Raw genomic sequence first — 224,650 nt, forward strand, 5'->3', positions numbered from 1 at the left:
CGAGCTGACCAGGCGGGACGGCGCCCTGCACGTCCAGTACGGCCTGCTCACCAAGCGTTCGGTGGCCATCGAGGAACGCCGGCTGCGGGGCGTCAAGGTGGACGAGCCGCTGCTGCTGCGCGCGGTCGGGGGCGCCAAAGTGACCGCGGTCGCGACCGGACTGGGCAAGAAGAAGGGCGAGGACGAGAAGTGGGAGGTCGACGCGAACCTCCTGCTGCCGCAAGCTCCGCACGGTGAAGCCAACCGGGTCGTCGCCGAGGTCCTGCGGGTGCGGCCCGCGCCGACCGAAGCGACCCTGGTGAAGCATCCACGGGCGGCCGCGCGACGCCTGATCATGTGGTCCACGCTCATCTTCGCCGTGCCCGCGATCGTCATGGGGGTGTTGTCCGCGGTCGATCTCACCCCGGACTGGATTTGGGAGGTACTGCTGGTCCTGGTGCCGGTCGGCGTCCTCTACGGCATCGGCGAGTACCACGGCCTCGGGCACACGCTGTCCGGTGACTTCCTGGTGTGTCGTGAGGGAGTGACGCCGCGGGTGACCGTCGCCGTGCAGCGGACGGGCATTGTCGGCTGGAAGATCCGGCAGTCTTTTTTCCAGCGGCGACTGAGGCTGATCACGGTCGGCGCGACGGTCGCTGCGGGTAGCGGCGCGTACTACGTGCGTAACGCCAACCAGGACGACGGGCTCTCGGTGGCGGATGTGGCAGTTCCTGACCTGCTGGCGCCCTTCCTGGAGAGATATTAACGTCACAGTGGTTGAACCACCTTCGTTACCTGCTCGTGTCCTTGGCGAGGCTCAGGGTGGATTTCGAGGAGTGGTGTATGCCCCTGTTCAAGAGTGCTGGCCGGCACCGGAAGCAGGCGACGATCGGCTTGGCGGCCGTGCTGGGCGTCGCTGGGATCGCCGCCGCGGCCATCGCGTTCAGCTCCGGTGACAGTCAGGCCGCGGAGGACTGCGGTGGGTTGGACACCGCCCTGCAGAACAACCTGAACTTCATCGCCGGCCAGCAGGCCAATCCGGATGCGCAGTCGGCGGCGCGGATCGCGAACCGGCAGGCTGTGGTGGATCTGATCCAGCAGCGCCGCAAAGCCGCCGGGTGCACCAAGAACGTCACAGCCGACGCCGCGGCGGCTGTGCCGACGACCTCGGGGGAGAACTGCGCCGGCCTGGACCAGGCGCTCAAGAACAACCTGAACTTCATCGCCGGCCAGCAGGCGAAACCGGATGCGCAGTCGGCGGCGCGGATCGCGAACCGGCAGGCTGTGGTGGATCTGATCCAGCAGCGCCGCAAAGCCGCCGGGTGTACGGCGGACGTCAAGGCGGACAACGGGAACGCCACACCACCCGCCGACAACTCCGGCGGTGCGAACACCGACACGAGCGCGGCCAAGCCGCCCACGAACGACGACAACGCGTCCGGCAGCGTGGTGTGTGCCGGTTCCACAGTCACGTTGTCCGGCGAAGGCGGCGCGCCGGCCGCGTCGAGCAACCAGTTCCCGGCTGGCACCAAGCTCAAGGTGACCAACCTGGACAACAACAAGTCCACCACCGTCCAGGTCACGTCCGTCTCCGGAAGCTGTGCGCTGCTGAACAACGCGGCCTTCGAACAGGTCCGTGAGCCGGGCAAGTTCCTGATCCGGCACGTGCGCATCGAGCGCGTCGGCTGAGATCCCCTTTCCCCGTCTCACGAGTGGGCCATGCTCGTGAGACGGGGATCGTGGCTGTCTAGTGTCCGGCGGCGACCACTAGATTTCCCGCACCGCCTCGCGGAATTCCGCGACCGCGGTGCGGAGACGGTCGGGGGTGAGTGTCGCGTAGCCGACTACGAGGCCGGGGAAGAGGCCGTTCGTCGCGTAGCCGGCCAGAGCCGGGGCGTTCACCCCACGGGCGGCGAGCGCCTGCGAGAGCAGGCGGTCGTCGATCCCGTCCGGGAGCCGGATCACCAGGTGCAGTCCGGCGGCGATGCCGATCGGGCGCCAGTCGGGCAGATCCTCCGCCAACGCCGCCAACAGCGCGTCCCGCCGACGTCGGTACAGCGCCCGGGTCCGGCGCAGGTGGCGGTCGTAGCCGCCGGACCGCAACAGCCAGGCCAGGGTCGCCTGCGGTATGGTCGCCGTTCCCATGTCGGAGAACCGTTTCCGGGCAACGAGGGTGGCCCGGAAACGGTCCGGCACGACCGCCCAGCCCAGGCGCAGCGCGGGTGACAGCACCTTGCTGACACTGCCCTGATAGACCACACGGGACGGCGCAAGTGCTTGCATGGCACCGAGTGCGGGCCGGTCGTAGCGGTGCTCGGCGTCGTAGTCGTCCTCGATGATCACCCCGTCCACGTCACGAGCCCACGCCAGCAACGCGTGTCGCCGGTCCGGATGTAGGACCACACCCAGCGGAAACTGGTGCGCCGAGGTCGTCAGCACGGCTCGACAGTCCGTCTTGGCCAGGTCCGACACGCGCAGGCCGCGATCGTCCACAGAGATGGAGACGGGCTTGAGTCCGTGTGCTTCAACGAGTTCACGTTCGCCGGGCAGGCAGGGATCCTCGATCGCGATCGTGCGGTGCCCAGTCATCCGGAGTTGCTCGAACATCAGCCGGAGCACCTCGGCCGCGCCGTTCGTGATCACGATCTGGTCGGCGGTCGCGGCGACCGCGCGTACTCGCCCGAGATAGCTGGCCAGTTCCGTGCGCAGGCCGGCGAACCCGGCTGGGTCGGGATAGTCGAGCGCCTCGTCCGGCAGCTCCGCCAACGCGGCCCGGGTCGCCGAGACCCATTCGGCGCGCGGAAACGCCGACAGCGCGGGCACACCGGTTCGCAGGTCGATCCGCCACGACTGCCGGCCGCTTGGTGGCGCGGGCGTGGCGTCGCCGGAGCCGACGGGCGCGACCGTCGTGCCTGAGCCGTGCCGTGCGAGCAGGTAGCCCTCAGCCACGAGCTGGGCGTACGCGGACGTGACCGTGCCACGGGCGACCTCTAGTTGGCCGGCGAGGTCGCGGCTCGACGGCAGTCGAGTGCCGGGCACCAGCCGGCCGTCCCGGATGGCGTCCCGCAGTGCCGACTCGACCGCCCGGCCACGGCGTGGTCCGGTCGGCAACAGGAGCTCTCGCAAAGTGGTCCAGTTATCGACCATGGAAGTGGAGCTTACTGCTGGACCACATATCCGGCACTCTTGATCACGTGACCAAGGCGATCTGGCTGGCGGCTGTGGCTTCGTTGCTGGTGGGCGGCTCGGTGCCGCTCACCGGGATGCTCGACGGATACCCGGTGCTGACCGGCCAGGCGATCCGCTACGCGATCGGCGCGATCGCGCTGCTCGCGTGGCAGAGGGGCAGGTTCTCGCGACCGGGACCGCGGGACCTGCCCGCTCTTACTGAGCGGACCTGGCTACCGCGACCGGCGCTGCGGGACCTGCCTGGGTTGATAGGCATGGTCGGCGCGGGCATGCTCGGCTTCAACGCCCTGATCCTCCTGGCCCAGCGGTACGCCACGCCCGGCTTCGTCGCCGCCGTCCTTGGCGGCAGCCCGCTGGTTCTCGCGATCCTTGTACCCGCGCTGCGAGGCAAACGGCCGAATCCGCGCGCGCTCGCGGGAGCCGTGCTGGTGGTGGCCGGGGTCGCGGTGTTGACCGGCGGCGGCTCGTGGCACGGGCCAGGGCTGCTGCTCGCCTTGCTCGTGCTGGCATGCGAAGTGACCTTCACGTTGGCCGGCGCCGGTGTCGTACGGCGGATCGGCGCAGTCGCCGCGTCCACTTGGGCGTGTGTCGGTGCGGCCGTAGGCGGTTTCGCGGTCACGATCTGGAAAAGTGACTGGGCGATGCCAACTTCTCGGCAGTGGGCGGTGTTATTCGTGTTGGGCACCTTGGTCACGGCAGTGGCGTTCGTGTTCTGGTACACGGGCGTCCGGGTGCTCGGCGCTGACCGGGTCGGTGTCCTGATCGGGCTGATGCCGCTGTCCGGACTGGGGGTCGCGGTGATCGTCGGCGCACAGCCGCTGACGATCACCGCGCTCACCGGCGCGCTTGTCGTGGCCGTCGGCTGCGTTATCGGTCTGGGCGGAACGCGTAGTAGATCGCGGCCATATCCTCGTCGCCGTGTCCGAGATCCCGGGCCCGCCGCGTCACGTTCAGAATCGCTGTGATGACCGACGCGTCCACACCGGAGTCCTTGATCGCCTGCGCGATCAGGTCAGTGTCCTTTTCCAAACCGTCCAGGGCGAAGGTCGGCGCGAAGTCGCGGGCGATCATCGCGGCGCCCTTGCCCTGAGCGATCAGCGAGTCGGACGCCTGGCCGCGGATGGTGTCCAGGAACAGTCGCGGATCCACGCCGACGGCCTCGGCGAACGCGACCGTCTGCGCCACGCCGGCGAGCACACACTGCATCCACCCGTTGATGACGAGCTTGAGCTTGCTGGCCGCGCCCGGCTCGTCGGCGATCCACATCAGCCGCGAGCTGACGGCCTCGAACACCGGCGTCACCTTGTCCTTCAGCTCGGCCGGTCCGGACGCCATCACGACCAGGGTCCCGTCCTCGGCGGGCTTCTTGGTGCCCAGAACGGGCGCGTCGACGAACCGGTCGCTGAGCGCGGCCAGCCTGGCTGTGCCGGCGATGCCGACCGTACTCATCTGTGCCCACACGGTTTCCGGACCGAGCGTCACGTTCTTGATGACGGACTCGACGGAGTCCGCGTCGTGCAGCATCGTGATCACGACATCGGCGCCGTCGACCGCTTCGGCCGCGGTGTCGGTGACCGTGACCCCGTGTTCCGCCAACGGTTCCGCGCGCGCCTTCGACCGGTTCCACGCCTTGATCGGGATTCCGGCCCTGGCGATGTTCTTCGCCATGCCTGTTCCCATGATCCCGGTGCCGAGCAGGGCAACCCTCACTTCGTACCTCCACGTGCCATCCGCAGGACGTCAAGGGCTTCGTCGAGCTGTTCGAGAGTGATCCTGCCGGATTCGACGTGTCCGCGTTCGATCACCACGTCCCGGATGGTCTTGCGTTCCTTCAACGACTGCTTGGCGATCGACGCAGCTTCCTCGTAGCCGATGTACTTGTTCAGCGGCGTCACGATCGATGGCGACGACTCCGCGTACTCACGTGCGCGCGCCACATCGGCCTCCGTACCCGCAAGGACCTTGTCGGCGAGCAGGCGCGCGACGGCCGCGATGAGCCGCGCGGATTCGAGCACGTTGCGGGCGATCACCGGGAGCATCACGTTGAGCTGGAAGTTGCCCTGGCTGCCGGCGAACGCGACCGCGGCGTCGTTCCCCACTACTTGGGCGACCACCATCATGGTGGCCTCGGAGATCACCGGGTTCACCTTGCCTGGCATGATCGACGACCCCGGCTGCAGATCCGGCAGGTGCAGTTCGGCCAGGCCGGCGCGCGGCCCGGAGCCGAGCCACCGCAGGTCGTTGGCGATCTTGAACAGCGACACCGCGACCGTCCGCAACTGACCGGAGGTCTCGACCACACTGTCCTGCGTCGCCTGCGCCTCGAAGTGGTTGCGTGCCTCGGTCAACGGCAGACCCGTCACGGCCGCCAACTCCGCGGACACCTGAGTACCGAACCCTGCTGGCGCGTTGAGACCACTGCCCACGGCCGTCCCGCCGATGGGCAACTCCGCCAGGCGGGGGAGGGACGACTGGAGCCGTTCGACGCCAAAGCGGACCTGCGCCGCCCACGCGCCGGCTTCCTGGCCGAGGGTGATCGGGACCGCGTCCATCAGGTGGGTCCGGCCGGACTTCACCACGCCCGCCCAGTCCGTGGCGCGCCTCTCCAGGGTCGCGGCCAAATGGTCCAGTGCCGGGATGACGTCCCGGACAACTGCTTCGGTCGCCGCGATGTGGATCGTGGTGGGGAACGTGTCGTTGGACGACTGGGACGCGTTGACGTGGTCGTTCGGGTGCACGTCCCGGCCGAGTGACCGGGTGGCGAGCGTGGCGACCACCTCGTTGGCGTTCATGTTCGACGACGTGCCGGACCCGGTCTGGAACACGTCGATCGGGAAATGCGCGTCATGCCTGCCGTCCGCGACCTCCTCCGCGGCCCGCGCGATCGCGTCGGCGACGTCGCCCGGGAGCACGCCGAGCCGCTCGTTCACCCGCGCGGCGGCCGCCTTGAGCAGGCCCAGCGCCCTGATCTGGGCACGTTCGAGGCCGCGGCCGGAGATGGGGAAGTTCTCGACCGCACGCTGCGTCTGCGCGCGCCACAAAGCGTCCACCGGCACCCGGACCTCACCCATGGTGTCGTGCTCGACGCGATAGTCACTTTCAGCCATGACCCGAGTGTTCACCCTAGGCTGGGTTCTCCGCTCGTCGTAGGCTCGTGATCGTTCCCACCACCACGGGGGTGTTGTCTTGACGGACGTTGATTTGCTCATCGTCGGGGCCGGACCAACCGGCCTGTTCGCCGCCTACTACGCGGGTTTCCGGGACCTCTCCACGGCGGTCGTGGACTCCCTGCCGGAACCCGGCGGCCAGGTGACCGCGATGTACCCGGAGAAGATGATCTTCGACGTGGCCGGCTTCCCGGCCATCCGCGGCCGTGACCTGGTAGCGGCCCTGGTCGAACAGGCCGCCCAGTGGAAACCCACATACCTGCTGGGCCGCAAGGCAAGCACCCTGTCACCCAACGGCGACGGCTTCACCGTCAGCCTGGGCGACGGCACCGAGGTCCACGCCGGCGCGATCCTGATCACCGCCGGAATCGGCGAGTTCACGCCCCGCCCGCTGCCCGCCGGCGACGGCTGGCTGGGCCGCGGAATGGTCCACTTCGTCCCCGAGCTGGACATCTACCGGGACAAACACGTGGTAGTGGTCGGCGGCGGCGACTCAGCCTTCGACTGGGCCCTCGCCCTGCACCCGATCGCGGCCTCGGTGAAACTGGTCCACCGACGCGCGAAATTCCGCGCCCACCCACCAACGGTCCGCGCGGTGGAGGAACTCGGAGTGCCGATCATCACGGACGCCGAGGTCACCGCCCTGCGCGGCGAGCCAACCGTGCAGGAATGCGACATCCGAGTGAAAGGCTCCGACCCGGTCACCCACCAAGCGGACGTGGTGGTGGCCGCCCTCGGCTTCACCGCCGACCTGGGCCCACTGGAGACGTGGGGTTTCAAGCTCAGCCACCGCGCGATCGAAGTCGACAGCACGGGAAAGACCGCTGTGGACCGGGTTTACGCGGCCGGCGACGTGGCGCAGTACCCGGGAAAGGTCAAGCTGATCGCCACGGGCTTCGGCGAAGCGGCCACAGCGGTGAACAACATCGCCGTCGCGCTGAACCCGGAAGCGCATTTGTTCCCCGGTCACTCCAGCAACGACGGATAGTCACTCGCGAACAACGAAATCGACCTGGTTGTCCAACCAAGCGACAACCAGGTCCCGACGCTTGGCCGGCATAGCGTCAATGACCGCCGAAAGCCATTGTGGCAGGGCTGTGTAGGCGGCTCGCCGCCACGCAAGCGCCGCCTCGGCCTGGTCGTAGTTGCGGGAGTCGCCATGCGAGGGTTGGAGGAATTTCTCCACGCCTGTTGCTTCGATATCGATGAGCATCAAACAGAGCAAAGCCCAGCCGCAGTCGCTGTTCAGCGTGTCCAACCGCAGGTCTGCGCTCTGCACTCCTCCTATACGCACATGTACGAATGGCAGCACCCAGGGCGGATGTCCGAGTGTGTCCATGAAATGGCCCAGCCATTTGACTTCCTCCCACGTGGCTGAGTAGTCGTCGGCTTCTGGCCCGGACTGGAGAAGTCGTCTCGCCATGAACGGGCCCCAGCTTCCCCATCCGTCCCGCGTGTATGTGGAGATGGAGGCGGCGAACAGAATGCTCAGCGGATACTGGTCCGCGTACGGGCTCTCGCGCACAAGTTGCTGGATGGATATCAGGCCTTGCCGCCATGCCATAAACCAAATCGAACTGTCCCGTCGGTCATGTATTTCGGTCCTGACAGCTTTGAACAGTGCCTGTTGATGTGTGTGCCACCGGGCCATGTCCTCTGGAGTCGGCGCGATCAATGCCTCGTCGCTGTGCGAATTGTACAGGTGGACGACGATTTCTGTCGCGACGTCCCGGCTGATGCGATCGTTGGACATCACAGCGGTCGCGAGCGCGGTCAGGATCTCGTTCTCGACCGGCTCTCGCAGTTCAGGAACAATGGCGATTCGCTCAGGGCGCAACAGGTTTCCGGCAGCGACGAACTGAAGGGTGGTCGCTACAAAAGCCTGGCCGATCTCGGCTGCCAACGGTACCGGAATATGGGCGAATCCCAAGCATCGAATCGCGAACCTGGTGATGTTGTGCCGTGACACCACACTGCTGAACCGTCTATTGTCGAGTATCGTTCTCAGGATTCTTGCGGCCCCGTCGCGCCAGTGTTTGTTCGATATCTGCACGGCGAGTTCGGCGACGATCTGCCATTCGGCCGCGGCCACATGGGGAAGTATCGCCTTGGCGACCTTCTCCGGCCCGTTGTGCTGACGGGTCAGCTCGTAAGCCGCGAAATACTCCATGAACGTGCGGTGCGTGAACGCGAACAGCGCCTCGCCGTCCGCCGTCGTGCCCACGTCCGTGAGCACCCAACCGCGACCGCGACAGAAGTCGATAAACTGCTGGGCCGCCTGCTCGGCTTCCGGGCGTGTGCTGAAAGCGGGTTCCAGGTACGTGGTGGCTTCCCGGACGAGTTCGCTCTCCCGGACCCCTTGGGCGGCTTCCGGATCTGTGAACATCCAGTAGGCCAGCTGTTTGATCGCGCCGTCGACGTGGGCGCTCGCCTTCAGGCCCACGTAGATCTGACGGCTGCTGTCCCACTTCTCGAACAGGAGTTTGGCGCAGTGCTCGTACATCTCCGGCCGGTTGCGGGGTATCCACATGTGCCCGCGATAGATGATGCACATCAGGGCGAGCATCAGCGGATTCCTGCGTAACTCCGGAACCGCCGCACTTTCCTGGATGAACGACGCGGCGAGCTCGTGAGCGGCGTCATCGTCGGCTTTGCCCACCTGGGTGAACCAGTTGGTCACGTAGGTCCGGACATTGTCGTCGGAGAACTCGGCGAGTTCGTAGACCTCGAACACCGTGGGGTCGAGGGCGGCTTCCTCGTAGCCGACCCGACGGGATGTCACCAGCACTTTGGCCAAGGGATACCTGGTGCAGAACAGTTCGATCCGTTCGGTCATCTCCCGGCGCTTGGACGTGTCGATCAGTTCGTCCAAGCCGTCGAAAACGACCAGGGCCCGTCCGGACAACAACAGGCCTTCGACCGCGTCCGGCGGCGCGGGGCTCTGGTAGTAGGACCGCAGCCAGGACTCGATCTGCTCCAGAATGGAACGCCGCTGGGTGGCCGAGTTCCGGACGACCACGACAAAGGGGACCAGGTCGTTTCGGGTGCCAGCGAAGAGCCAGGCCAGCATGTTGGTCGCGGTCGACTTTCCGCCGCCCGGATCGCCCAGGAGAACAGTTCGGTCGATGACGTTCCGCAGGCCGCCCACATCAAGGACCGCGTTGACGTTGCCGTCAACCCTTGGCCTGATCCGTGGCGAGACGAACAGGGAATCGATGGGGACACTGCGCTTGCGTTCGAAGTCGGGTGGCTCGATCCGCCCGTGCGCGGTTCTGGCCTGGTTGCGGTAGGTGGCCTCCCAGTCGAGCGCCGCGCCGGCCTCCGCGAGGGTTTTCGGCAGCAGCAGGTGCGAGTTGTGCCGCCTGATGCTGTTCGAGGCCGCGTTGATCAGTGTGACGGCGGCGCCTTCGCGCAGTTCCCTGAGTCCCTTGCCGTCGTCGATCTTTCCGGCAAGATCCGCGACGACCCGATCCAGTTCGTCGAAGAGACCGTGGGCGAAGGCCGCTATCCGGTCCGGGTCGGACTGGGGGAACGCCAGGCGGAACGCGATCTCCATGTTCTGCCGGACGCAGGTGACCACGAGCTCGGGCATGCCCATGATTCGGGCCGCGACCAGTTCGTGCAGCAGCCCTTGGAAGGTCGGGCCACCGATGGCGGCTTTGACCTGCTTCAGCGAGATACCGGTCGACAGTTCGGGCAACACGGCCGTCAACCGTAATTGTCCACTGAAGTCGTGTGCGGTCAGTTGCTTGATGACGTCCGAGGCCGCTTTCTCGCGTCTGGCAGCGGGCGACAGGCGGTTCGTCCATAACCGTTTGGTCAGTTGCGCGAGCGCGGTGGTGAGCGACTTCTCCAGTGCTTTTGCTGCTGCGGTCTCCAGAGCGGCCAAGATCCAGCCTTTGCTGCGCGGTCGACAAGAGCAGCGGACAGCTTACGGTACGTTGACAGGTATGGCTGATCTTCACGATTTGTTGCGTGACAACCGGCACGGCACCGTGGTGACCATCAAGCGGGATGGCCGGCCGCAGCTGTCCCCGGTGTCGTTCGCCTATGACGGCGGGGTGATCCGGGTGTCGTCCACGGATGACCGCGCGAAGGTCAAGAACCTGCGCCGCGACCCTCGCGTGAGCTTCTACGTGACCGGCCCCGGCTATGACGGGTATGTCGTCGCCGAGGGCACGGCCACGTTGTCCGAGGTCGCCGCCGATCCGAACGACGCGACTGTGGACGAACTCGTCGAGGTGTACCGGGCCATCGTCGGTGAGCACCCGAACTGGGACGAGTACCGGGCCGCCATGGTCTCGGACAAGCGCTTGGTTCTTCGCGTGTCCGTCGACCGCGTGTACGGCTGGCAGCGCTAGGCGACCACCTGGACGACCGCCTTGACCGGCAACGAGTCGAAGAAGGCCTTGGCCGCCTCAGGTGACAGGTGCACGCAGCCGTGCGACTGCTCGGTCAGCGAGCCCTGGTGGAACGCCACGCCGCCGGCCGCGAAGAACACCGAGTTGGGCATGTCGTCGCCGTAGATGCTGCTTCGGTGGACCGCGTCCTTCCACGCCACCTGGAACGTGCCGACCGGGGTCTCCTGGCCTGGTCGGCCGTGGGTGGTGGGCACCGGGCCGTACTCCACCGTGCCGTCCCTCATCAGCCAGGCGAGATCTTGGGACAGGCTCACGCATGCGCGGACGGTGGCTGCGCACGGAGGCGTCATCACCCGCTGGGGCTCAGGTGATGGTGCCGGAGACGACGAAGACGGCGTGACAGGCGTCTCACTCGTGACCGTGGGAGCCGGCGGCGCGACGACCGGTGCGGCCGTCGCTGTGCAGCCGGCCAGCAGCGAAACCGCCACCGCACACAGCAGAACCTGGCGCATGAAAGAACCTTCCCCTTGTCGCGTCAGCCTTACTCACGCGACAAGGGGAAGGTCGGTTGCAAGAGACGTGTCAGCGAACCACTTCCACGACGTCACCCACGGACAGCGTCCCGAAGTACTTCTGCGCGGCCGCCATCGACAGGTGGATGCAGCCGTGCGACTTCACACCCAGGCTGCCCTGGTGGAACGCGATGCCGGGGACGAAGAACACCGAGTACGGCATCGGCGCGTTGTCGAACTCCCGGCTGTGGTAGTCCTTGACCTTGGAAAGAACGTGGAACGTGCCCGTCGGCGTGGGGTATCCGGCCCGCCCGGACGTGATCTTCACCGGACCGTAGACGACCTGCCCGTTGTTCATCAGCCACGACTCGTTGGTGGACAACCGGATACACGCGCTGGCCGCGGCGCTGCACGGCGCGCTTGACGGCGCGGGCGGCGGTGGTGCGGGCTTGTCCGGAGTGGTTTTCGGTTTGTCCGGCGTCGTCTTCGGTGTCGTCTTGCTCGTCGGCGGCGGCGTGGTGGCGCTGCTGGTCTGCGGCGTCGTGGCTGCCGCGCTCGACGAAGTCGTCGTGGCCGTGCTGGTCGTGGCAGCGGATGTCGTGTTCTGCTGGCCGGCCGCTAAGCCGATGGCCTGCGGCTGCTGTTGTGATGAGCACGCGCTCAACACCGCGGTGGCGGCGACCGCCGCTCCGATGAGCAGCTTCCGAACTTGCATCCCGTCTCCCCTGACGCCGGTGTGGATCCCTCGTGCTCTTAAGACGACTCGTTATAGCGGCTGGTTGCGTCAGGCTGGGTCTCGGCAAGATCTCAGTCGTGTCACGCGAACTGTTTGGTCATCCAGTCCACATAGGCCGTGACGTCGGTGTATATGGACGGTCCGGTGCCGCAGTCCGAACTGCCGAAGCCGGATCTGCTGGCCACGCCCACCACCTGCCAGCCGTTCGTGGTCTGGACGACCTCGGGGCCACCAGAGTCGCCGTAGCACGCACCTCCGCCCGACGGGTTGTCCGTGCACAGCTCATGGGCGGGGTCGATCTCGTGGCAGTTGTTCGGACCGATCACGTGCGTGTCCAACTGCTGCAGGATCGGCGGCGAGGGGCAGGCACCCGGCTGCGGGCAGGTCTGGCCCCAGCCGAGCAGCCGCGTCGCCGTGCCCGCCGGGGGTGAACCGGCGATGAGGATCGGGGTGGCGTGCACCGGCGCCGTCAGCTTCAGCAGGGCGATGTCGTTGCCGGGGCGGACGCCGTCGAAATCGGGGTGGACCACGACGGCCGATATGGCGGAAACCTCGCCGCCGCGGGCCCGGTCATTGCTGCCGATGCGGGCCTTCGTGTCACCCGGCGGATTGTTCTGAACACAATGCGCTGCCGTGACCACCCATTCGGGGCGAACGAGCACGCCGCCGCAGAAATGATCTCCAGCCGGGTCCTGGACGGAAACCATGAAGAAATACGGCTGATCGGCGTCCTTTCCCCCCACGATCGGTACGGCCAAACAGGCGAGTCCGACAAGCAAAGAGCGCAGCACTCGGTCGAAACTACTGGGTCGGTCCGGACAGAGCGATCCGGCGGGCGAATGATGTGTCCGCCCGCCGGATCGCTGTCAGTGACTGAAGTTCACTTGATCGGGAAGTAACGTTAGCTGGCCGGTGGTGGAACGGGCAGCGGCAGCGGTTGACATTCCACATCCGCGGTCCGGCCCGGCTTCCGCGGTGGAAGTGTGCCCGTCGCCAGATAGTCGGCGATCTTGTTGTCGACACAGGCGTCGCCGCGCGGGGTGATCGCGTGGCTCGTGCCACCCGGCTCGGCGATCAACGACGCACTCGGGAACCGGCTGCGGGCCTCCAAGCTGCCCTCATACGGCGTGGCCGCGTCCAACGTCTCGTCGATCAACAACAGGCTGTTCAGGTTGCGGCTGCCGACGTTCACCGGCTTGCCCGCCTTGGCCGGCCAGAACACGCACGGCGCGTTGAACCAGGCGTTCTGCCAGGTGAAATACGGCGCCTTGGTGAACGTGATCCAGTTGTCCACCCGCCACTTGTTCCAGTTCGTCGGCCACTGCGCGTCCGTGCACTCCACGGCCAGGTACACCGCGTAGCCGTTGTCGTCGCCACGGCCGCCGAACTGCTCGAACAGCGTCTTCAGCGTCGCGCCGTCGCCCTTGTTGACCCAGTTGGCGAACGCGGACCCCAGCAACGTCCACCGCAGCTGGTAGTAGCCGGCCTGCTGGAAGATGTCGATCCACTCGTCCGGGCCGACCACGCCGGCAGCCGGGTTGTGGGCCAGCTTCAGCAGCTGCTCGTTGAACACGTTCTTCACCGCGGCCTGGGTCTTGCCCAGGTGGTAGACGTCGTCGTGGGACGCCACCCAGCCGAACCAGATGTTCAGGTTGCGGTCGAAACCGGGGTCCTGGGTCAGGTTGAAGCGGTACCAGACGTCCCGGACGTCGACGTTGCTGTCGAGGACCATCCGGCGCACCCGGTCAGGGTGCTGCGTCGCGTACACCTGCCCGAGGTACGTGCCGTACGAGTAGCCGTAGAAGTTCATCTTGTCCGCGCGCAGCGCGACCCGGATGCTCTCCATGTCCGCCACGGTGTCCGTGGTCTTCATGTTCGCCAGCAGGTCCGGGTCGTTCTTCGCGCGGCATGCCTCGGCGTAGCCCCTGGCCCGGTTGAGCCACGTCTGCTCGAGCTGCGGCGTGAACGGCACGTAGCTCGGCCGGTTGTAGTCCATGTAGTTGGGGTCGCAGGAGATCGCGGGCACACTGGAGCCGACCCCGCGCGGGTCGAAGCCGATCCAGTCGTACGCGTCCCCGGCGTGGTTGGGCACGCGCGGGCCGCGAGTGGACAGCAGCAGCCCGGAGCCGCCGGGGCCGCCCGGGTTGGTCAGCATGACGCCCTGGAAGGCGCTGTCCGGCGTCTTGTGCTTGACCCGCGAGACCGCCAGCTGGATCTTCTTGCCGTGAGGCCTGCGGTAGTCCATCGGAACCTGCAGGAAACCGCACTGCGCGCCGGCTGCCACCAGCGTCGGGTTCGTACACGGACCGAAGTCGATGGTGCCGGCCGGCGCGCCGGGTGCCGCGGTGGCGACCGGAGCGTTCAGGGCCGTTAACGCCAAGGCCGCGCTGGCGACCGTGGTGACAATCAGACGTTTCACCTAACCCACCTCTGTTGAACCAGAACAGGTGTGGCGAGATTAGGCGAGAAAACGTCACCGGAGACCCGACCAAAGTGGGGAATCGCCGGGCTTCACCTGACCTGGTTACGGCAGCGGCGGCAGTGTGTCGGAATCGTCGACTTCGTCCTTGCGGTCGAAATCGACCGTGGAGTACTCACGAAGCTTGGTCAGTCGGTGGAAACCATCGATCATGCGCACGGTTCCGGACTTCGAACGCATCACGATCGACTGGGTCGTGCACCCTCCGGCGCGATAGTGCACGCCGCGTAGCAGATCACCGTCGGTGATTCCGGTGGCACAGAAGAAAACGTTGTCCCCGGAAACGAGATCGTCGGTGGACAGAACACGGTCCAGGTCATGACCGGCGTCCAACGCCTTGGCGCGTTCGGCGTCGTCCCTCGGCCACAGCCGGGTCTGGATGGCGCCACCCATGCATTTCAACGCACACGCCGTGATGATTCCCTCCGGCGTGCCGCCGACGCCCAGCAGGATGTCGACACCCGTGTTCGGGCGAGCCGCGGAGATCGCGCCCGCGACGTCGCCGTCGGAGATGAAGTGGATCCGGGCGCCCGCGCGGCGCACCTCCTGCACCAACTGCCCGTGCCTGGGCCGGTCGAGGATGCACACGGTCACGTCCGACACGTCGCTGTGCTTGGCCTTCGCGACCCGGCGGATGTTCTCCGCGACCGGCGCGGTGATGTCCACCACATCGGCCGCCTCCGGGCCGACCGCCAGCTTCTCCATGTAGAACACGGCGGACGGGTCGAACATCGCGCCGCGCTCGGCGACCGCGAGCACCGCGATCGCGTTCGGCATCCCCTTGGCCATCAACGTGGTCCCGTCGATCGGGTCGACGGCCACATCACACGGCGGCCCGTTGCCGTCACCGACCTCCTCGCCGTTGAACAGCATCGGGGCCTCGTCCTTCTCACCCTCCCCGATCACCACGACACCCTGCATGGACACCGTGCCGATCAGCTTGCGCATGGCGTCGACGGCGGCCTGGTCACCACCGTTCTTGTCGCCCCGGCCCACCCACCGGCCGGCCGACATGGCCGCCGCCTCGGTCACCCGGACGAGTTCGAGGGCGAGGTTGCGGTCCGGTGCTTCCCGCCTGCTGGCCGTGGTTGAGGTCGTCGCGGTGTTCGAGGTCGTCATCTCGGCTCCCGTTCGTCATCGGCGAATCGATCCTCGCAGATCGGACCGGGGGTGCGGTAACGGCGCGTCACAACGGCTGCGACGATGACCCTGTGGCGTCCGAACGGCAGTCCCGCACCAAGCAGAGCGCACGGGACATGGTCCTGTCCCTGATCATCCTGCTGGTGATCGTCGGCGCCACCCTGTGGCTCAACCGCGGCTGCCAGTTCAGCCCCAACGGCCCGGCCGTGGACCCGTCCGCCCTGCCCAGCGTCGACGCGAGCAGAGAACTCTCATCAGCCGCGCGGCGTGTGGACTACCCCGTGCGGTCGCCCGCGGTGCCGGCAGGCTGGTACGCCAACTCGGCCAACACGGTGCCTGTCGGGACGGGCGCCGACGCCTCCACCGCCGTGCGTGTGGGATGGGTCACGCCCAATGGCACGTACCTGCGGCTGAGCCAGTCCAAGGCGCAGATCGAGCCCCTGGTCGTGCTGGAGGCCGGCGGTGGGGTGTCCGCGACCGCCAACGGAACCATGGACGTGGCCGGCACGAAATGGACGAAGTACCCCGGCAAGGGCGGCGAGCCCTCGTGGGTCACGTCGCTCGGCAACGTCCAGGTGCTGATCACCGGCAGTGGCAGCGAGGACGAATTCCGGGCCCTCGCCACCGCTGTGCAGGACGCGCGGCCCGTGACGCAATAGCTCTGCGGCTCATTCACCGCCTCGTCCGTGAGCGCCCTTCGCGGTGCACTCAGTCCTTGTCCTGCTCCGCGGCGGCCAGCACGGCTTCCACGCGCTCCCGGGCGCCCGCCAGATGCCGGTCGCAGATCTTCGCCAGCGCCTCGCCGCGTTCCCACAGCGCCAACGACTCCTCCAGGGACAGGCCGCCCGCCTCCAGCTTGGCCACCACGTCCGCCAGTTCGTCCCGCGCCTGCTCGTAGCCCAGTTGTCCGTCGGTCACTTGATCATGCTTCCGACCCGGACGATGGCAGTCGCCACCGCCTCGTCGTAACCGATGAACGCCTCGGCGAAATCCTGCCCGTCACGCTCGTGAATGGCTTCCTCGATCCGCTCTCTCGCCTGGGTTATCCGCACCCGCAGACGGGACCCGTCGCCGTACCACCACGCTGTGCCGGCGTAGATCGCCGTGGTGTCCGCCAGCTCACGCAGCCGCGCAGGCAACAGCCTGCGCCCCGGTGAGTCACATCCCCCGAGCAACGCCGCCCAACACTCGGCCGCGGCCGAGTCTGCCTGCTCGGCGCTTCGCCGCACCAACTCGGCACCCGCGGCCACCGCCGCGGCCGTCGTTGATGGGAGGAAGGCCGGCCTAGTCGCCACCGTCGTCTCCCCTCCCCGGTCCACCTGACCCTCGCTCTTCTCCGGACACGATCGCGTGCACGGCACCGTCGCCAACGCGGACCCGCAGCCGAGTACCGGGTGAGGCGTCGGTTACCGAACGTAGAACCCTGAGATTCTCATCCCGCGTGACGAATTGCACAACCGCGTATCCCCGGGCCAGGGTGGCGGCTGGACCGAGGGTCGTCAAGCGGGCTTTGGTCCCGTCAATCGAGGCCCGTTCGGCCCTGATCAGCGAAATGATCCCCCGACGGGTCCGCTCGCGGGCGAGGAGTACCTGCTCAGCGTGCCTTTCCAGGGGGCCGAGCGGATCAGCGAGCACCGGCCGGCTGCGCAGTTGGTCGAGCAACCGGCGTTCACGATCCACCCAGCCGTGTAGTGCCCGGCGGGCCCGGTCGCGCAGAGTCCGGACCCGTTGGCCTTCTTCGGCGACGTCCGGAACCACCCGTTTGCCGGCGTCCGTCGGCGTCGAGCACCTCAGGTCGGCGACGTGGTCCAGCAGCGGGGTGTCCGGCTCGTGCCCGATCGCGCTCACCACCGGCGTCCGGCAGTCGGCGACCGCGCGGCACAACGTCTCGTCCGAGAACGGCAGCAGGTCCTCCACGCTGCCGCCGCCGCGGGCGATCACGATCACGGCCACGGCCGGATCCCGGTCCAAAGCCGACAGTGCTTCCAGGATCTGCGGAACGGCCAAAGCCCCTTGTACGGCAACGTTCTCTACCCGAAACTGCACAGCGGGCCAGCGGGCGTGCGCGTTCACCAGGACGTCCCGCTCGGCCGCGGACGCCCGGCCGGTGATCAGCCCGACCGTGCCCGGCAGGAACGGCAGCCTGCGCTTGCGGGACCGCTCGAACAAGCCTTCAGCCGCGAGCAACCTCCGCAGCCGTTCGATCCGCGCGAGCAACTCGCCAATGCCGACCGCGCGGATTTCGTCAGCTCGGAGGCTCAGCGTGCCGCGATTCATGAAGAACGTCGGCCGCGCGTGCACGATGATCCGCGTGCCCTCGGACAGCGGCGGTTGGAACTCGCGCAGCATCACTGTCGGCGCCGTCACCGTCATCGACACGTCCGCCGCGGGGTCGCGCAGCGTGAGGAACGCCGTCTGGGTGCCTGGCCGCAGCGACAGTTGTGTGACCTGGCCCTCAACCCACACCGAGCCGAGCCGGCTGATCCACTCGTTGATCTTGCGGGCGACCGTGCGAACCGGCCACGGCTGCTCCGCAGTGGACGGTTGGGTCACTGCGAATCGGGCGGCGACGCGGCCGACACCGACGCGATGCGCCGGGTCAGCATGCCGATGAACGACGGCCGGGCCGCGTTGGCCTCCTCGTAGCGGAGCAGGTCCCGCAGCTCCTCCAGGGAGAACGTGCGCAGCCGGGCACGCAGCTGCGGCAGCGAGAGCTCGTCGTAGTTCGGCAGCCCGGCCGGCGGCGGCACCTCCTCGGCGTCCGCGATCGCCGACTCCTCCATCTCCCACGGGTCGGGCGCGCGGCCGTTGCTGTCCGGCCCGCTCACGTCATAGCGGTCGACATCCTCGTCGAACGTGGCCCACTCGGGATTCTCCTCGACCGGGCGCAACGCCGCCAACGCCTCGTCCCCCTTGATGGCCAGCGCCGTGATCTCCTGCTGCACCCGCATGGACAGCTGCATCGCTTGGCTGGCAACGGTTACCGGCAGTCCAACGAGCTTTTCGGGCAGTTCGCGCGCCCGCTCGATGGCGGTCGCGGCGATTCCGGCGGCGACCCGCAGGGGCAGCGGCAGAGGAGTCATGCGCATAGCCTGCCGTAGACCGCCGCCAATACCCAACTGGGACACATGTCACTTCGCCCGCCCCCGTACCCTGGGAGGCATGAGCGAGACGACCAAACGGGTGCTGCTGGCCAAACCGCGTGGTTACTGCGCTGGTGTGGACCGTGCGGTGATCACGGTGGAGAAAGCGCTCGACACGTACGGACCGCCGGTCTACGTGCGGAAGGAGATCGTGCACAACCGCCATGTGGTGGAGACCCTGCGCGAGCGTGGTGCGATCTTCGTGGACGAAACCGACGAGGTCCCCGAAGGCGCGCTGGTCGTGTTCTCCGCTCACGGCGTCTCACCCGAGGTGCACACCCAGGCCGCCACCCGTGGCCTGCGCACAATCGACGCGACGTGCCCATTGGTGACAAAGGTCCACATGGAAGCCAAGCGCTTCGCCCGCGACGACTACGACATCCTCCTGATCGGCCACCACGGCCACGAGGAAGTCGAAGGAACGGCCGGCGAAGCCCCCGACCACGTCCAACTCGTCGACACAGCCGAGGACGCGGCGACGGTCACAGTTCGCGATCCGTCCAAAGTGATCTGGCTGTCCCAAACCACCCTCTCGGTCGACGAGACCATGGAACGCGTCGACCAGCTGCGCGCCCGCTTCCCCATGCTCTCCGACCCACCCAGCGACGACATCTGCTACGCCACCCAGAACCGCCAGGTCGCGGTCAAAGCGATGGCCGCCGAGTGCGACCTGGTGATCGTGGTCGGCTCACAGAACTCGTCGAACTCCAAGCGCCTGGTCGAAGTCGCCCTCCAGGCCGGCGCCCGCGCCGCCCACCTGGTCGACTTCGCCCACGAGATCTGGGAGTCCTGGCTGGACGGGGTCACCACGGTCGGCGTCACCAGCGGCGCCTCAGTGCCCGACAACCTCGTGATGGACGTTCTGGCCTACCTCGCCGAGCGAGGCTGGGAAGACGTCCAGGAGATCACAACGGCCAACGAGAAGATCGCCTTCGCACTACCCCGCGAACTCCGCAAGGACCTCAACACAGCCTGAGAGCCGTGACGGCTGCCCGGCAGGGACCGCTGTTCGGGACTCGCCTGGGCGATCGGACGGCTGTTCGGGACTCGATTGTTTGGCTGCTTTGTCGCACGGGACTTGCCTGACTGGCTGTTCGGCCTTGCCGGTTGGCTGGCCTGGCTCCGTTTCGGTTGGTTCAACTTCCTTGGTCTTGCTTGGCGAAGGCCTGCCTTGGCCATCCTCTGACCGGCCGCGATGGACCTTTGGCGACGGCTGCTGAAGCGACTCCGGACTTCGTGGTTCTCAGCCAACGAAACCGGCTGTCGGGGCGACGGCGACGCGGAAGGTCTATTCCGGACTTACCTTGGGTGGTTTCCGGAATACCGACCGGAACCACCTGGGCCTGGCTCGTCGCGATCGAGGGCTATGTCGCTCGTCCTCAGTCGCGGTAGTCGTCCTCGCGGGGCCGGCGGCGCTGCGGAGAGCTGCCACGGGGCCTCCCGCCTTGCTCCCGGGGGCGCGGCGGGTTACGGCGAGGCTGGGCCTCACCGCGGTTGCCGCGATCACCTCGGTCGTCCCGGCCTTCCCGACCCGAACGCTGTGGGCGGTCGTCCTGGTCATCTCGGGCCGGGCGGCGTGGCGGCGGGCTTTGGTCGCGACGCTGGGCACGGTCGTCCCTCGGGCCACGCTCGTCTCGCTGGCCGCGTTCGCCTCTGGAACCACGATCACCCGCGGAACCGCGTTCGCCTCTAGCACCGCGTTCGCCAGCGGAGCCGCGTTCGCCCCTGGAGTTGCGTTCATCCCTTGAGCTGCGTTCGTCCCGTGGACCGCGCTCGTCTCGCCCACGGCGCTCGTCCCGGGAGCGTTGGTCGTCCCGGCTCGACCGCTGGGCGCGATCGTCACGGGCCGGTCGCCGCGGCGGGTCGTCATCCTCGCGGGATCGTTCACGACGCGGGCGGTCTTCGCCCGCCGCATCTAAGCGTCCCGCGCGACCGTTCGGGTCCCGCTGGATGAGTAGCCGGAGGACGCCGAGCAGGATCGTTCCCGCTGTGGCACCGGCCATCCAGGGGAAGCTGCTCGCCAGCGGTAGACCCACCTCGAAGATCAGCTTCTTCATGCCGGTCTCGGTACTGGTCCGCGCAGTCAGTTGTACCGGGATGAACGTCACCGCGAAGATCAGCGGTGGCTGCACCATCGGCCCGAACAGGTTTCGCCGCCGGACCGCCAACACCGCCACCACGCAGCCGGCCAGGAACAGCACCTGGTAGAGCCCTAGGGACGTCAAGCGGTCGTCGTCGGTCAGCCGATCCTTGTCCAGGATCGCGCCGGCCGCCGAGAGCACGAGGGCCAACAAGACGGCCGCCCACCAGGGCAACCCACGGCCTCGGCCGACGATGGGCCTTTCGTCCCATTCGACGTGCGCCGTGTCGGAATCAAGATCGCTGTCGCGATCGCGCGTGGCGGTCACGCTTCCACACGGTAGACGCTCCCGCTGTGGCAATGACCGACCAGCCGCCGCTAGTGAGCAGGTTTAGCCCGTTCGGTGTGATCCCGACCACTCAGCTGGCTCAATTCAGTTGTCGTGTTTCGGCCTGGTCACCTCCGCTGACCTCGTGAATTGCTTTCTCTGCACGTTTGGACGCCCGCAGGGCACCTGATTCATGCGCTGTCGACCACCGCCTCGTCCGCCAGGCTCGGGCCGCCCGCGTTGATCTCGTCCGCTCGTCGGATGGGTGCGACCGGAGTCGGGCTGGCCGCGGCGTCGGTGAGTGGGGTGACCGCCGCCCGGAAGCCCTCCAGGGCGTCCAGTTCCCGTCTTCGTGCCGACAGGAACCGCTGCAGGTGGGTGCTGGACAGGTTCACCGCGTCGATCGCCGCCCCGGCCAGCCGGTGCGCGTTGGCGGCCTGCGCCCGGACCACCTCCACGTCGGCGGCCAACGCCCGTTCCGTCGCCGCGAACAGCGCCCCGGCTGCGACCACCGCGAATCCCGTTGGCCCACACAGGAACACGCGTCGATCGAGTAGCCATCGCAGCAGGTTCGGATCGGTGTCCAACGCCGCGACGACCGCCGCGTCCGACGGGACGAACATGATCGTCCCGTAGATCGCGTCCGCCCATCGCTGGTAGCCCTTCGCGGCCAGTTCCGTTGCCCGTGAACGGATATTGCGGACGTGCACGCGTAGGGCGTCGAGCCGTTCCTCCGCGTTGTCCGTTTCCACGGCCTCGGCCCAGCACGCCATGCTCGCCTTGGCGTCGACCGGGACCCGGTGGCCCTCGCCGACGAGCAGCACCAGGTCAGGGCGGGCCGCGCCGCCGCCTGCCAGGTCTGTCTGCACGGTGAAGTGGATGCCCTCACGTAACCCGAGCGCCCTGGCCGTCTCGACGAGCACCTGCTCGCCAAGTTCGCCGCGGCCGGAGATGGACGCGAACGCCACCTCGTACCGCCGCAGCGCCGTGTGCTGCTCGTCGGAACGCGCGCGCTCGGTGGCGAGCTGCTGCATCGCCGCCTCTGTCCTGCGCATCCCGTCGGTGTAGAGCCGCCAGAGCGCGAACACCGCACCGATGAGCAGCAGTGCCAGTACCGCCACTGCCCAAGCCACTGGAAATCCCTTCTCAAGCTGGTTGTGATCATCATGACGCGGGGGACTGACAGTTCTGGTCGAGCTTTCGTGCCAGGCCCTGGTCGATCCGGGTGGGGACATCATGGCAAGGGGCACCGACAATTCCGGTGTTCGCCGCGCTGGCCGCGGGACACGCCGGGGGTGGTGCCGGGCTTTGTCGCGGCGGCGGAATAACTTGGTGGGCATGAGGCTGCTGCACACGTCCGACTGGCACGTGGGGCGGACCTTCCACGGCGCCGACCTGCTGGTCGAGCAGGAGTCGGTGCTCGGCGGCCTGGCGGACCTCGTCGCCGACGAACGCGTCGACGTCGTTGTGGTCGCGGGGGACATCTACGACCGCGCAGTGCCGTCCGCCGAAGCCGTGCAGGTGTGCGCGCGTGTGCTGGCACGTATCCGTGCGGCCGGCGCGCATCTGGTGATCACGCCGGGAAACCACGACTCGGCGCCCCGGCTCGGTGCGTTCGGCGAGTTCGCTGCCGCCGGTGGCCTCCATCTGCGGACTCGGATCCCGGACATCGACCGACCGGTCGTCCTGCACGACGAGCATGGCGAGGTCGTTCTGTACGGCATTCCGTATCTGGAGCCGGAAATCGCACGGCAATCGCTCGACATCGCCGAACGCGGTCACACCGACGTCCTCAGTGAGGCCATGCGCCGGATACGCGCAGACCTGTGCGCGCGGCCAGGCGCGCGGTCCGTTGTGCTCGCGCACGCGTTCGTCACAGGTGGCGAGCCGTGCGACTCCGAGCGGCCGATTGCCGTCGGCGGAGTCGAACAGGTTCCCGGGTCGACCTTCGACGACGTCGACTACGTCGCACTGGGGCACCTGCACGGCGCGCAACAGCTCGCCGACCACCTCAGATATTCGGGGAGTCCGCTCGCGTACTCGTTCTCCGAGGCCCGGCAGCACAAGTCGGTGTGGATCGTCGACCTGGACGCGGCGGGTTTGTCCACTGTGGAACGAAGGATGCTGCCGGTGCCGCGTCCGCTGGCGAAGATCACCGGGCGGCTGGACGACCTGCTGGTCGACCCCGATCACGACACTGTCCAGGACCACTACCTTTCCGTGACGCTCACCGACCGCGTGCGCCCTGTTGACGCGTTGCGTCGTCTGCAAGTCCGTTTTCCCCACGCGGTGCATATGGAATGGCAACCAGAGGGCGGGCGCGCTGGTGGTGCGGTGCGATACAGCGAGGCCGTGCGTGGCCGTTCGGACCATGAGGTCGCGTGCTGTTTCGTGACTGATGCGCGGGACGAACCGAACGAACGTGAGCGTGGTTGGCTCGCGGACGCGCTTGGTGCCGTCTACGCGGCGGAGGGCGAGAAATGAGGCTGCACAGCTTGGAAGTCGCCGCCTTCGGTCCCTACCCGGGACATGAGGCAGTGGACTTCGACATGCTCGGCGCGGACGGACTGTTCCTGCTGCACGGCGAAACCGGCGCAGGCAAGACGACCCTGCTCGACGCCATTGCTTTCGCGCTGTTCGGACGCGTACCTGGCGTGCGCAACGATGCGCGCAGGCTGCGGTGTGACTACGCGGACGACAACACGCTTACCGAGGTCAAGCTTGAACTCACAGTTCAGGGACACCGGTTGCTGATCGCGCGGAGTCCCGAGTACGAGCGGCCGAAGAGGCGCGGCGAGGGGACCACGAAACAGCAGGCCAAGGTCTCGCTCACGTGGGTCGGCGACCCGCCCAGCGGCTTCGAACGTGACGGTCTGCTCCGGATTGAAGAGGTCGCGCGCACGGTCGAGCGGCTGCTGGGGATGACGGCCGAGCAGTTCTTCCAGGTTGTCCTGTTGCCGCAAGGGGAGTTCGCACGGTTCCTGCGTGCGGAGACCACCGAACGGGAACGGTTGCTGGAAAAACTGTTCGGCACGGACCGGTTCGCCAAGGTTGAGGAGTGGTTCCGGGATCGCCGGACCGAGCGCGGCCGGGTGCTGGAAGGCCGGCGGGCGAACGCGATGCGTCTGGTGGCGAGGGTTGCCCAGGCGGCGGGCGAAGAGCCGCCGGAGGACCAGTCGGCGGACGACGAATGGCTTGGAGTGATCGCCGAACGTCTCGGCGCCGCCGAGTCCGACGCGCGAGAAAAGGCCAAGCTTGCAGGGGAAACAGCGGCCACAGCCGAGCAAGAGCTGAATCGCGGACGAGAATTGTCGGTGCGCGTCGGTAGGCTGCGAACCGCACAGGCCGAACTGGCCGAGTGCGACGATATGCGGCCACAACAGCAGGAGTGGATCGCCGAGCGGGCGAGCGCCCGGCGCGCAGTTCCTGTGGTGGTGGCCAACCGTGCGGCGGTTCAGGTGCGCGCCGAACTGGAACACGCCGAGAAGGCTTTGTCCGACGCGACGGACATGGCCAAACGAGCCGGTTTTCACCGGATGGAGGCGGAGGAGTCGTTGCTCCGCGAGGAATCCGCACGCCTGCGTGAGGAAGCAGGTGGGTTGGCCCAACTGATCGAGGAGGTGAAACACCAGAAGAAAGCACAGACCAGGCTGACCAGGCTGATCAACGCCGAATGGGACGCGGACGTCAAGGTCGACGACCTGGAGGCCGAGCTCATGGCGCTGCCGCAGCAGCTCAAGTCGGCGCACGAACGGCTCGCGCTCGCCAGAGAGGCAGCCGCGCGGCTCGACGGGCTGACTGCTCGCAGAACGGAGCTTGCCAACCGGATCGCCTTACGCCACAAGCTCGTGGACGCCGAGGTCGCGGTGACTCGGACGGAGAAAGGGCTGCTCTCGGCGGTCGACGCGCACCAGCAGGCGCGCGAACGGTCGCTGGCCTTCCGGGCCCGCCGGTTGGAAGGCATGGCCGCGGAGCTGGCGAGTCGGCTCACGGCTGGCGAGCCGTGCCCGGTGTGCGGCTCGGCCGAGCACCCAGACCGAGCCCGGGCTGTGCCTGGGGCGGTCAGCGAGGCTGAGGAGTCGGCCGCGTCCACTGCCGAGCAGGAGGCGCAGGCGATCCGAGCGGCGGCGGAACGCGCGCACCAGGCGGCCGTGTTGGACGTGGCCGGGCTGCGGGAGCGGCTTGGCACAACGTCGGCCGAGGACGAGACGGCCGAACTGTCCAGAGTGGACGAAGAGGCCGAGTCGGCGGCCGCGCTGGCGGCTGGGCGTGAGCCGGACATGGCGCGCGTCAGCGAGCTGGACGCGCGGACGGCGTCGATCTCCGGTCTGCTGTCCGCGGCCAAGCAAGAGCTGGTCAGCCTGCGTACCGAACGCGAACAACTCGGCAAAGTCGTCGAGGCGCGGGCCAAACGCCTGGACCCGGCGCGCGGTGAGTACCCGGACGTCCGGGCTCGTCGCGAACACTTGGTGGCGATGGCTGACGCGGTGACAGAGCTGCTGCACGCGCGCAGCGAGTGCAGTCGGCTGCAGTCACGGTTGGCTACGCAGGAAGCCGGGGTGCAGGCTGCGGCGATGGAGGCGGGCTTTGACGGGCTGGACTTTGCGCTGGACGCTGCCCGCGACGAGTTGCGCCTGGCCGACCTGGACCGGATGACCAGCGAGCTGGACAACCGGCGAGCCGCCGCGCGCGCCGTGCTTGCCGAGCCCGAACTGGCCGGTGTCGACGCCGACGCCGAGATCGACCTGGCGGGGCTGACGGCTGAGCTGGGCTCCGCACGCGAGGTTGCCGAGGCCGAGGTGGCCGTGTTGCGCGAGGTCGAACGCCGGTCGGCGGACGTGCGGGCACTGGCGATGCGGTTGCGCGCCGAATGGACCGCGCTCGAGCCGATGGAGGCAGAGCAGGCGGAGTTGGCTGCGCTGACCGACGTGGTGAACGGGCGTGGGCAGAACGCGCGCCGGATGTCGTTGCGCTCATACGTGCTGGCGGCACGCTTGGAGGAGGTCGCGGTCGCTGCCACCGCGCGGTTGAGCCGGATGAGCCAAGGCCGGTACTCGTTCGTGCACTCAGACGCGGCCGGGGCACACGGCACCCGAGGCGGACTCGGGCTGGACGTCCTGGACGACTACTCGGGAAAGGTGCGACCGGCCAAGACCCTCTCCGGTGGCGAATCCTTTCTGGCCTCCCTCGCGTTGGCACTGGGCCTGGCGGACGTCGTGGCAGCGGAAACCGGGGGAGCCCTGCTGGACACACTGTTCGTGGACGAGGGCTTCGGCACACTGGACGCGGACACCCTGGACGAGGTCATGGACACATTGGACGAGTTGCGAGCGGGTGGGCGCGTGGTCGGACTGGTGTCCCATGTGGAGGAACTACGGCAGCGGATCCCGGTGCGACTGCGGGTTCGGAAGGCTCGGGCCGGATCTCGACTCGAGATCGTCGCCTAGGCCGAATCGGCGAGATGGTCCAGTCTGATTCGACGACTGGGGCGGATGTGAAACAGGGTTCGCTGCGGCGGACTGGTCGGAGTACTCCCGGGGTTTGGCGGGAGAGAGGATGCGCTCGGTAGTTTGATCCGTCTACCTGCGGCGAGGGCATTCCCAAGGCCAGGTAGGGCTCGAGTGGTGGGGGTGGCTGCTGGTCGGGAGTTGCGGGTGGCGGCGGGAACTGGTGGGTGTGGGTGGCTGAGTTGTCGGGCAGGGGTGGGTGGTAGCCCCAGCTGGCTGAACTCGTGGCGACAGCGGCAGGTCAGGTGGGCCCGGGTGGTGAGGTGGTTGGTCGGGCGCTGCGAGCGATGGCGGAATTGGTGGGTGCGGGTGGTTGAAGTGGTGGGCAGGGGCGGCGGATCCGGAGATCGTGGGCGACGCGTTGCTCGCGGCGCTGGCGGCCAACCGGTCCGCGGAGTTGGAGCGGGGTGTCAGCCAGTTTGGTATGGCCGGTGGTTGGGCTTTGGGGATGGGTGGTGGCCGATGTGGGGAGTGGTCGGTAGTGGACTGGCCAGGTGGTGTGGTGGGTGTGGCAGGTGAGTGGACCCTGGCCAAGGTGGGAGTGGTGCGTGTGTGGGCCTGGCCAGGTGCGTGAGTGGGTTTGGCCAAAGTGGATGTGGCGGGTCACTGGGGCCCGGCCAGGTGGGTGTGGCGGGTCAGTGGGCTTGGCCAAGGTGGGAGTGGTGCGTGAGTGGGCCTGGCCAGGTGGGTGAATGGGCCTGGCCAAGGTGGGTGTGGTGGGTGAATGGGCCTGGCCGGGTGGTTGTAGTGGGTCAGTGGGGCCTGGCCGGGTGGATATGGCGGGTCACTGGGGCCCGGCCAGATGGGTGTGGTGGGTGAGTGGCTTGGCCGGATGGGGGTGTTGCGCCAGTGGGCCTGGCCAGGTGCGTGAGTGGGCCTGGCGAGGTGGGTGAATGGGCTTGGCCAAAGCGGTTGTGGTGGATGAGTGGGCCTGGCCGGGCTGGGTGTGGCGGGACAATGGGGCCTGGCCAGATGGATGTGGTGGGTTAGCAGGGCTTGGCCGGGTGGGTGTGGTGGGTTAGTGGATTTGGTCGAGGTGCATGCTGGCGTAGGAACGCCAGGGGCTCCAGGATTCTGAGCCGGCTGTTTCGGACAGCATGATGTCTGGGGCGCCTAGGACTCTCATCAGGATGTAGTTTGTCGTCTTTTGTTTTACGCCGTAAGAATTCAGGGTTTCGGTGAGGGTTTGGGGGTCTGAGCCGACGTGGATGTCGAGGGTTCCGTTGGCGATTGCGGTGGCTACTGCTTGCGGGGTTCCGGTGGTGTTTTCCGCTATCGCTTTCGCGGTGGGGAAGAGGGTGGTCAGTTCTCCGTCGGGTTGGGGGAGGGGGTCGCCCAGGTTGATCAGGGTTTCTTGGGGGACCAGGGTTTTCAGGAGGGTTTCGGTGCCGTCGACGCTGCCCGGCAGGCGCAGGCCCGGTCTGTTCGCGACCAGGGGGGCGAGTTGGGGGTCGGTGGCGAGGGCTTCGTCGACCGCGCAGGGATCGGCGTCCAGGTCGAACAGGCGGCGGAGGCGGGCGACGGCGCTGCCCAGGTCACGCATGTCCGACAGCCTCAGGGTGCAGTCGATGTGGTCGGGCATGGAGATCAGGCGGGCGGTGGCTGTGCCGTGGGGGAGGCGGAGGGTTCGGGCGTACCTGTCGGTGACCGATTCGACTCCGGGGAGGGCTTCCCGGCGGAAGAAGTCGAGGAGGCCGGCGGCGTCGAACGGCTTTCGGAAGGCCAGGCGGAGGCTGACTTTCCCGGCTGCCGCCGTGGGGCGGCGGCGGTGGGCACCGACGCGTAGTTGGGTGGGCGTGGCGGCGAAGACCGCGCGGATCGTGTCGTTGAACTGGCGGATGCTGGCGAAACCCGAGGCGAACGCGATGTCCGCGAAGGGCATGTTCGTGGTTTCGATGAGCAGTCGGGCCGAGTGGGCGCGGTGCGCGCGGGCCAGGGCGAGGGGGCTGGCGCCCAGCTCCGCCATGAGCATCCGGGTGACGTGCCGTTCCGAGTAGCCGAGGCGGGTGGCGAGGCCGGTGACGCCTTCCCGCTCGACCACGCCGTCCGAGATCAGTCGCATGGCGCGTCCGGCCAGGTCGGCGCGGAGATTCCACTCGGGTGAGCCGGGCACCGCGTCGGGCAGGCAGCGGCGACACGCTCGGTAACCGGCTGCTTGCGCGGCGGCCGCTGTGGCGTAGAACTCGACGTTCCTGCGCTTCGGGGTGGTCGCCGGGCAGGACGGACGGCAGTAGATCCCGGTGGTGCGGACCGCCAGGATGAACTGGCCGTCGAAACGTGCGTCCCTGGCGGCGACGGCCCGGTATCCGCGTTCGGTGTCGACGAGCATGATCCGAGGCTACGTCCGGTCCGGCACGTCGACTAGCGGGAATCAGACATGGGGCTGCGGGGGAAATGACCAGGGCAGGGTGCACATAGACTCGTGGCCGTGAGCCTCACCCTCGGTATCGTCGGCCTGCCCAACGTCGGCAAGTCGACCCTGTTCAACGCGCTGACCAACAACGACGTGCTGGCGGCCAACTACCCGTTCGCGACGATCGAGCCGAACGTGGGCGTGGTGCCGCTGCCGGACCCCCGGCTGGACAAGCTCGCCGAGCTGTTCTCGTCCGAGCGGACCGTGCCCGCCGTCGTGTCCTTCGTGGACATCGCGGGCATCGTCAAGGGCGCGTCCGAGGGCGCCGGGCTGGGCAACAAGTTCCTCGCCAACATCCGCGAGGCCAACGCGATCTGCCAGGTCATCCGGGTGTTCGACGATCCGGACGTGGTGCACGTCGACGGCCGGGTCGACCCGGCTGACGACATCGAGACGATCAACACCGAACTCATCCTCGCCGACCTGCAGACCCTTGAGAAAGCGTTGCCACGCCTGGAGAAGGAGGCACGCACCAGGAAGGAGGCCAGGCCGGCATTGGACGCCGCGCAGCAGGCCCAGGCGATCCTCAACGAAGGCCGGACCCTGTTCGCCGCCCGTAAGGAGATCGACCCGGCGCTGCTGCGTGAGCTGAGCCTGCTCACCCTCAAGCCTTTCCTGTACGTGTTCAACGCCGACGAGACCGTCCTCGGCGACCCGGACCGCCGCGCCGAGCTGGCCAAACTCGTCGCCCCGGCGGACGCGGTCTTCCTCGACGCCAAGGTCGAGGCCGAGCTGCTGGAGCTGGACGAGGAATCCCGCCGCGAGCTGCTGGAGTCGATCGGCCAGGACGAGCCCGGCCTGTACTCCCTGGCTCGCGCCGGCTTCCACACCCTGGGCCTGCAGACGTACCTCACCGCCGGCCCGAAGGAGTCCCGGGCCTGGACCATCAAGCAGGGTGACACCGCGCCTCAGGCGGCCGGCGTGATCCACACCGACTTCGAACGTGGGTTCATCAAAGCCGAGGTGGTCTCTTACGACGACCTGGTCGAAGCGGGGTCCATGGCTGCGGCCAAGTCGGCGGGCAAGGTCCGCATCGAGGGCAAGGACTACGTCATGGCCGACGGCGACGTGGTCGAGTTCCGCTTCAACGTCTAGTGCGGAGTTCCCTCGGCGGCGGGTGATCCTGTTGGATGTGAACAAGTCTGGCGGCACTGTCCAGGTGGGACTAGCCTCTCCGGCGGAGCAGTCCGACGACTGAGAGGCGGCGGCTATGAGTGGCCGTGTCGTTCATTTCGAGATCCCGTTCGAGGACGGTGACCGGGCGCGCGAGTTCTACCGGGAGGCGTTCGGCTGGAACCTCATGGTGATGCCTGAGGTCAGCTACACGATGGCGGCGACCGGACCCATGAACGAGCAGGGTAGGACGACTGAACCCGGGTACATCAACGGCGGCATGTTCGACCGGAGCCTCGGTGACGCCGCCGGCCCGGTGGTCACCATCGAGGTCGACAACGTCGACGACGCCCTCGCCACGATCGAGAAGCTGGGCGGGACCACGGTCGCCGGCCGCACCGCGGTCGGGGACATGGGCTTCTCCGGCTACTACAAGGACACCGAAGGCAACATCATGGGCCTCTGGGAGACCGCGCGCCAGGTCTAGGGGCCGACGCCACCGCGGAAACGTCCGAGTTCAGGGCGTTCCGCGGCGACGCCGTGGTTACCCGGCGAGTGCGTCCAGCACGGTGTCGATCTCGGCGGCGAGAGCGACGTCCTTCGAGGTCAGCCCGCCCGCCGAGTGGGTGCTCAGGTGGAACACCAGGGTCCGCCACCGGATGTCGATGTCCGGGTGGTGGTCGTCGTTCTCCGCGATCTCCGCGACCCGGTTCACCACCTGGATCGCCTGGACGAAGGAAGCCAGCTCGGCGGAACGCACCAGGGTCGCCCCGTCCCGGCGCCAGCCGGGCAGGTGGCTGAGGGCGTCGTCGATCTGGTCTTCGGTGAGCAGTTCGGCCATCCGTCAATAGTGCATCTATGCTCAATGTTCTGCCACGGGAGTCCGGTCGTGCCGGGCTGAGAGGAGAGCAACCAGCTCTCGACCGTACGAACCTGATCCGGGTCATGCCGGCGCAGGGACGGGAGGACGGATGTTTCGACGCGCTGTCGTCGCGTTGGTGCTGGTCACAGCGGGGTGTTCGTTGTCAGGCGGGGACAGCCAGCCGGCTGACGTCACCTTGGTCACCCACGATTCCTTCACGGTACGCAAGGAGTTGCTCGACGAGTTCCAGAAGACCACCGGGATCAAGGTCGACGTCCGCAAGACCGGGGACGCCGGCGCGTTGACCAACCAACTCGTGCTGACCAAGGCGAACCCGATCGGCGACATCGCGTACGGGGTGGACAACACGTTCGCCTCCCGCGCCTTGCAGGAGAACGTGTTCCAGCCGTACCAGAGCCCGGACGCCGCCAACGGCCCACAGCGCTACCAGGCGGACGGCAGCAACCGGCTCACCGCGGTCGACGTGGGCGACGTCTGTGTGAACGTGCACACGGCCGGGTTGAAGGGTGTGCCTGAGCCCAAGACGTACGAGGACCTCGCCGACCCCAAGTACAAGGACATGCTCGTCGTCGAGAGCCCGGCGACCAGCTCACCCGGCCTGGCGTTCCTGTTCGGCACGGTCAAGCACTTCGGGCCGAGCGGCTGGCAGGACTACTGGAGGAGGCTGAAGGCCAACGGCGTCCAGGTCGTCGACGGTTGGGAGGTGGCGTACAACCAGAGCTTCTCCGGCACCGGCAAGGGAACCAGGCCGGTCGTGGTGTCCTACGCGTCGTCACCGGCCGCGACCCCGGGCACCAGGGCTTTGCTGGACACGTGTTACCGGCAGATCGAGTACGCGGGTGTGCTGACCGGCGCGAAACACCCTGACCAGGCCAAGAAGGTCCTGGACTGGCTCATTTCCCAGCAGTTCCAGGCCGAGGTCGCCGACCAGATGTACGTCTACCCGACGCGGGACGGCGTGGCGCTGCCGGACGCGTGGAAGCAGTCCGCGCCCTTGCCGACGGACGCGCCCGCGCTGTCCTCGGACGAAGTCCAGCAGAACCGGGAGAACTGGGTCAACCAGTGGCGTTCGCTCGTCCAAGGGTAGGCGGTGTCCTGGTGGCGTTGGTGCCACTGGGATTCCTCACCTTGTTCTTCGCATGGCCGGTGGTCGCGATCATCGGCCTCGGCCTGCGCGGCAACGTCATCGACACGCTCGCAGCCGCGGACACCTGGCGGTTGGTGGGGTTCACGGTCGGGCAGGCAGCGGCGGCAACGGTGGTCGCCCTGCTGGCCGGGATGCCGTTGGCGTTCCTTCTCGCGCGCACGAGGTTGCCTGGATTGAGGCTGGTCAGGGCGGTGATCCTGGTGCCGTTCGTCCTGCCGACGGTGGTGGTCGGGCTGGCGTTCCGGTCGCTGATGCCGGACGGCGGGGTGTTGTCCATCGTCCTCGCCAACAGTTTCTTCAACGTCGCCGTGTTCGCGCGGACCGTCGGCGGCATGTGGTCCACTGTGGACAGACGGGCCGAGGATGCCGCGCGTGCCCTCGGAGCCACCAAAATAAGGGCGTTCACATCGGTGACGTTGCCCGCGCTCGCCCCGGCGATCGGGTCCGCCGCTGCCGTGGTCTTCCTGTTCTGCTCCACGAGCTTCGGCGTCGTGCTGATCCTGGGCGCGGCCCGGTTCCGCACCCTGGAGACCGAGATCTACCTGCGTACGGTCCAGCTGTTCGACCTGCCCGGCGCGGCCGCCCTGTCGCTGCTGCAACTGGCTGCCGTGATCACGGCGTTGACGATCGGCGCGATCGCCAGGCGCCGCAGGGAAGCGGCGGTGAAACGTCGGGCGTCGCAGGCACGCAGGCCGGTCGGCGGCGAGTGGATTGTCGTGGGGTTGGCGTACGGTGTGGTCGCACTGCTGTTGACACCCATCGTGAGCCTGGTCGGCCAGGCCAGTTGGGCCGGTTTTCGCGCGCTCGGCGGGACCGGGCATGACAACAGCCTGGAAGTGTCCGGTGTGGACGCTGTGGTGAACTCGCTGCGGACGGCCACGGACGCGACCGTCCTCGCGATGGTTCTCGGCGTCCTCTCGGCCATTGCGCTGACGCGGCTCAAACGGACCGTCGAGGTGATGGACGTGGCCATGATGCTCCCGCTCGGAGTTTCGGCGGTCACGGTCGGCTTCGGCTACCTCGTCACGTTGGACGCGCTGCCCGGCGACCTGCGGACGTCACCGCTGTTGGTGCCGTTGGCCCAGGCCATCGTGGTCACCCCGCTGGTTGTCAGGGTCCTGGTGCCGGTGCTGCGGTCGATCGACGACCGGCTCAGACAGGCCGCCGGCACCCTCGGCGCGAGCCCGTGGCGGGTGTGGCGCGAGGTTGACCTGCCGCTCGCCAGTCGGGCGCTGGTCACGGCCGCCGCGTTCGGCTATGTCGTGGCGCTCGGCGAGTTCGGGGCGACGAGTTTCCTGGCCAGGCCGGACCGGCCGACCCTGCCGGTGGCGATCGGCCGCCTGATTTCGCGGCCGGGCGAGCTGAACAACGAGATGGCGTACGCCGCGTGCACGCTGTTGATCGTCGTCACCGTAGCGGTCGTCGTGCTGGTCGAACGGTTCCAGACGGCCGTGGGGGAGTTCTGATGGCGCTGCGGATCCGGCACCTGAATGTCCATTTCGGACCGACCAGGGCGGTGGACGACGCGGGTTTGGACGTCGCGGACGGCGAGGTCGTGGCGCTGCTCGGGCCGTCCGGCTGCGGCAAGTCGACCCTCCTGCGGTCCGTCGCCGGCCTGGAACCGGCGGCGACCGGCGAGATCAGGTGGGACGAGGAGGACCTGACCAGGACACCCGTCCACCAGCGCGGCATCGGCCTGGTGTTCCAGGACGGCCAGCTGTTCCCGCACCGGGACGTCGCCGGGAACGTCCGCTTCGGCCTGCGGATGCACAGGATCCGGCCGACCGAGCCGCGGGTGGACGAGCTGCTGGACCTGGTGGGCCTCAAGGGATACCGGCGCAGGCGGGTCACCGACCTGTCCGGCGGTGAACAGCAACGGGTCGCGCTGGCCAGGGCGTTGGCGCCGAAACCCCGGCTGCTTCTGCTGGACGAACCGTTGTCCGCGCTGGACCGCGTGCTGCGTGAGCAACTCGCGTTGGACCTGGCCAGGCTGCTGCGCAAAGCCGGCACGTCCGCCCTGGTGGTCACGCACGACCACGACGAGGCGTTCACGTTGGCGGATCGGGTGGCGTTGATGCGAGAAGGTCGGATCGTGCAGACGGGCACGGCCGAGGACGTGTGGCGCAACCCGGTCGACGAGCCGACCGCGACCTTCCTCGGCTGCGGCCTCATCCTGGACGCGCACGTCCGCGACCACACGGTCACCTTCGAGCTGGGTGAGATCGAACTGCCAGGAACGCGGGACGGCGTCGCGAAGATCGGTCTACGGCCACACGCCCTCCTCGCCGACCCCGACGGCCCGATCAGCGGCGAGGTGAGCGGCCGGGTACACCGACGCGACCACGTCCGTCTGCTGGTGAAGGTCGGCCACCGCGAGGTGGACGCGGTCGCGAGCATCGCCACCGCGCCCGAACCCGGTCAGACTGTGCGGCTGCGGATCGACCCGGACGGGCTAGCCGTCCTTGGTGACCATCCGGGCCAGCGCGAGTGAGTAGCCGATCACCAGGTAGCAGACCGCTCTCAGCAGACCGATGACCAGGTCGCCGCTGGGCATCGGATCCCGCACGACGTCCACGATGGACTCCCAGCTGGTGGTGATCAGGAACGGCTGCAGCCAGTCCAGCGCCGGGATCTGGCTGAGCAGGCCGAACATGAACAACCCGCCGATCACCGACGCCATCACCAGCAGCGGGTGCTCGGTGGACGCGGACACAGCGAGCGCGACCGCGCCGATCGCCCACATCTGCACCACGACCCACGCCGTGCCGATCAGCACCCGCCACAGGCCCTCACCCACCGGCAACGTCGTCCCGGAGACCGTCACCAGACTGCCCGTGCCCGCGATGACCAGCCCTGTCACGTACGCGATCAGCGCGGTCATCAACGTCGCCACCAGGGACACCACAGCCACGCCGAACGCCTTGATGGCGAGCAGGCGGACCCGGCTGATCGGCGCCAGCAGCAGGTTGCGCAACGTGCCGTTCGACGCTTCGCCGGCGATCGCGTCCGACGCCGCGATCGTGGTCCCCAACGGCAGGAAGAACACCATGGTCGTGGACAGCACGATGATCGGCAGCATCAGGGCGTTGCCGGCGACCGCGGCCACGATCGTCTGGCTGCCGTTGGCCCGGATCGGTGAGTCGATCAGCTGGGTGCCGATGCCGAACACGATCGGGTACAACGCCAGCAGACCCAGCAGGATCAACGTGCGGGGCCGGCGGAAGATCCACCGCAGCTCGGAGCGCAGCAAGCGGCTGACAGGCGCCTTGGTCGGAGTGAACAGTGGGGCGGCGGTGTCAGTCATGGCTGTCATGACGCCTCCGTGAGCTGCGCGAACAAGTCCTCCAGGCCGGTGCGCTGCCGGTGTACCTCGTACACGGGCACGTCGGCGCGGACCAAGGTCGCCACCACCTCGGGCGCGGTCGTGGACGTCAGGTCGACCAGCAGGCCGTCCGGCGTTGCGCGAGCAGGGATCTTGTTGTCCCGCAAGGCGTTCACCGCCGACTCAACCGATGGTGTGGACACCAGCAGGCCCGCGTTGCCGGACTCCAACAGGTCCGTCAACTCACCCTGGGCGACCACGGATCCCTGGTGCAACACGGCCACATGCGTGCACGTGGCCTCCACTTCGGACAGCAGGTGCGACGACACCAGCACGGTCGTCCCGGCCGCGTGCAGGTCCGCGATCACCGACCGCACCTCCCGCGTCCCGGCCGGGTCCAGGCCGTTCGTGGGCTCGTCCAGCACGACGAACCGCCGGGGCACCAACAGCGCCGCGGCCAGCCCCATCCGCTGCTTCATGCCGAGCGAATACCCGCGGTACCGGCGGTTGGCCGCCGCGGCCAGGCCGACGCGTTCCAACGCCTGGTCGACCGCGGTGGGGATCTCCGCCGACCGCAGCAACGGCTCGGCCGCGGCGCACCGCAGCAGGTTCTCCCGGCCGGACAGGAACGGGTGGAAACCCGGCCCCTCCACCAACGCCCCGACCTGCGGCAACACCGACGCGGCCGCGTCCGGCATGGGGGCGCCGAACAGTTCGATCTCGCCTGCCGTCGGCGTGGTCAGCCCGAGCAGCATGCGGATCGTGGTGGTCTTGCCGGAGCCGTTCGGCCCCAGCATCCCCAACACCGCGCCCTCGGGCACGTCAAGGTCGACGTGGTCGACCGCGACCGTCGTGCGGTACAGCTTGCGCAGCCCGCGTGTCCGAGCCGCCAAAGACGGGGTGGGCGCCGCCTCGGCGACGCCCACCCCGGATGTTCCAGCTGATGTCACTTCACCTGTCCGAGCGCTTCGACAAGCACCTGCTCCGGCACCGCGCCGACCGCCACCCGGCCGTCGTCGGTCACCAGAGCGGTGGCCACCTTGGTGGTGAAAAGGTACCCGGTGCCGTACGGGCCGGAGACCTGCTTGCCGAACTGCTTGAGCAGCGCGGTCATGTCGAAGCCCTTGCCGCGGCCGTCGCCGGCCTTGCCGAGCATGCCGCTCAGGTCACCCGGCAGCTTGGCCACCAGCGTGGTGTCCCAGCCGTCGCCGACCGTCTGCGCGTGCAGGCTGGTCAGCAGGTCGCCGATGCCCTTGTTCATGTCGGCCTTGCTCGGCTTGTCCGCGTCCGAGTGCTCTTTGACCGTCGCGCCCTGCGGCGGTGTGAACTTGAACAGGTTCGGGTCCTGCGCGCCGACCTTGAACTCGCTGAACTCGACCTTGAGCGCCGGGTCGGACTGGCCGTTGGCCAGCACCTCCGCGCGCAGCGGCAGCCGGGTCTCCGAGTCGACCGCGAGCCGCAGTTCACGCAGCAGCGTGCGCTCGGTCGGCTTCGGGGTCACGACCAGCTCGTACGCCGGCCGGGACGCCACCCGCGCGGTGCCGTCGACCTTGACGTCGCTGTACTGGCGGACCAGGCTCAGCAGGTCCTTGCCGAAGGTGGCCGGGTCCTCGCCGTTCGGCAGCTTGTCCGGCGTCTGGTTCGGGGTCGACTTGGTGACGGTGTTCTTCGCCGAGTCCCAGGACCAGAACGTGGTGCCGTCGTAGATGTAGGTCTTCTCCGACGCCTTGCTCGGCAGGGTCGCCCGGTAGTGGCCCTGGCCGTCGGCGTACACCGACGCCGAGCCGAGGCCGTCCTGCAGCAGCTTGATCGGCAGGCCGAGGTTCTCGCTGGCCTGCACCTTGCCCGACAGTGCCGGGATCTTCGCCGTCGCGACCGACTGGACGAGCTCGTCCGCGCTGATCTTCGACAGCGAGGGCGGCGGCTCGTTGGCGCCGGCTGGCATGGCCAGCGCGCCAAGCCCGATCACGCCGGCGAGCACCCCTGCCCCCGCGACGGTCAGGACCGTCTTCTTGGTGTTCATCGGTCATCTCCCCGAATCAGTCTCCAGTGAATGCTCCCGTGGCACAGAGACTGCCCGGTGGCACCTGAGACGGGGCTGAGAGGCTGAGAGAAAGCTCAGAATATCCTGCCGGTTCGCTGTCGGCCGGGCATGCTGTTGCGGGTGAGACCTCGGGTGTTGGTGGTGGACGACGAGCCTGGCGTGCGCCGGGCGTTGCAGCGTGGCCTGACCGCGGAGGGCATGGACATCGTGGTGGCCGCGGACGGCCCCAGCGCACTTCAGGTCGCGCGGACCGGGGCGTTCGACGCGATCCTGCTGGACATCATGCTGCCCGGCCTGTCCGGCTACCGCGTGCTGCAGGCGCTGCGGGCCGAGGGGGTACGCACCCCGGTCCTGTTGGTGTCCGCCAAGGACGGTGAGATCGACCAGGCCGACGGGCTGGACCTGGGCGCGGACGGCTACCTGGTGAAACCGTTCTCGTTCGTGGTGCTCGTGGCCCAGGTCCGCGCGCTGCTGCGGCGCGGCGCGGCCGAGGGGTCCGGACAGCGGCTGCGGCTGGGGGATCTCGTGGTGGACCGCGCGACCCGCCAGGTCAGCATGTCCGGGGAGCCGGTCGCGTTGTCGCCTCGGGAGTTCGCGGTGCTGGACGTGCTCGCCAGCCGAGCCGGGTCCGTGGTGACCAAGGACGAGCTGCTCCGGACTGTGTGGGGTGACGAGCAGGCAGCTACGCGCAACGCCGTCGAGGTGTACGTGGGGTACCTGCGGCGCAAGTTGGACGCCGTGGGCGCGGGTTCGATCGTGCGGACCGTGCGTGGCCACGGATATCTCGCGTCGACAGGCGAGATAGACGCAGTGATGGGCCAGTGAGCGTACGCACGCTCTGGTTGCGGCGCAGTGTCCGGTTCCGCATCACGACCATGGCGACGGTGGCGACCCTGGCCATCCTGCTCGCGCTGGCGACGTGGACCGGCCGGAGCATCGGATCACTGCTGATCAACTCCACCGACAACGAACTCAGGCCGATCATGCAGACCGCGGTCACGGACGTCTCAGCCGGCCGCCTACCCCACTCGGACACGCCGTACGTGCAGGTCAGGGTGCTGGATACGGCCGGAACGCCGGTCGACGGCCAACCGCCGCCGGAGTTGGACGACCGCGACGTGAGCGTACTGAAGGCGGGCGAACCGATCACCCGGTTCCGGGCCGACCTGCCGATCCGTTGGGTCGGGACCGTGGCGACCGCGCCGGACGGTTCGCAACGGCTCGTCGCCGCCGGTATCGGCCTCGCCGGGTACACGCAGGCGCAGCGCAACGGGGTGAACTGGCTGCTGCTGGCGGCTGTGTTGGGCGCGGTGGCGACGGGGATCGCGACGTGGTTCTCGGTTCGTTCGTCACTGCGTCCGGTGGAACGGATGCGGCTGGACGCGACTCGGCTGCCGGCGGGGGAACGATTGCCGTTGCCCGATTCGGACGACGAGCTGCGGTCGCTGGCGGGCGCGTTGAACGGGTTGCTGGCGCGCCGGGACGAGGCGACCGAGCGGCTGCGGAAGTTCACCGGGGACGCCGCGCACGAGCTGCGGTCGCCGGTGGCGTCCATCCGGGTGCAGGCCGAGGTGGCCGTGGCCAACCCGGATCCGGAGCTGTCCCAGGAAGTTCTCGGCGAGATCGTGCGCGAGTCCGAGCGACTGTCCACTTTGGTCGACGGGTTGCTCACCCTGGCCCGGTCGGACGCGGGCGAACTGCCCACGGCGCAACCGGTCGACCTGGTGGCCGCGGCCGAGGCGGCGGTGTCCCGGTCCGCGTCCACGCACGTCACGTTGCAGGCGCCGACCGGATCGGCCTGGGTGCAGGCCGCGCCGACCGAGGTGGACCTGGTGCTGGACAACCTGCTGCGCAACGCCAAGCTGTACGCGCGGGCGCAGATCACCGTGTCCGTGTTGCCCGCGGGCGGGTTCGTGCGGCTGATCGTGGACGACGACGGGCCTGGGATCGCGCCGGAGCACCGGGAGAAGGTGTTCGACCGGTTCTACCGTGTCCAGGACGACCGGGCGAGGCAGACCGGGGGTTCCGGTCTGGGCCTCGCCCTGGTCGCCGAGGTGGTCCGCCGGCGGGGCGGAACGGTCATGGTCACGGGGTCGCCGGACGGCGGCGCCCGCTTCCAGATCCGGTGGAAATCACTCTGAGGTGATCCGCACGGCCCCGCTGGGGCACAGGGTAACGGCTTGGCGGACGGCCGGCTCCTCGCCGCCGTCCGGCTCGGGGTGCAGGACCTGCACGATGCCTTCGTCGTCCTGGTCGAACACCTCGGGCGCGGTCAGCACGCACATGCCGGCGCCCACGCACACGTCCCGGTTACCTTCTACTCGCATGCTTCTCTCCTACCACGGTTCGCGGCCCAGTGGCCCTTCGGCGGTCATCACCATGCGACGGGCAGCGAGTTCACGCCCTGAATGGTCGCGGCCGGCCGCAGCGTCAGGTCGGCCACCGCGACGTCCAGCCGGAGCGTCGGGATCCGCCTGAACAACGCCGGCAGCGCCAGTTCCAGTTCCATCCTGGCCAGGTTCTGGCCGAGACACTGGTGCACGCCGTAGCCGAAGGCCACGTGGTGGCGGGCCGGCCGGGTGATGTCGAAGCTGTCCGGGTCGGCGAACACCGACGGGTCCCGGTTGGCCAGTGAACTGGTGATGACCAGGCCGTCGCCGGCCTTCACGGTGACCCCGCCGATCTCGATGTCCTCGGTGGCGATCCGGCTCGGTCCAGCGTCCACAATGGACAGGTAGCGCAGTAGTTCCTCCACGGACGTCGCCGCGGCCGCCGGGTCGGACTTCAGCAGCGCCAGCTGGTCCGGGTGGTCCAGCAGCGTGATCACGCCGAGCGACAGCATGGACGCGGTGGTCTCGTGCCCGGCCAGCAACAGGACCATGGCGTTGATGGCCAGGTCCTCCTTGCTGAGCTGCCCGGTGGCGACCTGGTCCGCCTTCAACCGCGCGATCAGTCCGGGTGGCGGGTCCATGGCCAGTTCGGCCAGGTAGCCGACCAGCGCGACGCGGGCCACCCGGACGTCGTCCGACGTGCCCTGGACCAGCAGCCGGCTGTGTTTCTGGAAGAACTCGTGGTCCGCGTACGGCACACCCAGCATGTGGCAGATCACCATGGACGGGACGGGCAGCGAGAAGTGCTCGACCAGGTCGGTCGGTGATCCCGCGGCCAGCAGCCCGTCGATCGCGTCGTCGACCACCGCGACGATCTTCGGCTTGAGCTCCTTGAACCGCCGGACGGTGAACTCGGAGATCATCATCCGCCGGATCCGGTTGTGCTCCGGGTCGTCCATGGCCAGGAACGTGGGCTTCGCCTCGGTGAGGCCGGCGAACCGCTCGGAGACCGTCGGGAACCCGTCGCGCCGCCGGTCCGCGGACACCCGTGGGTCGGCGAGGAGTTGACGGGCTTCGGCGTGTCCGGTGACCGTCCAACACTCCAGCCCGTTCCACAGTGTCACGCGCTGCAACGGCGGTCCTTCGCGCATCGGCTCGTACGCTGGTGACGGGTGGTATGGACAGGTTCGCGCCTGTGGATATTCCGGTGCTTGCGTCATCGATTACCCCCTGTAAGAAACTTTCCGTCCTCTATCATGGCCCTGTTGAATAGAGAACGCAACGTCTCTTAGGGAAGGACTCTAAGCTGTCAGCCGTGCAGGTGGACCACCGCAAGGGGCCACGCCGCCGAGGCGAGGTCCTGGAGGAAGCGATCATGCGGGCCGCCCTGGCCGAGTTGGCCGAGGTCGGCTACGTGGGCGTGAGCATGGAACGGATCGCCGGCCGGGCCCGGACCAGCAAAGCCGCCCTCTACCGGCGGTGGCCCGACCGGGCGCACCTGATCGTGGACGCGTACCTGAGGTTCGTCGTGGACGACGTCGACATCCCGGACACCGGGTCGCTGCGCACCGACGTGATCCTGCTGTTGCGCCAGCTCACCGACCTGGTCGGCTCACCCGTGATCCAGATGCTGCACGGCCTGTTGGCCGACGCGGGCGACAACGGCGAGCTGCGCAAGGTCATCCGTGAGCAGGTGACCCACCTCAAACCGATGTTGATGCGCGAGATCCTGGAACGCGCCGAGGCCCGCGGCGAACTGCGTGGGAAGGTGACCGCGCGCCAGGCCACCGTCCCGATCGACCTGTTGCGTGGCGAGATCCTGTTGCGGGACGGCGTCGTGTCGGACGCCACCATCGCGGAGATCGTCGACGAGGTCTTCCTGCCCCTGGTGCAAGCCTGATGCCCGTCCTGCGCGCCACCGCGCTGGCGCACGCCCCGGCCCGGACCGTCACAGGCGCCCTGATCGAACTCGCCGCCCGCCGCGCCCACCTGGTGTCCGTGGCGGACTTCACGGTCGAAGCACTGTTGCCGCGTGAGCCGTTCCGCGCGGCGCGACTGACCGGACAGTGCGCGCAGACAGCCGCGGGCACGTTGGTGACGTGCTCGTTCTCCTGGGTCGGCGGTGTCGTGGACGCCATGCTGACGCGTACGTCGGTGCTGTCCATCGCGACCTCGCTCGCCGAGGGCGCCAAAGCACGGGCCGAGGCCCTTGCGGACGCGCCCGTCGTCGTGGGCACGGTCATCGTCCGGGACCGCCGGATCCTGGCTCAACAGCGGGCTTTCCCGGACAGCGTCGCCGGGCTGTGGGAACTGCCGGGCGGCCGGGTCGAACCGGGCGAGACCGACGCGGACGCCGTCCACCGGGAGTGCGACGAGGAACTGGGGGTCGGTGTCCAACCGGGCGAGCGGGTCGGCCCGGACGTCGTCCTGCCGAGCGGCAAGCTGTTGCGGATCTACCGGGGCACGATCCCGGCCGACGCGACCCCGGTGGCCAGGGAGCACAAAGGACTCCGCTGGCTGCGCCGGGACGAGCTGACCGACGTCGAGTGGCTGCCGGCCGACCGGATCCTGCTGGACTGCCTGGTGGACTTGCTCTGAAACGTCCGCCAGGCTTCGCCGCCACCAGGAGGGGGCCGCCGGTTGGGCGGCCCTTCGAACACGCGGTCAAGATGACAGGCGGTCGCGCATAAAGAACGCGTATATGCCGGAATGTTTCGGCGCTTGAAGTCGCGCGCCGGGCGTACCGTAATTGGCATGTATATCGTGATGCTGGCGTACACCGCACCCCGGGAAGAGATCGACTATCTGCTTCCCGATCATATCGAGTGGCTCACCAGGCACTACGACGCCGGGCACTTTCTCTGCTCGGGCCGCCAGTCGGGGGAGCTCGGCCGCGTGATCATCACCCGGCCGATGCCGCGCGGGAAGTTGGAGGCCATGCTGGCCACGGATCCGCTTGACCTGGCGAAGATGGTCCGGCACCAGGTGGTCGAGTTCGAGGCCACCCGGACCGCGCCGGAACTGTCCAGGGTCAACGAGGCACTCGCCAGCTGAGCGGAACACTTTCGGTCAGTATCGAAACTGCCCGGATCGACCCGCTGCCGGTCCGGGCCCGGCCCCGAGAACAATGCCGGATTTGACTATTCTTTTAATCTTTACGTGGGTTATTCATTCGCACCGTGCGGATGCACGTGCACAATGTGTTCGTGACATGCGTTCTGGTGACTCCGTGGTGGCGCTCCCGCACACCGCGTGATGCGAATCCGGCCGGCGGCACGGAGCCCACAGCCATCCTTGACTGGCGTCATCCCCTGGTCGACGCGTACGTCTCGGGCGTGCGCGGCCAAGAACCCCTGACGCTCCTGCGCTCCGCGCACACCCTGATCGCCGCCGGTGTCCGTCCTGTGTACGCCGTGAACGACACACAGCCGGTGTCGCGAACGCTGCGTCGCGGTCGTGGTTCGTGCAGTCAGCGTCTGGCCGTGCTGGAGGCGGTGGCGCGGGCTTCGGGCATCCCGACCCGCGTGCGTGGCCTGCTGGTGGACGGCAGGTTCTGGGGTCCGCGGTTCCCGCGGGTGAAGTTCCTGGTGCCCAGGCACGTCGTGCTGGCGTGGCCGGAGTTCCTGGTGGGCACGGGATGGATGCCGGTCACCGAGCTGTTCGGCGACGTGGCCACGCTCAGCTGCGCGGTCGGCGGCGGGTTCACCAACGCGGACGGTGAGACGTTGTTCGACGCGTTGGCGCGCACCGCGGTCGACTGGGACGGGGTCAGCTCGTCCTGTGACCTGTCCGCCTCGGTGGTCGCGGACCTGGGACGGTTCGGCTCGCGGGACGAACTGTTCGCCGCACATGGACAGACCCTGTGCCCGGGGATCAGGATCGCGGCCGACCCGATGATGAGCCGCTGGAGTCCAGGCCGTGGCCCAGCGCGGCACTAGGCGGCGAGCTTGGCCTTTGCCTTGCGCAGGGCCAGGACCGGACACTTCCCGCACCTGCTTGACGAGCGGCAACACTTCTTCTTGACCTTGCCGGCCTTCATCAGGCGACGGACCCGTTCGGCCGGGGTCTCGTCGCGTCGGTCCTTCTTCTTGTGCTTCTTGCCCACTCGCGCTCCAGGTCGTCCGACGAACCTGGTTTAGGTTAGGCAAACCTTCCTTGATCGTCCTGTGGGGCTGGTCACAGGTGATCCCAAGGTACCCTTTGAACCGGGCCTGGGCAGCAGGGAAGCTGCGGGCCTTCCTCCAGACACCATTCACCTAGGGGAGCACGCGCGTGCCCGCATCAGCCACTGCCAGCAGGACCAGGACGGACCTGCGCAACGTAGCAATCGTGGCACACGTCGACCACGGCAAGACGACGCTGGTCGACGCCATGCTGCGGCAGTCCGGCGCGTTCGCCGCGCGCGCCGAGCTGGTCGACCGGGTGATGGACTCCGGCGAGCTGGAACGTGAGAAAGGCATCACGATCCTGGCGAAGAACACCGCTGTGCGGCGCACCACACCGGACGGTGTGGTGACCATCAACGTGGTGGACACCCCGGGCCACGCGGACTTCGGCGGCGAGGTGGAGCGCGGCCTGGCCATGGTGGACGGCGTGCTGCTGCTGGTCGACGCCAGTGAGGGCCCGCTGCCGCAGACCCGGTTCGTGCTGCGCAAGGCGCTGGCCGCGGGCCTGCCCGTGGTGCTGGTGGTGAACAAGGTGGACCGCCCGGACGCCCGGATCGCCGAGGTCGTCGACGAGGCCCACGACCTGCTGCTGGACCTGGCCGGCGACCTGGAGCTGGAGGACCTGGACAGCGTCCTGGACCTGCCGGTGGTGTACGCGTCCGCGCGCGCCGGCCGGGCCTCGCTGACCGCGCCCGCCGACGGCGGACTGCCCGACAGCGAGAACCTCGACCCCCTGTTCGACGTGCTCATGCGGCACATCCCGGCGCCGACCGGCGACCCGGACGACAAGCTCCAGGCGCTGGTGACCAACCTGGACGCGTCGTCGTTCCTCGGCCGGATCGCGCTGTGCCGGATCCACGCCGGCCGCCTGCGCAAGGGGCAGACGGTCGCCTGGTGCCGCGCGGACGGCAGCGTCGAGCGGGTCCGGATCGCCGAGCTGCTGGTCACCGAGGCCCTCGACCGGGTGCCCGGCGAGCTGGCCGAAGCCGGTGACCTGGTGGCCATCTCCGGCATCCCGGAGATCACGATCGGCGACACCCTGGCCGACCCGGACGACCCCCGGCCGCTGCCCCGGATCACGGTCGACGAGCCCGCGATCGCCATGACCATCGGCGTGAACACCTCGCCGCTGGCCGGCCGCAACGGTGGCACGAAGCTCACCGCGCGGGTGGTCAAGGCCCGGCTGGACGCGGAACTGGTCGGCAACGTGAGCGTGAAGGTGCTGCCCACCGAACGGCCGGACACCTGGGAGGTTCAGGGCCGTGGCGAGCTGGCCCTCGCGATCCTGGTGGAGACCATGCGCCGGGAGGGCTTCGAGCTGACCGTCGGCAAGCCGCAGGTGGTCACCCGGACCATCGACGGGCGGCTCTGCGAGCCCTTCGAGCACCTGACGATCGACGCCCCGGAGGAGCACCTGGGCGCGATCACCCAGCTGCTCGCGTCCAGGAAAGGCCGGATGGAGCACATGGGCGGCCACGGCACGGGCCGGATCCGCCTGGAGTACGTGGTCCCGGCGCGTGGCCTGATCGGCTTCCGGACCGAGTTCCTGACCGAGACCCGCGGCACCGGGATCGCGAACCACGTGTTCGAGGGCTACCACCCGTGGGTCGGCGAACTGCGGACCCGGCACAGCGGGTCACTGGTGGCGGACCGCACCGGCCCGATCACCGCCTACGCCATGATCCAGCTCGCCGACCGGGGGACCTTCTTCGTCGAGCCGGGCCAGGACTCCTACGAGGGCATGGTGGTGGGCGAGAACCCGCGGGCCGAGGACCTGGACGTGAACGTGGCGCGCGAGAAGAAGCTGACCAACATGCGGTCCTCCACCGGGGACGAGCTGGAACGCCTTGCCCGCCCGCGAAAGCTGGGGTTGGAGGAGGCGCTCGAGTTCTGCGCCAGCGACGAGTGCGTGGAAGTGGCGCCGCAGGTGATCCGGGTCCGCAAGCTGATCCTGGACTCCACCCAGCGGGCTCGGGCCCGTTCCCGGGCGAAAACCCAGGGCTGACAAAGCAAGCCCGCTTCGACGAGTCCATAAAGGACAATGGTCGCCGGCCGACGGCCGGCGACCGGGAAAACCGCTCGCCCCGACCTGGAGCAGAATGGCAGCATTCGACCAGAGGGGAGGTCGTGGCGTGCGGATCGTCATTGCCGTGGTTCTTGGGCTCGCGCTGGTGGCCGGGTGCACGAACACGCCGCCTCCGCCTGTCGTGGGCACGGTCATACCGAGCGCCGCGCCGGTCAAAGCCGACGAGGTCGTCGTCGGTGTGGACAGCGTCGTCGGCGGGTACAACCCGCATGTCCTGGCCGACCAGTCGACGGTCACCACGGCTCTGTCCACAATGCTGCTTCCGTCGGTCTTCCGGCCCGCGCCGGACGGCACGCCGGAGCTGGACCGGACAGTCATGGTGTCCGCGGCCGTCACGAAGTCCGAGCCGTACACCGTCACGTACCGGATCCGCACCGACGCCGCCTGGTCGGACGCGTCGCCCGTGGCCGCCGAGGACTTCGTGTACCTGCGGGAACGGATGCGGGACGAGCCCGGGACCCTGGATTCAGCCGGATACCGGCTCATCTCGGACATCAAGAACGAAGAAGGCGGCAAGGTCGTCCAGGTCACGTTCGCGCAGCCCTATCCCGGGTGGCGGTCGCTGTTCGACTCGTTGCTGCCGGCACACATCCTCAAGGACGCGCCCGGCGGCTGGGACCAGGCGTTGGAGAGCGGGTTCCCGGCCACCGCCGGCCCGTTCTCGATCAAGACGATGGACATGTCGCGCGGCGACATCGTGCTGGAACGCAACGAGCGCTACTGGGCGAAGCCGGCGGTCGTCGGGAGCGTGATCCTGCGCCGCACCGACCCGCCTGGGCTCGTCGAGGCGCTGCGCACCGGGCACGACTCGTTGGTCGTTGCCCGAATGGACCAGGCCGGGGTCAGTCAGCTGACCGCGCTCGGCAGCAAGGTGACGGTTCAGGCCGCGCGCCGGCCGACGGTACTCACCATCCTGCTGCGGCCGACCGGACCGGACCTGGCCGACGAACGTGTTCGGCAGGCGCTCGTGAAGATGCTCGATCGGGACGCTTTGCTCAAAGCCGGCACCGGCGGTGGCGCGGCCGCGGACGCCAAGGCGGACAGCCTGACGTTGGCGCCGTCACAGCCGGGATACGCCCCGACCGGCCCGCCAGGGCACGATTCTCTCGCCGCCCAACAGACACTCACCCAAGCCGGTTACAGCCTTGTCGGGAGCGTCTGGACCCGCGAGGGACGCCCGCTGAGCGTGACGCTGGGCACACCGGCCGACAAGGAGCCGTATCTCAGCGTCGCCAAGGAGGTGGAGCGGCAGCTGACCGCGGGCGGGGTACAGGTCAAGCTCGTCACCCCACCGGCACACCAACTGCTCAAACCGGGCAGCGACGCCACCATCCTGGTCGTGCCCCAGCCGGTCGGCCCCGACCCGGCGGCCACGCTGGCGTCGACTTTCTCCTGTCCGGCGGCGAAAAGTCCGAACTCGTCCGTGGTCCCGCCGGCGAACCTCCTCGGCTTCTGCGACCGGACGTTGCAGCCGACCATCGACGCCGCCCTCACCGGGTCGAAGTCACTGTCCGGGGCGATCACGATTCTGGAGCCGCAACTGCTGAGCCAGTCGGTCGCCGTCCCTGTGTTCCAGTTGGCCGATTCGGTCGCCGTCCGGTCGGAGTTGTCGGTCGAACAACCCACAGCACCCCTCAACGCGCCGTTCGCCACCGCGGCCACATGGCAGCGCAATCCCAAATGACCTAATGGCACGCTCTGTGCCGCATTGAACACGATTAAGTACCCGCCGGTAACGGACGGGTTGCCGACTGCTATCAACGTGTCACCCTTTGGTCACGATCGGCCTCCCACCGGTGACCACGGATGGTTTGGGTTCCTAGCGTTCTCCGGCAGTGCGCCGGCCGATGGCCGTTGGGCGCGCCTCAGGAGTTACGGGTGCTCGGCAAGCGGAGATCGGCTTGCCGAGGAACCCTGTGCTAGGAGGGCACGTGTCAATGAGGAGATCAAAGGCAGTCTCCGCGATTGCGCTCGCCGCCGTGGCGACGATGGTATTGGGGGCTTGCGGTTCCGGTACCGGCAACCAGGCCGGTGGCGGCAACGAGCAGCAACAAAACCAGAAGCCTGGCGAGATCGGCGCCCAGGACCAGGTGTACAAGCGGCCCAAGGTGAACGACGCGGGCGACGTCACGATCGCGGTGGAGGAGAACTACCGCGACTACAACAACTTCATCGGCGCCACGAACAGCCAGGCCAGCACGCGGGTCGGCAACATCACGATCCCGTCGCCGTACGTCGGTGTCTACACCAACGGCCAGATCCTGCCGGAGATCGACGGCGACCTGATGGAATCGGTCAAGGTCGTCTCGCCGGACCCGCAGGTGGTCGAGTACAAGTTCCAGAAGGCCGCGGTGTGGGAGGACGGCTCCCCGATCGGCTGCACGGACATCTACCTCGGCTACGTGGCGCACGGCCTCGCGTCGGACAAGTTCGACTCGGAGAAGACCGGCTACGAGGACATCTCGAAGGTCGAGTGCAAGGACGACAACAAGACCGCGACGCTGACGTTCGGCAAGAAGTTCGCCGACTACCGCGGCCTGTTCTCCAGCATCGGCAACAACGGCCTGCTGCCCGAGCACGTGCTGAAGGCCAAGACCGGCGTGGACGTCACCCAGATCACCAAGGACAACGTCGCGTCCAAGGCCGCCGACATCGACAAGGCGTCGAAGTTCTACACGACCGACTGGCAGAAGCACGACCCCTCGGTCGCGGTGTCCGGTGGCCCGTACCGGGTGAAGACCACGGACCTGCGGGACACCACGGTCCTTGAGCGCAACCCGAAGTGGTGGGGCAACCCAGGTGGCCCGGCGACCATCACGCTGCGCACCAACACCAACGCGCAGTCCGCGTCGCAGCAGCTGCAGAACAAGGAAGTCCAGGCGATCGACGTCCAGGCGGACGCGCCGACCGCGACCCAGCTCAGCAAGGTCTCCACGGTGAAGACCTTCGCGCAGGGTGGCCAGACCTACGAGCACATCGACTTCAACATGTCGAAGCCGCTGTTCAAGGACAACCCCGAGCTGCGCAACGCGATCGCCACCTGCATCAACCGGCAGGCGATCATCGACAACCTGATCAAGGACATCAACCCGAACGCCAAGCCGCTCGGCAACTTCATGTTCATGCCGAACGAGGCCGGGTACGAGGACCACTACAGCAACATCGGCAAGGGTGACGCGGACGCCGCCAAGAAGCTGATGGAGGGCGGTGGCTGGAAGCTCAACGGCGACGGCATCTACGAGAAGAACGGCACCAAGGCGTCGTTCACCCTCGGCTACAAGACAGTTGTTCGCCGCAACAAGACCTACCAGCTGGTCGCCGACTCGTGCAAGAAGGCGGGCATCCAGGTCATCAGCGGCCAGCAGGACTCGTTCAACGACGAGTCGCTGCCGAAGAGCAACTTCGACGCGGCGCTGTTCGCGTGGGTCGGCAACCTGGTGAAGTCGTCCTCGTACGCCAACTACGCGTCGCAGAGCGCCGGTGGGACGAGCAACTACGCCCTGTACTCCGACCCGGACATGGACAAGGCGTACGCGGAGGCCAACGCCAACCTGGACTTCAAGAGCCGGGTGGACCAGCTGAACAACGTTGACAAGATCATCGCCAAGGACATGTTCTCGGTCCCGCTGTTCCAGCTGCCGGACTACACCGCGTACGACGCCGGTTGGGGCGCGTCCGACGGAACCAAGGTCGGCGACCTGAGCTACGTCAACTTCGCAGGTGGCGTCACGTGGAATGTCTACGCATGGCAGAAGCGCCAGTGACCGTGGTATTCACTCCACACGCCGTCGTGTAACGGCTGTCACACCGCTGGGGGGCTGGTGCCAAGAGCGCCGGCCCCCTGGCGGTGTACCCGGAGCACCCTCGCCGGCCAGAAGCCGGTCGGAGGGCACCTTGAGGAGTTCGACGTGTTTCGCTACATCATCCGGCGAATCCTGATCACGATCCCACTGCTGATAGTGGGGTCTTTCCTGGTGTTCGCCCTGGTACAGGCGATGGGCGACCCACTCGGTGAGTGGCGCCTGCTACCGCCGCCGAAGTCCCCCGAGCAGATCGCCGCGGCACTGAACACGGCCGGCTACAACAAGCCGTTCTTCCCGCGGTACCTGGACTGGCTCGGCAGCTTCGTCACCGGCGACTGGAAGAAGGGCGTGGTGCCCGGCAGCAGCGCGTTCGGCCGGGACGTCAAGACCGAAGTCTTCCACGGGCTCGGGAACACCGCGCGGCTGGTTATCGGCGCGGAGATCCTGGCGCTGACGCTGGGTATGGCCATCGGTGTGCTGGGCGCGGTGCGCCAGTACTCCCTCACCGACTACGCGGTCACCGGCTGGGCCTTCGTGATGTTCTCGATGCCGGTGTTCTGCCTCGGCCTGATGCTCAAGAGCGTGGCCATTCCGCTGAACGACTGGTTCGAATCGCTCGGCACCGAGCGATGGCTGGTCACAGCCGGCCCGCCACCGGGCGGGTTCAGCGGCAGTGTCGGGCATCAGATAGTGCAGTACATCGGTGTGTTCCTGTTGCCGACACTCACGTTGCTGTGCATCCAGTTCGCGCTGTACAGCCGCTTCCAGCGGGCCTCGATGCTGGACGTGCTCAACCAGGACTACGTCCGAACGGCGCAGGCCAAGGGACTGTCCCAGTCCCGGGTGGTCTTCCGGCACGCCTACCGCAACGGGCTGATCCCGGTGCTCACCGTGTTCGCGGTGAACTTCGGGACGCTGATCACCGGCGCGGTGATCACCGAGACCGTGTTCGGCTGGTCCGGCATGGGGAAGCTGTTGATCCGCAGCATCACCGACAAGGAGCCCTACATGGTGCTCGGCGTGGTGATGGTGACCGCGATCAGCATCGTGTTCTTCAACCTGCTCGCGGACATCCTGTACGCCCGCCTTGACCCGAGGATTCGCCTTGGCTGACACCGGCATCGCCACCCCAGGCGCCAGGGGCGACGCCTCGGGTCTGGACATCGCGGCACCCCGCAAACAGTGGCAGGTCGTCCTGCGCCGGTTCTTCCGGCACCGGGCCGCCCTGTTCGGGCTCGCCATCTTCATCCTGCTCGTGCTGTTCACCCTGATCGGCGCGTTCAGCTGGAAGTACGACGCGGGCGACGTCGATCTGGGCCGCTACCTGTCGCCGTCCGCCGACCACCCGTTCGGCACCGGCGACATCGGCGACGACCTGTTCGCCAAGGTGATCCGGGGCACCGGCTACTCGCTGCGGATCGCCCTCATCGTCGCCGTCCTGAACACGTTCGTCGGTGTCGTGCTCGGCGCGCTGGCCGGCTACTACCGCGGCTGGGTGGACAGTTTGATCGGCCGGATCACCGACCTGGCCCTGTTCATCCCCGGCTTCCTGATCGCCGCCGTGCTGGCGCGCAGCACGTTCAACCTGGCCGAGATCCAGCAGGGCAAGGCCTCGAGCAACTGGCTGCAGGTCGCGATCATCCTGGGCCTGACCAACTGGACCACGGTCGCCAGAACGATCCGCGGAATGGTGTTGTCGTTGCGGGAGAAGGAGTTCGTCGAGGCCGCCCGCGCGTTGGGCGGTGGCCCGACCCGGGTCATCTTCCGGCACATCCTGCCCAACACGATGGACGTGGTGATCGTGAACGCGACCATCGCGGTGGCCCAGGCGGTTCTGCTGGAGGCGGCGCTTTCCTTTGTGGGACTTGGCGTCAAGTATCCGGACACGTCGCTGGGCCTGCTGATCAGCGACAACCAGAACGAGCTGCTCGTGCATCCGTGGCTGTTCTACTTCCCGTTCCTGTTCATCGTGCTCATCTCGCTCTCGGTCAACTTCGTCGGTGACGGCTTACGAGACGCGTTCGACCCACGCCAGAAGAGGGTGCGCGCATGACCGTCGACGTACTTTTCCCCGCGGAGGCGGCATCATGACCGACTTCGGAGACACCGCGTTGCAGGGCGCGCCGACGGACGTGTTGGCCACGGACTCGCGGCTGCTGGAGATCAATGACCTGTCGGTCGACTTCGGCACCGAGGACGGCGTGGTGCACGCGGTCCGGAACGTGTCGTTCTCGTTGGGCCGCAGGGAAGTGCTCGGGATCGTCGGTGAGTCGGGATCGGGCAAGTCGGTCTCGTCCATGGCGATCATGGGCCTGCTGCCCAAGACGGCCAAGATCACCGGGTCGATCAAGTTCCTCGGCGACGAGCTGGTCGGCCTGCCGTTCAAGAAGATGCGGCCGTACCGGGGCAACAAGGTCTCGATGATCTTCCAGGACCCGATGACCTCGCTGAACCCGGTGTTCACGGTCGGCTGGCAGCTGGCCGAGGCGTACCGGGCGCACCACGAGGTGTCCAAGGCCAAGGCGTGGGCCAAGGCCGTGGAAACCCTTGCGCTGGTGGGCATTCCGCAGCCGGACCGGCGGGCCAGGCAGTTCCCGCACGAGTTCTCCGGCGGCATGCGGCAGCGGGCCGTGATCGGCATGTCGATCATCAACGACCCGGAGCTGATCATCGCCGACGAGCCGACCACCGCGCTCGACGTGACCGTGCAGGCGCAGATCCTGGAGACCCTGCTGGAGATCCGGGACGAGACCAACGCGGCGATCATGATGATCACGCACGATCTCGGTGTCGTGGCCGGGATGGTCGACCGCGTGCAGGTGATGTACGGCGGCACGATCGTCGAGTCCGGCACGGTCTACGAGGTGTTCGAGGAGCCCCGGATGCCGTACACCGTCGGCCTGCTCGGGTCCATCCCGAACCCGGCGATGCTCGGCCGCAGGCTCACCCCGATCAAGGGCGCGCCACCGTCGTTGATGAACCTGCCCAGCGGGTGTTCGTTCTCGCCGCGGTGCCCGCTGGCGCTGGACGAGTGCACCGACCGCGAGCCGGAACTGCTGGAGATCGGCCAGTCCGGGCACAGCACCCGCTGTGTCCGCTGGCAGCACCTGTCCGGCCTCGACGAGCCGCGCAAGCTGTTCGTCAGTGACGAGATCGGCGTGATCGAGAACCCGGCGGTGCTGGTCGAGGCCATGCCGGACGTCGTGCAGGTCGAGGACCTCAGCGCGGCGGAGCTGGACGCGGTCGAGAAGCACCTGGAGGAACAGCGCGAGGAAGCCGAGGAGGCAAGCTCATGACCGCCGACGTACTTGTCCCAGCGGAGGCGGCATCATGACCGCCCAGGCAGATGTGGACACGGCCGGCGGCGGCACCGGGCAGACTCCGTTGCTCGAGGTCACCGACCTGGTCAAGACCTTCCCGGTGCGCGGCGGCGGGATCATCCCCCGGACGATCGGCCAGGTGCACGCCGTCTCAGGGGTGAGTTTCGCGGTCCAGCCCGGCGAGACCCTCGGCCTGGTCGGCGAGTCCGGGTGCGGCAAGTCCACCACCGGACGTGCCGTGCTGCAGCTGCACCGGCCCACCTCGGGGTCGGTGCGGTTCGACGGCCGCGAGCTGACCACGATGGGCAACCGGGACATGCGTGTCATCCGCAAGGACATGCAGATCGTGTTCCAGGACCCGTACGCGTCGCTGAACCCGCGCTGGCGGATCAATGACATCGTGTCGGAACCGTTCAACATCCACGGGTTCGACGGCAGCGGCGCCGCGAAGCAGGAGCACGTCGACGAACTGCTCCGGCTCGTCGGCCTGAACCCGGAGCACCGCAACCGGTACGGCCACGAGTTCTCCGGCGGCCAGCGGCAGCGCATCGGCATCGCGCGGGCGTTGGCGTTGAACCCGCGGCTGGTGGTGCTCGACGAGCCGGTGTCCGCTTTGGACGTCTCGGTGCAGGCGGGTGTGGTGAACCTGTTGGAGGAGCTGCAGGAACGCCTCAACCTCACCTACCTGTTCGTGGCGCACGACCTGTCCGTGGTGCGGCACATCTCGCACCGGGTGGCGGTGATGTACCTCGGCAAGATCGTGGAGATCGGGCCGCGGGAGGACATCTACAACCGGCCGACCCACCCGTACACGCAGGCGCTGCTGTCCGCGGTGCCGGTGCCGGACCCGCGGCAGGAACGCCAGCGGCAGCGGATCGTGCTCAAGGGTGACGTGCCCAGCCCGGTGAACCCGCCGTCGGGCTGCCGGTTCCGGACCCGGTGCTGGAAGGCGCAGGACATCTGCGCCACCGAGGAGCCGAAGCTGGTCGCGCACGGCTCGGGTGGGCTGGTGTCCGCGTGTCACTTCGCCGAGGAGCGGGACGTCCTGTAGGGACACCCGTCACCTAGGCTGTTGCGCGTGACGCTGACTGCTCCACCCCGGTTGTTGCTGGTGCACGCCCATCCGGACGACGAGAGTCTCTGGACGGGCGGCACCATCGCCCGGTATGCCGCGAACGGCGCCCATGTCACGTTGGTGACCTGCACGCTCGGCGAGGAGGGCGAGATCATCCCGGATGGTCTCGCCCTGCTCGCCGCGGCCGAGGCGGACCAGCTCGGCGGGTACCGCAACGGTGAGCTGCGGGCCGCGTGCGCCGCGTTGGGCGTCGTCGACCACCGTTATCTCGGTGGCATCGGCCGGTGGCGTGACTCGGGCATGGTCGGGGTCGAGTCGAACGGCCATCCCCGGGCGTTCGTCCAGGGCTCGACGGACGAACAGGTCGACGCGCTGCTGGCGGTGTTGCGGGACGTCAAGCCGGACGTCGTGGTGACGTACGGCCCGGACGGCGGCTACGGGCATCCGGACCACATCCGTGCGCACGACATCACCATGGCGGCGTGCGCGCAGGCGGAGGTCGACCGGATCTTCCATGTGGTGACGTCCAAAAAGGCCACTGACGCGGGGGTCGGCGAACTCGCCGCGGTGCCGGACCTCCCGTTCCGGCTACCCCGCCCGGGTGAGCTGCCGGTGACCGACGACGGTGTGATCACCACGGTCGTCCCGGTCGCCGACCACCTGGACGCGAAGCTTCGGGCGCTGCGCGCGCACCAGACCCAGATCTCGGTGTGGCAGAACGATTCCGGCTGGTCGTGTTACGCGTTGTCCAACGGCATCGCACAGCCCATTGTGGACTCTGAGTACTACGTGCTGGCCGCGGGGCGTGCTGCGGGCGCGGCCACGGACCTGTTCGGCGGCCTGTGATGCGCGGTCGGGACTGGGCGTATCTGGTGTGGCTGGTCGTCTGCAGCCTCTTCCTGGCCGCGTTCGAAGTGCTGTACCTGCCGTTGCGGTTCGACGGCTACCTGTTGCCGATGCTGTGGGGCGGTTTCCCGTTCCCGATCACCGCGGTGGTCGCGTTGCTGACCGTGCCGATGTTCGTGCGACGCGCGGGCCAGTTGTCGCCGAGCCTCGCCATCGCGGGTGCGCCATTGGCGGCCTGGCTGCTGATCGTGCTCGTCTCGGCGTTCAGCGGGCCGGGCGGTGACATCGTGCTGATCCCGGACTGGCGGGCGCTGCTGTTGCTGGGAGGCGGCTCGCTCGCCGGTGCGGTGGCCCTCGGTGGCGTCATCGGCCGAGCCGCCCGGCGATGAAGCTGACGGTTCTCGGCAGCTGCGGGGCGTGGCCCGAGCCGGGCCGCGCGTGCAGCGGGTTCCTGCTTGAGCACGAAGGGTTCCAGCTGGTGGTCGACCTCGGGTTCGGGGTGGCGTCCAGGCTGTTCGAGCACTGCCCGGCCGAGGCGCTGGACGCCGTCGTCATCACCCATGAGCACCCGGACCACTGCGTCGACCTCAACGCCGTCCTCCGCGCCCGCTACTACGCCGAAGCCCCGCGGATCCCGCTGTTCTGCACACCAGGCGTGGTCCAGCGGCTCAGCGCGGTCGAGCCGAGGCCGCCGCTGGCGGCGAGTTTCGACATCGTCGACCTGCCCGGGAGTCACGAGGTCGGACCGTTCCGGCTGACCGGGGTCCTGTTGCCGCATCACGTGCCCAACGCCGGTGTCCGGCTGACCACAAAGGACGCCACGGTCGCGTACACCGGCGACACCGGGCCGGACCCGGCGCTGGCCGAGTTGGGCCGCGCGGCCGACCTGTTCATCGTCGAAGCGACCCTGACCACCCCGCAGGACGGTCCGCGAACGCTGATGACCGCCCGGGAGGCCGGCCGTTGGGGCGCCCGCGCCGGCGCGAAGAGGCTGATGCTGAGCCACTTCTGGCCGGGCAGCGACCGGGCCCAAGCGGTCCGGGACGCCGCCACCGAGTTTCCCGGTGCGGTGATTTGTGCGGAAGAGGGCGCGAGTGTCGCTTTCCCAGCCGCCCACCAGGGTCGTGAAACACACCCCTGAACTGGTCCGATACCCCCCGCGAAAAGCCGGTGCGGCCGTTACCATCCGCTCATGACTCAACCGGCTCAGCCGCAGTTCCCGATCCTGCTCTCGACCATGAACGACCTGCCGGGCTACCGGGTGGTCCGGGTGTTCGGCGAGGTGTTCGGCCTCACCGTGCGCAGCCGAAACATGTTCTCCAACATCGGTGCCGGCTTCAAGGCGATGGCGGGCGGTGAGTTGAAGGGCCTGTCGAAGCTGCTGTCCGACTCCCGCAACGAGGCGCTCGGCCGGCTGTGCGCGGAGGCCATGGCCTTCGGCGCCAACGCCATTCTCAGCATGCGGTTCGACTGCAACGAGATCGCGCAGACCGCCAGCGAGATCGCGGCGTACGGCACCGCGGTGTACGTCGTCCCGGACGGCGCCCAGCCGCAACAGCAGGCCGCGCCGGCACAGCAGGCTTACCAGCAGCAGCAACAGGGCTACCCGCAGCAACAGGGCTGAGTCAGGGGATCCAGTAGCGGTACCGGTGGTGCTCGACGCAGCCAAGCGTCGAGTACAGCCGGATCGCGGCCGTGTTGCCGATGGCGACCTGCAACGCCTGCCGACGCGCGCCTTTCCCGGCCGCCCACGTGTACAGCACCCGCAGCAGCCCCGCCGCCAGACCGAGCCGCCGGTGGCTGGGCCGCACAGCCAGTCGGGACACGTGCAGCAGGTCCCCGACCACCGCGCCACGGACAGCGCCCACAGGCTGGTTGTCGCCGTAGACGACGCCGTATCCGACGCCTGGCGTGGAGCTGAGCACGTGCCGTTGCGCCGCTGTCGGCGTCTGCGTTCCAGCGGCCAGCTCCCACCACTCGTCCGACGGCGTGTCCAGTACCGCCGCCCCTGGGTGCGAGCCCGCGACAAGTGGACCGGTCATCACGAGCGACTCCGCGCCGCCCGGATGGTCCGTGTTCACCGCCCAACCGGACCGGTCGATGGCGGCCTCGGCGGGGGAGCCCATGATCACGTGCGCGCACGGCCTGATCCCGTGCACCTCGGCGAAATCGACGGTCCGGCGCAGCGCCTCGGCGACGTCGACACCGGGATCGCCCGTGGTCAGCGTGCTGTTCGCGCGTCCGGTGAACCCACCCGCGGCACGCATCCGCCAGTCGCCCAACGGCTCGTCGACCAGCGCCGGCCACGCCGCCGCGCACAGCCTGTCCAACCGGGTGATCTCGTCCATACCAGGATTCTGAGCTGAGACGCAGGTCACCCATTGGTGACCGGGTACAGGTCCAGCGCGCTGACGGAGGATACTGACGCGAGACGCGCTCCCGAACGCGCGTATCAAGACTGCTGGGAGAAGGAGCAGAGCACCGTGACCTACGTCATCGCCGAGCCCTGCGTCGATTTGCTCGACAAGGCGTGCATTGAAGAGTGCCCCGTCGACTGTATTTACGAAGGCGACCGGATGCTCTACATCCACCCGGACGAGTGCGTCGACTGCGGTGCCTGCGAGCCGGTGTGCCCGGTTGAGGCCATCTACTACGAGGACGACGTTCCCGACCAGTGGAAGGAATACACCAAGGCGAACGTCGACTTCTTCGACGAGCTGGGCTCGCCCGGCGGGGCCTCCAAGGTGGGCAAGGTCTCGGCCGACCCGCAGTGGATCAAGGACCTCCCGCCGCAAGAGACCGAGCATTGAGGCTGCCCGACTTTCCCTGGGACTCGCTGGCCGAGCACGCGACGCGGGCGAGGGCGCATCCGGACGGCCTGGTCGACCTCTCGGTGGGCACACCGGTCGACCCGGTCCCGGACAGGATCAGGGCCGCGCTGGCGTCAGTCTCCGACCGGGCCGGGTATCCCACCACGCACGGCACCCCGGAGCTGCGTCAGGCGGCAGTCGAGGCATTGGGACGGCGATACGGCGTCGGCGGTGTCGACGCCGTATCGGTACTCCCGACGATCGGCTCCAAGGAGTTGGTCGCGTGGCTGCCGACGTTGCTCGGGGTCCGCGCCGGTGACCTCGTCGTCATCCCCGAACTGGCGTACCCGACGTACGAGGTCGGCGGGCTGCTCGCCGGGGCCGAGGTGGTCCGGGCCGACGGCCTGACCGCGCTCGGGCCACGCCGCCCGGCGATGGTCTGGCTGAACTCGCCGTCCAACCCGACCGGCCGGGTGTTGCCGGCCGAGCACCTGCGCAAGGTCGTCGACTGGGCCAGGGAACGCGGCACGACCGTGGTGTCCGACGAGTGCTACCTGTCGTTGGCCTGGGAGGCCCGGCCGGTGTCCGTGCTCGACGCGGGCGTGAGCGGCGGGTCGCACGAGGGGATCCTCGCGGTGCACTCGCTGTCCAAGTCGTCCAGCCTGGCCGGCTACCGGGCCGGGTTCGTCACCGGCGATCCCACCCTGGTCGCCCGGCTGCTGGCGGTGCGTAAGCACGCCGGCATGATCGTGCCGCGCCCGGTGCAGGAGGCCATGACGGCCGCGCTGTCCGAAGACTCCCATGTCGACGTCCAGCGCGAGCGCTACCGTGCCCGCCGGACCGTGCTGCGCCAGGCCTTCGAGGGGGCCGGGTTCCGGATCGACCACTCCGAGGCCGGCCTGTACCTGTGGGCCACCCGAGGTGAGGACGCCTGGCAGACCGTGGCGTGGTTGGCCGAACGCGGCATCCTTGTCGCGCCCGGCACGTTCTACGGTCCGACCGGCGCCCAGCACGTCCGGGTGGCGCTCACGGCCACCGACGAGCGGGTCGCCTCAGCGGCCGAGCGTCTCTGAGAACTCGTCCACGGCCGCCCACTTGTCCCGCCACTGCGCGCGGAAGGCGAGGCGGCGGGCGTGTTCCCGTTCGACCAGCCGGCCGGCGACGAAGATCACCTCGGGATCCTCGTGCTCGACGAGCAGCCGGCGGATGGTCTCCTCGGCGACCGCCGCGTCCTGGTGCTCGCCCAGCACCTCCTGGAACCCCTTGGTGGCCTTGACCAGGTCGTTCGCCGGCCGGCCGACCAGTTCGGCGGCATAGCGCAAACGCTTGCCCTTGATCCGCAGGGCGTGCAGGTCGTCGTCGGGCGGGTCCTCACCGAGGGCGGCCACGGCTTTGCGGAGCTTGCGGTACGGCTTCAGGATCACGTCGGTCATCGCGGTCGCGCGCTTGCTGTTGGTAGCGCCGGGCTCGGAGTTCGCGGCGGCCGCAAGGGCCGCCAACAGGGCCGTGTACCGCTTCGAGCGCAGTGCGGCGAGCATCCGCCGGCGAGCCGTCTTGCGTTCCGCGATCAGGCCGGCGAGCAGGCGTTCGACCGCGGCGCGCTCGTCATCCTCGAACAGGGCCGCCTCGGCCCGGAGACGGTCGAGTTGGACGTCGAGGTCACGCACCGGGCCGAGGACGTTGCCGAGCCATTTCAGCTCGGTCTGCAGATGCTCGGCCGCGTCGCCGAGCCCGGCACCTTCGGCGTTGATGGCCGCGCGCAGCCGCCGGACGGCAACCCGCATCTGGTGCAGGTCCTCCGGGTCGAGTCCGGACCGGGTACCGGACTCGTACTCCAGCAGCGCACGCAGTTGGGAGTCCAGCCTGACGCGCACATGGACGGCAGGCGGATCCTTACGTCTGGCGGTCGAAGGCTCGGGCGCGAGCCCGAGGTCGACCGGCGTCAGGAATGTCGTCACCTAGTGAATCTTAGGTGAACAGAAAGTGTGCTTACTCGGTCAATCGTTGGCGTGAAGTGCCGCGTTCAGGTGAACGCCGACACTGTTTCGCTCCACGACCTCCACCGCACCGGTGCTGGAGTTGCGCCGGAACAGGATGCCGTCCGAGCCACTGAGGTCCCGCGCCTTGACCAGCCGACCGTCCGGAAGGGACACCTTGGTGCCGGCGGTGACGTACAAACCGGCCTCCACCACGCAGTCGTCCCCGAGCGAGATCCCGATCCCGGCGTTGGCCCCGACCAGGCACCGCTCGCCGACCGTGATGACCTCCTTGCCGCCGCCGGACAACGTCCCCATCACCGACGACCCGCCACCGACATCCGACCCGTCGCCGACCACGACGCCCTGTGAGATTCGTCCCTCCACCATCGAGGACCCGAGCGTGCCGGCGTTGTAGTTCACGAAACCCTCGTGCATGACGGTCGTGCCACTCGCCAGATGCGCGCCGAGCCGGACCCGGTCGGCGTCCGCGATCCGGACCCCGGCGGGAACCACGTAGTCGACCATCCGCGGGAACTTGTCGATCCCGTGCACGGTGACCGCGCCCCTGGCCCGCAACCGCATCCGCGTGGCCGCGAAGTCCTCGACCGGACAAGGCCCATGGTTGGTCCACACCACGTTCGCGAGCAGCCCGAAGATGCCGTCCAGGCTCACCGTGTTCGGCCGGACCAGCCGGTACGACAGCAGGTGCAGCCGGAGGTAGACGTCGTACGCGTCATGCGGGGCGTCCGCCAGCGAATCGATCCCTGTCCGGACCGCGATCACCTCGACCCGCCGGTCGTCGTCCGGCCCGAGCAACGCGGAAACCCCGGTCCCCAACTCCTCCGCGGCGTCCTGCTCGGACAGTCGCCGCGTCCCCGCCGTCGGCGGTTCACCCAGCTTGGGCTTGGGAAACCACGCGTCCAGCACAGTCCCGTCATCGGCGACGGTGGCCAACCCGACCGCGGCGGCCCCGCCCGTGTTCAACTCCTGCTCACTCACAGACCAACGGTAACCAACGCCCGCTCAATCGCCAGCGAACGGGTTGCGAATGGTCACCGTGCCGAACTGTCGCCCGTCCTGCAGGTCCTCGGACAGCAGCGTGGTCGCCCCCGACCGAAGCGCCGCCTCGATCACCAGCGCGTCCCACCACGACACGCTGTGCCGCTCGCACAGCATGCTCGCGGACACGAGCAGTTGCGTGTCGGTGTTCATGACGCACCACTCGCCGTAGGCCGCGACGATGTCCCTCGCTTCTCGGTGCGACATGGCGGGTTTGAGTTTCCTTGTGGCAACTGAATAGAACTCCTGCAGCACCTGCGTGCTGAGCGTGCCGGTGTCGGTCTCCCACAGTTGTTGGAGAGACTCCTGAGCGATCTTGTACTTGCCCGCCTGGCCCTTGTCGTGGGCGTAGATCAAGATGTTGGTGTCGATGAAGGTGAAGTTCAACGGTCGTAGAGTTCCTCACGTGTCCAGGTGACGCCGCCGCGATCGACGGCGCTGTCCATTGCCTTGAGCGCGCGTGTTTTGGCCTCTTCGTACCGTTGTCGATCCGAGGTCATCTTCGTCACATAGTGCGCCAGTAGGCTGCTGACCGATGTGCCACGTTTCGCGGCGAGGACCTTGGCTTCTCGGACGACTTCCTCGTCGAGTTGGATCGTGAGATTTCTCTTCATGAGCACAGTATGACACGTGCTCCACGCGACAATCGCGTGCCGTAGCGTTTGACTGGTGACCCTTGAACTGGACCTCGCCGCTGATCCTGTTGATCTCACCGTCGCCCTTGTGGACGTCCCGAGCGTCTCCGAGACCGAGGGTGAGCTGGCCGACACCGTCGAGCGGGCCCTGCGCAAGCTCGACCACCTTGAGGTGCTGAGGTCCGGCAACACGGTCCTCGCGCGGACCAACCTGGGCCGGGACTCCCGGGTCGTGTTCGCCGGGCACATCGACACGGTTCCGATCAACGACAACCACCCGTCCCGGCGCGAAGGCGACATCCTGCACGGCTGCGGCACCGTGGACATGAAGGGCGGGGACGCGGTCATGCTGCATCTCGCCGCGACCGTCACCGAGCCGGCCAGGGACCTCACGTTCGTGTTCTACGACTGTGAGGAGATCGAGGCCGCGCGCAACGGGCTCGGGCGGGTCGAGCGGGAGCACCGGGAGTGGCTCGACGGCGATCTGGCTGTGGTGTGCGAACCGTCGAACGGGGTGATCGAGGCGGGCTGCCAGGGGACCATGCGGGTGGAGGTCCGGGCCACCGGCAAGCGGGCGCACACGGCCAGGGGGTGGATGGGTGTCAACGCGATCCACGCTCTGGGCGAGGCGTTGACCCGGTTGAACGAGTACCGGCCGCGCGTTGTGGACATCGACGGTTGTGAGTACCGCGAAGGGTTGCAGGCCGTGAAGATCTCGGGTGGGGTCGCCGGGAATGTCGTGCCGGACGAGGCGGTGCTGGGGGTCAACCACCGGTTCGCGCCGGACCGCACGCCAGAGCAGGCCGAGCAGCACCTGCGCGCGTTGTTCGAGGGATTCGACGTGACCGTGACGGACTTCGCCGCGGGTGCGTTGCCCGGCCTGAAAGCCGCCGCGGCCCAGGAGTTGGTGCTGGCCGCCGGGGGAGCGCCGGTGGCGAAGCTCGGGTGGACGGACGTGGCCAGGTTCGCCGCGTTGGGCATGCCCGCGGTGAACTTCGGGCCGGGGGACCCGACGTTGGCGCACACCCAGGAGGAGCATGTCCACATCGGCCAGATCCGGGACTGCGCGACCGTGCTCAAGCAGTTCGTCATGCCGAAACCGGCAGGTCACCGGATGGACGGTGGCGGACAACTAGAATCGAGCCAATGACGATAAATGAGGATCGCCCCAGGGAGAAGCAACGGGGCCCGGTGACCCTGCGGCGGGAGCGCAGCGACGAACCGACCACCACTGACCAGCGTCTGCTGGACTCCCGCGGCCCGTCCGACTGGGTGCACACCGATCCGTGGCGGGTGATGCGGATCCAGGCTGAGTTCGTGGAGGGCTTCGGCGCGCTCGCCGAGGTGCCCCGCGCGGTCACGGTCTTCGGGTCCGCCCGTACCCAGCGGGACCACCCGGACTACCAGCTGGGGCTGGACATCGGCAAGGCGCTCGCCGAGGCCGGGTTCGCCGCGATCACCGGGGGCGGCCCCGGTGCGATGGAGGCGGTCAACCGGGGCTGTTCGGAGGCCGGTGGCCTGTCCATCGGGCTGGGCATCGAGCTGCCGTTCGAGCAGGGCCTGAACCCGTGGGTCGACCTGGGTGTGAACTTCCGGTACTTCTTCGTCCGCAAGACGATGTTCATCAAGTACGCGCAGGCGTTCATCTGCCTGCCCGGCGGGTTCGGCACCCTGGACGAGCTGTTCGAGGCGCTCACGTTGGTGCAGACCAAGAAGGTGACCAAGTTCCCGATCGTGCTGTTCGGCACCGAGTACTGGGGCGGGCTGCACTCGTGGCTGCAGGACACGGTGTTCAAGAGCGGCAAGATCGGTGAGAAGGACCTGGCGCTGGTGCACGTCACCGACAGCGTCGAGGACGCGGTGAGCGTGGTCGAGGACGCCTACCGGGCGTGGGAGGAAGTCCACTAGTGCGCGTCTGTGTCTTCTGCGGTTCGGCGACGGGCACCGGGACGCGGTACATGGACGCCGCGGCGGACCTGGGGAGGCTGCTGGCGTCCCGGGGGATCACGTTGGTGTACGGCGGCGCGCGCGTCGGGTCGATGGGGGCGTTGGCGGACGCGGCGATGGCCGCGGGCGGGAAGGTGATCGGCGTGATCCCGGCCGGCCTGTTCTCACAGGAGACGCCACACACCGACCTGACCGAGCTGCACGTCGTGGACACCATGCACGAGCGCAAGGCGAAGATGGCCGAGCTGGCGGACGGCTTCCTGGCGTTGCCCGGCGGCATCGGCACGCTTGAGGAGCTGTTCGAGGTGTGGACGTGGGCCCACCTAGGCATCCACGACAAGCCGATCGGCCTGGTCGACCTGGACGGCTTCTACCGGCCGCTGGTCACCATGGCCGACCACATGGTGGCCGAGGGCTTCCTGAAGCCGGCGACCCGGTCGATGATCGAGATCTCCGACGATCCCGCGATCCTGCTGGACAAGTTCGCCCGCGTGAACTGACGCTCACGCGGGCGGTCCGATTCACCGATCACATGTCACGGTCGTCGCTGCGCGAGATCACGCAGCGTGCTGATCGCGGGCGCGAAAGCATAGATCGTCCCCTCCGTCCGAACAAATTGTGCGAAATGCAGTGGCTTGCCGTCCGGAACCGTGTCGAGCTTCAGGTTCACGTCACTGTCCTGGCCGATCACCGGGTCTTTTCCGTTCTGGCCGGGCGGCGGGAATCCGGTGTTGTTGATCCACGCGCTCTGCAGGAACTCGAACTGGAACGCCAGATCCGACATGTAGGCGACGAAAACGAGGCCGCGGTCGGCGTCCGGCCCGTGCCCCGGCCCGGCGGCCGGGTCGAACGGCTGGCCGTACGGAATTCCCCGGCGGATGATCCGACGGGTGTCCGCGACCTTGTGGTCGGGACCGAAATGATCACGTGGGTTGGTTTTGCGGATATGCGCGAAGACCGGGGTGGTGTGGCCTTCCTTGTCGTCGGCGTAGCTGATCAGGTTGTCGTCGGGCGCGCCGGGCTTCGTCGGCGGCTCGGCGTTCGGGTTGTGCGCGACGGACGCGCCGGAACGCCACCGCCCGACCGCACGCGCGGCCACCCATTCCGCGCCCGAGCCGACCGGCAGTTCCACCCCGGCCTGATCGAGGGTCCTGCGCGCGGCCGCCACCTGCGCCCACCACGCCGGCACGTCCTGCGCGAGCCTGCGCACCACCTGGAACGAGCCGTTCTTCGCCCACTCCGGCAGGCCCGGGTCGGGCCGCTGGAGCAGCGGCAGGCCCACCACGAACTCCCCGGCCGGCACGATCCTGGTGCCCGGCTTGCCGGCCACCTGCTCGGGGTGGTCCGGGTCGGGGCGGTCGAAGTCGGCCACCCCTGGGTTGCTGATGCCGTCCTTGAACCCGAAGTGCTCGTGGCCCTTGCGGTCGCCCGGCAGGGTGGCGCCGACCTGTTCGAACACCACGGTCAGCCCGCCGTGCGCCGCGGCCACCCGCAGCTCGGACGCGCGAACCTCAAGCAGTTCCCTGCTGTCCGACGCCACGGTCAGCACCGCGTGCACTGGTTGGTCCGCACGTCCGAACAGCCAACGCTCCGGCGCGCTTTCGCCGCCGTCGCCGTTGATGTCCGCCCGCGCGGAGGCGCCCAGGACGAACGCCTTGACGCCGTCCTGGGTCTGGTCGGGAAACGGTTCCGTACCCATCAGGAATTTCAGGCCGGAATAGGTCAGGCTGAGGTTCACCCAGGTCGCTCGCAGCCCAACCGGATCGGTGCCGGCGAGATTCCGCCGCGCCGCACTGAAATCGTTGTTGAAAGCGGCCACCTGGCGAGTGGTCGCGAGCTGCGGAATCAGCCGCGCGAGCCATTGCCGGACCGGTGCCGGATCGTCCGGGAAACGCAGCAGGACCACGGTCTCGTGGTCTTTCCGGAACCCCGCGAGCACATCACCCTGGATCTCGTCGGAGTGCCGCAGCGGCAGATTTCGGGCAGCGGCGTCCGACACATCATCACTCATCGTGAATCCCCCTTGTGGCGGGTGGACAGCGCTCCCTTTTCGCTGCCTCCCTACTTCCAGTGAGCCAAAGGGGGCGCACCGCTTCAAGGTGATTCACTCGATCGGGGTAATATTAGTCCAGTTGGCCCGACCGGATACGACTGAAAGCGTGCGATGCCTACGCTGCGTCGGGGCGCTTGTGATACGTGTCGACGTATTCCTGACCGGACAGCTCCATGATCGTGTACATGATCTCGTCGGTCACCGCCCGCCGGATCGCGGGGGACGCGGCCATCCCGTCGTAGCGGGTGAAGCTGAGCGGCTTGCCGATCCGGATGGTCACCCGGCTGGGCTTCGGGAACCGCTGGCCGGGCGGCTGGATCCGGTCGGTGCCGATCAACGCCACCGGCAGCACCACCGCGTCGGTGGTCAGCGCGAGCTGGCCGACGCCGGTGTGGCCGCGGCCGAGCCGCAGGTCCCGCGACCGGGTGCCCTCCGGGTAGATGCCGAACACCTGGCCCTTCCGCAGCACCTCGGTGGCCACGTCCAGGGCGGCGAGCCCGGCCCGCGCCTGGCCGCGTTCCACCGGGATCTGGCCGATCGCGCGCATGATGCCCGCGCGCGTCCGGGCGATGGGCGAGCGGCCGACGAAGTACTCCTCCTTGGCCAGGAAGTTCACCTGGCGCGGCACCACCAGCGGGATCACGAAGCTGTCGAACACCGACAGGTGGTTGCTCGCCAGGATCACCGCGCCCTTGGCCGGGAAGTTCTCCAGGCCTTCCACCGTCGGGCGGAACACGACCTTGAACACGCCGCCGAACAAAGCCTTGAGCACGCGGTAGAGCACTGTGATCCTCCTGCGGTGGGGTGCACACAACTCTAACGGCCCACGTCGAGTCCCCGGTAAAACACTGGTTGCGCTCAGTGACTTCGCGGTAGCCGTGGCACGATCGTTGCGTGCACGCCCTTCGGTTCGGTGATCGACCGGTCCCGCAAGACCGCGCCCTGGTGATGGCGATCGTCAACCGAACGCGGGATTCCTTCTACGACCGCGGCGCCACCTTCGCCGACGACGCGGCGATGGCGGCCGTGGGAGCCGCCATCGCGGACGGAGCGGACATCGTGGACATCGGCGGGGTACGCGCCGGGGCGCACGGCGAGATCGTGGACGCCGACGAGGAGGCGCGGCGCGTGGTGCCGTTCGTGGCCGCGGTCCGCGACCGGTACCCCGACATCGTGATCAGCGTCGACACCTGGCGGCACGAGGTGGGCCGCGCGGCCGTGACCGCCGGGGCGGACCTGCTCAACGACACGTGGGCCGGCGCGGATCCGGCGCTGGCCGAGGTAGCGGCCGAGTTCGGGGTGGGGATCGTGTGCTCGCACACGGGCGGCGTGGCGCCGCGCACCGACCCGCACCGGGTGCGTTACCGGGACGTCGTGGCCGAGGTGGCGGCCGAGCTGGTCGGCCGGGCCACCCGGATGGTCGAGATCGGCGTGCCGGCGGACAGCGTGCTGATCGACCCGACGCACGACTTCGGCAAGAACACGTGGCACGGGCTGGAGTTGCTGCGCCGGCTGGACGAACTGGTCGCGACCGGCTGGCCGGTGCTGATGGCGTTGTCCAACAAGGACTTCGTGGGCGAGACCCTCGGCGTCGGCCTGGCCGACCGGGTGGACGGCACGCTCGCGGCCACGTCGGTCGCGGCGTGGACGGGCGCCAGGGTGTTCCGGGCGCACGAGGTCAGGCAGACCCGCCGGGCGGTCGAGATGGTGGCCAGCATCGCCGGCACCCGGCCGCCGGCCCGGGTGCTGCGCGCGCTGGCATGACCACAGTGGACAGTCGCTTGTGGACTATCGACGGTCCAGCACCAGCCGGTGGTCGTCGCTGTCCGGGTGGTGCGGGTTCGGCGTGGTGATGCCGCTGCGCCGGAACCCGAGCTTGGCGTAGAAGCGCTCGGCCGCCGGATTGGTCGACGCGACCATCGCCCACAGCGTCAGGTCATGGTCCTGGGCCCAGGTCACGACCGCGCCCACGACCTCCGCGGACAGCCCGGTGCCACGGGCGCTCGGATGCGTCCACACGCCCACCAGTTCGCCGTCGCCGTCCGGCAGCGTGATGCCTGTCGCGATGGCCTGCAGCTTGCCGTCCCGGTGGCCGAAGAACGTGTGCGAGTCGGCCAGCCGGCGCCGCCACTCCGCCTCGGCCAGGCCGAGCTCCCGGTCCAGGGTGGAGCCGAACGCCTCGGGGGAGTCGGTGAGTGCCGCGATCCGGATCTCCCGATAGGCCGACCACTGGTCCGGCCCGGCGAGCGTAACGTTGTTCACACAGGTGACCATAAGCCCTTGAACCCGTAGAGTCGCTACGTATGAAGCCGGATGTGCTGCGGGGACATCTTGACGCGCTGCTGCTCGCCACTCTGGACGGCACGCGACTGCACGGATACGCCATCATCGAGGCGTTGCAGCTGCGCAGCGGGGGTGCGCTGGACCTGCCGACGGGCACGGTGTATCCCGCGTTGCGCCGGCTGGAGCGGGCCGGGTACGTGGCCAGTGAGTGGAGCACTGTGTCCGGCCGCCAACGCCGTACCTACCATCTGACCAAGGCCGGGCAACGCGCGCTGATGCAGGAGCGCACGGCATGGCGCGAGTTCACGGCCGCGATAGAGGGCGTACTCGGGGAGGGGCCATGGCCGGTGCAGGCGTAATAGACGACTACGTCACCGATCTGGACGGACGGTTACGTGGCAGCAGGCGCGCCAAGCTGGACCTGTTGGCCGAGGCCCGCGACAGCCTGCGGGACGCGGCCGAGTGCTACCGCGAGGGCGGGCTCCACGAGCACGACGCCGAATGCCAGGCAGTGCGCGACTTCGGCCCCGCGTCGGTCATCGCCCGCGACTACCAAGCCGAGCTGGCCGCCGCGTACGGCGCACGGACCCTGTGGTCGATCTTGTTCGTCCTCCCGGTCGTGCAGTTGCTGTGGGAGGCGACCCGGGTCGGCCCGCTCGACCCGGTGCCGGCCTGGTCGTACCCGTTCACGCAGTTGAACAACGGCATGACGTGGGCGGTCGCGGCGATCACCGCGTTGGCGTTGTGCGTCGGCCGGTTCTGGGCGCGCAGGGCCGCGGACAACCGCACGATCGCCAAGTGCGCCGCGGGCATCTCAGCCGTCACGGTCGGCGCGTCCGTGCTGGCGACGAGTGCGCTGGTGGTCGCGACGGCGATCTTCGAACCGCAGCGGCTGTACGTGTCGCCGGTGATCTTCGCGCTGAGCCTGGTCGGCGTGGCCGCGGTGGGCAGGCTGGCCGTGATGGCCCGGCGTACCGCGTTGTTCTGCGTCTGACGACCGGCATTGGTGGCAAGATTGCCGGGTGACCACCGCGTTGTTCTACCTCGTCGTCATGGTGTTCGTGGCGGCCGTGGTGTTCCTCCTGGCCTCGGTGCTGTTCGGCCGGGGCGAGGAGTTGCCGCCGCTGCCGCCGGGCGCGTCCCCGACCAGGCTGCCCGCCGACGACGTGACCTCGGACGACCTGAGAAATGTCCGGTTCCAGCTGGTGCTGCGGGGGTACAAGATGTCCGAGGTGGACTGGGTGCTGCGGCGCCTGGGCACCGAACTGGACGACCTGCGCGCGCACGTCGCGGATCTGGAACACAGGCTTGAGGAACGGGCGGCCGCGGAGTGACCGAGAAGAAGCGTTGTGCATGGGGTGACTCGACCCCCGAGTACGTGAAGTACCACGACGAGGAGTGGGGTGTCCCGCTGCGCGGCGAAACGGCCATGTACGAACGGATGTGCCTGGAGTCGTTCCAGTCCGGCCTGTCCTGGATCACGATCCTGCGCAAGCGCGAGAACTTCCGCCGCGCCTTCGCCGGGTTCGACCCGAAGCTGGTGGCCGAGTTCACCGAGGACGACAAGGCGCGGCTGATGGCGGACGCGTCGATCGTGCGCAACCGCGCCAAGATCGACGCGGCGGTCCGCAACGCCGGCACCGTGCTCGACCTGGACACACCGCTCGACGAGCTGCTCTGGTCGTTCGCGCCGAAGCGGCACCGGCGGCCGCGGACCATGGCGGACGTGCCCGCGGTGACCGACGAGTCGAAGGCCATGGCCAAGGAGCTCAAACGGCGGGGTTTCGTGTTCCTCGGACCGACCACGTGTTACGCGTTGATGCAGGCGACCGGGATCGTCGACGACCATATCGCCGCCTGTTGGCTGGCGAAGTGAAATGGCCGCCGAATTCAATCCGGACACCGTGACCAGCTCGTTACCAACCACTAGAACAATCGTTCCGGCGTGTCGCACTTCGGCGTGTCGCCCTCGCGCGGGCTGGACCTGGAATCCGTCACACCTGGTCGGCGAGTGGTAACCAAACGACACGCAAAAGATCGGTTCGATTTCGTCGCGGTGAGTGGATAGGAGAGAATGGCACTAACCGCGGTTGGCAGCCCGATCGCGGTGGGCAGGCTATGACGGAGGGAGCACGCTATGGCGGCCATGAAGCCCCGGACCGGTGACGGTCCCCTCGAGGTGACCAAGGAGGGTCGGGGCATCGTGATGCGCGTCCCACTGGAGGGTGGTGGGCGACTCGTCGTGGAGATGTCACCGGACGAGGCCAGTGCCCTGGGGGACGCGCTGAAAGCCGCTGCCGGCTGACGCCTGGAAAGAACCACTCCAGCCCCGGTGTCCACTAGGGAGCCGGGGCCGCGTCACATCAAGTCCGAGGGGGCCCTGAGTTGCGTATGCCGGCATTACCGAGCCCGTTGCCTGAGATCGAGGTGACCGCGGCGGCCCGTCGTGGCCTGCCGCTGGTGGTGCTGGCGCGAGCCGGCGACGACGATCTCGCGCCGCTGCTCGGTCCTGGCGGCGCGGACCTCGGGGCGGACTGGGCGACCGCGGTGGGCCTGACCGGCAAAGCCGGTGAGGTGCACACCGCGGCCACCCAGGGCGCGGGTGTCCGGTGGGTGGCCGGGATCGGCGACGGCGAACCGCGGCAGTGGCGCAAGGCAGGCGCGGCGTTGGTGCGCGCCTTCGAGACCCGCGCGTCGACCGAGGCCGACGCCGGCCGCCGGGTGCCGAGGGCACTGCAGTTGACGTTGCCGCCGGAGGCGGGCGAGGAGGAGGTCACCGAACTGGTGCTCGGCGTGAGCCTGGGCGGCTACCGGTTCAAGCTGACGAACACCGCGCCGAAGCCACGGCTGCGCGCACTGCGGCTGGTGGCGGGTGAACCGAGCCAGTTGGAACTCCTGCGTACCGCCGTTGAGCGGACGCTCGCGTACGCGGCCGGCACGGTCGCCACCCGCGACATGGGCAACACCCCGTCGAACATCAAGGATCCGGCCTGGCTGGCGCAGACGGCCGTCAAGTTGGCAGCGGACGTACCGGGCCTGCGGGTGTCGGTGTACGACGAGCGCTGGATGGCCGCACAGGGTTTCGGCGGCGTCCTCGCGGTCGGCGGCGGCTCGTCCCGACCGCCGCGGTTCGTGGTCCTGTCCTACCGCCCCTCTCGTTCGGCCGGTCCGCACATCGCGTTGGTCGGCAAGGGAATCACGTTCGACACGGGCGGCATCTCGATCAAGCCCGCGGACGGGATGCAGTGGATGCGGACGGACATGGCCGGCGGCGCGGCCGTGATCTCGGCCCTGGTCACCGTGGCCCGCCTCGGCCTGCCGGTCCGGGTCACCGGCCTGGTGCCGATCGCGGAGAACCACGTGTCCGGCTCCGCGTACCGACCCGGCGACATCGTCCGCCACTACGACGGCCAGACCACCGAAGTGAGCAACACGGACGCCGAAGGCCGAATGGTCCTCGCCGACGCGTTGGGCTACGCGGTGCGGAACATCGGCCCGGACCTGATGGTCGACGTGGCCACCCTGACCGGCTCGATGAAGATCGCGCTCGGCACGCGGACCGGCGGCGTCTTCGCCACCGAGGACGACCTCGCCGCCCGGATCGTCGAAGCCGGCGCCCGCCGCGGCGAAGCCTGGTGGCGGATGCCGTTGCTGGCCGACCACGAGGACGCGGTCGTCAGCGAGGTCGCGGACTGGCAGCAGTGCCCGCCCGGTCCGGGCAGCATCACGGCCGCCCTGTTCCTGCGGAAGTTCACCGGTGGCCTGCCGTGGGCCCATCTGGACATCGCCGGACCGGCCCGGTCGGAGAAGGTCGTCGACGAGATCGTCCCTGGCGCGACGGGTTTCGCCACCCGAACCTTGGTCGAACTGGTCGCCTCCTACCAGACTCACGACACCTGATCGGGGCCGTTGAGGAGGGCGTAGTCGCGGAAGGCCCGCACGGCCGGCGCCATCTGGTTGTGGGCGGGCCAGGCCAGGGCCACCAGTCGGCCGGCCTTGGGGGTGACCGGGATCTCGACCAGCCCGGGGATCGGTTGGTCGGTGACCGGCAGCAGGGCGACGCCGAGGCCGGCCGAGACCAGGCCGCGGACGGTGTCGATTTCCTGGCCCTCAAAGGCCATTCGGGGGATGAAGCCGGCTGTCGCGAACAGGTCGTCGGTGATCTGGCGCAGGCCGAAACCGTGTTCCAGGCCCACGAACTCCTCGCCGGCCAGTTCGGCGATGCGGACCCGGGACCGGCCGGCGAGGCGGTGGGTCTCGGGCAGGGTCAGCATCAGTTCCTGATGTCGCATCGGTGCCCACCGCACTGCCGGGTCGTCCGGTGGGGGACCGAAGAACGCCAGGTCCACCTCGCCGGCGCGGAGCCGGGCGAGCACTTCGTCCCGGGAGGACTGCACGAGGCCGAACCGCACCCGGGGGTGTCCGGTCCGGAACGCGCGGACCAACTCGGGGACCAGGGACCGGCCGAGCATGTGCAGGAAACCGAGGACGACCCGGCCGCTGTTCGGGTCGACTTCCTCAGCCACGCGCCGGGTTCCCGCCTCAAGCGCGCCCATGGAAGCCGTTGCCGCGTTCACGAGTAGGTGGCCCGCTCGGGTCAGCCTGATCCCTCGGCCGTCCTTCACGACGAGCGGCGCGCCCACCTCTTCGCCCAGTGCGGCCAGCCAACGGCTGATCGTGGGTTGGGGCACGCCCAGACGTTCGGCCGCGCGGGTGACGTTGCCCTCGACGGCAAGCGCGCGCAGCATCGCCAGCCGCGGCGCGATCGCCGTGGCCAGCCATTCATACGCGGGGGTATCAATGACTCGATAGTGCCGTATTGGACGGATGAATTCCATGTTCCTACCGTGAATGCCCGTGGACAGGATTACGGTCGGGGTCGCCGCCGGCGGACTCGCGAGTTTCGCCCTGCTGTACGCACCCCAGCCGGTGTTGCCGCAAATCGCCGCCGAGTACGGAATTCCGCCCGCCCAGGCCTCGCTCACCGTCGGGGTCGCGACCGGCGCATTGGCGCTGGGTGTGATCCCGCTTTCACTCCTGTCGGAAATCACCGGCCGCCGGCCCGTTCTCCTCATGTCGGTGGTCGTCGCGGCCGTGGTCGGCCTCGTTGTGCCCTTGGTCCCGTCGTTTGGCGTCCTGGTGGCGCTGCGCGCCGTTCAAGGTCTCGCGCTTGCCGGTTTTCCCGCTGTGGCAATGGCTTATCTGGCCGAGCGGGACCGGATAAACGCCATTGGCATGCTCATTGCCGGCAACACGTTCGGCGGCATGGTCGGTCGGCTCGTCGCCGGCCAGGTCGGCACCTGGCGGGCGGGCACGGCGGTGGTCGCCGTCCTCGGGGCGCTGGCCACGGTCGTGCTCGTGGTGACGCTGCCCAAAGGCGACCCTCGGCCGGTCCGAACCAAGATCCACCTGAAGCCGGCCGTGCGCAAGCCGATCCTTCTGGCGCTCTACGCCGTCGCGGTCCTTGGCATGGGCGCGTTTGTGGGCTTGTACAACGCCATAGGGTTCCGGCTCGCCGCGCCGCCGCTGTCGCTGAGCCCGCAAGTCGCATCCCTGGTGTTCGTGGCGTACGCGATCGGCGCGTTCAGTTCGGCGACCGTGGGGCGTATGGCTGACAAACGACGCGCGCTGTTCGCGATGCTCCTCCTGGCAGCGGTCGGCGCGATCGTGACGATTCCGACGAACATCGTGCTGGTGGCCATCGGATTCGCCCTGTTCACCGCTGGATTCTTCGCGGTGCACGCGGCCGCCAGCGGATGGGTGAACCAGGTCGCGACGGACAAAGGCCCCGCGTCCGGCCTGTACTCGGGCAGTTACTACGCCGGGGCGTTCGTCGGCGGCACCGCCGGGACGAGCATCTACGCGGCGTGGGGCTGGGTGGCGTTGGTCGCGGCGTCGGTCGGCTGGCTGTCGCTGGCCGCCGCCGGTGTCTGGCTGGCCGGCCGGCGGAAGACCCTGTCCAGCGCGAAGAACTTGAGCAGGAAGACCGGGGCGCCACTGGCGACGTAGGTGATGATCAGGCTGAGCGTCTTCCAGCCGTGGTCGGCGATCAACGGGTCGAGCAGCCAGTCCATCAACGTCGTGATGGCGACGGACAACGCGCCGCCCGCGGCGGTCACCACGACATAGGCGACGATCTCGGTCCTGCGCCCGGCGCTGCCCGTGTTGCCCCAAGCCCACCTTCGAATGAGCAGGAAGTGCGGCACCGCGCCCACCAGGAACGCGATGGTGCTCGCTGTCATCGCGCCGGAATCCCAGACGCCATACATGACCAGCAGCACCACCTGGCTGATGCCCGTCGCCAGCAGCGAGGCCATCGAGTACCTGGTGAAAATCCTGCTCACAGCACGAGACTTCGCCTCAGTCACTGAGGACACTCTCAGACAGGACGGACCGGTAGACATCGACGGTCTGTTCCGCGACGGTCGCCCACGAGAACTCCCGCACGGCCCGTTCGCGCCCCGCCGCCCCCATCGCCTTGGCCCGTTCGGTGTCTCTGAGCAGGGCGTTCACCGCGTTCGCGAGGCCCTCCCGGTAGGCCTCGGAGTCGTGCTCGTCGTAGTGCACGAGCAGTCCCGTGCGGCCGTCGTCGACGACTTCCGGGATCCCGCCGACGTCGGACGCGACCACGGCTGTGGCGCACGCCATGGCCTCCAGGTTCACGATCCCGAGCGGTTCGTACACCGACGGGCACACGAACGCGGTCGCGTGGCTCAACACCTGCAGGACCTCGGCCGGCCGCAGCATCTGCTGGATCCAGAACACGCCGGCCCTGGACTCCGCCAGCTCGGCCACTGCCCGCCGGGTCTCCTCGGCGATCTCCGGCGTGTCCGGCGCGCCCGCGCAGAGCACCAGCTGCGCGTCCGGGTCCATCCGGTGTGCGGCCGCGACCAGGTGCCCGACACCTTTCTGCCGGGTGATCCGGCCGATGAACGCGACGATCGGTAAGTCCGGGTCGATGCCGTAGTGCTCAAGCGCGTCGGTCTCGACGACCGGGTGGTACGCGGACGTGTCGATTCCGTTGCGTACTACGTGCACTCGCGCGGGGTCGAGCACCGGGTAGCAGTCGAGAACGTCCGTCCGCATGCCGTCGCTGACGGCGATGATCGCGTCGGCGGCCTCGTAGGCGGTGCGCTCCACCCACGATGACAACCGGTACCCGCCCCCGAGCTGCTCGGCCTTCCACGGCCGGCGCGGTTCGAGGGAATGCGCGGTGATCACATGCGGCACGCCGTGCAGGAGCTTGCCCAGGTGCCCGGCCATGTTGGCGTACCAGGTGTGGGAGTGCAGCAGTTCGACGCTTTCGGTGGCGGCCGCCATCAGGACGTCCACGGACAGCGTCCGCAGGGCGGCGTTCGCGTGTTCCAGGCCCGGGCCGGGATTGTGCGAGAACGCGTCCTCCCGCGGGCCACCGAAACAGTGCACGTCCACGTCGACGAGCTCACGCAGGCGCGGCACCAGAAAACCCACATGGACACCGGCACCGCCGTAGATCTCCGGCGGGTACTCGCGCGTCAACAGACCGATTCGCACAGGTGGTAACGGTAGTTGCTGTAGTTGCCGGAATCCTGCACCCGGGTGAACGTCACGCCAAAGGTCGCCGGCTGGGCATTTCGATCTGGCCGTGATCGCGGTGGCCGGGCTAGTGTCCGTGGCGTGAAAGGCCAGCCGTCTGTCCTCGGAATCGTGCTGGCGGGCGGGGAAGGCAAGCGCCTCTGGCCGCTGACCGCCGACCGTGCCAAGCCCGCGGTGCCGTTCGCCGGCAACTACCGGCTCGTCGACTTCGTACTGTCCAACCTGGTCAACGCCGGCTTCCACAAACTGTGCGTGCTGACCCAGTACAAGTCCCACTCGCTGGACAGGCACATCTCCACGACCTGGCGCCTGTCGAACATCCTCGGCCAGTACGTCACCCCCGTCCCGGCCCAGCAGCGGTTGGGCAAGCGGTGGTACACGGGCAGCGCGGACGCGATCTTCCAGTCGCTGAACCTGGTGAACGACGAACGCCCGGACCACATCGCGGTGTTCGGCGCGGACCACGTGTACCGGATGGACCCGTCCCAGATGGTTGAGGGGCACATCGAGTCCGGCATGGGGGTGACCGTGGCCGGGATCCGGGTGCCCCGCGCGACCGCCCGGTCGTTCGGCTGCATCGACTCGGACGTGACCGGCCGGATCACCAAGTTCCTGGAGAAACCCCAGGACCCGCCGCACGTACCGGGCGAGGAGGACGTCACGTTCGCCTCGATGGGCAACTACGTCTTCCGCACCGAGACCCTGGTCGAGGCGCTCCGCGCGGACGCCGCCAACCCCGACTCCGACCACGACATGGGCGGCGACATCATCCCCATGCTCGTGGACGACGGGACCGCGGCGGTCTACGACTTCGACGACAACGAAGTGCCCGGGGCGACCGAACGCGACCGGGGCTACTGGCGGGACGTCGGCACCCTGGACGCGTACTACGACGCCCACATGGACCTGGTCTCCGTCCACCCGGTCTTCAACCTGTACAACATGGCCTGGCCGATCCGGACCGCCACGCCGCCGCTGCCGCCGGCGAAGTTCGTCAACTCGGGCACCGCGGTGGAGTCGATCGTGGGCCCGGGGACGATCGTCTCCGGCTCGTCCGTCCGTGAATCGGTGGTCAGCGCGGACGTGGTGATCGACGACGGGGCCGTGGTCGAGGGGAGCGTGCTCCTGCCTGGCGTTCGCGTGGGCAAGGGCGCGGTGGTCCGCCGAGCGATCCTGGACAAGAACGTGATGGTGGCCGACGGCGCCCAGATCGGCGTGGACCTGGAGGCCGACAAGGAGCGCTACACGGTCAGCGCCGCCGGCATCATCGTGCTCGGCAAGGGCACCCGGGTCGAGTGACCAGGATCACGTGTTCTTGGCGGCCACCAGCAGGCCGTCGCCCACCGGCAGGAGCGACGGGACCAGCCGGTCGTCGTCCTTGACCAGGCGGGTGACCTCGCGCAACGCCATGGTGTCCTGCTCTCGGTCAGCGGGGTTCGCCACGCGGCCACGCCACAGGACGTTGTCGAAGGCGATGACCCCGCCCGGCCGCAGCAGCCGGACACCCTGCTCGTAGTAGTTCGGGTACTCGGTCTTCGCCGCGTCCACGAACACCATGTCGTAGGCGGCGTCGGTCAGCCGGGGCAGCACGTCCAGGGCCCGGCCCATGATCAGCCGGGTCCGGCTGGGGCCGAAGCCGCCGGCCGCGTACGCGCGTTTCGCCGCGATCTGATGCTCGGGCTGCACGTCGATCGAGGTGAGCACGCCGTCCGGGGCCATCCCGCGCAGCAGGTAGACGCCGCTCAGGCCGGCGCCCGTGCCCACTTCGACGACGGCCTTCGCGCGCAGGGTCGCGGCCAGGAACTGCAGAGTGGCGCCGCCGGCCGGGCCGATCGGCACACAGCCGAGCTCCTGCCCGGCGGCTCTGGCGGCGAGCAGCGGTTCGTCCTCGGCCAGGTAGTCTTCGACGTAGTTCCGCAGCCCGGCCGGCCATTCGGGTGTCACGACATGCGACATTAGCGGTCGGGTGGCCGAATCCGGTGGCGCCAGACCGCCGGAATTCTCAGGTTCTCCTCAGCCGCTTCTCACCCCACCCCTAACAGCGTCAGCGAAGCTGTCGACAACAAGGGGAGTCTCGTAGCCGAAGTGGGGAACACCGTGAACGAAACCGCCGTTAGCGATATCAGTGGGCAGTTGAGTCCGCGGGAGGACACCGACTTCATGACGAGCCAAACAGACGCCGTCGCGTTGGCCGAGCCCGTCGAGCTGGGCGACCAGCCGACGTGGACGCCGCCGACGTGGGACGAGGTCGTCCGTGAGCACGCCGACCGGGTGTACCGGCTCGCGTACCGGCTGACCGGCAACACGCACGACGCCGAGGACCTCACGCAGGAGACGTTCATCCGGGTGTTCCGGTCGCTCGCCTCCTACCGGCCCGGCACGTTCGAGGGCTGGCTGCACCGGATCACCACCAACCTGTTCCTGGACATGGCGCGCCGCCGCTCGCGGCTGCGCATGGAGGGCCTGCCCGACGACACCGACCGGCTGGCCGGCGACGACCCGTCGCCGGAGCAGGTGTACACGGAGACCCACCTGGACCCGGACCTGCAGGAGGCGCTGGACGACCTGCCGCCGGAGTTCCGGGCCGCGGTCGTGCTGTGTGACGTGGAGGGCCTGTCGTACGAGGAGATCGGTGCGACCCTGGGCGTCAAGCTGGGTACTGTGCGCAGCAGGATCCACCGTGGCCGCCAGGCGCTGCGCGCCTCTCTTGAGCGCCGCCGCGAGATGACTCAGGAGGCGTCCGCATGACCGCACTACGCGGCTGGGGTATGCCCGAGCAGCATCTGTTGCCGGACGCCGTGGTGGCGTTCGTGGACGGTGAGCTCGCGGCGAACGCGCACGACCGGGTGATGGCGCACATGCGCAGCTGCCCATCGTGTGCGGCGGAGATCACATCGCAGCGCCAGGCCCGCGCGGTCGTCCGTTCGGCGGACGCGCCTTCGGCGTCGTTGGGGCTGCTGGCCGCCCTCCAGGCGATCCCGCAGAACACCGAGCTGCCCGGCATGCCCGACGAGCTGGCGGTGACGGCGGACGGCCAGTTGGTGACCGTCCAGCGGCCGGACCGGGCCGCCAAAGCCCCGTTGGGTTCCAGCCCGCCGTTGGGGTCGTCGCCCCGTCTTGGCCAGGGTCCCTCGGTCCTGGGCCGCGGCCGCCGCACAGCGCAGGGAGCCGGCGTGGTCGTGTCGGGTCTCGTGCTCGGCGCGTTGGCCTTCGTCGCCCCCTCCGGAGCGCCCGCGGCAACGAATGACACGTCGGCCCGCCAGCAGCGGATACCCGTACATGCCGCGGTACCCGCGGCCGTGCCTGTCCTGGTCGGGATCGGTCCGATGATTCGCTGAGACCTTGGCCTGTTGGTGGACGAGTCCCCTGATCCTTGGGGGACTCGTCGTCATGTCCGGGTCCCTGAAGTCGGCCGCACCGCGTTCCTGAACCGTTGGGCTTTGCCTCTTACCGGGCTTTCACCAGCCCGCGACCATTCTGGGACGTGATGAGCCAGCACCCCGAGGACCCGCGTCGCGAGCCAGGCGCGCCGTCGTCACCTGATCGGCTCGGCCCGCGACCGTTGCGGCGGCCTCCGGTGGATCCCTCCCAGGCCGCCGTGTTCGGCCGGCCCGGCGGGGTGGACGGCGCGTTCGCACGGGTCAGCCAGAACGGTCACCATGCGCAGTTGCGCTCCGCGCCGCCGCCGGCCGATGCCCTGGTTGAGGCGTTCAGCCGGCCACCTGAGCTGGGCGAGGTGTTGTTGCAGCGGCCGCCCTCGGACATGCCGGACGGGCCAGCCGGTGAGCGGGCGTTGTGGTCGCGGGACGGCGATCCGTGGCGTGACCCTGGTGCCGGCGCCATGATCGGGCCGCCCGCGGTCGGCCGGCCCGACCCCGAGGACGAGAAGCAGCCGCAAGCCAGGGGCACCGGCCAGTTGTTAAGCGTGCCCGAGCTGCTGTTCGGCCGGCGGGTCAAGTCGAGCGCGCTGGTCATCCTCGCCGTGGTGGTGTTGGCGATCGGCGCGGGCGGCGGTGCCGTCGGCTGGTGGCTCGCGAAGTCCGGGAACGGCCTGACCAGTGACGTGAACCTGGTGCAGGCGCAGTCGAACGTCGAGCGGCCGCCCGGCTCGGTCGCGGACGTGGCCAGGCGGGTGGCGCCCGGCGTGGTGTCCATCGAGTTCACCACGAGCAACGAAGCCGGCGTCGGGTCCGGCGCGGTGATCGACGGCAAGGGCTACATCGTCACCAACAACCACGTGGTGGAGGACGTCGCCGCGGACCCGGCGAGCAAGATGACCGCGGTGTTCCAGGACGGCAGCCGGGCGGAGGCCAAGATCGTCGGCCGGGACCCCAAGACCGACCTCGCGGTGATCAAAGTCCAGGCCGACAACCTCACGGTGTTGCAGTTCGGCGACTCGGACAAGGTCGCGGTCGGCGACTCGGTGATCGCGGTCGGCTCGCCGCTGGGGCTGTCCAACACGTTCACCTCCGGCATCGTCAGCGCACTGCACCGGCCCAGGCTGATGCCCGGCGCCAAGGGCGGCGACCCGCCCATCGCGTACGACGCGATCCAGACCGACGCGGCCATCAACCACGGCAACTCCGGTGGCCCGCTGGTGGACGGGACCGGCGCGATCATCGGCATCAACTCGTCGATCGTGGCGCCCGGCGCGGAGTCCGGCTCGATCGGCCTCGGGTTCGCGATCCAGTCCAACGACACCCGCAAGATCGTCACCGCCCTGATCAAGGACGGCCAGGTCAAGCACGCGGACATCGGCATCAACGCGGTCTCCGACGTCAGCGCCGGCAGCTCACAGGGGGCGCGGGTGGCGAACGTGGCGGACAACAGCGCGGCACAGAAGGCGGGCATCAAGGAAGGCGACATCATCACCAAGGTCGGCAACCGAGTCGTCCGGAACTCCGCCGAGCTGACGGTCGCGGTACGCCAGAACGACATCGGCGCGAACATTCCGGTGGTGCTTGTGCGTGACGGCAGGGAGATGCAAATCAGCGTGGTCCTACAGTCCGACTGAGTCGGTAAGCTCGACAAGGGGCAGACTCGCGCGGAGGGTGCAAGATGTTCGACAGCATTGGCTGGGGTGAGGTCCTCATCGTGCTGCTCGCCGGCCTGTTCATCCTCGGCCCGGAGCGCCTGCCGGGCGCGGCGGCCTGGCTCGGTCGCAGCATCCGCAAGGTCCGCGAGTTCGCCACCGGCGCCCGTGAGCAGCTCCGCAACGAGATGGGCCCGGAGTTCGACGAACTGCGCAAACCCCTGGAGAACCTGCGCGAACTGCGGAACTTCGACCCCAAGCGGATGGTCACCCAACACCTGTTCAACGACGAGCCGGCCAACGGCTCGAAGCCGAACGGCTACACCCCACCGCCGCCCATGCCGTCCGCCCAACCGCCGCTGGCCCCAGGCGAGAAGCCCCCGTTCGACCCCGACGCCACCTGACCGGGTGAACCTCGTGCGAACGGCCCACTCGCACGGACTCCTTGCCCGGTATGCCCTTTGCCAAGGCCCAGCACCGATAGACTGGGCTGGGGCCGTCCCCCCGGAGAGGGTGGGGGCTACCTACCTACCTGCCTGCTGGCGACACCGACAGCATGCGGCCGGACAGACCGCGGGCGCGGACCGTCAGGCGCTTGGCGACGTCCCTCAGCACCACTGAGGCCGGGGCTTCGGGCTCGCTCAGCACCAGCGGGGTGCCGTCGTCACCGCCTACGCGGAGTTTGGGGTCGAGCGGGACCTGGCCCAGCAGGGGCACGTCCGAGCCGATCGCGCGGGACAGGGAGGCCGCCACGGTCTCGCCGCCGCCGCTGCCGAAGATGTCCATTCGGGAGCCGTCGGGCATCTGCAGCCACGACATGTTCTCGATGACGCCCGCGATCCGCTGGCGCGTCTTCAGGGCGATCGCGCCCGCTCGCTCGGCCACTTCGGCGGCGGCCTGCTGAGGGGTGGTGACCACGAGGATCTCCGCGTTCGGGATCAGCTGGGCCACCGAGATCGCGATGTCACCGGTGCCGGGCGGCAGGTCGAGCAGGAGGATGTCCAGGTCGCCCCAGAACACCTCGGCCAGGAACTGCTGCAGCGCGCGGTGCAGCATCGGGCCGCGCCACACCACGGGGGTGTTGCCGGGGGTGAACATCCCGATGGAGATCAGTTTCACGCCGTGCGCCTGCGGCGGCATGATCATGGTCTCGACCCGGGTGGGCCGGCTGGTGGTGCCGAGCATGCGGGGCACCGAGTGGCCGTAGATGTCGGCGTCCACGACACCGACGGACAGGCCGCGTTCGGCCATGGCCACCGCGAGGTTGACCGTCACGCTGGATTTGCCGACGCCGCCCTTGCCGGAGGCGACGCAGTAGACCCGGGTCATCGAGCCGGGTTCGGCGAACGGGATCGTGGGTTCGTCGCCGCGCAACGACTGGCGCATCTTGGTGCGCTGCTCGTCGTTCATCACGTCCAGTTCGACCTGTACGTCAGTGACGCCGTCGACAGCGGACACGGCGACTGTCACGTCACGCGTGATCTTGTCGCGCAGGGGACAACCGGCCACAGTCAGGTAGATCGCCACGTCCACGGAGCCGTCCGGTCGGACCGTGACGTCCTTGACCATGCCTAGGTCGGTGATCGGTCGGTGGATCTCCGGGTCCTGGACGCCGGCCAGGGCGGTGCGGACCGCTTCGACAGTGGGGCTCACCTTCCTCATGCTACGGCGGGTAGAGCGCAACCCCACGTGCCGCCCATACGGAGGGCACTGTGCAGTCGCTTGCGCGCGTTCCGTAACATCGGAGTTTGTGCCGGAGTTAGGTGCAACCCGGTTGCCCAGCCGAAGCGAAATCGACGCGTGGCGTTCCTTCCTGCGCTCGCACGCCAAGGTCACGCGCTACCTGGAAGCCGAACTGCTCGCCGAACAACGGCTTTCCCTGGGTGCCTACGACGTCCTCGCCCAACTGGCCGAGGCTCCTGACCAGCGACTACGCATGGCTGAACTGGCCGAGGCGGTGTTGCTGTCCCGGTCCGGTGTCACCCGTTTGGTGGATCGGCTGGAACGTGCGGGCCTGGTGATCAGGGAACGGGTCGACGGCGACGGCCGCGGCGTGGTCGCCAGGCTGACCCCGGCGGGCGCGAACCGGCTCGGCATCGCGGCCAGAACCCACCTCGCCGGCATCGTGCGGCACTTCGTCGACCTGCTGGACGAGCAGGAACTGGCCACGATCGGCGCCCTCTGCGACCGCATCGCCGACGCCCAACGCTAACGCTGTTGGTCCTGCCAGGCGGGGTTGTCGCGGATGGTTTCGGCGGAGGTCTTCGAACGGCCGCGTTTCTTGCCGTTCAGGTCGTGCCGGAGACGGTCCAGTTCGCCGCGCAGGTAGTCGCGGGTGGCAACCTCGCCGACCGCGACCCGCAGCGCGGCCAGTTCCCGCGCCAGGTACTCGGTGTCCGCTTTGGTCTGTGCGGCCCGTTTGCGGTCCTCCGCCAAGGAGATCCGGTCCCGGTCGTCCTGTCGGTTCTGGGCGAGCAGGATCAGCGGCGCGGCGTACGCGGCCTGGGTGGAGAACGCCAGGTTCAGCAGGATGAACGGGTACGGGTCCCACTGCAGGGACACGGCCACCAGGTTCAGCGTGATCCACACGATCACCGTGAGGGTCTGCCAGAACAGGAACTTGCCCGTGCCGAGGAACCGGGCGAGTTGTTCGGAGAACCGGCCGAACGCCTCCGGGTCGATCTCGAACCGCAGCCGGCGGGGCCGGCGCGGCTGGTCGAGCCTGCGGCCCGGTTGAATCTCAGGCATCGGTGGTCGCCTCCCACAACCCGTTCTCGCGCCAGCCTTCCGGCAGCAGGTGATCCAGCACGTCGTCCACGGTGACCGCGCCGAGCAGGTGCTCGCCTTCGTCCACAACGGGCGCGCACACCAGGTTGTACGTGGCGAAGTGTCTGGTGACCTCGGACAGCGACGCGGTCGGCGACAGCTTCGGCAGTTCGGCGTCCAGGGCCCCGGCGACCAGGTCGAACGGCGGCTCCCGCAGCAGTCGCTGCAGGTGGACGCAGCCGAGGTAGCGACCCGTCGGGGTCGCGGTCGGCGGCCGGGTGACGAACACCATGCTCGCCAACGCCGGAGTCAGGTCCGGGTTACGCACCCGCGCCAGGGCTTCGGCGATCGTCGCGTCGTGCGTGAGCACCACCGGCTCCGGGGTCATCAGGCCGCCCGCGGTGTCCGACGAGTACTCAAGCAGCCGTTTGACCGGTTCGGACTCCTCCGGCTCCATCAGTTCGAGCAGCCGGTTCTTGTCCAGTTCGGACAGTTCGGCCAACAGGTCGGCCGCGTCGTCCGGGTTCATCGCCTCAAGGATGTCGGCCGCGCGCTCGTCGTCCAGGTGGCCCAGCAGGTCCTTCTGGTCGTCGTCCGGGAGCTCCTCGATCACGTCCGCGAGGCGTTCGTCGTCCAACGCGTCCGCGACCTCGTACCGCCGCTTGGTCGGCAGTTCGCGCAGCGCCACCGCCACGTCCGCGGCCCGCATGCCCTCGTAGACCGTGATGAGTTGTTGTGCGCCTTGGGGTTCCGTCGACAGGTCGACGCTGCCGGGACCGCGCGCGTCCTCCCACCGGATCACGCGCACGGGGCCGCGTCGCCCGAACCGGCCGACGCGTTCGCGTACCGCGACCCGGGAGAGGACCCAGTCGCGGGTTCGGGTCGGCTCCATCGCGACGTCCTCGACGACCGCGCGCGTCTCCGTCGCCTCGATCACCACCTGGGCGTCCAGCAGTTCGCTGATCACCCGGATCTCGTTGGGGCGCTGGTGAAAGTGCCGCAGGTTGACCGAGCCGGTCGACAACGTGACCGCGCCCGGCTCGATGGACGTGACCCGCAGCATCGGGACGAAGATCCGGCGCCGCGTGGCCAACTCCACCACCACCCCGAGTACCCGCGGCGGCAGCCGGTCCGCGCGCAGCCCGGCCACCACGTCCCGGAGTTTCCCGATGGACTCGCCGTCCGGCCCGAACACCGCCATGCCGACGAGCTGAGCCGCGAAAACCCTGTTCGTGCCCGCCACACTGATCAGGCTAGCGGGCCGCCCACCCGGCCGCCCTACCACTAGGCTCACCCGGGACATGTCTGAAAGGCCGCAGGACTACCCAGAACAGGCCGGTTCCTGGTTCGTCGCGATCGAGGAGAACTACGGCGACGCGTGGAAGGTCACCGGTGTGCAGCCGTTCGCCACCCGCGACGAGGCGATGTGGCACGCCGTGAACACGGCACGTGGCTACGTGCCCAAGTCCGGCTTGTTCAAGGAGAAGACCCGGTGGATCATGCAGGTCGGCCAGGACAGCTGGCTGGTCGTGATCGGCGGCAAGCACTGGAACACGCACTTCCGGATCTCGGTCGGCCGTCAGGTCTGGTGAGGAACCCCGGCCCGGCCGTGATCGTCTGACCGGCATGTCGAACAGACCACAGGACCCGGTGCCCGAGCGACCTCAGGATCCGGCGCCCACGCGCGACTGGTTCGTGCTGACCGAGGAGACGGTCGGCTCCGGTGACCAGAAGCGGTGGTCGTTGACCGAGATCCGGTCCTTCTTCAGTCACGGTGAGGCGTTGGCGTTCGCTGACGACACGGCGCGCACGTACCAGCCCCGGCACCCGTCCAGCCCGCGCAACCGTCGGGTTTTTCGCGTCGGCGAGGACATCTGGATCACGTACGTCGAAGGCGCGATGCAGACGTTCCACTTCCGGGTGTCCGTCGCCCGGTCTGCCGACGCTTGATCGGGTGATCAGCGCGTAGCATGGCGTTACGGGATCGGTGGTGCTGACATGCTCGTCGAACTTCTCACCGGGGTGATCGCCCTCGGCGCCGTCTGGCTCGGATCCAGCGCGCGCGTCATCAAGCAGTACGAACGTGGGCTGGTGTTCCGGTTCGGCCGGGTGCACAAGCAGCCGAGAGACCCCGGCCTCATGTTCATGATGCCGATCGCCGACCGCGTGCGGAAGGTGAACATGCAGATCGTGGCGATGCCGGTGCCCGCGCAGGACGGCATCACGCACGACAACGTCACGGTCAAGGTCGACGCGGTCGTCTACTTCAAGGTGATCGACCCGGTGGCGGCGATCGTCGGGGTGGAGGACTACCGGTACGCCATCGCGCAGGTCGCGCAGACGTCGCTGCGGTCCATCATCGGCAAGAGCGAACTGGACGACCTGCTGGCCAACCGGGAGCGGCTGAACGAGGGCCTCGAGCTGATGATCGACAGCCCCGCGCTGGAATGGGGCATCCACATCGACCGGGTCGAGATCAAGGATGTCGCCCTGCCGGAATCCATGAAACGCTCGATGTCCCGGCAGGCCGAGGCGGAACGGGAACGCCGGGCCCGAATCATCTCGGCGGACGGCGAGTTTCAGGCGTCGCAGAAACTGTCCGACGCAGCGGCGGTGATGGCGAACACGCCGGCGGCTTTACAGCTGCGGCTTCTGGAAACCGTTGTCGAAGTCGCGGCCGAGAAGAATTCCACCCTGGTGTTGCCATTCCCGGTCGAGTTGCTGCGGTTCCTCGATCGCGCGACGAACGTCACAGAACAATTACCGAAGAAATCCGAGTAATCACCGTCCGTACGTGGTTGCTATGAGCCCGGCCACAAACAGCGTGATCAATTTGCTTGAGCCGGGGGTCGGCGGGCAACGCTGGGCCGCATGAGCAGACGCATTCGGATATTCCGTCGCCGCGAACAGGACGACCTCCTGGAACGGTCGCTGCGCACCTGCCCGAGCTGTCGACAGGACGTGCACGTGTTCGCCGCCGGCTGCCGGCACTGCGGGCAGGAACTGGAGCTGCTGGCCGGCTGAGAGCCGCTTCACATGTCGGCCAAGGCCGCAGGCGCGATACTGACCGGTACCTGACGCCGACGCCTACCGGGAGCGCACCATGGCTCGCCTCGCCCAGACCGCCGGGCTGACCGACATCCAGCGCGAGATCCTCGCGACGGTCCGCGGCTTCGTGGACAAGGAGGTCATCCCGCACGCGCAGGAACTCGAACACGGCGACACCTACCCCGAGGACATCGTCGCCGGCATGAAGGAGATGGGCCTGTTCGGCCTGACGATCCCGGAGGAGTACGGCGGCCTCGGCGAGTCACTGCTGACGTACGCGCTCGTGGTCGAGGAGATCGCCCGCGGCTGGATGAGCGTGTCGGGTGTGATCAATACCCATTTCATCGTGGCGCACATGATCAAACAGCACGGAACGCCCGAGCAGAAGGAGTATTTCCTGCCCCGAATGGCCACCGGTGAGGTGCGGGGCGCGTTCTCCATGTCCGAACCGGACCTCGGCTCGGACGTGGCGGCGATCAAGACCCGGGCCAAGCGGGACGGCGACGACTACGTGATCGACGGCCAGAAGATGTGGCTGACGAACGGCGGCACGTCGACGTTGGTCGCGGTGCTGGCGAAAACCGACGAGGGCGCCGCCAAACCGCACCAGAACCTGACCGCGTTCCTGGTGGAAAAGCCGGCCGGGTTCGGCGAGGTGGTGCCCGGCCTGACCATCCCCGGCAAGATCGACAAAATGGGATACAAAGGCGTGGACACCACCGAGGCGGTGTTCTCCGGCTTCCGTGTCCCGGCGTCGCGCGTGCTGGCCGAGGCCCCTGGCAAGGGGTTCGCGCAGATGATGGACGGGGTCGAGGTCGGCCGCGTGAACGTCGCCGCGCGGGCCTGCGGCATCGCGATCCGCGCGTTCGAGCTGGCCGTGGAGTACGCCCAGCAGCGGCGGACCTTCGGCAAACCGATCGCCGAGCACCAGGCGATCGCGTTCAAGCTCGCCGAGATGGCCACCAAGGTCGAGGCGGCCCACCTGATGATGGTGAACGCGGCCCGGCTGAAGGACTCCGGCCAGCGCAACGACGTCGAGGCCGGGATGGCGAAGCTGATCGCCTCCGAGTACTGCGCGGAGGTCACCCAGGAGTCGTTCCGGATCCACGGCGGCTACGGCTACTCCAAGGAGTACGAGATCGAACGCCTGATGCGGGAAGCCCCCTTCCTGCTGATCGGCGAAGGCACCAGCGAGATCCAGAAGACCATCATCAGCCGAGGCCTACTCCGCGAGTACAAGTCCCGCGGCTGACCCGAGGCGCACGTACAGGCAAGGCTGGGCCGGGTCGGCCCCGCTGCGCGCCCGGTCGCCAGCCAACCGGGTGAACCCCGCGCGAACGGTCCCTTCGCGCGGCATTCACCCAGCTCAAACCCCCGTTGATCACACCCCGCCGATACGCTTGGCCCATCGGGGTGCCCCCGGAGAGGGTGGGGGCATGGTCGCGTGTGGCGCCGCGAGGAATCCGACATCTCTTTTTGGTGTGCCTGGTTAGCGTGTTCTGTTCCCAGTTGGCAGGATGGGGTTCGTTCCTGTCTGTGGGGAGAGGTGAGCAGTCGTGGCCGGAGGATTTTCCGGGCAGGGGCGGTCCAATCCAGGGCCGCCGCGGTTGCCGACGCCGCCGACGGGCTGGCCGATCGGGTCGTACGACACGTACGCGGGAGCGCAGCGGGCCGTTGAGCATCTGGCCGACGAGAACTTCCCGGTGACCGAGGTCACTATCGTCGGGGTGGACCTGATGCTGGTCGAACGGATCGTCGGGCGGCTCACGTGGGGGAAGGTGCTCGGCACGGGCGCGTTGTCCGGCGCGTGGTTCGGCCTGTTCGTCGGGTTCCTGCTGGCCTGGTTCAACACCCAGTCGTTGTCGCCGCTGCCGATCCTCGCCGGGGTCGGCGTCGGGGTGGCGTTCGGGTTGACGTTCGCGGCGGTCAGCTACGCGTCCACGCGCGGCCGCCGGGACTTCGCCAGCGCGAGCCAGCTGGTCGCCGGCCGGTATGACGTGCTGTGCCAGCCGCGGAGCGCCGAGCGCGGCCGCGACCTGTTGGCGAAGCTGTCCATGCGCCCATCGGGTGGTACTCGGTAATTCCTTAACTGAATCGTGTCTGCCTCAGCGGCCGAAGCGCTTGCGAGGGGTGATCAAGCCGCCTAGGTTCAGTGAGCCTGAACGCGTTACAAGTGACGTAGCGCACATTTGCGTTCCAGGGGCACAGCGAGGTGCCGGGTCAGTCCCGGTGGCTCGCCAGAACGAGGAGGCAGGGTTCAGATGCGAAGCGCCGGCAAACGCAGGCGCCTTGTCGCGATGCTGGGGTCGGCTTTGCTTGCCGCGCCGGCATTGGTCGCGTGTGGTTCCGCGTCGGGAACGACGATCAACGTCTACTACTCACCCGAGCAGAACTTCGACAAGGTGGTCGCGAACTGCAACGCCAAGGCCAACGGCAGATACACGATCGTCTACAACAAGCTGCCGCGGGAAGCGGACGGGCAACGCGAGCAGATGGTCCGCAGACTCGCGGCGAACGACTCCGAAATGGACGTTCTCGGCCTTGACGTCGTGTGGGTCGCGGAGTTCGCCGAGGCCGGCTGGATCCTGCCGTGGACCGGGCAGAATAAGGCCGACGCCGAACAGGACGTGTTCCCCGGCCCGCTGAAGACCGCGACCTGGAACGGCCAGCTGTACGCGGCGACCAAGAACACCAACGTGCAGCTGCTCTGGTACGACGACCGGCTGGTGACCACGCCGCCGACCACGTTCGACGACATGATCGCGCAGGCGCAGCAGCTCAAGGCGCAGGGCAAGCCGCACCAGGTGCTGATGACCGGCGCCAAGTACGAAGGCCTTGTGGTGCAGTACAACACCATCGTCAACTCGGCCGGCGGGCACATCCTGTCCGACGACGGCAAGCAGGTGGTGATGGACGCCGGCGCGGTCAAAGGCCTTGAGGTGCTGAAGAAGTTCGCTACCTCGGGGGTGACCAACCCGGCGTTGACCACGTCCCAGGAGCAGACGATCCAGAACGGCTTCGAGGCGTCCAACAGCCAGGCGGCGTTCCTGCTCAACTGGCCGTACGCGTACAGCTCGATCCAGAAGGCCAACCCGGACCGGGCGGCGCATTTCAAGTGGACCCGGTATCCAGGTGTGGAGCAGGGAACTCCCGGCAAGGTGACGGTCGGCGGCTTCAACCTCGCGGTGAGCGCATACTCCAAGCACCCGGCCGAGTCCTTCGAGGCGACGCTGTGCCTGCGGAGTGCGGCGAACCAGAAGTACCAGGCCATCACCGAGGGCCTGCCGCCGACGATCACCTCGGTCTACCAGGACAGCACCCCGGTCAACTCGGCGCAGCCCAGGGACGCGAAGAACAACCCGAGCATGGACGACGCCTACCCGATGAAGGACACGATCCTGGAGGAGTTGAACGACGCGCAGGCCCGTCCGCTGACGCCGGCCTACCAGAACGCGTCCACAGTGATCTCCAACATCCTCTCGCCGCCGTCGGCCATCGATCCGCCCACGACGGCCGACCGGTTGCGCCGTGAACTCACGGACGCCTTGAACTCCAAGGGGGTTCTGCCGTGAGCCACGCCGTATCCGAAGTGGACGCCAAGGCGCCCGAGACGAAACCCGGCAAGCACAGGGAAGTGCTGTCCGAGGGCAAACGGGCGGAACGCAAGCTCGGCTTGTTGCTGTGCGCGCCCGCCGCGATCGTGATGATCGCGGTCACCGGCTGGCCGATCATCTACTCGATCTGGCTCTCCCTGCAGCGCTATGACCTGCGGTTCCCCAGCCAGACCGAGTTCGTCGGGCTGGAGAACTATGCCACCGTGCTGGGCAACGGGTACTGGTGGGACGCGTTCGGGCTGACCGCGCTGATCACCGTCGTGTCCGTGGTCATCGAACTCGTGCTGGGCATGGTGCTCGCGCTGATCATGCACCGGACGATCGTCGGCCGTGGGCTCGTCCGCACGGTTTCCCTTATCCCGTACGGAATCGTCACTGTGGTGGCCGCGTTCTCGTGGAAGTACGCGTGGCAGGACACCACCGGCTATCTCGGCCAACTGCTGTCGCCAGGGTCGGACCTGCTGAGTGAGAAGGTCCCGTCGTTCCTGATCGTCGTGCTGGCCGAGGTGTGGAAGACCACGCCGTTCATGGCCCTGCTGCTGATGGCCGGGCTCGCACTGGTCCCGGACGACCTGCTCAAAGCCGCCGCGATGGACGGCGCCGGGGCGTGGCAGCGGTTCACCAAGGTGATCGTGCCGGTGATGAAACCGGCCATCCTGGTGGCGCTGCTGTTCCGGACCCTGGACGCGTTCCGCATCTTCGACAATCTCTTCGTGCTCACCGCCGGCACGTCGTCGGTGTCCATCCAGACGTACAACAACCTGATCAGGGGCCTGAACCTCGGTATCGGGTCGACCATGTCGGTGTTGATCTTCATCACGGTCGCGATCATCGCGTTCGTGTTCATCAAGGTGTTCGGGACAGCGGCTCCCGGCTCGGATCCGGGAGGCAAGCGCTGATGGCGATGGTCGCTGTCCGAACGCCGGGCCGGGTGACCCGGTGGACGATCCTGAACGTCATCGTGGTGATCTACGCGTTGACGCCGGTGTTGTGGATCCTGTCACTGTCGTTCAAGACCAAGGACACCCTGACCGACGGGTCGTTCATCCCGAAGTCGTGGACGCTGCAGAACTACGCCGACATCTTCCAGACCACGGACTTCCTGAAGGCGTTGGTGAACTCGATCGGCATCGCGCTGATCGCGACCGTGATCGCGGTCGTGCTCGGCACCATGGCCGCGTACGCCATCGCCCGGCTGGACTTCCCGGGCAAGCGGGTGCTGGTCGGGATGTCGCTGCTGATCGCGATGTTCCCGCAGGTGTCACTGGTGTCGCCGCTGTTCAACATGGAGCGGACGCTCGGCCTGTTCGACTCGTGGCCCGGCCTGATCCTGCCGTACATCACGTTCGCGCTGCCGCTGTCGATCTACACGCTGTCCGCGTTCTTCCGGGAGATCCCGTGGGAGCTGGAGAAGGCGGCCAAGATGGACGGTGCCACGCCGGCGCAGGCGTTCCGCAAGGTGATCGCGCCACTGGCCGCGCCCGGCGTGTTCACCACCGCGATCCTGGTGTTCATCTTCTGCTGGAACGACTTCCTGTTCGCGATCTCGTTGACGTCGACGAACGCGTCCAGGACCGTGCCGGCGGCTCTGCAGTTCTTCACCGGGGCGTCGTACTTCGACGACCCGACCGGGACGATCTCGGCGGCGGCGGTCGTGATCACCATCCCGATCATCCTGTTCGTGTTGTTCTTCCAGCGCCGCATCGTCGCGGGGCTCACCTCCGGCGCCGTGAAGGGATGACCCATGGCTGAAATCGTTCTCGACAAGGTGACCAAGCGGTATCCGGACGGCGCCCTCGCGGTGTCCGAAGTGGACATCCAGATCTCGGACGGCGAGTTCATCATCCTGGTCGGCCCGTCCGGCTGCGGGAAGTCGACGACGTTGAACATGATCGCGGGCCTGGAGGACATCTCCTCGGGCGAGCTGCGTATCGACGGCCAGCGGGTGAACGAGCGGGCGCCGAAGGACCGCGACATCGCCATGGTGTTCCAGTCGTACGCGCTCTACCCGCACATGAGCGTGCGCGAGAACATGGCGTTCCCGCTGCGATTGGCCAAAGTGGACGACGCCACGGTCAGGCAGAAGGTCGAGGCGGCCGCGGCCACCCTGGACCTGACCCAGCACCTGGACCGCAAGCCGGGCAACCTGTCCGGCGGGCAGCGCCAGCGGGTCGCGATGGGCCGGGCGATCGTCCGCAACCCCAAGGCGTTCCTGATGGACGAACCACTGTCCAACCTGGACGCCAAGCTGCGCGTGCAGATGCGGACCTCGTTGTCCAAGCTGCAGAAACAACTGGGCACCACCACGGTGTACGTGACGCACGACCAGACCGAGGCGATGACCCTGGGCGACCGGGTCGTGGTGCTGCGTGGCGGTCTCGTACAGCAGATCGGCTCGCCGCAGTTCCTGTACGAGAACCCGGCGAACCTGTTCGTCGCCGGGTTCATCGGCTCACCGTCGATGAACTTCCTGCCGGCGACGCTGTCCGAGGGCCGGTTGAACTCGCCGCTCGGCCACTTCGCGCTGTCCGACCGGGTGCGGCGGCTGGTCGAGGCGGCGAACGCGCCCCGTGAGGTGATCCTGGGCATCCGCCCCGAACACTTCGAGGACGCCCGGCTGGTCGACGGCAAGGCCGGCGGGACGTTCACCGCGCACGTGGACGTGCTGGAGTCCATGGGCTCGGACAAGTTCGCCTACTTCACGGTCGAAGGCGACCAGGCCACCTCACAGGAGTTGGAGGAACTGGCCGCGGACTCCGGGTCGGCGGACGTGCCCGCTTCCGGCTCCCAGGTGGTGACCAGGCTGTCGGCGGCGTCGGCGGCGGCCGAGGGGGAGTCCCTGGACGTGTGGTTCGACGCGGACAACGTGCAGCTCTTCGACCCGGCCAACGGCAAGAACCTGACCTACTCGGAGTAAATCCGCCCGAGTGATGTCATGCATGCATGCAAAATTGCTAGCATGCATGCATGGCACAGGTGAGCTGGCGAGCGGACGACGACCTGGTCGAGCGGGTGCGCAGAGCCGCGACGAGCCAGGGCAAGAGCTTGAACGAGTTCATCACTCGGGTGTTGGAGGCGGCGGTCAACCCCGAGCTGGCGAGCGACGAGCTGACCCGGATCCGTGAGCGGCTGGCCCGGGTCGACCTGGTGGTCCTGCCCACCGAAACCAGAGTGCGGCCACCCAGGGAGGCATTCGAGCGGGCCCGCGAGGCGGCGGGCAAGGGCACCCCGCTGTCCGACCTGGTGTCCAAGGACAGGGAGCGGGGGTGAGTGTGTTCGCGGACTCGTCCGCCCTGGTGAAGCTCTACGCGAACGAACCAGGGGCGGAGGTCGTTCGAGCCCGCGGCGTCATGGTCATCTCGCAGTTGTCCCGGGTCGAGGTGCCTTCGGCGATCTGGAAGAAGCATCGGCGAGGACAGCTGTCACAGCAGGAAGCCGCCACGCTCGTTGGCTGGTTCGAGGCGGACTACCACGGAACCACCGGCGAGGAGCCCCGGTTCGTCGTCGTACCGGCATCGACGGCGGTACTTGAGGCGGCCACCCGGATTGTTCGGATCCACGGGCTGCGGGGCTATGACGCCGTCCAGTTGGCGTCAGCGGTGCTGGTGGCGGAGGCGGATCCGGAAAGTCGTGAGTTCGCGGTCTTCGACAAACAGTTGCGATCGGCCGCACTGGCGGAAGGATTAGCGTTGGTACCTGATTGACAACTCAATAGGTGCCCGAGCATCGCCCCACATAGGTGCCTGGCTGGCGATTCGCGGGGAGCCTGGCGGCGACCACGTTGGTGCCTGGTTGACTACCACGTTGGCGCTTGGCCGACGATTCGCGTGGGTGTCTGACCCACAACCACGTTGGTGTGGTTGGCGATTCGCCGGGTGCCTGACTGACGACTCGTGTGGATGCCTGGCCGGTGACTTGGGTGGGTGTCAGGTGGACCATGCGCGTGGGTGCTTAGCTGGCCTGTTCGCGTGGGTGTCTGGTTGACAAAACCACGTTGGTGCCTGGCTGGCGACTCGCCTGGGTGCCTGGCCGCCGACCCGTGTGGGTGCCTGGTCGGTGACCTGTGTGGGTGTTAGGTGGGTCGTTCACGTCGGTGCTTGGCTGGCTGCTCGTGTTGGCTCCCGGTTGACCGGTTCGTGTTTGGCGCGTGGCTGGCCGCTCGCGTGGGTGCCTGACTGGCGACCCGTGTGAGTGCCTGGTCGGTGACTCGTGTGGGTGTCAGGTGGACCATGGCCGTCGGTGCTCGGCTGCTGCTTGCGTGGGTGCTTGGCTGGCTGCCCGCGTTTGGCACCCGCTGACTGGTTCGCGTTTGGCTCCCGGCTGGTTCGTTCGCGTTGACTCCTGGCTGCCTGCTGGCGTCGATACCGGGCTGATCGTTCGGGTTGGTGCCTGGTTGACCAGCGGAAACTGTGTGTAGATCACTCGTTCGGCCCCCGAAATGGTCACGCTTTGGGTGAGATCATGTACTCGGGGTGATCGAGATGGCCGAGAATGTCACTGTGGGTTGGCAGGTGCCGGCTGATGTCACTGACTGGCAGCTCACTGTGGAGTCACGGGCGCGGCGGGTTCGGGCGGATTTGGCGGCGTTGCCACCTGTTCCGGCCGCGGAGGTGGCGCGGAAGGCCGCTGAGGTATCGCTGGAGATTGTGGACAGCGAGCTCAAGAACGCGACTGGGCGGTGGTGGCGGTCGGGGGCGTCGTGGTGGTCGGGGTGGCACATCGAGCGGGCGTGGCGGGCCCTGCACGAAGCCGAGATCTACCTGGCTGCGGCCGATCCTGATCTGATGGCCAGGCTGCCGGGGCTGCGTGCGCGGGTGGCGTTGTATCTGAACGAGGCCGATCCGCGCCGCCAAGCCATGGACGCGCCGGACCCGGACCAGGCGGTCGTGGTGGACGCGATGCGCGCTGCCTTTGACGCCTCGGACGACGCGCACGCGGCCGCGCGGGCGCTGCGCAACAAGTTGGTTGTGATCAGCATGGCGCTGTTCATCCTGAACACCGCGCTGGGCTTGGTCGGGATCTTCAAACCCGGCCTGGTCCCGATGTGCATGCCGCCGAGCCGGACCGCGCAGACCGGGGTGCTGTGCCCCACCGGCGGTACGTCGGCCAGTGGCTGGGACGTGTGGATGGTGCAGCTGTTCGGGGCGTTGGGGGCGACCATATCGGTGGTGCTCCTGTTGATCCGGCGGCGACCGGACCTGTCGCCGTACGTCCTGGTGGGATACCAGGCGCTGGTGAAGATCCTGCTGGGCTCGGCGCTCGGCGTGGTGGGCATGCTCGCGTTGGGTGCCGGTCTGGTGAGCGGCATCGTTTACGTGGGGTCGCAGGCCGCGTTGCTGTTGTGGGGTGTGATCTTCGGGTACGCCCAGCAAGTCGGCACGCGGCTCCTGGACAACTACGCGGACAGGTTGATGGACCAGGTGAGACCGTTGCCGGACCGCGTCACCACAACGGGAACGCGGCGCTAGCGAACTTCAGTGTGCCCGCAAGGTGGCGATGACTTCGTCGTCCCAGCGGTGTGTCCGCATCAGACGGTAACGCTGTTCGCTCACCGACAGGTACGCCTCAGCTTCGGTTCGGGCACCGACCAGGCCCGCCTGTTGCAGCATCTCCACCACGGGCGAGAACTCTTCGACGTACCAGCGGGCCGCCACCGCCGGCCGGTCGAGGAACCTGCACTCGTCCTGCATCAGCCGAAATCCCCACGCCTCAACGGTTTCGCTCAGCACGGTGTACCGCCAGGGGTCGCCGACCACGACCGCCGCGCGGGCCGGGCCGGAGAGTGGGACGCGTTCCAGGAACAGTCGCCGGTCCGCTTTCATGATCAGGTCGCCGCGGAACCGGATGCCTTCGGCGGAGATCTTTGTCCGCACCTCTGTGACGTACGCCTCGATGGTGTCGTGGCCCAACGCGACCGCGACCGACACGCGGTGGTGGCCGTCGGAGACGAAATGCAGGTCGCCCACCCGGTAGACCTCGATCGGCGGGATCGGCTCGCCGCGGCGTTGGGCCAGGGCGAGGCGCTGCCAGCGTTCGCGCATCCGGCCCGAGGTGGGGCGGAACCGGCGGTCGAAGTCCCGGGTTCGGTCGACGCTGCCCACGATCGAGTCGAGGCGGATCACCCGGAGGCCGACGCGGTGCTCGCCGACCCGGCCGAGGGCGTCGACCACTTCCTCGAACGGCAGCATGATGTTGACGTCGTCGGGTTCCCGGCGCAGCCACGCGGCCAGCCGGGACAGCACTTGGCGGCGGCGGGCGCGCAGGAAGTCGTTCTCCGCGTCCGCCGTGGGGAAGCCCGTGTCAAACTGCACCGCCACCTCCCGGCGTGATGTCCAGGACCTTGTAGCCGACCGTGTTGATCACCTGGGTTCCGTTCAGCCGCCGGTCGGGCACGTGCTCCCCGTGCGGGTGGATGTGCCCGTGCAGCAGGATGGCCGGCTGGATCCGGCGTACCGCGTCGTGCAGGCAGGCGAAACCCTGGTGCGGCGGGTCGGGACGGTCACCCACACCAAGCGGCGGCGCATGGGTCAGCAGCACGTCGACCCCCCGTCCATCTCGACGGTACCGGCGTTGAGCAGCGCGGGCGAGTGATTTCACCCGCCGCGCCTGCTGCCGCTCGGTCCACTGGTTGGGGCCCTCGTTGTACCGGATCGAGCCGCCGAGTCCGGCGATCCGCAGCCCGGCGACGTCCACGATCCGGCCGTCGGTGTCCACCCAGCCCTGCGGTCCCGGCCAGCGCGCGGGGAATCCACTGCGGACCCACATGCCGCGCACCCGCGCGTACCCGCTGAGGTCGGCGTCGTGGTTGCCGGGCACAAGCACACAAGGCCGCTCAAGGGCGGAAGCGAGGTACTCCAGATAGTCGAACGGCAGGTCGCCGGCGGCGAGTACCAAATCGACCGAATGGTGGCGAACCTGGTCGGTCCACAGCGACTCGATCACCTCGTCGGATACGGTCAGCACCTTCGGCACTGGCCGAGCGTACGGCCGGTTGCGGACTGTTGCCCGGAAGTGATTCCTTCACGGGAAGGCATGCACTAGCGTGACCGTCGGAAACGATGGTCACAGGTCCGAGGGAGGACACCTGTGCAGGGACTTTTAGCCGACCTCGCCGCTTTCTACGAGGGGCTCTTCCACAACGTCCAGGGGAACAGCCGCGGCCGCCACGGACGACATGATGACCGCTACGTCAGCGGCGGCACGAACTGGAACGGTTACAGCCTCGAGTCGCTCATCAAGATGGTCGCCGACCAGGCCAGCCCGTCGCAGCTGCAGTTCCTCGCCGACACTTGGCGCCGCCAGGGCGGGAAGCTCTCCGACAGCGCGGAGAACCTGCAGCAGTCCTTGGTGACGTTGATGCAGTACTGGACTGGTGAGGGCGCGGACCAGGCGACCAACAAGGTCGCGACCAACTCGAAGTGGATCGCCAACCTCGGCGAGACCGCGACGCAGATCGGCGAGCCGGTGGACGACTCCGGCGGTGCCCTGCGTTCGGCCCAGAGCACGATGCCCGGCCATCCCAAAGGCGGCCTGTGGTCCAGCCTCGGCACCGCCGGCGGCGCGGCCGCCGCCGGGTTCGCCGTGGGCGGGCCGTTCGGCGCCGCGGCGGGCGCGGTCATCGGCGGCCTCGCGAGCGCGTTCGGCTTCGGCAACAGCAAGAAGAAGATGAAGAAGAAGGCCGTCCAGACGATGTCGCGGTACGAGACCGCGATCCTCGGCATCGACCAGGCCACCCCGCAGTTCTCCCAGTCGGCGAACGGCAACATCGACCCGATCTGGAACCACCCGGTCACCGGCCCCGGTGTCGGCCACCCGCCGCCCGGCGTGACCCTGCCCGGCGGGGTACACCCCCTGCCTGGCGGTCCCGGCGGTCCGGGCTCGCCGGTCGGTCCCGGCTTCCCTGGTCCCGGCGGACCCCACCTGGGCACCACACCGTCCTTCGCGGAAAGCCCGAGTGGGCGGTGGGCCTCGATGACCGGTGTCGGCCCGTACGGGCTGGGCGCCGGGTTCGGTGAGGGCGGTGGGCTCGGCGGCGACCTCGCCCGCAACGGCCGGATGTTCGGCGCCGGCCTCGGTGCCGGCGGCGGCGCCGGGGGCATGGGCCTTGGCGCCAGCGGCATGCCGATGGCCGGTGCCGGCGGATACGGCATGGGTGCCGACCTCGAGCGTGGCGCCAGCAAGTACGGCCGCGCGGGCGCTGCGGGTCGCGCCGGGATGGGCGGCGGCTACGGTCCCGGCGGCATGGGCGCGGGCGCGAACAAGGAAGAGGACCAGGAGCACCGTCGGCGGGTTCCGCTCGAAGACGACCTGTTCACCGGCGACCTGAAGGCCGCGCCACCCGTCATCGGCCTGTAAAGAGGGGAACCAGAAATGTACGACGACACGCCGGACGCGTCGGTAGCGGTCGTTCCGGCCGGTCAGGGCTGGTCGGTCTCGCCGGAGCAGGTCCGGGAGTTCGCCGCGGCCGTCGCCCAGGTCAAGGCCGACCTGGACGCGGTCCGCCGGGAGGTCGAGGAGTTCAAGGACCCGGCCCTGCTGCCGATGCTCGGCACCAGCCCGCCCGCCAAGGAGCTGTCCGAGAAGTTCGCCGACCGGATCGCCGGCGACAGTGGCCTGGCCGGTCAGTTGCAGACAGCGTTGGCGAACCTGCAGGACTTCGTGGACAGCGCGGAGAAGACCGCGTCGAAGTACCAGGAAGTCGACTCGGTGGCCAAGAACAACCTGCGGGAGTGAAAACCAGCCGCCGATCAGAACGCAGCCCCAACGCAGCCCCCACCCTCTCCGGGGGCACCCCGATGGGCCAAGCGTACCGGGGGGTGCATGATCGACAGTGGTTTTGACCGCATGAACCCGGGCGGACGGTCCGTTCGCACGGACATCACCCGGTTGGTGGAGATTTGTTGTGAGTGAAGACGTTGTCCTCCACCCCGTCGAGGTGGACCTGCTGTGCTCGTTCGCCGAGGTGGAGCCGCCGTTTCCGCTGGAGATCCCGGCCACCGGGTTGACCGAGGCCGAGCGGACCCTGATGTTCCACGGTGCCCGTCAGCAGCTGGAGGCTCGTGGCCTTGCTGACGGGGAGGGGCCGACTGGGCTTGCGGACGAGTTCGTGCACCTGCTGAAGTTCGGTAACGGTGTGCTTGATCTCGTCGTGGCGCAGGAGAAGACCACTGTCGGCGCGATCGTGCTGGTGGATCGGGCGAGTGCGTTGATCGTGGTGCAACGGGCCGCTGAGACGTCCGGGGGTGTCCTGGTGCGACAGTTGTCGCTCGATGACGCCGTGGACGAGCTGATGCGCATCATCCCGCGGCTGGAGCCCGCGCAGATCGCGCCGTTCACGTTGCCGCGCAAGGCTTTGCAGCAGGCGTTCGAGGCGCTCGTCGCCGACCTGCCCGAAGTGGACGGGGTCGAGCCGCGGCGGCTCGATGCCGGGCAGGTCGACGAAATCCTTGCGCGGCACGGCGTTGACGACCGAGTGTCCCGTCGGATGGTGCAGTACCTGCAGCCCGTTTACGGCAACGGGCAGGCGGGAGTGGCGGTTCGGTCCGGTCAGTACGAGGACTGGCAGCGGGTCGGCGAGGAGGTGCGGTGGCTGGACACCGCGAACGGCCGGTTCATGCTGGCCGGCGACGGTGACTGGATGAGCGTGAATCCCCTCGCGCCGGAGGACACACGCTCAGCCCTGCGGCGGCTAGCCGCCCAGCTGCGCTAGCGAAGTGCTGGCGTGCTTGTCGTTCTGCGCGCGGGCGCCGTCCGGGTTGCTCACGATCGACATCGTGATCACGACGAGCCAGGCGACGATGATGACGACCGCCCAGAAGAGCGGGTTGAGGATGAGCCGGGTCACGATGACCTCCCTGTGGTGTCAGGGGCCGATGAGGACGCTCGGACAGCCGGGCGGGCGCCCGGCTAGAGCCATCGGTTCCGGCGGAAGATCCGGTACAGGAAGAGACAGATCGCCAGGATCACCACGATCGCCAGCGGGTACCCGAACTTCCAGTGCAGCTCGGGCATGTACTCGAAGTTCATCCCGTACACGCCGGCCACCATGGTGGGGATCGCGATGATCGCGGCCCACGCGGTGATCTTGCGCATGTCGGTGTTCTGCTGCAGCGAGATCTTCGCCAGGGTGGCGTCGACCAGGGTGTTCAGCAGGTCGTCGAACGCGGTGACCCGCTCCGAGACGGTGGTGAGGTGGTCGTCCACGTCCCGGAAGTACGAGCGGACCTGCTCGGGCACGAGCGGTGTGTAGCCCTCGGCGAGGCGGCGCAACGGGTTCGCCAACGGTGTCACCGCGCGCTTCAGTTCGAGCACCTCGCGCTTCATCATGTAGATCTGCTCGGAGCTGACGTGCGAGCGGGGCGCGAAGATCCGTCCTTCCATCTCCTCGATGTCGTCCTCGAACTTCTCCGACACCTCCAGGTACGAGTCCACGACCCGGTCCGCGATCGCGTGCAGCACCGCGGCCGGGCCGACCTGCAGCCGGTCCGGCGCCTTGTCCAGCTCGCTGCGCAGCGTCGCCAGGCCCGAGTGGTTGCCGTGGCGGACCGTGACGATGAAGTCCTTGCCGAGGAACGCCATCAGCTCGCCGGTCTCGACGATCTCGTTCGTGGTGTCCGGGGAGTCGTGCTCGACGAAGCGCACTGTCTTGAGCACCATGAAAAGCGTGTCGTCGTAGCGCTCCAGCTTCGGCCGCTGGTGGGCCTGGACGGCGTCCTCGACCGCGAGCTCGTGCAGGCCGAAGGTGTCCGCGATGCCCTTGATCTGGTCGGCGTCCGGCTCGTGCAGGCCGATCCAGACGAACCCGCTGCCGTGCTCGCGAACGTCGGTGATGGCCTCGCCATGGGTCCACCGGCCGGGCAGGCGCTCGCCGTCCCGGTACACACCGCAGTTGACCACGTACGCCGACAGCGGCACGGGAATGGGCGGGCTCGCCGGACGACGGTCCGCCTTGCCGCGCAGCCCGCCGAGCGGGCGGAGTGCAGCCATGATGGGCCTCCAAGGTTCGTGCTTCGGGCGTGCGACGCGCCGGAGGGGACTGGTGGTCCAGACCTCCGGCCGACTGCGTCCCGGCCGGTACCGAGGGGCCTAGCGGGCGATGCTGCTGACCCTTCCGGAGGGGACGCTGTTGGTACTCGGTGCGCTATCTGTGCCACTCACGAGACGTCCTCACCTCCCAAGGTCGGTTCGTGCGAGCGGTGGAGTCGCTCACACACCAGTTGCACAGAATACTCCCTGTGCGCTCAGACTGTCGTCCTTGGGCGGCGTCGGTGTTACAAGGAGGTACGAAAGTGCAGTTCGGCCGGTACTACGAGGAGTTCGAGATCGGTGCGGTCTACAAGCACTGGCCAGGCAAGACGGTCACCGAATACGACGATCACCTGTTCTGCCTGATCACGATGAACCACCATCCGCTGCACATGGACGCGCACTACGCCGCCGAGACCACGGACTTCGGCCGCAACGTGGTGGTCGGGAACTACGTCTACTCGCTGCTGCTCGGCATGTCGGTGCCGGACGTGTCCGGCAAGGCGATCGCGAACCTCGAAGTAGAGTCGCTGAAACACGTCAAGCCGACGTTCCACGGTGACACCATCTACGGCGAGACCGAGGTGCTGGACAAGACGCCGTCGAAGTCCAAGGACGACCGTGGGGTGGTCTACGTGGAGACCCGAGGGTACAAACAGGACGGAACAGTCGTGTGTGTCTTTCGTCGCAAGGTGATGGTGCCCAAACGCTCGTACGGTGACGCGCGCGGCGGCGAGCAGCCCGGCCGGCCGGAGCCCGTGGCCTGATGGCGTCTCTCGAACTGGCCCGCAAGCGGCTGCGCCGCTTCGCCGAGGACGAGGCCGCCGGGGTGTCACCGCTGTACGACCTGCTGGCCCGCAAGGCCGCCGAGGACGACGAGGTGGCCGCGCTGCTGACACCGGCGCCGGACGAGTTCGCGATGGGCACGCTGTTCTTCGCCGCCGCCCAGCGGCTGGTGCAGGCCGAGCCGTGGATCGAGCTGGCGAACTACTACCTGACCATGGGCGGCAGCTACGGCCCGGACGACCGGGTCTGGCCGTTGTTCCGCGAGTTCCTGCTGGAACGGGCCGAGAAGATGTGCGAGCTCGTCGCCACCCGCACCACCCAGACCAACGAGGTCCGCCGCGCGGCGACCCTGTTCCCGGCGGTGGCGCTGGTGGCGAAGGAGGCCCGCGGCCCGGTGGGCCTGCTGGAGGTCGGCACCAGCGGCGGCCTGCTGCTGGGGTTGGACCGGTACGGCTTCCGCTACCAGAACGGCGAAGGCGAGCAGGTCAACGCGGGTCCGGTGAAGACGCCGCTGGTGCTGACCTGCGACGTGACCGGCCGGCCGCTGCCCCGGCTGCCGAAGAAGCTCACGGTCGCGGCCAGGGTGGGGCTGGACCGCCGGCCGATCGACCTGGGCGACGAGGACGAGCTGGCGTGGCTGGAGGCGTGCGTCTGGGCGGACCAGCCGGAACGGTCCCGGCGGCTGCGGGTCGCCGCGGAGATGCAGCGCAAGGACCCGCCGACGCTGATCGCCGGCGACGCCGTGGACACACTGGCCGAGGCGGCCGCCCGGGTCCCGGCCGACGTGCCGTTGGTCGTGATCAACTCGAACGCGCTGGTGTACCTGCCCGAGCCGCGGCGCCAGGAGTACGTCGCCGCGCTCGCCGCGCTGGCCGGGTCCCGGCCGCTGTGGTGGGTCAGCCAGGAGCACTACCTGGTCGCGATGACGTACCTGGTGCCCGGCCGGACCGAGTTCGAGGACAGCGTCCGGGACGTCCGTGGGGTGCTCGCGATCGTCCGCTGGGAGTCCGGCCGGCCGGACGTCCGGTTGCTGGGCCGGACCGGGGCGCACGGGCAGACCTTGACCTGGTTCTGACTCATGCGCGGGGGAGCATGTCCCACTCCCGGAGTGTGGGAGCCAGTCCAACTGAGAGCAAATTCGTCCGTTCGAGTGTGCTGAACGCCTTCTGGTCGACCCAGGCCGCGTCGGCGGCGTCGTCCCCGGGGGTGAGCACACCCCCGGTGACCTGGCATTCGTAGTCGTGGATCTCGTACACGCCGGCCGCCGCCGGGCGGGTCACGGTACCCACCAGCCGGCCCGCCACCACGGTCAGCCCGGTCTCCTCGAGCAGCTCCCGGGCCAGGGCATCGGCGTCGTTCTCACCCGGTTCGACCCGGCCGCCGGGCAGCGACCAGAGCCCTTTGCCGGGGTCGTGTCCGCGCTTGACCAGCAGCAGACGTCCCTGTGTGTCGTACGTCACCCCGCCGACACACCTGATCTTACGAATCCCCGCACCGGGCATGAACACGGAGCGTAGCCGTTTTGGCCCGGTCATCCGACGCACTGGACCGTGTGCGGTACAACTCTCGTCAGCTGACCGCTTTGTGCGGTACAACGGTTTTCAACAGGCGCCATTGGGTGCAAGAAGAGACGGGGTTCATCGTGAACACGAAGAAAATTCTCGTGTTGACTGGCATTGCGTTGCTCGTGTTCTTCCTGGTTACTCAACCGCAGCAGTCCGCGGGCATCGTCAACAACATCATCAACACGCTGAAGGATGCGGCGGAGGCGCTGATTACGTTCGTCCGTAGTGTTTTCGCGGGCTGACCGCGAGATACTGGACCCATGTTCGCGCCCAGAGACCCGGACGAGTACCTGCTCGCCTCGGAACGACGTGTCATCAGGGTGCGCCGGCACTGGGCGGCATTGGCGTGGGACATCTTCGAGACCGCGGCGTTGCTCGCGGTCGCGGTGATGATCTCCTACATCCTGCCTCCCGGCACGTGGCTCATCCAGAACATCCTCTGGTATGCCGCGCTGATCGTGCTGCTCCGCTTCGCCTACCTGGTCCTGGACTGGTGGGTGGAGCGGATCGTGGTCACGGACAAGCGGTTCATGATGACCACAGGTGTCTTCACCACCAAGGTCCTCATGATGCCCATCGGCAAGGTCACCGACCTCACCTACGAACGGACCTGGGTGGGCCGGCTGTTCGGCTACGGCACCATGATCGTCGAGTCGGCCGGCCAGATCCAGGCGCTCAACCAGATCAACTATTTACCCAAACCCGAGCAGGTCTACGACGCGATCTCCGAACTGGTCTTCGGCGACAAGAAGGCACAGGCGGAGCGCTTCTCGATGATCCGGGCGCGCAAGGCGGCGCTGGGCAAGAAGTCCAACGGTTAACCCCGTCTTGCACACTGGTGAAGTGGTCATAGACCTGCATACACACTCGTCCGTGTCCGACGGCACGGACACACCTGGCGAACTGATGTCCGCCGCGGCCGCTGCCGGGCTGTCCGCGATCGCGCTGACCGATCACGACACCACGGCCGGCTGGGCTCCTGCCGCGGCGGCGTTGCCACCTGGGCTCAGCCTGGTTCGCGGCGCCGAACTGTCCTGCACGTCGCCCAACGGCGTCGGCGGGACCGCGACCCTGCACCTGTTGGCGTACCTGTTCGACCCGAACAGTCCGGCGATCGTGGCCGAACAGTCGCGGCTGCGGGCCCAGCGATGGGCCCGGCTGCACCGGATGGCCCAGAAGATGGCCGCCGACGGGTTCCCCCTCGACCCCGACGCCCTGATGGCGTCGCTGCCGCCGGACGCGTCCGTCGGCCGGCCGCACCTGGCGATGGCGTTGGTGGCCGCCGACGTGGTCTCGTCCGTGGACGAGGCGTTCGAGCTCTTCCTGCACTCCCGGGGCCGGTATCACGTCGGCAGGCAGGACACGCCCGTGCACACGGCCATCTCGATGATCGCCGACGCGGGCGGGGTCACTGTGCTGGCGCACGCGTTCGCGCACCACCGCGGGCCGACCGTGACCGCCGGGGTGATCAAGGAACTGGCCGGGGCCGGTCTCACCGGGCTGGAGGTCGACCACCCGGACCACAGTCCGGCGACCCGGGTCCAGCTGGCCGAGCTCGCCGACGACCTCGGGCTGGTCCGGACCGGGTCGAGCGACTACCACGGCACGAACAAGACGATCAGGCTCGGCCAGGAGTCGACGTCCCCGGCGTCGTTCGAGGAGCTGGTGCGCCGGGCGACCGGCGTTCCTGTGCTGACAACTGCCTGAGGGTGTAGCCGTTCCCGGTGGGGTCCAAGGACTTCGTGGCCTGCTTGAACAGGTACTCGGCCCGCGGGTAGGACAGCCGGCCGCGGCCGGTGTCCGGGCACAGGTCGGTGGGCTTGGGTGGTCGGGCCGGCGCGGGCCGCCGGTCGGCGAGGAACAGCGGGCCACGGGTCCGGCCGCCGAGCAGGTCGGGCAGCAGCCGCGCGGTCCCGGACCGCCAGCTGATCCACTTGTCGTCGGCGCGGCCGCGGCGGTCGTCGAGATCCAGGTCCTCGACGTTCAACGACAGGACCGCGGCGACCCCCGCGGCCGACTCGGACAGCAGGCGCCACAGGGTCCGTTCCCGGATCGGGAGGTCGCGGCCGAACAAGGCGGCCAGGTCCGGGATGGCCGCGGTGTCCGTCGGCGGCTCGGCGCGCCGGTCCAGATTCGTTGCCAGATCAGGGATCTCGGCCCACGCGCTGAACGAACGCACGGCCGACCGGTGCCGGTTCCACGTCCTTGGCCTGGCCTGGCCCCACGCCATGTCGAACACCCGCCTGGTCTGTTCCGGTGTCAGTGCGGTGAGCGGAGTCCGGTCGCCGAGCGTCAGACACATCCGGCGCAGCGTCTGGCCGTAGGAGCGGATCGTCTCGGCGTCCAGGTCGTCGCGGCCCAGGAAGCCCGCCGCGGCCTGGCCGAGGGTCGGTCCCTGGTCGGTGACCACGATCCCGTCGGCGCGCCGCAGCAGGAACGCCTGCTCGGCCACGTTCCTGGTCAGCGACGCGGCGCGGACGAACTCCAGCCGCGCTTCCTCGGTCCGGCCCAGCCGCAGCAGAAGATCGCCACGAACACCGGGAAGCAGGTGGTAGTCCCGCAGTTGCGGGACGGCGGTCAACTGGTCGACCAGCTCCAGACCGTGCTGCGGGCCGTGGGCCATGCCGACGGCCACCGCCCGGTTGAGATGGACGATCGGGGTCGGCAGCAACCGGACCAAGGCCTCGTACAACGCGGCGATCTGGCTCCAGTCCGTGTCCTGCGCGGTGTGTGCCTGCGCGTGGCACACGGCGATCGCGGCCTGCAGCACGTACGGACCGGGTTTCCCGCCGATCTCGCGGGCCTTGAGCATCGCGGTGAAACCCCGGCGGATCAGCAACTGGTCCCAGCGGCCCCGGTTCTGTTCGTGCAGCTGGACAGGCTCGCCCGCCGGGCCGGTGCGCGCCTTCTCCCGGGACGCCTGGATCTCCATGAGCGCCACCAACCCGTGCACCTCGGCCTCGCGCGGCGCGAGCTGAGCCAGGAGACGCCCCAGGCGCAACGCCTCCAGACACAGGCCGGGGCGCATCAGGTCGTCGCCGGACGTGGCCGAGTAGCCCTCGTTGAACACCAGGTAGACGACTTCGAGGACGGACGACAGCCGAGCGGTCAGCTCGTCCGGCCCAGGCAGGTCGAACGGCACCCGCTGCTCGGCGAGGGTCTTCTTGGCCGCCGCGATCCGTTGGGTGATCCGCTGCTCGGACACCAGGAAGGCACGCGCGATCTCCTCGGCCGTGAGACCACCGAGCAACCTGAGGGTCAACGCCACGCGCGCCTCGGTGGGCAGCGACGGGTGGCAGGACATGAAGATCAGGCGAAGGCTGTCGTCGGGTTCGGGCTCCGGCACCCGCTCGTACGCCAGTTGCTCCTGCTTGCGTTCCAGCCGTTGCTCACGCCGGATGTGGTCGATGGCCCGCCGTTTCGCGATCGCCATCAGCCACGCGCCGGGATTGTCCGGTACACCCGCCGCCGGCCACTGTTCGAGGGCGGCCACCAGGGCGTCCTGAGCCAGCTCCTCGGCCAGGCCGACATCGTGAACCATCCGGGTCAGCCCGGCGATGATCCTGGCCGACTCCAGCTTCCAGACCGCGTCGACCGTCCGGTGCGCGTCCATCGTCACCCGAGCATACGGGTCGCCAAGTGGCATCTTGAAACAGCGGAGAACTGGAGCTTCTCAGATGCCACATGGGGTGTGGACCATCGATGACATGAGCGTCGAAACCGCTGTGACCATCGAAGAGTTCGGCGAGGCGACCGTCGAACTGGCCTATCCGGTGATGAAGGAACTCCGTCCGCACCTGACCGGCTCGGCGGACTTCGCGGCGCGGGTCCGGCTGCAACGAGCCGAGGGATACCGCCTGGTCGGTTCGTTCGATGCCACCGGGGCGGTGGTCTCGGCAGCGGGCTTTCGGCTGGGACGGACCCTGGCATGGGGCCCGTTCCTGTACATCGACGACCTGTGCACGCTCCCGGCGGCGCGCGGCCAGGGCCACGCACGGGCGCTGCTGGCCTGGATCGACGACGAGGCGCGGCGGCTGGGATGCCACCAGGTCCATCTCGACTCCGGCACCCACCGGCACGCGGCCCACCGCCGTTACCTGTCGTCCGGCTTCGTCATCGAAGCCCTGCACTTCAGCAAGAAGACCGCCGGGGAATGACGACGCCAAAAAGCCCCAGCGGTCCCGCTGGGGCTTTGGGCTGTCCGGCTCAGGGGCCGAAGACCTGCTGGATCACGCTCTCGCCGTCGCCGGTGATCTTGAGGAACCGGCGGCCGAGTTCGATCGCCTCCTCCTTGGACCGGACCTCGATCAGGGCGAAGCCGCCCACGGCCTCCTTGGCCTCGGCGAACGGGCCGTCGGTGACGGTGATCTCGCCGTCCCGCGAGGTGAGCTGGACCGGGTTGGTGTCCAGGCCGCCGGTGGCGAGCAGGACGCCGGAGGCGGTCAGCTCCTCGATGAACTTGCCCATCTCCACGTACAGGTTCTCGTCGGGCTGGTAACCGTCGGCCGGGGTCTTGGACATCATCAGGTATCGCATTTCGGTTCTCCCTGTCTCGGGGTGGTTGCGCCAACGCGTCGAACATCGGCATGTGACAGGGAACGGATCCGTTCCCTGTCACATCTGCCGGACGACGTGGTGGCGAGAACCAAAATCCGAGAGAGGACACCGGCCATGACCGCCATCCAGCTCCGCACCGCCGCCACCACCCGAACCCTGCTGACCTGCGCCGCCGTCGCCGCGCCCGTCTGGACCGTTGTCTCGTTGGCGCAGGCCGCCACCCGCGAGGGGTTCGACATCACGCGACACCCGCTCAGCGCCCTTAGCAACGGTGAGTTCGGCTGGCTGCAGATCCTGAACTTCCTGGTGTGCGGCGTGCTCACGGTTGTCGGCTCAGTCGGGTTGCGGCGGGTCGTCGGCGGGTGGGCGCCGCGCCTGGTCTTGGTGAACGGGATCGGCATGGTCGCGGCCGGCCTGTTCACGATGGACCCGGGTGGCGGGTTCCCGGTCGGCGCTCCGGACGTGCCGACCCTGACGTGGCACAGCTACGGCCACATGCTCGCCGGGACCGTCGCGTTCGGAGCCCTGATCGCCGCCTGTTATGTCCTTGGGCGCCGGTTCGGCAAGGCCGGCAACCGTCGGGACGCGGTCCTCTCGCGGATCGCGGGCACTGCGCTGCTGGTGGGCGACGGGTGGGCCACGACGGGTGGGCAGGCCGGTTCGCTGACCCTCGCCGTCGGCGCCATCACGGCGATGCTGTGGGTCGCCTATGTGGCCGCGAGGTACCGGGACTGACCCAAAGTCGCAGGACAGACCCGCCGGTGTGCCATCGGCGGGTCTGTCCTGTTTGGATGGGGCGGTGGCCCTCACCGACTATTTCGACCCGCGGATGTTCACCGCGACGACCATCACCCTGGTGGTGATCATGGACCCGCCGGGCACGATCCCGGTGTTCCTGAGTCTGGTCGGGCGCAAGCCGCGGCTCGTGCGGGCACGGGCCGCGCGGCAGGCGGTCCTCGTCTCGCTCGCGGTGATCACGTTGTTCGCCGTTGGCGGACAGGCGATTCTGGCGTACCTGCACATCGGGATCCCCGCCCTGCAGGGCGCCGGCGGGCTGTTGTTGGTGCTCATCGCGCTGGACCTGTTGACCGGCCGGGGAGCCACCGAACCCGAAGTGGTCGAGGACGTCAACGTCGCCCTGGTGCCACTGGGCACGCCGTTGCTGGCGGGGCCGGGGGCGATCGCGGCGACGATCGTGTTCGTCCGCCAGGCCGAGGGCCGGACCGGCGCGTACGTGGCGCTGGCGTTGGCGATCCTCGCCGTGCACTTCCTGCTGTGGATCTGCCTGCGGTTCTCCGGGGTGGTCATCCGGTTGATCAAGGAGAGCGGGATCACCCTGCTGGCCAAGATCGCCGGCCTGCTGCTCGCCGCCATCGCCGTTCAGCTGCTCGCCGACTCGGTGCGCGGATTTGTCAGTGGGGCCGGGTAACTTGGTACTCGTGCAAGGGCAGCTCGGCTTTGACAGCATGCCGAAGAAGTTGGTGCGGGTCACCCCGTCCAAGCTCGCGACGTGGGTGGACTGCCCACGCCGCTACCGGATGACGTACGTGGACCGCCCGACACCGCAGCGCGGCGGCGCGTTCGCCCACAGCACCTTAGGTGCCGTGGTACACAACGCGTTGCGCGCGTTCTTCGACCTGCCGTCGGCGAAGAGATCGCCGGAGGCCGGTGCCGCCCTGGTGGCGACCCACTGGAAGGACGACGGCTTCGTCGACTCGGCGCAAGCCGCGGACTTCCGGGAACGCGCCCGCGGCTGGGTCGCCGAATACCTGTCCCGCACGGACATCACGATCGAACCGGTCGGGCTGGAGCGTTGGGTGTCCGCGCCGGCGGGCACGATCGTCGCCGAGGGCCGGGTCGACCGCATCGACGACCGGGACGGCGAACTCGTCATCGTCGACTACAAGACCGGCCGGTCCGCGCTCACCGTCGACGACGCCCGCGGCTCGCAGGCACTGGCGATGTACGCGATCGCGACAACCAGGACGTTGCGCCGCAAGTGCCGCAAGGTGGAACTGCACCACCTGCCCACCGGTTCCGTCGCGGTCTGGGAACACACCGACGAGTCGCTCGGGCGCCACCAAAGCCGTGCGGAGGAGTCCGCCGAGGAGTTGCAACTCGCGACCGACACCCTGGAAGCCGGCGCGGAACCGGACGTCCTGTTCCCACCCCAACCCGGAAGGCAATGCGCGTGGTGCGACTTCCGTCGGCACTGCCCAGAAGGCCAAGCAGCCGCCCCGCCCATGACCCCATGGGGGATGCTGCCACCGTGAGGCGCCCGGACGACGCGAAGACCACGGAGCTGCCCACCCACGCCAGGACCGTGGAGCTCAGCACCGGCAAACGCGGCTTCTGGCGTGAACTGTCCGGGTCGTTGGCCGCTGGCGTCGTCGTGTTCACGGTGGTCGTGCTGGTCCTGCAAGCGGTGTCCTGGGTCCGGCAGGTGCCGGGCCTGGGAATCTGGGTCCTCGCCGGCCATGTCGTCGGCGCGGTGCTCGCCGTGCTCGCACAGCGTCAGATCGACCGTCGCACAGGCAGAGGTGCCGTGCTCGCCGGGATCGGGCTGGGTGTCGTGGTGGCGGCCGTGCTCCTGTTGTTCTGGTGGAGCTAGCGCGAAAGTGCATGATTGATATAGTTTGGCGTCGCTCGAAAGCGTGAAACTATTCGGTCCGTTGAGTTTGGCGTGCCATGATGTGAGTCATGGTTGCCGACCCGGCCAAGCTTCGACGTGAGCTCAACGCGATCGCAGTACGTCAACTGGGCTTCTTCACGGCCAAGCAGGCACTAGTCGTGGGCTACTCATACGCGGCGCAGAAGTACCACACCGATCGGGGAAGTTGGCACCGAGTAGGTCGAGGTCTCTTCAGGCTGCCGGACTGGCCGGCTTCCGACGTCGACCAGTACGTGCTCCTGCGGCTGTGGAGCAACGACAGAGCGGTCGTCTCGCACGATTCGGCACTCGCATTGCATGATCTGGGCGACGCCAACCCGAGGTTGATCCACCTGATCGTGCCACTGAACTTCCGAGCCGAAGATCCGGCGGTCGTCTTACACAAGGCGGTGTTGCCTGCGGAAGACATTGAGGACCGAACGGAGTATCGAGTGACCACTGTGAACCGTACGTTGCTTGACGTGGCGGCTGGTGACATCAGCCAGGACCAGCTCAACGCCGCCGTGTCCGATGCGCTGACCAGGGGGGCCGCGTCGCCAAGACTGTTGCGCGAGCGGTCCGACGAACCCGGCGACAGAGCCGCGTTGCGGATCGAACGTGCTCTGGTGGCGGCGACGTGAAGTCCGGAGACGTATCGCGTCGAGCGCCGCATGGACGTCAACCGGCTCAGGCGCCAGGTGGCTTTCGAGCGACTGTTGATCAGGCTCGCCAACCATGAGGAGCCGCCCGGATGGGTGTTGAAAGGTGGTCTCGCGCTGGAACTGCGGCTGACGAACGAATGCCGGGCCACGAAGGACGCTGACCTCACGATCACCGAGCAAGCGTGCACAGGGACGACGTCCGGCTGCGGCTGATGGACGCGCTTGCTGTTGATCTCTTCGACGATCACTTCACCTTGAGTGTTCGCGACCCGCGCGAGTCATGCTTTGCCGGTAGAGCTTCCGCGACCGCCCGAGGCATGGCGCAGGGACTACATCACGTTGGTTTCAGAGCTGGACATCGATGCCGACACTGTGGACGCGGCCCACATGCTTGTGACCGCTTTCTGGCGCGAATGCTTCGCTAACGGCTGAGCCAGGTTCGCCAGGTGGCGAGCAACAGGGCGGCGAGCGCGGTGGGGTTCTCGGTGGGTGGGTGGTGGCGGGCGACGGGGATGACGGCGAAGTCCGCGTCGAGGCGTTCGGCCATGTCCCGTTGGGTGGCGACGGGCCAGGCGTCGTCGTCGGCTCCGCAGGCGACCAGGCAGGGGATTGCGGTGGCTGCCAGTTTCCGGGCCAGTGGGTTCACCAGGTCCGGTTCGCCGCGCAGGCCCACCGCCATACCGATCAGTGAGTCCAGGCTGGTTCGGCGGAACCGCACCCGGAAGAACTCCTTCAGCTCGTCGGGGTGCCGTTGCCACACCGGGTTCTGCTGATCCAGCAGGTCGCGCAGGTTCGCCAGGGCTTCGAGGCCGTGGTCCCGCAGGACAGCCTCGGCCATGTCGAGCGCCTGCCGGCGCGGACCGTCGGGCAGTTCCTGGGGGCCGGTGCTCAGCAGGGTCAGGCCGTGGATCGGGGCGTCGGCGAGGGTGGCGCCGCGGGCGACGAGGCCGCCGTACGAGTGGCCGAGCAGGAACACCCGGCGGCCGTCCGCGGCGAGTTTCTCGACCAGTTCGGCGACCAGGGCGCCGAGCGGCGACGGCAGGTAGCTGTCGTGTTCGGGTGGGCCGTCGGACTCGTACTGGCCGGGCAGGTCGATCGCGATCGGTTCGACACCGCCGTCGGCGAGCGGGTCGAGGATGTCCACGAAGTCCTCTTTGGACCCGGTGAAGCCGGGGACGAGCAGGGCGATCGGACTGTCCGCCGAGACCGGCCGGCGCAGCGCGGCCAGCGAGCCGTACCTGCCAGGAAAGTTGATCCGGGTGGCGCTGTGCGGGCTGACCTGGCTCATCGCAGTGCCACCAGGGTCGGGCCACGCTGTTCCAGGACCATCGGGCCCACAGTGGACATCTCGACCGGTCCGGTGTAGTCACCGCGGTTCACCGGGGCTTTCACGACCTGCTTCCCGGCGATCTGGTCGACCACCGCCAACCCGTCCTTCACCGGCAGCAACAGGTATCCGGCGAAGACCGCGCCGGAGCCGAGCGTGTCGTCGAACGTCCACAGTGGATGGAGGTCCTTGGTGGACAGTGCGATCGTCCTGGTGCCGGTGAACCAGAACAGTGCCTCGGCGGTGCCTTTGGTGACCGGCACGGTCTCGGCGGTCGGGTCGCCGGCCAGGTCCGTGGCGCCCAGGGTGAGGGGGTACTCGGCGGCGAGTTTGCCGCTGGCGTCGAACACTTGCAGGCGGTCCGGGTTCGGGCTGGCCACGGCGGCGTAGTTCTCGGTCAACGCGACCAGCCGGCCGCCGTTGCCGCCGGTGGGGACGCTGAAGTTCACCTCGGGCGTGTCGGCGTCCTTCGGTACCGACTTGTACACCGACAACCGGTCGTTCTCGATCACCCGCGGGTCCGTCTTGGACCGGCACCGCTCGATCACGCCGACTCGGCCGAGCGCCACCGCGATCGAGCTGTACTCGCAGTCGGTTCGCGGTTGTTTGTCCGGGTTCACCGGGTCCGGCACCGTGCCGTACTGGACGGTCAGCACCATGTCGTTGCGCCAGGTGTTGATCAGGCGCTTGCCGGTCGCGGTGACGTGGTTGCCGTCGTACAGCAGTTGGGTGCCCGGTTCGGCGTCGCCGTTGCGTTGGTGGTCCCGCTCGCCCGTTGTGCCCTTCAGGGACGTGACCTCGCTGCAGTTGCCGCCGTGATAGGAATCCTTGTCCGGCAACAGGGTCTCGGTCCGGCGGTAGACGGCGATCGCGTCCTGCCACCCGACGCCGACCGTACACAGTGGAATGTTCCGGGCGTACCGCCAGCGCACCTGGCCGGTCAGCGCGTCCCGGCCGAGCACCTCGTCGCCCTCGCCGGTCACCACCGTCGCCCCGGCGACCGCCGGAACGGGCGTTGCCGCGCTGGGCGCCCGCCACGCCTCGCCGAACGTGGGCGGCAGGGTGGACGGCGGGTCCGGGATCTCCACGTCGCCGGACGCGGTCTGGGACGTGGTGGCCGAGATGTCGCTGGACGACCCGATCAGCACACCGCCGACCACCGCGACGATCACGATGACCGCGACCGCGACGAAGTCCCGTTTGCGGTGGAACGACGTCCGCGGCGCGCGTCTCGGCTGGTCGGGAACCGGTCCGGCCAGGACGTCTTCCCTTGGCGGCGTGCCGTTCTCGTGCTCGGCCGACTCCGGCACGCCACCCTCCTAGCTACAGCGTCTGTGTGGCGACAACGGTACCTAGGACGCCTCGCCGCTGTCAGGTGAGAGGTCGACCCCGGCCCGGCTGCGTCGCCGACGACGCGGTTGAGCTGGGTCCTTCGGCTCCGATGAGGAAACAGTCTCCTGCGCGGCTGGCGCGGTGCCCTCCTCGACCTCGGCACCCGCACGGCGACGGCGGCGCTGCCGGCGCGGCCGCTCCTCGCCGCCCTCAGGCTGCTCCTCGGTCGTCGTCGTCCGGGTCGAACGCGACGAGGACCGGGTGCGGCCGCTGGTGCGCCTGCGGCGCTTCTTGCCGCCGGACAGGTCCTCCTCCGGCTCGGCGTCCAGTCCGGCCCTGGTCCGCTGGTCCAGCGGCAGCCGGCCGGTCGAACCCGCGGGGATGCCCAGGTCGGCGAACAGGTGCTCGGACGTCGAGTACGTCTCCACCGGCTCGGGCATGTCCAGGTCGAGGGCGTCGCTGACGGACTTCCAGCGGTACTCCTCGTCCCAGTCGACCAGGGTGATCGCGACACCCTCGCGGCCGGCCCGGCCGGTGCGGCCGATCCGGTGGACGTACGTCTTCTCGTCCTCCGGACACTGGAAGTTGATCACGTGCGTGACGTCGTCGATGTCGATGCCCCTGGCCGCCACGTCGGTGGCGACGAGCACGTCCACCTTGCCGGACCGGAACGCGCGCAACGCCTGCTCACGGGCGCCTTGGCCGAGGTCGCCGTGCACGGCCGCGGCGGCGAAGCCGCGCTCGGTGAGGTCGTCGGAGACCTTCTGCGCGGTCCGCTTGGTCCTGGCGAAGATCATCGTCAGGCCGCGGCTCTCGGACTGCAGCGCGCGGGCGATGATCTCGATCTTGTCCAGCGAGTGCGCGCGGTAGACGAACTGCTTGGTGCGCTCGTGGATCGCACCCGCGTCGTTCTCCTCCGCGCGGATGTGCGTCGGCTGGCGCAGGAACGTCCGGGCCAGCGTGATGATCGGACCGGGCATGGTCGCCGAGAACAGCATGGTCTGCCGCTCGTCCGGGACCATCTGCAGGATCCGCTCGATGTCCGGCAGGAAGCCGAGGTCGAGCATCTCGTCGGCCTCGTCCAGGACCAGGCCGCGGACCTTGCCGAGCACCAGGTGGCGCTGTTCGGCCAGGTCGAGCAGGCGGCCCGGGGTGCCGACCACGACGTCCACGCCCTTGCGGAGCGCGGAGATCTGCTGCTCGTAGGGACGGCCGCCGTAGATCGCCAGGATCCGTACGCCGAGATGCTTGCCGGCGTCCTTCAGGTCGTGCGTGACCTGCAGGCACAGTTCCCGGGTCGGCACCACGACGAGCACCTGCGGGGTGCCGTCGCCGGGCGAGCTGACCCGGTGCAGCAGCGGAACGCCGAAGCCCAGGGTCTTGCCGGTGCCGGTCCGCGCCTGGCCGATGATGTCCTCGCCGGCCATGGCGAGCGGGAGCGTCAGCTCCTGGATCGCGAAGGTGCGCTCGATGCCGGCCGCGGCCAGCGCCCGGGTGATCTCCTCGCGGACGCCGAACTCGGCGAACGTCGGCGAGTCGGACCGGACGGGAGCGCCGGCCTTCAGCGGATGGGACGTGTCCACATCGGGGACCCCGGCCTCGCTGTGCTCAAGGGCCTTCGGGTCCAAAATAGTCGGTTCGGTTTGGTCGCTTTCTGTCAAGCTCAGGGTGATCGCCTCTCTCTGACCAGTGCGCACTGCCCTGGTGGGGCCGCTCGACCGCTGCCGTGGGGGCGCGGGAGGGCCGCGAGCGTGCACACACCCTCCGCGTGACGAGCTTCGTCACGGTCTTACATCGCCGCGCAGCGCTAAGTACGCCGGGCGTCACACCGAGTCTACCTGGGCTGTCGGGCGGATACGCTCACCGCCATGAGCGAGGCTGATTCTCCGGTGAAGTCCGCGGGGTTGAAAGAGGGTGTGGTCGACCTGCTCGGCGTGCTGGCCTACGGCGAGCTGTCGGCGTTCGACCGGCTGGCCGAGGACGCGCGCGGCGCGCCCACGCTGGAGGGTCGCGCGGCGCTGTCCACCATGGCCGCGGCGGAGATTGGGCACTACACCAAGATCGAGACGTACCTGGCCGGGCACGGCGTCGACCCGGCCGCCGCGATGCAGCCGTTCGTCCAGCACCTTGAGGCGTTCCACGCCTCCACGCCGCCGCGCAGCTGGCACGAGTCGATCGTGAAGGCGTACGTCTTCGACGGCCTCGCCGCGGACCTCTACAGCCAGCTGGCGAACTGGCTGGACGAGTCGACCAAGGAACTGGTGCTGGATGTGCTCGCCGACACAGGGCATTCGGCGTTCGCTGAGCGCGAAGTCACGGCGGCGTGCGCGGCGGATCGCGCGTTGCGTGACAGGCTGACGTTGTGGGGCCGGCGGCTGCTGGGCGAGGGACTGACCCAGGCCCAGTACATCGTGGCCGAGCGGGACGGGCTGACCGAGCTGATCGTGACCGGTTCGGGCGACCTGGCCGGCATCGGCGCGTTGTTCCGGCGGCTCCAGCAAGCGCACGGCAAGCGGATGACGGCGCTTGGACTCGGATAACCTTTCGCCGAAGCAGTGGTGAACAAGCTGGAGGTCAGCGTGGAGGTCAAGATCGGCGTGGCGGAGAGCCCCAGGGAGCTGCTCCTCACGAGCAACCTGTCGCCGGACGAGGTCGAGGCGCTGGTGGCCGACGCGCTGAAGAACCCCGCGGGGCAGCTGACCCTGGTGGACGACAAGGGCAAACGGTTCATCATCCCGGCCGCCAGGGTGGCCTACGTGGAGATCGGCGCGTCGGACACCCGCAAGGTGGGTTTCTCGGTCAAGAACTGAGATCGGCACCGACTTCGAAGGGCGGGCGGCTGGTGCCGGTGATCCGGTAACGGTTCCACGGGTCCGGATCGGACAGTTCACCGGCCGCCTCACCCTGCGGAGTGGTGATCCGCGTGGCCGTCTTCCTGCCCTTGACCAGGTCACTCAGTGCCTGGTGCCGGGCGACGCGGCCGTACCAGTGGTAGTAGCCGTCGATCGGCTGGAAGTAGCCGCGCAGCTCGACGTCGACGGTCACGTCGGTGTCGTCGACCCGCAGGGTGGCCGGGCCCGTGTAGCCCTCTTCGTCGTCCATCACTGAACCCTCCTGAGCTGCACCACTTTGTTGACTTCGAACGGTTTGTCCGGGGCGATCTGCAGGCCGCGCTGGCGCAGGAAGCCGTCGATCGCGGCCCAGATGATCGTGGTCAGGTACTCCACGATCGCGTCCCGGCTCATCGACCGCCGCTCCAGCCACCATTCGCCGGTGGTCTGCACCATGCCGACGATCGAGTAGGCCCACGGCTCGGCCGCGCCGGAGTCCAGGTCGAGCCGTCGCATGTAGTCGCCCAGCAGGCTGGTCAGCGCCGCGGCGATCAGTTCCTTGTCGTCCTTGACCGGGTCCTCGGCGACCGGCCGGTCGCCGAACGCGCGGCGGGAGAGCAGCCGGTACAGGTTCGGGTAGTCCTCGATGACGCTGAAGAACGCGTCCAGGCTCTTGCGGATGCGCGGGACCGGGGCTTCCTCGTTGTTGATCGCCGGGATGAGGCGTTCGAACAGGATCTCCGTACCGCGGTGGCCGAGCGCGACGAACAGGTCCGCTTTGTCGGTGAAATGCCGGTACAGCACGGGTTTGGTGACTCCCGCCGCTGCGGCGACGTCTTCCATCGCCAGGTCGGGGCCGCGTTCGTTGAGGGCTTTCAGCGCCGCTTCGACGAACTCCTCCCGACGCGCGACCCGGTGCTCACGCCACCGCTCCCGTCGGGCGTCCTTGACACGTTCACCCATGGCAGAGCATGCTACCAGAAGTAACTGTTACTTCCGGTAACGCCTAAAGGAGGAGGGCACATGAGCCGCGCGCTGCGGGTTGCCCAGGGTGCCGACCGCGAGAAGACCGCTGAGCGACTGCTCAACTCGTCGGCCGAGAAGTTCTACGACCCGGAAGTCGACATCGACTGGAACGCCCCGCTGGCCGACGGGATGATCTACACACCGGACCACCGGATCTCCCTGTACGGCACCCCGCTGTGGGACCGCATGTCCCCACAGCAGCGCCTGGAGCTGGGGAAACACGAGGTGGCGTCGGTCGCGAGCAACGGCATCTGGTTCGAGGTGCTGCTGATGCAGATGCTGCTCAAAGAGGTCTACCGGATCGACCCCACGACCCGGCACGCGCAGTACGCGCTGACCGAGATCGCGGACGAGTGCCGGCACTCGACGATGTTCGCCCGCGCCATCGAGAAGGTCGGCGCGCCGGCGTACGGGCCGCCGCCGATCCTGCGCCAGCTGGGCAAGCTGCTGCCCGTGATCGGCTACGGGCCGGCGCTGTACGGCTCGATCTTGGTGGCCGAGGAGATCCTGGACCGCATCCAGCGGGAGAGCATGGCCGACCCGGCCGTGCAGCCGCTTGTCCGGATGGTCAACCGGATCCACGTGCTCGAAGAGGCCAGGCACGTGACGTTCGCGCGGCAGGAGGTCGTGCGGGGGATGGCCAAGCTGCGCAAGTGGGAACTGCCGTACCAGCGGCTGCTCATCGCCATGGTGTCGTACGCGATCACCAAGAGCCTGATCAACCCGCGGGTGTACACGGCAGTGGGTCTGGACCGAGCCGAGGCGGCCAGGGCGGCGGCGTCGAACCCGCACCACCGGGCCACGATCAAGTGGTCCGGCGAACGGATCATGAAGTTCCTGGACGAGGCCGGCCTGGTCGGCTGGCCGGGCAAGCGCTGGTGGAAGGCCGCCCACCTGATGTGAAGGTCAGGAGTGCTGCAACGGGTAGCCGCCGCCGATTCCGCGCCAGGCCAGCGTCGAGATCAGCTTCACCGCTTCGCTCTTGTCGATCTGGCGGCCGCCGGCCAGCCAGGACTGGGCCGTCACCTGGCTGGCCCCGACCAGGCCGACGGCGAGCAGGCGGGCGCGCTCCTCGTCCAGGCCGGCGTCGGCGGTGATGGTCGCGGTGATGGCGGCCACGCAGGCGCGGGTGGCGCGCTCGATCGTGTCCTGGACGACCGGTTCGCCGCGGATGTCGGACTGGAACACCAGCCGGAACGCCTCGCCCTCGCTGTCCACGAAGTCGAAGTACGCGCCGACCGCGGCCTGGACGCGCTGCTTGTTGTCCGTTGTGGATTCCATCGCACCGGAGACCCGGGCGATCAGCTCGTCCGCGTGGGTCTGCAGCAGCGCCATGTACAGCTCGAGCTTGCCCGGGAAGTGCTGGTAGAGCACTGGCTTGCTGACCCCGGCCCGTTCGGCGATCTCGTCCATCGCGGCCGCGTGGTAGCCGTTGGCCGCGAAGACGTCCTGGGCGGCCGCGAGCAGTTGCGCCCGCCGGGCGGTTCGGGGCAGACGTGCTCCCTTGCCAGGTTGCTGCCCCGCAGGCCCGACAGGGTGCTGCACCGTCTCCGACATTCCGCCTCCACCGATCTGGTGTTTCGAACCCAAACCTTACTCGCCGGTATACGGATTCTGTCCTTGCTCTCAGAAACGCCATGCACACTGGCTGCATGAGCCTCACGAGCGTGCGCCCCCCGATGGTCACGGTTCCGCTGTCGGACGCGCCACGCCCGGCGCTGGACCTGACTCGGCTCCCGTGGCCCGGCGAGCACGTCGAGGCCGGCGGTCACCGCCTGCACATCCGCCGGACACCAGGGCCGACGGACGACACCGCCGTCTTCGTGCACGGCCTCGGCGGGTCCTCGCTGAACTGGACGGACCTGGCCGGGCAGCTGTCCGAACACGCCCAGGGCATCGCGGTCGACCTGCCCGGCGCCGGCTACTCGCAGCCGCCCGACGGGTACTCGTTCGACCTGTCCGCGCACGCCGACGTGGTGGCCGAATTCGTGCGGGGCATGGGCCTCGGGCCGGTCCACCTGTTCGGCAACTCGCTGGGCGGCGCCGTGTCGATGCTCCTCGCCGCCCGCCACCCGGACCTGGTGCGCACGCTCACGCTGATCTCGCCGGCCGTGCCGGACCTGCGGCCGTTCCCGACGCGGATGTCCGACCCGCGGATCCCGTTCGCGATGATGCCGGTGATCGGCCCGCGGTTTCGGCGAAGGCTGGCCGCGCTCACCCCGATGCAACGGGCCCACCAGCTGGTGCGGCTGTGTTTCGCCGACCCGGGCATGGTTCCGCCGCACCGGATGGCCGAGACCGCGGCCGAGTTCGCGGCCCGCGCGCGGATCCCGTGGGCGGGTGCCGCGCTGGGCATGATGACGCTCGGGCTGTTCCGGGCGTGGCTCACGCCGCCGTCCCAGTCGCTGTGGCGGATCGTGCCGAAGATCACCGCCCCGACCCTCGTCGTATGGGGCACCGAGGACAAGCTCGTCACTGTCCGTAAAGCTCCTCGGACCGCGCGGCTGCTGCCTCGGGGGCGGCTGTTGGTGCTGCCGCGGACCGGGCACGTCGCCCAGATCGAACGGCCGGAGACCGTGGCCAGGGCGGCTTTGGGAATGTGGGAAACCGTCGCCGAAGATCGTTGGTGAACCGCGCACGTCGTGCGTCCGTTATCAGAGAGTGATGTGGCACTCTTATCCCGTGAGCCGGATGACGCAAGGAGGACCCGCCTCGCCGTCGCCAAGGTCACGCTCCGGAGCTTCGCGTGCGACCAACAGGGGACCCCAGGGCCGCCGGGACGGTGAAGACCGCTATCAGCGGGGAAACCGTCGGACGGCTGGGGAGCCGTTGGCCGCCGCCTGGGAGCCGGAGGTCCAGGACGCGGAGAAGTCCGCCACCCACGTGCGACCGGTCCGGCGGCGCGGCCTGCTCGCCGTCTACGGCTGGAGGCTGTACGCGATCCCGGTTCTGCTCGTCATCACCGCCCTCGTCGTGTGGAACACGGCCAAGACCAAACCAGGCGACGCGGTCGCCGAAGGCGCCCAGAACCCGGCCGTGGGCGACACCGGCGCCACCGACACACCGACCGGGCCGGGTGCGGCGGAGTTGCCGCCGGTACCGGTCGACCTGAAGATCCCCACCGCCGACCTACCGCCGGGCGCGGCCTACACCCAGGCCGGCGCGAACACGTTCCGGGTGGTCCCAGGCGACGGGCCGCGGGTCGGTCAGCCGAACGCGAGGCTGTACACGTACGACGTCGAGATCGAGAACGGCATCAACCCGGCCGAGATCGGCGGCGGCGACGACGCGTTCGCCGGCCTGGTCGACCGGACCCTCGGCGACGCACGCAGTTGGACCGGCGCGGACCCGAAGATCGCGATCCAGCGTGTGTCGGCCAACCCCACGATCCGCGTGTCGCTCACCACACCCGAGACCACGCACAAGCTGTGCGGCCTCAACATCCCGTACGAGTCGTCCTGCCGCCTGGCCAAGGACGGCCGGGTCGTGATCAACCTCGCCCGGTGGGTGCGCGGCGCGCTCGCCTTCGACGGCGACATCGGCCTGTACCGGCAGTACGCCATCAACCACGAGGTCGGTCACGCCTTCGGCAACGGCCACCTCGGCTGCGGCGACAACGGCGGGCTGGCCCCGGTGATGATGCAGCAGACGTTCGGGGTGTCCGACGACTTCGTCGCCAAGCTGAACGACGCCGTACGGGGCAGCAAGGACCCGGTCAAGGCGGACGGCAAGGTCTGCAAGCCGAACGCGTGGCCCAACCCGCAGGGGCGACCGGCCGGTTGAGCCGTCCCACAGTGTGGGCGTCGCGGAAGACTCCCGGCCGTCGCGGTGTTGTATTTGTCCGGACGCTGAGGAGGATTCGATGCCAGGTAGTTCGCTGCCGCCGCTGGTGGAACCGGCCACGGAGCTGACCAAGGACGAGGTCGCCCGCTACAGCCGGCACCTGATCATCCCGGATGTCGGTGTGGACGGCCAGAAGCGCCTGAAGAACGCGCGGGTCCTGGTCGTCGGCGCCGGCGGACTGGGCAGCCCCGCGTTGCTGTACCTGGCCGCGGCCGGGGTGGGCACGCTCGGCATCGTCGACTTCGACGTGGTCGACGAGTCGAACCTGCAACGCCAGGTCATCCACGGCGTCTCCGACGTGGGCAAGGCCAAGGCCGTGTCGGCACGCGAGTCGATCGCCGAGATCAACCCGTACGTCCAGGTCAACCTGCACCAGGCGCACCTGAACTCGGAGAACGCGCTCGACATCTTCACCGACTACGACCTGATCCTGGACGGCACCGACAACTTCGCCACCCGGTACCTGGTGAACGACGCGGCCGTGCTGCTCGGCAAGCCGTACGTGTGGGGGTCGATCTTCCGGTTCGAGGGCCAGGTCAGCGTCTTCTGGGAGGACGCGCCGAACGGCCAGGGCCTGAACTACCGCGACCTCTACCCGGAGCCGCCGCCTCCCGGCATGGTCCCGTCGTGCGCCGAGGGTGGCGTGCTGGGCGTGCTGTGCGCGTCCATCGGCTCGATCATGGTCACCGAGGCCATCAAGCTGCTCACCGGCATCGGCGAGCCGCTGCTGGGCCGGCTGATGGTGTACGACGCGTTGGAGATGTCGTACCGCACCATCAAGATCCGCAAGGACCCGGAGAGCCCGAAGATCACCGAGCTGATCGACTACGACGCGTTCTGCGGCGTGGTGTCGGACGAGGCGCAGCAGGCCGCGGCGGGCAGCACGATCACCGCGCGCCAGCTGAAGGAGAAGTTCGACCGGGGCGACACGTTCGCGCTGATCGACGTCCGGGAGCCGCACGAGTTCGAGATCGTCCGCATCCCCGGCTCGGTGCTGATCCCCAAGGACCGCATCCTGTCCGGCGAGGCGTTCGCGGAACTGCCCCAGGACAAACCGATCGTGCTGCACTGCAAGTCGGGCGCCCGGTCCGCGGAAGCCCTTGCCGCACTGCACAAGGCCGGCTTCGCCGACGCCGTCCACGTCGGCAACGGCGTCCTCGGCTGGGCCAGGGACGTGGACCCGAGCCTGCCGACTTACTAGGTCAACAGCCCGGGTGGGCGTCCGCGGGACGCCCCACCCGGGACCTGGTGAGCCTGCGCGGTGGGCGCGGGTGGCCAGGTCCTTGGCCACCAGGACCCCGAAGTGCAACTCGGCCACGGTCGCCGCGCTGACCGCCAGTGGTGGCATGGTGGAAGCCAGGACGACACTGGTGTCGAGGACGGACTTCATGTTGTCGCCCATGGGTCACGCAGACTCTGGTCGATCAGGTCGCGGTCGAGCTCCCAGTCCGGATCGGCCGGGGCCTTGAACAGGTCGGCTATCTCGTTGTAGGTCCGCCAGGTCCGGCCCGCGATGGGCACGAGTTGTGCTGCCGGGCGTCCGGAGACAGTGATGGTTATGTGTTCGTCGGCTTGGGTGCGTGGCGGGGCGTGGGTTTGTCGGTGGGACGCGGTAGCGTGCCGGGCGATGGGTACTCCGCAGCCACCTCCGCCCCACGTCCGCGCCGCGTTCGGTGCGCGCGACGCGGAGCCGGAGCTGATCGACGCCGGGCCGTTGTGGCGGTGCGGCGACGGCGCGTTCAAGCCGGCCAGCAGCCCGGCGGAGGCAGCGTGGGTCGCCAAGGCATTGGGTGACCTGCACGTTCCCGGCCTGCGGATCGGACGGCCGCTGCGGTCGACGGACGGGCGCTGGGTCGTGGGCGGCTGGGCGGCGTACAAGTTCATCGAGGGACACGCGGAGCCACGGCACGACGAGGTCATCAGTGTTTCGTTGACGTTGCACGAAGCGCTGAAAGGGCTGCCGCGGCCGCGGTTCATCGACGCCCGGCAGGACGTGTTCGCGGTCGCGGACCGGGTGTCGGCGGGCGAGTTGGACATGCCGCTGAACGCCGACCGCGGCGGCAAGCTGTACGACGAGCTGGTCGGCAAACGCAAGCAGACCAAGCTGACCCGGCAGGTCGTGCACGGCGACCTGTTCGGCAACGTCCTGTTCGTCGGGGAGGCCGATCCGGGGCTCATCGACTTCACTCCCTACTGGAGACCCCCTGAGTGGGCGGCGGCGGTAGTGGTGGTGGACGCGCTGGCTTGGGGCGGTGCCGACGACGGCATCATCGGCCGTTGGGCCCACCTGGCCGAATGGCCGCAGACAATGTTGCAAGCACTGTTGTTCCGGTTGGCCGTGCACGCCCTACACCCGAAATCCACGGCCGAGTCGTTGAAGGGTCTTGAGCGGGTCGCGCAGTCCGTTGACCAGCTGCTCTAGCGGCCCCATAGCGTCCGCACAGCCTGCTGGCAATAATTGTGCGTGCAATGTTGCTTAGGGGTAACATAACCATTTGAGCCGGTAATAAGCGGACCATAGCGTTTGCCCTGTGAAGGTCGAGACGCATTGCCCTTACTGCGCGCTGCAATGCGGAATGGTGTTGTCAGAAAACGGCGTGCAGCCGCGCGAGTTCCCCACAAATCGTGGTGGCCTGTGCCAGAAAGGGTGGACGTCCGATCAGCTGTTGACCACACCATCGCGGCTGACCAGCCCGTTGCTGCACGGCAAGCCGGTGACGTGGGGCACGGCGCTGGATTTCGTGGTGGACCGAATCGAGCGCATTCAGCGGAATTATGGCCGCGACGGTGTGGCCGTCTTCGGCGGCGGCGGGTTGACCAACGAGAAGGCGTACGCGCTGGGCAAGTTCGCCCGGGTCGTGCTGCGGACGTCGCAGATCGACTACAACGGCCGGTTTTGCATGTCCTCGGCGGCTGCCGCGGGCAACCGGGCGTTCGGGGTGGATCGGGGTCTGCCTTTTCCCGTCATGGACCTGGACGACGCGGACATGGTCCTGTTGGTCGGCGCCAATCCGGCCGAGACGATGCCGCCGTTCATGCAACACCTCAGGTCCGGGCTGATCGTGGTGGACCCCCGGCGGACGGCGACGGCCGAGCAGGCGACGCTGCACCTGCAGCCGGCACTGGGCACGGATCTGGCGCTGGCACTGGGAATTCTGCACGCGGTCGTGGCCGACGGGCATCTCGACCAGGACTACGTCAAGGCCAGGACAACGGGTTTCGACGAGATGTGGCGGATTGTCGCAGCCTGGTGGCCGGAACGTGCTGAGCGCGTCACCGGGATCGCGGCCACGGATCAGCGCGCGGTCGCACGGATGTTGGCGAATGCGCGTAACGCGTATGTGTTGACAGCACGCGGGACTGAGCAGCACGCGAACGGTACGAACGCCGTGAACGCGTGGATCAATCTCGCGTTGGCATTGGGGTTGCCCGGCCGGAAAGGCAGCGGATTCGGCTGTCTCACCGGCCAGGGCAACGGGCAGGGCGGCCGGGAACACGGCCAGAAAGCCGACCAACTGCCCGGATATCGCAAGATCGACGACCCGGACGCGCGGGCGTACGTCGCCGGTGTGTGGGGGGTCGATCCGCAGTCGATCCCCGGGCCGGGGCGGTCGGCGTACGAGTTGTTGGACAGTTTGGGACAGCCGCACGGACCGCGTGGGTTGTTGGTGTTCGGCAGCAATCCGGTCGTGTCGGCGCCGCGGGCGGCGCATGTCACGGACCGGTTGAAGGCATTGGACCTGCTTGTGGTGGCGGACTTCGTTCCGTCGGAGACCGCACAGCTGGCCGATGTCGTGCTGCCGGTGACGCAGTGGGCGGAGGAGGAGGGCACGCTCACGAACTTGGAGGGACGGGTGTTGCACCGGCGACTGGCGCTGCGGCCGCCGCCGGGGGTGTGGACCGATCTCGAAGTGTTGCACGGTCTCGCCGACCGGCTCGGGGTGGACAAGGGATTCCCGGTGTCGGCGGAAGAGGTCTTCGACGAGTTGGCGTTGGCCTCGGCCGGCGGGATCGCCGACTACTCGGGGGTTTCGTACTCGCGGCTGCGGGCCGGTGAGGCGTTGTACTGGCCGGTTCCGGAAGCGGGCCACCCCGGCACGCCACGGATGTTCCTCGACTCGTTCGCGTTTCCGGACGGGCGGGCCCGGTTCGTCGCGGTCGAACACACCGGCCCGGCCGAGCGGCCCGACGCGGAGTTCCCGCTGTGGGCCACGACCGGGCGGGTCCTCGCCCACTACCAGTCCGGTGCGCAGACCCGGTTGGTGCCCGACCTGCTCGACGCGACTCCGGAGTCCTTTGTGGAGGTACATCCGGACACCGCCGGGCGGGCCGGGGTCGCCGACGGCGAACTGGCCACGGTGTCCTCGCGGCGGGGTGCGGTCCGGGCGCGGGTCAAGTGTGTGTCGTCGTTGCGGCCGGACGTGGTGTTCCTGCCGTTCCATTTCCCTGGGGTCAACAAGGTGACCAATCCGGCGCTGGATCCGACCAGTCGAATGCCGGAGTTCAAGGTGTGCGCCGTTCGACTTGACCCTTGGGAGGACTCGTGAGGTCGATCGTGATCGTCGGCTATGGCATGGCCGGCGCCCGGCTGGCGGAGGAGATCAGCCGGAGAGATCCGGGAAACGAGCGGGTGTCGGTGACCGTTCTTGGCGAGGAGCCGCATCCCGCGTACAACCGGGTGCTGCTGTCCGGGGTGGTGGCCGGGTCGATGAAGGTGGAGAGCATCACCCTGCACGGCCCGGAGTGGGAGGACCGCGTCCGGATCGGGGTCAGTGCCACCGCCATCGACCGCGGCGCCCGCAAGGTCACCCTGTCCGACGGGTCCACGATCTCCTATGACGCCCTGGTTCTGGCGACCGGGAGCCGGGCGTGGCTGCCACCGGTCGCCGGCCTGACCGACGACTCGCCCAGTGTGGTGGCGTTTCGGACGTTGGGTGACTGTGAACGCATTCTGGCCGGGGCCGCGCCTGGCGCGCCGGTCGCGGTGCTCGGCGGCGGGCTGCTCGGCATCGAGGCGGCTCGGGGCCTGGTCGGCCGCGGCTGCCAGGTGACCGTCGTCCATCCGGTCGGGCACCTGATGGAACGCCAGCTCGACCCGGGCGGCGGCGCCGTCCTGCGCCGCCGGCTGTCCGCGCTGGGGGTCGAGACCCTGTTGGACGCCAAGGTGATGGCGTACGTACCCGGCGACGGGCTGCAACTGGCGGACGGTCTGGTGCCGGCCGACATGGTGGTCGTCGCAGCCGGGGTGAAACCGGAGACCTCGCTGGCCGCGGCCGCCGGGATCAGGGTCGACCGCGGGATCGTGGTGGACGACTGCTTGCGTACCAGCGATCCGCGGGTGTACTCGATCGGCGACTGCGCCCAGCATCCGGGAACCGTGTCCGGGCTGGTGCAGTCGGCCTGGGACCAGGCCGCGGTCCTGGCCGACCTGTTAACGGGCGTTAACGTCGCTGCGCGGTACCGGGGAACGCCGGTGGTGACCCGGCTCAAGGCACGTGACATGGACGTCGCGGCACTGGGCGAAGTGCACGTCGGAATCGAGTCGGAGGACGCGGAAGTCCTGTGCCTCAGCGATCCCGAACGCGGCCGGTACGCCAAGCTGGTGATCCGGCACAACCGGGTCGCCGGGGCGATCCTGATCGGCGCGCCGGACGCGGCCGCGACCATCACCCAACTCTACGACGCGGACATCCCAGTGCCGTCCGACCGGTTGGCGGTGTTGCTCGGGCGCGCGTTGCCGGTGATGGCGACGGTCACGCCAAAGCCGGCCGAACTGCCGGCCGGCGCGGTGGTGTGCCGATGCAATTCGGTCAGCAAAGCGCAGTTGGTGACGGCGTGGCGGTCAGGCGCCACAAGTGAATCGGAACTGGCGTCGGCGACGAGGGCGACGACCGGATGCGGCAGTTGCCGCGAAGCGGTGTGCGGCATCGCTGAATGGCTGTCGGCCACGACGTGAAGGAGCAGTGATGAAACGCTTGGGCGGTCGCTGGATCGACGAGTGGGACCCGGAGAATGCCGAGGCCTGGGAATCAGGCGGGAAACGGGTCGCGAACCGCAACCTGTGGTTCTCGATCTTCCCCCAACACCTCGGGTTCTCCATCTGGACACTGTGGTCAGTCATGGTGTTGTTCATGGGACCGCAGTACGGGCTGAGCGCGGCCGACAAGTTCCTGCTCGTGTCCACGCCGACTCTGGTCGGGGCCCTCATCCGGATCCCGTACACCTTCGCGCCGGCCAAGTTCGGCGGCCGGAACTGGACTGTCGTCTCCGCCGCGCTCCTGCTGATCCCGGCGGTTCTCGCCGCGATCGTCATCCATCCGGGGACGTCGCTGGGGACGTTCGTGGTCGTGGCCGCGCTCGGCGGTATCGGCGGCGGGAACTTCGCGTCCTCGATGGCCAACATCAACGCCTTCTACCCGGACCGCAGCAAAGGCTGGGCGCTGGGGCTGAACGCCGGCGGCGGAAACCTTGGGGTGGCCATGGTACAGCTGGTCGGCCTGCTGGTGATCACCCTGGCCGGGGCGAACTCACCGCGGATCCTGTTGTACGTCTACATTCCGCTGCTGATCATCGCGGCCGTGTGCGCCCTGCTGTTCATGGACAACCTCACCACGATGAGCCGGGACACCAAGGCGATGCGGGAGGTCGTGAAAGATCCACAGTCGTGGGTGATGTCGTTGCTGTACACAGGCACTTTCGGGTCGTTCATCGGATACAGCTTCGCGTTCGGTCTCGTACTGCAGAACCAGTTCGCGCGGACCCCGCTGCAGGCCGCCTCGCTGACGTTCCTCGGGCCGCTGGTCGGGTCGTTGGCCAGGCCGGTCGGCGGCTGGCTGTCCGACCGGGTCGGCGGCGCCAAGTTGACGTTCTGGACGTTTCTCGCGCTGACCGTCGGAACGGGCCTGACCATCGTGGCGTCGAGCCTGAGATCGTTGCCGCTGTTCGTGGTCGGCTTCATCGCGCTGTTCGTGTTCTCCGGCGTGGGCAACGGGTCCACGTACAAGATGATCCCGGCGATCTTCCGGGCCAAGGCCCAGTCGGCGATCGACGCGGGCGCCGAGCCGGCACCCGCGCTGCTGCGGGCCAGGCGGCTGTCCGGGGCCCTGATCGGCTTGGCCGGAGCGGTCGGGGCCCTCGGCGGCCTGTTCATCAACCTGGCGTTCCGCGAGTCCTTCATGTCCGCGAAGAGCGGGATCCCCGCGTTCGTCGCGTTCCTGATCTTCTACGGGGTGTGCTTCGTCGTGACGTGGGCCGTCTACCTGCGTAAACCGGCCGTGGTCACGGAGCCGGAACCGGCGCTGGCAGGTTAGCCCACCAGAAGTCACACAGATGCTCGGCACCCAGGTCCACCGGGTGGATGTCGTTCGGCGCGAAGGACAGGCTGTCCGGCATCCACCCGGTCCGCGCGAACCCGGCCCACAACCGGATCATGGTGTCCGACAGCCGCTGCTGGTCCGCCGTGAAGGCGGCCGGGAACAAGGCATAATCGAACAGGTAAGTCAAGTCAGTTGAGTGGAACGCGCCGCCTGGGACATCCGGCGGGAACTGGAAGAAACCGGTCGGCGCCGTCCGGTCGGCGAACTCGTAGTGGTAGACCGGTGTGCGTTTGCCCAGCTCGCGGGCATCCTTAAGCTGGTTGCACGTCCAGACCCGGTCGGTCAACACGGCCGACCACGTCAGCCGGCTCGGGACGGGATATTGGGTGGCGACGCTGTCACCTAGGGAACCAAACGCGTCCCGCAGGAGTTGCGCATAAGGAACGGCGGCGGGGGCGAACGCGCCAGTCAGTCTTCCCTCGTCGCGAGTGTTGCCGGTGAGGACGGGCACCCGGTGGAAACGTCCCTCGGCCAGAGCGGTGGCGGGGTGCTCGGGCAGCGTCGGGGTGTTGTAGGCCAGGGCCGTGATCGGCGTGACGTCGGTCCCGGAGACCAGGTCACGCGCGGGCACCCGCCGCAGGCAGTCGACAACGCCGGTGCCGGCCCCAGCGGACGGGTGGCCGGTGGCGGCGCTGGACATGGCTGGCGGGCGGTTGCTGCCGTTGGACTCGGTGGGCTGGCGGGCGGCGGTGGTGTCTGATTCGGCGGGCGGGTGGTCTCTGGTGGTGCTGGGCTTGGTTGGCGGGGCTTCGGTCCCGCACCCGAACTTGGCCGCCAACGCGTCGCCCTGGGCCTCCGCCTGGGCCAGTGACTGCCACGGCGACCCTGCTGGGGAGCCGTGCTTGATGCCGTTGACCGGCCAGTTCGTTGAACATGAGCCGCTGTTCATGATCGCCCGGTGGAACAGGCCGTTCGCGGCCGGTGAGGTGAGCTGGGCGCAGACGTCGAACGCGCCGCCGGACTCGCCGAAGATGGTCACGTTGTGCGGGTCGCCGCCGAAGGCGGCCGCGTTGCGCTGCACCCAGCGGAGCGCGGCTTGCTGGTCCTGCAGGCCGAAGTCGCCGCTGACCTGTTTGCAGGGGCGCACGTCGCCGCAGCCGGGGAGGTCGCGCGACGCGAACGCGCTGAACACGCCCTGGCGGAAGTTCGTCGTGACCACGACCACGTCGCCGCCGACCACCAGGCGGTGGGGGTCGAAGTCGGCTGCGGCGCCGTAGCTGTTGCCGCCGCCGTGGAACCACACCATGACCGGCTTGCGACCGTGCGTGTTCGGCGTCGTCACGTTGAGGTACAGGCAGTCCTCTTGCTCGCTCGGTGTCCCGCCGCCGGCTGTCTGTGCGCAGCGGGGGCTGGGCTTTGTCCCGTCTCGGGGCGTGGACCAGGGCTGTGGAGGTTGTGGGGGCGCCCAGCGGAGGTCGCCGACGGGCGCGGCGGCGAACGGGATGTCCTGGTAGGACGCGTAATCCTGGGTGACCGTGCCGCGGACCGGCCCGGAGTCGGTCCGGACCGTGTGGGAGCGGCTGACGGTGTGCGGGCCGGCCGCGTTGTCAGTCAGGCTGTCGACGTGGCCTGCGGCGTTGGCGGTGGCGGGGGTCGCGATGAGGGTCAGCAGGGCTACGGTGACCAGGAGTTTCTTCATGGTGCTGAGCCTGGCGCGCGGCCGGCGCCGGAAGATCTGCCACCTGGCCGATATGCCCACGCACGGCGTCCTGACCTGCGGTGGGAGGGTCCTTTAACGCCGCCGAAACCTGGTCGAACCGAGAGGGACACGGCGTCACCGCAGCATGGACGCCATGACTCGGACACTGGTCGTCGTCGGCCACGGCATGGTGGGCCATCGGCTCGTGCAGGCGGTGCGCGACCGGGATCTCGACCGGGTGTGGCACATCGAAGTCCTGGCCGAGGAGCCGCGCCCGGCGTACGACCGGGTCGCCCTCTCGTCCTATGTGGACACGTGGGAGCCGGCGAACCTGACGTTGCCCGAGGTGGACGGCGTGTCACTGGGTTTGGGCGATCCTGCGACGGCAGTTGATCGGCGGGCCAGGGTGGTGACGACCCAGTCCGGTCGGCAGGTCACGTACGACGCGTTGGTGCTGGCGACGGGCTCGTATCCGTTCGTGCCGCCGATTCCCGGGCGGGACCTGCCGGGTTGCTTCGTATACCGGACGATCGACGACCTGGACCGGATCCGGGCGGCTGTCGGTGGGCGCGGCGTGGGCCGGCGGGCCGGCATGGTTCTCGGTGGTGGCCTGCTCGGGTTGGAGGCGGCCAATGCGTTGCGCGGCATGGGAGTCTCGCCGCACGTGGTTGAGATGGCGCCCCGGCTGATGCCGATCCAGGTCGACGAGGGCGGCGCCGGGCTGCTCAAGAACCTGGTGCGGAAACTGGACCTGACTGTCCATACAGGAACGTCCGCCGAGGCCATCGAGCGGGATGGCGACCGGCTTGTCGCCAAACTGACCAACGGCGTCGAGCTCGACCTGGACGTGGTGGTCTTCTCCGCGGGCATCCGGCCACGCGACGACCTGGCGCGCCAAGCCGGGCTGGCGGTCGGCACCCGCGGTGGGGTGGTCGTTGACGAGGGCTGCCGGACCGAGGACGAGCACGTCTACGCGATCGGTGAGTGCGCCTGCCTGGACGGCATGGTGCACGGCCTGGTGGCGCCCGGGTACGCGATGGCGGAGGTGGTGGCGGACCGGCTGCTCGGCGGGACGGCGACGGTCCCGGGCGCGGACACGTCCACCAAACTCAAGCTCCTCGGTGTGGACGTGGCCAGCTTCGGCGACGCGCACGGCGCCACCGAAGGCGCCCTTGAAGTGGTGTTCAACGACGCGGTTGCCGGAACCTATGCCAAGGTTGTGGTGTCGGACGACGCCAAGACCCTGCTGGGCGGCGTTCTGGTGGGCGACGCGAGCGCGTACACCATGTTGCGGCCGATGGTCGGGCGTCCACTGCCCGGCGACCCGGCGTCTCTGATCGCGCCTGCCGGTGGCGGTGTGGCGTTGGGCGCGTTGCCGGACGACGCCCAGGTGTGTTCTTGTCATGCGGTGACGAAAGCGACGATCAACGCGGCCGTCATCGAGGGCTGCACGGACGTTCCCGCTTTGAAGGCATGCACGAAAGCCGGCACGGGCTGCGGATCGTGCGTGCCCATGCTGAAGCAGTTGCTCGCCGAGGCCGGTGTCGAGCAGTCGAAGGCGTTGTGTGAGCACTTCGCACAGAGCCGAGCCGAGCTGTTCGAGATCGTCCAGGCGAGCGAGATCAGGACGTTCAGCGCGCTGATCGCCAAGTGCGGCAAGGGAACCGGCTGCGACATCTGCAAACCCGCGGTGGCGTCCATGCTGGCTTCCCTGGGCAACGGGCACATCCTGGACGGCGAACAGGCGTCGTTGCAGGACACGAACGACCACTTCCTGGCCAACCTGCAACGAAACGGGACGTACTCGGTGGTGCCGCGGATCCCCGGCGGCGAGATCACGCCGGCGAAGCTGATGGCGATCGCCGAGGTCGCCAGGGATTTCCAGCTGTACACGAAGATCACTGGCGGGCAGCGGATCGACCTGTTCGGCGCGACGGTCGACCAGTTGCCGTTGATCTGGCGACGACTCGTGGACGCCGGGATGGAATCCGGTCACGCTTATGGAAAGGCGTTGCGAACAGTCAAATCCTGCGTTGGAACGACATGGTGCCGTTATGGCGTGCAGGATTCCGTCGCGTTGGCGATTCGACTGGAACTGAGGTATCGCGGCCTGCGGTCGCCGCACAAGCTGAAGTCGGCGGTGTCGGGGTGTGCGCGGGAATGTGCCGAGGCCCGGAGCAAGGACTTCGGCGTCATCGCGACCGAACACGGCTGGAACCTGTACGTCGGTGGGAACGGCGGGTTCAAGCCCCGGCACGCCGACCTGCTGGTGTCCGATGTGGACACCGAGACGCTGGTTCGGCTGATCGACCGGTTCCTGGTGTTCTACATCCGCACGGCCGACCGGTTGCAGCGGACCGCCGGGTGGATCGAGGGGATGGACGGCAGGCTCGACCACCTGCGGGACGTGGTCGTGCACGACAGCCTCGGGATCTGCGTCGACCTGGAAGCCGCCATGGCCGGCCACGTCGAGTCCTATTCGGACGAATGGCGTGGGGTGTTGGAGGACCCGGAGAAGCTGGCCCGGTTCAGCTCGTTCGTGAACGCGCCCGGGATGCCCGATCCCACAGTGACCTTCCGGGAGGAACGTGGGCAGCGGGTGCCCGTGCCGTTGGGGATCCCCGAGGTGGTGGCGCGATGACCGTGATCTGCCCGTTCGACCGGCTGCTGCCCAACCGCGGGGTGGCCGCGTTGTTGCCTGGGAACGTGCAGGTCGCGGTGTTCCGCACCGGCGACGGCCGGGTGTACGCACTGTCCAATATAGACCCATTTTCGCACGCGGCCGTCCTGTCGCGGGGTATCGTCGGCGATCGAGGAGGAGTGCCTGTGGCCGTGTCCCCGTTGTACAAGAACGCTTTTGACCTGCGTACCGGCGTGTGCGTGGACGACCCGGACGTGTCGGTCGACGTCTACCCGGTCACCGTCGACGCCGGCATGGTCCTGGTGGGAGCGCCGTGACCTTGGTGCTCGACGTGGAAGTGCCACCCCTGGCCGGGTTCACGGTCGGAGTGACAGCCGCGCGCCGCGCTGACGAACTCACCGCGTTGCTGGAACGTCGTGGTGCCACGGTTGTGCACGGGCCGGCCATCCGGATCGTGCCGGTGCCGGACGACGCCGAGTTGCAGGCCGCGACCTCGTCGCTGATCGCGCACCCGGTGGACTACGTGGTGGTCACGACCGGGATCGGGTTCCGTGGCTGGGTCGAAGCGGCCGAGGGCTGGGGTCTCGGGCCGGACCTGCTTGGTGTCGTCGGCAAGGCGTCGGTGTTCGCCCGAGGGCCCAAGGCGAAGGGCGCGGTCCGGGCGGCCGGGCTGGTGGAGAGCTGGTCTCCCGAGTCGGAGAGCAACTCGGAGATGCTTCGGCAGCTGCTCCAGATCGGGGTTTCCGGCCGGCGTGTCGCGGTGCAGTTGCACGGGGAACCGTTGCCGGGGTTCGTTTCGGCGTTGCGCCAGGCGGGCGCGGACGTCGTGGAACTCCCCGTCTACCGGTGGACGGCTCCGATCGACGAGGGGCCGTTGGAACGTCTGATCGAATCGGTGTTGGCCGGTTCGGTCGACGCGTTGACGTTCACCAGCGCGCCCGCGGTGGCCAGCGTCCTGGCCACCGCGCGACGCTTGGGCCGTTACGACGCTTTGGTTTCGGTGCTGCGGGGGCGTGTTGTGGCGGTGTGCGTCGGGTCGATCACGGCTGGGCCGCTGGTGGCCGCCGGAGTTCCCGTCGTGCGGCCGGAACGGGCGCGGATCGGCGCGTTGGCCCGAACTGTCGCCGTGGAGTTGCCCGCTCGGGCGACTCGGCTGTCGGTGGGCACGTGCCGGCTTGAGGTGCGCGGCCAGGGTGTTGTCGTCGACGGCGTGCTTCGTGGGGTTTCACCCGCGCCGATGGCGGTGTTGCGTGCGTTGACCGCGACACCGGGGAAGGTGTTGTCGCGTCCGGCGTTGATCGGGGTGCTGCGGCGGCATTCCGGGCGGGACGAGAACGTTGACGCGCACGCCGTGGAGACCGCCATCGCGCGGTTGCGGTCCGCGCTTGGCGACTCCTCCCTGGTGCAGACCGTGGTGAAGCGGGGCTATCGGCTGGCGATACCGGCATGACGCTTGTGCTAGCGGCACACGGCACGCGCGACTCGGCTGGCAGCAGGGTCGTCCACGATCTGGCCCGACGGGTTCGCGATCGACTGTCCGGTGTGGACGTTCGGGTGGCGTTCGCGGACGTCCGGTCGCCGAGCGTGGCCGAGGTGGTGGCGTCGGTCGCCGGACCTGTAGTCGTCGTACCGGCGTTCCTCGCCGCCGGATACCACGTGCGGGTGGACATTCCGGCCCAGGTACTGCGGTCCGGGCACTCTCAGGTGACGTTCACCGAGCCGCTCGGGCCGTCTTCCGCGCTGGTCGCGGCGATGCACGAGCGGCTCGTCGAGGCCGGCTGGCGGAACTCGCCCCTGGTGCTGGCCGCGGCCGGGTCCTCCGATCCACGCGCCCTGGCGGACGTTCGGACGGCGGCCCGGCTGCTTGCCTCAAGTACGTCCGTGCCGGTGCGGATCGGGTACCTGGCCACAGCCCGGCCACTCGTCGCGGATGTCTTGTGCGACAACGACTTCGTGGCGTCCTGGTTGCTGGCGCCCGGGGTGTTCCACCGGATGGTGCGGGACCTGACCGGGCGGGTGTCCGAGCCGATCGGGGCGCACCCGAACGTGGTGGACTTGGTGGTCCGGCGCTACAAGTCGTCGAACAGTCCAGGCGGGCCGGTGTCCGGGCGGACCGCGTCCCAACGGTAGGTCCGCATGTTGACCTTGTTCTCGTCGGCCAGCACACCTTCCGCCCGCAACAACTCCAGCTGCTCGTGCTGCAGATGCGGGGCAGGGGTGCCGTCGGCGCGCAGGACGCGGTGCCAGGGCAGGTCGTGGCCGTCCTCGGCGAGGATCCGGCCGACCAGCCGTGGCGACGGGGCCTTGGCCAATTCCGCGATGTCGCCGTACGACGCCACGCTGCCAGCCGGGATGCTCTTGATGAGCTCGCGGACCTTCTCGTGAAGTTGCTCGTCCATCACTTTGTGTCGTTCAGGTAGGCGAGGACCGCGAGCACCCGGCGGTTGTCGTCCTCGGACGGCGGGAGCTGCAGCTTCGCGAAGATGTTGTTGGTGTGCTTGCTGACGGCCTTCTCGGTGACGAACATCCGGGCCGCGATCGCCGCGTTCGACCGTCCCTCGGCCATCAGACCGAGCACCTCACGTTCCCTTGGTGTCAGCGAGCCGACCTCGTCGCGTTCCCGGCGGGCCAGCAGCTGGGAGATCACCTCGGGGTCCATGGCGGTTCCGCCGCCCGCGACCCGGCGGACCGCGTCGATGAACTGGGCCACATCCGACACCCGGTCCTTCAGCAGGTAGCCGACCCCGCCGCCGCGGTCGGACAGCAGTTCGCGGGCGTACAGCTGCTCGACGTACTGCGAAAGCACCAGGATCGGCAGGCCAGGGACCTGGGCGCGGGCCTCGATGGCGGCTTTGAGGCCCTCGTCGGTGAACGTCGGCGGCATGCGCACGTCCACCACGGCCACATCCGGCTTGTGCGTGACCAGGGCGCGCAGCAGGGCGGGCCCGTTGTCGACCGCCTCGACCACATCGAAGTCGTACGCGGCCAGCATCCTGATCAGGCCGTCCCGCAGCAGGACGAGGTCTTCCCCGAGAACCACACGCACAGCAGCACCCTACCGGCCGACGAACCGCGTGATCAGGTCGGCGGTTTCCACCGGGCGTTCGAAGGACACCATCGGCCCGGAGTCCAACTCGACGACGTCCACCATGTCCCGCATCGTGATCTTGCACGCCTGGATGAAAGCCGGCCGCACGAACTGCGACCGGGACGCCTTCACCAGCAAAGTAGGCGTGGTCGGCGGCGGCAGTTGCGCGGCCCGGCACATCTCACTCCACGCCGTCGTGGTCACCGCGTAGCTCGCCTTCGGCAGCCACCGCCCACTGGTCTGCGCGAAGTTCCCGGCCAGCTCCTCCTCGACGTCGCGCAGGCTCACCCCCGGCCACTCCGCCCGCTGCCAGGCGCCCGCCTGCTCGATCGACGCGAACACCCGCGGCCACGGCGGCATGGTGTCCCGCACGAACCGCGGGTCCAGCCCGATCGCCGGCTCCAACAACACCAACTTCGTGACCCGCTGCGGCGCCAACCTCGCCAGGTGGATCGCGGCGGCGGCCCCGAACCCGTGCCCGACCACCGACAACCCACTCACCGCCAGGCTGTCCAACACGGACAGCAGGTCGGCGGCATGCTGTTCAAGTGTCCACGGCGGAAGGTCCGTCGACTCCCCATGCCCCCTCAGGTCCGGCGCGACCACGCGGTACCCCAGGAGAAACTCCTCGGCCAGCCGTTTCCACCGCCCGCCATGCCCACCAAGGCCATGCACCGCGAGCACAGGACGGCCCTTGTCAGGACCGAAAACGCGCACATGCAAAGCTGGAGGCACCCGGCCATGATTGCATTCCATCCCCCTGACCTGCCGTAACCGACCCGGATAACGTGCGTCACGTACCGCCGGGGCCGGTTGAGCCGTCGTGACTGGTCTTGATGGAGTCTTTCCAGGCGACCTGGTCTCCGGCAGCCTGTGCCGAGATGACTGAGACTGCTGGCGGCCGGTGGGTGTCGCGGTTGGCCCGCCGAATGGGCCATCGACTGGACTTGGCGTTCTTCACCGAGAACGTCGGTAAGCCGTTGAGCCGGCCGGGGTGGTCAGTGGCCCGCGTCGGCCTGCTTGTCGTGTCGCTCGTGCTTTTCGCTGTCGTCCTCGGGTGTGTCGGGCTGGGGTTGTGGTGGGTGGTCGCGGACTTTCCCAGTTGGCTGCTGGTTCCCGGGCTGTTGATGATGCTGCTTGGGTGGGCGTTGCTGCCGCGGCTCGGGCGTGTCGACGAGTGGGGCGCGGTCGCGCCGGCGGACGCACCACGGTTGCGCGCGCTGGTCGACTCAGTGTGCGCCGCGGTCGAATGTGCCGTGCCTGACGTTGTCATCGTGGACTCCAGATTCAACGCGTCCGCCGGTGTCGTCGGCTGGCGGCGACGCAAGGTGCTCCGGATCGGGCTGCCGCTGTGGGGCGCGCTGGAGCCTGCGGAACGCGTGGCGCTGCTCGGCCACGAGGTCGGCCACTTCGTCAACAACGACCCGATCCGCGGCCTGCTCACCCGGCCCGCGCTCACCGTCTTCGGGCCGCTCGCGGAGGCTGTGCGTCCACACCCGGACATGGCGAACGCCGGGTACGCGCTGGACTTCGTGATCAAGGCCGTGTTGATCGTGGTCTCGCCGGTCCTGTGGGCGGTCTCATGGGCGTTGTCCGCCATCCACCTTGGCCTGCTGGCCGTCGCATCCCGTGACCATCAGCGGGCCGAATACGCTGCTGACGTGCTCGCCGCGCGCGTGGCCGGCACGGATGGCGTCGTCGGTCTGGTGGACACGCTCGTGATGGGTGAGTCGATCGTCATGGCGATCCGGGGTGCGGAGCTGTCAGCTGAGCCGGGAGCGGCATCGTGGCGGGTAGCCGCCACGCGGGTCAGGCAGGGCGCGGACGTGAAGGTCGCGCGTCAGGTGTCGGTCCGCGAGGACGCGTCCTTGTGGTCGTCGCATCCGCCCGCTGGTTACCGGGCCCGGATGATCGAGGCACTGCCGGCTCACGAGGCGCTGGTCACCCTGTCCGAGGAGGACTTGGCGGCGATCGATCGTGAGGTGGCCGCCTGGTACAAGCGCGCCGGCCGCGACATCAGCACGTAACCGCGTGATCAACTTGCTGGTCAGCGGGGTGTCGGTGCGGCGGTGTCGGTGGGGCGTGCTTCGATCGGGGCGTGGTGACGAAGTCCGCGCCGCTCCTTGTCCGGGCTCCGCGCCACCCTCGTGGGGAGCTGAGCTGGGATGACGCGGCCGCCCGGCTGATCGAGGGTGGCGGTGGCGGTTTTCGTCGTGTCCTGGGTGGGCCGGGGACGGGGAAGACCACGCTGCTCGCCCACATGGCGGCGACGAGGATCGCGGCGGGGGTCAGCCCGGAGAACATCCTCATTCTGACCGCGAGCCGTAAGGCGTCGGACAGCCTGCGGACGCAGATCACCACCCTGCTGACTGATGGCGGGTTGCGGACAGTGAGAGATCCGCTGGTCCGGACCGTCCACTCGTACGCGTTCGCGGTGCTCAGGTTGCAGGCTTCGGCGCGGGGCGAGCCGGGGCCTCGGTTGTTGTCCGGGCCTGAGCAGGACTCGGTCGTTCGTGACCTGCTTGGCGGCGACCTGGAGAACGGGGCGGTGGACTGGCCGGAACGGCTGCGGCCGGCGTTGGCCGTTCCCGGGTTCGCCGACGAGTTGCGGGATCTGCTGCTGCGGGCGTCCGAGCGTGGGTTGGGGCCGGACGACCTGGTCGAGTTGGGGCGGGAGCACCAGCGGGACGAATGGGTCGCCGCCGGGATCTTCGGGCGCCAGTACGAAGAGGTGACCATGCTGGCCGGGGCCGCGGACATCGGTGTCGCCCAGGCCATCGGGGCGGCGTTGGACGCGGCCGAGCTGGTGGACACCGCGTTGGCGGCGTTCGAGACCGACGAGGCGCTGCTGGCGGTGGAGCAGTCGCGAGTGCGGCACCTGTACGTCGACGACGCGCAGCACCTCGACCCGCTCCAGTATCGGCTGGCGCGGGCGTTGGGGGACACGGCGGCCGAGTTCGTCGTGTCCGGCGACCCCGACCAGACCATCTTCTCGTTCCGCGGCGCCGATCCGTACCTGTTGACCGACGCCGATCCGGGTAACACAAGGACCGTTGTCCTGAGCACCGGCCATCGGATGTCCGCGCAGGTCAGGGCCGCTGTGGGGCGCCTCGCCGACCGGTTGCCGGGCGCCGGGCCGCAACGGCGGTTCCAGCCGGGCATGCCGGGCAACGGGAACGTGCTCGTCCGGTTGCATCCGTCGAGCGCGGCCGAAGCCAACTGGGTGGCGGACCAGCTGCGACGGGCGCATCTGATCGACGGAGTGCCGTGGTCCGAGATGGCCGTCGTCGCACGGTCCGCCACGCGGTCCTTCGCCGTGCTGCACCGCGCGATGGCCGCGGCTGGCGTGCCGGTCGCGATCCCGACGGATGAACTGCCGTTAGCGCAACAGTCGGCGGTACGGCCGTTCCTCGCGTTGCTGCAGTGCGCGGCCGATCCGGTGGCGCTGGACGCGAGCATGGCCGCGATGTTGCTGTCGTCACCGTTGGGCGGCGCGGACCCGATGGCGTTGCGGCGGCTGCGGCGCGGGTTGCGGCGGCTGGAGCTGGCGGCAGGTGGTGAACGGTCGAGTGACGAGCTGTTGGTCGAGGCGTTGGACACGCACGACAGGCTGGTCGCCCTGGAGGACGCCGAGGCGGCCCCGCTGCGGCGGATCGCGGCCCTGCTCGCCGACGCGCGCAAGGCCATCGCCGACGGGGTCGGGGTGGAGCAGGTGCTGTGGGGGCTGTGGCGGGGCAGCGGCATGGAACGGCGGTGGGTCGCTCAGGCCGAGCGCGGCGGAACCGCTGGGGCGCAAGCGGATCGTGACCTGGACGCGGTGGTCGGGCTGTTCTACGCGGCGGCCAAGTACGCGGACCGGTTGCCCGGCGCCGGTGTCGCCCGATTCGCTGACTACCTTGCGTCGCAACAGATCGCAGGGGACAGCCTGGCCGCGCAGGCGCCGGTCGGCGAGTCGGTCGCGTTGTTGACGGCGCACTCGGCCGCCGGGCGTGAGTGGACAGTGGTCGTGGTGCCTGGGGTGCAGGAGGGGGCGTGGCCGGACCTGCGGCTGCGTGGGTCGCTGCTCGGGGTCGAGCGCATGGTGGACGTGCTGTCCGGGGTGTACGTGGACGAGCACGTGTCCCAGACCGCGCCGATCCTCGCCGAGGAACGCCGGTTGTTCATGGTGGCGTGCAGCCGGGCCCGGTGGCGGCTGCTGGTCAGCGCCATCCGGGGCGAGGAGGAGCAGCCGTCCCGGTTCCTGTCCGAGCTGTCCGAGTACGAGGACGAAGAACTGCCTTTCGTGGCAACGTCTTCGCAGCGTTCGCTGGTGCTGGCGGACCTGGTGGGCGAGCTGCGGCGGGTCGTGTGCGACGGCGCGGAACCCGCGCTTCGGCGGCGGCGCGCGGCCCAGCAGTTGGCGCGGCTCGCGTCCGCCGGTGTGCCGGGCGCGGACCCGGACTCCTGGTACGGGCTGGCCGACATGTCGAGCGCCGCGACCCTGCGGGCACCGACCGAAGCCGTCCGAGTCTCGCCGTCCACTGTGGACGTTCTGTCCCGGTGCCCGCTGCGGTGGGTGGTCGAACGACACGGCGGCCAGGACCCGGTCGAGCTGCATGTCGTGACCGGGACACTGGTACACGCCCTGGCGCAGGCCGCGGCTGAGGGCGCCGACGAACGCGAGCTGCGGGCCCAGCTCGACCAGGCATGGAAGTCGGTGGACGCGGGCGCGCCCTGGTACTCACGCCGTGAGCAGCAGCGGGTGCACGCCATGCTGGACACGTTCCTCGCCTGGCTCACCGGCAGCCGCCGGGAACTCACCCAGGTCGCCATCGAACACGACGTGGACATCGACCTGCCCCTGGAAGAGGGCGGCCCGCCGATCCGCCTGCGCGGCCGCGTCGACCGCCTGGAGTCCTCGGCCGACGGCGACCCGGTCGTGGTCGACATCAAGAGCGGCAAGAGCCCGGTGACCAAGGAGGAGGCGACCGCCCACCCCCAGTTGGCCGTCTACCAGCTCGCGGCGGCATACGGCGCCTTCGTGAAACTCGGCCTGTCCAGCGAGTCCGGCGGCGCCCGGTTGGTGTTCGTCGCGAAGAAGGACCGCCGGTCCGGCGCGGCGGAACGCGTCCAGGAGCCCGTCACGGGCGACGCTGTGGACGAGTGGCTGACCATCGTCCGGAAAGCCGCGGCGGACAGCATCGGCCCTGACTACGACGCCCGCGAGAACCCGGACTGCCCCCGCTGTCCGGCGAAGACCACCTGCCCACTGCACCCGGCAGGCCGGCAGGTGACGGAGTGAGAAAAGATGGAAACTTATCGATCTCGCGTCGGTTAATATACGACTATGCTGTTCGCGGCGCCCGAGCTGGATGCGACTGATCGCGCGGTACTGGACCTGATCGAGGACCAGCACCGGCGGCTTCGGCCGCTCGTCGCCGCGCCCAGGCGATGGAGCGGGCTCCTTCGTAAGGTCGCGCTGGCCCGTGCCGTGCGCGGCTCGAATGCGATCGAAGGCTTCACGGTCACAGTCGATGACGCGTTCGCGATTCTCGACAATCAGGAGCCACACGAAGCCGGTGAGCTCGCCTGGCGTGCGGTGCGTGGATACCGCGACGCCATGACCTACGTGCTCCAGCTCGCGCAGGAACCGCGACTCGACATCTGCACCCACACCTTGCGCGCGTTGCATTTCATGATGCAGCAGTACGATTTGACGAAATGGCCGGGGCGGTGGCGTCCCGACGACGTCCATGTGCCGGGTCTGATCGACGAACTCGTCGCCGCGGTGAACGGGTCTGGGACAACGCCGGTCCTGGTTCGAGCTGCGATGGCGCACCTTGACCTGGTGGCGATCCAGCCCTTCAAGGAAGGCAACGAACGGATGGCTCGCTGCCTGCAAACGCTTGTTCTGGCCGGCGGCGGGCGGTTCGCCGCGCCGGAGTTCGCGTCGATCGAGGAAGACCTTGGCCGAAACGACCAGGAATACCGGCATGTGCTCGCCCTGGTCACTGGCGGGTTGTGGGATCCGGGCCGGGACACCAGGCCGTGGATCCGGTTCTGCCTGACCGCGCACTACCGGCAGGCGTTGCGAATCGTGTACCGAGCCGAACATGTCAGCAGGCTGTGGGTCTGTGCGGAGGAGGAGATCTCGCGCGCCGGACTGCCTGACCGGTGTGTGCAGCCGTTGGTCTACTGCATGTCGGGGCGGCAGTTGCGGAACTCGACGTATCGCCAGCTCACCGAAGGGGTGAGCCAGAACGTCGCCGGCCGTGACCTGGTCGACCTGGTTCGGGCCGACCTGCTGGACGCGCGGGGCGAGAAAAGGGGCCGGTACTACGCCCCATCGCCGAGGATGCGCCTCGCCGCGGTCGCGTCGGCCGAGTTGTCCGTGGAGGGGAATCCGTATGAGATGACTCCGACATGAACATCACCCCCCGACAGCTGGCGGCGGCGCTGGGGCTGCCCGCGCCGACCGAGGAGCAGGCGACCGTGATCGCGGCGCCGGCCGAGCCGGCGCTGGTCGTGGCGGGGGCGGGGGCGGGCAAGACGGAGACCATGGCCGGCCGGGTGGTGTGGCTGGTCGCGAACGGGTTGGTGGTGCCCGAGCGGGTGCTCGGGCTGACGTTCACGCGGAAGGCCGCGCGGCAGTTGGCGGACCGGGTGCGGGCCCGGTTGCGGCGGCTGGTGGGGTCCGGGGTGCTGGAGCGGCTGGATCCGAGTGGGGTACGGAAGGCCGCGGTCATCACCGGGGAGCCGACCGTTCTCACGTACCACGCGTACGCGGGGCGTTTGGTCGCTGAGCACGGGCTGCGGTTGCCGGTCGAGCCTGCCGCGCGACTGTTGACGGAGACGGCGTCGTGGCAGTTGGCGCATCGCCTGGTGTCGACGTGGGTGCACGACCTGGACACCGACCGGGTGCCGGCGACCATCACCCGGTATGTCCTCGATCTCGCCGGGGAGATGGGGGAGCACCTGGTCGAACCGGAGAAACTGGCGCGGCACGCCGAGGAGCTGTGCCGGTTGATCGAGTCGGCGCCGCGGGGGCCGAGACAGGCCGCGGAACCGTCCCAGAAGTTGAAGGAAGTCATTGTGGCGCAACGGTTCCGTGTTGCGCTGCTGCCGTTGGTGCAGGCGTACGCGGAACGCAAGCGGCGGGACGGCGTGCTGGACTTCGCCGACCAGATGGCGATGGCCGCCCGGCTCGCGCGCGACCACCCGGAGGTCGCCCAGGGGGAACGAGCCAGGTACGGGGCCGTGTTGCTGGACGAGTACCAGGACACCGGGCACGCGCAACGGGTGCTGCTGCGGTCGTTGTTCGGTCGCGAGAACCCGATGACGGTCACCGCTGTGGGGGACCCCGCGCAGGCGATTTACGGCTGGCGCGGCGCGAGCGCGGCGAACCTGCCTCGGTTCACCACGGACTTCCCGCGCGAGGACCTCCGGCCGGCGACCAGATACGGGCTGCTGACCAGTTTCCGGAACCCGCCTGAGGTGCTGGAGCTGGCGAACCGGACCTCGGCGCCGCTGCGGGCGGCCGGGCTTGAGGTGGACGAACTGCGGGCCCGGGAGGACGCGGGCCCGGGGGATGTGCGCTGCGCGTTGCTGAGCGACGTCCAGGCCGAGCTGGAGTGGATGGCGGACGCGGTCGCCGGCCGGTGGCTGTCCGCGGTGGAGGCCGCCGGGAAACCGCCGACCGCCGCCGTGCTCGTGCGGCGTCGTTCGGACATGGCCGACATCGCGACCGCGTTGCGCGCCAAGGGATTGCCGGTCGAGGTCGTCGGGCTCGGCGGCCTGCTGGACGAGCCCGAGGTCCGCGACCTGGTGAGCACGCTGCGTGTCCTGGTCGACCCGTTGGCCGGGACGGCGGCGACGCGTCTGCTGACCGGTTCGCGGTGGCGGATCTCCGCGGCGGACCTGGCCGCGTTGTGGCGCCGGGCCACCGAACTGGCCGGGTTGCACGCGTCCGACCAGACCGACCCGTTGCTCGGCGCGGTGCCGGGGGAGCGCGCCGAACAGGCCGGGTTGGTGGACGCCTTGGACGACCCCGGCGACCCCAAGCGGTACTCGACCGGTGGGTACAACCGGATCCGCAGCCTCGGCCACGAGCTGACGCAGTTGCGGCGCAGGCTCGACCAGTCGTTGCCGGAACTGGTCGCCGACGTGGAACGGACCATGCAGCTGGACATCGAGGCGTCGGCCCGGCCGGGGCCGATCGCCCGGGTGCACCTGGACGCCTTCGCCGACGTGGTCTCCGACTACGCGGCGCACAGCCCGTCCGCGACCCTCACGTCCTTTTTGGACTATCTGACCGCCGCGGAGGACGCCGAGGACGGCCTGGAGCCCGGCGAGGTCACGGTCGCCGAGGACCGCGTGCAGGTGCTGACCGTGCACTCCGCCAAAGGCCTGGAATGGCAGGTCGTCGCCGTTCCGCACGTGGTCGTGGACGTGTTCCCGACCAGGCGGCGCGGGTCGAGCTGGCTGCGTTCGGTCACCGAGCTGCCCGCGTCACTCCGCGGCGACGCGGCCGACCTACCCGACCTGCGGGTGTCGTCGGACCTGAACCGCAAGGAGGTCGAGGAGGCACTGGCCGACCACTCCGAAGGCTTCGCCGAACGGGCGTTGACCGAGGAGCGGCGGCTGTTCTACGTGGCGTTGACCCGGTCCGAGCACAGCCTGCTGGTCTCCGGGCACTGGTGGGGCCGGACCGGGACGAAACCGAAGGGGCCGTCCGAGTTCCTCGCCGAACTGCCCGAAGTGGACAAGTACATTGTGGACCAATGGGCGCCGGCGCCACCGGACGACGAGGAGAACCCGATCGCCAACGCCGCCCGGACCGCCCAGTGGCCGGTCGACCCGCTCGGCAAGCGCCGCCAGGACGTCCTCGACGGCGCCGAGGGGGTCCGCGCGGAGATCACCCGGCTGCGCCGGGGAAAGCCCAGCGCCGAGGACCAACTGCTGCTGCCCCTGGAGGACGAGGACCCGGACGGCTGGATCCGCGACACGGACGTGCTGCTCGCCGAACGCGCCGCCGCGTTGACCAGACGGGAGAAAGTCCTGCTGCCCCGCCACCTCTCGGTCAGCCAGCTGGTCGAACTCGCGGCGGACCCGGAAGCCCTGGCCCGACGGCTGCGGCGACCGCTGCCGTTCCCCCCGAACCCGGTGGCCCGCCGGGGAACCGCGTTCCACGCCTGGCTGGAACGGCGGTTCGGGTTCGGCCGGCTGCTGGACCTGGACGAACTGCCCGGCGCGGCCGACGACGGCGCCGTGGTCGACGAGGAACTGGACGTCCTGCAGGAGGCGTTCCTGGCCAGCGCCTGGGCGGACCGGATCCCCCACGAGGTCGAAGTCCCGTTCACCTGCGACGTGGACGGGATGTCCATCCGAGGCCGGATGGACGCGGTCTACTCCGACGACGACGGCGGCTGGACCGTGGTCGACTGGAAAACCGGCCGCGTCCCCGACAAGGACCACCTACCAGCCCTGGCCGTGCAGCTGGCGGCCTACCGACTGGCGTGGGCACAGCTCACGGGAATCGAAGTGGACCATGTGCGAGCCGCATTCCACTATGTCCGACACGACCACACCCTGCGGCCCGCAGACCTGCTCGACGCTGAAGGCCTGCGGGCTTTGGTGCGTTCGGTGCCGGAACCGTAGCTACCGTGCGGGTGTTCGCCGGCGGCGTGTCGAGAAGACTGCGGCAGCTCCGACGAGCAACGCGACAGCGCCGAACCCGCTGAGGCCGATGACGTTGGCGCCGGTACTGGCCAGACCACCGTGGGCCGCAGGCGTCACCACCGCCGGTGGCGTGCAGTCCGCGGGTTGTGTCGGCAGCGGGCCATCGCCTGGTATGAAGTCCAGCCAACCGTCTACCGGCTTGTCCCGCAGCAACCAGATGAACTCCTCCCGGTCCTCGTTCGTGATCCGCCAACCGGCCGGCGGGAAGGCGAACAGCTTGTAGTCCGGGCCGACGGGGAGGTTGGTGAACTCGAAGAAGCCGTTCGCGTCCGAGATGGCTTCCGCCACGATGGGGCAACGACCCTCACTGGTGAGGACGACCCGGACACCGGCAATGGGCTGCCGGGGCCCGCCGTGGTCGCGGCCCTGTGGGAAATAGGCGGCGTCGCCGCGGATTCCACCGATACCGCCCGGCAAAAGAGCCCGGTCGCCCGCGCTGGGCTCGTGCTCGGGATCGTAGAGTCCGGCGTAGTTGAAGGTACAGCCGACCATGACCCGCCCGAACTTGACTGACGCCTCCGGCACCTTTTCGCTGACGTCCAGGACCTTGGTCTCGCCGGCGTCCACGTTCACCCCGCCGACGACCAGGTCACCCCAGCCCGGCCCGGTTCCGCGGAGCTGGAAAGGCCAGCCGGCGCCGCCGTCCGGATCCAGATAGAGGTACCCGTCAAAACGCACAGTGTCGGCATCGGGGTTCGTTTGGTGTCCGCTCACCGTTGCCCTGGGCTTCCCGAACTCCGCGGACATGTCAACCTGGGGCACTTCCTGCGCCTGTGACCGTTTGCGAGGGCGTAATTTATGGTCGACCCGTCCGCGAGTCAAAGCGAAAACACCAAGTTGCGCCGGGTGGCCCAGTCGAACAGTTGAACAGCGAAGCCTTCCCTGCTTGCAATTCAAGGCGCCAACCCGCCGATCCCCGGCGGAACGACACCGCGCCGGACCGGATACGGTCGACTTTATGCGACGACGGGTCGGGATTCTCGGGACAGTGCTTATGGCCGCTGCGATCGCCGGATGCCAGCACACGGAAACCGGGCAGCCGGTCGCGGCCAGCGGCGTCTCATCGGCCGCTCGAACGCCGACCCCGGGCACCAAGGCCCTGACCATCCGGTCGGTGATCGAAGAACAACCGGTTCCCAGCTCGCCTTCGACAGTGCCGTCCACAGTGCCGTCCGCTCCAGTCGCCTCCGACGCCGACATCGCCGCGGCCAAGCAGACGCGTCAGAACGTCGGCCTCACAAGCGATCCGCAAGCGCGGCAGCAGGCATTCGCCAGTCTCGACTGTTCACTGCCGGATCCGCTGATGGGTCACGAGGACACCAATCTCCCCTTGGTCGCGTGCGGCAGCGGGTCCAAGTACGTGCTGGACAAGGCAATGCTCACTGGCAAGGACGTCGCTGACGCCTTTGTCGGCAAGAGTTCGGATGGGCACACGCCGGTGGTGAGCCTGTCCCTGACCGACGCCGCGACATCCGTCTGGGCGGACTTCACCGCGGCGAATGTCGGCAAACAGGCCGCGTTCGTGGTTGGCACGTCAGTGGTGTCGGCGCCGATGATCCAGGCGCCGATACCAGGCGGGCGGGTTGAGGTCTCCGGCAGTTTCACCGAGGCGGACGCGCGGGACATCGTTCGGAGAATCACCGGACGCTGAGGCGGCTATCGGGCGTTGTCGCGGACGCGAAGTGCCCAAGCCACCAAAGGCCATTGCAGGGGCAGGCGAAGGAACGCGACCACTCGGTGCGGCAGGGGCCGGCGTTTGCGGTGGTAGTCCAGGGCCATTTTCACGTTTCCCGGGAAGACCGCCACGAACAGCAGGGCGGCGAGCAGGGCGCCGAAGCGGCGGGTTCGGGGGATCGTGATCAGCAGGGCTGTGCCGAGTTCGCCCAGTCCTGAGGCGTATGTCCAAGTTCGGGCCTTGCCGGGCAGTTCGCGGGGAATGAGGCGGTCGTACGGTTTGGGCATCAGGAAATGCAGTGTGCCTGAGGTGCCGAGGAGCAGGGAGAGGGCAAGAGCGCGCCGGGATTCACTCATGACATCGCAGGCTACTCGCGAGTAGGTGTATCCACGAGTCCTCGGTTCGGTCAGCCGCTAGTCTGCGCGACGACGGCGACCGACTGGGGAGTACGCGGAATGAACAGGCGGCAGAGCGCGTCCGACCGGCTGACCGACCGGCCGGGGCATTCGCTGGTCGGTGTCCTGCGGGTGCCGGAGAACCGGGTCAGCCCGGTCGCCGCGATCGTCCGCCGGGTGCTGCTGGCGCTGCTGATCCTGGCCGCGGCCGTGCTCGTCGTGTACTTGGACCACGACGGGTATCGGGACGTCAACGGCGACGGCGTCTCGTTCCTCGATTCCGTGTACTACGCGACCGTGTCGTTGTCGACCACGGGATACGGCGACATCACGCCGGTTACCGACTCCGCGCGGCTGGTCAACGTCCTGGTCGTCACGCCGTTGCGCATCCTGTTCCTGATCGTGCTGGTCGGCACCACGCTCTCCGTCCTCACCGAGCGGTCCCGGCAGGCGTACAAGATCCAACGTTGGAGGGCGAAGGTGCGGAACCACGTGGTGGTCATCGGGTTCGGCACGAAGGGCCGGTCCGCGGTCAGTGCGGTGCTGACCGAGGGCCTGAAGCCGGGCCAGATCGTTGTCGTGGACACCGAACAGCGCGCGCTCGACTCCGCGTCCGCGCTCGGCCTCGTCACCGTGCACGGCTCAGGCACGCGGAACGACGTGCTGAGGGTCGCGGGTGTGGACAAGGCGCGGGCTGTGGTCGTGGCCGCGAACCGTGACGACTCGGCGGTCCTGATCACGCTGACCGCCCGCGAGCTCGCGCCGGACGCGCAGATCGTGGCAGCCGTACGCGAGGCCGAGAACGTGCATTTGCTGCGTCAGTCGGGCGCGGACACGGTCGTGGTGTCCAGCGAGACCGCTGGACGGTTGCTGGGGATGGCCACGCACGCACCGTCCGTTGTGGAGATGGTGGAGGACCTCACCACGCCGGAGACCGGGCTGGCGATCGCCGAACGGGACGTGGAGCAGAGTGAGATCGGCGGGTCGCCGCGGCACCTGCCGGACATCGTGCTCGGCGTGGTCCGCGGCAAGAAGCTGTACCGCGTCGACTCCGCGCAGGCCGACGCCATCGAAGCCGGTGACAGGTTGCTCTACGTGCGTAAGGTCACCCCACCCAGTGAGCAGTGACGGCGGTCCCGCGTTCTGACAACATCGGGTGGGTGGAGGTGCGTCCGAACGCGGTTCGGCTGGGGATCGTCGTACTGCTCGGAGTGGCGTTCACCCTGACGCTGTGGTTGGTGGCGCCTGGGCTGTTCGGCCTGTCCACGGCCGCGCCGGCCACCACCCAGGTGAGCGCGACGGTCAAGAAGGGCGTCGGCTGCGGCCAGGCCGGCGACGGCGAGGTCGTCACCTTCCGGCAGAACGGCCAGGAGCACGAGGCCAAGTTCGACGGCTGCGGTCACCAGGACGGCGAATCGGTCGACGTCAGCGTGCCGACCGGGCCGACCGGCCCCGGGATGGTCGTGCACGCCGCCGAGGCCACGACCGGCGACAGCGGATCCAGCCGGGGACTGGCCTTCGTCTTCTTCCTGTTAAGCAGCTTCGCGGGCGGGGCCTTCGCCGTCAACTGGTTCTGGCCGGTGGTGAAACCTCAGGACACCGCGTCTGAGGGAACATTGTAAGTGTTGCACTGAAAAGTCCGGTTCTTCGTATAGCCCTGTTGCTGCCAAGCGCCGTAATGAGCGCGCGTGCCGTGGTCACGCGGACCGTTCGGGTTGTTGTCGTCGCCGCGCGTGTACCCGTCCTTGAGCATCTCGTTGACGATGTTGTCGTCGATCGAACCCTTGCCGTTCCACGCGCCTGCGAACCACATCCCGCCGAAACACTCGGCCTGCAGCTCGAACCGCCGGTTGATCTCCAGACCCGCCGCGGTGTCCGCGCCCGCCGCGTACTCGTCGTCGAACGAAGCGTCCATCACGCCCGACACGGCCTGGACGTGATGCCCGAACTCGTGCGCCATCACCGCCAGGTACGAACCTGGATGCGCGCCGATCTCCTTGGTGTGCAACCCCTCGTACGGCAGGTACAACGTGTTGTCCGCCGAGCAGTAGAAGGCCGCGGCCTCGGAGCCCTTGGTGGTGCCGCACGGGCTGTTCCACGTCGTGCCGGTCGGGAACGCCAGCTTCGGCGAGAAGTACGGCAGGTTCGCGCGCGCCAGCACGGGCTTCCACTCGGCTTCGAGGCACGGCAGGGTCGCGGTGAAGAACGCCTTGGCGGACTCCGGGTCGCTCTTCCACCTCGGCAGGTTGCACGTGGACGTGTTCGTGCCGTTCTCACCGCCGAACAGGGGGTTGTTCTTGGTCTGGTGCACCGGTTGCGGGCCGGACGGCCGCGACGAGGAAGACGTCGGTGTGCTCGCCCGCGACGAGGAAGACGTCGCCGTGGCCGAGGACGTGGTGGTCGTCGTTGTCGTCGTGCTGAAGGCGGTGGACGTCGTCGGAACCGGTGACGCCGAGGTGGTGGGGTAGTCGTTGTAGCCCGAGTCGGCGACGCTCGACGAGTGCTTCTTGGCGGTCGCCGACAACACCACGATCAGACCCACGGTCACCACGAGCACACTCACCAGCGAGACCGTCACGATCAGACCCGTGCGCTGCTTGCGCGGCCGGAACATCGGCTGCGGATGCCACGCCGGCACCGTCGGCGGTGGAAGCACGGGGATGGGCATCGCCCTGGGCGGCGGCGCGACCGGCATCGGCGGCGGATACGGCCCACGTCCATATGGCCCATAGGGTCCGCCTGGAGGTGGCCCGTACGGCGGTCGAGTCATTTCCCCCCCAATTTTCCCGGACGGACGGTGAGCATATGGCCACTCCGCTATGGTCCGCAGCGTGTTGACGAAATGGGCGGCCGGTGTCGGCACCGCCGCCGCTGTCGCCCTGGCCGGGCAGCCGCCGCCGACGGGCATCACGATCCCGCAGATCCCGGTGCCGACCGCGGGCGCGACCGCCCAGCCGCCGTCCGGACCGTCCTCTTCGGAGCCGGAGATCACCCTGCCGAGCCGGACGCAGCTGACCATCAGGGTCGAGCGCGACGGCACGCTGTCGGTCGACGAGAGCATCACCGTCCGCCGGGGCGGGACCATGAACCGCAAGGCGCCCTTGCGAATCGCGGCCGGTGGCGACCGCGACCGGGTCTACCGCGTCCGGGACGTGTCGATCGAGGGGAACGGCAGCGCCCAGGCCACCGCGGACGACTTCAGCGTGCACACCGGCGAGGGCAAGTCCGTGCTGCGGTACAAAGTGGACGGAGCGGTGATCGACCTCGGCGACCGGCAGGAGGTCCGGTGGTCGATCGCGTCCGGGTGGGACGCCCGGATGGGTCTGCTGCGCGCGTCGTTCATCGCGCCGGCGCGGCCGACCAAGGTGGTGTGCTTCGGCGGCGCCTACGGATCCACCACGCTCTGTGACGACGCGCGGCTGGAGTCCAGCGGTATCACCCGGGTCGACATGCAGAACCTCAACGCGGGCGACCGGATCGACCTGGTCATCACGTTGCCGTCCGGGACGGTGCCCGCGAACGCCCGCTTCGAGGCGGCGAAGACGACGGTGAGCGCGTTCGCGTTGACCCCGTTCGCCGGGTTTGGGCTGCTGGCTGTGCTCGCGCTCCTGCTCGCCGGGGCCGCCCTGCTGTGGGCGGCGCGTGGCCGGGACGCCAAGGCGACGGCCACCGACGTCGGCAAGGTGGACGTGCTCGTCCGGGACAACGAGTCGGTGGCATTCGCGTCGCCCGACGGCGTGCTCCCCGGTCAGATCGGCACGGTGGTGGACGAACGCGTGGACGCCGTTGACGTGACCGCGACCGTTGTCGACCTCGCCGTGCGCAACTACCTGTGGATCCAACAGGTCGAGGGTGACTGGCAGATCATGCAGCGCAACCCGGCGGACCACGCGCTCACCGCGTACGAGCGCGCGGTGTACGACGTGTTCGCCACGCCGCAGAACGTCTCCACGCTGCCCGTCGCGCTCGGCCCGATCCGCGCCGCTATGTACAGCGATGTCGTCGCGCGTGAATGGTTCAAACGGCGTCCGGACCGTGCGCGCAGCCTGTGGATGTGGATCGGCGCCGGTCTGGCCGTCGTCGGCGCGGCACTCACGGTGGTCCTAGCGGTGACGGTCGGCAACGCGCTGCTCGGGCTCGCGGTAGTCATCGCTGGCGTCGCGGTCGCGCTCGGCACGCGGTTCATGCCGTCGCGGACGAAGCGTGGCGGCGTGCTCGTCGCTCAGGTGCGCGCGCTCGTGCAGTACCTGCGTGAAACGGACCCGGCGAGCATCCCGGCCAACGACCGTGAGCTGGTGTTCTCCCGGTCGTTGCCGTACGCGGTCGTGCTCGGCGAGACACCTCGATGGGTGCAGGCGTTCGGCGTCGAGAACGAGCTTTACTGGTTCTCCGGCGGCCACGACGTGCCGGGGTTCGTCAACGCGCTCGACCGGCGGCTTCAAACCCCGGCGGCCAAGTAGGCTCGTGGGCATGGCCGCACCCGACCTGCATACCTTCACCCTTCCGAACGGTTTGCGTGTGGTGCTCGCTCCGGACACCACATCACCGGTGGTCGGCGTAAGCGTGCACTACGACGTAGGCTTCCGATCCGAGCCAGAGGGCCGCACCGGCTTCGCGCACCTCTTCGAACACCTGATGTTCCAGGGCAGCGAGAGCCTGGAGAAGCTGGCCCACTTCAGACACGTGCAGTCCTCCGGCGGCACGTTCAACGGCTCGACGCACCCGGACTACACCGACTACTTCGAGATCCTGCCGTCCGCCGCGCTGGAGCGGGCGCTGTTCCTCGAAGCGGACCGGATGCGCGCGCCCAAGCTGACGAGCGAGAACCTCCGCAACCAGATCGACGTGGTGAAGGAGGAGATCCGGCTGAACGTGCTGAACCGGCCGTACGGCGGGTTCCCGTGGATCTATCTGCCGCCGGTGCTGTACTCGACGTTCCCGAACGCGCACAACGGCTACGGCGACTTCACCGACCTGGAGCAGGCGTCGCTGGCGGACTGCGCGGCCTTCTTCGACACGTACTACGCGCCAGGCAATGCCGTGCTGACGGTCGCCGGCGACTTCGTCCCCGACCACGCCCGCGAGCTGGTCGAGAAGCACTTCGGCGACGTGCCCGCGCGGGAGACACCGCCGCGTCCGTCGTTCGGTGAGCCGCGGCCGCAGGGTGAGCTGCGTGGCGAACGCCGGGACCCGCACGCGCCGCTGCCGGCGTTCGCCCTCGGCTACCGGATGCCCGACCCGATCAACGAGCTGGACGGCTACCTGGCCCACCTGATGCTGGCGGGCGTGCTGTCCGACGGCGACGGCTCGCGGCTGCAGCAGCGGCTGGTGCACCGCGAAGCCCTGGTCACGGACGTCAACGCGGGTGCCGGGCTGTTCGGCCCGTTCGAGGCGCGCGACCCGGACACCTTCAGTATCACGGCGATGCACTCGCCCGAGGTGACCATCGACCGCGTGCTCGCCGCGCTGGACGACGAGATGGAACGGCTGGCCAGCACGCCGCCGTCCGAACAGGAGCTCGCCAAGGTGACCGCCCGTTGGGTGGCCAGCCTGCACAAGGACCACGACCGGGTGGTGAGCCGCACGCTCTCGCTCGGCGCGTTCCAGCTGCTGTACGGCGACCCGGCCCTGATCTACCAACTACCCGAACGAATCGCCGCGGTCACTCCCGCCGATGTGGCCGGCGCGGCCAAGCTGCTGCGCGCGGACTCGCGTGCCGTACTGCAGGTCGTTCCCGCCGGAGGTAACCAGTGACGACGTTCCGTACCGCCGAGGAGATCGGCCGCACCGCCGTCGGGCCACGGCCGTTGCCGCCGCTCGGCGCCCAGCGGGCCGCGACCGGACTGTCCACAGCGGACACCAAGCTGTCCAACGGCCTGCACGTGGTCGTGGTCCGGATGCCGGCCGTGCCCATGGTCGAGATGCGGCTGCGGATCCCGTTCGCGGGCACGGACCTGATGCACGCGGCGGTCGCCGAGGTGCTCTCGGCGACGCTGCTGACCGGGACCGCGCGCCGGGACCGGATCGCGGTCGACACGGACCTGGCGTTGGTGGGCGGTGAACTGGACGCGCAGGTCGACCCGGAGCGGCTCAGCATCGCCGGCAGCGCGCTCGCCACCGGGTTGGACACGTTGCTCGACGTGCTCGCCGACGCCCTGACCGGGGCGTCGTACGCGGACGACGAGGTGCGCCGGGAGCAGGAGCGGCTGGTCGAGCGGATCGCGATGGCTCGTTCGCAGCCGAGCGTGATCGCGCGCCAGGCGTTGCAGAAACATCGTTACGGCGACCACCCGGCCACGCGTGAGATGCCCGAGGCCGAGGACGTCGCCAAGGTGACGCCGGCGGATGTCCGCGCGCTGCACCAGGCGTCGATGCTGCCTCGCGGCTCCACGCTCGTCCTCGTCGGCGACGTCGACCTGGACGCCGCCGTCGGGCAGTTGGAGCGGGCGCTCAACGGCTGGACCGGCGCGTCCGAAGCCGTGGAGCTGCCGAGCCTGCCCCCGGTGACCGGCGGCGACCTCAAGTTCGTGTCGCGGCCCGGGGCGGTGCAGTCGCAGCTGCGGTTCAGTGCCCAGGCGATCATCCGGACCGACCCGCGGTACCCGGCGCTGCAGCTGGCGAACCTGGCGTTCGGCGGGTTCTTCTCGTCGCGGCTGGTCGAGAACGTCCGTGAGGACAAGGGGTACACATACCACGCGCGGTCGCACCTCGAGTTCACCCCGGCCGGCGCGACCCTGCTGATCGACACCGACACCGCGAGCGACGTGACCGCGAGCGCGCTCCTGGAGATCCGGTACGAGCTGGGCAAGATCGTGCTGTCGCCGCCGTCCGAGTCCGAAGTGGACATCGTGCGGCAGTACGCGGTCGGGCAGCTGCTGACCGCGACCGCCTCCCAGGCCGGGCTGGCGTCCCAGATCGTCGGCCTGGCCACCCAGGGGCTCGGCGTGGACTGGCTGGTGGCCCATCCCGGCCGGCTGGCGGCCGTCACGGTCGAGCAGGTCGCCGAGGCCGCGCTGGAGTTCTTCGCCCCGGCCAGGTGGACCGGCGTGATCGTCGGCGACCCGGCCCAGCTGACCGCGTTGGACGTGCTGGGCGGCGTGACCCGGTGACGTTCCAGCTCGACGCCGTCCCGGTGCTCTCCCGGTCCACTGTGGAACGGGCGGAGGGGCTCCGGGACGACGTGGCCCGGCAGACCGAGCTGTGGCAGGAGGGCCGGGTCCTGCTCGTGGACCCGTACGGCCGGACCCTGATCGGCGCGGGCGGGACCCGGCTGGGGCACCGGCCGGCGAAGACGTTCGGCTCGGAACCGCCGGCCGAGGCGTTGCTGCTCGGCGAGGAGGGCGGCGCCGGCTACTGGGCCGTCGGAGTGGACGCCGAGGTGCCGCCCGCCCGCCTGGACTGGCGGTCCTGGCAGGACATCGAGTCCTCGGCCGAGGAGCGGTGGCTGGACCTGCGCGGCGCGGGCACGTTCCTGGACGCCACCGCGGCCGGGCTGTTCACCACCGCGGTGGCCCTGACGAACTGGCACGCCCGCGCCCGGTTCTGCGCGAACTGCGGCTCGCCGGTGGAGCGCGTCAAAGCCGGCTGGGCGACCCAGTGCACCAGTTGCGGCCGGGAGGAGTACCCGCGGACGGACCCGGCGGTGATCTGCCTGGTCCACGACGGACCCGGCGACGGCACGCGGGTCCTGCTCGCGCGTCAGCCGATCTGGCCGAAAGGCCGTTACTCGGTGCTCGCCGGGTTCGTGGAGGCCGGCGAGTCCCTGGAGGCGTGCGTCGCGCGGGAGATCGCGGAGGAGGTCGGCGTGGACGTCACCGACGTCCGCTACCTGGGCAGCCAGCCCTGGCCGTTCCCGCGCTCGCTCATGCTCGGCTTCGCCGCCCTCGGCGACCCCGACCAGCCGCTGCGGCTGCAGGACGGGGAGATCGAGGAGGCCCACTGGGTCACCCGGGACGAGGTACGGGCCGCGTTCGCCGCGGAGGCCGACGGCACCGACCACTGGCTCGGGGTGCCGGGGCCGACATCGATCGCCCGCATGATGCTGGATTCCTGGGCGAACGCCTGATCGCCGCCGCACGCTGTTTCGGCCGGTAACGGACACCGAGAGCCAGTGTGATAGAAGAAGGGCATGACTCAGGAAGCGAACCACAAGCCGGCCGATGACGGCTCGGAAACCGCCGAAGAGTGGTACGCCAAGCGCATGACCGGCCTGGGTGCCAAGTTCTCCGCTGTACGTTGGGCCCACGGGATCGTCTACAAGCGGCACGTACAGTCCGTCACGCACGGCCGTGTCCTCGACGTGGGCTGCGGCATCGGCAGCAACCTGGGGTCCGTGTGGCCGAGCAGCGTCGGCGTGGACCACAACGAGCACTCGATCGCCGAGGCCAGGGCCCGGGGATTCAACGCGTTCACGTCCGAGGAGTTCCACGCGCGTGCCGACGAGTACAAGGCGGCGTTCGACTCGATCCTGTGCGCGCACGTAATGGAGCACATGGACCGCGACTCGGGCGTCTCGGTGCTTGAGGAGTACCTGCCGTACCTGAAGACCACCGGGACGGTCGCGTTGATCATGCCCCAGGAGGCCGGGTACAAGACCGACCCGACGCACGTCCGCCTGGTCGACTTCGACGGGGCGCGTGACCTGCTCGAAGCCGTGGGCCTCAAGGTCCAGCGGAGCTTCTCCTGGCCGCTGCCCCGCAAGTACGGCCCCTCGCTGCGCAGCAACGAGTTCGTCGTGACGGGGCGGCGCGTGTGAGTCCTGGCCGGGTCAAGGACAATGGCGCCGTGCGCCACCTTGGGTCGCCGGGGGTCCCGAAGCGGATCTCCGCGATCGTCACCGCCTACCACCCGGACGAACGACTGCTCGCCGTGATCGAAGCGGCGCGGGCGGCATGCGTCGAGGTGCTTGTCGTCGACAACACCCCGGACGGCTCACCGCTGCTGGCCGGCGAACTGCCGGACGGCGCGCGGGTGCTGCGGTCCAGCAAGAACCTCGGGCTGGCCGGCGCGCTGAACCTGGGATGGCGTTCGCTGTCCCCGGACTGCGACGCGGTGCTGCTGCTCGACCAGGACTCGGTAGTGCCGGAACAGCTGGTCACCCAGCTCGCGGCGCACCTGGACACCCCGTCGGTCGGCGCGGTCGCGCCCTCGCCGTGGGACGCCGAACGTGGCTCGTACATCGACCCGCGCACCACGCTGCGGCCGGACGTCGCCGACCGGGACGCGGTGATGACGTCGGGCCTGATCGTGCGCCGGTCCCTGCTGGACAAGCTGGGCGGCTTCCGCGAGGACTTCTTCGTCGACTGCGTCGACCACGACTTCTGTCTGCGGCTGAGGCGCGCCGGCTACCGCATCGTGCAGGACAAGCGGGTACGGCTGCCGCATTCGCTCGGCGACCTGCGCGAGCACCGGTTCCTCATCGGTCACGTACGCGTCACGCATCACCCGACATGGCGGCTGTACTGGGTGGTCCGCAACGGTGTCGTGCTGGTCCGGGAGAACCTGGCCGCGAAGCCGGTGTGGTCGTTGACGTCGATCCTGATCATGGTTCGGTGGGCGATGCTCACCGCCCTGTACGAGCGCCCGCGCGGCAAGCGGCTGACCGCCATGTGGCGCGGCCTGCAGGACGGTGTCACCGGCCGGACGGATCGCCGGTTCCTGCCCGCCGGCGCGTCCGTCGGGGACGTGATCGACGCCTGAACCCCCGCACGGGGGCGGGCGCATGCCAAGCAGCTGCTACAGCTACCTTGACTCGGTGCGTCTCCTCCGTAGCCCGATGGTCCTGATTGGTGTCGGGCTCGCGCTGGTCCTCATCGGCGGCTTCGGTTTCACCAGCATCGTCACCCGCGCGGTACCAGACAGCAACACGGTCGCCGCGGTCACCAGCTTGTACTTCCTGGTGAACACCCTGGCGCTCGGCGTCTTCTCCGGCGTCGAGCTGGAGATGTCTCGGTCGGTCAGCCAGGAGCGGACGCTGGGCAACCCGATCCGGCCGGTGGCGCACTCGGTGGCCCGGCAGGCGACCCGGCTGTGGCTGCTCGCCGCGGTCATCCTGCTGGCGGTGTCGCCGATCCTGGTCAGCGGTCCGCTGCGCGGGCACTGGGAGCTGGCCGCCGAGTTGATGCTGAGCCTGGTCGCGGCCCTCTTCTCGGCGGTGGTGCGCGGGGCGCTCGCCGGCAGCCAGCGGTTCGGTTTCTACTCGGCGACCATGGCCGCCGAAGGACTGTCCCGGCTGCTGCCCTGTGTGGTTCTCTACGCCGTCGGTGTGGACGCCGGGTGGGTGTACGGCCTTGTCTTCGCGCTCGGGCACATGTTCTCCGCCCTGGTCGGGGTCCTGCTGATCTGGCTGTCCGGCCTGCGTGGCTGGCACCGGATCGAACCGGGCACCGTCCTGCCGAAGATCGGCGGGCAGGGCGCCATCAGGTTCGGCCTGTCCACGGCGTTGCTGCTGGTCGTCCTGGCCAACTCGGCGAACCAGGGCATCGTCAACCTGCCGCCGGTCATCGTGAACCACAGGCTCATCAGCGACACCGCCACCGCGGTCGGGCTGGCCGTGATGCTGACCAGGCTGCCGATGTTCGCGGTCATGCCGCTGCAGACCATGCTCCTGCCCCGGCTGACCGCCAGCGCCGCCCGCGGCGACCTCGGCGGGGTGCGCAAGCAGAACCTGCGAACCGTGGCGGTCTGTGTCGTGCTCGGCCTGATCGGCATCGTCGTGCTGGCCACGGCCGGCCCGACCCTGCTGTCGATCTACCAGGGCCGACCAGCGGAACTGTCCGCGACGACCATGGCCGGACTGGGTGTCGGCACGCTGTTCCTGACCGCGATGAACATCACCCAGCCCGCGCTGCTGGCATTGAGCCGGCATCGGGCGGTGCTGGTGTCCTACTTGTCCGGGCTGGCCGCCATGGTCGTCGCCGCCGTGCTGCCGATCGACCCGATCGCCTCAGTGGTGCTGTCGGCGTCCGCCGGACCGATTGTGGCGTCCATCGTCATGGCAGTCGTGCTGTTCCGGGCCACGAGCGATGCCGCCGTGGTCCCGAACCTTCAGAAAACGGCGTCTTAGTCAGCCGACCGCACGGAACGCGGCTGCCACCAAGACGTCCGGGGTGGTGTCGATGTCCAGGACGATTCCTGGCTCGTCCGGGCCGAGTGGCTCCAGGTCCGCGATCTGTGAGTCGAGCAATGCGGCCGGCATGAAATGCTCTTGGCGGCCGGCCAGCCGGGCGGCGATGACGTCATGTGACCCGGTTAAGTGTACAAAGTACACAGGCCCGCCGGTGCGGAGCAGATCCCGGTACGGCCGCTTCAGCGCGGAGCACGTGACCACGCCGCCGGACTCCTCGTGCGCGCCGATCCACTGGGCGATGGCCCGCAGCCACGGCCACCGGTCCTCGTCGGTCAACGGATGACCGGCGGACATCTTCGCGATGTTCGCCGGTGGGTGGAACTCGTCGGCCTCGGCGTACTCGACGTCCAGCCGTGCGGCCAACTCCTTGCCCACGGTCGTCTTGCCGGACCCGGACACACCCATGACGACGATGACCATGGTCACGGGTCGATTCGGTCCATGGCGGCGCCGTCCCACGTTGTCTGCGTGCACGCCACGCCCCGGCCGTTGCGGGGGCGCAGGACGTCGTAGATGTGCATGCGCGGGATCTTGTCCGAGACGCCCCAGCCGCTCGGCCACGTGATGACCCAGTCCATGTCCAGATCCACCAGCAGGCCCAGCATCCGCGCGATGGTCGGGTCGTCCAGCCGCTCGAACGCCTCGTCCAGCAGTACCAGACGCAGCGGCGCGAAGTCCTCCGACGTGCCGCTGACCGCGTCGTAGAACGCCGCCGCGGCAGCGAAAAGCGTCACGTACGACACCAGCCGGGTCTCACCCGACGACAGTTGACGCAGCCGCCGCACGCGTTGGCCGCCGTCCGGGCCGGTGTCCGCGACCCGGACCGTGAACGCGTGCCACGACCGATAGTCCAGGGCCCGCGCCAGGATTTCCGCGTAGCCGCTGGAGTGGGTGTCGCGTTCGGCCTCGATGCGTTCGGTGAACACTCGCCGCAGGGTGGCGTCCTGAGCGGATGTCCTTTCGCCGTAAGGCATCCGGACCAACGACAGGGCTTGCCGGGTTTCGTCGTCCAGGGCCGCCGACGGTTTCCACTCCAGCTGGACGTGCACACCCTGGCTGGACTGGGCCTGGCTGAGCACCTCGTTCATCCGCTTGGCCAGGTCCTCGGCCACCGCGATCTGCCCGCGCAGCCACTCGGCCAGGTCCCTGATCAGGTAGTCGGCGAAGATCCGTTGGTACTGCTCGTCCAGGAACCCCCGTTGTTCGGCGAGTTTCGACGACACCTGCTTGGCGGCCAACGCGACCGGGCGCCCGCCTTCCTCGCCCGCGACGCTCACGGTCAGCAGGCCGGCGTGCTCGTCCGCGGCGATGTCGTAACCGCCGGCCAACGCGGTCTGCAGGTCCTGGAGTTTGGTGATCACCGCGGTCTCGCTGGCGTTCTTGCGATCCGACTCCATCACGGCTGCCCGGACCGTGTCCAGATCAGGTGACTCCAGGTCGGGCAGTGCCGCGGACAGCACGCCAGGCGCGGTTACGACGGCCTGGAATGTCCGCACAGCCCCGCTCTGCGCTTCCTCTGCCGTGGTGAGCTGCTCGGCAGCCGTGCCCAGCAACGCGTCCAGCTTCGCCGCCTGCTCACGCAGCTCGGTGATCCGCTCCCGGACGTCCTTCAGCTCCACCCGCATCCGTTTGCGGGACGACTCCAGTTCGGCAAGCCGGGAAGCGATCTCCTTGGCCTCGCCGCCGACCGCGCCGGTCAGCTCGGTCAACGTGCCCGCCTGGGCCGCGTACTCCGCGCACTTCTGGTCAGCCTCGGTCTCGGCGGACGTCCGGTCGGCGACCGCCGCGTGGTACCGGTGGTTCGCGTCGACCAGGTCTTCAACCGTGCCACGGCACCGCTGCCGCAACGCCTCAGCGAGACGTTCCGCCGCGCCCTGGGCTTCCGCGGCCGACTGCTGCGCCTGACGCAGGTCGTCCGATCGCGGAGACAAACCCGCGTCGCCTGCCTGCCGCAACAGGTCCGCTGTGGTCGCCTGCCAACGAGTCTGCATCTGGTCGTGCTCTTCACGCAGCTGCTGCGCGTGCTTGTTGGCGCGCTCGGTCGCCTCCTGCTCGGACCGCATCCGGGTGTGTTTGGCGATCAGCTCCTCGTCGCCGGGGAACTTCTCCAGATGACGTTCCCACTCCGCCACGATGTCGTTGGCGGAGCGCTGTTCCTGTTCGGTCGACGCCAGCTCATGGCGCAGCGCCGCCAGTTCGTCCTCCAGTTCGACGATCCGCCGCTGCCGCGCTGCCGCCCGTGCGCCCGCACCGACGTACTCCGCCGCTGGTTTCGACCACACGCCGTGCAACGCGCCCGCGCGCCAGTGCCCGTCGACCGACAACGTCATGTTCCCGTCGGACGCCCCCAGGCCGATGCTCCGCAGCAGCTCATCAACCCGGGCCGTGGGCACCGGACTGTCCGGAACCGCTGAGGCCACAAGGACATCCGACAGTGCCGGCCCGTCTAGCGGCGTGCCGGGACTGGCCAGGACGTCGGCGAGATCGGGCACCGAACCCTCAGGCGTGACCCGCGCGGTCAACAACCGGCTGGCTTCGAGGGCCGATTCGAGCCCGGCCCGGTCCGCGTCCGACAGGTTCGGCCGGAAGTCCACCAGCCGGTAGAACGCGGCTCCCGTGGCCGAGTCACGGGGCTCGGGCTCCTTGCCGGCGCGCAAGGCGGTCAGCTCGCTGTCTCGTTCGGCGATGGCCGAAAGGGTGTCGGTCCGCCGCTGGGACACGGCATGCGCGGTCTCCCGGGCCGTCTGGACCAGGGGAGCCGTCCACTGCCGGGCCGCGGTCGTCAACGCCCGCGCCTCGCCCGGGTTCGCGCACAAGTCCTCAATGGACGGTAGGCGCAGCTCGTGGTCCGGGTGGGCCGCGCGCAACGGGCCGGCCTTGCGCCACGTGGTGACCTGCTCCAGCCAGACGTCCGCCTCGGTCACCAGCTCCTGGTTCGCCTGGTTGCGCCGCCCGGCCGCCTCGGTCGCCTCCAACTGGGCACTGCGCGCCGACGACCGGAGCGTCTCCACGCGCTGTTCCTGTTTCTCCTGCTCAACGGCCTGCTGATGCAACGCCGAAGTCAACGCGCTGCGCTGCCTGGCCTCCTTCGCCGCGCGCCCGGCCCGGTCTGCGGCCTCGGTCAACGTCTGCAGCAGTTCGTCGACGGCGACCGGCGGCGGGACCTTCCGCTCGATCGGCAACGGCTCGGCCTCGGGATCCGGTTTGGCCCTGACCCGTTCGGTGACCGTCTCGCCGTCGCTCTCCGCCCAACGCGGCAGGGTCGGGGACAGCGAGTCGTCGAGTCCGGCGGCTCGCAACGCCATCCGGAGCGTCTCACCGAACTCGCCGGCCGAGTCCAGATCCTGCGCGAGGCGGCGCAGCAACCGGACCACACCGTCGACAGAGGCGTCCTCGGCCACGCGCTGTTTGTTGGCCACATCCAACGCCGCCGACGCGGCCGATCGGGACGCGGCCACCAGTTTCTCGCGGCTCTGCAGGTCCTGCAGGTCCCGGAAGGCGGGCAGCTCCTTGAGCGCGCCGATCGTGTCCTCGGCCTGCTGCTCGCCGCCTTCCAACTCCGCCTCGGCCCGTTCCGCCTCGGTCCGGTCGGTCCGGGCGCGGTCCAGGTCCGCGGTCAGCTTCTTGGTCTGCGCGCCGAGTTTCCGGACACTGTCCTCGCCGGCCTTCAGCCGTTCGGCCGAGGACCGGAGGCCGGCCAGCGCGTAGTCCGAGTACGTCCGCAGGAACGTCCGCAACGCCTTGTCGGCCGTGCCGAGCCGGGTGATGTTCTCGCGGATCGACTCCAGGTCGTCGAACGACGTCGCCAACTGCTCGACCATGGCCGCGTCCAACGGCGGCAACGCGTCCGAGAGGATCTGCTCCAGCTGTCCCTCAAGGACCTTCAGGCCGACGTCCGGGTTGCGCAGCGTCCGCTGCAGGTGCAACAGGTCGCCGTACCGGCCGGCCGGCACGCCGTACACGGTCTCCGCGATCTTGGCGCGGAAAGCCTGTTCCTCCAACACACAGTCCGCACCCAGCACCTCACGCAGCTGCGCCGAGCCGAGCGGCACCCGGTCCGGGCCGACCAGCTGGAAGTCGACCCCCACCCGGGCCGGCGTGATGAACCGCCACGAGTCGGAGATCTGTTGGGACGTCTTGGAAGCCTTCACGCCGAGCCCGCACGTCAAGATGTGCGCGTCGCGCCGCAGCTCGATCCAGGCGTAGCCGATCCGGTTCGGGCCGCCGTCGTAGTCGTCCAGCATCAGCCGGCGGATCGACACCGTGTCGAACCCCTTGGAGCCGAGTTGCCGCAGATCCCCGTCCAGACACAGCGGCAGCAGCAGTTCGAGCGTGCGGGACTTGCCGGAACCGTTGGTGCCCTGGAAGATCGCCCGCCCGCCGGAGAAGTCGAAGGTCTGCTCGGCGTACTGCCAGACGTTGACGATCCCGCCCCGGTGCAACCGCCAGCGTTCCGTCATGCGCCCTCCTCGTCGAACAGTGACCACCCCGGGACCTCGGGCTCCGGTGGCGCCTCGGGGACCTCGCGCTCCGGATCGCCGTCCGGCACCGGCCACCACCGGGCCGCGGCCGGGGACAGCCACCAGCGTTCACCGGCCGGCACCGCCAGTCCCATCTGGACGAACAGGGCCAGCACCTCCGCGACGATCCCGTCGGTGTCTTCGCCGGCCTGCCGGGACCACGCCGCCGGGTAGTCGGCCACCAGCCGCTCGCAGACTCGACGGACCGCGTCGGCAGTCACCGGCCTGCGCCCGGCACCGTCCACTTCGGACTCTGGGTCGTCGGTGTCCGTGGTGTCCTCGGTGAGGAGGTCCGGCAGGGCGAGCAATCCGATCCGTGCGACTGTACTGGTACCCGGGAACATCACGTCGGACAGGTACTCCTCCGGGTCGGCCGCGAGAATGCCCTCCAGCCTGGTCTCGGTGAACAGGCCGAAACACCGTTCGAGCAGGTACGACTCGCGCCTCTGGTTGCGCAGCAGCCACTCCCGCTCGTCGTCGGCGAGCTCCGCGTACAGCACGACCGGGCTCTCCACGAGCCTGCGCCGGACCAGGAAGTCCACCCGACGGGGCGCGGTCCGCGCGGCCAGCGTGACCAGCGCCGACGCGTCCTCGGCGTCCGCGACCGGGCCGGCGAGCAACTGGCCGAGCAGGTCCGTTTCGACTGTGATCAACGCCTCTGCCGGCGCGTCCTGCGAGGCCGACGACACCGTGCCCTCGGTCTCGGTCAGCACGCCCAGGGACACCAGATGCCGCAGCGCGGCCGTGAGCGCGCGCCGGTCCGCGATCGTGTCCACGACCTCGATCCCGGCCTCCACAGCCGCCGACCGGACGTCCGACACCAGCCGCGACAACAGCACCTGACGGCCGATCCCGGTCAGCGCGGCCATGGTCAACGCCAGATACGCGTAACCACGCGGGGAGAGCTCGGGAACGCCACGCGTCGCGTCCTCGCCTGGCCCGGCCTTGTAGAGCCGCGCGAACTTCCGCTCCACCACCAACCGGTAACCCAGCAACGCGGTGAACATCTCACCGAGCACGACCCGATGCCGGTAGATCAACGGAAGCAGTTCGCCGTCCGGCCCGCCGAGCCGCAACAACGGCCGGCGCAGCAGCGTTCTGGCGCACCGCACCACGTTCGCCGCGTCGATGTCCGCGAGCCCGTCCAGCGGGTCCGCCATGCTCAGCCTCATGTGCCACCGCCGCTGAGCACGAGCGTGGAATCCCGCAGTGTCAACGTGCCGCCAGTGGACCGCACGCGGGTGGTGACGCCTTCCGCGTACTCCACCCGCACGACCAGCCCACGCACCTGGTCCTCCGCCGAGCCCGCGTCCTTCGTGCTCTCCCGTTGGGCCATGGCCAACGTCAACAGCTCGCACAACACCCCGAGCGCGCCCGGGGACAGCGTCGCCTGATCCAGGTTCGGCGCGGCCGCGGCGAGTTCGGCGACGTCCGCGGCCCGCAGCTCGTCCGCCTGCCGGGCCTCGGCCAGCAGCGACTGCTCGGTGATCGGGTCGTCCATGATCCGGGAGGTACGCCCACGCGCGCCTCGGTCGCTTCGGCTGCGGACGCTGACCGTCACGTCGCACACAGGGCCTTCGCTCCACGGCGTGCGTTCGTCGTCCGAATCGTGCTCGGGCGCGGGCAGGAGGTGCCGCGCCGAGTACAACCCGAAGGCTGCCGCGTACATCCGCGCGCCGTCCTGCGATGTGCCGTCGTCGAACCACTTCGCCAGTTTCAACAGCTCGGCCCGCCGGCCCGGGAGCAGGCCGCCGCCCGCGGTCGCCCGCTTCACGCTGGCCAGCAACGACCCGATCGCCCGCGCTGTGGCCTCACGCAACACCGTGACCTGCGACGGTCGGCCGGGCCGGTCGACGAACCAGTCGGTCAGCTCCTGCCAGTCCGCGGCCGAGCGGCCCCGGGCCCGTTCCACCTCGGCACCCAGGTCCGGATCGCCGAGCAGGCGCAGCAACTCCGGCCTTGCGGCGGCGAACCGGCCGGTCAGGTGCTCGGCGATGGCCGGCGTCTGGCGCAGCACGTCCTCCACCACCTTCTGGATGTACTCCACCAGCAGGTTGCGGAACCCGGAGATCTCGTCGGCGCCCAGGTGATGCCTGGTCACCACCTGGCCGAGGTACGCGTAGAAGTCCCGCACTGTCGCGGCCAGCTCGGCATGCTGCAGGAACAACGTCGTGACCTGCTCGGCGAGCAGCTCGCGGGCCCGCGCGGACGCCGTCGAGTCCGGGTCCCGCTGCTCCTGCTGCACCGCGGTCGCCAGGGACTTGCCCAGCTGGTTCAGGCCGCGCTCGATGGCCGGCAGCAGCTCGCGGGAGACCTCACGGGCCCCCTCCGGGACGCGCAGCAGCTCGTCCACGTCCCGCTGCACCCGGACGGCCAGCTTGCTGATCTGGTAGCGGACGCTGCCGTGCTGGAACTCCGCGATGCTGGCGGCGACCACCTCACGCCGGCCCTGCACCAGGTTGCCCCACTCGACCAGCTGGCGGAGCCGGGTGATCACGTTCTCGATCCGGGACTCGCCGCGGTCCACCCGGCCGTCCCGCTCGGCCGACGCGAGCGCCGCGGCCACGTCACCGGCCGACAGGTCGGCCAGCAGGGTCGCGGTGAACAGCCGCATGATGGCCAGGTACGTCCGCATGTGCTCCCTGGCCTGCAGGTACGCGTACAGCCCGAGCCGGTCGGTCGGCGCGCGGGTCTCGTCAGGGGTCACGGGACGCACCCTAGCCGCCGGGTCCGACATCGGCGGCGCTACGGTTCGGTGGGAGCGCTGGTCGCTGGGAGGCGTCGTTGACGGCGGGACGTTCGCTTGGGTTGCTGTTGGGCATTGTCGCCGACGGGGTCTTCGGTGATCCGAAGAAAGGCCACCCGGTCGCGCTGTTCGGCGCCGCCGCGGCGCGGCTGGAGCGGATGGCGTACCGCGACCACAAGATCCCCGGGGCGGTCTACACAGGTGCGCTGGTCGGCTCGGTCGTGGCCCTCGGGGCGGTCGCCGAATGGGCCGGCCGCCGCCGTCCGGCCGTGCGGGTGGTGGCCACGGCCGCGGCCACGTGGATCGCGTTGGGCGGGAAGTCCCTGGCCAACGAGGGCACATTGATGGGTCGTTCGCTGAACGACGGCGACGTGGCGGCGGCGCGCAAGCGTTTGCCCAGCCTGTGCGGCCGGGATCCGCAGGCGCTGGACACGACCGCGTTGGCCCGCGCGACCGTCGAGTCCGTGGCCGAGAACACGTCCGACGCCGTGGTCGCGCCCCTGTTCTGGGGTGCGCTGTTCGGCGTGCCCGGACTGCTCGGCTACCGGGCCGTGAACACCCTGGACGCCATGGTCGGCCACCGGTCGCCGCGCTACCTGCGCTTCGGGTGGGCGTCGGCGCGCCTGGACGACGTGGTCAACCTGGTCCCGGCCCGTGCGGCGGCGGCGCTGACCGTGGCCGGTGCGCCGGTCGTGGGCGGCTCGGCGCTGGGCGCGTGGCAGGCCTGGCAACGGGACGCGGCCGCCCATCCCAGCCCCAACGCCGGCCGGGTGGAGGCGGCGTTCGCGGGCGCACTGGAGATTCGCCTGGGTGGCCGAACCGTGTACGCCCATGGTGTGGAGGAGCGGCCGGTGTTGGGCACTGGCCGTAGCCCGGACGCGGGTCATGTCACTCGCGCGGTTGAACTTTCCCGGGTGGTCGGCGCGCTGGCCGGGGTGGGCGCGGCCTTCGTCGCGTTGATCACTCGACGCTGAGGGCTCCGCGCAGTGTGTTCAGGGCGGCGTGGGCGACCGAATGGTCACCCGTGACGGCCCGGATGGCTGAGATGTCCATCGGGTGCCCGGACATGAACCGGTAGAGGTCGCCGGCTGGCATGGTGATCGACGCGTGCGCGTCCGTCGGTCTGGTGTGGACGACCAATGTGGACCGGCTGGCGGTCAGGGCGAAGACCTCGCCGTCGATGAGCAGTTCGCAGACGTGGCCGTCGGGGATGGCCGTCGGCCGGCCGGCGGCGCTCAGCAGCACCCAGGCGGGCCGCACCTCGTCGGTTTCGAGCGTTGGCGAACCGTACTCGACTCCCCATCTGCGTAGCTTGGCCATGGCTGGGCGCAGAGCGAGACCGGCCCTGGTCAACTCGTACACGGTGGCGACGCCCGGCGGTGGCAGCGTGGTCTTGCTGATCACGCCGGCTTCCTGCAGGTCCCGCAGCCGGCCGGCGAGCAGGTTCGTGGGGATGCCCGGCAGCCCGGCCAGCAGGTCGCTGTAGCGCCGCGGCCCGACTGCCAGCTCGCGGACGATCAGCATGCTCCAGCGTTCGCCGACCACATCCAGCGCCCTGGCCAGCGGGCAAACCTGTCCGTACCTCTTCACTTGACGAAGTGTACCAGCTGATGCATAAAATCAAGCCTCCACTTCATTTTATCAAGGAGGCTGGTCATGGCTGGAATCGTGCTGGTGACGGGCGCGGCAGGTGGGGCGCAGGGCGCGACCGGGCGGCTCGTCACCGAGCTGCTGCTGGCCCGCGGCGTCACCGTCCGCGCGTTCGTGCGCAAGCTGGACGAACGAGCCGAGCGGCTGCGCGCGCTCGGCGCCGAGCTGGCCGTCGGCGACCTGCGGGAGATCGCGGACGTCCAGCAGGCGCTGACCGACGTCGACCAGGTGTTCTTCACGTATCCCGTGGTGGACGGCCTGTTGGACGCCACCGCGGTGATGGCCGCGGCCGCGCACCTGGCCGGCGTGCGGCGGTTGGTGGAGGTGTCCCAGCTGTCGCCGAGGATCGAAGCGATCAGCCCGCGCACCCGGCAGCACTGGGTGTCCGAGCGGGTCTTCGACCACGCCGACGTGGGCGCGATCCACCTGCGCGCCACCGTCTTCTACGAGAACCTCCGTGCCCTCGCCCTGGTCGGCGCCCCCAACGGTGAGCTCGCGGTCCCGCTGGGGCCCGCTGACAACAAGCTCCCGTTGATAGCGGGCCCGGACGTGGCCCGGGTCGCCGCCGCTCTGCTGGCCGAGCCACACAAACCGGCGGAGCCGTACTACCGCCTGATCGGCGCGGTGATGAGGATCGACGAGATCGTCGCCGAGTTCGCCAAGGCCCTCAACACGCCACTGGCCTACGTCGACATCGACAACCAGGAATGGGCCGACCAAACCCGTGCCCGTGGCGCCGAGGAACACACTGTGCAGCACCTGTCCAAGCTGTGGCAGATCTTCAGCAACCCCGCCTACCAGCGGACGACCTTCGCCGTGACCCCGGCCATCGAAGAGATCACCGGTGCCGAACCGGAAGGTCTCGGCGAGTTCCTCGCCAAGAACCTAGGTTGACATGGCGGCGCGTTCGGCGGCCTCTTCCTCGGCGACCATCTCGGCCACCGACCGGCGCCGCGGCCGCTGGCCCGTCAACGCGCCACCCGGCCGCAGTTCGCGCCACGTGAAGTAGATCCAACCGAGGACGGCCATGCCGCCGAACGCGATCCACTGCAGCGCGTACGACAGGAACGGCCCGGAGTCCAGTTCCGGCAACGGAAGCGCCCCGAGCGCACCCGGCGTCTTGTCCTCCAGTTGCAGGTAACCGGGCTGGATCGGCAATCCCGTGGCCTGCGCCACCACGCGGGAGTCCACCGCCCACGCCTGGCGCTTGCCCTGCGTGGAGTCGTCGGTGAAGGCGCTCCTGTTCTTCGGGTCGGTCTCGTCGGCACGCACCCGCCCGGTCACCGTCACCTGGCCGGCCGGCGGCGCCGGGTACGCCGGCACCCGGGACTGCTCGGGTCGCAGGAAGCCACGGTCGATCATGACGATCTGGCCGTTGGCCTGCCGGAACGGGACCATCACCTCGTACGCCGGCTCGCCCTGGACGGTCCGCAGCCGGGCGACGATCTCGTCCTTGCCCAGGAACTCGCCGGTGACGGTGGCCAGCCGCCACTCCGGCATCCCCGCGCGCAGCGGCTCGGCGGGCGCCTTCTTGGCCGCGGTGATCTGGTCGTTCGTGGTCTCCCGCTCGGTGTTCCGGCCGAACTGCCAGGGCGAGAGCAGCGTGAAGCAGGCGACCGCGAACGCGATCACCACCAACGACAGGCTCAGGTACCCGGGCCGGAGCAGGTTCCGCACGCCTCCACGGTAACCACCGGCCTAGGCCGCGCGCAGCCAGGCCCGTGCCGCGGACATCGCCTGGGTCGCGTAGCCGCCGCCGAAGAGGACGGTATGCACCAGCAGCGGGAAGAGTTGGTGCAGGGCGACTCGTTGCCGCCAGCCGTCGGCCAGCGGGTACACCTCGTGGTACGCGCCGAGCACCCGGTCAAGCAACGGGCACCCGAAGAGTTGCAGCATGGCCAGGTCGGTCTCGCGGTGGCCGCCGTGGGCGGCGGGGTCGATCAGCCAGGCGCGGCCGTCCGTGGCCCAGTGCACGTTCCCGGACCACAGGTCGCCGTGCAGCCGGGCCGGGGGTTCGACGGGAACGTCGGTGAGGGTCGCGCACACCGCGTCGAACGTCTCCGCAGGCAGCCCGGCCTGCCGTACGTACGGCTCGATCCGTTGGGTGGCATAGAACTCAGCCCATGTGCTGGCCGGGATGTCAGTCATCGGTGCCATGCTGATCCAGGCGTCGGCCGGACCGTCCGGCGGCGGCGAACCGAACGCGGGCGCCCCCGCGCGGTGCATCGCCGCCAGGCCGCGGCCGAGCGCCTCGGCGTCGCGCGGCTGGCCCGGTTCGACCTGTTCGATCACCAACCACTCGTCGTCGTGCGCGCGAACAGCCGGGGTGAGCACGGCCTCGCCGATCCACTCCAGGGACTTCGCCTCGGCCAGGACCGCGGTCGGGTGCGTGTGCCGTTTGGCGACGACCAGGTCGCCGTCTTCGAGTTCCACCTCGTAGACGTCACCGCCGAGCCGGTGCGCCCCGATGGCCGGGACCCCGGTGAGCTCGGTGACGGCCGCCAGCGGCGTCACAGGTTCTCTCGTACCCACTGGATCAGGCCGGGAGTGGCCGCTTCGATCATCCGGAGCACGACTTCGAAGTCGTCGACGCCGTCGTAGTACGGGTCGGGCACGTTCAGGTCGGTGCCCGCGTCCGGGTCGAACGACCGGAACATCCGGACCTTGTCCGGGTCGGTCATCCCGCGCAACGCCCGGTAGTGCCCGGTGTCCATGGCCAGCAGCAGGTCGGCGGCCAGGTGCTCGGGCCCGACCTGGGCGGCCATGTGCTCGGCCGGGTAGCCGTGGTCGAGCAGGACCTTCTGGGCCCGCGAGTCGGCCGGTTCGCCCACGTGCCAGGCGCCGGTGCCGGCACTCGTCACTTCGACGTCGTCCAGGCCCGCGCGACGCAGGTGTTCGCCGACCACCAGGGCGGCGATCGGGGACCGGCAGATGTTTCCGGTGCAGATGAATGCCAGGCGCACGAATGACCACCCTACCCATGCGCCTAAGCTCTCCCCGATGACCAGCGAAGACCTGAGGCACCACGGCGACAGGGACACCGCGCCGGGCATGCTGGACTTCGCGGTCAACGTCTGGCTGCCGGCGCCGCCGCGTTGGCTGCGGGACCGGCTGGCGGCGGCCATCGACCGGCTCGCCACGTATCCGTCCGACGTGGACGACCTGGCCGCCCGGGAAGCCGTCGCGGCACGTCACGGCCGTGGACCGGACGAGGTGCTGGTGCTCAACGGCTCGGCTGAGGGGTTCGCGCTGCTGCCGAACCTGCGGCCCCGGCTGGCCGCGATCGTGCATCCGCAGTTCACCGAGCCCGAGGTCGCGCTACGGACCGCGGGTGTCCCCGTGCGGCGGGTGATGCTGTCCGGGGACTACGTCCTGCGGCCCGAGCTGGTGCCCGACGAGGCCGACATGGTGGTGATCGGCAACCCGACCAACCCGACATCGGTCACGCATCCGGCCGCGCTGATCCGGCGGCTGGCCCGGCCGGGCCGGATCGTCGTGGTCGACGAGGCGTTCATGGATGCGATCCCGGGCGAGCCCGAATCGCTGTCCGGCGACCCGCGGGTCCTGGTGTTCCGCAGTCTCACCAAGACGTGGGCGCTGGCCGGGCTGCGCGCGGGTTACGCTCTGGGTGCGCCGGAGGTGCTCGCCCGGCTGGCCGTCGACCGTCCACAGTGGCCTGTGGGGTCGCTCGTGCTGGAGGCCGTGTCGGTGTGCTGCTCGCCGGGCGCGGTCGCGGAGTCCACCGAGATGGCCCGAAAAGCCTTGGCGGACAAGGACGACTTCGTGACAGCGTTGACCGCCGCCGGCATCGAGATCGTGGTCGGACCGACCGCGCCCTTCGTGCTCGTCCGCGTCCCGGACGGCCGCCGGCTGCGGGAAGCGTTACGGGACAGGAAGATCGCGGTCCGGCGGGGCGAGACGTTCCCCGGGTTGACGGTCGACCACATCAGGCTCGCGGTTCGGCCGCAGGCGGAGACCACACGACTGCTGGAGGCATGGCGTGACTACGGTCGGTGAAGTCGTGGCGGCGCTGGAGGCCGCGTACCCGCCGGACCTCGCCGAACCGTGGGACGCGGTCGGCCTGGTCTGCGGCGATCCCGCGGAGCCCGCCGGCCGGGTTCTGGTCTGCGTCGACCCGGTGGACTCCACAGTGGACGAAGCGGTCGAACTGGGCGCCGGAATGCTCGTCGCCCACCATCCGTTGCTGCTGAAGGGTGTCCACGGCGTCCCGGCGAGTACCCCCAAGGGTAGCCTGGTGCACCGGCTGATCAGGGCGAACGTGGCCTTGTACTGCGCGCACACGAGCGCTGACTCCGCGTCGCCTGGCGTGTCCGACGCGTTGGCGCAGACGATCGGACTGACCGTGCGGGGACCGCTCAGCGGTGACGGCCCGACCGGTCTCGGCCGGGTGGGTGACCTGCCGCGACCGGTGCCGTTCAACGAGTTCGTCCGGCTGGTCGCCGCCAAGCTGCCGCGCACTGTGACTGGTGTCCGCGGCGCCGGCGACCCAGATCGTCTCATTAGGACGGTCGCGGTCTGTGGTGGCGCCGGTGACTCGCTGCTTGCCGACGCCACCCGAGCCGGTGTGGACGCGTACGTCACGGCCGATCTCCGCCACCATGTCGCCGGCGAGCACCTCGACTCGACGAGCGACGCACCCGCCCTGGTCGACGTCGCGCACTGGGCCAGCGAGTGGCCGTGGTGCGACCAGGCGGCGGGCGTCCTGCGCGCCGCCTTCGGGGGTAACGTCGACATTCACGTCTCCACCCGCCGTACCGACCCTTGGACCCTCCGGGAGGACAGTCTTGAAAGCTGACCCAGCAGTACAGCGCCAGCTCCTGGACCTGGCCGAGGCCGACGGCGAGCTGGCGCGGATCGAGCACCGCCGCCGCACGCTGCCGGAGATCGCCGAGATCGTGGCGGCGGAGAAGGCCGTGCAGGGGCGCAGGGACGCGCAGGTCGCTGTCCGCACCCAGGTCGACGACCTGGACCGCGAGGTCAAGCGGCAGGAGAAGGAGATCGACGCGGTCCGGTCGCGCTCCGACCGGGACAACAAGCTGCTCCAGTCGGGCACGGTCGCGGCCAAGCAGATGACCGACCTCGAACACGAGATCGCCACCCTGCGGCGCCGGCAGGGCGCCCTTGAGGACGACCTGCTGGAGCTGATGGAACGCCGTGAGGCGCTGGAGATGGACGTCCAGCACACCGAGGTCGAACTGGCCAAGGCCGAGGCCGCCGTGACGGACGCGTCGTCGCGTCGGGACGAGGTTTTCGCCGACCTTGAGACCCAGGAGGCCCGCTCGTCCGCGCACCGCGAGGGCCTGCTGCCGAAGTTCTCCGCGGAACTGCTGGCCCTGTACAACCGGGTTCGTGAACAGAAGGGCACGGGCGCCGCGCTGTTGCGGTCGCGCCGGTGTGGGGCGTGTCGGTTGGAGCTGGACCGGTCGGTGATCGCGCAGATCAAGGCGGCGCCGCCGGACGAGGTCGTCCGGTGTGAGGAATGCGGCGCGATTCTGGTTCGTACTCCGGAGTCCGGTCTGTGAGAACAAGGATCGAAGCCGACGGCGGTTCCCGGGGCAATCCGGGGCCTGCCGGCTACGGCGCGGTCGTGTTCGACGACGAAAGCTCAGTGCTCGCCGAACGTTCCGCGAGTATCGGGGTAGCCACCAACAACGTGGCCGAGTACCAGGGCCTGATCGCCGGGCTGACGGCGGCGCTGGATCTGGGCGCGACCGAGGCCGAGGTCCGGATGGACTCCAAGCTCGTGGTGGAGCAGATGTCCGGTCGCTGGCAGGTCAAGCACCCGTCGATGCAGTCGCTCGCCCGCGAGGCCCGCGAACTGGTCGGCAAGTTCGACCGGGTCACGTTCGAGTGGATCCCGCGTGAGCTGAACAAGCACGCCGACCGGCTGGCCAACGAGGCCATGGACGCGGCCGAAGACCGGCCGACGCCGACCCGCTGGACCGGCGCCAAGGGCAAGCCGACCCGGATGTTGTTGCTGCGGCACGGACAGACGGCGATGTCGGTGGAACGCCGCTACTCCGGCCGCGGCGAACCGCCGCTGACCCCGTTGGGGGAACACCAGGCCCGTGCCGCCGCCGCCCGACTGTCCGCAATGGACAGTGTGGACGGTTCGACGCCGATCGTCTCGTCACCCTTGGGGCGCACCCGGCAGACCGCCCAGGCTGTCGCGGACGCGACCGGCGGCCAGGTGACGATGCACGACGGGCTGATCGAGACCGACTTCGGCCGGTGGGAAGGCCTGACCTTCGCCGAAGCCGCCGAACGCGACCCGGACCTCCATCGCCGCTGGCTGACCAACGCCTCGGTGCCCGCCCCGGGCGGTGAGAGCTTCGACACGGTGTTCAACCGGGTACGGACCACCATGGACGACCTGATCGCGACCCACGGCGGCCGGACGATCGTCCTGGTCAGCCACGTCACGCCGATCAAGTCGCTGCTGCGGTTCGCCCTGGACACCGGCCCGTCGCTGCTCTACCGGCTGCACCTCGACCTGGCCTCACTGTCCATTGTGGAGTTCTACCCGGACGGGAACGCCTCAGTCCGGTTGGTCAACGACATCTCCCATCATCATCCGGACGAACGCGGCGAGTGAGTCCTCGAACGGCGCCGCGTCCGCGTACCACCTGGTTTCGTGCTCCAGCACGACCGGTCCGGTGAAGTCCTGGGCGGCGGCCAGGGTTTCGGCGATCGGCACGGTGCCGGTCCCTGGGACGAGCGGACGCCTGTCCTGGGCTGAGGCGGCGTCCTTGATCTGCAGTTCGCCCAGCCACGGCCGCAGTGCCTCGGCCGCCTCGGCCGGGGACTCACCGGCCCGCCAGGTGTGCATGCAGTCCCAGACCGCGCCGACCCCGGAGACTCCGGACCTCTGCAGGACGGCGGCGATCTCCTTGCCACGCAACAGAAGGTCGTGCGTCTCCACCAGGAGCGTGACCCCGCCCGCGATCTGGGCGGCCGCGGCCAGGCGCTCGGCCGCGAGGTCCACCGACGTCTCCGGCGACCTGCCGGGGAAGACGCGGATCGCGGCCACACCCAGGTCGTGCGCCAACTCGACGTGCGCCGCCAGCTTGTCGACCGGGTCGTCGCACAGCCGGTAGTAGGAGGCCAGCGAGTTGATCACCAGTCCGGCGAGGTCCCGCCGGGCCCGTTCGCGGTCGTCACCGGACATGCCGACGTGCACGGGTTCGTCGTCGGCGCACCGCAGTTCGACGCACGCGATCCCGTACGCGCGGGCGAGTTCGGCGACCTCGGCCAGCGGCCGGCCGGGACAGCCAAGCGTGGAGAAGCCAAGCATGGCCGCATTCTAGGAGCTCAGGTACCGCTGCAGGGTCGGCCCGACGTAACGGACCGCCTCGTCGGTGGGCAGGTCGACGAGCGGCGGGAACTTCAGGACGTACCGGCACAGCGCGAACCCGAGCACCTGGGACGCGAGCAACCCGGCGCGGCGGGGGACCGCCGCCGGGTCGTCCGCGATCCTCAGCAGCGCCGGCCCGACCTGGGCGGCGAAGATCGTCCGCATCCGTTCCGCGGCCGTCTGGTTGGTGACCGCGGCCCGCAGCAACGCCATCAATGTCTCGTCGGCTTCCCAGCGGTCGAGGATGTGTCGCATCAGGACCGCGCCGCGTTCGGACTCGGGCACCTCGGTCAGGTCGGGCAGGCGCAGGTCGAACTCGGCCGCGGCGGCGAACAGCTTCTCCTTGTTGCCGTAGTAGCGCATGACCATCGCCGGGTCGATGCCGGCCTGCTTGGCGATCGACCGGATGGTGGCGCGCTCGTACCCCTCCGAGGCGAACTGGTCGCGGGCGGCGGTCAGGATCGCGGCCCGGGTGGCCTCGGAGTTCCGCATGTCAACAACTGTAGGCCAACAACTGTTGACAAGCTACCCCGGCAGGGGTCAACATGTGTTGGCCAACAGGTGTTGACTTAGGAGGAAGCCATGACGGACGTGCTGGTCGTCGGTGCCGGACCGACGGGTCTGTTGCTCGCCGGAGACCTCGCCGAAGCGGGTCTCTCCGTGACTGTGCTGGAGCGCCGTCCGCACGCGGAGGCGAACACCACGCGAGCCTTCGCGGTGCACGCGCGGACCCTGGAGGAGCTCGACATCCGCGGCGTGGCGGACCAGGTGATCGCGACCGGTGAACCGCTGCGCGCGCTACGGCTGTTCGGCAAGGTGGCCGTGGACCTGTCGTCGCTGGCGACCAGGTTCAACTACGTGCTGATCACGCCGCAGTACAACGTCGAGTCGGTGCTGCTGGAGCGGGCCGAGCGGCTGGGGGCGCGGATCGAACGCGACGCCGAGGTCGTCGGACTGAGCCAGGACGCCGAGACGGTCACCGCCCGGCTCGCGGACGGCACGACCCACGAAGCCAAGTACCTGGTCGGCGCGGACGGCGTGGGCAGCAGGGTCCGCCAGTTGCTCGGCGTGCCGTTCCCGGGCAAGTCGGTGCTGAAGTCGATCATGCTCGCGGACGTGCGGGTCACCGAGGAGCCCGATTCGGCCGTGACGGTGAACGCGACGGGCCCGGGATTCGCGTTCGTCTCGCCCTTCGGCGACGGCTGGTACCGCGTGTTCGCGTGGAACCGCAACAGCGAGGTGTCGGACAGCGCGCCGGTGGACCTGGACGAGATCCGCGCGGTCACGCGAAGCGTGCTAGGCACGGACTTCGGCATGCACGACCCGCGCTGGGTCTCCCGGTTCCACAGCGACGAACGCCAGGTGCCGAGCTACCGGTTCGGCCGGGTGTTCCTCGCGGGCGACGCCGCGCACTGCCACTCGCCCGCGGGCGGCATGGGCATGAACACCGGCATGCAGGACGCTGCCAACCTGGGCTGGAAGCTCGCCGCCGTCCTGCGCGGCCAGGCCACCGACCGGCTGCTGGACACGTACCAGACGGAACGGCACCCGGTGGGCAAGATGGTGCTGAACGTCAGCGGCAGGATCATCCGTGCGGCGATGCTCAGGTCGCCGGCGACCCGTCTGGTGCGCAACACCCTGGTCGGCTTCGCCCTGCGCCGCACCAGGATCGCCACCCGCGCCGCGGGGATGATCTCCGGTGTCGCGATCGACTACGGCACCGCGACCCGCGTCCCGGACATGCCCGTGGCGGCCGGCCGGCTCTACGAAACCTTGCGGGGCGGGCACTTCGTGCTCGTCGCCAACGACCCGCCCGCGAACGTCCCGGACCACGTGCGGGTGGTACGGCCGGTGACCCCGGTCGCCGAGCCCATCCTGGTCCGTCCGGACGGCTACCGGGCCCCGCTCACCTGGCTATGAAGCGGTTGCCAGGCCTGGATGTTCGGTCAGCGCCTGGCTGAACCGGCGAACCGCGCCGGCCAGGTCCCGGGCGGTCTGGTCGGCCAGCGTCTCGCCGATCTGCTCGTCCAGGACGAAGTGGCCGGGCACCACGTCGACGGCGCCCCGCGCGGCCAGCAGCGGCCGCAGCGCGTACTCGATCGCCACCAGGTGGCCCTGCGAGCCGCCGCTCGCGAGGGGGAACAGCACCTTGCCGGTCAGGGCCGCCTTGCCCAGCAGGTTCAGGAACGACTGCACGAGCCCGCTGTAGGCGGCCCGGTAGACCGGGCTGGCCACCACGATCCCGTCCGCCCGGTCCACCAGTTCCATGGCGTGCCGGATGGTGCCGTCCAGCAGGTCCCCGCTCAGCAGGGAGACCGTCGGCAGGTCACGCACTGTCAACGTGTGGACCTCGTGTCCGACCAGCAGGTCGGTGACGTGTCTGAGCAGCACTCCGGTCGGTGCGGTCGGTGCCGGACTGCCTGACACGATCAGGATCGTGGCCACGGGTCGAGTAGAGCAGCGGTGCCGACGGGCGGGCAAACGGTTCCACGCCGTGAGATACCCTGTGGGCGCGGACGAGTCGGCAGGGCGACCGCGGCGCCCCGACCGGGGTGTCGAGGAAAGTCCGGACTCCACAGGGCAGGGTGGTTGCCAACGGCAACCCGAGGTGACTCGCGGGACAGTGCCACAGAGAACAGACCGCCTCGGCCCAGTGCCGAGGTAAGGGTGAAACGGCGGTGTAAGAGACCACCAGCACCCCGGGTGACCGGGGTGGCTCGGTAAACCCCACCCGGAGCAAGGCCAAAAGGGCACCCACGGGTGCCTGCGCAGGCGTTCGAGGGCGGCCCGCCCGAGCCTGCGGGTAGGCCGCACGAGCCCGTCGGCGACGGCGGGCCCAGATGGATGGTCGCCACCCGGGCCTCGGCCCGGGGACAGAATCCGGCTTACACGCCGGCTCGTCCGCCCACCGGCTCAGTCGCAGCAGGCTCAGGCACCGCGTCCTGGGCCGCGAGCACCTCGTCGCCGTGGTCGTGCGCCCACTCGCCGAACGCCCCGATCGGTCCGAGCAGGCTGCGGCCCAACTCGGTGAGCGCGTAGTCCACCCGCGGCGGCGCCTCCCGGTGGTACTGCCGGACCACCAGGCCGTTGTACTCCAGTTTGCGCAGCGTCTCGTTGAGGACCTTGGGTTTGATGCCGCCGATCCGCCTGCGCAGGTCGACCGGCCGGGTCGGGCCGTCGCGCAGGGCCCACACCACCACCGCGGTCCAGGTGTTGGCCACCAGGTCGAACGCCAGCCGGGCCCGACAGTCGGCCAGGAACGTCATGAGTCCTCCCGTTGGATACCTGATGGTGTCCATTGAGCCACCTAACTTCGCCGATATGCGAATCGGAATTCTCGGTGCGGGGAACATGGCGGCGGCGTTGGGCACCCACTGGGTCCGCGCCGGCCACGAGGTGATGGTGAGCGGGCGCGATCCCGGCCGGGCCCGGGAGACGGCCGAGCGGATCGGTGGACAGGCGGGGGACTGGGCGCAGGCGGCGCAGTTCGGCGAGGTCGTGCTGCTCGCGGTGCTCGCTGACGGTGTGCCGGACGTGCTCGCCGCGACCGAGTTGGCAGGGAAGGTCGTCATCGACTGTACGAACGCGGTGGTGCAGGGGCGATGGACGCTCGCGACGCCGGCGATGGCCGAGTCAGTGGCGGCGAAGTCCGGTGCGCGGGTGGTGAAGGCGTTCAACCTGTGTCCGGACGAGTTGTGGCGGCAGACGCCGCCTCCGGTGGCCGTTCCGCTGTGCGGGGACGACCCTGAGGCGATGGACATCGTGCGTGGCCTCGTGGTGGACGTTGGGTGCGTCGCCGTGGACGGCGGTGGCCTGGAGCGGGCCGCGCTGTTCGAGGCGACGGCCGCGGTCGTGATCGGGTTGGCGGTCCAGGGCGTCGAGCCGCGGGGGATCTTGCCGGTCGTGGGTTGACATGTGACCTTTTGGTCACCTAATCTTCCTCCTGTGACCGACGACGACCGGGTGTTCAAGGCGTTGGCCGACCCGACTCGGCGGTTCCTGCTCGATCTGCTGTTCACCAGGGACGGTCGCACGTTGACCGAGTTGGAGTCGGAACTGGCGATGACCCGGTTCGGCGTCATGAAGCACCTCAAGGTGCTCGAGGAGGCCGGTCTGGTGATCACCCGCAAGTCCGGCCGGGAGAAGTTGCACTTTCTCAACTCCGTGCCGATCCGGCTCATCCACGACCGGTGGATCGACAAGTACACCGAGCCGCAGGTGGCCGCGCTCGCGGACCTCAAGGCCGAACTGGAGGAAGACCCATGAGCACCACGACCAACACCACTGTTCAGGTCCACCGCGTCTACATCAGGGCGACGCCGGAGCGGATCTGGGCGGCCATCACGCAGCCCGAATGGGCGGAGAAGTACGGCTACCGCAGCCGCGTCGAGTACGACCTGCGTCCCGGCGGGGCCTATCGGGGGTACGCGAACCAGGCGATGAAGGACACCGGCATGCCCGACGTGATCATCGACGGCGAGGTGATCGAGGCCGATCCGCCGCACAAGCTCGTGCAGACGTGGAATCCGGCCTGGATCGACGAGCCGGTCACCCGGCTGACGTTCGAGATCGCCGAGGGCGCGGGCGGGGTGTGCAGCCTGACGGTCACCCACGACCTGGCCGGGGCGCCGGTCACCGCCGACCAGGTGGCGGGCCGGCTGGAGAACGCGGGCGGCGGCTGGCCGCAGACCCTGTCCGACCTCAAGTCGTTGCTGGAGACCGGACACTCGATGTACGTGTGAACCCCGCCGATCCGAACAGGGCCCCTCGTCGCCGCGACGAGGGGCCCTGCTGTCACACCGTTCCGGCCTTCTTGGCCTCCAGGAAGCGCTGGCCGTAGGACAACAGTGTCGCGAACAGCGTTTTGAGCAGGCTGGCCAACAGCAGCCGCCAGTCGACCGAGCCGGTGCCCTGCACGACCGGCATCACCACCAGGATGATCCCGAGCAGGACGTCGATCACGAGGTTCTGCAGCAGCGTCCGCAGCGCTCGGGTGCGCGCGTCCGCCGGGGTGGGGCCGGGCGTTGGCTGAGTCATGGCGAATCCCCTCTATACTCGAACGCATGTTCGAAACCTTCTCGATCACGCGTGACCGATTACGATGTCGTCTCGGTGCGGCGCCGAATTTCACCTGAACGTGCGGCCGACCTGCCGTTCGGTGCACGTTGTACACCCCTGTACTGCACCTGTGGGTGACGGCTGGCTGCGCCGATCGGGGGATGACGGGTCGGCTAGACTCTGGCGAGCCCGGAGCGTGTCGTACCAAGGGTGAACAACCGTTGCGCGGCCGGGTGAACTGCGCTGGATGTTGGGCGAATCGGGTGGTCATTGCATACGAGCGGCGCCCACCACTCCATCATGGGAGTGGTCATGTACATACCCGCCTCGCCCAGCAGGAGGCCGAACTGGATCTACTGTGCGTTCGCCGACCACTACACCTCGTGAAGCCGACATGTTCTACTCGATAAGCACAGCGGGACGACGTCCCGTGACGCTCGTCGTATTTGGGAGTTCGAGATGATGGCCACGGCCCTGATCACCCTCGCTCAAGACCAGAAGGGCCTGGGCACAGGCGGGGTCCGCGAATGGATCCTGAACAGCATTGTGCCGTTGGCGCTGCTCGCGGTGGCCGTGCTGCTGCTCTGGCTGGGCGGCGGCAAAGGCGACAACGCGGGCGTGATGCGCAGGCTCGCAGGTGTCGTCGTCGCCCTCGCGATCATCGGACTGGCGGTGACGACCAACGCCGGCAAGGACATCGGCGAGTGGATCGCCAGCCTCTTCCGGGCCTGATCGCGTGCGGATACGGACAGACGACGACGTATACCGCGTCGACGCGGTGTGGCTCGGGCCGCCGAAGGCGACTTTCCCTTGGCGGGCCCGCTACGTCGCGTGGGGCGTCGGCGTGCTCGTGTTCCTGATCGTGCTCACCGTGGAGCGGTGGATCGGGTTCGGCTTCGACTTCTGGACCACCGCGTGGGCGCTGGTGATCACGGTGGCACTCACCCGGCTGATCTGTTCGAAGATCAGCAACGAACGCCCGCTCGGCGCGGTGATGGCGATGTGGGCCCGTGAACTGACCGCGCCGCGGCAGACGAACGCCGGACAGGGTGGCGCGGTGAGCGCGACAAGAGTAAGGGTGAACGGCCAACGGCCGCGGCCCAAGGTGAAGCACCCCAGGACGAGGCAGCACAGCCGAGTGAAAGAGCGCAGGCGGGAGGTAAGCGGTGTTCGCACGCCGACGCAGGCCCGGATCTGACCGGGACGAGCGGGACCAGGCGAGGCAGCGCCCGTTCGACCCGGCTCCGTTCGACCAGCAGCCGTTCGACCAGCCGCCGCCGTTCGAGCAGCCCGCGTTGCCCCCGGCCGGTCAGCAGCATCGCCACCGGCACCGGGCCACGGCCCAGAACCACTACATGCCCCCGCCGCCGGCGACCCGGGCCGGCCGCAAGGCGCAGGCCAAGGCCGCCGCGAAACGCAACCGCAGGCTGCCCGGCGAGCAGACCATCCCGACGTACACCCCGGAGATCTCGGCCCGCAGCATCGACGGCCACCTGCTGCGCACCGGGCACGACGTGTTCGCCTGGTACCGGTTGGCCCCGCAGCGCTGGTCGTTCCGCAGCGACTCGCAACGCCAGGACCTGATCTCCGCGATCGCGGGCCAGTACGCGGAACTGCACGGCCGGTGGATGCACCTGCGGGTGACCACGCGGCCGTACCCGATCCGGATGTGGGCGGAGGCGCACACGCACAACGCCGTCGGCCGGCTCCCGGACGTGGCCGGCGCGATGTCGTTCGACGAGTACCTGGTCGGCGAGCAGCAGCAGCTGATGGGCCGCTCGATGGCGGAGAAAGAGGTCTACCTCGGCGTCCAGGTGCAGACGCGCAACCTGGTGGACAGGGCGGTCGAACGGGCCGCCCCCTTGCTGCGCAAGATCTTCCCGGACGCGGTGGACGCCGAACTGGTCGCGCTGGACAGCGAGGTCGAGCACCTCGACCAGGTGGTCGGCTCGGCCGGTCTGGAAGGCCGCCCGGTCACCGCCGAGGAGATGTCCTGGCTGATGCACCGGTCGTGCTCGCTGGGCCTGCCCGCGCCACGCAACCTGCCGGCGGTGCCGGGGGCCGCGTGGGAGCCGGAGGACCTGGCCAGCTTCACCGACGCGGCCGACTTCCACCAGGACCCGTACGCCCCGACGCTCACCGTGCGCGGCCGGACCGGGTCGAACGCCGGCGTACAGGCGCATGTCGCCGTGCTGACCGTCGGCCTCATGCACGGGCTGCAGATCCCGGAGATCGACGACCCGTGGGTGCAGAAGGCCGACCGGCTGCCGATCTCGGTGGAGTGGTCCGCGCGGATCTACGTGCGCCGGCCCGAGGAGGTCCAGGGCGAGCTGACCCGCCAGATGGGCAAGGTGCGTTCGCAGGTCAAGCACTACACCGACGAGCACGGCCTGGAGCCGCCGCAGTCGCTGGCCCGCCAGGCTCAGCGGGTGCTGGACATCGAGGACGAGATGACCTCGGGCTTCACCGCGCTGGCCACCCGGGTCCGCTCCTGGTGGCGGGTCGCGGTGTCCGGGCCGACCGAGCGGGACGCGTTGCGCTGGGCCCAGCAGATGTTGGACCTGTACAAGCCGAAGGTCGCGATCGAACACCCCGAGGCGCAGTACGCGCTGGCGCGGGAGTTCATCCCCGGCGAGCCGCTCGCGTCCGCCGCGTACATGCGCCGCGGGTCGGTGATCTGGGCCGCCGCGTCCGTTCCAGCCGCCACGGCCGAGGTCGGTGACCGGCGCGGGATCCTGCTCGGCGAGACGTGCACGGCGACGCGGCGACCGGTCGCGTGGGACCCGTGGATGGCGCAGGAACTGCGGGACTCGTCCGGGCTGACCGCGATGGTCGCCGGGCTGGGTGGCGGAAAGTCGTTCCTGGGCGGCGGAATCGTGTACAAGACGCTCCGGTCCGGGGCGTACTGGACGATCCTGGACCCGTCCGGTCCGTTGGCGCGCCTGTGCGACCTGCCCGAGCTGCGGCCGTACGCCCGGCCGATCAACCTGCTCAACGCGCAGCCCGGGATCCTCAACCCGTACCGGGTGGTCGCCGAGCCGATGGTCGACCACTTCCTGGACGAGGACGACCCGGAACGCGCCTGGCGCCGGGAGAAGGCACTGGCCGCGGCCACCCGCCGCCGGCTCGTGCTGGACGTGTTGTCCGGCTTGTTGCCGTACGAAGTCGCGCGGCTGCCGCAGACCCGGATCGTGTTGCTGCGCGCGGTCCGTAACGTCGGCGGCCGGTTCGACGCCCACCCGGGCATGGTGTTCGACGCGTTGCGCCGTGACGCGAGTGAGCACCATGAGCACGCCGTCGTGGTCGCGGACTTCCTTGACGAGATGCGGGAACGCATGTCGTTGCTGATCCCGGAAGCCGACGCGGACCCGTACAGCGAGACCCGCGACGACCGGCTGACCGTGTTGACCATGGCCGGGTTGACGCTGCCGAAGGACGGTGTCGGCCGGGAGCACTGGACCGACGCGGAGTCGCTCGGTGTGGAGATGCTCAACCTCGCGGCGTGGCTGACTCAACGAAGCATCTACGAGCGCCCCAAGGACATGCGCAAAGGCGTCTGGATCGACGAGGCGTTCTTCTTGTCCGAGGTGCCGACCGGTCGTGTGCTGATGAACAGGTTCTCGCGTGACTCCCGGAAGTGGAACGTGCGCGTCCTGCTGTCCAGCCAGATCCCCGCGGACTTCCTGCGGATCCAGGGTTTCGTGACCCTGCTGGACTCGGTGTTCGTCGGCCGGCTCGACGACGACCAGGCCCAGGCGGACGCCCTGCGACTGCTGAAGGTCCCGATCGGCGCGGGCTACGAACAAGTGGTGGCGGCCCTGGGCCGCCGGCCCGCCCAGCGCACCGAGAACGAGCGCGACCGAGCCCCCAGACAGTTCATTTTCGCGGACGGAACCGGTGGCGTGGAACGGATCCGGGCCGATTTCTCCGGCCCGCACCTGGACCAGTTCCGGATCGTCATGGACACCACACCGGACGCGCTGCGCGACCCGGTCGGCGCCGCCCGCGCGGCCCAGCAGGAGGTGCCCGTGCCCGTAGTGGAGGAACCCCCGACCCAGTACGCCGACGCGGACGCCGACTTCGAACTGGAAGCCGACTTCGAGCTTGGACTCACCGAGGAGGCGATCGAGGAGCCGGTCGGCGGAAAGAAGCCAGACCGGGAAAGTGCCGCATGAGCACCGCGGTCTTCCTGTCCCTCACCGTCGCGCTGTTCATCGCAGCGCGACGGCGCCGCAGACGCAGGTGGTCACCGCGCCCCATCGGCCGCCGTAAGGCGTTCTGGATCGTCACCGCGATCATGAGCCTGCAACTCATGGTCTTCGCCCCCAACGCCCTGGCCCAGGACTGCGCACAGGCCCCCAACCCTGAGCGTCCCACAGCGGGCATGGTCGCGGCTCTCGACGCGCCGCGTCCGGAACACGGTATGCCGGACACGATCTACGGCAAGTACGCGTACGCCGGCCAGGTCTGGCATGTGTACGACAACAACTGCGGGATCGTCGGCAAGGCGATCACCGACCCGAACACCACGATCGGCACCTGGATGGGCAACCAGCTGTTCGACGTGGGCAAGAACTTCGTGGCCGCCACGAACGGCGTGCACTACGCGTTGGCGTACAACGAACTCATGGGTCCGCTGGACCACGCGATCGAAGGCGCCACGAAACTGTTCTACGACAACATCTACGTGAAGTGGTTCGGCCTCGCCGCGGTGATCCTCGCGGTGGTCCTGTTCCGGTACATCTGGCGCGGCGACCTCGCGACGGTGTCCCGCCGGGGAATGTGGGCGCTGGCCGCGATGTGGGTGGCGACGTCGTTCATCCTGGTCGGCCCGTTGTACAAGGAGATGGAACAGCGCTTCCTGTCGAAGACTACCCAGATCCAGGCTGGCTTCCTGGCCGACAACGCGCCCGAGTCCGACATCAACAGCCTGCCGCAACAGTTGCACGACAAGGTCGTGTACCAGAACTGGTTGCGCGGCGAGTTCGGCAGCGAGAACGCGCCGGAGGCCAAACAGTTCGGGCCGCAACTGCTGGACGCGCAGGCGTGGACCAAGACCGACAGCGCGGACACCGTCGACCAGGGCGCGTTGGACGCGAAGAAGGCGAAGTACAAGGACGTCGCCAACAAGCTCGGCCCCACCAAGGGCTATTTCACCGGCGCGGACGGCAGCCGGACCGGCGCCGGGATCCTCGCGATGTTCCAGGGCATCGTGTACTCGCTCTTCCAGTTGTTCGCCAAGCTGGGTGTGCTGCTGGCCCAGGTGCTGCTGCGGATCTTCCTGCTCGCGACGCCGCTGATCGGTCTGATCGCGATCCTGTACCACGACCTGCTGCGCAAGGTCGCCCGCGCGGCCGCCGCGGTCGTCCTGAACGTGTTGGTGCTGGCCGCGATGGCCGGCATGCACGTCATGCTGCTGAACGCGATCTTCAGCGCGGGTGACAGCCTGCCGACGATCGCGATGATGGCACTGGCGGCGTTGATCACCGTCATCTTCTTCATCATCGGCAGACCTGTGCGCCGGATGTGGCAGATGGTTGAGCTTTCGGTCGGTGCTGTGGGCGGAGCCATGCCGCAGGCCGCGCCGGGACTTTTCTCCAGGTTCCGTCGGAAGGGCGCGCAACGCACTCCGCAGGACGAGTTCTGGGAGAACGTGCGTGACTCCGACGAGGGCGAGCCCGTCCTGCGCCGGGATGGCCGCAGGCAACGCCCGGAGGCGGCGAATCCTGTTGTGGCCAACGCGGAACGCATGGACCGCAACGCGCCAAGCGCGGGCTCGGGCCGCTCAGCGATCGGCACGACAACCCTCGCGCTCAGCGCCAGTGGTTCCGACCAGGCGTTACCAGCGGCCAAGGGCCCGATCGGGGCGTTGCCGCCGGCGCAGCGCAACGGCAGCCGGATCGTGGACACCGCTCCGGTCTCGGATACCGACTGGAACCGCGGTGAGGACGCGGTTGTGGTGGCGTCCCAGGTCCTTGGTCCGCGACGACGCGACGAGATGACCGTGTACGAGCCGCCGCCCGTGGTCAACCCGCGGCCGGCGGAGACCGAGATGGTGGCCGGGCGGCCGGTGCATGTGATTTTCCGGCCGTCCCGCGGCCTGGAGGTTCGCGGTGACCACAGCCCGCAAACCCATCGACGACTACCCCTGCGGGACGACCCGCGCGATACCGATGCCTACATCAGGTGAGACTGGGAGGAGGACTACGTGCCCATCCGGACGAATCGCGGCCGTGCGGCGGTTTACCGCAAGCTGTGGGGATGGCCGCTGCGCTCTCCGAGGCATCTCGCCACGGTCGGCTTGTTCCTGCTGGCGATAGTGCTGTTCCTGGGCTACATCCTGCCGAGGATGGTCGGTGACTCCCGGGCCGCGCAGCCGCCGGCACAGTCCACTTCGGTCGCGCCGCCGCCGAGCACGGCGACGACCCCGTCGCAGGGCGCGCAGGGTGTGATCCCGCCGCCGCCCTCGTCGCCGCCGCCGACCCGCTTGTCCCCGTCGGACAACAAGACCCCGGCCAAGGCCGACCAGGCCGCGTTGGACGTGGCGAAGAAGTGGGCCGCGGCGTTCGTCAAGCACGACGGTGTGACGGCGAGCCAGTGGCTCGACGGGCTGCGGCCGTTCACGACCGATGAGTACCTGGGGGCGTCCCTGTCGAAGATCGACCCGAAGGCGGTCACGCAGAGCAAGGTCACCGGGGACCCAGTGGCTACTCCGGACTCCTACGTCAGTTCGCTCACGGTCGACGTGCCGACCGATGACAAGAAGCTGCACCTCACGTTGGTCAAGACCGCCGATGGTTGGCGTGTGAACGAGCACGACGAGGTGGGTTAGCGATGCGCGCGGCGGTGTTGCTTGTCATCGCTGCCGTGGTCGTGATGGCCGTGGTCCTCACGACCGGCGCGGTGACCTCCGTGGTGGGGTCGGCGTCGAACCCGGCTCTCGCGGCGATGAACTGCAACGCCGCCCTCGGGCCGCAGCTGGTGCAGGGCAACGCGGCGAACGGCGGTGACGACGCGTCCAACCTGAACGGCGAGCAGCGCGCCAACGTCTCGTTGATCATCTCGATCGGCAAGAACCGCCAGCTGCCGCCGTTGGCCTGGCAGGTCGCGATCCAGGCCGGGATGACCGAGTCGGGCCTGCGGAACCTCAACTACGGCGACCGGGACTCGCTGGGCATGTTCCAGATGCGCCCGTCCATGGGTTGGGGTTCGCCGGACCAGGTGGTCGACCCGAACTACTCGATCAACAAGTTCTACGACGTGCTGACGGCCGTCCCGAACTGGAAGGAGCAGCGGCCGGGCGACTCGGCGCAGGACGTGGAGCGGTCGGCGTTCCCGGACCGGTACAACCGCTGGGAGTCGATGGCCGCGGCGTTGATCGGCAGCGTCGGCGAGGTGCCTGACCCGGCCGGCTGCGGGCGGAGCTTCGGCGACCTGCTGCCGGCGCCGACCGCGGCGGCGGGCAAGGCGATCGAGTTCGCCCTGTCCCAGCAGGGCAAGCCGTACCTGTGGGGCGCGCCGACCACCAGCCAGGACTCCTACGACTGTTCGAGCCTGATGTTGCAGTCGTACCGGACGGGCGGTGTCCTCCTTCCGAGGGTTTCCAAGGACCAGTATCACGCCGGCGCACTGCTGCCCGTGGCGCAGGCACAGCCCGGTGACCTGCTGTTCTGGGCGTACGACCCAGGCGATCCGGTCACCATTCACCACGTGGCGATGTATCTCGGAGATGGGAAAATCGTCGAGGCCCAGCAGACCGGGGTGCCCGTGCACATCCGCCCGGTGCGATGGACCGAAGCGGAACTGGTACGCCAGGCAGTGCGGCCCGGAGTCTGAGGAGAGGACCAGTGCAGATGTACCCGAGCGACCCGATTCCCCGCCCGGCTGGGCCGCCGGCGTCCAGCACGCCGCTGCGGGACTACCTGGCCGGCGGCCCGTTGCCGGCGGTGGTCGACGGCTACGCGGTGCTGCCGAGATCGCTGGCCGAGGGCATGCCGCTGGGCTGGCAGCAGCAGATGGCGCACCTGCTGGCCGAGTTCCACCAGGCCTTCGGGCACCTGTCGTGGCCGGTGTACCGGGTGGTGCCGTCGCGCTACGAGAAGCTGGTGGACCTGGACGAGGACCAGCTCGCCGAGGTCGGCTGCATGGTGGAGATCGACGGGGACGGCGAACTGGTGTACCGCTCCCGAAACGGCCAACGCATCCCCGACCCGGAGAACACCAAGGTCCTGGTGTCCTGTCTGGACCCGATCCCGCAGGAACACGCGGCCGAGCTGCAGGACACCCCACCGCGGGGCTTCCCGGCCCCACAGAACTGGAGTGCGCGTTGACCGACCCGACCCCGGACCCAGGCTGGTACTACTGCACCAAGCACAACAGGGTCGAGCACGGGATGATCTGCCGCGCGGCCGACCTGCTCGGCCCCTACCCGGACGAGGCAACGGCGGCCCGAGCGCTGCAGATCGCCAAAGACCGAACCAAAGCAGCCGACGAAGCCGACCGAAAGTGGAACGACGACTGACCCACGACTGACCCGCGTGTCGCGCGTTCCCGGACACCGAAATCGGGTGTGGCGGATCGCCTGCCCGATCGGTCGGACCGATGCGGCTGGTTCGGGCGACCGTTCGGTCCGATTGGATTGAACCACTGGGTCGGCATTTCGGGCATTGCCGCGGTCAACATGGCCCAAGTGGCCGCGCGACGTGTACTGGACGGTTAGGGTGCCGTCATGGAAACCACGACCGGCACCGGGTTGGACTTCTCCGGTGTCCGCGTCGACTTCCGGTTGCCGGACGGGTATCCGCCGGACGCGCTCGCCGAGGCCGAGCACGCTGTGGCCAACCACCGGCTGGCGGGCCGTGAGGACGCCACCCACCTGCCGTTGGTCACCATCGACCCGCCCGGGTCCCGGGACTTGGACCAGGCGTTGCTGGTGGAGGCGCTGCCGGACGGGTTCCGGCTGAACTACGCCATCGCCGACGTGGGGTCGTTCGTGGTTCCCGGTGGCGCGTTGGACACCGAGGCTCGCCGGCGCGGTCAGACCATCTACCTGCCGGACGGCAACGTCCCGCTGCACCCGAGGGTGCTGTCCGAGGGCGCGGCGAGCCTTTTGCCTGGTCAGACGTGTCCAGCGGCGTTGTGGACGATCGACATCGACAGCGCGGGCGAGCCCGTCGAGGTGCGGGTGAGGCGGGCCGTTGTCCGGTCGGTCGCGCAGTTCGACTACGACGGCGTGCAGGCGTCCGTTGACGCGGGCGAGCCGCATCCGTCGGTTGCCGCGCTGCCCGCGCTTGGCCGTTTGCGACGCGAGCACGCGGTGCGGCGCGGCGCTATGGAGTTGCAGTTGCCGGAGCAGGCCGTAGCGTCCGACGGCAATGGCGGCTGGCGGTTGATGCTGCGGCCGCGGAACGATGTGGACGCGTGGAACGCGCAGATGTCCCTGCTCACGGGGATGTGTGCGGCGAAGCTGATGATCGAGGCCGGGATCGGTGTCCTGCGCACGCTGCCTGAGCCTGACGAGGGCGCCATCGAGTGGCTGCGGCGGTCGGCGCGGTCGTTGGGGATTCCGTGGCCGCGCACGAGCAGTGTCGCCGAGATGCTTTCGCAGCTCGACCCCGGCAATCCTGAGTCGATGGCGCTCTACATGGACGCCACCAGGCTGCTCAGGGGCGCCGGGTACACGTCGTTCGACGGGGCACTGCCCGAGCTGACCACCCACGCTGGGCTCGGAGCGGCATACGCGCACGTCACGGCGCCTCTCAGGCGTCTGGTCGACCGGTTCGGCGCGGAGATCTGCCTGGCCGTGAGCTCGGGCGAGGACGTGCCGGACTGGGTCCGCGCGTCCCTGCCCGAACTGCCCGGGTTGATGGGCGGGTCGGACACCCTGGCGAGCCGGGTGGACAAGGCGTGCCTGGACCAGACCGAGGCGTGGGTGCTGGCCGACCAGGTGGGCGGCGAGTTCGACGCGGTGGTGCTGCGGGCCGAGTCGGCCAACGCCGAGGTGTTCCTGCCGGAGACGGCGGTGATCGCCCGGTGCGTGGGGGAGAACCTTCCAGAAGGTGGGCGGATCCGGGTCCGTCTGCTGGACGCGGATACGGTGAAGCGGAAGGTTTCGTTCGAACGCGTGTAGATCTGGGAGTTGGCTGTGACCGAAGTGTCTGACCTGACCGTCGGGGTGTTCGGCGGGACCGGACCGCAGGGCCGGGGCCTGGCGTTGCGCTGGGCGGCCGCCGGACTGAAGGTGATCATCGGCTCCCGCAAGGCGGAACGCGCCGAGGAGACCGCCGCCGAACTGCGTGCGGAGGCCAACACCGAGAACATCACCGGGGTGGACAACCTGGAAGCCGCGCGGCAGGCCGACGTGGTGCTCGTCGCGGTGCCGTGGGAGGGCCACCGGGCGCTGCTGGAGTCGCTGCGGGACGCCCTGGTCGGCAAGATCGTCATCGACTGCGTGAACCCGTTGGGCTTCGACAAGCAGGGCCCGTTCGCGCTCCCGGTCGAGGAAGGCAGTGCCGCGCAGCAGGCCGAGGCGCTGCTGCCGGAGTCCCGGGTCACGGCCGCGTTCCACCACGTGTCCGCGGTGTCCCTCGCCGACCTGTCCGTCTCCGAAATGGACAGTGACGTGCTCGTCCTCGGTGACGACCGGGAGGCCACGGACCTGGTGCGCGCGTTGGCCGAGACCATTCCCGGCTTCCGTGGCATCTACGGCGGCCGGCTGCGCAACGCCCACCAGGTGGAGGCGTTCACCGCCAACCTGATCGCGATCAACCGCCGCTACAAGGCCCATGCCGGTATCCGGATCACCGACGTGTGACGACCTGGGCGAGCCCGTGCCGGTCACCAGTCCGGCGCGGGTCGTCAGCCTGGTGCCGTCGCTCACCGACGCGATCGAGACCAGCGCCCCGGGCGTGGTCGTCGGCGCGACCGACTACTGCACCCATCCGGCGACCCTGGACGTGCCCCGCGTCGGCGGCTCGAAGTACCCGGACGTGGACCGGGTGTTGGACCTGCGGCCGGACGTCGTGGTGGCGAACGCCGAGGAGAACCGGCCCGAGGACGTGGAACGCCTGCGCGCCAACGGAGTCCCGGTCTGGGTGACGCTCGCCGCCGGGTCCGTCCCGGCCGGACTGGGGTCGGTGCGCCGGCTGCTGACGCAGGGCCTGGGCATCGCCGAACCGCAGTGGCTGAGCGAGGCCGAGGGCCTGTGGCGGGACGTTCCGGAGCCTCGGGCGTCCGCCGTCGTCCCGGTGTGGCGCCGGCCGTGGATCGTGGTCGGCCGCGCCACGTTCGCCGGAGACGTGTTGCTGCGCATGGGAATCCGGAACGTCTACGCCGAACACCAGGACCGGTATCCGCGCCCTCCGCTCGACGAGTTGCGAGCCAGCGGCGCGGATCTCGTGGTCCTGCCGGACGAGCCGTACCTGTTCACCGGCGACGACGGCCCGGAGGCGTTCCCCGGCATGCCGTACGTGCTGGTGAGCGGCCGCGACCTGACGTGGTGCGGCCCCTCACTCGTGCCGGCTCACGCGCGGTTGTGGGGCTCGTTCCAGACGCTCGGGTCGGGGCCCTGAGGGACGACCCCGCTCGGGTTGAGGTGCCGGTGCGTCACGTAGTAGTGCCGTTTGATGTGGTCCCAGTCGACGGTGTCGCCGAAGCCCGGTGTCTGGAACAGATCACGCGCGTACGCCCACAGCACCGGCATCTCGGTCAGTTTCTGCCGGTTGCACTTGAAGTGCCCGTGGTAGACCGCGTCGAACCGGACCAGCGTGGGGAACAGCCGGATGTCAGCTTCGGTGATCCGGTCGCCCATCAGGTACCGCCGGCTCTCCAGCCGCGCGCTGACCCGGTCGAGTTCGTCCCAGAGATCCGTGTACGCGTTGTCGTACGCCTCCTGCGTGGTGGCGAAACCGCAGCGGTACACGCCGTTGTTGATGTTGCGGTAGATCGGCTCGGCGACCGCCTCGATCTCGTCCCGCATCGCCTCGGGATACAGGTCGGGCGCGCCTGCCCGGTGGAACGCGCGCCACTCGGTGTGCAGGTCGCGGGTGATCTGCGGGAAGTCGTTGGTGACCACCTTGCCGGACGGGACGTCGACGATCGACGGCACGGTCACCCTGCGGTCGTACGTCGGATCCGTCGCGAGATATGCCTCGGACAGATATTTGATCTTCAGTACCGGGTCCTGGTCGCCTTCGTCGAGGGTGAACCGCCACCCGGTGTCATCCCTGAGGGGGTCGACAACGCCCATGGAGATGACGTCCTGGAGGCCCAACAGCCCGCGCACGATGATCGAGCGGTGCGCCCACGGGCACGCCAACGAGACGATCAGCCGGTAGCGGCCCGGCTCGACCGGCCAGGTGCCGTCCGGCGTGATCCGGTCGGTGAACCTGTTCGGCTGCCGGCGCAGTTCGCCGCCGACCGAGATTTCCTTGCCTCCCGACTGGGTACCTGCCATGGGGTCAGCCTACGTCCGGCAGAGTGAACACATGCGTTCGTTCTATCCCCCGATCGAGCCGTACCAGACGGGCCTGCTCGATGTCGGTGACGGCCACGAGATCTATTGGGAGGTCAGCGGAAACCCGGTCGGGAAACCGGCGGTGGTGCTGCACGGCGGTCCGGGCGCGGGCACGGTCGCGGTGCAACGCCAGCACTTCAACCCGGAGTTCTACCGGATCGTGCTGTTCGACCAGCGCGGAGCCGGCCGCAGCACACCGCATGTGGGTGACCCGGCGCACCATCTGGCCTCGAACACCACGTGGCACCTGGTGTCCGACATGGAGCGGTTGCGGGAGCACCTGGGGATCTCCCGCTGGCTGCTGTTCGGTGGTTCGTGGGGCGCGACGCTCGCCCTGGCGTACGCGCAGACGTATCCGGACCGGGTCACCGAGATCGTCCTCCGTGGCGTTTTCACGTTGCGCGAGCAGGAGTTGACCTGGCTGTACGGCGGCGGGGCCGCGCATCTGTTCCCGGACGCCTGGGCCCGGTTCGTCGAGCCCGTCCCGGTGGCCGAGCGCGGCGACATGATCGCGGCGTACCACCGCTTGGTGTTCTCGGACGATCCCGAGGTGAGCACGGCCGCGGCACTGGCGTGGAGCCTGTGGGAAGGAGCCACGGTGTCCACTCAGGGCAGCGGCGGCGGCGGATACGCCGAGGAGAGGTTCGCGGTTTCCTTCGCGCGGATAGCGCTGCACTACTTCGTCAACCGCGGCTGGTTCGACGACGGCCAGCTGATCCGGGACGCGGGCAAGCTCGCCGGCATCCCCGGCACGATCGTCAACGGCCGGTACGACCTGGTGACCCCGCCGATCACCGCGTACGACCTGTCCCGGGCCTGGCCGGACAGCGAGGTGGTGGTGTTGAACTTCGCCGGCCACGCGGTCGCCGACCCGGGAGTGGCCGACCACCTCAAGGCCGCCACCGACAAGTACGCCGGCTGAGTGCCTCGCCCAGGCACCCAGCCGGCGGGTGCTCAGTGGAAGGTGTGCTCCGGGGCCGGGAACTCACGGCCCTGGACTTCGGCGGCGAACTGTTTCACCGCGTCGGTCAGGACACCGGCCAGGTCCGCGTACCGCTTCACGAACCGGGGTGCCTTGCCGGTGCGCAGGCCGGCCATGTCCTGCCAGACCAGGACCTGGCCGTCGCAGTCCGGGCCGGCGCCGATGCCGATCGTGGGGATCGCCAGCTCGTGCGTGACCTTCTTGGCGGTCTCGGCCGGGACCATCTCCATCACCACCGAGAACGCCCCGGCCTCCTGCAGGGCCACCGCGTCGGCGACCAGGGTGTCGCCGGCCGCGCCACGGCCCTGTACCCGGTAGCCGCCCAGGTTGTGCTCACTCTGCGGAGTGAATCCGATGTGGCCCATCACCGGGATTCCGGCTGTGGTCAACGCTTTGACGTGCGGCGCGAAGTCGGCGCCGCCCTCCAGCTTCACCGCGTGCGCGCGGCCTTCCTTCATGAACCGTACGGCCGTTTCGACGGCCTGCGACACGGAAACCTGGTACGACCCGAACGGCAGGTCCGCCACCACGAGAGCGCGCTTGGTGGAACGGGTGACCGCGCGTACCAAGGGGACGAGTTCGTCGACCGTGACGGGCAAAGATGTGTCGTAGCCGTACACGTTGTTCGACGCCGAGTCGCCGACTAGGAGTACGGGAATCCCGGCGTTGTCGAAAATCGCTGCCGTGTACATGTCGTATGCGGTGAGCATGGCCCACGGCTCGCCGCGTTCCTTCAGCTCACGCAGGTGATGGATACGCACGCGCCTCGCGGGTTTGTCCGATGCGCCGGATCCGTACGGAGCTGCGAGCTCTGCAGACATCGTCGTCCACCGTCCCTTTCCTCGACGCCCACCAAGTGGGTCCCCGGGCTTGAGTTGGTTACGTCTGACAGGGTGACACCCGGCGTGTCGTCCCGCAGGACGGTGCGAGCAGCCTCACACCCCTAACCCGACTAGGGGCGGTCCTCCTCGCGACGTAATGATGGTCCGCGCGTCTCAGCCTTTCCGACGATGTGGTCACGCGGTGTCGTCCGGTTGGCTGATACGGGCACCGCACATCGGCAGGGACTTCAGATGCGAGAAGCACAGCAGGCGTGGAAGCACAAAGCGGCCGGCGTCGTGGCCACGGTCGTGCAGATCGGCGCGCTCATGTCGCTGTTCCTGGAGCTGGCCACGGACGACAGCAGGCTGCGCCGGTTCGTGGTGAACATCTCCGGGCTGCTCGGGCTGCCTGTCGACGAGAACCTGTTCATCTTCGTGGTGCTCCTGGTGCTCGGCGCGGCGCTGCGGCGGCGGAAACGGGCCGCGTTGTGGGCGCTGATGCTGTTTGAGGTCGGCACGCTGTTGTGGGCGGCCCTGGGCCAGGTGACCGCCGTCGTCGCGCCGGAGCTGCTGATCCCGCCGGACGCGCCGTACGACGCCGACGACGTGGTGATCTGGCTGGGCATCGTCGAAGGCTGCAGTGTCGCGATCCTGGTGCTGTTGATGGCGCTGCGGCCGGCGTTCCCCGCGCAGCAGGCGCCCGGCTCGCTGCGCCAGGCCCTCACGCTCCTGTTGGGTGGTCTGGCCGCGGTCACGGCCGTCGGCTGGGCGCTGACCGGGCCGTTCCCGGGCAACCTGCGGGACGTCGGCGGGAAACTCATCTGGTCGGCCAACCAGGCCACCGGTGAGCTCCTGGGCCTGCGCAACCTGGGCGTGGGCCGCGGGCCGGACTGGCTGTCGATCCTGTTGGACGTGCTCGGCGCCCTGGTCGCGGTCGCCGCGCTGGTCGTGTTCTTCCGTGGCCTGCGCACCATGCAGCTGCTCACGCCCGACCAGGAACTCAGGCTCCGGGAGTTGCTCGCGGAGCACGGCGAACGCGACTCGTTGGGGTATTTCGCCACTCGACGCGACAAGAGCGTCGTGTTCGCTCCCAACGGGCGGGCCGCGGTCACGTATCGCGTGCTCGGCGGGACCAGTGTGGCCAGTGGTGACCCGGTGGGTGACCCGGACAGCTGGCGGCAGGCCGTGGACGAGTGGCTCGCGCAGGCAGCCCGGTATGGCTGGACGCCCGGCGTCCTCGGCGCGAGCGAGGACGGCGCCCGCGTCTACACCGCGGCGGGCCTCAAGGCGCTGGAGATCGGCGACGAGGCCGTCCTGGACGTCCGCGAGTTCACCCTGGCCGGTCCGGAACGCAAGACGGTCCGGCAGGCCGTGAACCGGATCGAACGCGCCGGCTACACCACGCGCGTGCGTCGCCATTCGGAGATCCCGGACGACGAGATGGCCACTCTGCTCAGCGCGGCCCAGCACTGGCGGGGTGCGCAGACCGAACGGGGCTTCTCGATGGCGTTGGGCCGGCTCGGCGATCCGAGCGACGGCCGGTGTGTGATGGTCGAGGCGTACGACGACGCCGGCCGGCTGCGCGGCCTGCTGTCGTTTGTGCCGTGGGGCAGGCGTGGACTGTCGCTTGACCTGATGCGACGTGACCGCGACGCCGGCAACGGTCTCAACGAGTACATGCTCGCCGCCGTCATCGAGGCGAGCGGAAAGCTTGGCGCGCAACGGATCTCGTTGAACTTCGCGATGTTCCGCGCGGTGTTCGAGGAAGGTGAGAAGATCGGCGCCGGCCCGGTGCTGCGGGCGTGGCGGGCGATCCTGAGCCTTGCCTCCCGGTTCTTCCAACTGGAGTCGCTGTACCGGTCCAACGCCAAGTACGGCCCGGAATGGGAGCCGCGTTTCCTGTGCTACGGCCGGACCAGGCGGCTGCTGAAGGTCAGCATCGTGGCCGGCGCGCTGGAAGGGTTCGTGCCCAGTCCGCGTTCGCTGTTCCAGGGCCCGCGCGCACTGCGCCTGGAGACGGTCTCGAAGGACTTCCTGGAACGGGCGCGGCGGATCGACGAGTACGCGGCGAAGGCGCAGCCCAAGCCGATGCGCCGGCCCGAGCAGGTCCGGGTGCGGCTGGCGAAGCTGGACCGGCTGCGGTCGTCCGGCCGTGACCCGTACCCCGCCGGCTTCGAGCGGGACGTCCAGCTGGCCGAGCTGAAGGCGCTGTACGGCGAACTGGGGCCGGACGAGCGGACCGGCAAGCGGGTGCGGATCGCCGGCCGGGTGACCGCCAGCCGGGACATGGGCGGGCTGTGTTTCGTCCGGCTCAAGGACTTCAGCGGGGAACTGCAGGTCATGCTGGTCCGCGCGGAGCTCAACGGCGGCCTGGCGGCCTGGCGGTCGTCGGTGGACCTGGGCGACCACGTGGGGGTGTGCGGTGAGATCGTCACCTCCAAACGGGGTGAGCTGTCCGTCCTCGCGGAGAGCTGGACGGTCACCGCGAAGTGTCTGCATCCCTTGCCGGACAAGCGAAAGGGCCTGTCCGACCCGGAGACCAGGGTCCGCCAGCGGTATCTGGACCTGGTGGTCAACCCGGACTCGGCGGCCATGTTGAAGCTGCGGTCCACTGTGGTCCGGGCGCTCCGCGACGAGCTGCACACCAGGGACTACCTCGAAGTCGAGACGCCGATGCTGCAGACCGTGCACGGCGGCGCGAACGCACGTCCGTTCATCACCCACATCAACGCGTACGACATGCGGATGTACCTGCGGATCGCGCCCGAGCTGTACCTCAAGCGGCTGTGCGTGGCCGGTGTCGAGCGCGTCTTCGAGCTGAACCGGAACTTCCGCAACGAAGGCGCGGACGCCACGCACAACCCGGAATTCACCATGCTGGAGGCGTATCAGGCGTACGCCGACTACACGACCATGCGTCTGCTGGCGCAGAACCTCGTGCAACACGCCGCGCGCGCCGCGTACGGCGAGGCAGTGGTTCGCCGTGGTGACGAGGAGTTCGACATCTCCGGCGACTGGCCGGTCGTGACCGTCCACGATGGAGTCTCGCGCGCGCTCGGCGAGGAGGTCACCCCGGACACCCCGGTCGGCGAGCTGCGCAAGCTGCTCAGCCGGGCCGGGATCGTGCTGGACGAGGAGTACGGGCCCGGGCACCTCGTGCAGAAGGCGTACGAGTACCTGGTCGAGGGGAACACGGTCGTGCCGACCTTCTACACCGACTTCCCGACCGACACGTCCCCGTTGACCAGGCGGCACCGGCTCGACGGCCGGCTGGCCGAGCGGTGGGACCTGGTCGCGTTCGGCAGCGAGATCGGCACCGCCTACACCGAGCTGACCGACCCGATCGAGCAGCGGGGCCGCCTGGAGGCGCAGTCGCTGCGAGCGGCGAGCGGCGACGTCGAAGCCATGGAACTGGACGAGGACTTCCTGCGGGCGCTGGAACACGGCATGCCGCCGACTGGGGGGATGGGAATGGGCGTGGACAGGTTGCTGATGATGTTGACCGGGTCGTCGATCCGGCAGACTGTCTTGTTCCCGTTCGCCCGCCCACGCTGATGGCGGCCCGCTGGGGGGCGTCCGTCCTGTTGGTGGTCGCGGCGGTCACGTACTCGGCCTGGCTGGTCGAGTTGTTCTTACCCGACCGGCTGTCGCTGCTGGAGGCGTATGTCAGCGAGTACAGCGCGGTCGGACAGCCGTATCGGATGTTGTTCCGTACCACCGACATGATCGCGGCGATCTGCCTGTTATCGGCCGCGTTCCTGATCGCCCGTAGGGTTCCGCGGAGCTGGCTGGTGGTCACCGGGTTGGCCGTGCTGGGCCTTTCCACGCTGGCCGACGCCAACTTCACGTTGGACTGCGCGAGCTCGGTGAGCGCGGCCTGCCGCGAGGTCAAGGCCGAGGGCGCGGTGTCCCTCACGGACCATCTGCACATCGTGACGTCGGTCCTGTCCGACCTGGGCATGGCGATCGCCGCGCTCGGCGCGGTCCGGTTGGCCCGCCGCGGAACGCTGCCGTGGTTGGGATTCGCGCTGATCGGGGTGACCGGCCTGGCCATCGCGTTCCTCGACCCGCTGGGGCCGGGCCACTTCGCCGGCGCGATCCTGCGGGTCCAGCTCATTGTTGTCGGAGTCGGCCTGGTCGTCGGTGCCCGCTGGCTGACCAGGATCCAGGGCGGGAACCCGCCGCCCGAGGCGCCTGTCGAACGGGTTCTCTCCACCCAGGGATCTCAACCCGGGGGTTGAGCGGGTTCCAACCTCACGGCGAAGCCAAGCCGTGACTGAATAGCCACGATACCGGGTATGAAGAAACTTCTTCCCAGCATTGTCCTCAACGCGGTCGTGCCGTTCCTGATCTACGTCCTGCTTCGGCCGCACGTGGACACCGACCTGGTCGCGTTGGCCGTCGCGTCCTCGTTCTCGGCGGTGTACACGATCGTGATGTTCGTCTGGCGCAGGCGGATCGATCCCGTCGGTGCGGTCGCTGTGGTTGCCTACGTCGTCGTGCTGGCGATTTCGCTGCTGTCCGGCGGGAACGAGTTCGTGCTCAAGGTGAACGACACCCTCATCACCGGCCCGGTCGGCGTGGCCTTCCTGGTGTCCGTGCTCGCCGGCAAGCCGTTGCACCTCGTGATCCACCAGGTCGTCGCCAAACGCAGGGGACTGGAGGTGAAGCCGGCCGTGCGACGCGGTTCAGCCGTGGCCAGCCTGCTCATCGGCGCCACGCTGACGGTTCACGCGACTGTGGTGATCCTGATGGCGCTGTCGTTGCCGACAGGGGAGTTCCTCGCCGTGCAACGGCCCGTCGGGTTGTCGATCATCGGCGTCGGGGTGGCGGCGATCATGTGGCACCGCCGCCGGGTCAGCCTTCTCGCCAGGCGTTCGTGATGGGCAGCCGCCGGTCCCGGCCGAACGCCTTCAGGGTGATCTTCGTACCCGGCGGGTACTGGCGGCGCTTGTACTCGGCCGCGTCGACCATCCGCAGCACCCGGTCGATCACCTCGGCCGGGAAGCCTTGCGCGACCAGGTCGTCGTAGCCCCGGTCGCCTTCGACGTAGTCGTCCAGGATGTCGTCGAGCAGCTCGTACGGCGGCAGCGAGTCGGTGTCCAGCTGGCCGGGCCGCAGCTCGGCGGACGGCGGTTTGGTGATGGAGTTCTCCGGGATCGGCGGGATCTCGCCGCGTTTCTCGGCCTCCGCGTTGCGCCACCGGGCCAGCGCCCACACCAGCGTCTTCGGGACGTCCTTGATCGGCGCGAACCCGCCGACCGCGTCGCCGTAGATGGTCGAGTAGCCGACCGCCAGCTCGGTCTTGTTGCCGGTGGCCAGCACCAGGTGACCGTGCTGGTTGGACAGGCCCATCAGGGTCACACCCCGGCACCGGGCCTGCACGTTCTCCTCGGCCAGACCGGTCAGGCCGAGTTGGCCGACGAACACCTCGACCATGTCTCCGATCGGCTGCACCTGGTAGTGGGCGCCGATTCGGCGGGCGAGGTCGGCCGCGTCGTCCTTCGAGTGGTCACTGGAGTACTGGGAGGGCAACGAAACCCCGTGCACCGCGCCGCCGCCCAACGCGTCCGCGGCGAGCGCGGCCACGACCGCGGAGTCGATGCCGCCGGACATGCCGAACGTCACCGACCGGAAGCCGTTCTTCTGCGCGTAGTCCCGCAGCCCGGTGACCAGGGCGAACCAGACCTCGGCCTCCTCCGGCAACGGTTCGGCGATCGGCGGGGCCGGCTGCGGCGGGTACGCCGGCAGCGGGTCGTCCGCCAGCAGCACCCGCCGGACGTCGAACTCGCCGAACCGCCCTTCGGTCCGTGGCGCGGTCCCCGGCAGATCCAGGTCGACGACCATCAGGTGCTCGACGAACTGCGGCGCGCGGGTCAGCAGCCTGCCTTCCTGGGTGACGACGATCGAGTCGCCGTCGAACACCAACTCGTCCTGGCCGCCGATCAGGTTCACGTACGCGAGCGGCGCGCCCGCTTCGGCCGCCCGCCGGGCCACCAACGGCAGCCGCTGGTCGTCCTTGTTGCGTTCGTACGGCGAGGCGTTGGGGGAGACGACGAGGTCGACGCCGGCCTGGCCGAGGGCGGCGATCGGGCCGCCGTCCTGCCAGATGTCCTCGCAGATCACCATGCCGATCTCCAGGCCGTGCAGCCGGACGACGTCGAGCTCGGTGCCGGGCTGGTAGTAGCGGCGCTCGTCGAACACCCCGTAGTTGGGCAGGTGGTGCTTGAACTGCTTCGCCACGACCTTGCCCTGGTACAGCACGGCCGCGGCGTTGCGCGGGCCGACCTCGTCCAGGTCCAGGTAGCCCACAAAAGCGGCCACGTCACCGCAGCCGGCGTCGGCCAGGCGGACGGCAAGCTCGTCCAGCGTGCGGCGGGAGGCGTGCGCGAACGACTCACGCAACGCCAGGTCCTCCACCGGGTAGCCGGTGAGGCACATCTCTGGGAACACCACGACGTGCGCCCCGGCCTCGGCGGCCTTACGGGACCACTCCACGATCAGGTCGGCATTGCCGGCCAGGTCGCCTACCCGGGCGTTGACCTGGGCGGCTGCGATGCGTAGCTGCGGCATGCCGACATCCTCTCGCATGTTTTCGCCTCACAGGCAAAAATGTGGCCCACGAATCACCAGGATCAGTCATCACCCGGCCGGCGGGCAACCGGGGCGGTGGCGCCGGCCGGGTAGTCGACCGTGCACACAAGGGCGTCGCGTCGTGCCTCCGCGCCGGGCGGGCTGATCAGCGGGCTCGCGCTGTGCTTGTACCTCGAATCGTCGAAGATCACGAACTCGCCCGGCTGGAGCGTCGCCCCCACAACGACCTCGTCGCCGTTGTGCAGGCTGGTCTCCGCCCCGGTCCCGACCTTGTCCAGAACGTAGACGACGATGAATTGCTCGTGGTCCCGATGCGGCCCGGTGACCACCTGGGTCCGGGTCCGGAAAAGGTTGACGCCGAAAGTCCCGCGCGCGAGCCGGGATTCCACCGGAACGAGGGAAAGAACGCCGGTGACCCAGGTCGAGAACATAGCGTCCCGCAGGAGTTCGATCCGGGCGAATTCGCGGGGGCCTCGCCGTCCGTGCCGATCGGGGATGGCGATGGTGTCGTGTTCGGTCAGGGCGACTTCGGTGGGAGACGTCCAGGCGTAATGGATCACGTCCCGGGCCCGTTCCCGGTCGGCGGGGACATCGTCGGGGTAACGCCGCAGGACATCCTCGGTGAAGTACGTACTGTGGAAGTGCTGCCGGAACTCGGCCGGCATGCCCAACAGCCGGTCGTCGCCGATGAAGTAACCATCGTCGCGCATGTGCTTCCACACCAGTTCTGGATCTTCACACCTGATCACGTAGTGGCCCCAAACGGAATAGACGATATCGATCGCGTTCATGAGACAAAGAACTCATCCCTGACCGAGTGGACAAGGGCCAGGGATTCGCTCGGTGAGAGCGCCGTCGCCAGTAGGTCGTCGTAGTACCGCCGATATCGACGGACCTGGTCGTGCGCCTCGAAATACCGGAAACCCGCGTGCGTCTCGATGCCCACGATGTCCCGGTCGTAGTCGTCGAACTCGAAATACGCGTACATGCACGTGCTGGTGAACGGCGGAGTCCGCGCGAACGGCAGCACCTGCAGCCGGATGTTGGGCATCGCGGACCGGTCCACCAGATAGTCGAGTTGGTCCCGCATGATCTCCGGGCCGCCGACCAGTTGCCGGATGCTCGACTCGTGGGTCACCGCGATGAGCTTCAGCGGGGGCAGGTCGTCGCGGAACTGCAACGCCTGCCGCCGCCGGGACCGGACCTCGAGGAGCTGTTCGATCTCGCTGCTCGACCGCCAGGGCTCGGTCCGTCGCAGGAAAGCACGCGTGTAGTCCAGCGTCTGCAGCAGTACGGGCAGGATCGGCAGGGTGTACACCCGGATGACGGACGCCTCGGCCTCGGTCGCGAGGTAGGTGTCCAGGCCGCCCGGGATCGTGTCGGCGTAGTCGTCCCACCACGCGCGGGTGCCCGCGGTTCGCACCCACCGCATGAACTGTTCCGCCTTGGTGGTGTTCTCCAGGCCGTAGTAGCGGATCAGATCTCGGACGTCGCGCGGTTGCGGCCGGCCTTGGGCGTTCTCCAGGCGGGACAGTTTCGACGTGGAGATCATCAATTCCCTGGCGACCTGCTCAAGGGTGGCGCCGGCTTCTTCGCGGAGCCGGCGCAGCTCGGTCGCCAACTGCTTGCGAGGCATCAACGGACCTGTTCCGCCTGGCATTCTCCCCGCCGATCTCGAAAATGCTCAACACGGGAGCCCATGGTGGGAATCCCATAGATCGGCGATCGTACGCCGGTGTACCGCCGCCTGACAGGAGCCACGCTGGATCAAAGGAACCATGGGACATGACAGATGGATGACAGCTGCCCGGTGGGAATTGCAAGTTGAGATCCCAGGCGGCACAATGATGCACATTGGCGCGGTGGCCTCCATGAGAGGGGACGTCTCATGGCGCTGTACGTCACACCGCCACGCCACCGAATCATCCTCGCCGTGGACATGGCCGGTTCGGCGATTCGAACCAACTCCGTCAAGGCCAGCTTCCGCCGCGTGATGTACACGATCGTGGAGAAATGCCTGGTCACCAGCGGAGTGCGGAAGGAATACCGAGATCCGTTCATCGACCGCGGCGATGGCATCCTCGCACTGATCCACCCCGTCGACGAGGTCCCCAAAACAGTGTTGCTGAGCAAAACCGTCCCGACACTTGACGCGTTACTGCGCCAGTACGGGAACGTCTGCCCCGGCCAGCAGTTACGACTTCGCGTGGTCGTGCACGCCGGCGAAGTGCTCTACGACGACTGCGGCTGCTTCGGGGAATCGCTGGACGTGGCCTTCCGACTGCTCGACCATGTGGAGGTCAAGGAACGGTTCAGGCTGACCCAGGCCCCGTTGCTCCTCGTGGTGTCCGACGACATTCACCAAAGCGTGGTCCGGCACGGCTACGACGGGATCGACCAGCACGCCTTCATCCCGGCCGTACACGTGGTCGTCGCCGACCGGATCCACCTCGGCTGGGTGTCGATGCCAGTCCCCGGCCGCCTGCTCACAGCCGGGCCAGTCGACGACTGACCCGGCCGGCGGCGCTCAGCGTTCCGCCTTGACTTCATCGCCACTTTGCAGGACGTGCATAGCGCTGTCCCTGCGCGCCACATACGACATCGGGAAGCAGTGAGGCAGCGAGCTGGTCGCGGCGGATGAGGAAGGGGGTGACGCTGGTGGGCAGGTGTTTCTTTTCGGGCTGACGGCCCGGAGGGCAGGCAAGGTAGACGGTCCGGTCGGGAGCAAGCGCCGCGGTCGCCTCGATCGCAGGGTTCATGTCGCTGTCGGTCGATACGACAACCGAGACATCGCCGTAGCGTTCGGCCGCGTCACGGACCATGGCGACGGCCAAGGCGACGTCGGTCAATTTCTCTTCGTAGGTGCGGTGATACGTCGGCGGAGTACACGCACATGTCCATCTCTCGGCGCAGACACGGCACCGGAGCTTGTTGACCTTCTTCTTGTACCGGCCGCGGACCACCTGTACTTCGGGACGATGAGCGGTGAGCGCGGCCAGATAGGTCTCCTGCCGATGGGCTGCGTCGGGCTCGCCGGCGACGATCGTGGTGAAGTACCGAACGACGAGTACCTCGTCTGGCTGCCGAAGCTGCTGCGCGAGAGCTGCCCAGTCCAGCCAAAGGAACTCTCGTCCGTACTTGCTACGGAAGCCGTGGTAGGCGTTCATACCGTCGACGTAGAAGACGGCGCGACCCACAGGGCCTCCAGTTTGTATAGCCGGTCCGGGAGCGGCTATCCTAAGGCCATACGATGTTGGTCACGGCCAACAGGGTGGCCCCTACGGGGGCCACATTTTTTGCCCGAGGTCCGCACGCACCAGCCTCTGACCCGAGGCCTCAAGGCGTCGAACCGGGTGGTTCGACGCCGTCAGCGGTGGTCGTTCGCGGCGCTCAGCGTTCTGCCTTGACCTTTTTGACTTGGGCGCGGACCTTCTTGAGGGCTTGTTCGGCGTCTGAGTCGAACGGGTTGTCGTAGACCATGTAGGTCCAGGTGGAGGTGGGGCGCTTCAGGCCGGCTTCCTCGAGTTCGGCGCCGTTCGCGCTGACTTTGACCGTGTCGAAGGAGTCCTGCGCCTGTTCGTGGGCTTCGGGCACGATCTGGTTGAACACGGGCACCACCGCGCGGTGGTACTCGTCGATCGGGGTCTCCTTGGCCAGGGCCCGCAGGTGCACGGTCTCCCGGATGTCGGCGGCGAAGCCGAGGTGGTCGACCCAGCGGCGGTCCAGGTGGAACAGCACGATCTGGCGGGCCGCTTTGGCCACGGGCTCCTCGCCGAACTCGTCCACGAGTTCCTTGTGCCGGTCGGGCGCGTGTTTGGCGAACAGTTTGTCGGCCGCGTCGCTGTGCAGGAGCTTGTCGCGGTGTTCCATGATGATGTCGCGCTGCTGCTCGATCAGGCGGGTGTAGCGCCAGGTGTTGCGGTGGATCTCCAGTTCGACGCCTTCGGCGACCTTCTGGGCGTGCACCACGAACTGTTTGGCGGTCTTGTCCTTGATCAGGCCGTCCTCGCCGGGCGGCTCCTTGAGGGTGTGCAGCTGGACCTCGGGCGCGTACTGGATCAGCTGCTCGTCCTCCATGCTGGAGAAGAACACCGAGCCGCCGGGGTCGCCCTGCCGGCCGGCCCGGCCGCGCAGCTGGTCGTCCAGGCGGGACGACGGGTAGTGCCCGGTGCCGATCACGTACAGGCCGCCCAGCTCGGCGACCTTGTCGTGGTCCGCCTCGTCGTGCCCGCCTAGGCGGATGTCCGTGCCGCGACCGGCCATCTGGGTGGACACCGTGATCGCGTCGTAGGCGCCGGCCTCGGCCACGATCGCGGCCTCCTCCGCGTCGTTCTTGGCGTTCAGCACCACGCACTGCAGTTCGTGCTCGGCGAGCTTCTTGGCGATCCGCTCGGACTCGGCCACGTCCAGCGTGCCGACCAGGATCGGCCGGCCGGTCTCGTGGGTCGCGATGATCTCCTTGATCAGCGCGTCCTCCTTGGCCTCCTCGGTGGTGAAGAGGCGGATCAGCTCGTCCTCCCGGACGCACGGCTTGTTCGGCTCGATCACGGCGACTTCGAGCTTGTAGAACTCACGCAGCTGGTCGGCGACCGCGACGGCGGTGCCGGTCATCCCGCACACCCGCGGGTAGCGGGCGATGAGGGCCTGGACGGTGATCGAGTCGAGCACCTCGCCGCTTTCGGTCGCCGCGACCGCCTCCTTGGCCTCCACGGCCGCCTGCAGGCCGTCCGGCCACCGCTGCAGGGCCGCGATCCGGCCGCGGGAGGTGTTGATCAGCTGGACCTTGTTGTCCCGCACGATGTAGTCGACGTCCCGCTGGAGCAGGGCGTGCGCGTGCAGGGCGACGTTCACCGCGGCCAGGTGGTGGCTGTCCTCGGCGTACAGGTCGAGGCCGCCGAGGGCCTTCTCCACCGCGGTCGCGCCGGACGGGGTGAGCCACGCGTTGCGGCCGTCCTCGTCCCACTCGTAGTGCAGGCCCGCGCGCAGCCGGCGGACGACGTCGGCCATGTCCGCGTCCCGCTCGGCGACGTCGGCGGAGCCGGCCATCACCAGCGGCACCTTGGCCTCGTCCACCAGCACCGAGTCGGCCTCGTCGATCAGGGCCACCTGGACCTCGACGGTGACCTGGTCGGCCGGGTCCACGGCCAGCCGGTCGCGCAGCAGGTCGAAGCCGATCTCGCTGACCGAGCCGTAGCAGACCTCGGACTGGTACGCCGCGCGCCGGTGCTCGTTCGAGACCTTCTCGCCGACGTATCCGACGCTCACGCCGAGCAGCTCGTACACCGGGCGCATCCAGTCGGCGTCCCGGTGGGCGAGGTAGTCGTTCACGGAGATGACGTGGACCTTCTTGCCCCGCACGGCGAGACCGGCGGCGGCGAGCGCGCCGGCGAGCGTCTTGCCCTCACCGGTCGCCATCTGCACGACATGGCCGGCGAGCATGCCCATCACGCCCAGCAGCTGCACGTCGTACGGCCGCTCGTTGAGCGCGCGCTTGGCGGCCTCGCGGGCGAGCGAGCAGTACTCCACCAGTTCGTCGTCGGCGAAGTCCCGGTCGGCGCGCAGTTTGGCGACCCGTTCGGTCAGCTCCTCGTCGCTCAGCTCGGCGACCCGCTCCTCGCGATCCTCGATCTTGGGCAGCAAGGCCTGGTACTTGGTCAGCTCCACCGACGCGGGTCGTTCCATCAGCCGGCGGAACCGGCTCTTGACCCGGGTGAGCATCGTGGCCACGCGGCACCTCCACAGCACGAATCAGACACAGCCTTAACGCGACGGCGTTCGTTTCGAGTTCCGCCCGACCCCGGTATTAGCTCGATGGCAGTATCGAGACGTGACACCGTTCGGCCGTATATGGCGATCATCCCTCGTATTCGTGCTGGTCGCAGCCTCCGCGGCCTGCACTTCGTCCACCGGCGCGCCCGTGATCCCGCCGACGACGGAACAACGGGGGCCCTCGGGGACGGTACCGGCTGGACTGGAACGGTTCTACGGCCAGGCTCTCACCTGGGGTGACTGTGCCGGATTTGCCCGAAGTGACGACGACAGAAGCACACTGAAGGACCGCAACGCAAGATGCGCACGTCTGACAGTGCCCCTGGACTACGCCAAGCCCGACGGCCAGACGATCACCCTCGGCGTGCTGCGGATGCCCGCCGGCGACGGGTCCCAGCGGATCGGCTCGCTGGTGGTCAACCCGGGCGGCCCGGGTGCCTCCGGGCTGGCCACCGCGGTCCGGCTGGCCGGCCAGGCCAAGAACAACGACCTGGGCAAGCGGTTCGACCTGGTCGGCTTCGACCCGCGCGGGATCAACTCGAGCGAGCCGTCGATCCGCTGCCTGACCGACCAGGAACGGGACGCCCAACGCGCGGACGACGACGAGCTGGACTCCTCACCGGCCGGGGTGGCCAAGGTGGAGGGCGAGCAACGCGACTACGCGAACAAGTGCGCGGCGCGGACAGGCGACGGCACGGAAATGCTCGCCAACATAGGCACGCGGGACGTCGCCAAGGACATGGACGTGCTCCGCTCGGCCCTCGGCGACGAGAAGCTGTCCTATTTGGGCTATTCGTACGGAACGCGACTGGGCACGACGTACGCGGAGACGTTCCCTAACAATGTTAGAGCGCTGGTTCTGGACGGCGCGCTGGACCCGCAGCAAGGTGTGGTGGACGAACTGGTGGCTCAGGGCCAGGGCTTCCAGAAGGCGTTCAACAGCTTCACCGACTGGTGCGTCAAGCGCCAGGACTGCGCGCTCGGCCAGGACCGCGGCTCGGTCCTGCGCAACTACCTCAACCTGGTCCGGCCGCTGGGCGACCGCGCGCTGGACCTCGGCGACGGCCGCAAGCTCTCCTACTCCGACGCCACCACCGCAGTCGTCCAGGCCCTCTACGCCCAGGAACTCTGGGAGACCCTCAACAACGGCCTCGCGGAGCTGAAACGCCAGCGCGGCACCACGCTGATGCTGCTCGCGGACACGTACTACGAACGCGACCCCGACGGCCGGTACTCGACCACGCAGGACGCGTTCACCGCCGTGCGGTGCGTCGACGACCCGCGCGTCACCGACAAGAACCTCGTCGTGGAAGCTCAGGAACGCTACAAGCAGGTGGCGCCGTTCCTGGACGACGGCCGCCCCGCGAGCCCGGCCCTGGACGCGTGCGCGTTCTGGCCGGTGCCGAACACCGGCTCACCCCATCTGCCGAAGGTCCAAGGACTGCCGCCGACCCTGGTGATCTCCACCACCGGCGACCCGGCAACGCCCTACCAGGCAGGGGTGAACCTGGCGAAAGCACTGGGTGGCTCGCTGGTGACGTACGAGGCAACCCAGCACACGGCGTTCCTGCAGGGCCACAAATGCGTGGACGACGCAGGTATCGACTACCTGGTGCGGCTCAAGCAGCCGGCGCCCGGCCTGCGCTGCTCCTGAACCATCTGCCTGATAACGATCCCCAATGGACCGCCGTCCAGGAGGTGGTCGGGGAATTCCGCCCATGCCATTCTTATCGGCATGGATCCCCACCGCCGTGCTTTTCTGGGGATGGCCGCCGTTGGGTTGCTGTCGGCCGTTCCCGGGTGTGGGTTGCTGTCCGGACCGAAACAGGCGCCACACGGAGCGGAAGGGGCCACGGTCCGGCTCGGCGTCGTGCCGATCATCGACGTCGCCCCGGTGTACATCGCGATGCGGGCCGGGTACTTCCGGGACGAGGGCGTGGACGTCCGGATCAGGACCGTGCAGGGTGGCGCCGCGGGCATTCCGGCGATGGTCAGCGGCGACCTGGACGTGACGTTCGGCAACTGGGTGTCGTTCTTCACCGCACAGGCCAAGGGCACCGCGGACCTGAAGCTCGTGGCCGACGGGTACCGCGGCAAGCCGGGCATGTTCCTCGTGCTGGCGCTGCCGGACGGGCCGGTGCGGTCGGCGAAGGACCTGGCGGGCCGGAAGATCGCGGTGAACACCCGCGGGAACGTCACCGAGCTGGCGGTCCGGGCGGCGATGCGCGCGCAGGGCGTGGACGTGTCCGCCGTGCAGTTCACCGAGATGCCGTTCCTCGACATGCAGAGCGCGTTACAGCGCAAGGACGTTGACGCGGCCCTGGTGGTCGAGCCGTTTCTCACCAGTGCGATCCGGCAGGCCGGCGCGGTCCCGGTGCTGGACACCATGACCGGCGCCGCCACCGAGCTCCCGATCGGCGGGTACGCCACGACTGCGAAATTCGCCGCGGGCAACCCCGCGACCCTGGACGCCTTCCGCCGCGCACTGGGCAAGGCCCAACGCGACGCGGCCGACCGGCACAGGGTGGAAGAAGTCATCGCCGACTACGCGAAGGTGGACAGTTCGGTCGCGGCCCAGGTCCACCTCGGCTCGTACCCGACCGGCATCGACGCCAACCGGTTGCGTAACGTCGTGTCGATCATGCGGGACAACGGAATGCTCGACCGCGACCTGGACCCGTCGACCATGGTGCTCTAGATGTGGCGGCGGGCGCGCAGTCTGCTCGTGACGAACCACAGCAGGAGTGCGGTCAGCGCGAGGTAGATCATGCCCTCGGCCAACTGGAGGACCGGCATTCGCGGCCGTGGCTGATAGTCCGTGAAGTGCGCGCTGATGCCGGCCTCGCGGTAGCAAGTGGCTTGAGCGTCGGGATTGGGCGTGTTGGCGCAGCCTTCGGTTTGGGCGAAGGGCGCGGCGGCGCGGCCGTTGTGATTGTCAAGGTAGCCCGAATCGACGATGTACGCCCCGGATGGTGCCTCCGGGGAAGACGCGGGGCCGTAGACGGTGGCGCTGCGTTCCGGTGGCATCAGGTGCATCCGTAAGAACAGCGCGACGAAGATCCGGACTCCCAGGAACACCGTGAGCGTCCCGGCGATGGCGCCAGGGGTCTGCCGTAGCAACGTGCCGAACGCGAGTCCGAGTGCGAACCCGAAGACGACGTATGTCGTGTGCACCAACGGGTTGGCCTCGAACAGTTGCGACGTGAACCGCTCGGTGCCGATCTGCCTGAGCAGGGCGATGTTCAGGATCGCCACGAGCGCCGCCGCGACGACGACCAGTGGAAGGGACCGGCCGACGACCCACCGCTGCGGGGTGGCGTCCTGGCTCCACGCGAACACGTTCGTGCGGTCCTCGAACTCGCGCGCGACCATCGGCGCCGCCCAGAACGTCGCGGTCAGTGTGCTCAGCACCGTGGGCGCGTAGGGCCATATGCCGACCGCGAAGTCGAAGCTGCGGCTGGCAACGCTGTACGCCACGACGACGGTGACGCCGGTGGCGAGCAGGATCGACGTCCGGTGCTGCCGCCAGGCGATCCAGACCCAGCTGCCCCAGTCGATCCGGTCACGCGTGAGCGCGGTCATGCCAGGCCACCTCCCGGGCGTTGGCCAGGTGCGCCACCACGATGTCCTTGACGGTCGCGGGCCGCACCACCCATTCGTTCTCCGCGTCGTCCGGTGTCTCGTCCGGCTCGGTTTCCAGGGTGACCAGGAAAGTGGACTGCTGTTCGCTGTGTGTTTCCCGGACGACTGTGCCTGTGGGCGGCGACGCGGATCGCGGGCCGACGTAGAAACGGTGGTTCGCCAGGAGATCGTCGATCTGGCCGGCGAGCGTGATCGTCCCGTGGGTGAGCACCAACAGGTTGTCCGCCACACCACCGAGTTCGGCGACCACATGGGTGGACATCAGCAGTGCCATCTCGGTTTCCGCGGCCTCGGTGAGCAGTTCGGCCATGACTTCGTTGCGTACCAACGGGTCGAGGTTGGCCAGCGGCTCGTCCAACAGCAGCACGTCCGGCACGCGGCCGAGCGCGACGGCGAGTGCGACCTGGGTGCGCTGGCCGGTGGAAAGCCTGCCGCACAGCCGGTTCGGCGGGACGTGGAACCGGCGCAGCCAGCGGGTGGCGCGGTCCTCGTCCCACACGAGGTTCAGGTGACGGGCCATCCGCAGCATGTCGCGGGCACTGAGATGGTCGTACAGAGGCCTGTCCTGAGCGACCAACGCCACCCGGCCGCAGGCCACGACAGTGCCGCCGTCCGGCGCCAGGAGTCCGGACAGGACAGTCAAGAGGGTGGTCTTGCCCGCGCCGTTCGCCCCGACGAGCGCGGTCACCTGCCCCGCGTACAACTCGAAAGTGCAGCCCGCCAACACCGGTTTGGCCCCGTACCGCTTGGCCAGGTCCTCGACCCGCAGGACCGCCTCGATCTCAACGGTGGTCGTCACCGTTCGCCCCCTTCACGTCGTGATCCGTGAGGACGTCACGTACCAGTGCGTCGATGTCCTCGTCGTCGAGCCCGGCGTCGCGGGCCTCGTGCACCCAGTCGGCGATCAGGCCGCGCAGCTTCGCCATGACCTCGACCGGAGCCGTGCCCAGGGACGCGGTGACGAACGTGCCGGCGCCCTGGCGTGCTTCGACCAGGCCGGAGTGCTCCAGCTCGCGGTACGCCTTGAGGACGGTGTTCGCGTTCACCCCGCTGGTCGCGACGACCTCGCGCACGGTCGGCAGCCGGTCGCCGGGTTCGAGCCAGCCCAGCCGGAGTGCCTCGCGTACCTGCCTGACCAGCTGCAGGTAGGCGGGAAGACCGCTGTCGCGGTCAATCCGGAACTCGACCACCGCACCACCTAGATTGTTCTACTTGACTAAGACAGTAGCTAACTAGAACAATCATCGGGGCGTCAAGGGGCACGGGCCGGCGAGGGTGAAGAGAGGGGGCTCCGCGGAACGGGCACGCGGAGGCAACGGGACTGTCGGGTCTAGCTGACCTGGAACGGGTTGCGCGGCAACGCTTTCGGCCGCGCAACCACGTCTCCGGCGTCATCCGTGGACGGCTGGCTGAACAGGTTCTCGTGTGATGCTTTGGTCGTGCTCAGCGGGGCACTCGCGACCTCGTCGGCGCCGGCATGGCTGAACAACTCGTTTGATGCGGTGATGGCGAACATCCTTTGTCCAGATGTGGGATATGCCGTCACCTTAGCCGCGAGCGCCCTGCGTGGTGGCGTTTTTCAGGGAGAGGCGCGCCGCTGCTGTTCGCGGATCACCTTCGGCGCGCCGGCCAGATCCTCGTCGTTGCACAACAACTTGACTTCGTAGTACGGCGCGTGTTCGCTGTCGTCGTAGTCCAAATGGATCGCGATGACGTCCACTGGCTCGCCCAGCCAGTCCTCGGCCTTCCTCAGCCAGGCCGCCGCGCGTTCGAGCGCTGTTGGCAGATTGTCATCACGGAAATCCACTGGCCGATATGGCACTCCTTGGACTTCGTCCTGCGCGTGGTCCAGCCGGGGCAGGTCAACCGCCACGCCGGCCTCGTTCAGATCTAGTACGACCCGTTGCTCGGTCACTTTCGAAGGGTCCCTTAAACGCTGCGCCTTCGCAATCCGCGAGCGGTGTCAATCACGAGCCGATGCTCGCCCGACACACAGCGCGAGCAGGGCCCCGACGACACACAGCAGGCACGTGATCAGGAACATCTCGTTGTACTCGGTGTTGAGCGCGGCGAACAGCTTCCCCTTGTACACCGCGACCTGGGCGTCGAACTCCTCCTTGGACAACCCGAACGGCAACGGCGTGTCGAGGTTCGCGGTCAGGCTGTGGAACCGGTAAAGGCCCCACGCTGTGAGCGCGGCCACACCGACCAGCATGCCGGTCATCCTGGCCACCACCACACCGGCGGACGCCACACCGTGCTGTACCGCGGGCACGACACGCAGCACGGCCGACGAGAGCGGGCCGATCACCAGGCCGAGCCCGAGCCCGGCGATCACCAGGTCGGTGTCCAACCTCGGCAGCGTGAACAGCCCCAGGTCGTGCCGCGCGGCCAGCACGTCCACCGGCCACTGCGAGATCATCAGGTACCCGACCGCGGCGATCAGCATTCCGCCGAACGCGACCCACCGGTCCCCGATCCGCACCGCCAGCCAGCCGCCGACAAGGGCGCCGATCGGCAGCGCGATCAGGAACCGCAGCAACAGGAACACCGCGGCGGTCCGGTCCTTGCCGAGCAGTGTCTGCGCGATGAGTTCGACGTTCACCAACGTCACCATCAACGCCGCGCCGGCCGTCACCGAGGAACCCAACGCGGCGAGCATCGGCCCCATGCGCACACCTGCGGGGTCGATGAGCTTGACGCGTGAGAACTTCTCCCACGCGAGGAACGCGAGCAACGCGACGAAAGCCCCTGCCAGCACAGGCCATCCCCACGGCGGCAGCACGGCGTGCTCAGGATCTGGGTTGTACAGCGCGACAACGGCCAGTCCGAGCGTGATCGCGAGGAGCACACCGCCGACCACGTCCACCTTGGCCGGCGTGCCTTCCTTGCCGCGCGGGGGAACCGTGAAGTGGATCGCGATCATGGCGGCGATCGCCAACGGCACGTTCACCCAGAAAAGTCCGCGCCACGTGCCGAAAGCGGCGGCGAGCACGACGCCGTACAACGGCCCGAGCACGCTGCCCAGTTCTTGCGCGGCACCCACCGCGCCGAGGACGGTGGAGCGACGGCGTTCCGCCCACAGGTCGGCCGCGAGTGCGAGCGTGACAGGCAACAACGCCCCGCTGGCAACACCTTGCACGATCCGCCCGGCCACAAGGACCGGGAGGTCCGTCGCCACGGCTGTGATCACGGATCCGACCGCGAACCCGGCGAGGCACACCTGCAGCAGCAGCCGCCGGCCGAACCGGTCCGACGCCTGCCCGAGCAACGGCATCGCCGCGATGTACCCGAGCAGGTATCCGGTGACCGCGGGCGTGATCTGCTGGAGCTGGTTGATCGCGATACCCAGGTCGCGCATGATGTCGTTGAGGACGCTGACCACCACGTAGGTGTCCAGCGCGCCCAGCAGGACCGCGAGTCCGCCCGCGCCGATCGCGACCCTGCGCCCCTTGACCGCCGGCGCCCCCACCGCCGTCGCCATCAGACCGGCTTGGTGACGGTGACCGGCTTGTCCACGTCGGACAAGGAGATGTCCACCGAGTTGCCGGGCGTGACCTCGATGGTGGCCTTCACCGGCTGGTGCGGGTTGTCCTGCCGGACCCACACCTTGACGTTCACATCGGACTGGATGCCGGGCACCAGACCGGTCAGTCCCTCCTTGGTGACCTTGCCCGTGACCCGGTAGGTCTTGGCGCCGGCGACGTCCTCGGCGGCCTCCGTCTTCGCCGCGGAGACCGTGCCGAGCAGCTTGCCGACACCCCGGTCCGGGTCGAGGATCGCGGACGTGTCGAAGACCTTGCTGGCGTCCCCGAACCGCTGGAAGCTCCCGGTCGGGCCCTTGATGTAGATCGTCTTGTCGGCGACCACGAACTCGACGTCGATCAGGGTGCCGAACTGGCTGAGCTTGGCGTGGCCCTTGGCGTCCCCGGCCTTGTTCAGGTCGCCGTCGAGCTGGCTGATCGGCAGGCCGGGCACCTGCCCGGTGACGTTCATGGTGAAGTGCGCACTGCTGAAGGACTTGCTCGCGGTGGCCGCGTCCTTCAGCAGCCCCGTTCCGTCCGGCAACGACGCGGAATCCGGTGTCGACGTCGACGAACACCCCGCGACGGCCACGAGTCCAAGCACACTGAGCATTACTAGCCGCTTCACCATGTGCGCATCGTAGGGCGCTTTGGCTGAGAGTCCTGAAGGGGCGGTTTGAATGCTTTCCGATATGTAAGCGGAGAGACACCCAGGTCACGTTTGAGGTGTTGCCGGAGTGACGCGGCGGTGCCCAGGCCGGAGTCCTCGGCGACCCGGTCGACCGGCATGTCGGTGGTCTCCAGCAGGCGACGGGCGTGCTCCAGCCGTTGGCGCAGCAACCACCGGCCGGGACTCATCCCGGTCTCGGCCCGGAACCGCCGGCTGAACGTCCGGACGCTCATCCGCGCGTGTTCGGCCAGGGTGTCCAGGTCGAGGTCGTCGTCGAGGCGTTCGATCGCCCACGCCCGGGTGGCCGCGGTGCTCGCCTCGCCGATCTCAGGCAGGGGCCGTTCGATGAACTGCCGCTGCCCGCCGTCGCGCCAGGAGGGGACGACGCAGTACCTCGCGGCCCGGTTGGCGACCTCGCTGCCGTGGTCGTTCCGCAGGACATGCAGGCAGAGGTCGACTCCGGCGGCCAACCCCGCGCTGGTCAGCACGTCGCCGTCGTCGACGAAGAGAACGTCTTCGTCGAGTACCACTTTCGGGTACAACTCACGGAATTCCCGGACGTGCCGCCAGTGGGTGGTGGCGGGCCGGTCGTCGAGGATCCCGGCGGCGCCGAGCACGAACGCGCCGGTGCAGATGGACATCACGCGCGTGCCCGGCCGGATCGACGCGAGCGCCTCGGCCACTTCACCCGGCAACGTGCCTTCGTGGCGCGGCCCGTGGATGCGGGTGCCGGGAATGACCACGGTGTCTGCCGCGGCGAGCGCCTCCGGCCCGTGGTCCGGCAGCAGGGCGTACCCGCCGACACTCCGGATGGGCCGCTTGTCGATCCCGCAGACCCGAACGTCATAGAGGTCTCCGGCGACCCCGAAGACCATCGAGGGAATGGCGAGGTCGTACCCGATCACCTCGGCGAGAGCCAGGACGGCGACAACGTGCCTCATGGCCGGATTCTGACACATTAGTGAGTTCCGGCCACCGCAATTCGGGTGACCGGCGGCCGGCCCGCCGGGCAGGATGAGGTGTGCTGGTCGACCATTTCCCGCTGCTCGGGCTCAGGCTGCGAACACCACGGCTGGAACTGCGCCTGCCGTCACCCGAGGAACTCGGCGCGCTGGCCGACGTGGCGGTCGACGGCCTCCACTCGCCCGACACCCAGCCGTTCCTCACCCCGTGGACCCAGCAACCACCGGCCGAGGTGGCCAGGAAGGTCATCCAGGACCACTGGCGGTCCCTGGGCGCCTGGTCGCCCCGCGACTGGACCCTGAACTTCGCGGTGTTCCACGGGGAAACGGTGATCGGCCGGCAAAGCATCGGCGCCCGGGACCTGTCGATCACCCAAGAGGTGCGGACCGGCTCCTGGCTGGGTCAACGCCACCACGGGCACGGATACGGCACCGAGATGCGAGCGGCCGTGCTCCACTTGGCGTTCGCCGGCCTGAACGCGGAAGAAGCGTTCTCCGCCGCCTTCGAGCACAACGAAGCCTCGCTCGCCGTCTCCCGAAAACTCGGCTACCGGCCCGACGGAACAGAACGCCAGGTGGTCCGCGACGAACTGGCGATCGACCGCCGCATGCGCCTGACCCGCGAAGCCTGGCACCACAACAAAACCACCGAAGTGACGATCGACGGCCTGGACCCGTGCCGCCCCCTCCTCGGCATCGACCCGCTCTGACACGTACGCCTCGTGGCCGGAACTTTGCGTATGTTGTCATCTCGGCCACTGGTTCGGCGCTGGGCCAACACGCACGCTGTTAGCTGTGATCCAACTAGAGACCAGGCGCTCCCAACGGATTCATTGGGCGTGGTGGGTGGCGGGTGTCGCGTTTGTCGCCCTGTTGGGGGCCGCGGGCTTCAGGTCCGCTCCTTCGGTGCTCATCGAGCCGTTGCACACCGAGTTCGGGTGGTCCACCGGGACCATTTCGTCAGCTGTTTCGGTGAATCTTGTCCTCTACGGAGTGACTGCGCCGTTCGCGGCCGCGCTGATGGAGCGGTTCGGCATGCGCAAGGTGGTGGCGTGCGCACTGACCCTGGTCGCGGCGGGCGCGGGATTGACCGTTTTCATGACGGCCAGTTGGCAGTTGGTTCTCTTTTGGGGGATTTTCGTCGGCCTCGGCACCGGGTCGATGGCCATGGCCTTCGTCGCCACGGTCACCGCGCGCTGGTTCGTCAAGCACCGCGGCCTGGTCAGCGGCATTCTCACCGCCGCGGGCGCCACCGGCCAGCTGATCTTCCTGCCGATCATCGCGAATATGGCCACCAGCCTCGGGTGGCGCCCGGCTTCGCTGGTCATCGCGGGTGTCGCCCTGGTCGTCGTGCCCGTGGTGCTGATCTTCCTCCGCGACCACCCGCACGACGTCGGCACGACCGCGTACGGCGCGGTCGAGGACACCCCGCGCCCACCCAAGACCAAGGGGGCGGCCGCGCGTGCCCTCCAGGTCCTGGGCAAGGCGACCAAGTCCGGCACGTTCTGGATGCTCGCCGGTGGGTTCGCCATCTGCGGCGCGTCCACGAACGGCCTTGTCGGCACGCACTTCGTTCCCGCGGCGCACGATCACGGCGTCCCGATGACCACCGCGGCCGGCCTGTTGGCCCTGGTCGGCGTGTTCGACGTGGCCGGGACGATCTTCTCCGGCTGGCTCACCGACCGGATCGACCCGCGGTGGCTGCTCGGCGCCTACTACACCCTGCGCGGGCTGTCGTTGGTGCTGCTGCCGCACCTGTTCGCGGCCACGGTCGAACCCCCGATGTGGGCGTTCATCATCTTCTACGGTCTCGACTGGGTGGCGACCGTCCCGCCGACCGTCGCGTTGTGTCGCGACCGGTTCGGGATGTCCGGTCCGATCGTGTTCGGCTGGGTGTTCGCGTCCCACCAACTGGGTGCGGCGGTCGCCGCGTCGGCGGCCGGCATCACCCGTGACCACACCGGTAGTTACGACCTCGCCTGGTACTCCGCCGGCACGCTCTGCGCCGTCGCCGCGTTGCTCTCCGTATTGATCAAAAGGACCCCACGAAATACGGATGTAACACGCCCTGCCTAGGCTCGCGCCATGGATCGGCAGCAGGAGTTCGTCCTCCGCACCCTCGAAGAGCGCGACATCCGGTTCGTTCGGCTGTGGTTCACCGACGTCCTGGGCTTCCTGAAGTCCGTCGCGGTCGCCCCGGCTGAACTGGAGGGCGCGTTCGCCGAGGGGATCGGCTTCGACGGCTCGGCCATCCAGGGCTTCGCCCGGGTCTACGAGTCGGACATGGTGGCCAAACCGGACCCGTCGACGTTCCAGGTCCTGCCGTGGGAGACGCCGACCGGCGAGCACTACTCGGCCAGGATGTTCTGCGACATCACGATGCCGGACGGTTCGCCGTCCTGGGCCGACCCGCGGCACGTGCTGCGGCGGTCCCTGTCGCGGGCCAGCGAGTCCGGCTTCACCGTGTACGTCCACCCGGAGATCGAGTTCTTCCTGCTGAAGAACCTGCCGACGGACGGCAGCGAGCCGGAGCCGGCCGACAACGGCGGCTACTTCGACCAGGCGTCGCACGCGACCGCCACGAACTTCCGCCGGCACGCCATCGAAGCCCTTGAGGCGATGGGCATCTCGGTGGAGTTCAGCCACCACGAAGGCGCCCCCGGCCAGCAGGAGATCGACCTGCGGTACGCGGACGCGTTGACCATGGCGGACAACGTGATGACGTTCCGGTACGTGGTCAAAGAGGTCGCGCTGACCCAGGACGTGCACGCCTCGTTCATGCCGAAGCCGTTCTCGGACAAGCCAGGCTCGGGCATGCACACCCACCTGAGCCTCTTCGAAGGCGACCGCAACGCCTTCTACGACGCCGAAGACCCGTACGAGCTGTCCGAGGTCGGCAAGTGCTTCGTGGCCGGCCTGCTCAAGCACGCCAGGGAGATCTCCGCGGTCACGAACCAGTGGGTGAACTCGTACAAGCGCCTGATCGTCGGCGGCGAGGCACCCACGGCCGTGTGCTGGGGGCACGCCAACCGGTCGGCGTTGGTCCGTGTCCCGATGTACTCGCTCGGCAAGGCGTCGTCGCGTCGTGTCGAGGTGCGCACTCTCGACTCCGCCTGCAACCCGTATCTGGCCTACGCCGTGATCGTCGCGGCCGGTCTGGAAGGCGTGCAGAAAGGCTACGAACTTCCACCGGCCGCCGAGGACGACGTGTGGTCCTTGTCGGACGCCGAACGCCGCGCCGCGGGCTACGACAACCTGCCGCAGAACCTGGGCGAGGCGCTCGCCGAAATGGAGAAGTCCGAACTGCTGGCCGAGTCGCTCGGCGAGCACGTGTACGACTTCTTCCTCCGCAACAAACGCGCCGAGTGGGACGCCTACCGCCGCAGCGTCACCCCGTACGAGCTGCGAACTCTCTTGCCGGTGCTGTGAAACGAAAAGCCCCCGCCGCGGCGGGGGCTTTTCCTAGTTCGTCGGACCGGTCGGCGGAATGGGATTGTCCGGTCCGTTCTTCCGCACGAAAGTCGGCGGAACGGTATGCGTCAGACGCGCCCGGTTCTCGTCCGTCGCCGGCAGCCACTTGAACTGGATCTTGAAGCTGCCGTAGTCCATTTCCCGCGGCAGGTTGGTGCGTTCGTCCAGCCATATCGTGGCCCGCACCCCGAACCGGTCGACGGTCAGATACGGCGTGCCGTCCTTGGCCCTGTGGACGGCGAGCGACGGTTCGTGCAGCCAGGAGTGCGGATCACCCACTCCGGACGGTGTCGAGGCCGCGACTATGTCGGTCACCTGCTCCGGGTACGTCGTCACGGTCTTCGCCGGGTAGTTGATCTCCTCCCTGATCCCGGCCGCGTCGACGGTCGTGTCGTAGACATCCGGGTTGACCAGCCGGGCCAGTTTCTCCGACCGCAGCGCCCAGCCTTCGACCTTCTTCCCGTCACCCTGGTCGGCCACCGAGTTGATGATCATGTTGCCGGCCGCTTCCTCGGCTTGCCGCGCGGCCGCGATGATCTGCTGGTCGCCCGGTGCGGCCGGGTCGACCGGCAGGGTGGATCCAGCGGTGGAGAACACCCCGACCAGCATCGCGACCACCGCGGCGGTCGCCACGAGGGAGGAGCCGATCAGGCCCACCGTGCCGCGCCGGTACCGGCGGGCATGTCCCCGGGCGAGGATCTCGACCAGGTCCCCGCGCGGCCGGAGCCCGGCGCTTTCCCCGTGCAGCCGCGCACGCAGTTCGTCCTCGGTCATCATGAGTGTCGTACCTCAGCTTCCCGTGGGTCTTCGAGCAGGTCACGCAGCTTCGTCAGGGCGCGGTTCGTGTACGCCTTGACCGTGCCCGCCGAGCAGCCAAGGACGGCCGCGGTGTCGGACACGCTCAAGTCGGCGAAGAACCGCAGCACCACGACCTCACGCTGCCTGGTCGGCAGCTGCCGCAACGCGGGTACGAGCGACTCACGGTCGGCGATGTGGTCGGCGGCGTCGCCGACGCTCTGCGGGAGCAGCCGAAGATCCGGTTGATGGACCTCCCGGACCCGGCGGCCCAGCGAGCGCCAGCGGTCGCGGGAGAGGTTGACCAGCACACGACGCGCATAGGCTTCGGGATGCGAACTGGCAGCCGACCAGCGCCATGCGACGCGCAGCAAAGTTGTCTGGAGCAGGTCCTCGGCGTGGCCGCGGTCGCCACTGAGCAGGTAGGCCGTGCGCAGCAGCGAGGTCGAGCTGCTCCGCACGAAGTCCTCGAACGCCGGGTCCAGGTCCCGGGAGCCACCGTGGAGTCTCACGACCGGTTGAACTCCGCCGGGACTGTTCCGGTTGCCCTGGCGTTCGGGCAGGCCACGCGCTGTGGTGCCGGTACTGACCGTCGGCGGTTGATGATCGGCTTGGCGGGACCGCTAGGTTCGTGGCCGTGAGCGAACTGTCTGCGTGCACGGTGGCGACGAGCGTCCAGCTGCCCGCCGCCCGGGTGGCGGCCGAGACATATCGGGCGGCACATCCGGGCGCCAGGTTCGACATCCTGCTGGTCGACGGCGAGCCCGGCTCGGACGTGCTGACCCCGGCGGACATCGGCGTCGACGAGCCCGAGCTGGCCATGCTGGCCACGGCGTACACCGCCGAGCAGACCCGGGCGGTGCTGCGGCCACGGCTGCTGCGGACCCTGCTGGCCAACGGTCCGGTGTTGTCCCTGGACCCGTGGGTGTACGTCCTCGGCCGGGTCGACGAGATCGTCGCCGATGCCCTCAGCCATGGCGACTTCGCTTTGGTGCCAAGGGTTCTGCAGCCGTTGCCGCACGACGGCCTGGCGCCGGCCCCGGAGGATCTGATCCACGCGGGTGTCTACGAGCCCGGCTTCGTGGCGGTCGGGCCGGGCGCGGCGGACGTGCTGACGTCATGGGCTGAGCATGCCCGCCGTACGCCCGACGCGGCCGATGATTTTCTGGACGGCCTGCCTGCGCTCGCCGCGCATCACGTGATCCGGGAGGTCGGCGTCGGCTTGTCCGTGTGGAACGCGGGCCAGCGCGACGCCGAACTGCTTGAGGGTGGATACCTCGTGCGGGCCGTGCCGATCGGTGCGCCTGAGCCGCTGCGGACCGCGCACTTCCACGGCTTCGACCCGAAACAGCCGTGGCTGTTGTCCGCGGATGTCCACGACCGGCCGCGGACGCTGCTGTCCGAGCGGCCTGGCCTGCAAAGCCTGTGCGACGACTACCGGGCGAAACTGGTCGACGCGGGCGCTGCCGCCAAGGGCAGGCCCTTCGCCCGCCTGTCCGACGGGACCGCGGTGCCCGAGCCGCTCCGCGTCGAGTTCCGTGCGGAGTGGCAGGCCGGTTTCGAACCGCCCGCGACCACCGACGAGAAGGCGTTCCTCCGCTGGGCGTGCGCACCTGTTGACGGGAAGCCAGGCAGTACGCGATGGGCGGACGCGTTGTGGCGGGACGATCCGTCGCTGCGTGAGCGTTACCCGGAGCCGTACGGCGCGAACGCCGACGAGTTCAGGCGCTGGTGCGAGAGCGAAGGTGTGCTGCAGGGCCGTATGCATCCCGTCGCGGTGCCGGCGCCCCTGCAGATCCGGATCGAACTGGTCGACCAACTGGGTGTCTCCGTGCTCGGCGTCGGTGTGCTCGCCGAGTCGGTGCGGCTGAGCGCCGGCGCCACCGGCCTGCCGATCTCGTCCGACCCCATCTACCCGGTCGTCCTTGTCTGTGGCGACACAGTGGACCTGCCGCAGAACCGTCATGTCGTGCTGGTGCGCGACGAGCCGACGCTGGCGCCGCCGGGTGTCGACGAGGTGTGGGTGCCGTGGCCCGCGCCGCCCGGCGCGAACGCGGTTGTCCTGCCAGTCGCCGACCAGGAGGAACGCGAGGAGGAGGAACGCGAGGAAGCCCTCGCCGGTCTCGGCGTGACATCCGGCGCGGTGTTCATGAGCTTCGTCGACTACGACGAGGGCTGTTGTGCCAACGAGACGGATGTCGTGGCCGCTTTCCGTGCCGCGTTCCCGGACCGTGCGGACGTCACGTTGCTGCTGGCCGTGCGCGGTGCGGACCGTCGCGCCGCGGCCGAACGACTTCGGCTCGCCACCGCGCATGACCGTCGGATCCGTCTCGTGGAGGCCGAGTCGTCGCATCGGTTGGCTGTGGACGCCGCGGACTGGGTCGTGCTCCTGCACGCGAAGGAATGCCCGTCGGTGTCCGAGCTGAGCGCGGTCGCGGCCCGAGGTGTCCCGCTGATCACGACCAACGTCGGTGTCGCGGCCGAACTGTTCGACTCCGACAGTGCGATTCTCGTGTCCCGGATGGACGGCCAACCCGAGGTGCACATCCAGATCGCCGCGAAGGCCATGCGCGAGTTGGCACCGGAGGCGGCCGTCGCGGACAAGATGGGTGCCGCCGCACGAGCGGCCGTGCTCGCCAAGCGCTCAGTGGACGTCTCCTCCGGGCAACTTCGGGAACGGGTGGAACACGCCTACCGGACGTGGCGGGTCGAGCACGGCCGACGGCTCGCGGGGGAGCCGGACCCGTTCGCGCCGCTGCAGGCCGCGCGGCACGCTCTGCTGCGCCAGCCGGACGTCGAGATGGGTCACCGGATCCCGTTGGCGCCCGCGCTGCGCAAGGGCGTGCTGCGGGTGCTCAACCACTACGACAACCACATGCGCACGATGATGGGGTCCATTGTGGACTCCGTGGAGCGGTCGACCCGGGAGGTGATGCGGCGCCAGGAGGAACTGGCCGCCGCGCCGACCCATGTCGAGATCGCCCCGGCCGCCACCGATCCGCGCGTGGACCGGCTGACTGCCGCGCTCGACACCGCGATGCGACGGATCGAGAGCCTGGAGGACCGGCTCGACGCGCAGTCACGGGACCGCGACGAGACCAGCCGCGCCGCGTCCACCGCGACACGAACGACCGACGCACTCCGTCGGGTGGTCGTCCGGGACCACGAACGTGTGCACGGCGGCGTGGACGGTAGCTCGCTGGTGCTGTGCGATGCAGGCATGCTGCGTCTCCCGTCGGACGACATCGCGATGCTGCCGCTGTTGTCCAGCAACGGAGTCTGGGAGCCGGCGGTCGCCGACCTGATCGACTCGCTGATCGAGCCGGACGGCGTCTTCCTGGACATCGGCGCTTATGTGGGCTATCACACACTCCGAATTCTCACCCGATTGGGGAACAGCGGCGCGGTCGTGGCGGTCGAGCCGGACCCCAGAGCCGTGAACCTGCTCAGGCACAACGTCGCCGCGAACTCCCCCGAGCACACCGCCGACCGGCTCTTCGTGGTCGAGGCGGCGGCGTGGGACACGACCGGGAGCCTGGTCACCGATCCGGCCATGGGCGGTGGCGTCTCGGTCTGGCCGGGCGCGGCCGAACCCGAACGAACGGTCCGGGCGACGCGCATGGACAAGGAGCTGGAAGGCATCCCTGGCCTGGGCAATCTCCGGTTGTCGGTGGTGAAGGCGGACGTGCCGGGCCGCAGCCATCGCGCACTCGGCGGGCTGGTCCGGCTGTTGCGCCGGGACCGTCCGCACGTGATCTGTTCCTTCGCCACGGCCGCCATGAAGGAGCTGGGCGACGACCCGTTGACGGCGCTGCGGGAGTTCCGAACCTGGGGCTACGAAGCCGGATTCGTGGGCGACCAGCAGACCACTCCATTGGCCGACATGGCCGAGATCCTGGCTTCGTCGGGTGAGCGCAACCTCTGGCTCAGGCCGCTGACCAGCCGATTTGACTTTGTTCGAACGGACTGAGTAACTTTCTCCCCGTCGCGAAGACAGTCGGACGGAACAGGCTTCGAGCCTGGCGAGGACGGCGAAGGGCAGAAAACCTCCTAGGAGGAACAGCCCACCGGGTCGAGCGGATTTGACACCGCGAATCGGACCGGGTAAGCTTCTACGACGTGCCACCAACCACTTGAGATTTCCTCAAGGACTAGGTCGCGGTGGCGAACCCGAGTAAAAATCAAGACTTTAGTAGTACTGCCCCCTTGATGGCTGGCGAGATGCCTGTCGGATGGGTGTGCGTGTGTTGTTTGAGAACTCAACAGTGTGTCGATCTATTGAAAGCCAGTAGAGCTTTATGAACCTCGTCTTGAGGTTCCTTTG

Annotated in this window: 226 protein-coding genes, 1 other RNA gene, 2 pseudogenes and 1 riboswitch (1 of these 230 running past the window's edge); of the genes and pseudogenes, 140 read left to right on the forward strand and 89 right to left on the reverse strand. The window is 68.8% G+C overall.

The genetic code is table 11. The features are described 5' to 3' along the window. Both EV192_RS24925 and EV192_RS54885 read left to right on the forward strand, forming a co-directional pair. Positions 1–745 carry the 3' end of a PH domain-containing protein gene (locus tag EV192_RS24925; RefSeq protein ID WP_132119327.1) on the forward strand. 779 nt of this gene lie to the left of the window's left edge, so the window shows 745 of its 1,524 coding nt (coding positions 780–1,524); its start codon lies off the left edge, out of view; the stop codon is at positions 743–745. A 314-nt stretch (positions 746–1,059) separates the two neighbouring features. Beyond that, positions 1,060–1,668 (forward strand): RlpA-like double-psi beta-barrel domain-containing protein, encoded by a 609-nt coding sequence (locus EV192_RS54885; RefSeq protein WP_424923382.1) that lies wholly within the window; start codon positions 1,060–1,062, stop codon positions 1,666–1,668. Between the two features lie 78 nt (positions 1,669–1,746). Here the strand turns inward: EV192_RS54885 and pdxR are convergent, their stop codons facing one another. Continuing rightward, the gene (pdxR, locus tag EV192_RS24935; protein ID WP_132119329.1) at positions 1,747–3,126 is read right to left on the reverse strand and encodes a MocR-like pyridoxine biosynthesis transcription factor PdxR; all 1,380 of its coding nucleotides are present in this window, start codon (positions 3,124–3,126) and stop codon (positions 1,747–1,749) included. Between the two features lie 47 nt (positions 3,127–3,173). Here pdxR and EV192_RS24940 point away from each other — a divergent pair, with 47 nt between their 5' ends. Then, on the forward strand, positions 3,174–4,133 hold the full coding sequence (locus EV192_RS24940) for a DMT family transporter (protein ID WP_243727050.1): 960 nt from the start codon (positions 3,174–3,176) through the stop codon (positions 4,131–4,133). Here the strand turns inward: EV192_RS24940 and EV192_RS24945 are convergent. Both EV192_RS24945 and EV192_RS24950 read right to left on the reverse strand, forming a co-directional pair. Continuing rightward, positions 4,036–4,878 (reverse strand): NAD(P)-dependent oxidoreductase, encoded by an 843-nt coding sequence (locus EV192_RS24945; RefSeq protein WP_132119331.1) that lies wholly within the window; start codon positions 4,876–4,878, stop codon positions 4,036–4,038. The genes EV192_RS24940 and EV192_RS24945 overlap by 98 nt on opposite strands. Next, on the reverse strand, positions 4,875–6,275 hold the full coding sequence (locus tag EV192_RS24950; protein WP_132119333.1) for a class II fumarate hydratase: 1,401 nt from the start codon (positions 6,273–6,275) through the stop codon (positions 4,875–4,877). Before EV192_RS24950 ends, EV192_RS24945 begins: the two co-directional genes overlap by 4 nt. A gap of 79 nt (positions 6,276–6,354) precedes the next feature. Here EV192_RS24950 and EV192_RS24955 point away from each other — a divergent pair, with 79 nt between their 5' ends. Continuing rightward, positions 6,355–7,323: an NAD(P)/FAD-dependent oxidoreductase gene (locus EV192_RS24955; protein ID WP_132119335.1), complete on the forward strand. Its 969-nt coding sequence runs from the start codon at positions 6,355–6,357 to the stop codon at positions 7,321–7,323. Here the strand turns inward: EV192_RS24955 and EV192_RS24960 are convergent, their stop codons facing one another. Beyond that, complete coding sequence (locus tag EV192_RS24960) at positions 7,324–10,224, reverse strand: NACHT domain-containing protein (protein WP_132119337.1); 2,901 nt, start codon at positions 10,222–10,224, stop codon at positions 7,324–7,326. 61 nt (positions 10,225–10,285) lie between these two features. On the opposite strand from EV192_RS24960, the gene EV192_RS24965 reads away from it, so the two are divergent. Beyond that, entirely contained in the window at positions 10,286–10,696 is a 411-nt protein-coding gene (locus tag EV192_RS24965) for a PPOX class F420-dependent oxidoreductase (RefSeq protein ID WP_132119339.1), read from the forward strand. Here the strand turns inward: EV192_RS24965 and EV192_RS24970 are convergent. From EV192_RS24970 to glpX, 5 genes are all read right to left on the reverse strand, one after another. After that, the gene (locus EV192_RS24970; protein ID WP_132119341.1) at positions 10,693–11,208 is read right to left on the reverse strand and encodes a L,D-transpeptidase; all 516 of its coding nucleotides are present in this window, start codon (positions 11,206–11,208) and stop codon (positions 10,693–10,695) included. The two genes, EV192_RS24965 and EV192_RS24970, sit on opposite strands and share 4 nt — an antisense overlap. A gap of 70 nt (positions 11,209–11,278) precedes the next feature. Next, positions 11,279–11,923, reverse strand: coding sequence for a L,D-transpeptidase (locus EV192_RS24975; RefSeq protein WP_132119343.1), 645 nt, complete (start codon positions 11,921–11,923; stop codon positions 11,279–11,281). 101 nt (positions 11,924–12,024) lie between these two features. Beyond that, the gene (locus EV192_RS24980; RefSeq protein ID WP_243727051.1) at positions 12,025–12,687 is read right to left on the reverse strand and encodes a S1 family peptidase; all 663 of its coding nucleotides are present in this window, start codon (positions 12,685–12,687) and stop codon (positions 12,025–12,027) included. A 158-nt stretch (positions 12,688–12,845) separates the two neighbouring features. Then, the gene (locus EV192_RS24985) at positions 12,846–14,363 is read right to left on the reverse strand and encodes an alpha/beta hydrolase (RefSeq protein ID WP_132119345.1); all 1,518 of its coding nucleotides are present in this window, start codon (positions 14,361–14,363) and stop codon (positions 12,846–12,848) included. Between the two features lie 105 nt (positions 14,364–14,468). Further along, a complete protein-coding gene (glpX, locus tag EV192_RS24990) occupies positions 14,469–15,542 on the reverse strand; it encodes a class II fructose-bisphosphatase (protein ID WP_132119347.1) in 1,074 nt (357 codons plus the stop codon). A gap of 92 nt (positions 15,543–15,634) precedes the next feature. On the opposite strand from glpX, the gene EV192_RS24995 reads away from it, so the two are divergent. Next, positions 15,635–16,222 (forward strand): DUF4245 domain-containing protein, encoded by a 588-nt coding sequence (locus EV192_RS24995; protein ID WP_132119349.1) that lies wholly within the window; start codon positions 15,635–15,637, stop codon positions 16,220–16,222. Between the two features lie 49 nt (positions 16,223–16,271). Here EV192_RS24995 and EV192_RS25000 read toward each other — a convergent pair whose 3' ends face one another. The 4 genes from EV192_RS25000 to EV192_RS25015 are packed head-to-tail and all read right to left on the reverse strand — an operon-like array spanning position 16,272 to position 18,646. Beyond that, the gene (locus EV192_RS25000; RefSeq protein ID WP_132119351.1) at positions 16,272–16,481 is read right to left on the reverse strand and encodes an exodeoxyribonuclease VII small subunit; all 210 of its coding nucleotides are present in this window, start codon (positions 16,479–16,481) and stop codon (positions 16,272–16,274) included. Further along, positions 16,478–16,858: a sugar ABC transporter substrate-binding protein gene (locus EV192_RS25005; RefSeq protein WP_132119353.1), complete on the reverse strand. Its 381-nt coding sequence runs from the start codon at positions 16,856–16,858 to the stop codon at positions 16,478–16,480. Before EV192_RS25005 ends, EV192_RS25000 begins: the two co-directional genes overlap by 4 nt. Beyond that, on the reverse strand, positions 16,848–18,116 hold the full coding sequence (gene xseA, locus EV192_RS25010; RefSeq protein WP_132119355.1) for an exodeoxyribonuclease VII large subunit: 1,269 nt from the start codon (positions 18,114–18,116) through the stop codon (positions 16,848–16,850). Before xseA ends, EV192_RS25005 begins: the two co-directional genes overlap by 11 nt. Further along, positions 18,113–18,646 carry a lipid droplet-associated protein gene (locus EV192_RS25015; protein WP_132119357.1) on the reverse strand — a complete coding sequence of 178 codons (534 nt, stop codon included), beginning with the start codon at positions 18,644–18,646 and terminating at the stop codon, positions 18,113–18,115. Before EV192_RS25015 ends, xseA begins: the two co-directional genes overlap by 4 nt. Positions 18,647–18,725: 79 nt before the next feature. On the opposite strand from EV192_RS25015, the gene EV192_RS25020 reads away from it, so the two are divergent. Further along, positions 18,726–19,682, forward strand: coding sequence for a 4-hydroxy-3-methylbut-2-enyl diphosphate reductase (locus tag EV192_RS25020; RefSeq protein WP_132119359.1), 957 nt, complete (start codon positions 18,726–18,728; stop codon positions 19,680–19,682). A 403-nt stretch (positions 19,683–20,085) separates the two neighbouring features. Here the strand turns inward: EV192_RS25020 and EV192_RS25025 are convergent, their stop codons facing one another. Both EV192_RS25025 and rmuC read right to left on the reverse strand, forming a co-directional pair. Beyond that, positions 20,086–21,114 carry a DUF6542 domain-containing protein gene (locus EV192_RS25025; protein ID WP_132119361.1) on the reverse strand — a complete coding sequence of 343 codons (1,029 nt, stop codon included), beginning with the start codon at positions 21,112–21,114 and terminating at the stop codon, positions 20,086–20,088. A gap of 191 nt (positions 21,115–21,305) precedes the next feature. After that, the gene (rmuC, locus tag EV192_RS25030) at positions 21,306–22,247 is read right to left on the reverse strand and encodes a DNA recombination protein RmuC (RefSeq protein WP_243727052.1); all 942 of its coding nucleotides are present in this window, start codon (positions 22,245–22,247) and stop codon (positions 21,306–21,308) included. 205 nt (positions 22,248–22,452) lie between these two features. On the opposite strand from rmuC, the gene EV192_RS25035 reads away from it, so the two are divergent. From EV192_RS25035 to EV192_RS25045, 3 genes are all read left to right on the forward strand, one after another. Then, positions 22,453–23,598, forward strand: coding sequence for an exonuclease SbcCD subunit D (locus tag EV192_RS25035; RefSeq protein WP_132119363.1), 1,146 nt, complete (start codon positions 22,453–22,455; stop codon positions 23,596–23,598). Beyond that, on the forward strand, positions 23,595–26,561 hold the full coding sequence (locus EV192_RS25040) for an AAA family ATPase (RefSeq protein WP_132119365.1): 2,967 nt from the start codon (positions 23,595–23,597) through the stop codon (positions 26,559–26,561). The genes EV192_RS25035 and EV192_RS25040 overlap by 4 nt, the downstream gene beginning before the upstream one ends. A 373-nt stretch (positions 26,562–26,934) precedes the next feature. Next, positions 26,935–27,195: a hypothetical protein gene (locus EV192_RS25045; RefSeq protein WP_132119367.1), complete on the forward strand. Its 261-nt coding sequence runs from the start codon at positions 26,935–26,937 to the stop codon at positions 27,193–27,195. Between the two features lie 444 nt (positions 27,196–27,639). Here EV192_RS25045 and EV192_RS25050 read toward each other — a convergent pair whose 3' ends face one another. Then, entirely contained in the window at positions 27,640–28,950 is a 1,311-nt protein-coding gene (locus EV192_RS25050) for a DNA-3-methyladenine glycosylase 2 family protein (protein ID WP_132119369.1), read from the reverse strand. A gap of 99 nt (positions 28,951–29,049) precedes the next feature. Here EV192_RS25050 and ychF point away from each other — a divergent pair, with 99 nt between their 5' ends. After that, a complete protein-coding gene (ychF, locus tag EV192_RS25055) occupies positions 29,050–30,129 on the forward strand; it encodes a redox-regulated ATPase YchF (protein WP_132119371.1) in 1,080 nt (359 codons plus the stop codon). 115 nt (positions 30,130–30,244) lie between these two features. Then, on the forward strand, positions 30,245–30,634 hold the full coding sequence (locus EV192_RS25060; RefSeq protein ID WP_132119373.1) for a VOC family protein: 390 nt from the start codon (positions 30,245–30,247) through the stop codon (positions 30,632–30,634). Positions 30,635–30,691: 57 nt separating this feature from the next. On the opposite strand, the gene EV192_RS25065 is transcribed toward EV192_RS25060, so the two are convergent. Continuing rightward, complete coding sequence (locus tag EV192_RS25065; protein WP_132119375.1) at positions 30,692–30,988, reverse strand: 4a-hydroxytetrahydrobiopterin dehydratase; 297 nt, start codon at positions 30,986–30,988, stop codon at positions 30,692–30,694. A gap of 24 nt (positions 30,989–31,012) precedes the next feature. Next, a riboswitch (TPP riboswitch) is annotated at positions 31,013–31,125 on the forward strand. Here EV192_RS25065 and EV192_RS25070 point away from each other — a divergent pair. The 3 genes from EV192_RS25070 to EV192_RS25080 all read left to right on the forward strand — a co-directional run bounded on the left by EV192_RS25070 (position 31,119) and on the right by EV192_RS25080 (position 34,668). Beyond that, positions 31,119–32,117 carry a thiamine ABC transporter substrate-binding protein gene (locus tag EV192_RS25070; RefSeq protein ID WP_132119377.1) on the forward strand — a complete coding sequence of 333 codons (999 nt, stop codon included), beginning with the start codon at positions 31,119–31,121 and terminating at the stop codon, positions 32,115–32,117. It overlaps the preceding riboswitch by 7 nt. Positions 32,118–32,134: 17 nt before the next feature. After that, complete coding sequence (locus tag EV192_RS25075; protein ID WP_132119838.1) at positions 32,135–33,643, forward strand: ABC transporter permease; 1,509 nt, start codon at positions 32,135–32,137, stop codon at positions 33,641–33,643. After that, positions 33,643–34,668, forward strand: coding sequence for an ABC transporter ATP-binding protein (locus EV192_RS25080; protein ID WP_132119379.1), 1,026 nt, complete (start codon positions 33,643–33,645; stop codon positions 34,666–34,668). The genes EV192_RS25075 and EV192_RS25080 overlap by 1 nt, the downstream gene beginning before the upstream one ends. Here EV192_RS25080 and EV192_RS25085 read toward each other — a convergent pair. The 3 genes from EV192_RS25085 to EV192_RS25095 are packed head-to-tail and all read right to left on the reverse strand — an operon-like array spanning position 34,630 to position 37,522. Next, positions 34,630–35,490, reverse strand: a complete 861-nt coding sequence (locus tag EV192_RS25085) for an ABC transporter permease (protein ID WP_132119381.1) — start codon at positions 35,488–35,490, stop codon at positions 34,630–34,632. The two genes, EV192_RS25080 and EV192_RS25085, sit on opposite strands and share 39 nt — an antisense overlap. Further along, entirely contained in the window at positions 35,487–36,449 is a 963-nt protein-coding gene (locus tag EV192_RS25090) for an ABC transporter ATP-binding protein (RefSeq protein WP_132119383.1), read from the reverse strand. The genes EV192_RS25085 and EV192_RS25090 overlap by 4 nt, the downstream gene beginning before the upstream one ends. Then, a complete protein-coding gene (locus EV192_RS25095; protein ID WP_132119385.1) occupies positions 36,446–37,522 on the reverse strand; it encodes a LolA family protein in 1,077 nt (358 codons plus the stop codon). Before EV192_RS25095 ends, EV192_RS25090 begins: the two co-directional genes overlap by 4 nt. Positions 37,523–37,651: 129 nt before the next feature. Between EV192_RS25095 and EV192_RS25100 the strand changes: the two genes are divergently transcribed. After that, a complete protein-coding gene (locus EV192_RS25100) occupies positions 37,652–38,368 on the forward strand; it encodes a response regulator transcription factor (RefSeq protein WP_132119387.1) in 717 nt (238 codons plus the stop codon). 50 nt (positions 38,369–38,418) lie between these two features. Continuing rightward, positions 38,419–39,684: a sensor histidine kinase gene (locus tag EV192_RS25105; RefSeq protein ID WP_132119840.1), complete on the forward strand. Its 1,266-nt coding sequence runs from the start codon at positions 38,419–38,421 to the stop codon at positions 39,682–39,684. Here EV192_RS25105 and EV192_RS25110 read toward each other — a convergent pair. Next, the gene (locus EV192_RS25110; protein ID WP_132119389.1) at positions 39,676–39,870 is read right to left on the reverse strand and encodes a ferredoxin; all 195 of its coding nucleotides are present in this window, start codon (positions 39,868–39,870) and stop codon (positions 39,676–39,678) included. The two genes, EV192_RS25105 and EV192_RS25110, sit on opposite strands and share 9 nt — an antisense overlap. A gap of 47 nt (positions 39,871–39,917) precedes the next feature. Continuing rightward, positions 39,918–41,024 carry a cytochrome P450 gene (locus EV192_RS25115; RefSeq protein WP_207926220.1) on the reverse strand — a complete coding sequence of 369 codons (1,107 nt, stop codon included), beginning with the start codon at positions 41,022–41,024 and terminating at the stop codon, positions 39,918–39,920. Between the two features lie 164 nt (positions 41,025–41,188). On the opposite strand from EV192_RS25115, the gene EV192_RS25120 reads away from it, so the two are divergent. The 4 genes from EV192_RS25120 (at position 41,189) to EV192_RS25135 (ending at position 43,811) form a co-directional block, all read left to right on the forward strand. Further along, entirely contained in the window at positions 41,189–41,773 is a 585-nt protein-coding gene (locus EV192_RS25120; protein WP_243727053.1) for a TetR/AcrR family transcriptional regulator, read from the forward strand. Then, positions 41,773–42,471 carry a (deoxy)nucleoside triphosphate pyrophosphohydrolase gene (locus tag EV192_RS57155; protein ID WP_341770894.1) on the forward strand — a complete coding sequence of 233 codons (699 nt, stop codon included), beginning with the start codon at positions 41,773–41,775 and terminating at the stop codon, positions 42,469–42,471. Before EV192_RS25120 ends, EV192_RS57155 begins: the two co-directional genes overlap by 1 nt. Positions 42,472–42,627: 156 nt before the next feature. Continuing rightward, positions 42,628–42,927 carry a YciI family protein gene (locus EV192_RS25130; RefSeq protein ID WP_132119393.1) on the forward strand — a complete coding sequence of 100 codons (300 nt, stop codon included), beginning with the start codon at positions 42,628–42,630 and terminating at the stop codon, positions 42,925–42,927. A gap of 152 nt (positions 42,928–43,079) precedes the next feature. After that, complete coding sequence (locus EV192_RS25135) at positions 43,080–43,811, forward strand: transglutaminase domain-containing protein (RefSeq protein ID WP_207926221.1); 732 nt, start codon at positions 43,080–43,082, stop codon at positions 43,809–43,811. Here the strand turns inward: EV192_RS25135 and EV192_RS54015 are convergent. After that, complete coding sequence (locus EV192_RS54015) at positions 43,808–43,978, reverse strand: hypothetical protein (RefSeq protein WP_165960541.1); 171 nt, start codon at positions 43,976–43,978, stop codon at positions 43,808–43,810. The two genes, EV192_RS25135 and EV192_RS54015, sit on opposite strands and share 4 nt — an antisense overlap. Positions 43,979–44,145: 167 nt before the next feature. Between EV192_RS54015 and typA the strand changes: the two genes are divergently transcribed. From typA to EV192_RS25190, 11 genes are all read left to right on the forward strand, one after another. After that, entirely contained in the window at positions 44,146–46,044 is a 1,899-nt protein-coding gene (typA, locus tag EV192_RS25140; protein WP_132119395.1) for a translational GTPase TypA, read from the forward strand. 127 nt (positions 46,045–46,171) lie between these two features. Then, positions 46,172–47,809 carry an ABC transporter family substrate-binding protein gene (locus EV192_RS25145; RefSeq protein WP_243727054.1) on the forward strand — a complete coding sequence of 546 codons (1,638 nt, stop codon included), beginning with the start codon at positions 46,172–46,174 and terminating at the stop codon, positions 47,807–47,809. Positions 47,810–48,113: 304 nt separating this feature from the next. After that, on the forward strand, positions 48,114–49,889 hold the full coding sequence (locus tag EV192_RS25150) for an ABC transporter family substrate-binding protein (protein ID WP_243727079.1): 1,776 nt from the start codon (positions 48,114–48,116) through the stop codon (positions 49,887–49,889). A 144-nt stretch (positions 49,890–50,033) separates the two neighbouring features. Next, a complete protein-coding gene (locus EV192_RS25155) occupies positions 50,034–51,041 on the forward strand; it encodes an ABC transporter permease (RefSeq protein ID WP_132119401.1) in 1,008 nt (335 codons plus the stop codon). Beyond that, entirely contained in the window at positions 51,034–51,981 is a 948-nt protein-coding gene (locus tag EV192_RS25160; protein WP_132119403.1) for an ABC transporter permease, read from the forward strand. The genes EV192_RS25155 and EV192_RS25160 overlap by 8 nt, the downstream gene beginning before the upstream one ends. A gap of 34 nt (positions 51,982–52,015) precedes the next feature. Beyond that, positions 52,016–53,224 carry an ABC transporter ATP-binding protein gene (locus EV192_RS25165; RefSeq protein ID WP_132119405.1) on the forward strand — a complete coding sequence of 403 codons (1,209 nt, stop codon included), beginning with the start codon at positions 52,016–52,018 and terminating at the stop codon, positions 53,222–53,224. A 34-nt stretch (positions 53,225–53,258) separates the two neighbouring features. Beyond that, complete coding sequence (locus EV192_RS25170; RefSeq protein WP_132119407.1) at positions 53,259–54,299, forward strand: ABC transporter ATP-binding protein; 1,041 nt, start codon at positions 53,259–53,261, stop codon at positions 54,297–54,299. Positions 54,300–54,326: 27 nt separating this feature from the next. Further along, complete coding sequence (gene mshB, locus EV192_RS25175) at positions 54,327–55,169, forward strand: N-acetyl-1-D-myo-inositol-2-amino-2-deoxy-alpha-D-glucopyranoside deacetylase (protein WP_132119409.1); 843 nt, start codon at positions 54,327–54,329, stop codon at positions 55,167–55,169. Further along, a complete protein-coding gene (locus EV192_RS25180; RefSeq protein ID WP_132119411.1) occupies positions 55,169–55,558 on the forward strand; it encodes a hypothetical protein in 390 nt (129 codons plus the stop codon). Before mshB ends, EV192_RS25180 begins: the two co-directional genes overlap by 1 nt. Beyond that, positions 55,555–56,310 carry an MBL fold metallo-hydrolase gene (locus EV192_RS25185; protein WP_132119413.1) on the forward strand — a complete coding sequence of 252 codons (756 nt, stop codon included), beginning with the start codon at positions 55,555–55,557 and terminating at the stop codon, positions 56,308–56,310. The genes EV192_RS25180 and EV192_RS25185 overlap by 4 nt, the downstream gene beginning before the upstream one ends. A 51-nt stretch (positions 56,311–56,361) precedes the next feature. Next, positions 56,362–56,793 carry a YbjQ family protein gene (locus EV192_RS25190; RefSeq protein WP_132119415.1) on the forward strand — a complete coding sequence of 144 codons (432 nt, stop codon included), beginning with the start codon at positions 56,362–56,364 and terminating at the stop codon, positions 56,791–56,793. 1 nt (position 56,794) lies between these two features. On the opposite strand, the gene EV192_RS25195 is transcribed toward EV192_RS25190, so the two are convergent. Then, positions 56,795–57,517: a GNAT family N-acetyltransferase gene (locus EV192_RS25195; RefSeq protein ID WP_132119417.1), complete on the reverse strand. Its 723-nt coding sequence runs from the start codon at positions 57,515–57,517 to the stop codon at positions 56,795–56,797. Between the two features lie 135 nt (positions 57,518–57,652). Here EV192_RS25195 and fdxA point away from each other — a divergent pair, with 135 nt between their 5' ends. Further along, positions 57,653–57,979 (forward strand): ferredoxin, encoded by a 327-nt coding sequence (fdxA, locus tag EV192_RS25200; RefSeq protein WP_132119419.1) that lies wholly within the window; start codon positions 57,653–57,655, stop codon positions 57,977–57,979. Continuing rightward, on the forward strand, positions 57,976–59,052 hold the full coding sequence (gene dapC, locus EV192_RS25205; protein WP_207926222.1) for a succinyldiaminopimelate transaminase: 1,077 nt from the start codon (positions 57,976–57,978) through the stop codon (positions 59,050–59,052). Before fdxA ends, dapC begins: the two co-directional genes overlap by 4 nt. Here dapC and EV192_RS25210 read toward each other — a convergent pair. From EV192_RS25210 to EV192_RS25225, 4 genes are read right to left on the reverse strand one after another with little or no spacing between them, the layout of a single operon-like run. After that, complete coding sequence (locus EV192_RS25210; RefSeq protein ID WP_243727055.1) at positions 59,032–59,937, reverse strand: CHAD domain-containing protein; 906 nt, start codon at positions 59,935–59,937, stop codon at positions 59,032–59,034. The two genes, dapC and EV192_RS25210, sit on opposite strands and share 21 nt — an antisense overlap. A gap of 39 nt (positions 59,938–59,976) precedes the next feature. Then, positions 59,977–60,957, reverse strand: a complete 981-nt coding sequence (dapD, locus tag EV192_RS25215) for a 2,3,4,5-tetrahydropyridine-2,6-dicarboxylate N-succinyltransferase (RefSeq protein WP_132119421.1) — start codon at positions 60,955–60,957, stop codon at positions 59,977–59,979. Between the two features lie 24 nt (positions 60,958–60,981). Beyond that, on the reverse strand, positions 60,982–61,404 hold the full coding sequence (locus EV192_RS25220; protein ID WP_132119423.1) for a PIN domain-containing protein: 423 nt from the start codon (positions 61,402–61,404) through the stop codon (positions 60,982–60,984). After that, positions 61,401–61,631: a DUF6364 family protein gene (locus EV192_RS25225; RefSeq protein ID WP_132119426.1), complete on the reverse strand. Its 231-nt coding sequence runs from the start codon at positions 61,629–61,631 to the stop codon at positions 61,401–61,403. The genes EV192_RS25220 and EV192_RS25225 overlap by 4 nt, the downstream gene beginning before the upstream one ends. A gap of 55 nt (positions 61,632–61,686) precedes the next feature. Between EV192_RS25225 and dapE the strand changes: the two genes are divergently transcribed. From dapE to EV192_RS25240, 3 genes are read left to right on the forward strand one after another with little or no spacing between them, the layout of a single operon-like run. Further along, a complete protein-coding gene (gene dapE / locus EV192_RS25230) occupies positions 61,687–62,802 on the forward strand; it encodes a succinyl-diaminopimelate desuccinylase (protein WP_132119428.1) in 1,116 nt (371 codons plus the stop codon). Further along, entirely contained in the window at positions 62,799–63,560 is a 762-nt protein-coding gene (locus EV192_RS25235) for an LOG family protein (protein ID WP_132119430.1), read from the forward strand. The genes dapE and EV192_RS25235 overlap by 4 nt, the downstream gene beginning before the upstream one ends. After that, the gene (locus EV192_RS25240; protein WP_165960588.1) at positions 63,560–64,099 is read left to right on the forward strand and encodes an LOG family protein; all 540 of its coding nucleotides are present in this window, start codon (positions 63,560–63,562) and stop codon (positions 64,097–64,099) included. Before EV192_RS25235 ends, EV192_RS25240 begins: the two co-directional genes overlap by 1 nt. A 35-nt stretch (positions 64,100–64,134) precedes the next feature. Here the strand turns inward: EV192_RS25240 and EV192_RS25245 are convergent, their stop codons facing one another. Further along, a complete protein-coding gene (locus EV192_RS25245; RefSeq protein WP_132119432.1) occupies positions 64,135–65,610 on the reverse strand; it encodes a Dyp-type peroxidase in 1,476 nt (491 codons plus the stop codon). 157 nt (positions 65,611–65,767) lie between these two features. After that, complete coding sequence (locus EV192_RS25250; protein ID WP_132119434.1) at positions 65,768–66,436, reverse strand: lysophospholipid acyltransferase family protein; 669 nt, start codon at positions 66,434–66,436, stop codon at positions 65,768–65,770. A gap of 110 nt (positions 66,437–66,546) precedes the next feature. Between EV192_RS25250 and folP the strand changes: the two genes are divergently transcribed. Continuing rightward, positions 66,547–67,416 carry a dihydropteroate synthase gene (gene folP / locus EV192_RS25255; RefSeq protein ID WP_132119436.1) on the forward strand — a complete coding sequence of 290 codons (870 nt, stop codon included), beginning with the start codon at positions 66,547–66,549 and terminating at the stop codon, positions 67,414–67,416. 24 nt (positions 67,417–67,440) lie between these two features. Here folP and EV192_RS25260 read toward each other — a convergent pair whose 3' ends face one another. Further along, the gene (locus EV192_RS25260) at positions 67,441–67,914 is read right to left on the reverse strand and encodes a GNAT family N-acetyltransferase (RefSeq protein ID WP_165960589.1); all 474 of its coding nucleotides are present in this window, start codon (positions 67,912–67,914) and stop codon (positions 67,441–67,443) included. Positions 67,915–67,955: 41 nt separating this feature from the next. Here EV192_RS25260 and EV192_RS25265 point away from each other — a divergent pair, with 41 nt between their 5' ends. The 6 genes from EV192_RS25265 (at position 67,956) to EV192_RS25290 (ending at position 71,835) form a co-directional block, all read left to right on the forward strand. Beyond that, on the forward strand, positions 67,956–68,294 hold the full coding sequence (locus tag EV192_RS25265) for a PadR family transcriptional regulator (RefSeq protein WP_132119440.1): 339 nt from the start codon (positions 67,956–67,958) through the stop codon (positions 68,292–68,294). Continuing rightward, positions 68,276–68,929, forward strand: coding sequence for a permease prefix domain 1-containing protein (locus EV192_RS25270; RefSeq protein ID WP_132119442.1), 654 nt, complete (start codon positions 68,276–68,278; stop codon positions 68,927–68,929). Before EV192_RS25265 ends, EV192_RS25270 begins: the two co-directional genes overlap by 19 nt. Before the next feature lie 28 nt (positions 68,930–68,957). Then, entirely contained in the window at positions 68,958–69,269 is a 312-nt protein-coding gene (locus EV192_RS25275; RefSeq protein WP_132119444.1) for a DivIVA domain-containing protein, read from the forward strand. Then, a complete protein-coding gene (locus EV192_RS25280; RefSeq protein ID WP_132119446.1) occupies positions 69,266–69,811 on the forward strand; it encodes a DNA-3-methyladenine glycosylase I in 546 nt (181 codons plus the stop codon). Before EV192_RS25275 ends, EV192_RS25280 begins: the two co-directional genes overlap by 4 nt. 261 nt (positions 69,812–70,072) lie before the next feature. After that, the gene (locus tag EV192_RS25285; protein WP_084429709.1) at positions 70,073–70,240 is read left to right on the forward strand and encodes a DUF3117 domain-containing protein; all 168 of its coding nucleotides are present in this window, start codon (positions 70,073–70,075) and stop codon (positions 70,238–70,240) included. Positions 70,241–70,326: 86 nt separating this feature from the next. Beyond that, positions 70,327–71,835 carry a leucyl aminopeptidase family protein gene (locus EV192_RS25290; protein ID WP_424923378.1) on the forward strand — a complete coding sequence of 503 codons (1,509 nt, stop codon included), beginning with the start codon at positions 70,327–70,329 and terminating at the stop codon, positions 71,833–71,835. Here EV192_RS25290 and EV192_RS25295 read toward each other — a convergent pair. After that, positions 71,823–72,773, reverse strand: coding sequence for a LysR family transcriptional regulator (locus EV192_RS25295; RefSeq protein ID WP_132119450.1), 951 nt, complete (start codon positions 72,771–72,773; stop codon positions 71,823–71,825). The genes EV192_RS25290 and EV192_RS25295 overlap by 13 nt on opposite strands. A 13-nt stretch (positions 72,774–72,786) precedes the next feature. Here EV192_RS25295 and EV192_RS25300 point away from each other — a divergent pair, with 13 nt between their 5' ends. Beyond that, entirely contained in the window at positions 72,787–73,944 is a 1,158-nt protein-coding gene (locus EV192_RS25300) for an MFS transporter (protein WP_132119452.1), read from the forward strand. 47 nt (positions 73,945–73,991) lie between these two features. On the opposite strand, the pseudogene EV192_RS57160 reads toward EV192_RS25300, so the two are convergent. Both EV192_RS57160 and glgA read right to left on the reverse strand, forming a co-directional pair. Then, positions 73,992–74,339: pseudogene (locus tag EV192_RS57160) on the reverse strand (GtrA family protein); the annotation flags it as partial. After that, complete coding sequence (gene glgA / locus EV192_RS25310) at positions 74,296–75,468, reverse strand: glycogen synthase (RefSeq protein ID WP_132119456.1); 1,173 nt, start codon at positions 75,466–75,468, stop codon at positions 74,296–74,298. The gene glgA and the pseudogene EV192_RS57160, both read right to left, overlap by 44 nt. A 123-nt stretch (positions 75,469–75,591) precedes the next feature. Here glgA and glgC point away from each other — a divergent pair, with 123 nt between their 5' ends. Then, complete coding sequence (glgC, locus tag EV192_RS25315) at positions 75,592–76,809, forward strand: glucose-1-phosphate adenylyltransferase (protein WP_132119458.1); 1,218 nt, start codon at positions 75,592–75,594, stop codon at positions 76,807–76,809. Between the two features lie 6 nt (positions 76,810–76,815). On the opposite strand, the gene EV192_RS25320 is transcribed toward glgC, so the two are convergent. Continuing rightward, positions 76,816–77,454 carry an O-methyltransferase gene (locus EV192_RS25320; protein WP_243727057.1) on the reverse strand — a complete coding sequence of 213 codons (639 nt, stop codon included), beginning with the start codon at positions 77,452–77,454 and terminating at the stop codon, positions 76,816–76,818. A gap of 216 nt (positions 77,455–77,670) precedes the next feature. On the opposite strand from EV192_RS25320, the gene sigE reads away from it, so the two are divergent. The 4 genes from sigE (at position 77,671) to tatB (ending at position 80,946) form a co-directional block, all read left to right on the forward strand. Then, the gene (sigE, locus tag EV192_RS25325; protein ID WP_132119462.1) at positions 77,671–78,258 is read left to right on the forward strand and encodes an RNA polymerase sigma factor SigE; all 588 of its coding nucleotides are present in this window, start codon (positions 77,671–77,673) and stop codon (positions 78,256–78,258) included. Further along, positions 78,255–78,848 carry an anti-sigma factor family protein gene (locus tag EV192_RS25330; protein WP_132119464.1) on the forward strand — a complete coding sequence of 198 codons (594 nt, stop codon included), beginning with the start codon at positions 78,255–78,257 and terminating at the stop codon, positions 78,846–78,848. The genes sigE and EV192_RS25330 overlap by 4 nt, the downstream gene beginning before the upstream one ends. Positions 78,849–78,997: 149 nt before the next feature. Next, the gene (locus EV192_RS25335) at positions 78,998–80,524 is read left to right on the forward strand and encodes a S1C family serine protease (protein WP_132119466.1); all 1,527 of its coding nucleotides are present in this window, start codon (positions 78,998–79,000) and stop codon (positions 80,522–80,524) included. 44 nt (positions 80,525–80,568) lie between these two features. Next, the gene (gene tatB, locus EV192_RS25340) at positions 80,569–80,946 is read left to right on the forward strand and encodes a Sec-independent protein translocase protein TatB (protein ID WP_132119468.1); all 378 of its coding nucleotides are present in this window, start codon (positions 80,569–80,571) and stop codon (positions 80,944–80,946) included. A 124-nt stretch (positions 80,947–81,070) separates the two neighbouring features. Here tatB and EV192_RS25345 read toward each other — a convergent pair whose 3' ends face one another. Beyond that, a complete protein-coding gene (locus EV192_RS25345; RefSeq protein ID WP_132119470.1) occupies positions 81,071–82,204 on the reverse strand; it encodes an Mrp/NBP35 family ATP-binding protein in 1,134 nt (377 codons plus the stop codon). A 112-nt stretch (positions 82,205–82,316) separates the two neighbouring features. Here EV192_RS25345 and EV192_RS25350 point away from each other — a divergent pair, with 112 nt between their 5' ends. Continuing rightward, positions 82,317–82,754, forward strand: a complete 438-nt coding sequence (locus EV192_RS25350) for a MarR family winged helix-turn-helix transcriptional regulator (RefSeq protein ID WP_243727058.1) — start codon at positions 82,317–82,319, stop codon at positions 82,752–82,754. Here EV192_RS25350 and EV192_RS25355 read toward each other — a convergent pair. Beyond that, entirely contained in the window at positions 82,751–83,290 is a 540-nt protein-coding gene (locus tag EV192_RS25355; RefSeq protein ID WP_132119474.1) for a DUF1003 domain-containing protein, read from the reverse strand. The genes EV192_RS25350 and EV192_RS25355 overlap by 4 nt on opposite strands. Next, the gene (locus EV192_RS25360) at positions 83,283–84,551 is read right to left on the reverse strand and encodes a magnesium transporter MgtE N-terminal domain-containing protein (RefSeq protein ID WP_132119476.1); all 1,269 of its coding nucleotides are present in this window, start codon (positions 84,549–84,551) and stop codon (positions 83,283–83,285) included. Before EV192_RS25360 ends, EV192_RS25355 begins: the two co-directional genes overlap by 8 nt. 58 nt (positions 84,552–84,609) lie before the next feature. Between EV192_RS25360 and EV192_RS25365 the strand changes: the two genes are divergently transcribed. The 13 genes from EV192_RS25365 to EV192_RS25420 all read left to right on the forward strand — a co-directional run bounded on the left by EV192_RS25365 (position 84,610) and on the right by EV192_RS25420 (position 95,438). Next, positions 84,610–84,900, forward strand: a complete 291-nt coding sequence (locus tag EV192_RS25365) for a hypothetical protein (protein WP_132119478.1) — start codon at positions 84,610–84,612, stop codon at positions 84,898–84,900. Positions 84,901–84,934: 34 nt separating this feature from the next. Continuing rightward, positions 84,935–85,258 (forward strand): hypothetical protein, encoded by a 324-nt coding sequence (locus EV192_RS25370; RefSeq protein ID WP_132119480.1) that lies wholly within the window; start codon positions 84,935–84,937, stop codon positions 85,256–85,258. A 48-nt stretch (positions 85,259–85,306) separates the two neighbouring features. Further along, on the forward strand, positions 85,307–86,089 hold the full coding sequence (locus EV192_RS25375) for a slipin family protein (RefSeq protein WP_132119482.1): 783 nt from the start codon (positions 85,307–85,309) through the stop codon (positions 86,087–86,089). A 90-nt stretch (positions 86,090–86,179) separates the two neighbouring features. Next, positions 86,180–86,332, forward strand: coding sequence for a hypothetical protein (locus EV192_RS54020; protein WP_165960590.1), 153 nt, complete (start codon positions 86,180–86,182; stop codon positions 86,330–86,332). Positions 86,333–86,411: 79 nt separating this feature from the next. Continuing rightward, a complete protein-coding gene (locus EV192_RS25380) occupies positions 86,412–87,608 on the forward strand; it encodes an acyl-CoA dehydrogenase family protein (protein WP_132119484.1) in 1,197 nt (398 codons plus the stop codon). Between the two features lie 304 nt (positions 87,609–87,912). Continuing rightward, positions 87,913–88,437, forward strand: coding sequence for a YflT domain-containing protein (locus tag EV192_RS25385; protein ID WP_132119486.1), 525 nt, complete (start codon positions 87,913–87,915; stop codon positions 88,435–88,437). A 180-nt stretch (positions 88,438–88,617) separates the two neighbouring features. Beyond that, positions 88,618–89,928 carry an ABC transporter substrate-binding protein gene (locus EV192_RS25390; protein WP_207926223.1) on the forward strand — a complete coding sequence of 437 codons (1,311 nt, stop codon included), beginning with the start codon at positions 88,618–88,620 and terminating at the stop codon, positions 89,926–89,928. Positions 89,929–89,945: 17 nt separating this feature from the next. Continuing rightward, positions 89,946–90,869, forward strand: a complete 924-nt coding sequence (locus EV192_RS25395) for a carbohydrate ABC transporter permease (protein ID WP_243727080.1) — start codon at positions 89,946–89,948, stop codon at positions 90,867–90,869. Then, positions 90,869–91,711 (forward strand): carbohydrate ABC transporter permease, encoded by an 843-nt coding sequence (locus tag EV192_RS25400; protein WP_207926224.1) that lies wholly within the window; start codon positions 90,869–90,871, stop codon positions 91,709–91,711. Before EV192_RS25395 ends, EV192_RS25400 begins: the two co-directional genes overlap by 1 nt. A gap of 3 nt (positions 91,712–91,714) precedes the next feature. Next, positions 91,715–92,887: an ABC transporter ATP-binding protein gene (locus EV192_RS25405; protein WP_132119488.1), complete on the forward strand. Its 1,173-nt coding sequence runs from the start codon at positions 91,715–91,717 to the stop codon at positions 92,885–92,887. A 50-nt stretch (positions 92,888–92,937) separates the two neighbouring features. Next, positions 92,938–93,240, forward strand: a complete 303-nt coding sequence (locus EV192_RS25410) for a toxin-antitoxin system HicB family antitoxin (protein ID WP_132119489.1) — start codon at positions 92,938–92,940, stop codon at positions 93,238–93,240. Beyond that, on the forward strand, positions 93,237–93,674 hold the full coding sequence (locus tag EV192_RS25415; protein ID WP_132119490.1) for a type II toxin-antitoxin system VapC family toxin: 438 nt from the start codon (positions 93,237–93,239) through the stop codon (positions 93,672–93,674). Before EV192_RS25410 ends, EV192_RS25415 begins: the two co-directional genes overlap by 4 nt. 777 nt (positions 93,675–94,451) lie before the next feature. Beyond that, positions 94,452–95,438: a hypothetical protein gene (locus EV192_RS25420; protein WP_132119492.1), complete on the forward strand. Its 987-nt coding sequence runs from the start codon at positions 94,452–94,454 to the stop codon at positions 95,436–95,438. Positions 95,439–95,444: 6 nt separating this feature from the next. On the opposite strand, the gene EV192_RS25425 is transcribed toward EV192_RS25420, so the two are convergent. Next, the gene (locus EV192_RS25425) at positions 95,445–96,281 is read right to left on the reverse strand and encodes a chromosome partitioning protein ParB (RefSeq protein ID WP_132119494.1); all 837 of its coding nucleotides are present in this window, start codon (positions 96,279–96,281) and stop codon (positions 95,445–95,447) included. Beyond that, positions 96,271–96,942 carry a metallophosphoesterase family protein gene (locus EV192_RS25430; protein WP_132119496.1) on the reverse strand — a complete coding sequence of 224 codons (672 nt, stop codon included), beginning with the start codon at positions 96,940–96,942 and terminating at the stop codon, positions 96,271–96,273. Before EV192_RS25430 ends, EV192_RS25425 begins: the two co-directional genes overlap by 11 nt. A 114-nt stretch (positions 96,943–97,056) precedes the next feature. Between EV192_RS25430 and EV192_RS25435 the strand changes: the two genes are divergently transcribed. The 3 genes from EV192_RS25435 (at position 97,057) to EV192_RS25445 (ending at position 99,679) form a co-directional block, all read left to right on the forward strand. Continuing rightward, positions 97,057–98,325 carry a hypothetical protein gene (locus tag EV192_RS25435; protein ID WP_132119498.1) on the forward strand — a complete coding sequence of 423 codons (1,269 nt, stop codon included), beginning with the start codon at positions 97,057–97,059 and terminating at the stop codon, positions 98,323–98,325. A 15-nt stretch (positions 98,326–98,340) separates the two neighbouring features. Then, positions 98,341–98,703, forward strand: a complete 363-nt coding sequence (locus tag EV192_RS25440) for a hypothetical protein (protein WP_132119500.1) — start codon at positions 98,341–98,343, stop codon at positions 98,701–98,703. A gap of 169 nt (positions 98,704–98,872) precedes the next feature. Further along, positions 98,873–99,679 (forward strand): ESX secretion-associated protein EspG, encoded by an 807-nt coding sequence (locus EV192_RS25445; protein ID WP_132119502.1) that lies wholly within the window; start codon positions 98,873–98,875, stop codon positions 99,677–99,679. Here EV192_RS25445 and EV192_RS54025 read toward each other — a convergent pair. Next, a complete protein-coding gene (locus tag EV192_RS54025) occupies positions 99,659–99,814 on the reverse strand; it encodes a hypothetical protein (protein WP_165960591.1) in 156 nt (51 codons plus the stop codon). The genes EV192_RS25445 and EV192_RS54025 overlap by 21 nt on opposite strands. Positions 99,815–99,876: 62 nt before the next feature. After that, positions 99,877–100,956 carry a magnesium/cobalt transporter CorA gene (gene corA, locus EV192_RS25450; protein WP_132119504.1) on the reverse strand — a complete coding sequence of 360 codons (1,080 nt, stop codon included), beginning with the start codon at positions 100,954–100,956 and terminating at the stop codon, positions 99,877–99,879. A 302-nt stretch (positions 100,957–101,258) separates the two neighbouring features. On the opposite strand from corA, the gene EV192_RS25455 reads away from it, so the two are divergent. Both EV192_RS25455 and EV192_RS25460 read left to right on the forward strand, forming a co-directional pair. Continuing rightward, positions 101,259–101,762, forward strand: coding sequence for a MaoC family dehydratase (locus EV192_RS25455; protein WP_132119506.1), 504 nt, complete (start codon positions 101,259–101,261; stop codon positions 101,760–101,762). After that, entirely contained in the window at positions 101,759–102,856 is a 1,098-nt protein-coding gene (locus tag EV192_RS25460; protein WP_132119508.1) for a DUF2332 domain-containing protein, read from the forward strand. The genes EV192_RS25455 and EV192_RS25460 overlap by 4 nt, the downstream gene beginning before the upstream one ends. A 1-nt stretch (position 102,857) precedes the next feature. On the opposite strand, the gene EV192_RS25465 is transcribed toward EV192_RS25460, so the two are convergent. After that, positions 102,858–103,316, reverse strand: a complete 459-nt coding sequence (locus EV192_RS25465) for an NUDIX hydrolase (protein WP_243727059.1) — start codon at positions 103,314–103,316, stop codon at positions 102,858–102,860. Positions 103,317–103,423: 107 nt separating this feature from the next. Between EV192_RS25465 and EV192_RS54030 the strand changes: the two genes are divergently transcribed. The 3 genes from EV192_RS54030 to EV192_RS25475 are packed head-to-tail and all read left to right on the forward strand — an operon-like array spanning position 103,424 to position 105,053. Continuing rightward, entirely contained in the window at positions 103,424–103,588 is a 165-nt protein-coding gene (locus EV192_RS54030; protein WP_165960592.1) for a hypothetical protein, read from the forward strand. A gap of 18 nt (positions 103,589–103,606) precedes the next feature. Further along, complete coding sequence (locus tag EV192_RS25470; protein WP_132119510.1) at positions 103,607–104,167, forward strand: PH domain-containing protein; 561 nt, start codon at positions 103,607–103,609, stop codon at positions 104,165–104,167. Between the two features lie 22 nt (positions 104,168–104,189). Beyond that, positions 104,190–105,053, forward strand: a complete 864-nt coding sequence (locus EV192_RS25475; RefSeq protein WP_132119512.1) for a PHP domain-containing protein — start codon at positions 104,190–104,192, stop codon at positions 105,051–105,053. Here the strand turns inward: EV192_RS25475 and EV192_RS25480 are convergent. Next, positions 104,965–106,959 carry an RNA polymerase sigma factor gene (locus EV192_RS25480; RefSeq protein ID WP_132119861.1) on the reverse strand — a complete coding sequence of 665 codons (1,995 nt, stop codon included), beginning with the start codon at positions 106,957–106,959 and terminating at the stop codon, positions 104,965–104,967. The genes EV192_RS25475 and EV192_RS25480 overlap by 89 nt on opposite strands. 94 nt (positions 106,960–107,053) lie before the next feature. Here EV192_RS25480 and EV192_RS25485 point away from each other — a divergent pair, with 94 nt between their 5' ends. Further along, the gene (locus tag EV192_RS25485; RefSeq protein ID WP_132119514.1) at positions 107,054–107,503 is read left to right on the forward strand and encodes a GNAT family N-acetyltransferase; all 450 of its coding nucleotides are present in this window, start codon (positions 107,054–107,056) and stop codon (positions 107,501–107,503) included. A 49-nt stretch (positions 107,504–107,552) separates the two neighbouring features. Here the strand turns inward: EV192_RS25485 and EV192_RS25490 are convergent, their stop codons facing one another. Beyond that, on the reverse strand, positions 107,553–107,882 hold the full coding sequence (locus EV192_RS25490) for a YciI family protein (protein WP_132119516.1): 330 nt from the start codon (positions 107,880–107,882) through the stop codon (positions 107,553–107,555). A 135-nt stretch (positions 107,883–108,017) separates the two neighbouring features. Between EV192_RS25490 and EV192_RS25495 the strand changes: the two genes are divergently transcribed. The 6 genes from EV192_RS25495 to EV192_RS25520 all read left to right on the forward strand — a co-directional run bounded on the left by EV192_RS25495 (position 108,018) and on the right by EV192_RS25520 (position 111,428). Beyond that, positions 108,018–108,638 (forward strand): DUF998 domain-containing protein, encoded by a 621-nt coding sequence (locus EV192_RS25495; RefSeq protein ID WP_132119518.1) that lies wholly within the window; start codon positions 108,018–108,020, stop codon positions 108,636–108,638. 64 nt (positions 108,639–108,702) lie between these two features. Further along, positions 108,703–109,332: a MarC family protein gene (locus EV192_RS25500; protein WP_132119520.1), complete on the forward strand. Its 630-nt coding sequence runs from the start codon at positions 108,703–108,705 to the stop codon at positions 109,330–109,332. Between the two features lie 37 nt (positions 109,333–109,369). After that, positions 109,370–110,176, forward strand: a complete 807-nt coding sequence (locus tag EV192_RS25505) for a RecB family exonuclease (protein ID WP_207926225.1) — start codon at positions 109,370–109,372, stop codon at positions 110,174–110,176. Then, entirely contained in the window at positions 110,173–110,514 is a 342-nt protein-coding gene (locus EV192_RS25510) for a DUF4190 domain-containing protein (protein ID WP_132119524.1), read from the forward strand. Before EV192_RS25505 ends, EV192_RS25510 begins: the two co-directional genes overlap by 4 nt. An 89-nt stretch (positions 110,515–110,603) precedes the next feature. Next, positions 110,604–111,194 (forward strand): type IV toxin-antitoxin system AbiEi family antitoxin domain-containing protein, encoded by a 591-nt coding sequence (locus EV192_RS25515; protein ID WP_132119526.1) that lies wholly within the window; start codon positions 110,604–110,606, stop codon positions 111,192–111,194. Between the two features lie 30 nt (positions 111,195–111,224). Continuing rightward, on the forward strand, positions 111,225–111,428 hold the full coding sequence (locus EV192_RS25520; RefSeq protein WP_132119528.1) for a nucleotidyl transferase AbiEii/AbiGii toxin family protein: 204 nt from the start codon (positions 111,225–111,227) through the stop codon (positions 111,426–111,428). 208 nt (positions 111,429–111,636) lie between these two features. Here EV192_RS25520 and EV192_RS25525 read toward each other — a convergent pair whose 3' ends face one another. The 3 genes from EV192_RS25525 to EV192_RS25535 are packed head-to-tail and all read right to left on the reverse strand — an operon-like array spanning position 111,637 to position 115,439. Then, the gene (locus EV192_RS25525) at positions 111,637–112,503 is read right to left on the reverse strand and encodes an alpha/beta fold hydrolase (RefSeq protein ID WP_132119529.1); all 867 of its coding nucleotides are present in this window, start codon (positions 112,501–112,503) and stop codon (positions 111,637–111,639) included. After that, the gene (locus tag EV192_RS25530) at positions 112,500–113,852 is read right to left on the reverse strand and encodes an Rv3212 family protein (protein WP_243727060.1); all 1,353 of its coding nucleotides are present in this window, start codon (positions 113,850–113,852) and stop codon (positions 112,500–112,502) included. Before EV192_RS25530 ends, EV192_RS25525 begins: the two co-directional genes overlap by 4 nt. A 42-nt stretch (positions 113,853–113,894) precedes the next feature. Continuing rightward, positions 113,895–115,439, reverse strand: coding sequence for a DEAD/DEAH box helicase (locus EV192_RS25535; protein ID WP_481729507.1), 1,545 nt, complete (start codon positions 115,437–115,439; stop codon positions 113,895–113,897). A 303-nt stretch (positions 115,440–115,742) separates the two neighbouring features. Between EV192_RS25535 and EV192_RS25540 the strand changes: the two genes are divergently transcribed. Further along, positions 115,743–116,414 (forward strand): ferritin-like fold-containing protein, encoded by a 672-nt coding sequence (locus EV192_RS25540; RefSeq protein WP_132119533.1) that lies wholly within the window; start codon positions 115,743–115,745, stop codon positions 116,412–116,414. A gap of 39 nt (positions 116,415–116,453) precedes the next feature. Further along, a complete protein-coding gene (locus EV192_RS25545) occupies positions 116,454–116,684 on the forward strand; it encodes a DUF3107 domain-containing protein (protein ID WP_132119865.1) in 231 nt (76 codons plus the stop codon). Here the strand turns inward: EV192_RS25545 and EV192_RS25550 are convergent. Both EV192_RS25550 and EV192_RS25555 read right to left on the reverse strand, forming a co-directional pair. Then, positions 116,674–116,976 (reverse strand): DUF4873 domain-containing protein, encoded by a 303-nt coding sequence (locus EV192_RS25550; RefSeq protein WP_132119535.1) that lies wholly within the window; start codon positions 116,974–116,976, stop codon positions 116,674–116,676. The genes EV192_RS25545 and EV192_RS25550 overlap by 11 nt on opposite strands. Beyond that, a complete protein-coding gene (locus tag EV192_RS25555) occupies positions 116,976–117,668 on the reverse strand; it encodes a TetR/AcrR family transcriptional regulator (protein ID WP_132119537.1) in 693 nt (230 codons plus the stop codon). Before EV192_RS25555 ends, EV192_RS25550 begins: the two co-directional genes overlap by 1 nt. Positions 117,669–117,728: 60 nt before the next feature. Between EV192_RS25555 and EV192_RS25560 the strand changes: the two genes are divergently transcribed. After that, complete coding sequence (locus EV192_RS25560) at positions 117,729–118,634, forward strand: AurF N-oxygenase family protein (RefSeq protein ID WP_132119539.1); 906 nt, start codon at positions 117,729–117,731, stop codon at positions 118,632–118,634. Positions 118,635–118,637: 3 nt separating this feature from the next. On the opposite strand, the gene EV192_RS25565 is transcribed toward EV192_RS25560, so the two are convergent. Further along, a complete protein-coding gene (locus tag EV192_RS25565; protein ID WP_132119541.1) occupies positions 118,638–119,288 on the reverse strand; it encodes a TetR/AcrR family transcriptional regulator in 651 nt (216 codons plus the stop codon). 95 nt (positions 119,289–119,383) lie between these two features. Here EV192_RS25565 and EV192_RS25570 point away from each other — a divergent pair, with 95 nt between their 5' ends. From EV192_RS25570 to moeZ, 3 genes are all read left to right on the forward strand, one after another. Beyond that, on the forward strand, positions 119,384–120,361 hold the full coding sequence (locus tag EV192_RS25570) for an alpha/beta fold hydrolase (protein ID WP_243727061.1): 978 nt from the start codon (positions 119,384–119,386) through the stop codon (positions 120,359–120,361). A 199-nt stretch (positions 120,362–120,560) separates the two neighbouring features. Continuing rightward, on the forward strand, positions 120,561–121,514 hold the full coding sequence (locus EV192_RS25575) for a DUF3152 domain-containing protein (protein WP_243727062.1): 954 nt from the start codon (positions 120,561–120,563) through the stop codon (positions 121,512–121,514). 79 nt (positions 121,515–121,593) lie between these two features. Continuing rightward, the gene (moeZ, locus tag EV192_RS25580) at positions 121,594–122,775 is read left to right on the forward strand and encodes an adenylyltransferase/sulfurtransferase MoeZ (RefSeq protein WP_132119545.1); all 1,182 of its coding nucleotides are present in this window, start codon (positions 121,594–121,596) and stop codon (positions 122,773–122,775) included. 185 nt (positions 122,776–122,960) lie between these two features. On the opposite strand, the gene EV192_RS56875 is transcribed toward moeZ, so the two are convergent. After that, on the reverse strand, positions 122,961–123,095 hold the full coding sequence (locus EV192_RS56875) for a hypothetical protein (protein WP_279494102.1): 135 nt from the start codon (positions 123,093–123,095) through the stop codon (positions 122,961–122,963). A gap of 106 nt (positions 123,096–123,201) precedes the next feature. On the opposite strand from EV192_RS56875, the gene EV192_RS25595 reads away from it, so the two are divergent. The 4 genes from EV192_RS25595 (at position 123,202) to EV192_RS25610 (ending at position 128,884) form a co-directional block, all read left to right on the forward strand. Next, entirely contained in the window at positions 123,202–123,996 is a 795-nt protein-coding gene (locus tag EV192_RS25595; RefSeq protein ID WP_132119547.1) for a TIGR02569 family protein, read from the forward strand. A 154-nt stretch (positions 123,997–124,150) separates the two neighbouring features. Further along, positions 124,151–126,121: a molybdopterin oxidoreductase family protein gene (locus EV192_RS25600; protein ID WP_132119549.1), complete on the forward strand. Its 1,971-nt coding sequence runs from the start codon at positions 124,151–124,153 to the stop codon at positions 126,119–126,121. Further along, positions 126,118–127,530 carry an FAD-dependent oxidoreductase gene (locus EV192_RS25605; protein WP_132119551.1) on the forward strand — a complete coding sequence of 471 codons (1,413 nt, stop codon included), beginning with the start codon at positions 126,118–126,120 and terminating at the stop codon, positions 127,528–127,530. Before EV192_RS25600 ends, EV192_RS25605 begins: the two co-directional genes overlap by 4 nt. A gap of 10 nt (positions 127,531–127,540) precedes the next feature. Beyond that, positions 127,541–128,884 carry a nitrate/nitrite transporter gene (locus EV192_RS25610; RefSeq protein WP_132119553.1) on the forward strand — a complete coding sequence of 448 codons (1,344 nt, stop codon included), beginning with the start codon at positions 127,541–127,543 and terminating at the stop codon, positions 128,882–128,884. Here the strand turns inward: EV192_RS25610 and EV192_RS25615 are convergent. Continuing rightward, a complete protein-coding gene (locus tag EV192_RS25615; protein ID WP_132119555.1) occupies positions 128,853–130,589 on the reverse strand; it encodes a carboxylesterase/lipase family protein in 1,737 nt (578 codons plus the stop codon). The genes EV192_RS25610 and EV192_RS25615 overlap by 32 nt on opposite strands. A gap of 154 nt (positions 130,590–130,743) precedes the next feature. On the opposite strand from EV192_RS25615, the gene nirB reads away from it, so the two are divergent. The 4 genes from nirB to EV192_RS25635 are packed head-to-tail and all read left to right on the forward strand — an operon-like array spanning position 130,744 to position 135,360. Next, entirely contained in the window at positions 130,744–133,230 is a 2,487-nt protein-coding gene (gene nirB, locus EV192_RS25620; RefSeq protein WP_132119557.1) for a nitrite reductase large subunit NirB, read from the forward strand. Then, positions 133,227–133,547: a nitrite reductase small subunit NirD gene (nirD, locus tag EV192_RS25625; RefSeq protein ID WP_132119559.1), complete on the forward strand. Its 321-nt coding sequence runs from the start codon at positions 133,227–133,229 to the stop codon at positions 133,545–133,547. Before nirB ends, nirD begins: the two co-directional genes overlap by 4 nt. Positions 133,548–133,552: 5 nt before the next feature. After that, complete coding sequence (locus EV192_RS25630; protein ID WP_132119871.1) at positions 133,553–134,680, forward strand: uroporphyrinogen-III synthase; 1,128 nt, start codon at positions 133,553–133,555, stop codon at positions 134,678–134,680. After that, the gene (locus tag EV192_RS25635) at positions 134,677–135,360 is read left to right on the forward strand and encodes a sirohydrochlorin chelatase (protein WP_132119561.1); all 684 of its coding nucleotides are present in this window, start codon (positions 134,677–134,679) and stop codon (positions 135,358–135,360) included. The genes EV192_RS25630 and EV192_RS25635 overlap by 4 nt, the downstream gene beginning before the upstream one ends. Here the strand turns inward: EV192_RS25635 and EV192_RS25640 are convergent. From EV192_RS25640 to EV192_RS25650, 3 genes are read right to left on the reverse strand one after another with little or no spacing between them, the layout of a single operon-like run. Beyond that, positions 135,300–135,629, reverse strand: a complete 330-nt coding sequence (locus tag EV192_RS25640; protein WP_132119563.1) for an MGMT family protein — start codon at positions 135,627–135,629, stop codon at positions 135,300–135,302. The genes EV192_RS25635 and EV192_RS25640 overlap by 61 nt on opposite strands. Continuing rightward, positions 135,629–136,276, reverse strand: coding sequence for a LuxR C-terminal-related transcriptional regulator (locus tag EV192_RS25645; protein ID WP_132119566.1), 648 nt, complete (start codon positions 136,274–136,276; stop codon positions 135,629–135,631). Before EV192_RS25645 ends, EV192_RS25640 begins: the two co-directional genes overlap by 1 nt. A gap of 9 nt (positions 136,277–136,285) precedes the next feature. Next, a complete protein-coding gene (locus EV192_RS25650; RefSeq protein ID WP_165960594.1) occupies positions 136,286–137,002 on the reverse strand; it encodes an alpha/beta fold hydrolase in 717 nt (238 codons plus the stop codon). A 197-nt stretch (positions 137,003–137,199) separates the two neighbouring features. On the opposite strand from EV192_RS25650, the gene EV192_RS25655 reads away from it, so the two are divergent. From EV192_RS25655 to EV192_RS25670, 4 genes are all read left to right on the forward strand, one after another. Then, positions 137,200–138,345, forward strand: coding sequence for a M48 family metallopeptidase (locus tag EV192_RS25655; RefSeq protein ID WP_165960595.1), 1,146 nt, complete (start codon positions 137,200–137,202; stop codon positions 138,343–138,345). A gap of 71 nt (positions 138,346–138,416) precedes the next feature. Then, the gene (locus EV192_RS25660) at positions 138,417–141,599 is read left to right on the forward strand and encodes an ATP-dependent helicase (protein ID WP_132119572.1); all 3,183 of its coding nucleotides are present in this window, start codon (positions 138,417–138,419) and stop codon (positions 141,597–141,599) included. A gap of 45 nt (positions 141,600–141,644) precedes the next feature. Continuing rightward, positions 141,645–142,724, forward strand: a complete 1,080-nt coding sequence (locus EV192_RS25665) for a Fic family protein (protein ID WP_132119574.1) — start codon at positions 141,645–141,647, stop codon at positions 142,722–142,724. After that, entirely contained in the window at positions 142,721–145,954 is a 3,234-nt protein-coding gene (locus tag EV192_RS25670; protein ID WP_132119576.1) for an ATP-dependent helicase, read from the forward strand. Before EV192_RS25665 ends, EV192_RS25670 begins: the two co-directional genes overlap by 4 nt. On the opposite strand, the gene EV192_RS54035 is transcribed toward EV192_RS25670, so the two are convergent. Continuing rightward, positions 145,955–146,713, reverse strand: a complete 759-nt coding sequence (locus EV192_RS54035) for a carboxypeptidase-like regulatory domain-containing protein (RefSeq protein WP_165960596.1) — start codon at positions 146,711–146,713, stop codon at positions 145,955–145,957. A gap of 280 nt (positions 146,714–146,993) precedes the next feature. Between EV192_RS54035 and EV192_RS54040 the strand changes: the two genes are divergently transcribed. Beyond that, positions 146,994–147,686, forward strand: coding sequence for a SecDF P1 head subdomain-containing protein (locus EV192_RS54040; protein WP_165960597.1), 693 nt, complete (start codon positions 146,994–146,996; stop codon positions 147,684–147,686). A 5-nt stretch (positions 147,687–147,691) separates the two neighbouring features. On the opposite strand, the gene EV192_RS25685 is transcribed toward EV192_RS54040, so the two are convergent. Then, positions 147,692–148,066 (reverse strand): DoxX family protein, encoded by a 375-nt coding sequence (locus EV192_RS25685; RefSeq protein WP_132119582.1) that lies wholly within the window; start codon positions 148,064–148,066, stop codon positions 147,692–147,694. Positions 148,067–148,165: 99 nt separating this feature from the next. On the opposite strand from EV192_RS25685, the gene EV192_RS25690 reads away from it, so the two are divergent. Next, positions 148,166–149,233 carry a potassium channel family protein gene (locus tag EV192_RS25690; RefSeq protein WP_132119584.1) on the forward strand — a complete coding sequence of 356 codons (1,068 nt, stop codon included), beginning with the start codon at positions 148,166–148,168 and terminating at the stop codon, positions 149,231–149,233. 32 nt (positions 149,234–149,265) lie between these two features. Beyond that, on the forward strand, positions 149,266–149,727 hold the full coding sequence (locus tag EV192_RS25695) for a hypothetical protein (protein WP_132119586.1): 462 nt from the start codon (positions 149,266–149,268) through the stop codon (positions 149,725–149,727). Here the strand turns inward: EV192_RS25695 and EV192_RS25700 are convergent. Beyond that, positions 149,697–150,800, reverse strand: coding sequence for a neutral zinc metallopeptidase (locus tag EV192_RS25700; RefSeq protein ID WP_165960598.1), 1,104 nt, complete (start codon positions 150,798–150,800; stop codon positions 149,697–149,699). The genes EV192_RS25695 and EV192_RS25700 overlap by 31 nt on opposite strands. Positions 150,801–150,936: 136 nt before the next feature. Between EV192_RS25700 and EV192_RS25705 the strand changes: the two genes are divergently transcribed. From EV192_RS25705 to EV192_RS25735, 7 genes are all read left to right on the forward strand, one after another. Then, the gene (locus EV192_RS25705; protein ID WP_165960599.1) at positions 150,937–152,565 is read left to right on the forward strand and encodes a DUF2207 family protein; all 1,629 of its coding nucleotides are present in this window, start codon (positions 150,937–150,939) and stop codon (positions 152,563–152,565) included. 10 nt (positions 152,566–152,575) lie between these two features. After that, complete coding sequence (locus tag EV192_RS25710; RefSeq protein WP_132119592.1) at positions 152,576–153,859, forward strand: M16 family metallopeptidase; 1,284 nt, start codon at positions 152,576–152,578, stop codon at positions 153,857–153,859. Continuing rightward, a complete protein-coding gene (locus EV192_RS25715) occupies positions 153,856–155,214 on the forward strand; it encodes a M16 family metallopeptidase (protein ID WP_132119594.1) in 1,359 nt (452 codons plus the stop codon). The genes EV192_RS25710 and EV192_RS25715 overlap by 4 nt, the downstream gene beginning before the upstream one ends. Next, complete coding sequence (gene nudC, locus EV192_RS25720; RefSeq protein WP_132119596.1) at positions 155,211–156,170, forward strand: NAD(+) diphosphatase; 960 nt, start codon at positions 155,211–155,213, stop codon at positions 156,168–156,170. Before EV192_RS25715 ends, nudC begins: the two co-directional genes overlap by 4 nt. A gap of 63 nt (positions 156,171–156,233) precedes the next feature. Next, positions 156,234–156,860, forward strand: a complete 627-nt coding sequence (locus EV192_RS25725) for a class I SAM-dependent methyltransferase (RefSeq protein ID WP_132119598.1) — start codon at positions 156,234–156,236, stop codon at positions 156,858–156,860. Between the two features lie 29 nt (positions 156,861–156,889). Then, positions 156,890–157,804: a glycosyltransferase family 2 protein gene (locus EV192_RS25730; protein WP_165960600.1), complete on the forward strand. Its 915-nt coding sequence runs from the start codon at positions 156,890–156,892 to the stop codon at positions 157,802–157,804. 55 nt (positions 157,805–157,859) lie between these two features. After that, the gene (locus tag EV192_RS25735) at positions 157,860–159,170 is read left to right on the forward strand and encodes an MATE family efflux transporter (RefSeq protein WP_132119602.1); all 1,311 of its coding nucleotides are present in this window, start codon (positions 157,860–157,862) and stop codon (positions 159,168–159,170) included. Here EV192_RS25735 and EV192_RS25740 read toward each other — a convergent pair whose 3' ends face one another. Genes EV192_RS25740 through EV192_RS25755 form a run of 4 tightly spaced genes read right to left on the reverse strand, consistent with a single transcriptional unit; the run spans position 159,171 to position 166,460 of the window. Next, positions 159,171–159,653: a gluconokinase gene (locus EV192_RS25740; protein ID WP_132119873.1), complete on the reverse strand. Its 483-nt coding sequence runs from the start codon at positions 159,651–159,653 to the stop codon at positions 159,171–159,173. Between the two features lie 2 nt (positions 159,654–159,655). Beyond that, the gene (locus tag EV192_RS25745; RefSeq protein ID WP_132119604.1) at positions 159,656–163,693 is read right to left on the reverse strand and encodes a TIGR02680 family protein; all 4,038 of its coding nucleotides are present in this window, start codon (positions 163,691–163,693) and stop codon (positions 159,656–159,658) included. Further along, entirely contained in the window at positions 163,690–164,913 is a 1,224-nt protein-coding gene (locus EV192_RS25750; protein WP_132119606.1) for a TIGR02678 family protein, read from the reverse strand. Before EV192_RS25750 ends, EV192_RS25745 begins: the two co-directional genes overlap by 4 nt. An 8-nt stretch (positions 164,914–164,921) precedes the next feature. Then, positions 164,922–166,460 carry a DUF2397 domain-containing protein gene (locus tag EV192_RS25755; RefSeq protein WP_243727063.1) on the reverse strand — a complete coding sequence of 513 codons (1,539 nt, stop codon included), beginning with the start codon at positions 166,458–166,460 and terminating at the stop codon, positions 164,922–164,924. 77 nt (positions 166,461–166,537) lie between these two features. Here EV192_RS25755 and EV192_RS25760 point away from each other — a divergent pair, with 77 nt between their 5' ends. After that, positions 166,538–167,473, forward strand: a complete 936-nt coding sequence (locus EV192_RS25760) for a cobalamin biosynthesis protein (RefSeq protein ID WP_132119610.1) — start codon at positions 166,538–166,540, stop codon at positions 167,471–167,473. Here EV192_RS25760 and EV192_RS25765 read toward each other — a convergent pair. Then, on the reverse strand, positions 167,460–168,089 hold the full coding sequence (locus EV192_RS25765) for a winged helix-turn-helix transcriptional regulator (RefSeq protein ID WP_207926227.1): 630 nt from the start codon (positions 168,087–168,089) through the stop codon (positions 167,460–167,462). The genes EV192_RS25760 and EV192_RS25765 overlap by 14 nt on opposite strands. A 66-nt stretch (positions 168,090–168,155) precedes the next feature. Between EV192_RS25765 and EV192_RS25770 the strand changes: the two genes are divergently transcribed. Then, positions 168,156–169,043: an NmrA family NAD(P)-binding protein gene (locus EV192_RS25770; RefSeq protein WP_132119612.1), complete on the forward strand. Its 888-nt coding sequence runs from the start codon at positions 168,156–168,158 to the stop codon at positions 169,041–169,043. Here the strand turns inward: EV192_RS25770 and EV192_RS25775 are convergent. Genes EV192_RS25775 through EV192_RS25785 form a run of 3 tightly spaced genes read right to left on the reverse strand, consistent with a single transcriptional unit; the run spans position 169,035 to position 171,112 of the window. Continuing rightward, the gene (locus tag EV192_RS25775; RefSeq protein ID WP_132119614.1) at positions 169,035–169,826 is read right to left on the reverse strand and encodes an SURF1 family cytochrome oxidase biogenesis protein; all 792 of its coding nucleotides are present in this window, start codon (positions 169,824–169,826) and stop codon (positions 169,035–169,037) included. The genes EV192_RS25770 and EV192_RS25775 overlap by 9 nt on opposite strands. 21 nt (positions 169,827–169,847) lie before the next feature. After that, positions 169,848–170,663 carry a fructosamine kinase family protein gene (locus EV192_RS25780; RefSeq protein ID WP_132119616.1) on the reverse strand — a complete coding sequence of 272 codons (816 nt, stop codon included), beginning with the start codon at positions 170,661–170,663 and terminating at the stop codon, positions 169,848–169,850. Continuing rightward, positions 170,660–171,112: a low molecular weight protein-tyrosine-phosphatase gene (locus tag EV192_RS25785; RefSeq protein ID WP_132119618.1), complete on the reverse strand. Its 453-nt coding sequence runs from the start codon at positions 171,110–171,112 to the stop codon at positions 170,660–170,662. The genes EV192_RS25780 and EV192_RS25785 overlap by 4 nt, the downstream gene beginning before the upstream one ends. Positions 171,113–171,149: 37 nt before the next feature. Here EV192_RS25785 and cobC point away from each other — a divergent pair, with 37 nt between their 5' ends. Genes cobC through EV192_RS25805 form a run of 4 tightly spaced genes read left to right on the forward strand, consistent with a single transcriptional unit; the run spans position 171,150 to position 174,765 of the window. Then, positions 171,150–172,166, forward strand: coding sequence for an Rv2231c family histidinol phosphate aminotransferase CobC (gene cobC / locus EV192_RS25790; RefSeq protein ID WP_132119620.1), 1,017 nt, complete (start codon positions 171,150–171,152; stop codon positions 172,164–172,166). Continuing rightward, entirely contained in the window at positions 172,150–172,965 is an 816-nt protein-coding gene (locus EV192_RS25795; protein ID WP_132119622.1) for a Nif3-like dinuclear metal center hexameric protein, read from the forward strand. The genes cobC and EV192_RS25795 overlap by 17 nt, the downstream gene beginning before the upstream one ends. After that, positions 172,955–173,692, forward strand: coding sequence for a zinc ribbon domain-containing protein (locus tag EV192_RS25800; RefSeq protein WP_132119624.1), 738 nt, complete (start codon positions 172,955–172,957; stop codon positions 173,690–173,692). The genes EV192_RS25795 and EV192_RS25800 overlap by 11 nt, the downstream gene beginning before the upstream one ends. Then, on the forward strand, positions 173,650–174,765 hold the full coding sequence (locus EV192_RS25805; RefSeq protein ID WP_132119626.1) for a bifunctional RNase H/acid phosphatase: 1,116 nt from the start codon (positions 173,650–173,652) through the stop codon (positions 174,763–174,765). Before EV192_RS25800 ends, EV192_RS25805 begins: the two co-directional genes overlap by 43 nt. Here the strand turns inward: EV192_RS25805 and EV192_RS25810 are convergent. Both EV192_RS25810 and EV192_RS25815 read right to left on the reverse strand, forming a co-directional pair. Then, entirely contained in the window at positions 174,709–175,464 is a 756-nt protein-coding gene (locus EV192_RS25810) for a sugar phosphate isomerase/epimerase family protein (protein WP_132119628.1), read from the reverse strand. The genes EV192_RS25805 and EV192_RS25810 overlap by 57 nt on opposite strands. 9 nt (positions 175,465–175,473) lie before the next feature. Next, entirely contained in the window at positions 175,474–176,016 is a 543-nt protein-coding gene (locus tag EV192_RS25815; protein WP_132119630.1) for a TetR/AcrR family transcriptional regulator, read from the reverse strand. Between the two features lie 90 nt (positions 176,017–176,106). On the opposite strand from EV192_RS25815, the gene EV192_RS25820 reads away from it, so the two are divergent. Beyond that, positions 176,107–177,444: an FAD-dependent oxidoreductase gene (locus EV192_RS25820; RefSeq protein ID WP_132119632.1), complete on the forward strand. Its 1,338-nt coding sequence runs from the start codon at positions 176,107–176,109 to the stop codon at positions 177,442–177,444. Here EV192_RS25820 and EV192_RS25825 read toward each other — a convergent pair. Continuing rightward, on the reverse strand, positions 177,439–177,969 hold the full coding sequence (locus EV192_RS25825) for an NAD(P)H-dependent oxidoreductase (RefSeq protein ID WP_165960601.1): 531 nt from the start codon (positions 177,967–177,969) through the stop codon (positions 177,439–177,441). The genes EV192_RS25820 and EV192_RS25825 overlap by 6 nt on opposite strands. 72 nt (positions 177,970–178,041) lie before the next feature. On the opposite strand from EV192_RS25825, the gene rnpB reads away from it, so the two are divergent. Further along, an RNA gene (gene rnpB / locus EV192_RS25830) (RNase P RNA component class A) lies at positions 178,042–178,428 on the forward strand. Between the two features lie 32 nt (positions 178,429–178,460). Here rnpB and EV192_RS25835 read toward each other — a convergent pair. After that, positions 178,461–178,745: pseudogene (locus EV192_RS25835) on the reverse strand (winged helix-turn-helix transcriptional regulator); the annotation flags it as partial. Here EV192_RS25835 and EV192_RS25840 point away from each other — a divergent pair. Genes EV192_RS25840 through EV192_RS25850 form a run of 3 tightly spaced genes read left to right on the forward strand, consistent with a single transcriptional unit; the run spans position 178,657 to position 180,266 of the window. Beyond that, positions 178,657–179,436, forward strand: coding sequence for an NADPH-dependent F420 reductase (locus EV192_RS25840; protein ID WP_341770897.1), 780 nt, complete (start codon positions 178,657–178,659; stop codon positions 179,434–179,436). The pseudogene EV192_RS25835 and the gene EV192_RS25840 sit on opposite strands and share 89 nt — an antisense overlap. A 33-nt stretch (positions 179,437–179,469) precedes the next feature. After that, a complete protein-coding gene (locus EV192_RS25845) occupies positions 179,470–179,790 on the forward strand; it encodes an ArsR/SmtB family transcription factor (protein ID WP_132119636.1) in 321 nt (106 codons plus the stop codon). Beyond that, positions 179,787–180,266 (forward strand): SRPBCC domain-containing protein, encoded by a 480-nt coding sequence (locus tag EV192_RS25850; protein WP_132119638.1) that lies wholly within the window; start codon positions 179,787–179,789, stop codon positions 180,264–180,266. Before EV192_RS25845 ends, EV192_RS25850 begins: the two co-directional genes overlap by 4 nt. 52 nt (positions 180,267–180,318) lie before the next feature. Here EV192_RS25850 and EV192_RS25855 read toward each other — a convergent pair whose 3' ends face one another. Then, complete coding sequence (locus EV192_RS25855) at positions 180,319–180,561, reverse strand: hypothetical protein (RefSeq protein WP_132119640.1); 243 nt, start codon at positions 180,559–180,561, stop codon at positions 180,319–180,321. 480 nt (positions 180,562–181,041) lie between these two features. Between EV192_RS25855 and EV192_RS25860 the strand changes: the two genes are divergently transcribed. From EV192_RS25860 to EV192_RS25910, 11 genes are all read left to right on the forward strand, one after another. Beyond that, positions 181,042–181,314 (forward strand): hypothetical protein, encoded by a 273-nt coding sequence (locus tag EV192_RS25860; RefSeq protein WP_207926229.1) that lies wholly within the window; start codon positions 181,042–181,044, stop codon positions 181,312–181,314. A 4-nt stretch (positions 181,315–181,318) separates the two neighbouring features. Then, positions 181,319–181,780 (forward strand): hypothetical protein, encoded by a 462-nt coding sequence (locus EV192_RS25865; protein ID WP_132119642.1) that lies wholly within the window; start codon positions 181,319–181,321, stop codon positions 181,778–181,780. A 157-nt stretch (positions 181,781–181,937) separates the two neighbouring features. After that, on the forward strand, positions 181,938–184,757 hold the full coding sequence (locus EV192_RS25870; protein WP_132119881.1) for an ATP-binding protein: 2,820 nt from the start codon (positions 181,938–181,940) through the stop codon (positions 184,755–184,757). Next, a complete protein-coding gene (locus EV192_RS25875) occupies positions 184,754–186,772 on the forward strand; it encodes a hypothetical protein (protein WP_207926230.1) in 2,019 nt (672 codons plus the stop codon). Before EV192_RS25870 ends, EV192_RS25875 begins: the two co-directional genes overlap by 4 nt. Before the next feature lie 18 nt (positions 186,773–186,790). Next, a complete protein-coding gene (locus EV192_RS25880) occupies positions 186,791–187,414 on the forward strand; it encodes a hypothetical protein (protein ID WP_132119644.1) in 624 nt (207 codons plus the stop codon). Between the two features lie 2 nt (positions 187,415–187,416). Beyond that, on the forward strand, positions 187,417–188,418 hold the full coding sequence (locus tag EV192_RS25885) for a C40 family peptidase (RefSeq protein ID WP_132119646.1): 1,002 nt from the start codon (positions 187,417–187,419) through the stop codon (positions 188,416–188,418). Between the two features lie 17 nt (positions 188,419–188,435). Further along, positions 188,436–188,912 carry a hypothetical protein gene (locus EV192_RS25890; RefSeq protein WP_132119883.1) on the forward strand — a complete coding sequence of 159 codons (477 nt, stop codon included), beginning with the start codon at positions 188,436–188,438 and terminating at the stop codon, positions 188,910–188,912. Beyond that, complete coding sequence (locus EV192_RS25895) at positions 188,909–189,103, forward strand: hypothetical protein (protein ID WP_132119648.1); 195 nt, start codon at positions 188,909–188,911, stop codon at positions 189,101–189,103. Before EV192_RS25890 ends, EV192_RS25895 begins: the two co-directional genes overlap by 4 nt. A gap of 207 nt (positions 189,104–189,310) precedes the next feature. Beyond that, positions 189,311–190,711 carry an RNB domain-containing ribonuclease gene (locus EV192_RS25900; RefSeq protein WP_132119650.1) on the forward strand — a complete coding sequence of 467 codons (1,401 nt, stop codon included), beginning with the start codon at positions 189,311–189,313 and terminating at the stop codon, positions 190,709–190,711. 15 nt (positions 190,712–190,726) lie between these two features. Continuing rightward, entirely contained in the window at positions 190,727–191,395 is a 669-nt protein-coding gene (gene npdG, locus EV192_RS25905; protein ID WP_132119652.1) for an NADPH-dependent F420 reductase, read from the forward strand. After that, entirely contained in the window at positions 191,367–192,152 is a 786-nt protein-coding gene (locus EV192_RS25910; protein WP_132119654.1) for a helical backbone metal receptor, read from the forward strand. The genes npdG and EV192_RS25910 overlap by 29 nt, the downstream gene beginning before the upstream one ends. On the opposite strand, the gene EV192_RS25915 is transcribed toward EV192_RS25910, so the two are convergent. Continuing rightward, positions 192,104–193,036 carry a glutathione S-transferase family protein gene (locus tag EV192_RS25915; protein WP_132119656.1) on the reverse strand — a complete coding sequence of 311 codons (933 nt, stop codon included), beginning with the start codon at positions 193,034–193,036 and terminating at the stop codon, positions 192,104–192,106. The two genes, EV192_RS25910 and EV192_RS25915, sit on opposite strands and share 49 nt — an antisense overlap. A gap of 31 nt (positions 193,037–193,067) precedes the next feature. Here EV192_RS25915 and pip point away from each other — a divergent pair, with 31 nt between their 5' ends. Then, the gene (pip, locus tag EV192_RS25920) at positions 193,068–194,018 is read left to right on the forward strand and encodes a prolyl aminopeptidase (protein WP_132119658.1); all 951 of its coding nucleotides are present in this window, start codon (positions 193,068–193,070) and stop codon (positions 194,016–194,018) included. Positions 194,019–194,050: 32 nt separating this feature from the next. On the opposite strand, the gene panB is transcribed toward pip, so the two are convergent. Continuing rightward, positions 194,051–194,899: a 3-methyl-2-oxobutanoate hydroxymethyltransferase gene (gene panB, locus EV192_RS25925; protein ID WP_132119660.1), complete on the reverse strand. Its 849-nt coding sequence runs from the start codon at positions 194,897–194,899 to the stop codon at positions 194,051–194,053. A 252-nt stretch (positions 194,900–195,151) separates the two neighbouring features. Here panB and lysX point away from each other — a divergent pair, with 252 nt between their 5' ends. The 3 genes from lysX to EV192_RS25940 are packed head-to-tail and all read left to right on the forward strand — an operon-like array spanning position 195,152 to position 199,782. After that, a complete protein-coding gene (gene lysX, locus EV192_RS25930) occupies positions 195,152–198,454 on the forward strand; it encodes a bifunctional lysylphosphatidylglycerol synthetase/lysine--tRNA ligase LysX (RefSeq protein WP_132119662.1) in 3,303 nt (1,100 codons plus the stop codon). After that, entirely contained in the window at positions 198,454–199,140 is a 687-nt protein-coding gene (locus EV192_RS25935) for a DUF998 domain-containing protein (RefSeq protein ID WP_132119664.1), read from the forward strand. The genes lysX and EV192_RS25935 overlap by 1 nt, the downstream gene beginning before the upstream one ends. A gap of 57 nt (positions 199,141–199,197) precedes the next feature. Beyond that, entirely contained in the window at positions 199,198–199,782 is a 585-nt protein-coding gene (locus EV192_RS25940) for a VC0807 family protein (RefSeq protein WP_132119666.1), read from the forward strand. On the opposite strand, the gene EV192_RS25945 is transcribed toward EV192_RS25940, so the two are convergent. The 3 genes from EV192_RS25945 to EV192_RS25955 form a co-directional block, all read right to left on the reverse strand. Next, complete coding sequence (locus tag EV192_RS25945; RefSeq protein ID WP_132119885.1) at positions 199,757–201,472, reverse strand: NAD+ synthase; 1,716 nt, start codon at positions 201,470–201,472, stop codon at positions 199,757–199,759. The genes EV192_RS25940 and EV192_RS25945 overlap by 26 nt on opposite strands. Before the next feature lie 62 nt (positions 201,473–201,534). After that, positions 201,535–202,284, reverse strand: a complete 750-nt coding sequence (locus EV192_RS25950) for a 2OG-Fe dioxygenase family protein (protein WP_132119668.1) — start codon at positions 202,282–202,284, stop codon at positions 201,535–201,537. Next, positions 202,281–203,129: a helix-turn-helix domain-containing protein gene (locus EV192_RS25955; RefSeq protein WP_243727065.1), complete on the reverse strand. Its 849-nt coding sequence runs from the start codon at positions 203,127–203,129 to the stop codon at positions 202,281–202,283. The genes EV192_RS25950 and EV192_RS25955 overlap by 4 nt, the downstream gene beginning before the upstream one ends. 252 nt (positions 203,130–203,381) lie before the next feature. Between EV192_RS25955 and EV192_RS25960 the strand changes: the two genes are divergently transcribed. Then, positions 203,382–204,005, forward strand: a complete 624-nt coding sequence (locus EV192_RS25960) for a hypothetical protein (RefSeq protein ID WP_132119672.1) — start codon at positions 203,382–203,384, stop codon at positions 204,003–204,005. A gap of 34 nt (positions 204,006–204,039) precedes the next feature. Here the strand turns inward: EV192_RS25960 and EV192_RS25965 are convergent, their stop codons facing one another. Beyond that, positions 204,040–204,690, reverse strand: coding sequence for an NYN domain-containing protein (locus EV192_RS25965; protein WP_132119674.1), 651 nt, complete (start codon positions 204,688–204,690; stop codon positions 204,040–204,042). A 193-nt stretch (positions 204,691–204,883) separates the two neighbouring features. Continuing rightward, positions 204,884–207,211 (reverse strand): accessory Sec system translocase SecA2, encoded by a 2,328-nt coding sequence (gene secA2 / locus EV192_RS25970; protein ID WP_132119886.1) that lies wholly within the window; start codon positions 207,209–207,211, stop codon positions 204,884–204,886. 151 nt (positions 207,212–207,362) lie between these two features. Here secA2 and EV192_RS25975 point away from each other — a divergent pair, with 151 nt between their 5' ends. Both EV192_RS25975 and EV192_RS25980 read left to right on the forward strand, forming a co-directional pair. Next, positions 207,363–208,916 carry an alpha/beta hydrolase gene (locus tag EV192_RS25975; RefSeq protein ID WP_132119676.1) on the forward strand — a complete coding sequence of 518 codons (1,554 nt, stop codon included), beginning with the start codon at positions 207,363–207,365 and terminating at the stop codon, positions 208,914–208,916. Between the two features lie 81 nt (positions 208,917–208,997). Further along, positions 208,998–209,960: an ABC transporter substrate-binding protein gene (locus EV192_RS25980; protein WP_132119678.1), complete on the forward strand. Its 963-nt coding sequence runs from the start codon at positions 208,998–209,000 to the stop codon at positions 209,958–209,960. Here the strand turns inward: EV192_RS25980 and EV192_RS25985 are convergent. From EV192_RS25985 to EV192_RS26020, 8 genes are all read right to left on the reverse strand, one after another. Beyond that, a complete protein-coding gene (locus tag EV192_RS25985) occupies positions 209,957–210,844 on the reverse strand; it encodes a hypothetical protein (protein ID WP_132119680.1) in 888 nt (295 codons plus the stop codon). The two genes, EV192_RS25980 and EV192_RS25985, sit on opposite strands and share 4 nt — an antisense overlap. Continuing rightward, on the reverse strand, positions 210,825–211,703 hold the full coding sequence (locus EV192_RS25990) for an ABC transporter ATP-binding protein (protein ID WP_132119682.1): 879 nt from the start codon (positions 211,701–211,703) through the stop codon (positions 210,825–210,827). Before EV192_RS25990 ends, EV192_RS25985 begins: the two co-directional genes overlap by 20 nt. Continuing rightward, complete coding sequence (locus tag EV192_RS25995; protein ID WP_132119684.1) at positions 211,687–212,094, reverse strand: GntR family transcriptional regulator; 408 nt, start codon at positions 212,092–212,094, stop codon at positions 211,687–211,689. Before EV192_RS25995 ends, EV192_RS25990 begins: the two co-directional genes overlap by 17 nt. Before the next feature lie 140 nt (positions 212,095–212,234). Beyond that, positions 212,235–212,420, reverse strand: a complete 186-nt coding sequence (locus EV192_RS26000) for a hypothetical protein (protein WP_132119686.1) — start codon at positions 212,418–212,420, stop codon at positions 212,235–212,237. A 63-nt stretch (positions 212,421–212,483) separates the two neighbouring features. Then, entirely contained in the window at positions 212,484–212,819 is a 336-nt protein-coding gene (locus EV192_RS26005; RefSeq protein ID WP_132119688.1) for a hypothetical protein, read from the reverse strand. A 48-nt stretch (positions 212,820–212,867) separates the two neighbouring features. Continuing rightward, positions 212,868–214,388 carry an MFS transporter gene (locus EV192_RS26010; RefSeq protein ID WP_132119690.1) on the reverse strand — a complete coding sequence of 507 codons (1,521 nt, stop codon included), beginning with the start codon at positions 214,386–214,388 and terminating at the stop codon, positions 212,868–212,870. Next, positions 214,388–215,059, reverse strand: coding sequence for an LppX_LprAFG lipoprotein (locus EV192_RS26015; protein ID WP_132119692.1), 672 nt, complete (start codon positions 215,057–215,059; stop codon positions 214,388–214,390). The genes EV192_RS26010 and EV192_RS26015 overlap by 1 nt, the downstream gene beginning before the upstream one ends. After that, positions 215,053–216,039: a GlxA family transcriptional regulator gene (locus EV192_RS26020; protein WP_165960602.1), complete on the reverse strand. Its 987-nt coding sequence runs from the start codon at positions 216,037–216,039 to the stop codon at positions 215,053–215,055. Before EV192_RS26020 ends, EV192_RS26015 begins: the two co-directional genes overlap by 7 nt. A gap of 80 nt (positions 216,040–216,119) precedes the next feature. Between EV192_RS26020 and EV192_RS26025 the strand changes: the two genes are divergently transcribed. The 3 genes from EV192_RS26025 (at position 216,120) to EV192_RS26035 (ending at position 219,489) form a co-directional block, all read left to right on the forward strand. Then, a complete protein-coding gene (locus tag EV192_RS26025; protein ID WP_132119696.1) occupies positions 216,120–216,770 on the forward strand; it encodes a GNAT family N-acetyltransferase in 651 nt (216 codons plus the stop codon). An 88-nt stretch (positions 216,771–216,858) separates the two neighbouring features. Further along, on the forward strand, positions 216,859–218,136 hold the full coding sequence (locus EV192_RS26030; protein WP_132119888.1) for an MFS transporter: 1,278 nt from the start codon (positions 216,859–216,861) through the stop codon (positions 218,134–218,136). A gap of 9 nt (positions 218,137–218,145) precedes the next feature. Beyond that, positions 218,146–219,489 (forward strand): glutamine synthetase family protein, encoded by a 1,344-nt coding sequence (locus tag EV192_RS26035; RefSeq protein ID WP_132119698.1) that lies wholly within the window; start codon positions 218,146–218,148, stop codon positions 219,487–219,489. 33 nt (positions 219,490–219,522) lie between these two features. On the opposite strand, the gene EV192_RS26040 is transcribed toward EV192_RS26035, so the two are convergent. Further along, positions 219,523–220,305, reverse strand: coding sequence for a hypothetical protein (locus EV192_RS26040; RefSeq protein ID WP_132119700.1), 783 nt, complete (start codon positions 220,303–220,305; stop codon positions 219,523–219,525). Continuing rightward, entirely contained in the window at positions 220,305–220,838 is a 534-nt protein-coding gene (locus tag EV192_RS26045; RefSeq protein ID WP_243727066.1) for a SigE family RNA polymerase sigma factor, read from the reverse strand. Before EV192_RS26045 ends, EV192_RS26040 begins: the two co-directional genes overlap by 1 nt. Before the next feature lie 125 nt (positions 220,839–220,963). On the opposite strand from EV192_RS26045, the gene EV192_RS26050 reads away from it, so the two are divergent. Next, positions 220,964–224,296, forward strand: a complete 3,333-nt coding sequence (locus EV192_RS26050) for an FkbM family methyltransferase (RefSeq protein WP_132119702.1) — start codon at positions 220,964–220,966, stop codon at positions 224,294–224,296. Positions 224,297–224,650: the final 354 nt, after the last annotated feature.

The organism is Actinocrispum wychmicini (assembly GCF_004345645.1).
GTDB lineage: Bacteria > Actinomycetota > Actinomycetes > Mycobacteriales > Pseudonocardiaceae > Kibdelosporangium > Kibdelosporangium wychmicini.

What these genes read in the sequence shown, in the direction of transcription:
- EV192_RS26015 (WP_132119692.1), bottom strand. Translation starts at nt 215,059, where the DNA reads ATGGTGAAGCGGCTAGTAATGCTCAGTGTGCTTGGACTCGTGGCCGTC.
- EV192_RS25410 (WP_132119489.1), top strand. Translation starts at nt 92,938, where the DNA reads ATGGCACAGGTGAGCTGGCGAGCGGACGACGACCTGGTCGAGCGGGTG.
- EV192_RS25935 (WP_132119664.1), top strand. Translation starts at nt 198,454, where the DNA reads ATGGCGGCCCGCTGGGGGGCGTCCGTCCTGTTGGTGGTCGCGGCGGTC.
- EV192_RS25370 (WP_132119480.1), top strand. Translation starts at nt 84,935, where the DNA reads ATGTCGAACAGACCACAGGACCCGGTGCCCGAGCGACCTCAGGATCCG.
- EV192_RS25540 (WP_132119533.1), top strand. Translation starts at nt 115,743, where the DNA reads ATGAGCGAGGCTGATTCTCCGGTGAAGTCCGCGGGGTTGAAAGAGGGT.
- EV192_RS25745 (WP_132119604.1), bottom strand. Translation starts at nt 163,693, where the DNA reads ATGACGGAACGCTGGCGGTTGCACCGGGGCGGGATCGTCAACGTCTGG.
- EV192_RS25820 (WP_132119632.1), top strand. Translation starts at nt 176,107, where the DNA reads ATGACGGACGTGCTGGTCGTCGGTGCCGGACCGACGGGTCTGTTGCTC.
- EV192_RS25615 (WP_132119555.1), bottom strand. Translation starts at nt 130,589, where the DNA reads ATGAAGAAACTCCTGGTCACCGTAGCCCTGCTGACCCTCATCGCGACC.
- EV192_RS25345 (WP_132119470.1), bottom strand. Translation starts at nt 82,204, where the DNA reads ATGAGGAAGGTGAGCCCCACTGTCGAAGCGGTCCGCACCGCCCTGGCC.
- EV192_RS25390 (WP_207926223.1), top strand. Translation starts at nt 88,618, where the DNA reads ATGCGAAGCGCCGGCAAACGCAGGCGCCTTGTCGCGATGCTGGGGTCG.
- EV192_RS25130 (WP_132119393.1), top strand. Translation starts at nt 42,628, where the DNA reads ATGTATATCGTGATGCTGGCGTACACCGCACCCCGGGAAGAGATCGAC.
- EV192_RS25440 (WP_132119500.1), top strand. Translation starts at nt 98,341, where the DNA reads ATGTACGACGACACGCCGGACGCGTCGGTAGCGGTCGTTCCGGCCGGT.
- EV192_RS25815 (WP_132119630.1), bottom strand. Translation starts at nt 176,016, where the DNA reads ATGCGGAACTCCGAGGCCACCCGGGCCGCGATCCTGACCGCCGCCCGC.
- EV192_RS25525 (WP_132119529.1), bottom strand. Translation starts at nt 112,503, where the DNA reads ATGAGCCAGGTCAGCCCGCACAGCGCCACCCGGATCAACTTTCCTGGC.
- EV192_RS25110 (WP_132119389.1), bottom strand. Translation starts at nt 39,870, where the DNA reads ATGCGAGTAGAAGGTAACCGGGACGTGTGCGTGGGCGCCGGCATGTGC.
- lysX (WP_132119662.1), top strand. Translation starts at nt 195,152, where the DNA reads ATGCGAGAAGCACAGCAGGCGTGGAAGCACAAAGCGGCCGGCGTCGTG.
- EV192_RS25595 (WP_132119547.1), top strand. Translation starts at nt 123,202, where the DNA reads ATGGGTACTCCGCAGCCACCTCCGCCCCACGTCCGCGCCGCGTTCGGT.
- EV192_RS25225 (WP_132119426.1), bottom strand. Translation starts at nt 61,631, where the DNA reads ATGAAGAGAAATCTCACGATCCAACTCGACGAGGAAGTCGTCCGAGAA.
- EV192_RS26040 (WP_132119700.1), bottom strand. Translation starts at nt 220,305, where the DNA reads ATGACCGAGGACGAACTGCGTGCGCGGCTGCACGGGGAAAGCGCCGGG.
- EV192_RS25875 (WP_207926230.1), top strand. Translation starts at nt 184,754, where the DNA reads ATGAGCACCGCGGTCTTCCTGTCCCTCACCGTCGCGCTGTTCATCGCA.
- EV192_RS25490 (WP_132119516.1), bottom strand. Translation starts at nt 107,882, where the DNA reads ATGCGATACCTGATGATGTCCAAGACCCCGGCCGACGGTTACCAGCCC.
- secA2 (WP_132119886.1), bottom strand. Translation starts at nt 207,211, where the DNA reads ATGCTCACCCGGGTCAAGAGCCGGTTCCGCCGGCTGATGGAACGACCC.
- cobC (WP_132119620.1), top strand. Translation starts at nt 171,150, where the DNA reads ATGACCAGCGAAGACCTGAGGCACCACGGCGACAGGGACACCGCGCCG.
- EV192_RS25085 (WP_132119381.1), bottom strand. Translation starts at nt 35,490, where the DNA reads ATGACAGCCATGACTGACACCGCCGCCCCACTGTTCACTCCGACCAAG.
- EV192_RS25465 (WP_243727059.1), bottom strand. Translation starts at nt 103,316, where the DNA reads ATGACCGGGCCAAAACGGCTACGCTCCGTGTTCATGCCCGGTGCGGGG.
- EV192_RS25505 (WP_207926225.1), top strand. Translation starts at nt 109,370, where the DNA reads ATGCCGAAGAAGTTGGTGCGGGTCACCCCGTCCAAGCTCGCGACGTGG.
- EV192_RS24965 (WP_132119339.1), top strand. Translation starts at nt 10,286, where the DNA reads ATGGCTGATCTTCACGATTTGTTGCGTGACAACCGGCACGGCACCGTG.
- EV192_RS25080 (WP_132119379.1), top strand. Translation starts at nt 33,643, where the DNA reads ATGGCGCTGCGGATCCGGCACCTGAATGTCCATTTCGGACCGACCAGG.
- EV192_RS25610 (WP_132119553.1), top strand. Translation starts at nt 127,541, where the DNA reads ATGAAACGCTTGGGCGGTCGCTGGATCGACGAGTGGGACCCGGAGAAT.
- EV192_RS25915 (WP_132119656.1), bottom strand. Translation starts at nt 193,036, where the DNA reads ATGGCAGGTACCCAGTCGGGAGGCAAGGAAATCTCGGTCGGCGGCGAA.
- EV192_RS25980 (WP_132119678.1), top strand. Translation starts at nt 208,998, where the DNA reads ATGGATCCCCACCGCCGTGCTTTTCTGGGGATGGCCGCCGTTGGGTTG.
- EV192_RS25100 (WP_132119387.1), top strand. Translation starts at nt 37,652, where the DNA reads ATGCTGTTGCGGGTGAGACCTCGGGTGTTGGTGGTGGACGACGAGCCT.
- EV192_RS25960 (WP_132119672.1), top strand. Translation starts at nt 203,382, where the DNA reads ATGGCGCTGTACGTCACACCGCCACGCCACCGAATCATCCTCGCCGTG.
- EV192_RS25375 (WP_132119482.1), top strand. Translation starts at nt 85,307, where the DNA reads ATGCTCGTCGAACTTCTCACCGGGGTGATCGCCCTCGGCGCCGTCTGG.
- EV192_RS25480 (WP_132119861.1), bottom strand. Translation starts at nt 106,959, where the DNA reads ATGGACGCGCACCGGACGGTCGACGCGGTCTGGAAGCTGGAGTCGGCC.
- EV192_RS25060 (WP_132119373.1), top strand. Translation starts at nt 30,245, where the DNA reads ATGAGTGGCCGTGTCGTTCATTTCGAGATCCCGTTCGAGGACGGTGAC.
- EV192_RS25235 (WP_132119430.1), top strand. Translation starts at nt 62,799, where the DNA reads ATGACGATAAATGAGGATCGCCCCAGGGAGAAGCAACGGGGCCCGGTG.
- EV192_RS54020 (WP_165960590.1), top strand. Translation starts at nt 86,180, where the DNA reads ATGAGCAGACGCATTCGGATATTCCGTCGCCGCGAACAGGACGACCTC.
- nirD (WP_132119559.1), top strand. Translation starts at nt 133,227, where the DNA reads ATGACCGTGATCTGCCCGTTCGACCGGCTGCTGCCCAACCGCGGGGTG.
- EV192_RS25285 (WP_084429709.1), top strand. Translation starts at nt 70,073, where the DNA reads ATGGCGGCCATGAAGCCCCGGACCGGTGACGGTCCCCTCGAGGTGACC.
- EV192_RS25040 (WP_132119365.1), top strand. Translation starts at nt 23,595, where the DNA reads ATGAGGCTGCACAGCTTGGAAGTCGCCGCCTTCGGTCCCTACCCGGGA.
- EV192_RS25805 (WP_132119626.1), top strand. Translation starts at nt 173,650, where the DNA reads ATGCGGCGCGATTCTGGTTCGTACTCCGGAGTCCGGTCTGTGAGAACA.
- EV192_RS25670 (WP_132119576.1), top strand. Translation starts at nt 142,721, where the DNA reads ATGAACATCACCCCCCGACAGCTGGCGGCGGCGCTGGGGCTGCCCGCG.
- pip (WP_132119658.1), top strand. Translation starts at nt 193,068, where the DNA reads ATGCGTTCGTTCTATCCCCCGATCGAGCCGTACCAGACGGGCCTGCTC.
- EV192_RS25710 (WP_132119592.1), top strand. Translation starts at nt 152,576, where the DNA reads ATGGCCGCACCCGACCTGCATACCTTCACCCTTCCGAACGGTTTGCGT.
- EV192_RS25290 (WP_424923378.1), top strand. Translation starts at nt 70,327, where the DNA reads ATGCCGGCATTACCGAGCCCGTTGCCTGAGATCGAGGTGACCGCGGCG.
- EV192_RS25270 (WP_132119442.1), top strand. Translation starts at nt 68,276, where the DNA reads ATGGCCGGTGCAGGCGTAATAGACGACTACGTCACCGATCTGGACGGA.
- EV192_RS25195 (WP_132119417.1), bottom strand. Translation starts at nt 57,517, where the DNA reads ATGGACGAGATCACCCGGTTGGACAGGCTGTGCGCGGCGGCGTGGCCG.
- EV192_RS25860 (WP_207926229.1), top strand. Translation starts at nt 181,042, where the DNA reads ATGATGGCCACGGCCCTGATCACCCTCGCTCAAGACCAGAAGGGCCTG.
- EV192_RS26000 (WP_132119686.1), bottom strand. Translation starts at nt 212,420, where the DNA reads ATGTTCGCCATCACCGCATCAAACGAGTTGTTCAGCCATGCCGGCGCC.
- EV192_RS25170 (WP_132119407.1), top strand. Translation starts at nt 53,259, where the DNA reads ATGACCGCCCAGGCAGATGTGGACACGGCCGGCGGCGGCACCGGGCAG.
- sigE (WP_132119462.1), top strand. Translation starts at nt 77,671, where the DNA reads ATGACGAGCCAAACAGACGCCGTCGCGTTGGCCGAGCCCGTCGAGCTG.
- tatB (WP_132119468.1), top strand. Translation starts at nt 80,569, where the DNA reads ATGTTCGACAGCATTGGCTGGGGTGAGGTCCTCATCGTGCTGCTCGCC.
- EV192_RS25300 (WP_132119452.1), top strand. Translation starts at nt 72,787, where the DNA reads ATGCCCGTGGACAGGATTACGGTCGGGGTCGCCGCCGGCGGACTCGCG.
- EV192_RS25400 (WP_207926224.1), top strand. Translation starts at nt 90,869, where the DNA reads ATGGCGATGGTCGCTGTCCGAACGCCGGGCCGGGTGACCCGGTGGACG.
- EV192_RS25885 (WP_132119646.1), top strand. Translation starts at nt 187,417, where the DNA reads ATGCGCGCGGCGGTGTTGCTTGTCATCGCTGCCGTGGTCGTGATGGCC.
- EV192_RS25555 (WP_132119537.1), bottom strand. Translation starts at nt 117,668, where the DNA reads ATGGGTGAACGTGTCAAGGACGCCCGACGGGAGCGGTGGCGTGAGCAC.
- EV192_RS25380 (WP_132119484.1), top strand. Translation starts at nt 86,412, where the DNA reads ATGGCTCGCCTCGCCCAGACCGCCGGGCTGACCGACATCCAGCGCGAG.
- EV192_RS25115 (WP_207926220.1), bottom strand. Translation starts at nt 41,024, where the DNA reads ATGCGCGAAGGACCGCCGTTGCAGCGCGTGACACTGTGGAACGGGCTG.
- EV192_RS25495 (WP_132119518.1), top strand. Translation starts at nt 108,018, where the DNA reads ATGACCGCCATCCAGCTCCGCACCGCCGCCACCACCCGAACCCTGCTG.
- nirB (WP_132119557.1), top strand. Translation starts at nt 130,744, where the DNA reads ATGACTCGGACACTGGTCGTCGTCGGCCACGGCATGGTGGGCCATCGG.
- EV192_RS25050 (WP_132119369.1), bottom strand. Translation starts at nt 28,950, where the DNA reads ATGCTCGTCGACACCGAACGCGGATACCGGGCCGTCGCCGCCAGGGAC.
- moeZ (WP_132119545.1), top strand. Translation starts at nt 121,594, where the DNA reads ATGCCAGGTAGTTCGCTGCCGCCGCTGGTGGAACCGGCCACGGAGCTG.
- EV192_RS25635 (WP_132119561.1), top strand. Translation starts at nt 134,677, where the DNA reads ATGACGCTTGTGCTAGCGGCACACGGCACGCGCGACTCGGCTGGCAGC.
- EV192_RS25335 (WP_132119466.1), top strand. Translation starts at nt 78,998, where the DNA reads ATGAGCCAGCACCCCGAGGACCCGCGTCGCGAGCCAGGCGCGCCGTCG.
- EV192_RS25355 (WP_132119474.1), bottom strand. Translation starts at nt 83,290, where the DNA reads ATGCCTGAGATTCAACCGGGCCGCAGGCTCGACCAGCCGCGCCGGCCC.
- EV192_RS25550 (WP_132119535.1), bottom strand. Translation starts at nt 116,976, where the DNA reads ATGGACGACGAAGAGGGCTACACGGGCCCGGCCACCCTGCGGGTCGAC.
- EV192_RS25470 (WP_132119510.1), top strand. Translation starts at nt 103,607, where the DNA reads ATGTTCGCGCCCAGAGACCCGGACGAGTACCTGCTCGCCTCGGAACGA.
- EV192_RS25065 (WP_132119375.1), bottom strand. Translation starts at nt 30,988, where the DNA reads ATGGCCGAACTGCTCACCGAAGACCAGATCGACGACGCCCTCAGCCAC.
- EV192_RS25035 (WP_132119363.1), top strand. Translation starts at nt 22,453, where the DNA reads ATGAGGCTGCTGCACACGTCCGACTGGCACGTGGGGCGGACCTTCCAC.
- EV192_RS54040 (WP_165960597.1), top strand. Translation starts at nt 146,994, where the DNA reads ATGCGACGACGGGTCGGGATTCTCGGGACAGTGCTTATGGCCGCTGCG.
- EV192_RS25245 (WP_132119432.1), bottom strand. Translation starts at nt 65,610, where the DNA reads ATGAGTGATGATGTGTCGGACGCCGCTGCCCGAAATCTGCCGCTGCGG.
- EV192_RS25560 (WP_132119539.1), top strand. Translation starts at nt 117,729, where the DNA reads ATGAGCCGCGCGCTGCGGGTTGCCCAGGGTGCCGACCGCGAGAAGACC.
- EV192_RS25700 (WP_165960598.1), bottom strand. Translation starts at nt 150,800, where the DNA reads ATGCCGGTCGCGCCGCCGCCCAGGGCGATGCCCATCCCCGTGCTTCCA.
- EV192_RS25950 (WP_132119668.1), bottom strand. Translation starts at nt 202,284, where the DNA reads ATGAACGCGATCGATATCGTCTATTCCGTTTGGGGCCACTACGTGATC.
- EV192_RS24950 (WP_132119333.1), bottom strand. Translation starts at nt 6,275, where the DNA reads ATGGCTGAAAGTGACTATCGCGTCGAGCACGACACCATGGGTGAGGTC.
- EV192_RS25850 (WP_132119638.1), top strand. Translation starts at nt 179,787, where the DNA reads ATGAGCACCACGACCAACACCACTGTTCAGGTCCACCGCGTCTACATC.
- EV192_RS25185 (WP_132119413.1), top strand. Translation starts at nt 55,555, where the DNA reads ATGAAGCTGACGGTTCTCGGCAGCTGCGGGGCGTGGCCCGAGCCGGGC.
- EV192_RS25840 (WP_341770897.1), top strand. Translation starts at nt 178,657, where the DNA reads ATGCCGCCGATCCGCCTGCGCAGGTCGACCGGCCGGGTCGGGCCGTCG.
- EV192_RS25750 (WP_132119606.1), bottom strand. Translation starts at nt 164,913, where the DNA reads ATGGCGGACCCGCTGGACGGGCTCGCGGACATCGACGCGGCGAACGTG.
- EV192_RS25770 (WP_132119612.1), top strand. Translation starts at nt 168,156, where the DNA reads ATGGCTGGAATCGTGCTGGTGACGGGCGCGGCAGGTGGGGCGCAGGGC.
- glpX (WP_132119347.1), bottom strand. Translation starts at nt 15,542, where the DNA reads ATGACGACCTCGAACACCGCGACGACCTCAACCACGGCCAGCAGGCGG.
- EV192_RS26035 (WP_132119698.1), top strand. Translation starts at nt 218,146, where the DNA reads ATGGATCGGCAGCAGGAGTTCGTCCTCCGCACCCTCGAAGAGCGCGAC.
- EV192_RS25070 (WP_132119377.1), top strand. Translation starts at nt 31,119, where the DNA reads ATGTTTCGACGCGCTGTCGTCGCGTTGGTGCTGGTCACAGCGGGGTGT.
- EV192_RS25640 (WP_132119563.1), bottom strand. Translation starts at nt 135,629, where the DNA reads ATGGACGAGCAACTTCACGAGAAGGTCCGCGAGCTCATCAAGAGCATC.
- EV192_RS25105 (WP_132119840.1), top strand. Translation starts at nt 38,419, where the DNA reads ATGGCGACGGTGGCGACCCTGGCCATCCTGCTCGCGCTGGCGACGTGG.
- EV192_RS25685 (WP_132119582.1), bottom strand. Translation starts at nt 148,066, where the DNA reads ATGAGTGAATCCCGGCGCGCTCTTGCCCTCTCCCTGCTCCTCGGCACC.
- EV192_RS25485 (WP_132119514.1), top strand. Translation starts at nt 107,054, where the DNA reads ATGAGCGTCGAAACCGCTGTGACCATCGAAGAGTTCGGCGAGGCGACC.
- EV192_RS57155 (WP_341770894.1), top strand. Translation starts at nt 41,773, where the DNA reads ATGCCCGTCCTGCGCGCCACCGCGCTGGCGCACGCCCCGGCCCGGACC.
- EV192_RS25690 (WP_132119584.1), top strand. Translation starts at nt 148,166, where the DNA reads ATGAACAGGCGGCAGAGCGCGTCCGACCGGCTGACCGACCGGCCGGGG.
- EV192_RS25095 (WP_132119385.1), bottom strand. Translation starts at nt 37,522, where the DNA reads ATGAACACCAAGAAGACGGTCCTGACCGTCGCGGGGGCAGGGGTGCTC.
- EV192_RS25740 (WP_132119873.1), bottom strand. Translation starts at nt 159,653, where the DNA reads ATGGTCATCGTCGTCATGGGTGTGTCCGGGTCCGGCAAGACGACCGTG.
- EV192_RS25020 (WP_132119359.1), top strand. Translation starts at nt 18,726, where the DNA reads ATGAGCGAGACGACCAAACGGGTGCTGCTGGCCAAACCGCGTGGTTAC.
- EV192_RS25890 (WP_132119883.1), top strand. Translation starts at nt 188,436, where the DNA reads ATGTACCCGAGCGACCCGATTCCCCGCCCGGCTGGGCCGCCGGCGTCC.
- EV192_RS25600 (WP_132119549.1), top strand. Translation starts at nt 124,151, where the DNA reads ATGGTGTTGTCAGAAAACGGCGTGCAGCCGCGCGAGTTCCCCACAAAT.
- EV192_RS25655 (WP_165960595.1), top strand. Translation starts at nt 137,200, where the DNA reads ATGACTGAGACTGCTGGCGGCCGGTGGGTGTCGCGGTTGGCCCGCCGA.
- EV192_RS25150 (WP_243727079.1), top strand. Translation starts at nt 48,114, where the DNA reads ATGGTATTGGGGGCTTGCGGTTCCGGTACCGGCAACCAGGCCGGTGGC.
- EV192_RS25165 (WP_132119405.1), top strand. Translation starts at nt 52,016, where the DNA reads ATGACCGACTTCGGAGACACCGCGTTGCAGGGCGCGCCGACGGACGTG.
- EV192_RS25855 (WP_132119640.1), bottom strand. Translation starts at nt 180,561, where the DNA reads ATGACTCAGCCAACGCCCGGCCCCACCCCGGCGGACGCGCGCACCCGA.
- EV192_RS24975 (WP_132119343.1), bottom strand. Translation starts at nt 11,923, where the DNA reads ATGCAAGTTCGGAAGCTGCTCATCGGAGCGGCGGTCGCCGCCACCGCG.
- EV192_RS25810 (WP_132119628.1), bottom strand. Translation starts at nt 175,464, where the DNA reads ATGCTTGGCTTCTCCACGCTTGGCTGTCCCGGCCGGCCGCTGGCCGAG.
- EV192_RS25570 (WP_243727061.1), top strand. Translation starts at nt 119,384, where the DNA reads ATGAGCCTCACGAGCGTGCGCCCCCCGATGGTCACGGTTCCGCTGTCG.
- EV192_RS24970 (WP_132119341.1), bottom strand. Translation starts at nt 11,208, where the DNA reads ATGCGCCAGGTTCTGCTGTGTGCGGTGGCGGTTTCGCTGCTGGCCGGC.
- EV192_RS25015 (WP_132119357.1), bottom strand. Translation starts at nt 18,646, where the DNA reads ATGACTCCTCTGCCGCTGCCCCTGCGGGTCGCCGCCGGAATCGCCGCG.
- EV192_RS25870 (WP_132119881.1), top strand. Translation starts at nt 181,938, where the DNA reads ATGCCCCCGCCGCCGGCGACCCGGGCCGGCCGCAAGGCGCAGGCCAAG.
- EV192_RS26010 (WP_132119690.1), bottom strand. Translation starts at nt 214,388, where the DNA reads ATGGCGACGGCGGTGGGGGCGCCGGCGGTCAAGGGGCGCAGGGTCGCG.
- EV192_RS25520 (WP_132119528.1), top strand. Translation starts at nt 111,225, where the DNA reads ATGGACGTCAACCGGCTCAGGCGCCAGGTGGCTTTCGAGCGACTGTTG.
- EV192_RS25180 (WP_132119411.1), top strand. Translation starts at nt 55,169, where the DNA reads ATGCGCGGTCGGGACTGGGCGTATCTGGTGTGGCTGGTCGTCTGCAGC.
- EV192_RS25295 (WP_132119450.1), bottom strand. Translation starts at nt 72,773, where the DNA reads ATGGAATTCATCCGTCCAATACGGCACTATCGAGTCATTGATACCCCC.
- EV192_RS25910 (WP_132119654.1), top strand. Translation starts at nt 191,367, where the DNA reads ATGCCGGTATCCGGATCACCGACGTGTGACGACCTGGGCGAGCCCGTG.
- pdxR (WP_132119329.1), bottom strand. Translation starts at nt 3,126, where the DNA reads ATGGTCGATAACTGGACCACTTTGCGAGAGCTCCTGTTGCCGACCGGA.
- EV192_RS25565 (WP_132119541.1), bottom strand. Translation starts at nt 119,288, where the DNA reads ATGTCGGAGACGGTGCAGCACCCTGTCGGGCCTGCGGGGCAGCAACCT.
- EV192_RS25405 (WP_132119488.1), top strand. Translation starts at nt 91,715, where the DNA reads ATGGCTGAAATCGTTCTCGACAAGGTGACCAAGCGGTATCCGGACGGC.
- EV192_RS25725 (WP_132119598.1), top strand. Translation starts at nt 156,234, where the DNA reads ATGACTCAGGAAGCGAACCACAAGCCGGCCGATGACGGCTCGGAAACC.
- EV192_RS25940 (WP_132119666.1), top strand. Translation starts at nt 199,198, where the DNA reads ATGAAGAAACTTCTTCCCAGCATTGTCCTCAACGCGGTCGTGCCGTTC.
- EV192_RS25945 (WP_132119885.1), bottom strand. Translation starts at nt 201,472, where the DNA reads ATGCCGCAGCTACGCATCGCAGCCGCCCAGGTCAACGCCCGGGTAGGC.
- EV192_RS25985 (WP_132119680.1), bottom strand. Translation starts at nt 210,844, where the DNA reads ATGACCGCGCTCACGCGTGACCGGATCGACTGGGGCAGCTGGGTCTGG.
- EV192_RS25365 (WP_132119478.1), top strand. Translation starts at nt 84,610, where the DNA reads ATGTCTGAAAGGCCGCAGGACTACCCAGAACAGGCCGGTTCCTGGTTC.
- EV192_RS25265 (WP_132119440.1), top strand. Translation starts at nt 67,956, where the DNA reads ATGAAGCCGGATGTGCTGCGGGGACATCTTGACGCGCTGCTGCTCGCC.
- EV192_RS25190 (WP_132119415.1), top strand. Translation starts at nt 56,362, where the DNA reads ATGACTCAACCGGCTCAGCCGCAGTTCCCGATCCTGCTCTCGACCATG.
- corA (WP_132119504.1), bottom strand. Translation starts at nt 100,956, where the DNA reads ATGGCTGCACTCCGCCCGCTCGGCGGGCTGCGCGGCAAGGCGGACCGT.
- EV192_RS26020 (WP_165960602.1), bottom strand. Translation starts at nt 216,039, where the DNA reads ATGAGGCACGTTGTCGCCGTCCTGGCTCTCGCCGAGGTGATCGGGTAC.
- EV192_RS25665 (WP_132119574.1), top strand. Translation starts at nt 141,645, where the DNA reads ATGCTGTTCGCGGCGCCCGAGCTGGATGCGACTGATCGCGCGGTACTG.
- EV192_RS25955 (WP_243727065.1), bottom strand. Translation starts at nt 203,129, where the DNA reads ATGCCTCGCAAGCAGTTGGCGACCGAGCTGCGCCGGCTCCGCGAAGAA.
- EV192_RS25900 (WP_132119650.1), top strand. Translation starts at nt 189,311, where the DNA reads ATGGAAACCACGACCGGCACCGGGTTGGACTTCTCCGGTGTCCGCGTC.
- EV192_RS25330 (WP_132119464.1), top strand. Translation starts at nt 78,255, where the DNA reads ATGACCGCACTACGCGGCTGGGGTATGCCCGAGCAGCATCTGTTGCCG.
- panB (WP_132119660.1), bottom strand. Translation starts at nt 194,899, where the DNA reads ATGTCTGCAGAGCTCGCAGCTCCGTACGGATCCGGCGCATCGGACAAA.
- EV192_RS25420 (WP_132119492.1), top strand. Translation starts at nt 94,452, where the DNA reads ATGGCCGAGAATGTCACTGTGGGTTGGCAGGTGCCGGCTGATGTCACT.
- EV192_RS25515 (WP_132119526.1), top strand. Translation starts at nt 110,604, where the DNA reads ATGGTTGCCGACCCGGCCAAGCTTCGACGTGAGCTCAACGCGATCGCA.